We start from the raw sequence: 223,381 nt of genomic DNA on the forward strand, positions 1-223,381 counted from the left end.
CCGACCGCCACGAACGTCGGCCCGCTGTCGACCCGCTCGACGAAGAGCATCGTGGCCACGATCGCGCCGGGACCGGCCAGCAGCGGGGTCCCGAGCGGCACCAGCGCGACGTTGGTGCCGACCTGCGCCGTGGGCTCCTTCTCGTTGCCCGTCAGCAGCTCGAGGGCCACCAGGAGCAGCAGCAGGCCACCGGCGCACTGCAGGGCCGGCAGCGAGATGTGCAGGTACTGCAGGATCTGCTGGCCGAAGAAGGCGAACACGGTGATCACCAGGAACGACACGCCCACCGCCTGCCACGCGGCGCGGCGGGCCGACGCGGGCGAGCGCCCGCCGGTGAGCGACAGGAAGATCGGCACCGTGCCGACCGGGTCCATGATCACGAACAGGGTCACGAAGACCTCGACGAATAGGACGGTGTCCAGGACCGCGCTCACGGGCGCACCACGCCGGGCGCCGCGCGACCCGACCGCTGCGCGGCGGCGGCCGCCAGCTCGAGCAGCCGGGCGTACTCCTCCGGCGCCGTGGTGTTGCAGCCCAGGTCGTGGTCGCGCTTGCCCATGCCGTGGTAGTCGCTGGAGCCGGTGACCAGCAGGCCGAGGTTGCCCGCGATCGCGCGCAGCCGCTCCCGGTCGTGGGCGTCGTGGTCCTGGTGGTCGACCTCGATGCCGGCCAGCCCCGCCTCCGTCAGCTCCGCGAGCGTCGCCTCGTCCGGCTCGTGCGGCCCGTGGCGCCCCCACGGATGCGCGATCACGCAGACCCCACCGGCCTGGGCGACCACGTCCATCGTCTCGAGCAGGGAGGCTGCGTAGCGGTCGACGTACGCCGGCCGGCCCGGGTTCAGGAACCGGCGGAATGCCTCCGTGCGGTCGGCCACCACGCCCAGGTCCACCAGCGCGTCCGCGACGTGGGGACGGCCCGTGGCGGCCGTGCCCGGCGCCACGCGCCGTACGTCGGACGCCTCGATCGCGATGCCCAGCCCGCGCAGCCGCTCCAGCATCGCCGGGACCCGGGAGTTGCGTCCGGCGAGGATCTTGCTCAGCGCCTCGTCGAGGGCCGGATGGCCGGGGTCGGGCAGGTAGGCGAGCAGGTGCACGCCGACACCCTCGTGCCGGGTGCTGATCTCCATGCCACGGACCAGCTCGATCCCGGTCCGCCGGGCGGCCTCCTCGGCCTCGACCCAGCCGCTCGCGGTGTCGTGGTCGGTGATCGCGACGACGTCGAGGCCGGCCGCGGAGGCGGCCTCCACCAGCGCGGCGGGGGTGTCGGTCCCGTCGCTCGCCACGGAGTGGGTGTGGAGATCGATGCGCACCCCAGAAGCCTAGGGCGTGGGCGCACTCACCACGCCGGGCTGGGACCTCCGAACGGCACCTCGAGCAGGGCGGGGCCCAGGGTCGAGAGGTCGCGCAGCACCCAGTCGGGCTTGAGCATCATCACCGCCGACGCGGGCCGCAGCACCAGCCACAGCCACCGGCCGCCGGCCTCGCCCGCGACCACCGAGCGGTCCCACTCCGCGGCGCCGCCGCTGGTCGACACCGGCCACAGCGGCACCGGCTGGCCGCCGGCGCGGATCTTCACCAGCGGCGGGCCCTCGCCGACCTCGCCGCCGGGGTCCTCGTGGCGGGTCCCCGCGACCCGGGCGCCCAGGCCGGTGCCGGGCTCCTCGCTCACCACCACCACGTCGACCGGCCCGTCGTGCGCGCTGGTCCCGGAGATGCAGGTCATCGTCGCCCGGGCGCTCTGGGGCACCTCCCCCACGACCGCGAAGTCGGTCACGCTCCACCCGGGCCCAAGCGGCCAGCAGGTCAGCGTCGGGAACCCGTCGGAGGCGCGCAGGTGGTCGACGAAGGCGTCGTACGACGGCTCGGCCGGTCGCCACAGGGGCGGCACGTCGCCGTGGTCGGGGCAGGACCAGCGGCCGTCCGCGTGCAGCACCGGTGCGGGGCAGCGGGGACACCCCGCGGACAGGGACATGCGACCACGGTGCTGGCGGTGCCGGGACAGCGTCAAGAGTTCCAGCGCAGGACGACCGGGCTCTTCCGCTCGTGGCCGAGGACCGACACGGTCGCGGTGTCCAGCCGGAACAGTCGCCCGTCGGAGACCGGCAGGCCGAGCCACCGGGCGGCGAGCGCCCGCAGCGAGTGCCCGTGCGCGAACACCAGGGTGCGCCCCTCGCACCCGTCGGCGCGCGCCACGACCCGGTCCAGGCGCACACCCACCTGCTCGGCGCTCTCGCCACCCGGGCACGGGTGGGTCCACACGGTCCAGTCGGGCACCGACTCGCGGATCTCCGCGGTCGTCACGCCCTCATAGTCGCCGTAGGCCCACTCGACGAGGTCCTCGTCGACCTCCGCGTGCGCGAACCCCGCCAGCTCCGCCGTACGGCGGGCTCGTTGCCGCGGGCTGGTGAGCACGAGCGCGAAGTCCTGCTCGCCGAGCGGGCCGGCGAGGCCACGGGCGAGCTCCTCACCGTGCGGGAGCAGCGGCAGGTCGGTGACCGAGGTGTGGCGGCCGTTCTCGCTCCACTCCGTGGGTCCGTGCCGGACCAGCCACAGCTCGGTCGACATCGGCTCAGGTCTCCGCGAGCACGACGACGCGGTCGCCGTCCTGGACGGCGAAGGTGCGGGACTTGGCGGGGTTGACCACGACACCGAAGCCTGCCACGTCGTCCCCGGCGAGCGCCTCCGAGCGGTAGCCGATCGCAGTCTCGCCGCGCGCCGCGGCGCCCGCCACGACGGTGGCGTAGGTGACCTCGCGGCCGGGCTGGACGTACCACTCGGCCGGGCGGAGGTAGATCTCGCTGCCCTCGTCGCCCAGCAGCTGGCCGAACACCGCCTCGAGGCGGCGGTCCTCGGAGAGCTGGGTGACCAGCAGGCTGACGATCTCGCCGCTGACCACCACGTCGTCGATGTGCGCGACCTGGGCCAGCACCCGGTTGCGGTCGTCGAGCATCTCGGTGACGACCGGCGTGGACTCCCCCAGCCTGCCCAGGATGTCGCGGACGTGCAGCAGTGTCACCAGGGTCCGCGCGTCGGCCGCCTGGACCGCGAGGTGGTCGGAGTAGCAGAGCACGATCACCTGGTCGAGCCCGGCTGCGATGTGTGCCTCCAGCGTGGCCCGGTCCGTCGACGAGGCGGCCACCACCGTGACCGCGAGGCTCTCCAGCGCCGGCACCTGCGGCGTCCCGAACGACGTCAGCACGGTCAGCGTCGAGCCGGCGGGGGCGTAGTGGTCGAGCTCGCGCAGGATGATCGGCGCGCGCTCGTTCCAGCCGATCAGGACGCCGTGCGTGGGCAGCTCCGGCGCGCCGAGCGCCGTACCGAGGGCGGACAGGTCGGGCGTGGCCAGGGACCTGCCCTCGGTCTCGAGGCCGTCGTCGTCCTCGGCGACGACGATCAGCGTGCGGTTGCCGATCACCCTGCCGGCGGGCGGGTTGAGGGTGGGCACGCCGTCCTCGATCAGGCCGATGACCGAGGCCTTCTCGAAGGCGAGCAGCGCGTCGCCGTACGTCGCCGCGCCCAGGTCGTGGCGCTCCAGGAAGTAGATCTCGTCGCCGTCGTAGTCGAAGAGCTCGGTGTAGACCGCGGCGGCACCCGACTGTCGCGAGGTCTGCACGACGAGCTTCGCGACGGTCTCGCGGATGTCGAGCAGGACCGTGCGGTCCGCGCCGACCAGGCGGGCCGCCTCGAGGTTGGTCGGGTTGCGGATCTCGGCGACGATGTTGGGCCCGCCCTCACCGCCGTGGGTCAGCGCGAGCAGGGTCTTGATGACCTCGCTGTCGGGGTCCTCGGAGCCCTCGGGCGCCAGCAGGATCACCGAGCGCGCCGCGGTGTGGCGGCTCAGCGCGAGGTCGTCGATGTCCATCGGCGAGCCGGAGCGGCACACCACCCGGGTGCCGCGCAGGTCGGGCACCTTGGCCGCGACGTCGTCCTCCATCTCCACCTTGTCGCGGTCGGCGAGGATCACGATCACCGGCTTGCGGCGGCTCTCGTTGGCCAGCGTGAGCTCGCTGATGATCGTGAAGATCGAGTCCGACCAACCCAGGATGACGGTGTGGTCCTGCTCCAGCACGATCGAGCGGCCGCGGCGCAGGTCGGCGAGCTTGGTGTCGATGCCGGCGGCGATGACGCCGATCAGCGCGCTCACGATGAACAGCCCCGCGATCGTCAGCGCCAGCATGGTCAGCACGAACCGCCACGAGCTGGCGTCGTCGCCGCCGATGGTCCCGGGGTCGAGCGCGTGCAGCAGGCTGTAGAACATCTCGTGCAGGAAGCCGTCGGGGGCGTCGGAGTCGGGTCGCAGCCCGAGCAGCGTGACGAACACCGAGAACACGAGGATCAGCAGGAGTGTCGCCACGCTCAGCCAGGCGATCAGCGCCGGCGTGCCGCGCGACATGCTGTTGTCGAACCAGTAGCGCATCCGGTCGCCGAGCCGCGAGGCCGGCGCCTTGGCCGTGCGAGCGCCGGGCCCGGAGCGGGCCATCGCCTTCGCCGTCCGCATCCGAAGCTGCTGTCCCGTGCGTGCCATCGCGCCCCACCCCATGAGTCCCGTGCCGGAGACCCGGCGCGCCATCGTCGCGTACGGCGCTCGGGCGCGGCAGCGGTTTGACGACACCCGCGGCGCCGTGCTTGTCACATGGATACTCGGTATGCCTGGTGATCGGCTGCCTCGGCGCCGGGGTCGGACTGCTGCTGGGCTCGGCCGTGGGGGCCAGCCTGCTGCAGCTGGTCGGGACGGCGGGGACGCCGGTTCCGTGGGCCGGGCTGGCGGTCGTGGTGGTGGGCGTGCCGCTGCTGTCGGCGGCCGTCGGCTGGCTGGTCACGCCCACCCGGCTCGCCCTGACCCGGCGTACCGGATGAGCTCGGGTGCGGCCTGTCGGGGCCGTACGCGTGCCACCATCCTCGCGTGGACCTTCGCGCTTCCCGGCTCGCCGTCGCCGCCGCCTTCCTGAGCCAGGGGCTGGTCTTCATCAGCCTGACCACCCGGCTGCCCGACTACCAGGACGTCTGGGACCTCTCCGAGCTGCAGATCTCCCTGCTCCTGCTGATGATCGTGCTTCTCGCCGGGGTCGGCTCGGTCGTCGCGGAGCGGCTCGCACAGGGCCGCGACTCCGCGACGCTGCTGCGGGTCGGCCTGGGGGTGACGGCGGTGGCGGTGCCGGTGCTGATGCTGGCGCCCGTCGTGGGCGCGTTCGTCGCCGGGCTGGCGGCGTACGGCGTGGCGCTGGGGATCGTCGACGCGACCACCAACATGCAGGCGGTGGCCGTGGAGCACGAGTACGGGCGGCCGATCCTGCCGTCGTTCCACGGCGCCTGGACCCTCGGCGGCATCCTCGGCGCGTCGCTGACGCTGGCCACCTCGCGGCTGCCGGTGGAGGTGGGGGCGGTCGCGGCACTGGTGCCGCTGCTGGTGCTCTTCGGGCCGCTGCTGCCCCGCGTCGGCGACCCGCTCGCCGCGGCGGCGGGCGTCGCCGGCGCCGTGCCGTGGCGACCGATCCTGCTGGTCGGGCTCGGGATGGTGCTCTTCTACATGGTCGACACCGCCGCGCAGACCTGGGGCTCGCTCTACCTCGACAACGTCATCGACACCCCCGAGGACCTGGTCGCGCTGGCGACCCTGCCCTACCTGGTCGCGAGCCTGGCGCTGCGCCTGGGCGGCGACCGGCTCGTGGCGGCGTACGGCGCCGTCGCGGTGATCCGGGTCGGCGCGGTGGTGTCATGCGCGTCGCTGGCGGCCGTGGTGTTCGCGCCGTCGTGGCCGGTGGCCGTCCTGGGGTTCACCGTGCTCGGCGCCGGCGTCGCGGTGATCGCGCCGCTGTCCTACTCCGCCGCCGCCCGCATCGCCGGTGAGGGTCTCGACCCCCTCACCCGCCAGGCCCGGGTGGACGCCGTGATCGGTCGCTTCAACCAGTTCAACTACCTCGGCGCGCTCATGGGCGCGGTCCTCGTCGGCGCCGTCGGCCAGGACAACCTGCGACTCGGCTTCGCCGTCCCCATGATCCTCGTCCTCGCCCTGATCCCCCTCGCCCGCGCGTTCGCGCCGGCTGCGGGGGCCGGGGGCGCGCGAGTTTCACCGGGTGCCCGGTGAAACTGGCGCCTCCCGTACGAAACTTCATACGGGAAGCGTGAGTTTCACCGGGTGCCCGGTGAATCTCCTCCCGCGTCACTCAGCCGCGACGCCCGGCCAGTTCTTGTCGGGCTGGGGGACGGGGCGACCGGGCTGCTCGCCGCCGCGCTCGGTGAGGTAGCTGTCCTTGGGGACCATGACCTTGCGGCGGAAGATGCAGACGACCTTGCCGTCCTGGTTGTAGCCGATGGTCTCGACGTGGACGACGCCGCGGTCGTCCTTGGACTTCGACTCCCACTTGTCGAGGACGGTGGTCTCGCCGTAGAGGGTGTCGCCGTGGAAGGTGGGGGCGACGTGGCGCAGCGACTCGATCTCGAGGTTCGCGATCGCCTTGCCGGAGATGTCGGGCACCGACATACCGAGCAGGATCGAGTAGACGTAGTTGCCGACCACGACGTTCTTGCCGAACTGCGTGGTCGACTCCGCGTAGTTCGTGTCGAGGTGCAGGGGGTGGTGGTTCATGGTGAGGAGGCAGAACATGTGGTCGTCGAACTCGGTGACCGTCTTGCCGGGCCAGTGCTTGTAGGTCGCACCGACCTCGAACTCCTCATAGCTTCGACCGAACTGCACCTGGACTCCTCGGGCTCGACGTCATCGAGCCAGGATTCTGTCAGGCCGGCCCCTCAGCCGGGTACGGCGGTCAGGACCCGCCGCCGCCGGCCTTGCGGCGGTGCATCTTGGGCCCGCCGCCGACCACCTCGGAGCCGTGCGCCTTCTCCGGGGTCGGCCCGTCCTGGTGGACGCCCTTCTCCTTGTCGTTCTTGCGATCGAGCGCCGCGCGCATCTTGGCCTTGATGTCGTCGTTGCTGGAGTCGGTCATGGCTCCACCATCCCACGTCGGCCGGGCACGCGTCGACCGGGATTCAGCCGGCGCGGCGCCCCAGCACGTCGGCGCGCAGCGCCTCGACCTGCGCCAGCATCGCCGCGTCGACCGGCACCGTGCCGGGGTCGATGCCCGGGACGCGGACCGGCTCCAGGTCGCCGAACCCGCCCACCACGCGCGCCCCGGTGGCGCGCAGGCGGTCCTCGATCTCGAGCGCCCGCTGGCGCAGCCACGGCGTCGGGTCGAAGCCGATCGGCGGCCCGCCGCGGCCGGCCAGGCGCTGCTTGGCCACCTCGAACTTCACCAGCCGGTGGTACTCGCCGGTGCGCAGGTGATCGCCGCGCAGGCGCAGGTTGAGCTCGCGCAGCAGCACCGCCGACACCGCGTCGAGCGAGGTGTTGGCCGGCGGCACGTCGACCCCGTCCGCGGCCGGGACACCGCTCGCCTCGCAGAAGCGCGCCCACAGCAGTCCCGGGTCCGCGCCCGGCGGCGGCACGGTCACGAGCGCGACCCGGTCCGCGCCGACGGCGTCGGTCCAGTTGCCCGCGATCCGGCCCATGCCCTGCTGCAGCCAGAACATCCGGCCCGCCTGCTGCGCGCCGGGGAACTGACCGACGTACTCGGCCCAGGCGAGGGTGCCGCCGTTCTGCAGGCCCTCCTGCCACATGGCCGGGATCGCGCGGCCGAGGTCGCGCAGGGTGAGGACGACCTCGACCGGGGCGGGGGCGAGCGAGGCCAGCACCCGCTCGATCGACGCCGGCTTGGCGGGGCCGAGGAACTCCATGCTCACCAGCGCGGTGCCCTCGTGTGCGGCCACCTCGTCGAGCAGCGCCTGCCAGCGGCCCTCCGACTTGCCGGCCTGCTGGGTGCGGCCGAGCACGTCGCTGACCGCCAGCATCTGGTCGCGCCAGCGGCGGCCGGGCAGCAGCACCCCGCGCTCGGCGAGCAGGCCGCGGTTGGCCTCGAGGCGGCGCTGGACGTACGACGTCCCGGACTTCATCAGTCCCACGTGCAACACGACCCGGCTCGCCATGGCGGCAGGCTAGCGGCTCACTCGAGGCGCGTCGGCACCCCGTGCCCGACCGAGGTGCCGAGGACCCGGCGCTCCCCCGTCGGCCAGGTCTCGAGCCAGACCAGGAACTCGTGCTCGGAGTCCGGGGTCCGGCGCGACGGCTCCAGGTAGACGTGGGCGAACGGCGCCGCCGCGGTGGCCTGGGCCCCCAGCGCGTCGATGCCGGAGCGGACGGCGTCCTGCTCGTCGCGCTCGAGGTACTGCCACATGACGCTGTGCCACAGCACCGTCGTGGTGCCCTCAGCCAGGACGAGCCGGGACACCAGGTCGTGGGCCGACTCGCGCCGCACCTCGTACGGCGTGCGGTCGGCGAGCGCGAAGGCGCCGCGCAGCCGCTCGAGCCGGTGCGCCTGGTCCGGCCAGACGTAGGCGGTCAGCACCAGGCGGCCCTCGGTCGTCCGCACGTCGACGGGCATCACGTCGCTGCCCAGGCGCTCCACGATGGGCGGCGGCTCCCGCCGTGGCAGCAGTCCGGTCCACGCCGGGTCCAGCACCACCGGGGAGTCCGCCGGCCCCAGAGCACCGGCGGGCGTGACGTAGCGGAACCGGTCGGCCAGCAGGTTGAGCCCGCCCGAGGAGCCGATCTCGACCAGCCGCACCGGGTGCGCCCAGGGCAGCGCGAGCAGCCCGGCCATCAGCGCGGTCGCGCGCCCGACCTCGTTGGTCTGCGGCGGCCGGTCCAGCCACTCGCGCACGGCTTCCGGCTCGGCGGCGAGCAGGTCGCGCAGCGCTCCCCAGCCGGCCTCGGGCTCCCAGGTGCCGCCCACGCTCGGGTAGTACGCCGCCAGCGCGCCCGCCCGGCGCTCCAGCACCAGCCGGTGCACGCTGCCCAGCAGCCGCAGCGCCAGCGCCGACGGACCGGGGTCGTCCTCGTGCCCGGCCAGCACGGTCGCGGTCGGCCCACCCGCCACCAGGTCGTCGGCGAGCCGCTCGCACAGCCCGGCGTACATGGGCGAGCCGAGGGCGGCGCACGCCGGCCCCTGCCGGCGTACGGCCTCGACGACGTCCACCCGCCTAGGCCTTCAGCTTGTAGTCCTTGAGCAGCGACCGCCCGATGATCATCTTCTGGATGTCGGAGGTGCCCTCGCCGATGAGCATGAACGCGGCCTCGCGGTAGAGGCGCTCGATCTCGTACTCCTTGGAGTAGCCGTAGCCGCCGTGGATGCGGAAGGAGTCCTGGACGACCTCGTTGCAGTACTCCGCGGCGAGCATCTTGGCCATGCCGGCCTCGACGTCGTTGCGCTCGCCCTTGTCCTTGAGGCGTGCGGCCTTGACCATCATCGCGTGGGAGGCCTCGACCTTGGTCGCCATCTCCGCGAGCCGGAACAGGATCGCCTGGTGATCGGCGATCTGCTTGCCGAAGGTCTCACGGGTCTGGGCGTAGGCGATCGCGAGCTCGAAGGCCCGGTTGGCGATGCCGCAGGCGCGGGCGGCGACGTTGACGCGGCCGACCTCGACGCCGTCCATCATCTGGTAGAAGCCCTGACCGGGCTCGCCGCCCAGGATCTGCTCGGCCGCGATCTGGTGGCCCTCGAAGATCGCCTCGGTGGTGTCGACGCCCTTGTAGCCCATCTTGTCGATCTTGCCGGGGATGGTCAGGCCGGGCGCGGTCTCGCCGAAGCCGACCTCCTTCTCCACCAGGAACGTCGTCATGTTCTTGTAGACGCTGTCGGCGCCCTCGTCGGTCTTGACCAGGACGGCGATCAGGTTGGACGTGCCGCCGTTGGTGAGCCACATCTTCTGGCCGTCGATGGTGTAGCCACCCTCGCCCTTGGTGGCCTTGGTCTTGATCGCCGAGACGTCCGAGCCGAGGCCGGGCTCGGACATCGAGAACGAGCCGCGCACCTCGCCGGTCGCCATCCTCGGCAGGTACTTCTTCTTCTGCTCCTCGGTGCCGTGCTTCATCAGCATGTAGGCCACGATGAAGTGGGTGTTGATCACACCGGAGACGCTCATCCAGCCGCGCGCGATCTCCTCGACGCACAGCGCGTAGGTCAGCAGCGACTCGCCCAGGCCGTCGTACTCCTCGGGGATCATCAGCCCGAAGATCCCCAGCTCCTTGAGTCCGTCGACGATCTCCTGCGGGTACTCGTCGGCGTGCTCGAGCTCGGTGGCGACGGGGAGGATCTTCTCCTCCACGAACTGGCGCACCGCCTTGAGGATCTCGGTCTGGTCGTCGGTGAGTCCGTCGGTCTCGCAGAGGCGACCCATGTGTTGGCTCCTGTACGGCGGTGGGTGGGACAGGCACACGCTACCGAGGAGCGGACGCTTCGGGGCGCCGCGGCGGTGTGACGTACCTCCCCCGGGCCAGGGGTCAGTAGGTGCGGCCCACCAGCGCCAGGAACTCCCGGAAGCCCCAGTCGTAGGCACGGGTGCTGGTCCGGATCGAGGCGGTCGTGGGGTTGCGCGACGCCGCGTACGCCGCCGGCTGGTCGCTGTCGATGCGCAGGGCCCGCGTGGCGCCGGCGGTGCTGACCAGCAGCCGGGTCATCGGGAGGTCGCGGCGCGACTCGATGCGCCGGCAGGTCGCCCAGCAGCCCACCGCCCACTGGCGCGTCCGCACCCTCGCCTTGAGCCGGGCGAACAGCGCCTTCTCCATGGCGTTGGGCCGGTAGCGGCGGGTGAGGAACTGGACCTTCACGCCCCGCTCGACGGCCTTGAGCAGCGAGCCGTAGATCCGCTGGTCGCCCAGGCCCCTGGTGTCCATGTGGATCCCGGCGCCCTTCGGCGCGGCGTCGATGGCGTTCACCAGCAGGTCGAGCACCACCCGTCGACCGGCGCGTCCACCCGACGGCCGGTTGACGACCGGGCCGGGACGGAAGGCGATCGGCTGCCCGACCGGGCTGGTCAGGAGCTCCGCGTCCACCGTGAGCGCATCGTGGTCGGAGTGGAGCTCGGTCGTGGTCTGACCGGTGACCCGGAACTGCTCGGCCTTATGCAGGAAGACGTAGTCGATCGTCGCCCCGCGGTGGTCACCCGTCGGCGCGTAGGTCCCCGTGACGTCGTACGTCGGGGTGAGCCCCTGCTCGGTCAGCACGTCGCGGGGGTACTCCTTCTTGTTCGTGTAGTGGAAGTTGAAGTCGCCTCCGACCAGCACCGGCCCCGAGGCGGCCAGCGCGGCCACCAGCGCCCCGAGGCGCCGCACCGAGGGCTTGATGATCTTCTCGGTGCGCTTGCTGCGGGGCGTGAGGTGCGTGGACACGGCCGAGACGACGCGTCCGGTGGCGTACTCGCGCGCGGTCACCCAGTTGGCGTAGCGCACCCCCCACTCGACCGCCTGGCCCGGACCGCGCCCGCGCAGGTTGCTGATCATGTGGGTGCCGGTGGCCAGCGCCTCCCAGCGATCGGCGCGCCAGGCGATGGGCGTCGCGCCCGTGTAGGTGCCGGGGGTGCGGAACATCGCGTACGGCGCGGGGGCGAGCGCGGCGTCGGCCCGGCGCGGGACCTCGTTGTAGGTGATGAAGTCGGGGGCCTGCGCGAAGACCGTGGCGAGGTCGGCCGCGAACTTGGCGTCGGGCTGGCCGGAGAGCAGGTTGGCCTGCACGATGCGGACCGACGTGGGCGGGACCTCGTCGACGGCGACGACCCCGCCGCTGGCACCCGAGGGCCCGGTGGACAGGCCCGCCAACGAGAGGCCGAGCACCCCGGCGAGGGCGGCGGCGGCGGGCCCGCGGAGACGGCGGGCGAGGCGCGGGCGGGTGCTGACGTTCACGCGATGGGGTCCAATCTGAGGCTCATGCAGGAGGCGTGCCTGGCAATCACACCAGTCACACCAGTCCCACGGAACCCCTGGCGGAGAACTACAGACCTGTAATTCACCGGGCGAGGACTTCGCCCCGCCTGGGGGCCCCCGAAGCGGCGGTGCTAGGAGCTGGCCGCGGCCTCGACGAGGCCGAGCCGGCGACCGAGAGGCACCGCCAGCTGGCGCGCGTAGTCGGGGGTCATGTGCTCCTTGTCGCGCATGGTGACGGTGCTGCCCACCACCGACGGGCACTGTTTGTCGAAGCAGAACCATGGCCCGGCGTTGACGAACGGGGCGCCGGCTCGCCGGGCCGCGTCACGAAAGCCCATCTGGATCGCGCGGGCCTGGGGGCCGGCCTCGAACAGACAGTCGCCGAGGTCGACCTCGCCCGAGGTCAGGCACACGCCGGGCTCGCGCGGGAGCTGGGGTGTGTTGCCCAGGACCACCAGCCGCGGGGCCAGCGGCTCGAGGAGCCGGAGCTGCTCCTCGAATCCCGCCCCCACGACCTCCCGGAACTCCTCGGCGTCCTCCTGCTTGAACACCAGCCGCGAGCCGTCCTCCGACATCACCGGGGACACCGCCGACGTGGCGACCACGATCAGGTCGGGCTGCAGGTCCTCAAGCGTCTCGAGGGTCCAGGCCTTGAAGTCCTGGCACTCCTCCCACGGCCGCTCGGTCTCCCGCTCGGCCTGCACGGCCTGCGTCGCCGAGCACCCGCTGTAGACGAACTGGAAGGCGCGGAAGCCCTCGGCGCTCCCCAGCTCGTCGAACGCCGGCGACCACGCCCGCGCGTGCGAGTCGCCGATCAGGGCGACGGTGAGGTCGGCGTCGGAGTCGCCCAGCGGGCACAGCTGCGTCGTGCCCGTCCGGTAGTCGCAGTCCCCCAGCGGCGCGGTGGCCTTGCGGATCCCCAACAGCGACGGCGTCAGGTCGCTGGGGACCTCCCGCCCCTCGCGGGCGGCGAGGACGGACGCCTGGACCAGCGCGAGCTGGGGGTCGTCGCTGAGCCGGCGGTCGGCGAAGTCCGCCGTCGTGATCGCCGGGTCGTCGCCGCCCAGGCCCAGCTCGTGGACGACCCACTGGCGGCCGGAGAGCACGACCGCCACGACCAGGATCACCCCCGCGGGGTACAGCGCGATCCCGAAGGAGGGGCGCGACCAGCGCCGGCCGCGCCGGAACGGCTCCTCGACCCAGTGGTACGTCGCGGCGCTCAGCGCCACGACGAGCGCCAGCGCCAGCAGCAGGCGCAGCCCGCCGAGGTGCGCGACGCCCTGCCGGTCCTCGGCGATGCGCAGCACCGGCCAGTGCCACAGGTAGAGCGAGTACGACCAGTTGCCGATCACCAGCAGCGGCGGCAGGGAGAGCACCCGGGACACCAGCGTCTGGCCCTCGCGCCCGGAGGCGTCCCCCGAGGCGATCAGCAGCACGGTGCCGAGCACCGGCAGGGCTGCGGCGTACCCCGGGAACGCGGTCCCCGCGTCGAGGACCACCACGGAGGCGAGGATCGCGAGCAGCCCGGCCGCCCCCATGCCCTGCCGCACGGGTCGCGGCAGCCGGACGTCGCCGCGCGACAGCCACAGGGCGGTCGCGGCGCCGGCACCGAGCTCCCACGCGCGGGTCAGCGTGGAGAAGTACGCCGTCACCGGGGACTCGTAGGTGGCGTAGAGGGACCAGGCGAACGACGCCAGGCTCAGGGCCAGCAGCAACCCCAGCAGCACGCCGTGGCGAGGGGCGCCGGAGCGGCGGCGAGCCACCGCCAGCCAGCCGATGAGGATCAGCGGCCAGACCAGGTAGAACTGCTCCTCGACGGCCAGGGACCAGAAGTGCTGGAGGGGCGAGGTGGGCTCGCCCTGCGCGAAGTAGTCGGTGCCGACCTGCGCGAAGCGGATGTTGGCGGCGAAGAACGACGACCAGACGGCGTCCTTGCCGATCTCGAGCGCCCGCACCAGCGGCAGGAGGAGCGTGGCGGCGACGACGGTCGCCACGAGCACCACGACGGCGGCGGGCAGGATCCGGCGGGCCCGGCGGGCGTAGAACCCGCCGAGCGAGATCCGCCCGGACCGGTCGGCCTCCCGCACCAGCAGCGAGGTGATGAGGAAGCCGGAGATGACGAAGAAGACGTCCACCCCGACGAAGCCGCCCTCGAAGCCGGCGAAGCCGGCGTGGGCCACGATCACCAGGCCGACGGCCAGTGCGCGCATGCCCTGGATCTCAGGCCGGAATCCCAACCCGGGTGAGGGGGCACTTGCCACCGTGGGCACTCCTTCGCGGCTCGTCTGGGAGCGGGCCGCCGCACCGTCGGCGGGCCCTCGGCGCGGGTCATCAGCGCCGGTGCCTGACGCTATCCTGTCGCAATGCCTCGACCAAAGACCCGCGCGAGGAGCCACCGCGCGGAGCGTGGCAGCGTCCTCGCCACGCTGCTCCTGGTCGGCCTCCTCACCCTGGTCGTGGGTGCCGTCACCGTGCTCGGCGGCAGCGGCTTCCTCGCCCGGGACGCCGGCACGGCCGCACGTATGGACGCTCCCGTCCCGGCCGACCCGGGCGACCCGGGCACCACCGCGGCCTCCCCCTCCGTCGCGCCGACGCGGACCCCGGCGGTCTCCCGCAAGCCCCCGGGCAAGCGCACGGTGGTGCCGGGCCTCACGCTGCGCCGCTACACCACCGAGGAGCTCGCAGAGATCGAGGCGGAGCGACTGCGCGCGATCGCCGCCCGCAAGTCCGTCACGATCCGGGTCGGCACCTTCAACGTGCTCGGCAGCAACCACACCGCGCCCGGTGGCGACCGCCGCAACTACCCGCCGGCCTCACGTCGTACGCCGCAGGCCGCGTCGTACATCCGCAACTACGGGGTGCAGGTGCTGGGCACCCAGGAGCTCAAGCCGGACCAGCTCAACGGGCTCAAGAGCATGACCGGCATGGCGGCCTACCCCGACTACGCCTTCGGCACCCGCGACACCGACAACAACATCCTCTACGACCCCGACGTGTTCGAGTTCGTCTCCGGCGACTCCTTCTCGATCACCTTCATGCACGCGGTGCGCCCCCAGCCGATCGTCAAGCTGCGGCACCGGCTGACCGGTCGCGAGATGTACTTCGTCAACATGCACGCCTCGGCCGGCGAGGGCCGCTACGCCGTCTCCCGCCGGGCCGGGCACCTGGCCGCGGTGAGCGTGGTCAACCGGCTCGCGGCCGAGGGGCTGCCGGTGTTCCTCACCGGCGACATGAACGACCGCGCGGAGTTCTTCTGCCGGGTGGCTCCCCCCACCGGGCTCGTCGCCGCCATCGGCGGCAGCGCCTCCGGGGGCTGCAGCCCGGCCGGGCGCCTCGCGGTCGACTGGGTCCTCGGCACCGGCGTCCAGTGGAGCGACTACGACGAGGACCGCAGCACCCTGGGTCGCGTCAGCGACCACCACTTCGTGAGCGCCACCGCCACCATCCCCGGCGAGACGGACTGACCTCGTCGGCCACCCTCGTGCGCAGGTCCCGCACGTCCCCGAGCATCTGCGCGACGAGCGAGACCGCCACGTCGGCGACCTCGGCATCGGTCACCGACGACGGCTCCCGACGGGGCTCGAGCTCGTCGGGGACGAGCAGGTTGGCCAGGTCTCCGCGGACGTCGTAGCCCTCCGCGCGCACGAAGTCGACCCACTCCCGACCGCGGCGACGCTGCTCCTCGATGCGCTCCTGCGGCGGCCAGAACCGCTCGCCGCGGCGCGGGACGAGACGCTCGTCGGCGAGGAACGTGCGGATGTAGACGCCGCGGTCGAAGGCCCGCTGGAAGTCACCCAGGTGGGCGTTGACGCGGCGCAGCACCTCGGCCTCGACGACTCCCATCGACTCGTTGGGGAACGAGCCGGAGAGGTCGAAGGCCTCGGTGTCCAGCCCCAGCAGAGCACCGAAGCGGTGCCAGATCTCCTCGCGCGGCGCCCGGGTGTCGAGCGGCAGGACATGCACCTGCGAGGCCGGGAGCGACGGGGCCCACCGCTGCAGGACCAGGCGCAGGTCCAGGGTGCGCCAGTTCCAGATCGCGTTGGGGCTGGGCGACACCTCGAGGGCGTACTCCTCGATCGGCGTCGTGTGCCGGTTCTTGAGGCTCTCCTGCCAGCTGGCGGTGAACAGGCCCAAGGGCTCGCGGGCGGTGACGACCAGGTGGACCTCCGCGGGCGCCAGGTCGGCGATCATCCGCTGCGCCTGCTCGGCGGAGGCCGCGGCGAAGAACTCGTGGCTGACCAGCCCGGTGCCCGGCCAGCCGGCGAGCTCCTGGGTCAGCCGGGACCACGCGGTGCGGTGCCGGGCCGGGGCACCGGCCAGGTTGGGGTCCTCGCGGACCACGCGCGAGGCCCATAGGTGGTCGCGCCGCTCCTCCCCGGGCAGCAGCACGCCCTGCTCGCGCAGCAGCGGGCGCGAGGCCCACAGGATCGTCTGGAGGTAGGTGGTGGCGGTCTTGGGCAGCCCGAGGTGGACGAAGACCCGCTCGGCCAACGCGTCAGATGCTCTCGGTGAACTTCGCGAGGGCGACGTCGATGCGGTCCTGGTCGCGGCTGGCCATCGGCACCAACAGCTCCTGGACCACGTCGGCCAGCTCGGCCAGGCGAAGCTGGTGGCGGCGCATCTCGAGCAGGTCCTGCTCGAGGTGCTCGACGCGCGCCACGAGGTCGCGCTGGTCGCGGACCTGGCGCACGATCTGTTTCAGTCCCATTGAGCCACCAATCGTCCGATGCTGAAGCGGCTCCTGTTGCCACCCTCGCCGGGGGCGAGCTCGCGTGTACGAATGATAGTTGCCCCCTGACCCTCGAGCCGACCCGCCAGGGCGTCCAGCGACACGGGCCGCAGCTTGAGCGGCGCGGTGCCGCCACCGGTCCACACGTCGACGAACAGCCGCCCGCCGTCGCGCAGGGCCATGGAGGAGAAGCGCGCCAGCGAGTCGCGCCCGAAGCCGTTGGTGGCGTCGGCGACGTGGCGCGCGAGGATCGCCCGGCGCCCGCTCCGCCGGGACGCCAGCGCGCCCTCACCCAGCACCGAGCGCCACTCGGTGAGGTTGAGGTGCCGTACGTCGAGCCGCAGGCCCTCGGCCGCCGCTACCCGCTGCGCGGTCTGCGGCGCCTTCGGGACGTAGTCGTAGGCGGTGACCTGGGCTCCCTGGCGCGCTAGCCACAGGCTGTCGGCGCCCCAGCCGGCCCCGACGTCGAGCACCGTGCCGCCCTGGCCCACGAAGCCGAGGGCCCGGCGCGCCAGCTGCGAGGGCCGGCGCCGCGGCACCCGCATCCGCGCCCGGCTGTAGCTGCGCTCCCACGCCTGGCGCTCCACCGAGGTCCCGCGGAACCACCCGGTCAGCTCCTGGATGGTGTGCTGGTCGGTGCCGAAGCGGAACGCCGGGTCCGGCACGGCCCACGACGGCCCGTACATCGCCTCCAGCAGGCGCTCGGGCGCCGCCGGGGCGGGGAACGGGCGGCCCTCGAGCGTGCACTCCCGCGTCGGGTAGATCCAGTCCATCTCGTACGGCGCGTCCACCTCGCCCATGAGCCGCAGCCGGCCCCCGTCGATGAACCCGGCGAAGACGTCCAACGCCCGGACCACCCCGTCGCCCTCGACCACGTCGATGCGGAAGGCCGCGCCGCTGTAGCGGTGCGTGGCCAGCCCCAGGCCGGTCACCGCCCGCTGCAGGCGGAAGGACTCCCGGATGACGTCGACCGGCGTCGACGCGTGGCTGACGTAGGCGAGGTCGGCGTCGGAGTCGTGCCCGAGCAGCCGCTGCTCGCGGATCGCGCCCAGCAGGGTGCCGTAGGCGAGGAAGGCCTCGATGCCCGCCGTGCGGATCGCCTCGAGCACGCGGTCGATGCTGTCCAGCAGCGGCGCCACGTCCTCGGGCGAACGGGTGTCGAAGGTGGCGCTCATGCGCCCCGACTTGTCCAGCCCCATCGGGGCCCCGGACTTGCCGACGACCGCGATCCTCGCCGACGACGTGCCGAACGCGCGCTCCTCATCGAACAGGGTCTCTCCCGTCAGGTGGTCGCGCACGCTCACCCGTGTGTGGCCGTCCAGGAAGCGGCTCAGCGCCGGCGGCCAGGCGGCGTGACGGCGACCCGTCGGCGAGCCCTCCGTGTCACGCACCAGCCAGAACGACCAGACCCGTCGCCCGTCGAAGAGGACGTCCAGCACGCGGTCGCCGAAGCCCCACAGCCGGACGCCGCCCTCGTCGACCTCGGAGACCCGGGCCTTGGACCTCGGGACCTTCGGGCCCTCCATCAGTCCATGTCGACGTTGGCGTAGGGGTCGATCTTCTTGCCACGGTAGGAGGCCCGGAGCGGGACGCTCCTGGGGAAGTTCTCGTACCAGTAGTTGATGTGGTCCTGGTACCTCAGGGTGAGGCCGCGGTTGCGCATGATGGTGATGTTCTCGTCGGAGATCGTCGCCAGCCCCGAGATGTTCGAGGAGCCGTTGATCACCACGTGGGCCGTGCGGTTGTTGCCGATGCGGCCGTTGATCGAGATCGACTTGAGGTGGAAGTAGTTGTCGAACTCGCCGTCGCCGTTGAAGTCCTGGACCAGGTGCCGGATCGGCACGTTGTGGGAGCGCAGGTAGCGGTAGATGGCCTGCCCCATGACGGTGTAGCCGATCTTGATGTCGCAGCCCTGCTTGTGCATCCGCTTGAACTGCACCGCGGCGCGCATGCCGCGGTCGTTGCGGATCACGTCGGGGGCCACGCGCACGATGGTGCGACCCGACCGGGTGCCGGCGTTGCGAGCCCCGGTGCACTTCACCTGATTGAGGATGCTCTGATACGGGTCGCCCTTGTAGTTGGCCCCCCCGAGCGGGCTGAAGTAGAACTTGTAGTTCCTGCCCGACGACTGGACGAAGGTCTGCCGACGGGGCTGGTCCTGCCACATCTGGGCGAAGACCGTGCGGCCGAACTTCCACACCTTGCGGTGGTTGACGAAGGTGTAGACGTCGTTCCACTGGTTCGACGCGGCCGCGGCCGTCAGGTTGGCCGAGCCCTGGATGGTCACGTGGCGGGCGGTGCCGGTCCTGGAGAACAGGTAGAACTTGCTGTGCGCCTGTCCCCCCTTGCCGCGGCAGGAGCCGCGGCAGGTCTTCGCGTAGCTCTTCTTGCCCTTGGGCCGGTTGGCGTTGCCCTTGACCAGGGCGCGCTGCAGCCGGATGAACCCCGGGTTGGGGACCTCTGCGGAGACGTTGGACTTATCCATCAGCACGCGCACGATGACCCCGCGGCGCTGCGCGTTGATCAGGGCGTTCACCCCGGAGCGGGACATGATGTTCCAGGACATGACGTCGATCGTGCTGCCCTTGTGGGCCCGCTGGATCGCCGTGGTGATGTGGTCGAGCAGCCGGTAGCGCGTCTTGGCGCTGCCCAGCGGGCTGTTGAACAGCACTCCGGAGCGCGGCGTCCAGCGAGCCCGCTTCTTGCCCTTGTTCTTCTGGCCCGTGTTCTTCTGGCCCGTGCTCTTCTGGCCGGCGTTCTTGCCCTCAGCCGCGCCGGAGAGCGTGAGGTCGTCGGACTGCACCCGGGAGACCTGGGCGCTCGTCGAGGAGGTGGCCGTCGCGGACGGCAGCGCTCCCAGCGTCGTGATGGCGAGGGCGAGGGCGAGGCCGGACCCGAGGCGGGCGACATGTCGAGCGGTCATGAGGTGAGCAACTCCAAGAGGGCGGCGGGCACGGCTACGTCTGGAGCGAGACCGAGCAGGCGGAAACGACCAGAGTACAAGGGTAAAGAGAGCCGGAGGGCGTCAGACTCGCCGCTCAGCCGCGGCAGACGGAGACCGAGTGCCGGTAGTCGGGATCCTGGGCAAGATCCTCGGCGAACTTGATCTTCCCGCCCAGCACGCCGTAGTACTGCTCGGCGTAACGGACGATGGTCTGGCCCGAGGAGCAGGAGAGGGCCTCGGGCTCCACGAGGGCCCCGTCGGCGACGCAGCCGGCGTAGGCCGCCGGGAGCACCCCGCCCTCGACCCACACGTCGGCGCACGCGGGGCCGGCGGGAGCCGCGCTCTCCGACGGCGAGGGTGACGCGGTGTCGGGCTCCGACGAGGCCGGCGTCGGGTCGGTGGCGGTGGTGTCGGAGTCGCCGCCGCAGCCCGTGGCGAGCAACAGCGGCAGCGCCACGGCAGCCAGGAGTCGGCGGGTTCTCATGGCAAGGAGTGTACGGACGCCACGGCGCGGAGTGCCGATGCCATGGCGAGGTGGCACTAGCGTTGGGCCGTGAGCACCGCCCCTCCCCGCGTCTACGCGGCCCGCCTCGTCGGGCTGCCGATCTTCGACCCCCAGGGCGACCAGGTCGGCAAGGTCCGCGACCTGGTGGTGGCCATCCGCTCGCAGGAGAGCCAGCCCCGCGTCCTGGGCATGGTCGCCGAGGTGTTCGGCCGGCGCCGGATCTTCGTCCCGATGACCCGGGTCACCAACATCGACAGCGGCCAGGTCTACACCACCGGACTGCTGAACATGCGCCGCTTCGAGCAACGCTCCACCGAGACCCTGGTGATCGGTCAGCTGCTCGACCGCAGCGTCGTCATCACGGGCAGCGCGGGCACCGGGGCCGGAGTGCGGGGCACGGTCTACGACGTCGCGATGGAGCAGGCGCGCAACCGCGACTGGGTGCTCAGCCGGGTCGCCGTCCAGGAGCCGGCCAAGGGGTTGCGCCGGCGCGGGCAGACCCACGTCGTCGAGTGGCGCGACGTGCAGGGGCTGGTGGGCCGCGAGGAGGCGCAGGGCGCCACGCACCTAATCGCCGCCCTCAACGAGATGCGCCCCGCCGACGCGGCCAGCATGATCCACGACCTGCCGGTCGAGCGCCGTGCCGCCGTCGTCGCCGCTCTCGACGACGAGCGCCTGGCCGACGTCCTCGAGGAGCTGCCCGAGGAGGACCAGGTCCAGATCCTCGAGGAGCTGGACTCCGAGCGCGCCGCCGACGTCCTGGAGGAGATGTCGCCCGACGACGCCGCCGACCTGATCGCCGACCTGCCGCCCGAGACCGCGGAGATCCTGCTCGACCTGATGGAGCCCGAGGAGGCCGACGACGTACGCCGGCTGATGTCGTACGTCGAGAACACGGCGGGCGCCATGATGACCCCCGAGCCGGTCATCCTGCCGCCCGACGCGACGATCGCCGACGCCCTGGCGCACGTGCGCAACCCCGACCTCACCCCGGCGCTGGCCGCGCTCGTCTACGTGTGCCGCCAGCCCCTCGAGACGCCCACGGGCAAGTTCCTCGGCGTCGCCCACATCCAGCGGCTGCTGCGCGAGCCCCCCTCCACGCTGGTGGCCGGCGCACTCGACGACTCCATGGAGAACCTGCGCCCCGAGGCCACCATCGACCAGGTCGCGGCCCATCTCGCGACGTACAACCTGGTGGCGGCGCCCGTCGTCGACGAGAACGGTCACCTGCTCGGCGCCGTCACCGTCGACGACCTGCTCGACCACATGCTGCCCAGCAACTGGCGCGACCGGATGCCCCGCGACGGCGGCCCGCTGGGAGCCCGCCGTGGCTGAGCCCCGCGCCCCCCGCCTCGACACCCCGCGCAGCACCCGCCGGCAGCTGGTGCGCCGGCCGGCGTTCAACAACGACACCTTCGGGGTCTTCGCCGAGCAGTTCGCCCGCTTCATGGGCACGGCGACGTTCCTGCTCTACATGACCGGGTTCGTGGTCGTGTGGGTCGGCTGGAACGCCATCGCTCCCGAGGACGCCCGCTGGGACGCCTACCCGTTCATCTTCCTGACCCTGATGCTCAGCCTCCAGGCGTCGTACGCCGCACCGTTGATCCTGCTCGCGCAGAACCGCCAGGAGACCCGCGACAAGGTCATCGCCGAGCAGGACCGGCAGGCCAACGCGCGGGGCCACGCCGACATGGAGTTCCTCGCCCGCGAGGTCGCGTCGCTGCGCATGGCCGTCGGCGAGGTGGCGACCCGGGACTTCCTGCGCTCCGAGCTGCGCTCGCTGCTGGCCGAGCTGGAGGAGCGTGGGCTGTCTCACGAGAGCGCCGACGAAGGACGCGAACCACCGCCCAACTAGAGTGGGACCATCATGACGTCACCCACCCTCGAGCAGGTCACCGCCGCGCTGGCGACCGTCCACGACCCCGAGATCAAGCGCCCCATCACCGAGATCGGCATGGTCGACACGGTCGTCGTCGACGACGACGGCCTGGTCCACGTGAAGGTGTTGCTGACCGTCGCCGGCTGCCCCCTCAAGGACACGATCACCCGCGACGTCACCGCCGCGGTGACCGCCGTCCCCGGCGCCACCGGTGTCGACCTCGAGCTGGGCGTGATGAGCGCCGAGCAGCGCGCCGGCCTCAAGGAGGTCCTCAGCGGCGGCAGGGCGGAGCGCGAGATCCCGTTCGCGCAGCCCGGCTCGCTGACGAAGGTCTACGCGATCGCCAGCGGCAAGGGCGGCGTCGGCAAGTCCTCGGTCACCGTCAACCTGGCGCTGTCGCTGGCCAAGCAGGGGCTCAAGGTGGGCGTGGTCGACGCCGACATCTACGGGCACTCGGTCCCGGCCATGCTGGGCGTGGCCGACCACCGGCCGACCCAGGTCGACGACCTGATCATGCCCGTGCCGACCCCGAGCGGGGTCTCGGTGATCTCGATCGGCATGCTCAAGCCCCGCCGCGACCAGGTGGTCGCCTGGCGTGGTCCGATGCTCGACCGGGCGCTCGTGCAGATGCTGGCCGACGTCTTCTGGGGCGACCTGGACGTGCTGCTGCTGGACCTGCCGCCCGGCACCGGCGACGTGGCGATCTCGCTCGGGCAGCACCTGCCCGGCGCCGAGGTGGTCGTGGTCACCACCCCGCAGGAGGCGGCCGCCGAGGTCGCCGAGCGCGCCGGCACGATGGCCTCGATGATGCACCAGCGCGTCGTCGGCGTCGTCGAGAACATGAGCTACCTGCCCTGTCCGCACTGCCAGGCCGAGGGCAAGGATCACCGCCTCGAGATCTTCGGCTCCGGCGGCGGTGACCGGGTGGCGGCCACGCTGTCCGCGCGCTTCGGCTACGACGTGCCGGTGCTCGGCCGGATCCCGCTCGACGTGTCGCTGCGTGAGGGCGGCGACGCAGGCAAGCCCATCGTGGACTCCGACCCCACGGCGCCGGGCGCCGTGGAGCTGACCGCCATCGCCGAGCGGCTCTCGGGTCGCGGGCGCGGACTGGCCGGCATGCAGCTGGGACTGACCCCCACCAGCAAGTTCTGACCCGTGTTCGACGTCGGGCTTGCCGAGCTGGCGGTCATCGCGCTCGTCGCGATCTTCGTCTTCGGCCCCGACCGGCTGCCCGACCTCGCCAAGCAGGCCGGGCAGATGCTGCGCAAGGCGCGCGACTTCGCCAACTCCGCACGAGACGAGCTGCGCGATGAGCTCGGCCCCCAGTACGCCGACCTCGAGCTGCGCGACCTCGACCCACGCACGATCGTGCGCAAGCACATCATCGAGGCCATGGAGGACGCCGACTCCGAGCAGTCCGCGGCCCAGACCCGCGGGAAGCGGCCCCTCGACGAGGGTGAGCTGCCGCCGTACGACTCCGACGCGACGTAGCCGGCCCCCTAGGGGCTCTGCACGGCCGCCAGGGTCGCGAACGAGACCAGCACCATGCGGCCGGACGGCTCGACGACCTCGGTGAAGTCGTGTCCGACGCGGGCCACCGCGCCCTCGTGCCGGCGGCCGTCCACGGCGTGCAGGACGCACCGCTCCCCCGACTCAGCCAGACGCCGCAGCGGTGAGGCGAGGCTCAGCCGGGACAACGGCGACCAGGCGACCTCCGGGACCGCGCGCTCCGAGACCCCCGACACCGCCGTCACCGCCGGCAGGGGAACCAGCCAGTCCTGCGTGGCCCCGCGGACCAGGCACCACCCGGCGGCCACCCGCCGCAGTGCGCCGGCCACCGTCCCGACGCCGCGCACCTCGAGCGCGACCTCCCGGTCGACCGACGCCATGAGCCGCGCGGCGAGCGTGACCTGCTGGTACTCCGCGCGGCTGCGGTCGGCGAGCTCCGGGGCCCGCTCGGCGTCGTAGAGCGCTGCGGCCCGCTGCTCGAGGTCGTCGAGCACCTCGAAGAGGTCGTCCTCCCAGGCCACGGCCCGAGCGTACCTGTGGAGACCCGGTTGACGGTGTCGACAAGCAGGCGTTGACTGGACCAAACGCAAGCAAACGCAAGGATTCGGCCATGAATGGTCTCGGGACCGCTCGTCGCCTCCGCGCTACGGCGCTCTGGGCGGCGACCACGCTGGGCGTGACCCTGCTGTTGCGCTGGTGCGAGCCGGACCTGGCGGATGCGCCGGCGGCGCGGGACTTCGCCGACCTGCTGGTGAGCGGCTGCGCCGCGGCGCTCGCCCTCTGCGGCTGCTGGTGGTGGCTGGTCACGACCGCCGTCGTGCTGCAGGTCTGGCGCGGGAGCGTGCGGGAGCGCACGCCTGGGGTGCCCGTCGCAGTCCGCCGGGTCCTGCTCGCCGCCTGTGGGGTGGCGCTGGCCGGCGCCGGCACCCTCCCCGCGGTCGCGACGCCCGGCGCCGTCCTCCACGGCGCCGACCGGCCGACCAGGTCGGCGCTCACGGGGCTGCCGCTGCCGGACCGGCCTCTCGGCGGGCTGCGCCCGACCCCCGTCCCGCCTGCGGCGCCGGCGGCCACCGTCGTGGCCCCGGGCGACTCCCTGTGGTCGATCGCGGCGCACCGCCTCGGTCCCGCCGCCACCGACGCCGACACGGCGGCGTACTGCCGCCGGCTGCACGCGCTCAACCGCTCCACCATCGGCCCCGACCCGGACCTGATCCGGCCCGGCCAGCGCCTCGTCCTGCCCGACCACCCCACCTCGTGAGGAGATCGCCATGCCCGCTCGCACCCACCGCGTCGTCCCGATCCGGCTCCCGGTGCCCTTCGCCGCCACGCAGGGCACCCTGGCCCTGGACCTGCTGCCCCGCCGAGAGCCTCCGGTGGCGCCGGTGGTCCCGATCACCGCCGGTCGTCGCCGCACGGCCGAGGAGTGGGCCCGCCGGTTCGCCCAGGCCACCGTGGAGATCGTGGGCGGGGACCGCCCCGCGGCCCAGCTGGTGCGGTGGACCTCCCGCGAGGTCTACGCCGACCTGGACCGGCGCGCGGTCCTCGTCGCCCGCGCCGGCGGCCACACGCCCGGCCAGGGCCGGGTCCAACCGGTCCGCCCCCGCGTGCTCAGCGTGCACACCTGCTTCCTGCACGACGCGGCCTTCGAGGCCGGCATCCACGTCCGCTACGGCGAGCGCTCCCGCGCGCTCGCCGCCCGCTTCGAGGCCCGCGGCCAGCGCTGGCTCTGCACCGCCCTCGACTGGAGCTGAGCGGCCGAGAACACGCTGACCCGTCAGAAACTTTCTGACGGGTCAGCGGTGTTTCGGTGCAGTTGGTGACGGGTCGGCGGTGGGTCAGCCGGAGGCGCGGGCGGTGAGGCCGGTGGGCCCGCCCGGCGCGCCGTGGCACTGCTTGAACTTCTTGCCCGAGCCGCACGGGCACTTCGCGTTGCGGCCGACACCGGCGTACTCGTCGTCGGCGGTGGTCACCGTCGCGCCCTTCACCTCGGTCCCGCCGTCCTCGCTCGGAGCGGAGTAGGACAGGTTGGCCGGGGCCGACGGGCGGTCGAGGCCCTTGGCCCGGATCGCGGGGGCGTGCTGCTGGACGGTGCCCTCCGGCTGCAGGAGCGGCTCGAAGACCTCGTCCTCCTCGTGGACGTGGTCGTGGTCGTGACCCTCGTGGTCGTCCTCCTCGACCTGGACCTCCAGGTTGAAGAGGAAGCCGACTGCCTCCTCCTTGATCCCGTCCATCATCGCGGCGAACATGTCGAAGCCCTCGCGCTGGTACTCCACGAGCGGGTCGCGCTGGGAGTAGGCCCGCAGGTAGATGCCCTCGCGCAGGTAGTCCATCTCGTAGAGGTGCTCGCGCCACTTGCGGTCGAGGACCGAGAGGAGCACGCGCCGCTCGAGCTCGCGCATGACCTCCTCGCCCATCTCCTCCTCGCGGGCGTCGTAGGCGGCGTGCGCGTCGGCCTTGAGCAGCTCGATCAGCTCGCCACGGTCGAGGTTGGCGCGGCCACCGGCCTCCTCCTCGAGCTGGGCGAAGTCGAGGCCGACGGGCCAGATCTGGCTGAGGTCGGTGTGCAGCTGCTCGAGGTCCCACTCCTCGCCGAACTCGGCGAGCGAGCCGGTGACGTAGCCGGTCACGACGTCGTCGATGAAGGTGCGGATCTGCTCCTCCAGGTCGGCGCCCTCGAGGACCTCACGGCGCTCGCCGTAGATGACCTGGCGCTGACGGTCCATCACGTCGTCGTACTTGAGGACGTTCTTGCGCGACTCGAAGTTCTGCGACTCCACCTGGCCCTGGGCGTTGGCGATGGCGCCGGTGACGCGCTTGTTCTCGATCGGGACGTCGTCGGGGATCTTCAGCATCTGCAGGACGCGGTCGACCCACTCGGACTTGAACAGCCGCATCAGCTCGTCCTCGAGGGACAGGTAGAAGCGGGACTCCCCCGGGTCGCCCTGCCGGCCGGAGCGACCACGCAGCTGGTTGTCGATGCGGCGCGACTCGTGGCGCTCGGTGCCGACCACGTAGAGCCCACCGAGGTCGCGGACGGCGTCGTGCTCGAGGGCGACCTGCTCCTTGATCCGCTCCAGGGTCGCGGGCCAGGCGGCCTCGTACTCGGCCGCGGTGTCGCCGGCAGGCTCGAGGCCCTGGTCGCGCAGCGCCTGGTCGGCGAGGAACTCCACCGAGCCACCGAGCATGATGTCGGTGCCTCGACCGGCCATGTTGGTGGCGACGGTGACGGCGCCCTTGTGGCCGGCCATGGCGACGATCTTGGCCTCGTCGGCGTGGACCTTGGCGTTGAGGACCGTGTGCGGGATGCCGCGCTTCGTCAGCAGGTTGGAGAGGTACTCCGACTTCTCGACCGACACGGTGCCCACCAGGATCGGCTGGCCCTTCTCGTGGCGCTCCGCGATGTCGTCGGCGACCGCGTCGTACTTGGCCTCCTCGGTGCGGTAGACGAGGTCGGGCTGGTCGATGCGTCGCATCGGCTTGTTCGTCGGGATCTGGACGACGCCGAGCTTGTAGATCTTGTCGAACTCCGAGGCCTCGGTCATGGCCGTGCCGGTCATGCCGGAGAGCTTGTCGTAGAGGCGGAAGTAGTTCTGCAGGGTGACGGTCGCGAGCGTCTGGTACTCCTCGCGGACGGTCACGCCCTCCTTGGCCTCGATGGCCTGGTGCAGACCGTCGTTGTAGCGGCGCCCCGACAGCATGCGGCCGGTGTGCTCGTCGACGATGAGCACCTCGCCCTGCATGACGACGTACTCCTTGTCGTTGCGGAAGAGCTCCTTGGCCTTGATGGAGTTGTTGAGGAAGGAGATCAGCGGGGTGTTGGCCGACTCGTAGAGGTTCTCGATGCCGAGGTGGTCCTCGACCTTGGTGATGCCCGGCTCGAGCACGGAGATGGTGCGCTTCTTCTCGTCGACCTCGTAGTCGACGTCGCGCACGAGGGTCTTGGCGATCTTGGCGAACTCGCCGTACCACTTCACCTCGTCCTGGGTCGGGCCGCTGATGATCAGCGGGGTCCGCGCCTCGTCGATCAGGATGGAGTCGACCTCGTCGACGATGGCGAAGCTGTGGCCGCGCTGCACGCACTCCTCGATGGAGCCGGCCATGTTGTCGCGCAGGTAGTCGAAGCCGAGCTCGTTGTTGGTGCCGTAGGTGATGTCGCAGTTGTAGGCCTCGCGGCGCTCCGCGGGGCGCATCTCCGGCAGGATCACCCCCGTGGTGAGCCCGAGGAAGTGATGGATCCGGCCCATCCACTCGGCGTGGTACTTGGCGAGGTAGTCGTTGACGGTGACGACGTGGACGCCCTTGCCCGAGATCGCGTTGAGGTACGCCGGCAGCGTCGCGACGAGGGTCTTGCCCTCACCGGTCTTCATCTCGGCGATGTTGCCGAGGTGGAGCGCCGCGCCACCCATGATCTGAACGTCGTAGTGCCGCTGGCCGATGACCCGGTTGGCCGCCTCGCGCACGGTGGCGAAGGCCTCGGGCATCAGGTCGTCGAGGGACTCGCCCTTCTCGTAGCGCGCCTTGAGCTCGTCGGTCATCGCCCGGAGCTCCTCGTCGCTCATGGCGACGAAGTCGTCCTCGATGGCGTTGACGGCCTTCGCGATGTTCTCGAGCTGCCGGAGGATCTTGCCTTCGCCGATGCGGAGAAGCTTGTCGATGATGACGGGCACGACGGGATGACTCCTTGGGTTGACAGCTTCGGGCCGTGGGAGCGGCGTTCACACTCTACCCAGCGGTCAGTAGACCGCTACACCGCAACGCGCGCGGCCAGGTCGCCCCGGGGCTCGACCGCCACGGAGTCCAGCCCCAGCCACCCGGCCAGCGCCGTCAGCTCCGCGCCGAGCTCCTCGCCGGTGTGAGCCGGCGCGCCCGGCTCGGCGTAGGCACCCTTGACCACCAGCGTGCGGGTACGGCGGTCGGCCTTGAGGTCGACGCGCGCCACGATGTGCTCGCCGAGCAGGAAGGGCAGGACGTAGTAGCCGTGCACGCGCTTGTGGGCCGGCGTGTAGATCTCGATGCGGTAGTGGAACCCGAAGAGCCGCTCGGCGCGCTCCCGCTCCCAGACCACCGGGTCGAACGGGCTGAGCAGCGCCCGGGCCGGCACCCGGCGGGGCAGCCGGGCGTCGCGGTGCAGGTAGCCCGGGCGCTTCCAGCCCTCGATCGCCACCGGCAGCAGCTCCCCGGACTCGACCAGGGCAGCGACCGCGGGCCGGACCTCGTCGATGTGCATCCGGTAGTAGTCCTGCAGGCATCGCGTCGTCGCGATGCCGTGGGAGCGGGCGGCGCGGCGGACCAGCTCGAGGTGGGACTCCTCCGGGCTCGGCGTCGGCCGCGCCAGGACCTCGGCCGGGATCACCCTCTCGGGCAGGTCGTAGAGCACCTCGAACTGGGCGTTGCGGCCCGCGATGGCCAGCTCGCCGACGGTGTAGAGGTAGTCCAGGACCCGCCGGGTGGTCGACCAGTTCCAGCCCCAGTGCTCCTTGCTGCGGGGCAGCCCCTCGTCGAGGTCGCGCGCGGTGGCCGCCCCTCGCGCCCGGATCTCGGCCAGCAGTGACGCCTCCAGCGCAGGGTCCTCGTCGAGGACCGCCCACTTGCCGCGCCGGGCGCGGTACTTCTCCATCCGGAAGCGCATGTGTGGCCACAGCTCAACCGGCATGAGCGCCTGGACGTGCGCCCAGTACTCGACCACGCGGCGCGGCCGTTGCTCCGCGGCCCGGCGCAGCAGCCCGGTGTCGTAGGGGCCCATGCGCGAGTACAGCGGCATGTAGTGGGCGCGCTGGAGCACGTTGACCGAGTCGACCTGGAGCACCCCCGTGCGGTCCAGGGTGCGCTGGAAGGTGCGCATCGTGGGCGGGGTGTGCGGCGGGTCGAGGAAGCCCTGGGCGGCCAGCGCGATGCGGCGCGCCTGGGAGGTCGAGATCGACTGCGTCGTCACGGCATCGCACTCTGCCACGAGACGCCGACGGTGGTCAGCCGTCGGCGTTCGTCTCACCGGGTCTCGACGCGCTCGCGCGACCTCGCAGGCTCGGTCGCGTCGCTTGCTCGACCTTCGCTGCTCTCGTAGGCCGAGCGAGCTCGGACTACGGCAGCTCCAGCAGCTTCTCGCGGACGGCGTACATCACCGCTTCCATCCGGGAGTGGAGCTGGAGCTTCTCGAGGATGTTGCGGACGTGGTTCTTGACGGTGTTCTCGCTGATGAAGAGGTTGCGTGCGATGTCGCGGTTGTTGAGGCCCTTCGCGACGTGGCCGAGCACCTGGAGCTCCCGCTCGGTGAGCCGCAGGCCGGGGACCGGGTCGCGCTCGGGGCGCGACATCTGCTTGAACTCGTCGATCAGCTTGACGGCCATGGAGGGGCTGATGAGCGACTGGCCGTCGGCGACCACGCGGATGGCCTGGGCGACCTCGTCGATGGAGGAGTCCTTGAGCAGGTAGCCGGAGGCGCCGCTCTTGACCGCCTCGTAGAGATCGGCCTCCTCGTCGGACACCGTCAGCATGATGATCTTGGCCGACGGGACGGCCTCCTTGATGGCCACGCAGGCCTCGATGCCGGAGCGCTTGGGCATCCGGATGTCCAGCAGCACGACGTCCGGGGCGGCGCTCTCGGCCAGCGCCGTGCCCTCCACGCCGTCTCCGGCCTCGCCCACGACCTCGACGCCGGGCTCGACCCCGAGCAGCATCGTCACCCCACGACGGAAGAGCTCCTGGTCGTCGACCACGAGCACCCGGATCGGTTCGTCCCTGTCGGCCACCCGGGCATCATGACACGCTCGGGTGGCCTCGTGGCCTGTCCTGGTAGTCCGGACAGGCCACCCGGCGTGGCCCGGTCAGGGTGTCTCGGCCTCGTCGGGCTGGGTGAGGTCCAGCGAGATCACGCCGTAGTCGTAGCCCCGGCGGCGATAGACGACCGCGGGTCGCTCGCTCTCCTTGTCCACGTACAGGTAGAAGTCGTGACCGACGAGCTCCATCTCGTAGAGAGCCTGGTCGAGCGTCATGGGGGACGCCGAGTGGGTCTTCTCGCGCACGACCAGCGGCCCGTCACCGGTCACCTCGATCGGCCCGACCTGCCGCTGGGTCACGCCGTCGTCGGCCGGCTGCTCGTCCTCGACGACCTCCAGGCCGGCGAGCGCCTGGCCCACGGAGACCGGCGCGTGCCGGCCGCGGTGCACGCGGCGCCGGTCGGCGGCACGGCGCATCTGCGCGGCCATCTTGTCCAGCGCCAGGTCCAGCGCGCCCATCTTGTCGTCTGCGGCGGCCTCGGCCCGGATCACGGGGCCCTTGGACAGGGCGGTGAGCTCGACATGGACCGCGCGGTCGTGCTGGCGGGGGTTGAGCTCGCAGTCGACCTCCACGTGCACCCGGATGATGCGGTGGTCGTGCTTCTCCAGCTTGCTCAGCTTCTCCTCGGCGTGAGCACGGAATCCCTCCGACAGCTCACAGTTGCGACCGGTGAAGACAGCTTCCATGTTGAACCTCCCGTTGTGACAGTTGGTGTGCGCACATGAGCATGGAGCCCGCCCGGCCGACCTGGTCTTCGACCCCACAGTCGCCTGCTGAGGCTCTCGCAGCTTGGATGCCACTACTGACCTTCTCCCGCCGGCCACGCGCATCTGACGCGTGGGGCGAGGCAGGACTTACGTCTAAGCCGCACCGTGATCGGCGCGCCCGGGCGAGCCCGGACGACGCCTTACGTGGACCGTTTCGCCTGCGACTGGCATCGGCTAGCCGTCCCGGCACTGCCAGAACAGCGCAACCACGGACCCGGACGGACTCCATAGAGAAACGTTAGTCCGTGCCTGGCTGGCCATAGAGGCGGGGGTCACCTTTCACCGCGCCGGGCCCTGCCCCTCCGCGCCCCGCCGACGGGTGGCCGCGACGGTCGCCACCGCGTGGACCTCCAGCCCCACCGACTCCAGGGCCCGCTGGGCCTCGCGAGCCGTGGAGCCGGTGGTGAGGACGTCGTCGCACACGACGAATCGCGCCTGCGGGGTGCGCTGCGCCAGGTGCCGGAGCGGCGCGGTTCGACAGGCCATCGACCCGGCGAGGTTGGTGGCCCGCGCAGCCGCCCCGAGCCCCGACTGGTCGAGCACGCCGGGGCGCGAGCGCAGCAGGCGGTACTCCGCCGCGTCCACGCCCTGCGCCCGCAGGACCACGCCCGCCAGCCGGGCCAGGGTCGCCGTGGGGTCGTGCCCACGGCTGCGCACGGAGGAGGGCCGTGAGGGGACCGGCACCAGCACGAACGGGCCCGCCGCGTCGGCGGTCGCGGCGCTCACCGCGACCGCGAGCACCCGCGCGAGCGGGCGGGCCAGCGCCCACACCCGGCGCTCCTTCAGTGCCAGGACCATCGCCCGGGGCAGCCCCTCGTAGGCGGTCGCCGCCCACGGCGTCGCCAGCCCGGCCGGCACCGGGGTCGGCCATGCGGGACTCGCCGCGACCTCGAGCAGCGCCGCGCAGTCCGGGCACAGTGGTCGGCCGGGTGCCGCGCAGCCCACGCACCGGCCGCCGAGCAGCAGGTCGAGGACGGCGTCGCGGTAGGGCATGGCCCGCATCGCACCAGCCGCGCCGATCCGGGACAAGGCAGGCGGAGGCGCCTGTGGATCAGCCCACGTAGCCCAGCGAGGCCGGCCGGCCCTCCAGCTCGACGACCCGGCTGGTGAGCAGGTCGACGACGCCCTCGTCGGTGACGGCGTACTGCCGCGCTCCCGGGACCGGCGAGCCGGCCAGCCCGAGGACCGCCTCGTTGACCGTGGTGGACAGGGCCTCGACACCGGCCGGCGCCCCGTCGACGACCACGGTGCGCACCTCGAACAGCTCTCCCGGCACGACCTCGCTGAGCAGCGCGACGGACGTGGGCGAGGTCCAGGCGATGTCGGTGACCCGCACCGGGTCGGCGTCCTCGAAGGTCATCGTGCGGACTCCGACCGCCTCACGCACGCGGCCTTGGAAGTCCACCTGGACGCGGCCGAGCAGCAGCCGGTCGACCCCGTCACGACGGACCACGGCGACGAACCGGGTGGCATCGCGCGAGACCACGAACGACCGCACGTCCTGGCCGGTCACGCCCGGCACCTGCAGCCCGCGGAGACGCTCGCCCTCGCGGAGGATGACGCGAGCCCCCGAGGGGGCGCGATCGACCATCCACAGCCGGTCCGCGAAGTCCCACGACGGCCGCAGCAGGCGGGTGGCGCCCGAGACGACCTGGATGGCGCGCTGGGGCGCCTCCTCCCCCGCCACGGCCCGCACCGGCGCCAGGAGCACCGAGCGGCCGTTGTCGGTGACCCCCGCCGCGAGCGTGGCGGGCAGGTTGACCGCGACCGAGCGCAGCCCATAGCCGGTGTCGCCGAACGGGCCCTCGGCCGGGGCCAGGGTGTCGAGCTCCCCCGACACGAGCAGGCCGTCGACCAGCCCGTAGAGCAGCCGGCTGGCCTGGTAGCCCGTCGGGTCGTACTCGGGGGCGGCGTCGACCCGGTACTCAGCGACCCCGTCCGGCAGCCGGATCCTCTCGTCGCCGATCTGCAGCCGGATGGCGCTGATGGACGGCTCCTGGCGCAGCGTCCAGACGAGCTGGGCGAGCATCTTCTCGATGACCTCGGGATTCTGCTGGCCCGAGTCGCCGACCAGGGTGATGTCCGCGACGCCCTCCTCGGAGATGGGGACCGACAGCCCCACCGTCAGGTTCGGTGGCAGGAAGCTGCGCGCCACGCCGGACAGCCGCTCCCCCGGGCCCGCCAGCAGGCCGTCGATGAGCGTCGTCGCCAGCTGCTCCCCGCGCGGGACGAAGACCGGCTCCGGCACCAGGATCTGGGCCGTGCGGTCGAAGAAGTAGAGGGAGGCCTGGCGGAACCGCTGCGAGAACCACTGGGCCGGCACGATCAGGGCGTCGGGGGCGTTCGCGATGCGGTACTCGCCGTCCTCGACGACCATGCGGAACGTCAGCCGCCGCTGGTCGGCCGGGAGCGGCCCCTGCCACCCGCCCCGCCCGTCGAGCGACTCGGGGTCGCCGAGCGTCACCGAGACGTTGCGGCTGCCGGCGTCGGCACTGGGGTCGGTGATGTCGCCGTAGGTGATCGTCGCGTCGTCGGGGTTCCACGCCGCCTGGGCCTCGCGGGCCAGGAACTGGCGCGCGACGTTGGCCTGGACGGGGTAGGCCGTCATCGCGTCGAGGAAGCCGTTGACGATGTCGAGGGCCGCGTCGCCCTCCTGGGGCGGGATGGCGTCGATGGCGGCGGCCTGCTGCTCGGCCACCTTGGCGGACGGCTCGGTCTCGACCACCGGCCCCTTCTCGGGGAGCTCGACGCAGCCCGTCAGCGCGGCCAGCAGCAGGACGGCCGAGAGCGCGGCGAGCGTCCGGCGCCGGCCGGTCATCGGGCTACCTCCCGGACCGGGTCGTCGGCGTCGGCCGGGACCAGCCGGAGTGGGCTGTGCCGCAGCGGCGCACCCGCTCGGCGGGGCAGGGTCAGGCGGAACTGCGCGCCCTGCCCGGGGCGGCCCCACGCCTGCAGCCACCCCCCGTGCAGGTGCGTGTCCTCGAGGGCGATGGCCAGGCCCAGGCCGGTGCCGCCGCTGGTGCGCGCCCGCGCCGGGTCGGCGCGCCAGAACCGGTTGAACACCATCGCCGACTCCCCCGGCGCCAGCCCGACGCCGTAGTCGCGCACCGCGACCGCCGCGGCCTGGTCGTCGCATCCCAGCAGGACCTTGATCTCGCGCCGAGCCTCGGCATGGTCGATCGCGTTGGTGATGAGGTTGCGCATGATCCGCTCGACCCGGCGCACGTCGGCCTCGGCCAGGCACGGCCGCTCCGGCGCCTCGACCACCACCCGCACGCCTCGCTGCTCGGCGAGCGCACGGGTGGAGTCGACCACCCGGTGGACGACGTCGAGCAGGTTGACGTCCTCCGCCTCCAGCACGGCGGCGCCGGCGTCGAAGCGGCTGATCTCGAGCAGGTCGGCCAGCAGCACCTCGAACCGGTCGAGCTCGATCTGCAGCAGCTCGGCCGCCCGGCGGGTGGCCGGGTCGAAGGACTCCTTGGCGTCGTGCAGCACGTCGCCGGCCATCCGGACGGTGGTGAGCGGGGTGCGCAGCTCGTGCGAGACGTCGGAGACGAACCGGCGCTGCACGCGGCTGAGCTCCTCGAGCTGGCGGATCTGGCGCTGCAGGTTGCTGGCCATCTGGTTGAACGACGTCGCGAGTCGGGCGAGGTCGTCCTCGCCCGAGACCCGCAGGCGCTCCTGCAGCCGGCCGGCCGCCAGGCGCTCGGCGACCTCGCGCGCCAGCCGGATGGGGTTGACGACCTGCCGGGCCACCAGCCAGGTGATGCCGGCGACGAGGACCAGGAGGGCGACGGCGGCGGTCAGCAGGGCGCGCGTCACCAGTCCCAGGGTCTCCTGCTCGGCGTCGAGGGGGAACAGGAGGTAGAAGGTGTAGGTCCTCCCGTCGGAGGGGAGCAGCACCTGGCTGCCGACGACGATCCCCGGCTCCTCGCGCACCTCTCCCTCAGCCGACCGGGTCGCGACCCGGGTGTAGGTCCACGCCGTCGGCGCGATCTCCTCGAAGTGCTCCTGCAGCGAGTCGGGGACGCTGACCAGGTTCAGGCCGGGGGTGTACTCCGGCCCGCCGTCGGAGAGCCGGGCGTCCTCGCCGGTGGGGACGCCGAGCACGACGCGGAAGCCGCGGGTCTCTCCGCGCGCGATGATCAGGTCGGCCAGCTCGCGCTGCTGCCGACTGGCGTTGACCTCGGTGCCGGAGGCGGCCTCCAGGCGGTCACGCGCCTCCTCGATGCTCGCGTCGGACTCCGCCAGAACCGACTCGACCCGATGCTCCAGCAGGCCCTCCTTGGTCGAGTCGAGCAGGAACCACCCGACCCCGCTGATCACGATGGCCGAGAGCACCAGGGTGCTGGCGACGACGCGCGCCTGGATCGAGCGGCGCCAGAACGTGAGGGCCCGCCGTACGCCGGGAGGGACGCCCGGCCACCGTCGGCGGGCCATCATCGCTACCCGTTCCCGGCCTTGTAGCCCACGCCGCGGACGGTCACCACGATCTCGGGGTGCTCGGGGTCGTGCTCGACCTTGGAGCGCAGTCGCTGCACGTGCACGTTGACCAGCCGGGTGTCGGCGGCGTGGCGGTAGCCCCACACCTGCTCGAGCAGGACCTCGCGCGTGAAGACCTGCCACGGCTTGCGGGCCAGGCACAGGAGCAGGTCGAACTCCAGGGGGGTCAGGCTGATCGGCTCGCCGACGCGGTGCACGGAGTGCCCGGCGACGTCGATGGTGAGGTCGCCGATGGTCAGGTTCTCCGCCGACGTGGCGTCGAACCGGCGCACCCGGGCCCGGATCCGGGCTACGAGCTCCTTGGGCTTGAACGGCTTGACGACGTAGTCATCGGCGCCGGACTCCAGGCCCACCACCACGTCGACGGTGTCGCCCTTGGCGGTGAGCATCACGATGGGCACGCCCGACTCGCCGCGGATCTCCTTGCACACGTCGATCCCGTCGCGTCCGGGCAGCATCAGGTCGAGCAGCACCACGTCGGGCCGGTAGTCGCGGAACTCGTCCATGGCGAGGTCTCCGCGGGTGCAGATCCGGCTGTCGAAGCCCTCCTGGCGCAGGACGATCGTCAGCATCTCGGCCAGCGAGGCATCGTCGTCGACCACCAGCACGCGCCCCTTGGGCGCGATGGCACTCGCGGTCCCCACCTGTGTCATGGCCTCAATAGTGCCATCAGCCACGCACGAGCCCGGAAGACGCCACCGCCCCCTGATCCGGACGGATCAGGGGGCGGGGCACCGGGCTCGCGGACGCAGAGCTCAGTAGCGGTACTGGTCGGACTTGAACGGGCCCCGGACGTCGACGCCGAGGTAGGCGGCCTGGTCGTCGCTCAACGTGGTCAGCTTGACGCCGAGGGCGTCGAGGTGGAGGCGGGCGACCTCCTCGTCGAGGTGCTTGGGCAGCACGTAGACGCCGACCGGGTACTCCTGCGGCTTGGTGAAGATCTCGATCTGCGCCAGGACCTGGTTGGTGAACGAGTTCGACATGACGAACGACGGGTGGCCGGTCGCGTTGCCGAGGTTCATCAGGCGGCCCTCGGAGAGCACGATGATCGCGTTGCCCGCGGGGAAGGTCCACACGTCGACCTGCGGCTTGACGTTCTTGCGGACCGCGACGCCCTCCGCCTCGAGGCCGGCCATGTCGATCTCGTTGTCGAAGTGACCGATGTTGCCGAGGATCGCGTTGTGGCGCATGCGCGACATCTGCTCGACGGTCACGACGTCCTTGTTGCCCGTCGCGGTGATGATGATGTCGGCGACGTCCAGCACGTTGTCGAGGGTGTCGACCTGGTAGCCGTCCATGGCCGCCTGCAGCGCGCAGATCGGGTCGATCTCGGTGACGATGACGCGGGCGCCCTGGCCGCGCAGGGACTCGGCGCAGCCCTTGCCGACGTCGCCGTAGCCGCACACGACGGCGACCTTGCCGCCGATCAGGACGTCGGTGGCGCGGTTGATGCCGTCGATGAGCGAGTGGCGGCAGCCGTACTTGTTGTCGAACTTGGACTTGGTGACCGAGTCGTTGACGTTGATGGCGGGGAAGAGCAGCGAGCCCTCCTTCATCATGTCGTAGAGACGCAGCACACCGGTGGTGGTCTCCTCGGTGACGCCCTTGATCTCGCCGGCGATCTGGGTCCAGCGGTCCTTGCTCTCGGCCAGCGAGGCGTTGAGGACGTCGAAGACGACCTTCTGCTCGACGCTCTTGGCGGTGGCGGGATCCGGCGCGACGCCGGTCTTCTCCGCCTCGACGCCCAGGTGGACGAGCATCGTGGCGTCGCCACCGTCGTCGAGGATCATGTTGGCGAACTTGCCGTCGGGCCACCGCAGGATCTGCTGGGTGCACCACCAGTACTCCTCCAGCGACTCACCCTTCCAGGCGAAGACCGGGACGCCGGCGGGGCTGTCGACGGTGCCCTCGGGGCCCACGGCGATGGCCGCGGCCGCGTGGTCCTGGGTGGAGAAGATGTTGCAGGAGGCCCAGCGGACCTCGGCGCCGAGCGCGGTGAGGGTCTCGATCAGGACCGCGGTCTGGATCGTCATGTGCAGCGAGCCGGCGATGCGAGCGCCCGCGAGCGGCTTGGAGTCGCCGTAGCGCTCCCGCATGGCCATCAGCCCGGGCATCTCGTGCTCGGCGAGTTGGATCTCCATGCGGCCGAAGTCGGCCAACGAGAGGTCGGCAACCTTGTAGTCCATTCATGCTCCTGGGTGCAGGCGGTGGGCGTGGCGTCAAGGCTAGAACGGGTTCCCACCGATCGCAGAATCCTCGCGACCCCCGTGTCGAGACGGTGGCGGCGCGGGTGTAAAGGGGCCCAGGAGTCAGTGGGCGGTGGGCTCGGCGGTCTTGCCGTGACCGAACGGCAGCACGTGCATGATCGCCACCACCACGGCGCCGACCACCACCCCGGCGACGGCCGAGAGGGCCGTGTTGACCAGCCAGCCGAGCGCGGCGCCGAGGGCCCCCGCCGCGTGGTGGACGTCCTCCTCGAGGTGGTGGACCAGCTCGTACGGCGCATGCCAGCCGAGGTCGTCGGCTCCGACCAGCAGGATGTGCCCGCCGACCCAGAGCATCGCGACCGTGCCGACCACCGAGATCGTGGCGAGCAGCCCCGGCATGGCGCGCACCAGGCCGTGGCCGACCTTCTGCGCCACGGCCGAGGTGCGCTGGCTGAGCGCGAGGCCGATGTCGTCCATCTTCACGATGAGCGCGACCACGCCGTAGACGACGGCGGTGATCAGGAAGGCGACGGCCACCAGGATCACCGCACGGGAGACGAACGGCTCGTCGGCGACCTCGTTGAGGGAGATCACCATGATCTCGGCCGAGAGGATCAGGTCCGTGCGGATCGCTCCCGAGACCATGGTCTTCTCGGCCGCGTCGTCCAGCGCGCCCGCCTGCTTCTCCTCCGGATGGTGACCGGACAGCTTCTCCCAGATCTTCTCGGCGCCCTCGTAGCACAGGAAGGTGCCGCCCAGCATCAGGATCGGGGTGAGCAGCCACGGCAGGAACTGGCTCAGCAGCAGCGCCAGCGGCAGGATGATGAGGAGCTTGTTGCGCAGCGAGCCGACCGCGATCTGCTTGATCATCGGCAGCTCGCGCTTGGCCGCGACGCCCTGGACGTACTGGGGGGTGACCGCGGTGTCGTCGACGACGACGCCGGCCGCCTTCATGCTGGCCCGTCCCGCGGCAGCCGAGACGTCGTCGACCGAGGCGGCCGCGAGTCGAGCCAGCGCCGCGACGTCGTCGAGCAGGGCGAAGAGGCCGCCGCTCATCGCGCGGCTCCGGTCGTCATAACGTCATGCTACTGAGCCCGCGGGCGCATCAGGTGCGCGGTGTCCGCGGCGGCAGCGGGCTGCCGTCGGGACGCTCCTGCGCGAGCTGCTCGACCAGCCGGTCCAGGACCGGCGCGTCGTGGTCCTCCTGGGCCACGACCGTGACGCCCAGGTCGACCGCGTGGCGGGCGTGCCGCTCGGCGTAGCCGAACGGGTCGACCAGCACCGTCAACCGGGTCGCGACCGGCGGCCAGGCCAGCAGCATGGCCAGCGCCACCGAGCCGAGCGTGACGACCAGCAGCGCCGGCACGAGCCGGTCCTGTGCCCACTCGGGGAAGCCGGCGTACAACGTGCCCTTCACGAAGAACCCGTGGAACAGGTAGACGACCAGGCTGGCCGCGCCCATCCGGGCGAACCATCCGGGCGCCCGCGGCAGCAGCGCCAGGAAGGAGAGGGCGGCGAGCGTGCCGACCACGAGCAGGCCGCCGCGGATCAGGAGGGAGTCCAGGTCGGACTCGCCGAGGGTGTCGTAGCGCGCGCGGTAGAAGAGCCACTCCGTGGACACGACGCTGTTGGTGACCCAGGTGAGGGCCAGGACGCCCGCGAACACGGCGACCGCCGCCACCTGGACCGGCGTACGGCGCAGCGCGGCCAGGCGCTGTGGTGTGGCCTTGAGACCGAGGACGAAGAACGGCAGCAGCCCGCAGATCCGGGCCAGGTCGAACATGTCGCCGGCCCAGAGCCCGGCGCCGAGGCTGATCGCCACGGCCACCAGCACCCCGCCCGGCAGCGGCCGGAAGATCGGGGTGACGAGGCGCCAGAAGAAGAGCGCGGAGAGGTACCACAGCGGCCAGTGCGGGTCGAGGAACAGGTCCTCCATCTCCTCGCCGCCGACGTAGTGGCGAAACAGCGCGATCGCGCACTCGAAGATCACGTAGGGCACGGCCACCGTGCGGACCAGCTGCCACAGCCGGGTGCGGGTCCACGCGAAGGAGCGCGAGAGGTAGCCGGTGACGAGCACGAAGGCGGGGATGTGCCACAGGTACACGAAGTCGTAGAGGTGGTTCACGACCGGCTCGTCGGGCAGCAGCGTCCAGGCGTGGCCGACCACCACCAGGGTCACCAACGCCATCTTCGCGTTGTCGAACCAGGCGTCGCGGGTCGCCACCGTCGGGCCCTAGACCTCGACGAGCCCGAGCCGCAGGTACTCGGCGGCGTACCTGCCGCTCAGCAGCAGCGACGCGTAGCGGGCCACCTCGCAGCCGGCCTCGCTCGTGACGTGCTCGACGCGGACGCCGCGCTCGTCGGCGGCGGCCAGCAGGCGCGCGCGGTGCTGGCGGACGACCGGGTCCTCGGCACCGTCGTCGAGCACGACCAGGAGCGGGCGCAGCTCACCGCCGTCGTCGGAGAACGGGTCGTCGAAGACGTCACGCGGTCGCGCCGCCTCGATGACCGGCAGCAGGTGCTCGGCGTCGCCGGCCAACGCAGAGCGGCCGCTGGCGCGGCGGATCGACTCGGCGACCCGGCGCGCGGCGCGCGCGGCCAGGACCGAGCCTCCCCAGACCAGGGGGTTGGCGTCGGCCAGCGCGATGGCCAGCATCTTGGCCGGGTTGACGGCGAGGTCGCGGTGCGGCGAGCAGGCGGTGGCGACCGCGTCGAGCGCCTCGGCCACCTCCTCCGGCGGCGCGCTCGGCCCGAGCTCGATCTCGTGCAGGTAGGTCAGCATCACCACCGCGGTCGCCAGCTGGTCCTGGGTCGTCGTCGGGAGGATCGCCGTCCAGCGTCCCGCGGCGTGCTCGGCCACGATCGAGGAGGGCGGGCAGGCCACCACCACCTGGCAGCCGCGACGCACCGCCTCGGCGACCGCCGAGGCCGAGCCCGCGTCGCCGCCGTCCGGGGCCAGCACCACCACCAGGTCGAGGCTGCCGACCCACCCGGGCAGCGCCTGGCCCGGCCAAGCCACGAACGGCACCGGGCACCACGGCTCCAGCACCGCCCGCAGCAGCCGGGAGTCGGGGCCGGCGGCGATGACCGCACGCGGTCGCGCCTGGTCCTGGGTCAGGGCCACGACCTGGGCGAGGGCCTCCGCGGCGTCACCGGCCTCGCGGCGTACGCGCGCGCCGGACTCGGCGAGCGTGCGCAGGCGCAGGTCGGCGCCTCGCAGCGCGCGCTCGTCGTCGAGCCGGGACTCGTCGAACCAGGACATCTCAGCCGGGCTTGCGGGCTTCGTCGACCAGCATGACCGGGATGCCATCGCGGATCGGGTACGCCAGGCCGCAGCCCTCGCACACCAGCTCCGCGGCCTCGCGATCGTCGTCCACCAGCTCCAGGTCGGCGTGGCACGCCGGACAGACGATGATCTCCAACAGTGTGGGGTCCAGCTCGATGCTCATCGTTCACTCCTGATCTGGGCGAGAACCTCGTCGCGGATCCGCGCCATGGTCGCCTCGTCCTTGCCTTCGGCGTTCAGCCGCAGCAGCGGCTCGGTATTGGACGGGCGCACGTTGAACGTCCACTCGTCATGGGCGACGGACAGCCCGTCCAGCCAGTCGGTCTCGACGCCCTGGCAACCACCGTAGGCGGCCTCGAGCGCCTCCATCACGGCGGCCTGGTCGGCGACCTGGCTGTTGATCTCCCCGCTCACCGGGTAGCGCTCGTAGTCGGCCATCAGCTCCGAGAGGCTCCGGCCGGTCTCGGCGAGGGCGGCCAGCGCATGCAGGGCCGCGAGCATCCCGGAGTCGGCGCGCCAGAAGTCCCGGAAGTAGAAGTGGCCGCTGTGCTCGCCGCCGAAGATCGCGTCGGTCTCGGCCATCGTGGCCTTGATGAAGGAGTGACCCACCCGGGTGCGCACCGGGTTGCCGCCGAGCTCGCGGACGATCTCGGGCACCGCGCGGCTGGTGATCAGGTTGTGGATGACCGTGGCGCCGGGCTCCTTGGCCAGCTCGCGCGACGCGATCAGGGCGGTCAGCGTGGACGGCGAGACGGCGCGCCCCGTCTCGTCGACGAGGAAGCAACGGTCGGCGTCGCCGTCGAAGGCCAGCCCGACGTCGGCGCCGGTCTCGAGGACCTTGGCCTTGAGGTCGGCGAGGTTGGCCTCGTCGATCGGGTTGGCCTCGTGGTGGGGGAAGGTGCCGTCGAGCTCGAAGTACAGCGGCACCAGGTCGACCAGGTCGCCCAGGAGCCCGAACACGGCCGGGGCGGTGTGGCCGGCCATCCCGTTGCCGGCGTCGGCGACGACCCGCAGCCGCCGTCCGGCCACCGGTGCCAGGGAGACCAGGTGGGCGGCGTAGGCCTCGAGCACGTCGGCCTCGTAGACCTTGCCGGTGCGCGCCGAGACGCCGCCGGGCTCTCCCGAGGCGACGAGGTCTCGGATCTCGGCGAGCCCCGTCTCCAGGCCGATCGGGGTGGCGAGGCTGCGGCACATCTTGATGCCGTTGTACTCCGCGGGGTTGTGGCTGGCCGTGAACATCGCGCCGGGCATCCTCAGGTGACCCGAGGCGAAGTAGAGCTGGTCGGTGGAGGCCAGGCCGATCATCACGACGTCGGCCCCGGCCTCGCTGGCCCCTTCGGCGAAGGCCGCGGCCATGCCCGGAGAGCTGGGACGCATGTCGTGGCCGACGACGACCTCGCGCGCGCCCACCACCGCGACGTAGGCCCGGCCGGTCGCGTGCGCGAGCGCCTCGTCGATCTGGTCGGGCACGGTGCCGCGCACGTCGTAGGCCTTGAAGATGGCGTGCACGTTCGTCGGGTCGAGCGTCTTGGAGGTCGTGGCTGCCATGACGCAGACCCTAGTGCCCGCGGGCTGGACGCCTCAGTCCGTGGTCAGAACGCGCAGGTGCCCGCGGCGCGTGGTCTCGTGGCCGGTCTCGTCCTCCGGGGCGACGCGCGCCACGGGGACCGGCCGGGCGGCCTCGCGGACGGCGTCGGCGAGGGCCAGCAGGTCGTCACCGGACGGGCCGGTGTCGACGGGCTGACCGGCGAGCCGGATGACCTCCCAGCCGCGCGGCGCCGAGAGCCGCTCGCTGTGCACGGCGCACAGGTCGTAGGCGTGCGGCTCGGCGAAGGTCGCCAGCGGCCCCAGGACAGCGGTCGAGTCGGCGTAGACGTAGGTGAGGGTGTTGACGGCGGGGCGTCCGCAGGGGCTGCGCGAACAACGACGCTTGAGGGTCACGGGCCAGACGCTACCCGGCGCTGGTGGCGCACCCGTTTAGGCTCGCTGCTGTGGAGCACAGACGCCGGACCAGGGATCGCCACGACCGCGGGATGCGAGGGCCGGCGGTGCAGGCACGTCCCGGCGCCCGGCTGCCTCGCGGCAGCAAGCGCGAGCAGTTCGACGCGCTCGTCCTGCGCATCGTCACCGACATCGACGAGCGCTGGTCGCGCCGGCTGGGCCTGGTGGAGTACGCCGTCGAGGATGCCCCGCTGATCCCCGACGACTGGACCGACACCGTGCCCCTCTCCTCGCTCGTGCGCGGCAGCGGCACCACCCCGACCCGGCTCGTCCTCTTCCGTCGTCCGATTGAGCACCGCTGCGAGGGCCGCGCCGAGCTCGAGGCCATGGTCCTCACCCTGGTGGTCGAGCAGGTCGCCGAGCTCCTCGACCTCCCGGCTCACGAGGTCGACCCCCGCTACGGCCCCGCCGACGACGACTGAGACCGCGCACCTTGCGGCTACGGCAGCCCGGGACGTACGTCGCCGACCAGGCTGCTGGTGACGAGCTCGCGCAGGCGGAGGACGGCGACCCGGGTGCCCTCGGTGACGACGAGGGCACCGGTGACCTCGGTCCGCTCGGGGCTGACGGTGAGCAGGGCGGTGGCGGGGGGCAGGTCGAGGCCGAAGCCGCGACCGGGCTGGACCTCGATCGTCTCCTCGGCGAGCACCGTCCCGTTCGCGGCGCGGGCGGTGACGGCCACGGCGCCGGCCCGCGTGGCACCGGCCAGCTCGAGGCGCTTGTCGCCCGCCGGCGCCACGACCGTGGCGGGCGAGGTGAGCGGGGTCCCGGCGACGGCGTGAGACAGGTCGCGTCGGACGTAGGAGCGCAGCGTGGCGGTGATCGGGTCGGGCGCCTCGACGAGCAGCCCGCTGACGCCCTTCGCGGCCTTGCCGGTCAACACCTGCGCGAGGGAGACCCGGGTGACGCTGCGCGGTGGCAGCACCACCTCCTCGAGGCCGGCGGGGCTGAAGACCGCGCTCGGCGAGACCAGCCGGACCGTCGCCCGGGTCTCGTCCTCGCCCGGGTTGAGGAGCACCAGGTTGTGCAGGCCCTTGCCGGGCGTGACCCCGAGCAGCAGGTTGCTGGTGGCGGGGGCGGCCTGGGCGGGCAGCCAGTCGTCGGCAGCGCCGCCGGTGCCGAGCTCCTGCTGCCGGTCGCGCACGCTCGCGGCGACGCGACCGCGGGCGGTGGTGACGTGGACGGCCAGCTCGTCGCGCCGCGGCACGAGCGCGCCCAGGTCGAGCCGGACGACGCCGCGCGGCGGGACCGCCACGCCCCGCAGCTCCGGCGCGTCGACGACGCCCGCGACGCCGTAGAGCGTCGCATCGACGATCGCCGGACCACCGTCGGGGTTGACCAGCTCGAGCACGGAGGTGTGGCGGGCGCCGGCGCCCAGGCCGGTGAACCACAGGTCCGGGGCCGGCGCCCGGCACTCGGCCGCCGCGAGCGGCTGGTCGAAGCGGGCGGCGACCAGGCCGGCCGCCAGGGCGCCCTCGGGCCTGGCGATGAAGGGGCCGGGCCCGGTGGTGAGGGTGGTGACCCGGCCCGGTCGGACCTCGGCCTGTCCCCCGGTGTCGCCGACGGTGTACGGCGTGGTGCCGCCGGCGTCGGTGCCGCTCGCCACGCGGACCTCGCGAGAGCCGCCCGGGCAGACCACCACGGTCCGCGAGAGCGAGGTCTGCGCGGGTGGGCGCGTCGACGGCTCCGCCGCGTCCGGGCGCACGGCGAGCAGGGTGGCGGCGGTCAGCAGCGGCAGCACGACCGCGAGCACGGTCGTGACGTCCAGGCGCCGCCCGCGGGAGCGGCCGGACTGGTTGCCGGAGTGGTTGCCGGACTGGTTGCCGGGGGCGCTCATCGTCGGCCCCTCCTCGTGCTGGGGGCGCAGAGCACTGCGACCACGACGATCGCGACCGCCTGCAGGACCAGCAGGCCGATGCGCAGCCACGAGCGAGGGCCGTCGACGGCGTCCTGGTCGAGCGGGCGAGCGACCTGCCAGGCGCGGGTGGTGCGCTCCTCGGCGCTGGCCTGGACGAGCCCCGGGGTCGCGTCGAGGGCCGCGGCCACCGACCCGTCGGCGGGCGCGGGGAGCACGACGTACTCGATCCCCTCGTCGGCGAGCGCGCTGACGACGCCCGGCGTGGGCCGCGAGAGCAGCGTGGTCACGAGCTCGGTGAACCCGGCGTCGGCGGTGTCGAGGTCCAGGATCTCGTCCTCGCCGAGGGTGACCCCGTCGCCGCGGCGGATCGTGTAGGTCAGCCCGTCCTCGACCGACCCGCGGACCACAAGGATCCCGTGGGCGTCGCCGGTGCGCGAGCTCTGGACCATGTAGGCGGGGATGTCGGTGTCCTCGGCGTCGGCGAGGCGGTCGTGGCCACCGGCCCCGAACCACACCAGGCCGCCGATCGGCACCACGGCGGCGAGGACGGCCACCGCCGCGACCAGCGACCGTCCCGCAGGCCGGCGCGGGGCCGAGCCGAGGAGCAGTCCCTGCCCGCCGAGGGTGGCGGCGACGACGAAGGCGCCCTGCAGCACCACGACCAGGAAGCTCACCCCGGGCTGGGTGGTGGTGGCGTCGAGGGTGATCGTGAGGTTGCCGAGCACGGCGGCGAGGGCGCCCGCCACGAGGGCCACGACCCAGCACACCAGCACCGGTATCCGGGTCGCACGCGGCACCAGCGCGAGCACGGCCGCGGCGAGCAGGATCGCGCCCAGCCACCAGGGCGCCCCGAGCTCGCCGAGGCGGCCGGTGAGCAGGTCCAGCGACTCCACGCGCGGGGTCGGCAGCCGCCCGATGTCGAGCACCAGACCGGCCGCCGCCCCGTGCAGCAGCAGCGGCACCCACCACGGGGCGAGCAGCACGGGGACCGCGGCGATGGCGGTGGCCGGCGGGCCCCAGGTGGAGCGGTCGCGCATGGCGGACGGCACGATCGCGAAGGCCGCGGCGACCACGACCAGGCCGACGGCCAGGCCGAAGAGCCAGGCCACCGGCGCGAAGGCGGTCGTCAGCGCCAGCAGCAGCGCGGTGCGCCAGCCGGCGCGCCAGCGGCGGTCCGCCGACGGGTCGGCGAAGCCCAGCGCGGCGTGCGCGAGCCAGGGCAGCAGCACGGCCGCGACCACCGGGCCCAGGCGCCCGTCGCCCCACGCCCCGCTCGTGACCGGCACCAGCGCGTACGTCGTGGCGCCCCAGAGCAGGACCCAGCGCGGCGCGCCCCGGTACGACACCAGGCGCCCGACGACCCGCAGGAAGCGCCAGGCGCCCCAGACGCCGGCGGGGACGGCGAGGACCAGCAGAGCCGAGACACTCAGGCCGGTGCCGAGCACCGAGGCCACCAGCGCCAGCGGCAGCACGTACGCCGGCGCCGGCACCGCGGTGCCCTGCCCGAGTGGGTGCCAGGACTCCAGGTACAGGCCCCACCAGGCGCCGGCCGAGTCCGGGACCGGCGACAGCCCACCGCCCACGACGGTGCCGAACGCCTCGCGGGCGCTGAGCACCGCGGCGAGGACGAACAGCGACAGCAGGACCGCGATGGGGTTGGTCAGGAAGCGGGCGACGGCTCCGGAGTCCTCGAAGGCCTCCTCGTCGTCGTCGGTGACGGGGCGCCGGGCCGCGAGCGAGGACGGGTCGCGCTCGATGGCGGCGGCCCGGCGGCGCTCGGCGACGTCGGCAGCCTGGTGGGTGGCGGCGGCCGCGAGGTCGCTCACGAAGTCGAGCCCGTGCCGGTATGGCAGCCAGGGCGGCGCCAGGAGCGCCCGCACCTCGGCGGGGTCGGCCACCTGGCGCCCCTGCCGCTCGCGGCGGGCCGCGAGGATGCGCCGCGGGCTGGAGTAGAGCGAGACCAGGGCCGCGAGCTCGTCGAGCGCCTCCCCCACCGAGCGCACCAGCAGGAAGCCGATCATCCGCACCAGGGTGCCGAGGCCGAGTCGCAGCACCTGGAACGGCAGCGCCCGGCCCCGGCTGTTGACCAGGAGGGTGTAGAGCGCGGCCCGGCGCTCCTGGTAGTGGGTGTGCCGGCCGGTGAGCGGGGTGCGCCGGACGCCCCGGTGAGCGGCCTCCGCGTGGAACACGACCGCGCCCGGGACCACGAGCGTGGTGTGGCCGGCGGCCGCGGCGCGCCAGCCGAAGTCCAGGTCGTTGCCGAAGATCGGCAGCTGGTCGTCGAAGCCGCCCAGCTCCTCGAGCACCCGACGCCGCACGAGCATGCCGGCGGTGTTGACGGCGAGCACGCGCCGCACGGCGGAGTGCTGGCCCTGGTCGAACTCCCCCCGCTCCAGCCCGGTCTCGCGTCGCCCCGTGCCGGAGATCGTGATCCCGACCTCGAGCAGCCGGCGCAGGGACGGCCACTCGCGCAGGGTCGGCCCGAGCACGTCCGCCTCGGGGTGCTCCTGCGCGGCGGCGAGCAGGGTGGCCAGCGCGGCGGGATCGGGGTTGGCGTCGTCGTGCAGGATCCAGACCCACTCGACCGGCCCGTCGGGCGCCGCGGCCTCGCCGCTCAGGCGCTCCAGGGCGAGGTCGACCGCGGCCGGGAAGTGGGTGGCGCCGGCGGTCCGCAGCACGGCGTCGGGGCCGAAGGCCTCCTCGAGGAGGTCGGCGCTGCCGTCCTTGCTGCCGGTGTCGACCGCGAGGACCCGATCGACGGGGCGGGTCTGGGCGCGCAGACCCTGGATGACCGTGGGGAGCCAGCGCCCGCCGTCATGGCTGACGAGGAGCGCGGCTACCGAGGTCCCAGACACGATCGGCCACCCTAGCCCCGCGGCGAAGAGCCCCGAAAATGGAGGAACCCCGGCCACCCGGGCCGGGGTATTCCTTCAGAGTCAGACCGCGCGCTTCTTCAGCTTGCGACGCTCCCGCTCGGAGAGACCGCCCCAGATGCCGAAGCGCTCGTCGTTGAACAGCGCGGCCTCGAGACAGTCGTCTCGCACCTCGCACGTGAGACAGACCTTCTTCGCCTCCCTCGTGGATCCACCCTTCTCAGGGAAGAACGCCTCCGGATCGGTCTGTGCACAGAGCGCACGGTCCTGCCACCCCGCATCCTCGGCGTCCGGTTCGAGAAGAAACAGTTCTCTCACGGTTCTCACCCTTTCGACCCAGCAACACCCCAGAACAACACTGTGGGAATTACATGCCTGTCGTACCCCCTAAGTCAAGCCCTGATCTGCTAATGGAGCCCACCGCCTCGCCCCTGCCCCACCCGCGTGCGGCAAGGTAACGGCCATGCTGAAGCACATCACGGTCCTCTCCGGCGGCATGGGCGGGGCACGGTTCCTGCAGGGTCTGCTGCACGGGATCGCCACCGGCGTCCTGCCCGGGGTCGCTCCCGACGCCCAGGTGAGCGTCGTCGCCAACACCGCCGACGACCTCTGGGTGCACGGCCTCAAGGTCTGCCCGGACCTCGACACCGTGATGTACACCCTGGGCGACGGCATCGACCTCGAGCGCGGCTGGGGGCGGCGGGAGGAGACCTGGAGCGTCAAGACCGAGCTCGCCGCGTACGGCGTGGAGCCGACCTGGTTCGGCCTGGGCGACCGCGACGTCGCCACCCACCTGGTGCGCACGCAGATGCTCGACGCCGGCTACCCGCTCTCGGCCGTCACCGAGGCGCTCTGCCGCCGCTGGCTCGTCCCGGTGCACCCCCGCCTCCGGCTGCTCCCGATGACCGACGACCGGGTCGAGACCCACGTCGCGATCGCCGACCCCGACGCGCCGAGCGGGCGCCGCGTCGTCCACTTCCAGGAGTACTGGGTCCGGCTGCGGGCCTCGGTGCCGGCCGAGTCGGTGCTCTTCGTGGGGCTCGACGAGGCCACCCCCGGCCCCGGCGTGCTCGACGCGATCACCGACGCCGACCTCGTGGTGCTGCCCCCCTCCAACCCGGTGGTGTCGGTCGGCACGATCCTGGGGGTGCCCGGGGTGCGCGAGGCCGTGCGCGCCACCGGCGCCCCGGTGGTCGGCCTCTCCCCCATCGTCGGCGGCACCCACGTGCGCGGCATGGCCGAGCAGATGCTGACCTCGATCGGCGTGCAGGTCAGCGCCGCGGGAGTCGGGCTGCACTATGGCGCCCGCTCCCAGGGCGGGGTGCTCGACGGCTGGCTGGTCGACGAGCGCGACGCCGCTCAGGTCGAGCGGCTCACGGACGCCGGCCTGGCCTGCCGTGCCGTGCCGCTGATGATGACCGACCACGACGCCACCGCCGCGATGGCGGCCGCGGCGATCGACCTGGTCCGATGAGCCCGGGGCCTGATGAGCGGGGTCCGATGAGCGGGGTCACGGTGTCGGCCACCGCGCCGGACGGGCTGCCCGAGGTCCGGGAGGGCGACGACCTCGCGGCGCTGGTCGCGGGCGCGCTGCCCGACCTGGCCGACGGTGACGTCGTCGTGGTCACGAGCAAGGTGGTGAGCAAGGCCGAGGGCCGGGTCGTGTCCGGCACCCGCGAGGAGGCGCTGCCCGGCGAGACCGCGCGCGTCGTAGCCCGGCGCGGCCCGACCACGATCGTGCGCACCCACCACGGCCTGGTCCTGGCCGCGGGCGGGATCGACGCCTCCAACGTCGAGCGCGGCTCGGTCGTGCTGCTCCCCCTCGACCCCGACGCGTCGGCGCGGGCGCTGCGCGCCGAGCTGCGCCGGCTCACCGGACGCAATGTCGCGGTCGTGGTGACCGACACCGCCGGACGGGCGTGGCGCGAGGGCCAGACCGACCTCGCCGTGGGCGCCGCAGGACTGGTCGTCGCCGAGGACTTCGCGGGCCGGATCGACGCGCACGGCAACGAGCTGGCCGTGACCGCGCCCGCCGTCGCCGACGAGCTGGCCGGCCTGGCCGAGCTCGCCCAGGGCAAGCTCGGCGCCCGCCCGGTCGCCGTGGTGCGCGGCCGCGCCGACCTGGTGCTGCCCCCGGACGACGACGGGCCCGGGGCCGTGGCGCTCGTGCGCGCGGAGGGCGCGGACCTGTTCGGCTTCGGCGCCCGCGAGGCGGTCGTCCGGGCCGTGACCGGCGACCCCGCGGACCGTGTGGTGTTCGGCACGCCCGCCCCGGCCGAGGAGCTGGCGGCCGCACTGCACCGCCTGCCGGCGCGCACGACGGCGTACGACGGCGGCCTGGAGATCACCGACGAGGCCTCCCACGAGCTCGTCGCGGTGCTCGCGTTCGCACACGGCTGGGTGGTCGAGGAGAGCAGCCGGCACCGCCGACTGCGTCTGCGCCCGGCGACTCCGTAGACTCTCCGCGACCCTGACCCGAACAGAGGTACCTCCCGCCGTGGCCAAGCCAGCCAAGTCCGACCGCCAGAAGGTCATCGACGACATCCGCAAGAAGCAGAAGAGCGCCGAGAAGCGCCGCGGCTTCATGATCGTGGGCGTCTGCGTCGTGGTGGCCCTGCTCATCGTCGGCGCCGCGGCGTACCGGCCGATCAAGAACAGCTGGGACCTGCGCAAGTTCAAGGACCTGGACCTGGCCAAGATCGGAGCGCCGGCCACGGCGTGCGACGACATCACCACCAAGCCGGCAGAGGGCAGCAACGACCACGTCCCCACCGACACGCCGGTGACCTACGACGACGCACCGCCGGCGTTCGGAGCGCACTGGAACGAGTACGGCGTCGCGCCGGCCCCGTTCTCGGAGAAGTTCTACGTCGCCGACGACCGTCCCCCGCTGGAGTCGCTGGTCCACAACCTCGAGCACGGCTACACGATCGTCTGGTACGACGAGACGATCGCGGACGACAACGAGGCGCTGACCGAGCTGAAGGCCGTCTCGCGCAAGTTCCCGGGCACCGACAACTACCGCTACAAGTTCATCGCCGCGCCGTGGACCTCGGCGGACGAGGACGGCGCGAAGTTCCCCAAGGACAAGCACATCGCCTACACGCACTGGTCCGTCGGGGGCGAGGGCGAGAGCGACGCCTCCAAGCAGGTCGGCGTGTGGCAGTACTGCACCGAGTTCAGCGGTGAGGCCCTCGAGGACTTCATGGTCGAGTACCCCTACCTCGACTCCCCCGAGCCCAACGTCGAGTAGCTGGCCGGTCAGGTGAGGTCGGGCCGTGACTCCTGGAGCGCGGCCACGACCTGCTTGACGTCCTGCGCCCGCGCGCGGGTGGTCACCAGCAGCGCGTCCGGGGTGTCGACGACGACCACGTCGTCGAGCCCGACCACCGCCACCGTCCGACCGGTGGCCGGCACGACCAGTCCGGTCGAGTCGACGGCGAGCACCAGCGCGTCGTCGCCCAGGACGGTGGTGCCGGCGACGTCGTCTCGCAGCAGCGTCGCGAGCGAGTCGAAGTCGCCGATGTCGTCCCAGCCGAACGACGCCGGCACGGTCGCCACCCGGCCCGCCGCCGCCGCCGGCTCGGCGACCGCGTGGTCGAGCGCGATCCTGGGCAGGCTCGCCCAGACCTGGTCCAGGGTGTCGGGGTCGGCGGCTAGCGCCCGCAGCGCCGCCGCGAAGGTGGGGTCGCCGGCGGCCAGCAGGTCGAGCAGCACGGTGGGCCGCACGACGAACATCCCCGCGTTCCAGCGGAAGTCGCCCGACGCGAGGTAGCCGCGGGCCACGTCCACGGACGGCTTCTCCACGAACTCGCGCACCGCGAAGGCGCCCGCGTGGGCGGGGAGCGGCTCGCCGAGGTGGATGTAGCCGAAGGCCGACGACGGGTTGGTCGGCTCGATCCCGAGCGTCACGAGCCAGCCGTCGCGCGCGACCTCGATCGCCGTACGCACGCAGTCGCGGAAGGCCTCCTCGTCGGCGATCACGTGGTCGGCCGCGAAGGAGCCCATGACGGCGTCGGGGTCGGCGCGCTCCAGCAGCGCGGCGGCCAGGCCGATCGCGGCCATCGAGTCGCGGGCCGACGGCTCGGCGAGCACCGAGCCCGCCGTCACCTCCGGCAGCTGCGCGACCACGGCCGCGCGGTGGGCGCGGCCCGTCACCACGACGAACCGGTCCTCGGCCAGCGGTGCCAGCCGGTCGTAGGTCCCCTGGAGGAGCGAGCGCCCGCTGCCCGTGAGGTCGCGCAGGAACTTGGGCGACGACGCGCGAGACAGCGGCCACAGACGGGTCCCCGCGCCACCGGCCGGGATCACCGCCCAGAATCCCTCGATGGCAGACATGGGCGCGAGCCTAGTGGCGCCACTGGTGTCCCGGTGCGGAGGCCGCTCGGGGAGACTGAGGTGGTGACGACCTTCCCCGCAGTCCTGGCCCGGCGGCTCCGCGCGGACGGAGGCCGGCCGCTGGTCACCTTCTACGACGACGCGAGCGGCGAACGGGTCGAGCTGTCCGTGACGACGTACGCCAACTGGGTGGCGAAGGCCGCCTCGCTGCTGGTCGAGGAGCTGGAGCTCGAGCGGGGCGACCGGCTGCGCGTGGACCTGCCGGCGCACTGGCTGGGCCCGGTCTTCCTCGGGGCGGCCTGGACGGCCGGGCTGGTGGTGACCGACGCCGACACCCCCGACGCGGTGGTGTGCGGCCCCGACACGCTGGACGCCTGGGCACCACGGGCCGAGGAGCTGCCGGTGCTGGCGTGCTCGCTGCTGCCCCTCGGCGTGCGGTTCGCCGAGCCGGTGCCGACGCACGTGCACGACGTGGGGGCCGAGATCTGGTCGCAGCCGGACTCGTTCGTGCCCTGGGACCCGCCGCAGGCCGACGACCCGGCCACCTGCTTCGGCGGAGTGGACGTCACCCAGGAGGAGCTGTGGAGAACGGCCGCCACCGGGACTCTCGTCACCGATGGCGGCCGCCTCCTCTCGGTGGCGAACCCGGCTTCCCCACCAGGTGTCGCCACGTTCAGCGAGCCGCTCGCGAAGGGCGGCTCACTGGTCCTGGTGGCCCATGCCGAGCGGGAACGGCTCGAGGCGACGTATGCCGCCGAGCACGCCACCGCCCGCTTCCCTGCATGAGCCCAGGACGTCTCTGGGACTGCTAGCCCGCCAGGTCGTAGCCCCCCATCCCCTCGGCGAGGAACCGGCGTGCTCCGACGCCCGCGGCGGTGAGGGGCAGCAGGTAGAGGTAGCCGGTGGCCCGCTCGCGCACGATCAGGTCGGAGTGCCCGGTGAGGCCGATGTCGCTGATCCCCACCACCCAGTCGTACGGCGTGAGGTCCACCGACAGCGTCTTGGCCCCGGTCAGCCCGCCCGGCCCGTTGCCCGGGCTCACCCGCAGCCGGGTGCCGGTGCGGAACAGCGAGTCCGGGGCGCCGTCGGCGTCCCATCGGCCCACCGGGATCTGCCGGCTCGCCGTGACCCGGCCGGCCGCGACGTAGGCGGCGGCCAGCCCCTGGGTGCCCAGTCCCGGGTAGATCATCATCGACCCGCCCGTGGGCTGGCCCATGAGGTCCGGCCAGCCGTCGCCGGTCATGTCGCCGACCGCCGCCAGGAGCTGCACCTTCTTGAAGCCCTTGGCCAGGAGCCGCAGCGGGCCGAACCGGCCCCTGCCGTCGCCGAGGCGCAGGTACAGGTTGCCGTTGCTCTTGTTGCGCGTGACCATGTCGCCGTGGCCGTCGCGGTTCCAGTCGCCGGCGTTGAGCACCGTGTCGGCGTTGGCGAGGTTGATGCCGGTGGCGAGGGGGGCTCCGGTCTCCCACGTGTTGCGGTTGGCGAAGAGCACCACCGTCCCCCCGCGGCGCGCAATGAGGTCGGGGGCGCCGCCGGCCACCAGCGGGGCGCCGCTCAGCGCGCCGACGGTCTTGGTGCGCACGATCGGGCCGAGCGCATGCCCGTAGGTGCCGTTGCCGCGACCCGGCAGCACGTAGCCGAGCTTGGTGTCCCCGCGGCGTACGTACAGGTCGGCCCGCCCATCGGCGTTGTAGTCGCCGAGCCCGGTGATCGTGTCGAACGGCGTCCAGCCCCGCGCCACCACCACCCGCTTCTTGAACTTGGCTCCCGCAAGCCCGGCGTGCAGGTACATCGTGCCGGTGCCGCGTTCGCGGCCCAGCAGGTCGACGTGCCCGTCGCCGTTGACGTCGCCGGCTCCGACGATCCTGTCGTAGGTCCCCCAGGCGGTGCCCACGAGACCGCGCTTGGTGAAGGAGCCACCACCGGCGCCGAGGAACGCGTTGAGCCGGCCGGCCGCGGTGCGCGCGACGAGGTCGTTGCGGCCGTCTCGGTCGAGGTCGCCGACCGCTGTGATCGCGTCGTGGCCGGCGAAGGCGCGGGTCTGCTTGACCAGCGCGCCGAAGGCGCCGGTGTTGTTGCCCGGCAGGACGCCGCCCGTCCCGTCCTTCGAACGCACGAACAAGTCGCCCTTGCGGTCCCCGGTCAGGTCGGGCGAGGCCACCACGGTGTCGAGACCCTCAGCGCCGGTGAGGACGGTCTTGGCCGGGGCGATGGTCGTGAGCCCACCGGTGGGCACCACGTAGCCCATCTTGTCGGTGGCGTTGCGCACGATCAGGTCGGGGTGCGGCGTGGAGGCGAGGTTCGACTCGAGCTCGCGACCGGTCCAGCCGCGCTGGGCGGCGGTGGCCAGCTCCCGGATCTTGGGGATCTTGGCGTAGAGGTACTTGCCCGGGCACGCGGTGGACCCGGCGTCGCGGTGGCCGTTGATGGCGCGGAAGCTCTTCTTCCCCACGCGCTGCGACGGCGAGGACGCCGTCACCCCGTGCAGGGACAGCTTCCAGGCGAACAGCGCGCCGTAGGCCTGCACCATCGCCGCCGGCGGCTGCTTGATGTCGAAGTTGCCGATCGCCGACATGGCGAACGCGTAGTCGTTGTAGCCCAGGGTGTGCGCCCCGACCACCGGGCGGTCCACGCCGCCGGCGCGCCCCTCCCAGATCCGGCCGAAGCGGTCGACGAGGTAGTTGTAGCCGATGTCGGACCAGCCTCGGGACCTGGTGTGGTACGCGTAGATGCTGCGCAGGAGCCCGGGGACCTCGGCCTGCGAGTAGTCGTTGGCGTTGACCGTGTGGTGCACGAAGCCGGCGTGCACCTCGAAGTAGTGCAACGACCCCTTGTCGCGCATCCGCTCGTCGGCACCCCACTGGGCCCGCGAGTAGATGACGGGCTTCGGCGTGAACGTCGCGGCCTGCAGGTCGATCGCCCCCTCGGCGTCGCCGGTGTCCTCGGCCGGCGCCTGCGGCACCGCCACCGCGCCGGCCGCGCCGGTCGGCGCGGCCTCACGGGTGTCGATCTCCGGGGCCTCGACCGTGGTGGCCTCGGGCTCGCCGGGCGCGATCACGGCCAGACGCAGGTCGGGAGGCGCCGCACCGTCAGTGGTGGTGACCTTGACCTGGACCTCGTCGACATCGCCGACGAGCAGAGCGTCGGTGCCCGGCCGGGCGTTCCTGGCCTCCGCGCTGCGGGGGTCCGGGCCGTGGTCGGCGTCGTACTGGACGGGCATCCACTCGGTCCACGCGTCCGCGGTCTCGGTGCGCACGTGGACCTGGATCGCCTCCTCCGTGAGCTGCTTGCCGTGCTCCCACGTGACGCCGACGGCGCCGTAGCCGGTCACCTTCTGCGGGAGGCTGGTGAGCTCGCTGCCACGGCCCTTGCCCGGGACGACCCGGGCCTGGAGGCTGCCGGTCGCGACCCGGCCGCGCACGCCCGACGGTGCGGTGAGCGGCACCTCGGTGACGACCGGGTCCACGACGCCCGCGGGCAGCACGGACTTCATCGTGGTGGTCTTGGCGTACGCCGCGAGCGCGGTGGGCGCCGAGGTGACCGGCTCCCGCTGCACCACGTCGAGGGAGACGACGTTGGCGGCGGGCACGAGGACGGCACAGACCAGGCCGAGCGTCAGCAGCTGCTGGCACACGGTGACGAAACGGGCTTGGTGAGAAGGCATTTTCAACGGCTCCAGTGCGAGGGGAAGATTCACACGAGCCGCAACTGTCACATGCGTAACAGGGCTCCGCCTAGAGGATCTGAGTAACTACAATCGTGTAATTTCCAGTCGACACGCCGACGAGCTGAAGATTTGTCAAGCCGAGCCACTTAGTTTGAGTCAGTGGCCACTCCCCCCACCGTCGCGATCGGGCAGGTGCTGAACGGGCTACGTCTCCCGAGCGGCGCGCAGGTCGCCGTGGCGGACCGCATCGGCAGCGATGAGCGGGAGGACATCGTCACCGCGTTCGGCGCGGTCGTGCTCGACATCTGGCGCTCCCCCGGCGAGCTGGCCGTGGATCTCGCCGCCCGGGGGCCCTTCGACGCCGTCGTGGACCTGACCCCGGCCGGGAACGCCGTCGAGCGCCTGCGCGTCGCGCTCGCCCACCTACGCCCCGGCGGCCACGCCGTGCTGCGGGTGCCGGTGACCGGCCCTGCCCGCGCCGACCTCCTGGCGCTGGTCGAGCAGGTGCGCTCGCTGGCCGCGAGCGGCCGGGTGGCCCCGCCGACCTTCGGGCGGGAGCGGGGACGTGCCGACGAGGAGCGCGACCTGCACGCCCTGGCCGCGGGGACGGCCCTGCGGGTGAAGGGACGCTTCCTTGTGGCGACCCAGTCCGCGGACGTGCGCGCCCCTGTGCCGGAGCGCCGGCTGGATGAGCTGCTCACGAAGGCGCCGGAGCGCGGGCGGACCCTGCACACGGTGCCCGCGGTGACCTGGGAGGCCCGCGGACGCTTCGCCAGCAGCCTGCCCGGTGACGACCGCCGTCACTCGTACGCGGCGCCGCAGCTCGCGCTGCGCGAGCTGCACGCCGTCCTGTGCCTGCCCCACCAGATCGCGGTGCAGGGCCACGTCGTCCTCCCGGCCAGCTTCCGCAACGTGGTACGGCCGCGGCCGCGCTCGCGCTGGCTGGTCGAGTGGTCGCGCCACAGCGTCCTCGCGCCCGAGGCGGCCAGCGACCCGACGCCGCTGGCCGGACCGCACTACTACGCCGACAACGTGAACCGCGGCCACTTCGGGCACGCGGTCACCGAGCAGCTGTCCATGCTGTGGGGGTGGGATCACGCCCTGGCGGAGCACCCGGACCTACGGCTGCTGGTCACCAGCCCTTCGGGCGCCCCGCTGGCCGAGTGGGAGCTCGAGCTCCTCGAGGCAGCCGGCGTCGACCGCGCACGGGTCACGGTGGCCACGGGCCCCACCCTCGGCGAGACCCTCATGACCGGGACCCCCGGCTACGCGATCGGCTCCTACGTCCACCCCGAGCTGCGCAGGCTCTACGACCGCGTCGTCACCAGCCTGGCTGACCGCGCCCCCGCCGGACCCCGCCCCCGCCGGCTATTCCTGACCCGCGCTCACGACACCCGCGCCTGTCACAACGCCGAGGAGGTCGAGGAACTCTTCCGCGCCCACGGCTTCGAGGTCACCCGCCCCGAGCAGCACAGCCTGCCCAAGCAGCTCGCGCTGGTCCGAGCCGCCGACGTGGTGGCCGGGTTCGCGGGCAGCGGGCTGTTCCCCGTCGGCCTCCTGCGAGAGCCCGCCACCGTCATCGTCGTCGGCTCCGACACCTACCCGATGCTCAACGAGCGCCAGCTGTGTGCCTTCGCCGGCCACGACCTGCGCCTCGTCCGCTGCCGCGCCGACATCCACACCGAGCACTACAGCCTCGAGTCGTTCCACTCGCCCTTCACCTTCGACCCCCAGCGCGAGGGCCGCTTCCTCGCCCACGTCCTCGACGGCCTGACCGCCTAGTCCGCGGAGGTCGAGGGTCAGATGTCGTTGCCGATGGCCTCGTCGACCTCGTCGCTCTCGTTGTCCTTGCCGTCGTCGTACTTGAGGTAGCGGATGCCGGCGTTGACGCCGCCGTCGAAGCCGACGCGGCCCTTCTCGAGGACGATGACCCGGTCGCACATCTGACGGACGGAGCCCGCCGAGTGGCTGACGTAGAAGAGGGTGCGTCCGCTGTCGCGGACCTCCTGCATCTTCTCCATGCACTTGCGCCGGAACGGACGGTCGCCGACGGCCAGGGCCTCGTCGGCCAGGAAGATGTCGGAGTCGACGTGGATGGCCACCGAGAACCCCAGGCGGGCGAACATGCCCGAGGAGTAGTTGCCGACCGGGCTGTCCAGGAACCGGCCGATGTCGGCGAACTCGACGATCTCGTCGAACTTCCGCTTCGTCTCCTGCTCCGTCATCCCGAGTACGGCGGCGTTGAGGTAGATGTTGTCGCGCCCGTTGAGCTGGGGGTGGAAGCCGGCGCCGGTGGCGATCAACCCGGCGATCCGGCCGCGGGTGAGGACCTTGCCCGAGTCGGGCCGCATGACGCCCTGGACCAGTTTGAGCAGCGTGCTCTTGCCCGAGCCGTTGAGGCCCATCAGGCCGATCGACTCACCCTGCTCGACGGTGAAGCTGACGTCCTCGAGGGCGCGGAAGGTGTCGCTGATGTCGCGCCCCTTCATCAGCGCGACGCTCATCTGCTTCAGGGTGCGGTGGTAGCGGAGCGTGAACTCCTTCGTGACGTCGTCGATCACGATCGAGGTGGAGGCGGGGTAGGAGGTCATCAGAGGCGCTCCGGGATCCGGTTCTCGAAGCGGCGGAAGACGAGCTGGCCGATCACCAGCATCACGAATCCGACGCCGAGGGCCAGGAAGGAGTAGGAGTAGAGGTTGTCCGGGATGTGGATGGCCTGGGTCGCCTCGGGGTCGCTCGTGGTCCCGACCCAGAACGCCTGCTGGACCAGCAGCACCGCGTCGGCGACCGGGTTGAACAGGTAGTAGCCCGCGGCGGCGCCAAAGCGGTCCTCCACCAGGCTGAAGGGGTAGATCATGGGGACGCCGAAGCGCACGAAGTTGCTGAGGATGGTCACGAAGCTGCCGACGTCGCGCATGAACACGTTGGCCACGCTGAAGACCAGCGCGAGCCCGGTGCCGAGCAGGCAGATGATGCCCAGCGCCAGCACGAACCCAAGCAGGGCGACCGGGTCCGGCGTCCAGCCGCAGGAGACGCAGATGATCAGGAGCACGATCAGCTGCGGCCCGATGTGGTACAGCGAGACCATCATCGAGGCCACCGGGAACATCTCCCGTGGCACCGCCATCTTGCGCACCAGCGCCTTGTTGCGCACGATCGAGCGGGTGCCGGCGTTGAACGTCTCCACGAAGAACTGGACGACGATCAGCCCGCAGAACACGTGCACGGCGAACATCTCGGTCCCGCGGTCCATGATCTTGCCCATGACGAACCAGAAGATGAACAGCTGCGAGAGCGGGTTGATGTAGGACCACAGGAACCCGAGCGCCGAGGCCTGGTAGCGAGCGTTGACCTCACGCCGTACGAGCAGGCGCAGCAGGTAGCGCCGCCGGAAGACCTCCAGGAGGCCCGCCGACGGGGACGGGCTCACCAGGGGCGCGTCGACGATGCGCCGGGGGGCCTCGACCTCAGTCATCTGCCCGCTCGGTCCACGGCTTGAACGTCTCGTCCCACGCCTCCGGGGCGGTGATCGAGTCGAGCTCCTCGCGGTACAGCTGGGCCAGGCGCGGCCACTCGCGCCGGAAGCGCTCGTGGAGCTCGACGGTCCGCTTGGTGAGGCTGCGGAACAGGGCGGGGTCGCGCTGGTAGAACGCCGCCGACGTGCCGTCGTTCATCGACACGATGGCGGAGTCGTAGCCGGCGAGGCGGTACCAGCGGGCGTCCATCGCGCGCACCTCGGCCTCGGGGTGCTCGCGGGACAGCTCGCGCGGCGGCTTGAGCTGGCGCAGCGGTGCCAGGCCGGCGGTGACCAGCTGGGCGAGGCGCCCCGGGATCTCGACCGGGTCGCGGCCCTTGCGCGGCGGCTTCTTGCGCCGCACGTCCGGGAACGCGTCGGGGTCCGGCTGGAGCTGGGCGTCGGCGAACTCCTTGCGCGTGGCGTTGACCTCGCCCAGGCGCACCGGCAGCATCCGGTGCAGCACGTGCGGCCCGGCGAGGACGTCCTCCATGGCCTGCAGGCGCAGCTCGGCGGTGGAGTACTGCATCGACACCAGGTGCGCGATCTGGTGGTTGAGGCTCTCGCGGATCATCCGCCCGCCCTTGGGGTATGGCGAGTGGAGCAGCGCCGCGATCAGCCGGTTGCGGTGGTGGAAGTAAGCCTGCCAGTCCAGGGCGTCGTTCTTGTCGGTCCACGGGACGTGCCACACGGCGGCGCCGGGCAGGGTCACCGTCGGGTAGCCGGCCTCCTTGGCGCGCAGGCCGTACTCGGAGTCGTCCCACTTGATGAAGAGCGGCAGCGACAGCCCGATCTCCTCGAGCACCTGACGCGGGATGAGGCACATGAACCAGCCGTTGAAGTCCACGTCGATGCGCTTGTGCATCCAGCGGCTGGAGCGCAGGTTGCGGGCGGCGAGGTCCCAGTCGGAGTAGGTGTCGAGCGGCGACTGCCACCAGAAGCGCCACGGCTGGACGATCTCGCCGAAGGAGTGCAGCCGCGAGCGGCTGTACAGGCTGAACATGTGGCCGCCGACCAGCGTGGGCCGCCGGGCCAGGTCGGCGAAGGTGATGGCCCGGATGATGCCCTCGGGCTCGCAGACGACGTCGTCGTCCATCATCATCGCGTAGCTCGCGGTGCCCTTGCGGACCGACTCGAGCTGGCCGCGCGCGTAGCCCCCGGAGCCACCGAGGTTGCCCTGCTCGATGACCCGCAGCGTCTCGCCGAGGGCCGCCTCGGCCTTCGCGAACTCCGGGGAGTCGACGACCTTGTCGGTGCCCTGCTCCATGACGAAGACGGTGTCGAGGTAGGGGCGCAGCTGCTCGTCCTCGCCGACCTGCTGGAGCAGCTTGGCGCAGAAGTCCGGGCGGTTCATCGTCGTGATAGCCAGGTCGAGGGTGCCGTGCTCGGCGCGGTCCTCGGGCACCTCGGCCGTCCACTCGGCCGAGGTGACCACCACGTCCTCGTCGCCGGCGACGACGTTGTACCAGTACCAGCCCCCGTCGACGAACGGCTTGAGGGTCAGCTCGAAGACGAATGTCGCGGCGCCCTCCTGCCCCACGGTCGCCGACTCGACCCGCTGCGAGCGCCCGTTGGCCATCGACTTGTAGACGATGACGCTGGCGCCCCGCCCGGACACCTCGACGGTGAGCGTGACGGCCTTGACGACGGTCCAGCGGCGCCAGTAGCTGGCCGGGAAGGCGTTGAAGTAGGTGCCGAAGGACAGCCGCTCGCCCGACTTCACCCGGAACGAGGTGCGCGACTCGATCTGGTCGGGATGGATCGCCCGGCCGGTCGAGGTCGACTGCCGGATCGCGGCGTTGTTGAGGTCCTTGGCCGCCCGGTTGCCGCCGATCTCGTAGCGGTCGGCGTCGAGGCGGGCCTCCTCCGGGTCGACGTACAGCGGGAGGACGTCGAAGTCCCGGTCGAGCGGAAAGATCTGTCGTTGCAGCAGTCGCGTGGTCATTCGTCCACTCCCCCGCTCGTCAACGGCGCACCGTCGGCGAAGTGCGGCTTCAGCTTGTTCTCGAACATCGACAGCGCCGAGCCGATGGCCATGTGCATGTCGAGGTACTTGTAGGTGCCCAGCCGGCCACCGAAGAGCACCATGGGCTCGCGCTTGGCGCGCTCGCGGTACTTCAGCAGCTTGGCCCGGTCGTCGGCGGTGTTGATCGGGTAGTACGGCTCGTCGTCGTCCTCCGCGAACCGGCTGTACTCGTGGACCACGATGGTCTTGCCCGGCAGGTAGGTCCGCTCAGGGTGCAGGTGCTTGAACTCCAGGATCCGGGTCCACGGCACCTCCTGGTCGTTGTAGTTGACCACGCCGGTGCCCTGGAAGTCGTCCACGTCGAGCGTCTCGGCCTCGAGGTCCACGGTGCGCCACGACAGGCGCCCCTCGGCGTTGCCGAAGTACTCGTCGACCGGCCCGGTGTAGACGATCGGCACCTTGCCCTTGTAGTCGTCGGCCACCGCGAAGAAGTCCGTCTCGAGGCGGACCTCGATGTTGGGGTGGTCGGCCATCCGGGTGAGCCACGCGGTGTAGCCGTCGGTCGGCAGGCCCTCGAAGTCGTCGTTGAAGTAGCGGTTGTCGAAGGTATAGCGCACCGGCAGCCGCGTGATGATGTCGGCCGACAGCTCGGTGGGGTCGGTCTGCCACTGCTTGGCGGTGTAGCCCTTGACGAACGCCTCGTACAGCGGCCGCCCGATGAGGGAGATCGCCTTCTCCTCGAGGTTGGTCGCGTCGGCGGTGGCGATCTCGCTGGCCTGCTCGGCGATCAGCGCGCGTGCCTCGTCGGGGGTGTGCGACTTGCCGAAGAACTGGTTGATCAGCGCGAGGTTCATCGGGAAGGAGTAGACCTGCCCCTGGTACTTCGCGAAGACGCGGTGCTGGTATCCGGTGAAGCTGGTGAAGCGGTTGACGTACTCCCACACCTTCTTGTTCGACGTGTGGAACAGGTGGGTGCCGTAGACGTGGACCTCGATCCCGGTCTCCGGGTCGATCTCGGAGTAGGCGTTGCCCCCGAGGTGGTGGCGGCGCTCCAGCACGAGCACCTTGAGGCCCAGCTCGGTCGCGCAGCGCTCGGCGATGGTCAGCCCGAAGAAGCCGGAACCGACCACGACGAGATCGGGCATGGCGTCGGGGCTGGGGTCAGGGGAGGGCACGATCGGTCAGTCTACGGATCGGTGGTGGCCAGGACCCACTTCCCACGCACCCCGCATGATGCGTGTCACATTTGGATGAGGCGCCGAGGCGGGGGTCGTTCTAGGCTGTCCCGGTGCAGGTGCGAATGGCGTCCCGGTCCCTAGGCGAGGACTTCCGTTATGCCTGGCTCGCCGGGCTCCTCATGGCGGGGGCCACGCTCCTCATCGCCTGGCTCGAGGACCTGCCCATCCGCGACCCGGACGGCCTGATCCCGGGCTACATCCGCTTCCCGGCGATCGTGCTGGGCGCCATCTCCCTCGACATCGTGCCGCGGGCCCTGTGGCGGGCCCGCCGCGCTCCCCTGTCGCTGTGGAAGGTGCTCCGGGAGATCACCCGGGAGCGGTGGCCGGCGTCGCACTGGCGCTTCGCCTTGGGTGGGGTCATGGCCTGGTACCTCTGCTACGCCACCTTCCGCAACCTGAAGAGCTTCGTGCCGTTCGTCCACGCGGAGGGGGGCGCGCCCTTCACGGCGACCGACAACGTCTACGACACCACCATGGCCCGCCTCGACAAGCTCCTGTGGCTCGGCAACGACCCCGCCCAGGCGCTGCACGACATCCTCGGCACCGGCTTCGCCGCGCACCTGTTCTCCGCGGTCTACATCATCTGGATCGTCCTGGTCCCGGTGTCGATCGCGATCGCGCTGGTCTGGACCCGGCACACGGCCGCCGGCTCCTGGTACGTCACCGCCGTCGCGTTCGACTGGGCATTCGGCGCGGTCATCTACCTGCTGTTCCCGTCGGTCGGACCGATCTACTCCGACCCCAAGACGTTCGCCGGCCTCCCCGAGACCTGGGTCACCCAGCTCCAGGCGAGCATGTGGGACGACCGCCTGGCCGTCGTCGGCGACGTGGTCGGGTCCGGCACGCTGCAGACGATCGCGGCGTTCGCGTCGCTGCACGTGGGGATCATGGTGACGATCTGCCTCATCGTGGAGTACGTCGGTCTCGCGCGGTGGCTGCGGGTGGCGGCATGGGTGTTCCTGGTGCTCACCGTGTTCTCCACGGTCTACCTGGGCTGGCACTTCTTCATCGACGCGATCGCGGGCGCCGCACTCGGCGCGTCCACCGTCTGGCTGGCGGCCATGGCCACGGGCAACCGGGTCGGGCTGCGGCCGCGCCTGAGGCGCGAGGAGCCCGGCGACGACTCCCTGGTCGAGGCCGCGCCGGCCCCGCGGGTCAGCCAGGACCAGGACCAGGACCCGGCGCCGCGCTGAGCGACAGCCGGCGCATGCCGCGCGCGTCGCGGAGGGCCCGCACGACGTTGCGCGCCTCGGCCCGGCCGCCGTGCAGCGGGCTGAGCACCAGCACCGCGAGTGCGATCAGCCACGGCTTGAGGCGGACGGCGAGGTTCTCGCCGTACCGCAGGTGCACGACGAAGAGGTTGCGGTACATGAAGTACCCCTTCCACCCGGCCAGGTCGTGCTGCTGGTCGAAGTCGAGTTGACGCACCAGGACCGCGTCGCGCACCGCCCAGATGCGGTAGCCGGCGCGGCGCGCGCGCAGCGCGAAGTCGACGTCGTCGTAGAAGATGAAGAACGTCGGGTCGGGCAGCCCGATCTCCTCGACGACGCGGCGCCGCACGAGGAAGCCCTCGAAGGCGACGTTCTCGATCTCGACCAGAGGCGGCATCGCCGCGCGGGTGCCGTAGTCGGTCTCGACCATGCCGGTCTTGGGCTTGATCGCGAGCGGGTTGCGCAGGTCGAAGCGGGTCGCGGCCTTCTCGACCAGGCGGCCCGCGGTGTCCTCGCGGACCGCGGCGAGGCAGTCCTCGTCCTGGGCCATCAGCACGCTGAGGCAGTCGGGCGCCGGCACGACGTCGTCGTCCATCAGCCAGACCCGGTCGAAGCCGTGCTCGACCGCGGTGCGCATGCCCAGGTGGAAGCCGCCGGCGCCGCCAAGGTTCTCGGACGGGGTCAGCACCTGCAGGGGCAGGCCGGTGCGGGCCGCGAGCACCTGGGGGGTGTGGTCGGTGCTGGCGTTGTCGACCACGATGACCGCGTCCGGGCAGCGCTCGAGCGCGGCCAGGCCGTCGAGCATGCCGATCAGGAGGTCGGCGCGGTTGTAGGTCACCACAACGACCGCGACCGTCTCGGGGCGAGGGTGCGTCACGCGAGGTACCTCCGGTGACCGGTGAAGTCGCCGCGCAGGCCCGCGACGGCGGCACGGGCGCTGGTCAGGATGCGGGACGGCTGCGGACGGGTGAACAGGTAGAACCACACGGTCTTGGTCCAGAACATCAGCACGTGCGGCCAGCCCCGGTAGGCGCGCAGGTTGACGGTGTTGTTGCGGGCCATGCAGTAGTGCTTGAGCTCGCTCGGGGTGTGGTTGTACGTCGTGCGGCCGAACATCATCGGCGTCCCGAGGTCTCCCACGCTGGGGTGCAGCACCCGCGCGCCCACCACCGTGGCGATCCGCCCGCCGGCGCGCTCGGCGCGCAGGCGGTACTCGTGGTCGTCGCCCCAGATGAAGAACTCCGCCCGGGGCAGTCCGATCCGCTCGACCAGCGCCCGGGTGACGAGCACGCCGTTGAAGGGGATCACCACGTCCCGGATGAGCCCGTCCACCGCCGCCGAGCGGACGTCGTCCAGCTCGTGCACGGTCCTGGTGCCGCCGGGCAGCCGGATCGGGAAGACCAGCCGCTCCGGGCGCTGCTCGTCGACGACCACCGGTCCCCAGAAGTCCAGGTCGGTGCGCTCGAGCAGCAGGCGCAGGCAGTCGTGGTCGGGCAGGCCGTCGTCGTCCATGAGCCACGCGAGGTCCGCACCACGCTCCATCGCCCACGCGAGCCCGTCGTGGAAGCCACCGGCGCCGCCGCCGTTCTCCGCGAGCGTGCGCCGTACGACGTCGGGCTGGGCGTCCAGCCACTCCCCCGTGCCGTCGGTCGACGCGTTGTCGACCACGAGCACCTCCGCCAGCTCGGGCACCTCCCGCAGGCGGGCGACGAGCCGCTGGAGCAGGCCGAGACGGTTGAACGTCACCACCACCGCCACGACGCGGGGGCTGCTCACGTCCGGCTGCTGGGTCACGGCGACCACCCTAGGGGGCGCGTCAGCGCACGCCGACGAGCGTCCCCACGGCGACGCTGAGGAGGAACGCCCAGCCGCCGGTCAGCCGGTACGCCCCGGGCCGGGGGTGCGGCACTCCCGCGGCGCGGCCGGCCAGCAGCAGGTACGCCGGCACCGCGACGGGCGCCGCGCCGAGCACCAGCCAGAACCACGCCCACCGGGTCGCGCGCCACGGCCGTCCGCTGGTGAGGACGCCCAGGAGCGTGGCCAGATAGAGGACGACGAGCGCACCCGACCACGGGTGCGGCACGCGCCACTCCATCAGCGTCGGCCGGTGCCCGCGCCACGGCACGGCCTCGAACCGGACGTCGGGGTCGAGCATCGTCAGGTGGGCGCGCACGTCGCCCTCGATGACATTCTCGCCGTAGCCCTCGTCGACCTCGAAGCCGCCATCGTCGGCGAGGGGATCGCCGTCTCGGCGAGGCCCCTGGACCACCCAGGTGACGTGACGGACCAGCCCGTCGCGCCAGGAGACCAGGACCTCACGGTCGCCCCGCTCCGGTGCCTCGGCGAGCCCCACGACGCCGACCTCGCCGGAGGCTACGGCCTGCTCCAGCTGGGCGAGCGACGACTCACGCTCCCCCGCCACCAGCACGGTCACCATGACCACCAGCCACCCGACCGCCAGCGCCGACCGAACCAGCGCCAGGAGGACCCGCCACCGGCCGCGCGGCTCTGCCGGCGGGCTCGCGGGCGTCTCCGCCACGGTGGTCATGCGGTCAGGCTAGGCCGCCGGAGCCACCTCGCGCCGGTGCCGGGCAACCCGGACATGCCGGTGGCCCCGCGGTGGCGGGGTGTGGGGCGGTCAGGGTCTCTGGCGTGGGACGGGCTCGGTGCCGGTGTGGTCGCGGCGGTAGGTGTGGCCGTGGGGTGAGTGCCAGACATAGGTGCCGCGGTCCAGGACGTCGTAGGTCCAGCGGCCGTGCGTTTTCAGGCGATGGTGCCCGCGACACAGGGGTGCGGAGTTGCAGGAGCAGGTCGGTCCGCCCTGGTGGTAGGGGGTGACGTGGTCGTGGTCGCAGCGTTCGGCTGGTCGGGTGCACCAGGGGAACACGCAGTGGTGATCGACCAGGTCGTCCTGCTCGACGAGGCGGGTCGGGTGCTCGTAGCCGGCGACGTGAATGTGCTCGGCGAGGTCCCGCACGGGCTTGACGTTGATGACCGTGGTGCCGGGTGCCCCACACCACTCGCGGATGGTCTCGACGAGCACCGGCTTGCGGCCGCATCTGCCGACGGTGGCGTTCGGGTCGCCGAACACCCCAGCCTCGTGGATGTGCAGGTCGATCACCCGGGTGATCTTGATGCTCTCGGTGGTTGAGGAAGGACGAAGTCCTGTCTCGAAACCACCGCCGCGGTCCTGGTCACCGAAGGGCAGCGTGTCCTGCCCGCGCGCCAGATCGCCGGCGGCCTGGGCGCGTCGTACGTCCAGCGACTCGGTCGACCCGGCGGCCTTGCGGTCCGCCGCGAGGCGGCTGATCGCGGCATCGAAGTCGAGCGCGTCCTGCGCATCCAAGGTCCCGGACACCTCGATCGTGCCCTCGAGGGTCAGGTCGTCGGTGTGTACGTCGAGCTTGCGTCCGTCGGCGGCTTGGCGGCGGAGCTTCTCGGCCTGCTCGGGGTCGAACCGGGCGATCGCGGTGGTGATCTGTCGTTCGACCTCGGCGTAGGAGACCTTGTGCGCGCAGTAGCCCACCCGGGCGTCGACGAACGCGGCACCGGCCAGGGGTAGGCACATGGTGTGCTCGGCGATCCAGCGGGCTTTCCAGAACCCGAGCTGACCGGCTTCGACGCGTGCCCAGATCCGTGGGAGGCGGTACTTGATCTCGAGGGCGGCGCCGACGTACCGCTTGGCGGAGTCGGTCGACATGCCCAGGGCGGCGCCGAGCTCCATGACCGCGAACTCGCTGACCCCGGGTGCCCCGGGCCCGGCGAGCGGGATGCCGTGGTCACCGAACGCGGCGTCGTCTTCGTCGTGGGTCTCGTGGAGGGCGCACCAGTCGTGGACGAGGTGGAGGCGTCGCAGCTCGGCGTCGGTGGCTGCTCGGGTCTCGGCGCGGACACCGTCGAGCAGTTGTCTGCTCTGGTCGGGTCCGGGGGTGCTCATGGGTCCACTCAAGCACCCGCCACCGACAGTCAAGAGGTCGAGAATGCCCTTTGTCCACAGGGCTCTGAGCACTTCTCAACCTCTCGGTGGTCGAGGTGCGAAGGCGTGCAACGCGCCCCTTCGGTGGTCGAGGTGCGAAGGCGTGCAGCGCCCCTTCGGTGGTCGAGGTGCGAAGGCGTGCAACGCCTGAGCCTCGAGACCTCCGCCGGCGACCTGACCGCCGTACCCCGACGCTGCTTGTCGACTCACCGGGTCTCGAGGCTCGTCGCTGACGCTCCTCACACCTCGACCACCGGAGGGGCCTCGGTGGTCGAGGTGCGAAGGCGCCCTGGCGCCTGAGCCTCGAGACCCCGGTGACCTGACCGCCGTACCCCGGGGCTGCTTGTCGGCTCGCTGGGTCTCGAGGCTTGTCGCTGGCGCTCCTCGCGCCTCGACCACCGGAAGGCTTCGGTGGTCCAGGTGTGAAGGCGCTCTGGCGCCTGAGCCTCGAGACCTCCGTGACCTGACCGCCGTACCCCGGGGCTGCTTGTCGGCTCGCTGGGTCTCGAGGCTCGTCGCTGGCGCTCCTCACACCTCGACCACCGAGAAGCCGCTGGCGCTCCTCACACCTCGACCACCGAACGCAGGCCGCGACCTCTAGGCGGAGGTCAGCAGGCGCCGTCGAGGTCGTCGGCGGAGTTGGCGGCGTAGCCCTCGCTGAGGGAGCCGACGGAGCCGCCGGTGACGACGTTCGGATCCGGCTTCTTCGACTTCTGGGGGGCGTTGACGGTCTTGCCCTCGGCCTTGTCGATGGCCTGGCGCACCTTGCGCTTGACCAGCTTGATGTCGGGGTGGGCGGTGGTGATCATCGGGGGCACCAGGGAGAGCGTGGACATCTTCTGCTCGCGCGCCTTGAGGGCGAGGGAGACGAAGGTGTCGAACTCCGAGGTCGGGACGTTGGTCGAGATCATCTCCGACGAGGCCTGGGCGAGGTCGCCGAAGTTGGCGACGACCGACTGGGGGCTGACCTGCTCGAGCATCGCGTTCATGACGCACTTCTGCCGCGCCATGCGCGAGTAGTCGTCGGAGCCCTCGCGGGCCCGGGCGTACCAGAGGGTGTCGTGGCCGTTCAGCTTGCGCACGCCCGGCTCGATGTAGCCGGTGACATCGTCACCGAGGCCACCGACCGGGATCGGCGAGCGCACGTTGAGGGTGACCCCTCCGACGGCGTCGACCAGGCCCTTGAAGCCGGCGAGGTTGACCATGGCCCAGTAGTTGATCTTCAGGCCGGTGATGCCCTCGATGGCCGAGACGGTGGCGTCCACGCCGGGATTCTCGGAGTCCGGGAACAGCTCGGGGTTGTCCTGGGCCCAGGTGCTGACGCCGTTGAGGTAGCAGCCGTCGCAGTCGAAGCCGTCGGGGAACTGCTCGCGCATCACCGAGCCCTTGGCGAACGGGAAGTTCGCCAGGTTGCGCGGCAGCCCGATCAGCACGGTGCGGCCGGTGTCCTCGTCGATGGAGGCGACGGTCATGGAGTCGGGGCGCAGGCCCCAGCGGCCCGCGCCGGAGTCGCCGCCCATCAGCAGCACGTTGTAGCGGCCGTCGTTGGCGCTGGTGTCGCCGCCGTGGCCGGAGAGGGAGATGAGCAGGTCGCGCTGCACCTGCACGAGGTGGGCGCCGAACAGCAGTACGCCGGCGACGGCGAAGCACATCAGCCCGTTGACGCCGACCATCGCGCGCCGGTGGCTCATCCCGAGCGTCAGCGGCTGACCCAGCCGCCATGCGTCCACGAGCAAGGCGGCCCAGCCGATGGCCGCCGCCGTGAGCACCAGGCGCATCACGAGCAGCAGCCCGGTGCTGGTACCCATCCAGATCAGCAGCCCGCGATCGACGACCACGGCGAGCAGCGTGACCGCGAGCAGCCCGAGCATGCCCAGCCAGATCCGCAGGGCCGCGAGGCCGACCTTGCGGTTGCCGGCGACGAGCTGCGCGGAGCCGGGGACCACGAGTGTCATCACCATCAACGACATGGCTCGACGGAAGCGGACGCGCGAAGCACGCTCGACCGTGGAGGACATGGGACGCCTCTTTCCAGCACCGGGGGAAGGAACAGTGCTGCCGCCCAGTATCACCAGTCCCATGCGTCACAGGCGGCTGCGACGCGCCGAGAGCGCCTCAGGAGCGGCCCTGATCGATCTCCTGCTTGCGGGCCAGCCGGTGCGCCCGGCGGATCTGCGCCTCCCGCAGGCGGCGTACCTCGTCGGGCGACTCCGGCGCCAGCGGCGGCACCGGCCGCGGCCGGCCCTCCTCGTCGATCGCGACGAACACGAAGTAGGCCGACGCGACGTGCAGGCTCTCGGCCGACGGCTCGTCCCAGGGCTGCGCCTCCACGCGCACCCCGACCTCCATCGAGGACCGGCCGGCCCAGTTGACCTGGCTGAAGGTCCGGACGATGTCGCCGACGTGCACCGGCGCGAGGAACGCCATCTCGTCGAGCGCGGCCGTCACGGCCGGGCCGGCGCTGTGCCGCTGCGCCACCGCACCCGCCGTGGAGTCGGCGAGCTTGACGATCTCGCCGCCGTGGATGTTGCCGAGCAGGTTGGCCTCCCGCTCGGAGGTGATGACGGCCAGGGACACGCGGGCGAACGACGGTGACCGGGGCTCGAGTGCGGGCGTCACGATCGCCACGCTACTCGGGGGCTGCACCAGGACCTCGACCTGCTGGCCCAGGGCATCGCGGCGTCGCTCGAAGAGCTGTTGTTGGCGCCCGCACGGTAGCGTCGCGCCCATGGCAGATCGTCCGGGGAACGGCGGTCCCGAGGACGGGACCAAGTACGGCTGGCTCTACGGCGCCAAGGGCGGGCAGGAGCCCCCACCCGACGCGACGCGCGCCATCCCCCGACAGCAGCGCCCCTCACCGCGCCCCTCACCGGAGCGCCCCCGCGAGGACGCCACCCGGGTCATGCCCACGCAGCAGCCCCCTCCCGGACGCACGCCCCGCTCCCCGGCGCCGGCCCCGGCGCCCGCCCCGCCGCCCACGCGCGGCGGCGGCAGCCGGTTGCGCCGACCCCGCTTCTGGCTCCGGCTGGTCCCCCTGGTGCTGGCGCTGTGGCTGATCTACACGCTGGCGGTGCCGTTCTTCGCGTGGCGGAGCACCGACAAGGTGGCGTTCGCGCCCGACGGCGACCGCCCGGGCGACCAGCCCGGCACGACGTACCTCATGGTCGGCAGCGACTCCCGCAAGGGCCTGACCAAGGAGGAGCGCAAGAAGTTCAGCACCGGCAACCCGAGCAGCGAGCTCACCGACACGATCATGCTCCTGCACACCGGCGACGGGCCGGACGTGCTGCTGTCGATCCCGCGCGACTCGATCGTCGACATGCCGGGGCACGGGGAGAGCAAGATCAACTCCGCCTACTCCCGCGGCGGGGCCAAGCTGCTCGTGGAGACGATCGAGAACGCGACCGGCATCCGCATCGACGAGTACGTCGAGATCGGCCTGGGCGGCGTCGCGGGCGTCGTGGACTCCGTGGGCGGCATCGAGGTCTGCCCCAAGAAGGCCATCAAGGACAAGCTCGCCGGGCTGGACATCGCGAAGGGCTGCCAGGAGATCGACGGCACCGAGGCACTGGCCTACTCGCGCTCGCGCAAGCAGTCCGCGCTCGGCGACCTGGACCGGGTCCAGCGCCAGCGCGAGGTCGTGGCGGCCGTCGGCAAGAAGGTCCTCTCGCCGTGGACCGTGGTCAACCCGGTCCGCTGGTGGCGGCTCAACAACGCGGTGCCCGGGTTCTTCGGCTTCGGCGAGGACACCAGCACCGTCGACGCCGGCCGCTGGGCGCTGGCCATGACCAAGGTCGGCGGCAAGGACGGACGGACCTGCACCATGCCGGTGACCGACGGCTCCGCCAACACCTGGGACCGCGACCGGGCCGAGCCGATCTTCCAGGCCTTCATCGAGGACCGCACCGACGACATCACCGACGCCCAGTGCACCGCGAGCGGGCTGCCGGGGCGCCGGTGACCGGCTACGAGACCCTCGCCCTGGAGGTCGACGACGACGGGGTGGCGACGCTGACGCTGGACCGCCCCGACGCGCTCAACGCGTTCGACCTGACCATGGCCCGCGAGCTGGAGCGCTTCTTCCTCACCGACGCCCGCGACGACGCCGTGCGCGCCGTCGTCGTCACCGGCGCGGGCCGGGCCTTCTGCGCCGGCATGGACCTGTCGGCGCAGGGCAACGTGTTCGGCCTCGACGAGACCCTCGCCCCGACGCCCGAGGACCTGCGCGCCCACCTGAGCGAGGCGCCGTACCACGACGGGGTCCGCGACACCGGCGGCCGCGTCACCCTCGCGATCCACGCCCTGCCCAAGCCCGTCATCGCCGCCATCAACGGCGCCGCGGTGGGCATCGGCGCCACCATGACCCTGGCGATGGACCTGCGTCTCGCCTCGACCCGGGCCCGCATCGGCTTCGTCTTCGGCCGGCTCGGGATCGTCCCGGAGGCCGCGTCCTCCTGGTTCCTGCCGCGCATCGTCGGCATCCAGCAGGCCCTGGAGTGGGTGTACGCCGCGGATATCCTCACCGCGGAGCAGGCGCTGACCGGTCGGCTCCTGCGCTCGGTGCACGAGCCCGACGACCTGCTGCCCGCGGCGCAGGAGCTCGCCCGCTCCTTCGTCGTCGACCGGTCCCCCGTGGCCCTCGGCCTGGCCAAGCAGCTGCTGTACCGCAACGGAGCCGCCGCCGACCCGCTCGAGGCGCACCTGTCGGACTCGCTCGCGATGTTCTACACCTCGGTCGGCGACGGCGTGGAGGGCGTCGCAGCCTTCCGGGAGAAGCGCGCGCCGCGCTTCTCGGGCAAGGCGAGCGACCTGCCGCGGGTCTTCTGATCCGAGAGGCCGAAACCGCCGACAGTGGGGGTCGTCGGCGGTCTCGGCCAGACAGGACTACCAGGCCTGCCCGGCGTCAGGCCCGGGACGGGGAAGTCTTTACCCCGAGGGCCCGGTGGGCTAGAGCACCTGCCCCTCGAGGGCCTCGGTGAGCAGCGCGACCAGGGCCTCCAGCTGGACGTCGGACGACGCGGCGATCTCCTCGTCGGAGCCGTCGAGGGCGCGAGCGGCCAGCCCGGCCTTGCTGTCGATGAGCTCGGCGATCTTGGTGTCGATGGTCTGCGCCGCGATGATCCGCCACGCAGTGACCGGCTCCTCCTGGCCGATGCGGTGGACCCGGTCGATGGCCTGGGTCTGCTCCGCGTCGGTCCACGAGAGCTCGGCCAGCACCACGTTGGAGGCGACCTGGAGGTTCAGGCCCACGCCGGCGGCCATCAGCGAGCAGACCGCGATGTGCACGTCGGGGTCGTTGACGAACGCGTCGATGTTGCGCTGCCGCTTGGCCGCCGACTGGTCCCCCCGGATGGAGGCGTAGCCGATGCCGCGCTTGGCGAAGGTCTCCTCCGCGAGGTCCATGACGTCGACGTGCTTGGCGAAGAACACGACCTTGCCGACGTTGCGGGCGAGCTGCGCGGCGTAGTCGGCCGCCAGGCCGGCCTTGGCCTGGCCGATGCGGCGCACCATGCCGAAGACGTTCTCGCCGGTCTTGGCGGACTCGGAGTCCGAGAGCTCCCAGCCGGCCACGCGGCGTACGAGCTCGTGGTCGATGCCCTCGACCTGGACGCCGGACGAGCGGGTCTCCAGCGCGCTGCGGTAGCGGGCGACCAGCCGCTCGGCGAGCTCGCGCTCGGCGTCACGGATCGAGCGCCCGATGACGTCGTCCAGCTCGACCGGGATGTCGGCCACCCGGCGGGCCGGGATGTCCTTGGCGACGTCGATCTTGCGCCGCCGCACGATGCCCAGCTCGATGACGCTGTTGCGGGCGTTGGGGTAGAACCCGGGGTCCACCGGGGTCAGGCCGGTCTCCTCGAGCGCCGCCATGAGCTCCGGGCCCGGCGCCTTCTCCCCGATCCAGCCCAGGAACTGCCAGATCGCGCGGAAGTCGTCGATGTCGTTGATGAGGGGGGTGCCGGTGAGGGCCATGAGCAGCGGGCGGGCGAAGCGCGCGCGGATCCGGTCGGAGATCTGCAGGACGTGCTGGGAGCGCTGGGACTTCTTGTTCTTGATGAAGTGCGCCTCGTCGACCACCATGCCGCGGAACCCGAGGTCCCCCAGCCAGCCGACGTGCCGGTCGAGCACCTCGTAGTTGACGACCACGATGTCGGCGAACGCGTCGATCTCGTCGCCGTCGCCGTGGATCACGGTCACCGGCCGGTTGGGCGTCCAGAGGTGGGCCTCGCGGGCCCAGTTGGTCTTGACCACGTTGGGGACGACCACCAGCAGCGGGTAGGCGTCGGCGGCGTGGGCGGCGAGCAGTGCCTGCGCGGTCTTGCCGAGCCCGGGCTCGTCGGCGAGCAGGAAGGTGCGGTGCCCGGCCTCCGCGGCGGCCACCACCTGCGCCTGGTGCGGCATCAGCTCGAGGCCCGGCGGCAGCCGAAGGGCGGTGGTGGGCTCCGGCAGCGTCATGCAGGACGAGGCGCCGCCGTACTCAAAGGACCGGAAGAGGGGCTCGAGGAGCTCCCACGTCGCCAGCCGACCGCCGTGGACGGGCTTGGGCCTGGGAGCGGAGAAGTCGGGGGTGAGGAACGGGTTGGAGAGCTGGCGGGAGATGACCGACTGTGGCACCACCCGGCGGGCGGGGTTGAGTGACGCCGGGAGCTCGGGGGCGACCCGCTCCTCCTCCTCGGGCACCTCGAGGCCGGCCTCCTCGAGGAACTGACGCCGCAGCGTCTGCGCGGCGTCGGAGACCTCGGCGTCCTCGGCCAGCAGGGAGAGCAGCGAGGTGTCGCGAGCGGCGGTCTTGGCCAGGATCGTGGCGACCCCGTCGAGCCGCTTGAGCTTCTCGGCACGCTGCGCCTCGGTGGCCTCGGTGTCGCTCTTCACCCGGGAGCGCTCCTCGCGCACGAGCAGCGCGATGACCTGGAACTTCGTGCGCGCAGGCCGGCTCACGGCGCCGCGCTGCACCTCGTTCTCGACCTCGCGCACGGCGCGCGCGAGGACCGGGATGATGCCCTCGTTGTCGAGGTTGCGGCCGCGCCGCTGGTTGCGCGGGGCGGTGCGCGTGGCGCCGGTACGGCGCTGGCCTCGTCGGGCCACAGACTCCTCCTTCGGGTGCCGCCTTGCCGCCGGAGCAGGCGTACGACACCACCAACGCTGTCCCGCGGTTGGGGCCGACGGAACGTCGAGCGGAGTGGCGTGCTGCGCACCCCGCGACGGTGCACGGCCCGACGGCATCGTGCGCGATCGCCGTGGTGGACCGGACGCACTCGGCCGTGCTGCGAGGCCGGTGCTGGCAACCAGCGTACCTCGCGATGCCGTGGGGCGTGAGTCGGCGCGCCCTGATCCGGCTCAGCGTCGCTGCGTCACCCAGGGCGCCGGCCGGGCGGGGTCCGCGAGGGCGGCGCGCCAGGCGAGGACGAGCTCGGTGCGCATGAGGCGCGCGGCACAGCGGCCCGGGTTGGCCCGGACGAGCCGGGTCAGCGCCTCGGCCAGGGCGGAGACGGCGTAGACGCTCATGCTCCACGCCGGGTGATGGTGGTCACAGGGGCAGTGTGGGCATCTGCCACTCCCATGGGAAGACCCTTTTCCATCGAGTGGAACATTCCACCCAGAAGATTTCAGGCCAGGACGGCCTGGGCGCTCTCCTGAAGCCGCTCCATGAGGGCGCGGATGACCGGGACCCGCTCCGCTCCGGGCCGGTGGACGAGGCCGACATGGCGCCGTCCGAACCAGTCGACGCGGCGCACGACGACCTCTGCGTGGCGGAACGCCGACAGCGCGAGCTCCGGAAGCGCGGTCACTCCGAGACCGTGCGCGACCAGGCTCTGCACCACCACGTAGTCGTCGCTCTCGTGGAGCAGCCGCGGCTCGAAGCCGGCGGCGCGACAGCACGCGACCAGGTGCTGGCGGCAGCGCTCGCAGCCCGCCACCCAGTCGCGCTCCGCGAGCACCGTGGCCCCCAGCGCCTCCGGCACGGTGTCGCCCGGGGGCAGCACCAGGTACATCGCCTCCACGCCCAGCGGCACCCAGGCCAGCGAGCCGTCGTCGTGCGGCGGCCCGTCGTAGCCGAAGACCAGGGCGACGTCACTCTCGCCGGCGAGCACCGAGGCCCACGCCTCCGGCGGCTCGGTCTCCACGAGGGTCACCTCGACGCCCGGGTGGTCGGCGTGGAGCGACCGTACGGCGGGTGGCACCAGCGTCGCGGTGCCCGACGGGAACGAGGCGAGGCGGACCGCGCCGGCGCGCAGCTCGGAGAGCGCGCCCAGCTCCTGGCCCGCCAGGTGCAGCGCGGTGTGGACGGCGTCGGCGCGCCGGAGCAGGGCCTCGCCCGCCTCGGTGAGCCGCGTGCCGCGCGTGGTCCGCAGCAACAGGGGCACGCCGGCCTCCCGCTCGAGCAACCGCAGCTGCTGGCTCACGGCCGACTGGGTCATGCCGAGGCCGCGGGCGGCGGCGCTGAGCGAGCCCGAACGCGCCACCTCGCGGAAGACGAGCACACGACGGGGGTCCATGAGCCCATTAGAACCGCTACGAACCACCATCAGCAATGACGGACTACCTAAGATCCGGCGGCCGGAGCACCATGGAGTCATGGAGACCCTGGGCTTGATCGGCGGCATGAGCTGGCACTCGACCGCGACCTACTACCGGATCATCAACGAGGTCGTGTCCGCAGCGCGCGGCGGCCACGCCTCCGCGCGGATCTCGCTGCAGTCCCTGGACTTCTCCGAGATCCGCGAGTGCCAGGTCGCAGGCGACTGGGACCGGGCGGCCGCGCTGCTGACCGAGGCCGCGCAGCGGTGCGTCCAGGGCGGCGCGACGACGGTGGCCATCTGCACCAACCTCATGCACAAGGTCGCCCCGCAGGTGGAGGCCGCCATCGATGTCCCGCTCGCCCACATCGGCGACGCCATCGGGGCGGAGGCCGGTCGCCACGGCTGGTCGACCCTCGGCATCCTCGGCACCCGCTGGGTGATGGAGGAGGACTTCTACGCGGGCCGCCTGGCCCGCCACGGCATCGGCGTCGTCGTCCCGGACGCCCCCACCCGCGACCAGGTCGACACCATCGTCTTCGACGAGCTCACGCAGGGCATCATCCGCGACACCTCGAGGGCGACGTACGTCGACACCATCCGGCGACTCGCCGACCAGGGCGCCGAGGCCGTGGTGCTGGCCTGCACCGAGGTCGGGCTCCTGATCAGCCCCGAGGACAGCCCACTGCCGCTCATCGACAGTGCGGAGGTCCACGCCCGCCACCTCGCCGGCATCGCGCTGGGCGCCGGCCTGCCGACCGCCTAGCTTGTTACCGACAGGGTGTCGGTAACATGGAGGCATGTTCCTTGCCCTCCGAGAGCTGATCTTCGCCCGAGGCCGGTTCGCCCTGATGGGAGCGGTCGTCGCCCTGATCGCCATCTTGATGGTCCTGCTCAGCGGACTGTCCGTCGGGCTCGCCAACGACGGCGTGTCCGGGCTGCAGCGCATGCCGGCGACGTCCTTCGCGTTCCAGGAAGACGTGTCCGAGGACTCCGCCTTCTCGCGCAGCGTGGTCGGGCCCGAGGCGGTCGCCGCCTGGGAGAGGCAGGACGGCGTCGCCGAGGCGGCCCCCTTCGGCAACACGCTCGTCAACGCCCGCACCGACCGGGACGTCGAGATCGACCTCGCACTGTTCGGGGTGGAGACGGGCAGCTTCGTGGACCCGGAGGTGGCGTCCGGCTCGCGCCTCGCCGGCGAGGGCGAGGTCGTCATCAGCGCGACCGCGGCCGAGGAGGGGATCGACCTCGGTGACACCGTCGTGCTTGAGCCCTCCGGGGTCGAGCTCCAGGTCGTCGGCATCCTGGGCGAGCAGCACACCTTCGGTCACGTCGACATCGGGTACCTGCCGCTGCGCTCGTGGCAGGAGATCCGCGCCGGCGTCCGCCCGGGCGACGTCGTCAGCGATCGCGTCTACGACGAGTTCACGGCCGCGGCCGTGCGCGCCGAGGACGGCGCCGAGCCGGACCTGGCCGCCGGCGACGAGGCGGCGGGCACGACGTCGCTGACCCGCGAGGAGTCCTACGGGGCCTCCCCCGGGTACACCGCCGAGACCTCCACCCTGCAGCTGATCCAGGGCTTCCTGTACGCGATCTCGGCGCTGGTCGTCGGCGCCTTCTTCACCGTGCTCACCATCCAGCGACGCCAGGAGATCGCCGTGCTGCGTGCCATGGGCGCGAGCACCGGCTACCTGTTGCGCGACAGCCTCCTGCAGTCGCTCGTGCTCCTCGTCCTCTCGGCCGGCTTGGGCATCGGCGTGGGCCTGGCCGCCGGCGCCGCGATCTCGTCCACGGCGATGCCGTTCGCGCTCGAGGTGGGCCCGATCGTCGGCGCCACCGCGCTGCTGCTGGCGCTGGGGCTGCTGGGCGCCGCCGCCGCCGTCGTCCGGATCACCCGGGTCGACCCGCTCACCGCCCTGGGAGGCAACCGATGACCGCCGTACTCACCTTGTCCGAGGTGACCCTGCTGCACGGGGACGGCGAGGAGACCGTCCGGGCGCTGGACAGGGTCACGCTGGAGGTGTCGGCCGGCGAGCTCGTCGCGATCGTCGGCCCCTCGGGGTCCGGCAAGTCGAGCCTGCTCGCAGTGGCCGGCGCCCTGACCGCGCCGACCTCCGGGTCGGTGCGGCTCGGCGGGCTCGACCTGGCCGGGGCCTCGCCCCGTGAGCTGACGCGCGTGCGCCGGGAGCGGATCGGCTTCGTCTTCCAGAGCGGCAACCTGGTGCCCGCCCTGACGAGCATCGATCAGGTCCGGCTGCCGCTCACGTTCGGTCGCACGAGCGACTCCCGCGACCCCCTCGAGCTCCTCGCGGAGGTGGGCATGGAGCAGAAGGCCCGACGGCGGCCGCACCAGCTCTCGGGCGGCGAGCGGCAGCGGGTCGGCATCGCCCGTGCGCTGGTCACCCGTCCCCAGCTCCTCCTCGTCGACGAGCCGACCGCCGCACTCGACCGCGCCCGCAGCCAGGACGTCGTGTCGCTCCTGGCCCGCGAGGCCCATGAGCACGGAGTGGCGACGGTGATGGTCACCCACGACCATGAGGTCCTGGGGCACTGCGACCGGGTGCTCGAGATGGTCGACGGGCGACTCTCCCCCGTGACCGGCCCGTGACCAGCCAGCCCGCCTGACGCGCCAGACTGGGGCCACGCAGCGCCAGGGAGGACACATGCCGCGCATCACGGGGGCCACGGTCGCCGAGCACCACGCCCAGCAGCGCCGCGCCCTCCTCGATGCGGCTCGGCAGATCCTCGCCGAGAAGGGTGAGGTGCCGGCCATGGGCGAGGTGGGCCGCAGAGCGGGCCTCGCCCGGAGCAGCGTCTACCAGTACTTCTCCTCGTCGGAGGACCTGCTCGCGGCGGTCGTCGGCGACGCGTTCCCCGACTGGGCCCGCCAGGTCCTGGACAAGGTGGCCTCGGCTCCCACTCCCGGCACCCGCGTGTGGGCGTACGTCGAGGCCAACATCGACCTCTTCGCCAGCTCCGAGCTGGCGGTCGCGCAGGTCCTCAGGCGGATCGTGGACCCCCAGGTGCTGCAGCGGCCGATGAAGGACTTCCACGTCCAACTGCAGCGGCCGCTGAGACAGGCCCTCGCCGACCTCGGTGACCCCGAGCCCGAGGCCATGGCCGAGCACGTCGACTCCCTCGTCATGCAGGCCTCCACCGAGATCGGCGCGGCCCCGGAGGACTCTCGGCCGGAGGCGCGCCTGCGCGCACTCGCCCGGCTCCGACGCCTGCTCAGCGGCTATCTGCGCCTGGAGTGACGCGCCGGCGTGGGTCGTGCGCGGCCGCGCCGGTGCCGGTCCCCCCACGATGAAGTGCCCAGGTCTCGAGGCGGTACCTGCGGCGGGTGGACCGGCACCTCAGGCCGAGGCGGGCGGCCACCCGGCAGGGCAGGATCTCGGTGGTCGGCACGGCGCCGACGCGCAGAAGGGGGCAGCTCCGATGTTCGCCGAGGTACCGGCCCTACCCGTCGTGGTCCCGCTGGCCGTGGTCGTCCTGGCGGCGCTGCTGTGGCGCCTGCACCGACGAGGCATGCTCACGGTGCCGCGCGCCGCGGTGGCGCTCGCCGTGTGCGTCTACGTCGCCGGGGTCGTCGCCAACACGATCTTCCCGATCTTCCTGGACAAGCCCCGCGGCGACGCCCGGTGGAGCGCCCACGTCGTCCTCACGCCGCAGGTTGAGTACGAGATGGTCGACGCGGTGACCAACATCTGCGTGTTCGTGCCGATCGGGCTGCTGCTCCCGCTGCTCCTGCCGCGGTCCTCCTGGCCGCGCCTGCTGCTGGCGGCGGCGGCCCTGAGCGCCGGCATCGAGGTGACGCAGTACGCCACCGCCCACCTGCTCGGCGGCGGACACATCGCCGACGTCGACGACCTGATCTTCAACGTGCTCGGCGCCGCCCTGGGGCTGCTCGCGCTCGCCGCGCTGACGCGGGTCCCGCTCGCCGCCCGCCTGGTCGACCGGTTCCGCTGGTCACCGGAGCCCCTCAGAGCTGGCTCTGCACACCCGCAAGGAGCTGACGCGCCATCACGATCCGCTGAACCTGGTTGGTCCCCTCGTAGATCTGGGTGATCTTGGCGTCGCGCATCATCCGCTCGACCGGGTAGTCGCGGGTGTAGCCGTAGCCGCCGAGGACCTGCACCGCATTGGTGGTGACCTCCATGGCGACGTCGGAGGCGAAGCACTTGGCCGCGGCGCCGAAGAAGGTGAGGTCGGGGTCGTTGCGCTCGGAGCGGCCGGCGGCGGCGTAGGTCATCTGGCGCGCGGCCTCCACCTTCATGCCCATGTCGGCGAGCAGGAACTGCAGGCCCTGGAAGTCCGAGATCGGCTTGCCGAACTGCTGGCGCTCCTTGGCGTAGCCGAGCGCGAAGTCCAGCGCGCCCTGGGCGACGCCGACGGCCTGGGCGGCGATGGTGACGCGGGTGTGGTCGAGGGTGCGCATGGCGGTCTCGAAGCCGGTGCCCTCGGCGCCGATGATCCGGTCGCCCGGGATCCGGACGTTGTCGAGGTAGACCTCGCGCGTCGGCGAGCCCTTGATGCCGAGCTTCTTCTCCGGGGCGCCGAAGGAGACGCCGGCGTCGGCCTTCTCCACGACGAACGCCGAGATCCCGCGCGAGCGCTTCTCGGGGTCGGTCACGGCGAGGACCGTGTAGTACTCGCTGACGCCGGCGTTGGTGATCCAGCGCTTCACCCCGTTGAGCACCCAGTCGTCCCCGTCGCGCACCGCGCGGGTCTTCATCGAGACCGCGTCGGAGCCGGCGTCGGGCTCGGAGAGGCAGTAGGAGAAGCCACCCTCGCCGCGGGCGAGCCGACCGAGGTACTTCTGCTTGAGCTCCTCGGACCCGGCGAGCTGGACCGGGAGCGAGCCGAGCTTGTTGACCGCCGGGATCAGCGAGGACGACACGCACACGCGGGCGACCTCCTCGATCACGAGCACGGTCGCGAGCGCGTCGGCTCCGGCTCCGCCGTAGGCCTCGGGGACGTGTGGGGCGTGGAAGTCCGAGGCCAGCAGGGCTGCGGCGGCCTCCGCGGGATAGCGGGCCTCCTCGTCCACGGCGGCGGCGTACGGCGCCACCTTGGCCTCGGCGACCGCGCGGACCGCCTCACGGATGGCGCGGTGCTCCTCGGACAGGGCGAACAGGTCGGTGCTCATGTCGTGGTTCCTTGCTCGATGCTCAGTAGTCGTAGAAGCCGCGGCCGGACTTGCGGCCCAGCAGCCCGGCGTCGACCATCCGGGCCAGCAGCGGCGGCGGGGCGTAGAGCGGCTCCTTGAACTCCTCGTAGAGCGACTCGGCGACCGCCTTGGTGGTGTCGAGGCCGATCAGGTCGGCCAGCGCCAGCGGACCCTGCGGGTGCGCGGCGCCGAGCACGAGGCCGCGGTCGATGTCCTCCGCGGTGGCGAAGCCGGACTCGAGCATCCGGATCGCGGAGAGGATGAACGGCACCAGCAGCGAGTTGACGACGAAGCCGGCCCGGTCCTGACAGTCGATCGCCTGCTTGCCGAGCGAGCCCTCCACGAACGCGCGGGCGCGCTCAGTGGTCTCCGGCGAGGTCAGCAGGCTCGGCACCAGCTCGACGAGCGCGAGGACCGGCACCGGGTTGAAGAAGTGGATGCCCATGACCTGCTGGGGGCGGCTGGTGACCACGCCCAGCTTCATGATCGGGATCGAGGAGGTGTTGGAGGCGAGGATCGCGTCGGGCGAGGTGACGATGCGGTCGAGCTCGCGGAACAGCGCGACCTTGGCCGCCTCGTCCTCGACGATGGCCTCGACCACGAGGTCGCGGTCGGCCAGCTCCTCCAGGCTCGTGGCGACGCGGACCCGGGCCAGCACGTCCTCGGCCGAGTCGATCTTGCCGCGCTCCTGGGCCCGCCGCAGGGACTTCTCGAGCCGCGCCAGCCCTGCCTCGGCGGCGTCCTTGTTGGCCTCGGCGACGACGACGTCCAGGTCCGCACGCGCGCACACCTCGACGATGCCACTGCCCATCAGGCCGAAGCCCACGACTCCTACACGACTCACGCTCATGCTGCTCCTTGGGTACTGGGTTCCACCAGTATGGTACTCAGTACCAGCCGCCTCTCCAGGAGTGTCCATGTCACGCACCGCACGCCTGCGCGAGGCGGCGTTCGAGCTGTTCGAGCAGCAGGGGTACGACGCCACGACCGTCGAGGCGATCGCGGAGCGGGCCGGCGTCGGGCGGACCACGTTCTTCCGCGCCTTCGGGTCCAAGGAGGACGTGATCTTCCCGGACCACACCGACGTGCTGGCTCGCGTCCGCGAGCGGCTGGCGTCGTCCCCGGTCGAGGAGACCCCCGCGGCCGTCACCGAGGCGGCCCGCCTGGTGCTGCGTCGCTACCTCGACGAGGGGGACGTTGCGCGGGCCCGCTACCGGCTGACGCGCACCATCCCCCCGCTGCGGTCCCGGGAGATCGCCCACCTGCAGCAGTACCAGCGCGAGTTCCGCGAGTTCATCCGCCGCTGGACCGGCGAGGATGCCGGCGCCGACCTGCGCGCCGAGCTCATGGCGTCCTCGGTGGTGGTGGCGCACAACCACGTCCTGCGGCGCTGGCTGCGCGGGCTCTCCGAGCTTCCCGAGGCCGAGTTCGACGCCGCGATGGCCCAGGTACGGCGCACCCATGCGCCGCTCTCCCCCGCCGACCCCGCCGCCGGCACCACCGTGCTGGTGCTGCGCACACCGGACGACCCCGACCAGGTCCTGCCGGCGCTGCGCCGAGCGCTCGCGGGGAATGAGCCCGCACCGGACTAGGTTCTGAGTGCATGACCTCCTGGCAGGACCCCGAGTCCGTACGACTGATGCTGGACGACCTCGAGACCTGGGCGGTGGTGGGCCTGTCGGACTCGCCCAGCCGCACGGCGTACTCCATCGCCGAGCTGCTGCAGCGCCGGGGCAAGCGGATCGTGCCGATCCACCCGGCCGCCGCCGAGCCCGGCGGCCTGACGGTGCTCGGGGAGAAGGGCTACGCGTCCCTGGCCGACGTGCCGTTCCCGATCGACGTGGTCGACGTCTTCCGGCGCTCGGAGTCGGCCGGCGAGTTCGCGGACCAGGCGGTCGCCGTCGGCGCCAAGGGCGTGTGGTTCCAGCTCGGGGTCGTCGACGAGGCGGCCTTCGAGCGCACCACCGCCGCCGGTGTCCCCATGGTGATGGACACCTGTCCTGCCATCGAGTGGAGCCGACACTGACCCGTCGGTGATCTCCCGGGGGTGAGAGGGCTCCTCCTGGAGGACCGGTGATCGGGACCTGAGGCGGAGGCGGTGGGGTCCGCCGATCCCTAGCGTCGTCGGCATGACGATCCTTCTCAGTGACCCGCGGGTCCGAGCGGTGCCGGTGCGCGATCTCGGCGAGCCCCTGGTGGCGCTCGACGCGGCCCTCTCCCCCACCCGCCAGCTCGTCCGGCGCGGCCTGGCCGACCGGCTTGCCGCCGCCCACGTCGCGCTGCCGTCGGGCATCGGCCTGCTCGTGGTGGAGGGGCACCGCCCGGTCGCCGCCCAGCGCGCCATCGTCGCGTCGTACGGCGCCCAGGTGCGGGCGGCCAACCCGACGGTCTCCGTGGCCGAGGCCGAGCGGCTCACCAGCCGGTTCGTGGCGCCGGTCGGCGTGGCCCCGCACGTGGCGGGGGCGGCGGTCGACCTGACCCTGGTGGACGCCTGCGGCGAGGAGCTCGACCTCGGCACCCCGATCGACGCGACCCCCGAGCAGAGCGACGGCCGCTGCTACTTCGCCGCCGACGGCATCGGCGCCGACGCGCGTGCCCACCGGCTGCTGCTCGCGCGGGTCCTCGGGGGCGCGGGCCTGGTCAACTACCCCACCGAGTGGTGGCACTGGAGCTTCGGCGACCGCTACTGGGCCCTGTCCACGGGCGCTCCCGCCGCCCTGTACGGCCCCGTCGACGTCCCGGTCGCGGCATGACGGCGCTGGCCCATTCCGCGAACCTGCCCGTGACCGCCCGCCGGCACGGGCCCGCACTGCGCGTGGACCTGGGCGCGGTCGCCGCCAACACCCGGCTCTTCGCCGAGCGCACCGACGGCGCGCTGATGGCCGTCGTGAAGGCCGACGGCTTCGGGCACGGCGCCCTCGACGTGGCGCGCACGGCCCTGGCCAACGGGGCGTCCTGGCTGGGGGTCACGAGCATCGAGGAGGCACTGCCACTGCGCGACGCGGGCCTGCGGGTCCCGGTGCTGAGCTGGCTGAACCCGGTCGACGCCGACTTCGGCCGCGCCATCGCCGCCGGGATCGACCTGGCCGTGCCCAGCCGCGACCACCTCGACGCCATCGCCCGCGCCGGGCTCGGCGCGCGGGTCCACCTGCAGCTCGACACCGGCATGGCCCGCGACGGCGCGTCTCCCTCGGCGTGGGGGGCGCTGTGCCGCGCCGCCCGGCACGCCGAGCGCCTGGGCCGCGTCACCGTGGTCGGGGTGATGGGCCACCTCGGCTGCGCGGACGTGCCGGCGCACCCCGCCAACGCGGCCGGCCGGGTCCGCTTCACCTGGGGCGTCGAGATGGCCCGCGCGGCCGGCCTGCGCCCGCCGCTGCGGCACCTGGCCGCGACCGCGGCCACGCTCACCGACCCGCTGAGCCACCACACGCTGAGCCGCGTCGGCGCCGGGCTGGTCGGCATCGACCCGTCGGGCTCGACCCAGCTCGCGCCGGCGATGACGCTGACCGCGCCGGTAGTGGCGGTACGCCGGGTGCGCGCCGGCACCCCGGTCGGCTACGGCCACGACTGGACCGCGCCGCGCGCGACCAACCTGGCCCTGCTGCCACTCGGCTACGCCGACGGGCTGCCCCGAGCCACCGGGGGCCGCGCCGAGGTGCAGCTGCGCGGCCGGCGCTGTGCGGTCGTCGGCCGGGTCTCGATGGACCAGGTCGTCATCGACGTCGGCAGCGACGTCGTGGCGGTCGGCGAGAGCGCGACGGTGTTCGGCCCCGGCCACGGGGGCGAGCCCACGGTCGCGGAGTGGGCCGCGTGGGCGGACACCATCGAGCACGAGATCGTCACCGGCATCGGCGCCCGGGTGGCCCGATGAGCGCGCGCACCCGGGTCGCCGTCATCGGGGGCGGGCAGAGCTGCGAGCACGAGGTCTCGCTCGCCTCGGCGGCCTCCGTCGCCGGTGCGCTGGACCCGGCCGCCTACGACGTCGTCCGGCTGACCATCGACCCCCACGGCACCTGGCTGGACGGCGGACAGCGCCCGATCGGGCTGGCCGGCGCCGCGCACGTGCTCCGCGGCTGCGACGTGGTGCTGCCGGTCGTGCACGGCCCGCGTGGCGAGGACGGCACGCTCGCGGCGCTGTGCGAGCTGGCCGGGCTGCCCTACGTCGGCTCGCGGGTCGGCGCGGGCGCGCTCGCCATGGACAAGTGGGCGACCAAGCTGGTCGCCGAGGCGGTCGGGATCAGGACCGCACCGGCGGCCCTGCTCACGGCCGCGACGGCACCGACGTACCTGTGGACGCACCCGGTCGTCGTCAAGCCGGTCGCGGCCGGGTCCAGCCACGGCGTGAGCCTCGTCGAGCGGCCCGGGCAGCTGGCCGCGGCCCTCGACGCCGCGCTCGCGCTCGACGACCGGGTGCTGGTCGAGGACCTGCTCGTCGGGCGCGAGGTCGACATCGCCGTGATCGCGCGACCCGACGGCTCGCGGCTGCTCTCCCCGCCGCTCGAAGTCGTGGTCGACGGCCTCTTCGACCACGACGCCAAGTACGGCGGCGGCGCCGACTTCCGCGTGCCGGCATCGCTCACCGAGACCGAGGGCAAGGCGGTCAAGGACGCCGCGCTGGCGGTGTTCGACGCGCTCGGCTGCCGCGGCGTCGCCCGCGTCGACTTCTTCGTCACCGACGCCGGCGTCGTGCTCAACGAGGTCAACACCATGCCCGGCTTCACCGCCCACTCCCAGGTCCCGCGCATGTACGCCGCCGCGGGGCTTCCCTACCCGGCGCTGCTCGACCTGCTGGTGCGCGACGCGCTCGCGACCCCGTGCGGATAGCCGGCCTGGACCTGCTGCGGGGCATCGCCGTCGGGCTGGTGATGCTGCGTCACGCCCTTCCCGCGCCGTTCGCCGGCGCCGGTGTGGTGGGGGTGGTGATGTTCTTCGCGCTGTCCGGCTACCTGATCACCGGGCTCCTTGCCGGCGAGCTGGAGCGCGAGGGCCGCGTCGACCTCGGTCGCTTCTACCGGCGCCGCGCCCGGCGACTGCTGCCGGCGCTGCTCTTCCTGGTGCTCGGCGTGGTCGTGGTGACGCTGGCGCTGGACCCGCTGGGCGATCGGGACGAGCTCCCGAAGACGGTGCTGGTCGCCCTGACCTGGACCGGGAACCTCCCGTTCGGCCACGCCAGCGACGCGACGTTCCACCTGTGGACGCTGGCGACCGAGGAGCAGTTCTACCTGGTGTGGCCGGCGCTGCTGGCGTTCGCGTTCGCACGGCAGCGCGTGGGCGCCGCCCTGGTCCTGGCGGCGACGGCGTGCCTGCTGGCCTGCGTGGCGACGCTGGTGTGGCTGCGCGACGCTCCCGACCTCGCCTACGCACTGCCGACGTCGTGGGCGGTGTGCTTCGTGGTGGGCGCGGGGACCCGCCTGCACGCCCACCGGCTCACGCTCCCGGTGTGGGCAGCGCCCCTAGCGCTGGTCGGGCTGGGAGTATTGAGCGTGCTTCCCTTGCGCGGTCACGCCCTGACCTACCTCGTGGCCGGCCCGACCATCGCCGGCCTGACCGCCGTACTGCTCGTGTCCTGGCGCACGTGGGCCGAGGTCTCGGCCCCGGCCCTGCGCGCCCTCGTCTGGCTGGGCACCGTCTCCTACGCCGCCTACCTGTGGAACTACCCGCTCACCCTCTGGCTGCGCCCCCACACCGAGCTGGCCGGCCCCCTCGCGGCCGCGCTGACGCTCCTCGTCGCGGCCGTGAGCTGGTACCTCGTCGAGCGACGGTGGCAGACCGCGGCGCGGGCCCCGGTCGCCGCATGAGGACCGACGCCCCGCGCTGGCTCCCCGACACCGCGGCCGGGCTGGCGGTGCTGGCGCTGGGCCTGCTGGAGGCGGCCAACCGGGACAACGTGACGACGCCGCGGACCGGCCTGGCGCTGGTGGCCCTGATGATGGCGTGCGCGGTGGCCATGAGCCGGCATGCGCCGGGGGCGGCGCTGGGGCTGACGTGGGGCATCGGGGTGCTGCAGGTCGTCAACGGCGTCGACCTGATGCTGGTCGAGCTGGCCATCGCCGTCGTCGCCTTCGGCTGTGCGCGCTGGGGCTCGACGGCGACCGTGTGGCTCAGCGTCCTGTCGATCCCGGCCGCGGCCCTGATCGCCGTCGTGTACGTCGGGCTCAACGGTCTCGGCGGGCTCGTGGAGGGCGCCGGCTTCCAGCAGCTGGTGGAGGACCGCTACCGCTACGGCGACACCTGGCAGATCGGGGCGGCAGTGATCGGCATGTCCCTGCTCGGGGTCCCGTGGCTGGCCGGCCTGGCGCTGCGCTTCGTGGCGCGCGCGCGGTCCTCCCGCGTCTCCCAGGAGCACGCCGAGGAGGAGGCGGCCGAGGCGGTGCGCGAGTCCGAGCAGGCTCGCGAGATCGCCCGGCTGCGCGAGGAGCAGGCGCGCCTGGCGCGCGACGTGCACGACGTCGTCGGCCACTCCCTCGCCGTGATCCTCGCCCAGGCCGAGTCGGCGCAGTACCTCTCCGACCTCGACAGCGAGAAGCTCAAGGCGACGATGGAGAACATCGCGACCTCCGCGCGCTCCTCCCTGCAGGACGTCCGCCACGTGCTGACGCCCGCCGACCGCGCCGGGCCCACGAGCAGCGCGGGGCTCGACGAGCTCATCGCCGGCGTCCGCGCCAGCGGCCACGAGGTCGTCTCCAGCGAGGTCGGCGTCGTGCAGCCGCTGCCACCCGAGCTGGAGGTCGTGGCGTTCCGGGTGCTCCAGGAGATGCTCACCAACGCCATGCGCCACGGCCGCCGCGACGAGCCGGTGTTCGTGGAGCGCCACTGGCCCGACGGCGGTGGGGACGCCGGGCTGCGCATCGAGGTCCGCAACGTCGTCGACCCCGCCGCACAGGAGACGCCGCCGGGTCAGGGGCTCGACGGGATGCGCCGCCGGCTCGAGTCGGTCGGCGGCCGCCTGGACGTACGCCAGCGGGCGACCCCCGAGGGCGAGACGTTCACCGTCACTGCCTGGGTGCCGGTGCGGTCGGGGGCCGCATGATCCGGGTGCTGCTGGTCGACGACCAGGACCTGTTCCGCGAGGGCGTCGCGGTCATCGTCGGCGCCCAGGAGGGCATGGAGGTGGTCGGCCAAGCCGGCGACGGCCTCCACGCCGTGCGGATGGTCGACGAGCTCGCGCCGGACGTCGTGCTCATGGACATCCGGATGCCCGAGATGGACGGCGTCGAGGCCACCCGCCAGATCTTCCTCCCCGAGCGAGTCGCCCGACGCGAGCACCCGGTGCGGGTCATCGTGCTGACGACGTTCAACCTCGACGACCGCGCGGCCACGGCGATCCGGCACGGCGCCAGCGGGTTCCTGCTCAAGGACACGACCCCGGTGCTGCTGCGCGACGCGATCCGCACGGTGCACGCCGGCAACGCGGTGCTCGCCCCCCAGGACCTCTCGACCCTGCTCGAGGGCCAGTTCCGGACGCAGCGGCCGGTGCCACCGGCCTACCTGGCGCTGACGGAGAAGGAGCGCGAGGTCTTCGCGGCCGTGGCGCGCGGGTTGTCCAACACCGAGATCGCGGCGCTGGTGTTCGCCGGTGAGTCCACGGTCAAGACCCACGTCGGCGCCATCCTGCGCAAGCTCGGCCTGCGCGACCGGGTGCAGATCGTGGTCTTCGCCCACGAGCACGCCCTGGCCGGGTGAGGGGCTAGAAGCCGACCTTGCGCGGACCGCCGCGGACGGCCTCGCCCTTGGCCTGGGCGGTCTTCCTGAGCTGGTCCTGGAAGTCCCGCATCCGCTGCTGCAGCGCGGGGTCGGCGGCGGCCAGGATACGCAAGGCGAGCAGCCCGGCGTTGCGGGCGTTGCCGATCGCCACCGCGGCCACGGGCACCCCGGCCGGCATCTGCACGATCGAGAGCAGCGAGTCCATGCCGTCGAGGTACTTCAGCGGCACCGGCACCCCGATCACCGGCAGCGGTGTCACGGCCGCGAGCATCCCGGGCAGGTGGGCGGCCCCGCCGGCGCCGGCGATGATGACCGAGAGCCCGCGCCCGGCCGCCTCCTTGCCGTAGGCCAGCATCTCCTCGGGCATCCGGTGCGCGGAGACCACGTCGGCCTCGTAGGCGACGTCGAACTCCGCCAGCGCCTCGGCGGCCTCCTGCATCACCGGCCAGTCCGAGTCCGAGCCCATGACGATCCCGACGCGTGCGCTCATCTCATTCGCTTTCGTTGCCGAGGTCGCCGCGGAACCACGCCGCGGCGTGCCGCGCGCGCTCCAGACAGTCCTCGAGATCGTCGCCGTAGGCGTTGACGTGGCCCACCTTGCGGCCGGGGCGGAGCTCCTTGCCGTACAGATGCACCCGCAGGTACGGGTCCCTGGCCAGCGCATGCGGGAAGCCGTCGTACAGGCGGCCGACCTGGTCGTCGGGGCCGCCGAGGATGTTGACCATCACCGTCCATCGCGCGCGCGGCTCGGGCGAGCCGAGCGGCAGGTCCATGACGGCGCGCAGGTGGTTCTCGAACTGGGAGGTCACCGCCCCGTCCTGGGTCCAGTGGCCGGTGTTGTGGGGGCGCATCGCGAGCTCGTTGACCAGGATCCGCCCGTCCTCGGTCTCGAACAGCTCGACGGCGAGGACGCCCACGACGTCCAGGGCCCCCGCGAGGCGCAGCGCGATCTCCTGGGCCTGCCCGGACAGCCGGGGAGCGAGGTCCGGCGCGGGTGCGACGACCTCGTGGCAGATGCCGTCCTTCTGGGTCGAGGCCACCACGGCGTACGCCGCGGCCTGGCCGCTGGGCGAGCGGGCGACGAGCGCGGAGAGCTCGCGCCGGAACGCGACCCGCTCCTCGGCCAGCAGCGCGACCCCGGCCTCGGCGGCGGCCCGGAACGGCTCGGCGCAGTCCTCGGGCGAGTCGACGAACCAGACCCCCTTGCCGTCGTACCCCCCGCGCGTGGTCTTCAGGACGCACGGGAGGCCGAACGCCTCCACCTCGGCGACGGAGGCGACCAGGGCGTGGCGCGGGCAGGGGATGTCGAGCTCGGCGAGCCGGGACCGCATGACGCCCTTGTCCTGGGCGTGGACCAGCGCCTCGGGCCCGGGTCGCACGGCGATGCCGGCCTCCTCCAGGGCATGCAGGTGCGCGGTGGGCACGTGCTCGTGGTCGAAGGTGACCGCCGCACAGCCGTCGGTGACCTTCATCAGCGTGTCGAGGTCGGTGTAGTCGCCCACGACGTGGTCGGGGATCACCTGGGCGGCGGAGACGCCGTCGGCCTCGGCCAGCAGCCGCAGGGGCAGCCCCAGGGCGATCGCGGGCTGCGCCATCATCCGGGCGAGCTGCCCGCCACCGATGACCGCGAGGGTCGGAGCAAGGGCCACGGGGCAAACCCTAGTCGGGACTACCCCGACGTCGGCTCTCCGGTCTCGAAGCGCAGGCCCCGACCCCGGATCGTGGTGATCAGGTGCGGGTCCTGCGGGTTGTCGCCCAGCTTGCGGCGGACCCAGCCCAGGTGCACGTCGATGGTCTTCGAGGAGGTCCAGAAGCTGGTGTTCCAGACCTCACGCATGAGCTCGTCGCGGGACACGACCTCGCCGGCCCGGGCGATCAGGGCGTGGACGAGGTCGAACTCCTTGCGCGACAGGGCGACCTCCTCGGTCCCCCGCCACGCTCGCCTGCTCTCGGGGTCCAGCCGGACACCCTGAACGTCGAACACGTCCCCACGGTAGGGACAACGGACCCGTCAGCGTGGTGCGATCCGGCCAAATTGTCCGACCGGACTAGACGGGGCCGTACCGGGGCCGCAGGTCAGTGCCGACTCACGGCGAGCGGCTCGACGAGGCCGAAGCCGCGGACCGGCCGAGCCGGGAGCCGGCGGGTGTCGAACTGGTCGCTCGGCAGCGCATCGGCGGTCGCGGCGTCGACGATGATCCGGTTGCGGCGGGCGACGGCCGTGAGGCGCGCCGCCAGGTTGACCGGGGGCCCGAACACGTCGCCGAGCCGCATCACGACCGAGCCGCTCGCGAGGCCGACGCGCACATCCGGCATCCGTGGATCGCGGCCGATGACGTTGATGATCCCCTCGGCGGTGTCGTAGGCGGCGAGGGCGTCGGTGTTCACGAACAGCACCGAGTCGCCCAGGCTCTTGATGACCCGGCCCCGCTGGGTGGCGATCACGTCGGCGCAGCGCGACTCGAAGACCTCGACCAGGTCGCCGACCTTCTCGCGCGAGATCTGGTTGGACAGCGACGTGAAGCCGACGATGTCGGCGAAGCCCACGGTCAGCTGGGTCGTGTGCAGGTCCTCCTCGCCCGCCCCGAGCGCCTCCATGCGGACGACGGCGGCGGCCACGTGCCGGCGCCAGGCGTAGAGCAGCAGGGCCTCGAGGGGCTCGGCCAGGTCGTCGACCATCCGCAGCGCCGAGCCCACCCGGGTGCCGGTGGCCTGCTCACCGGCCTCGAGCTCCTCGACCCGGTGCACGAGGGCACCGACCTCCCAGTCCGCGAGGCGGGCCATGGTCTGCCCGACCGCGCGGGTCAGGTTGACCGCGACGTCGAAGTCGAAGAGCCCGGCGTCGACGGCGCCGATCAGGGTGGAGACCGCCTCGACGTCGGCGTGCGTGAAGGCCCGCTCGCCGCCGTGCTCGGGGAAGCCCAGTGCGCGCCACAGCCGCCTGGCGTGGTCGATGGAGACGCCCGCCTCGGCGGCCACCTCCGCGGCGTTGTAGTGCGGCTTCTCGCGCAGAATCGCCTGCTCGAGGGAGTCCTCTTCCTCTTCACCCATGCCGGTAGCCCGCCGAGCGGTCAGTGACCCTCTTCGAGGTTCGCGGCGCCGCCGTGGAGCTCGTGGAGGAGCTCGTTGAGGCGTCGCTGCGTGTCCTCGACGCGAGGGATGTCGGGCAGCAGGACCTGGCCATGGGTGCTGGCGTCGCTGATGACGAGCGTGCCGCAGCCGAGCATCCGGTCGATGAGGTCCAGCTCGTAGGCGACGTCGCTGATGCGCGAGAGCGGGATGTCGTGGCCCTTGCGGGTGAGGATCCCGTGGCGGGTGATCAGCCGCCGGTTGGTGATCGTGTAGGACGCCATCCGCCAGTCCAGCGCCGGCCACACCACGAACCACAGGATCGCCGCAGCCACCAGTGCCCAGACGACCAGCTGCGAGGTGCCGTGGTCGACGAGCACTTGGAACGCCACTCCGACCGCGAGCAGGATCACCAGCGCCAGCAGCGGCACCAGCAGCGCCTTGGGGTGGGTGCGGGTGCTGACGACGACGCGCTCGCCGGGGTTCAGCAGCTTCGGGGAGATGGCCACGGACGGATCATGTCACTGATCGGCGGGCCTCACGTGGACGACGTCGCCGGCCGCCACGTACTGGGCACCGTCGGCGGTCTCCACCACCAGCCGGCCGCCGGGGTCCACCGCGGTGGCGCGACCGCGGAGCACCGAGCCGTCCGGGAGGTCCACCCGGACGTCCTGGCCGACGGTGACGCAGGCCGCGGCGTACGACTCCGCCAGTCGCAGGCCGGTGTGGTCGCCGCCGGCCTGCCAGGCGTCGTAGGCCTCGCGCAGCGTGCTCAGCACCGACAGCAGGACGTCGTTGCGGTCCGGCTCGACGCCGGACTCGATGGCCAGGGAGGTGGCCGTCGGCACCGGGAGCTCGTCTCGGGTCATGCCGACGTTGAGGCCGACGCCGACCACGGCCGCCGGTCCCTGCGGGGTCTCGACCCGCTCGATCAGGATGCCGGCCACCTTCTTGTCCCCGATCTGCACGTCGTTGGGCCACTTCACCCCGGCGTCGTAGCCCTGGGCCTTGAGCGCCTTGTCGACGGCGTACCCGGTGAGCAGCGGCAGCCAGGGCCACGAGCGGGTCGGCACCGTGGGGCGCAGCACCACGGAGAACGTCAGCGCCGTGCCACGCGGGGTCTCCCAGCTCCGGTCGAGTCGCCCGCGGCCGTCGGTCTGGTGATCCGCGACGACGACGTGGCCGTCGGCGGCCCCCGCCCGAGCGCGCTCGACGGCGAGCGCGTTGGTGGACGGCACGGCGTCCACGACCTCCACCGCGATGTCGGGGATGACGTCCGGGGTGAGTCCGGAGAGACGGGTGCTGTCGAGGGATGGGCGCGAGGCCGAGTCCGCTGTCACGGGCACTACCCTGTCGCAGCAGACCCACCCGAGGCCAGTGACCGGGCCGCAGCGACTGGCTGAATCGACTGGCCGAAGCGGCTGGTCGACCCCGCTGGACCGAGACCAGGAGAAGCGCGTGAGCACACAGCCAGGAGAAGGCACCGACGTCCCCTCCGCGGAGACCGGCATCGACCTGCACACGACGGCCGGCAAGCTGGCCGACCTGGAGCGCCGGCTCGACGAGGCGGTGCACGCCGGCTCGGCCAAGGCGGTGGAGAAGCAGCACGCCAAGGGACGCTGGACGGCCCGCGAGCGCATCGAGCACCTCTTCGACGAGGGCTCCTTCGTCGAGCTCGACGAGCTGGCCCGGCACCGCTCGGTCGCCTTCGGACTGGAGAAGACCCGCCCCTACGGCGACGGCGTCATCACCGGCTACGGCACCATCGACGGTCGCCAGGTCTGCGTCTTCTCGCAGGACTTCACCGTGTTCGGCGGCTCGCTGGGCGAGGTCTACGGCGAGAAGATCGTCAAGGTCATGGACCTGGCTCTCAGGACCGGTTGTCCCATCATCGGCATCAACGAGGGGGCCGGCGCGCGCATCCAGGAGGGTGTCGTCTCGCTCGGCCTGTACGGCGAGATCTTCCGCCGCAACGTCCACGCCTCGGGCGTCATCCCCCAGATCAGCCTGATCATGGGCAACTGCGCCGGAGGCCACGTCTACTCCCCCGCGGTCACCGACTTCACGATCATGGTCGACCAGACCTCGGCGATGTTCATCACCGGACCCGACGTCATCAAGACGGTCACCGGCGAGGACGTCACGATGGAGGACCTCGGCGGCGCGCGCACCCACAACACCAAGTCCGGCAACGCCCACTACATGGGCGCCGACGAGGAGGACGCGCTGGAGTACACCAAGGCGCTGCTCTCCTTCCTCCCGCAGAACAACCTCGACGACCCGCCGATCTACGACGAGGACGCGGACCTGTCGTTCACCGACCTGGACCGGACCCTCGACGTCCTGATCCCGGACTCGCCGAACCAGCCCTACGACATGCACGACGTGCTCACCGCGGTCCTCGACGACGAGGAGTTCCTCGAGGTCATGCCGCTGTTCGCGCCCAACCTGATCATCGGCTACGGCCGGGTCGAGGGCCGCTCCGTCGGCGTCGTCGCCAACCAGCCGATGCAGTTCGCCGGCACCCTCGACATCGACGCCTCCGAGAAGGCCGCCCGCTTCGTGCGGACCTGCGACGCCTTCAACATCCCGGTCCTCACCTTCGTCGACGTGCCCGGCTTCCTGCCCGGCACCGACCAGGAGTGGAACGGCATCATCCGCCGCGGCGCCAAGCTCATCTACGCCTACGCCGAGGCCACGGTGCCGCTCGTCACCGTGATCACCCGCAAGGCCTACGGCGGCGCCTACGACGTCATGGGCTCCAAGCACCTCGGCGCCGACATCAACGTCGCCTGGCCCACCGCGCAGATCGCGGTCATGGGCGCCCAGGGCGCGGCCAACATCGTGCACCGCAAGGAGCTGGCGAGCATCAAGGACGGCGGGGGCTCCGCGGACGAGGTGGAGGCCCGTCGCGCCGAGCTGATCGACGAGTACGAGACCACGCTCGCCAACCCCTACATCGCGGCCGAGCGCGGCTACATCGACGCGGTGATCAGCCCCCACGAGACCCGGGTCGAGATCGTCCGGGCCCTGCGCCTGCTCCGCTCCAAGCGGGCCACGCTGCCGGCCAAGAAGCACGGGAACATCCCCCTCTGATGGCCGGCGAGAGCGACCAGACGCCGCCACAGCGCCCGCTGCTGCGCGTGGTCAACGGCGACGCGACCCCCGAGGAGATCGCGGCGCTGGTCGCCGTGCTGTCCGCCGCCGGCGCCACCGCGCCGGCCGCACGGCGTACGCCGGAGTGGTCGGCGCACCACCGCAAGGCCCGCCAGACCCACTCCCCCGGCCCCGCCGGCTGGCGAAGCAGCGGACTGCCGCGCTGAGGTCTCCGCCGCTCCCGTGTGGAACCCTGCACCGGTGAGCAGACTGCGACTGGGCCCGCTGTTGCGCTACGTCGACGAGACCAGCGCGTCGATCTGGGTGGAGACCGACGGCAGGGCCACCGTCAGCGTCCGCGCCGGCGAGCACCGGGGCGAGGCGCGGACCTTCGCGGTCCACGGCCACCACTACGCGCTGGTGTGCGTGGAGGGGCTGGCACCCGGCGCCAAGACGCCGTACGCCGTGCACGTCGACGGCGAGCAGGTGTGGCCGGAGCGCGGCTCGCAGTACCCGCCGTCGCTGATCCCCACCTTCGACCCCGCGAGCCGGATGCGCGTCGCGTTCGGCTCCTGCCGGACCTCGGTGGGCCACGGCCAGGCCGGCAACGAGACGCACGGCGTCGACGCGCTGCGCGCCTACGCACTGCGGATGGCCGGCGTCACCGACGTGGCCCACCCTGAGGACCCCGACCCGGGTGAGGAGGTCCGGTGGCCGGATCTGGTGCTCTTCCTCGGCGACCAGGTCTACGCCGACGAGACCACCGAGGAGATGCGGGAGTTCATCGCCTCGCGCCGCGACCTCGAGCAGCCGCCGTGGGACGAGCTGAAGGACTACGAGGAGTACGCCCACCTCTACCGGCTCGCCTGGACCGACCCGGCCAACCGCTGGCTGCTCTCGACCCTGCCGACGGCCATGATCTTCGACGACCACGACGTGCGCGATGACTGGAACACCTCGCACGCGTGGAAGCAGGAGATGGAGGCCACCGACTGGTGGCGCGACCGGATCGTCGCCGGCCTGGCGTCGTACTGGGTCTACCAGCACCTGGGGAACCTGAGCCCCCGCGAGCGCGCCGAGGACGAGATCTGGTCGCGCATCGTCGCCCACGAGGGCGAGGACGAGTACGACGCCGGCCCGCTGCTCGACGAGTTCGCGGAGCGCGCGGACCAGCAGCCGTCCTCCTACCGGTGGAGCTACGCGCGCCGGCTCGGCGACCAGGCCCGCCTGGTCGTGGTGGACTCGCGCGCCGCCCGGGTGCTGCACCCCGAGCACCGCACGATGCTGGACGACAGCGAGCTGGCCTGGCTCGACGAGCAGCTGCGCGGCGACGTCGACCACCTGCTGATCGGCACGTCGCTGCCGTTCCTCCTGGCGCCCGGCCTGCACTACGTGGAGGCGTTCAGCGAGGCGCTCGCGGGCGGCGCCTGGGGCCGGCGGCTCGCCAAGATCGGCGAGCGGATCCGCACGGGCGCCGACCTGGAGCACTGGGCGGCCTTCCAGGAGGGCTTCCAGATCGTCACCGCGATGGTGCTCGAGGTGGCGCGCGGCGAGCGCGGACGCGCCCCCGAGACGGTCACGTTCCTGTCCGGCGACGTCCACCACAGCTACGTCTCCGAGGCGCGCCCCACGCGTCGCGCCGCCCGCGGGCACAAACCGGTGCGCAGCCGCATCGTGCAGGCGGTCTGCTCCCCGATCCGCAACCCGCTCTCACGCCGGTGGCGCTTCGCCACGGCGTTCCTGTCCTACGGCGTCGCCGGCCCTCTCGGCCGCGTGGTGGCGCGCTCGGCGAAGGTGCCGGACGCCCCCTTGACGTGGCGGCTGCTCAAGGGGCCCTGGTTCGACAACAACCTGGCGAGCCTGGAGGTGACACCGCGCGGGCTGCGCCTGTGGTGGGCCAAGGGCCAGGTCGACGGCGACGACCACGAGCACCCGCGGCTGGTGACCGTCGCCGACCTCACCATCGGCTGACCGTAGGGTCGTGCCGTGCCCACCCTCGTCCTCGCCTCGGCCTCCCCCGCCCGCCTCGCCACGCTGCGCAGCGCCGGCATCGACCCGGTGGTGATCGTGTCCGGGGTCGACGAGTCGCAGCTCGACGGGCTGCCGCCCGCCGAGCTCGCACTCCAGCTCGCCGAGCTCAAGTGCGCCGCCGTGGCCGAGCGTGACGACCTGCCCACCGACGCGCTGGTGCTCGGCTGCGACTCGGTGCTCGAGCTGGACGGCCGCGCCCACGGCAAGCCGGCCGACGCCGACGACGCCGTACGCCGCTGGCGCGCCATGCGCGGCCGCTCCGGGGTCCTCCACACCGGCCACTGCCTGCGCGACACCGGGTCGGGCCGCGTCGCTGCCGCCGCCGCCTCGACCACGGTGCACTTCGCGGACGTGAGCGACGAGGAGGTGGCCGCCTACGTGGCGACCGGCGAGCCGCTGCATGTGGCCGGCGCCTTCACCGTCGACGGGCTGGGCGGGGCGTTCGTGACCGGGATCGAGGGCGACCACCACAACGTCGTGGGCCTGAGCCTGCCGCTGGTGCGCGAGCTCCTGGCCGAGCTGGGTGCGTCGTGGACGGCTCTCTGGTCGCGCGACGCGTAGGCTGGCGCCACCGGGCAGGTGCATGGGGCACGCCGGAGTCTTGAGCCGATCTTGCACATCGGTGGAGGTTCCTGCGGGCCGGTCTTGAGCGTTCAGGCCCACACTGATGGCGGGTACGCACAAGAACCGGAGGGCTCCAGATTTGAACGCCGACAGACGCGAGGGCACGCAGCAGGTCAGCGCCGCCGGCATGCCTGCGAGCCAGGAGTACGTGCGGACCCCCGACCCGCACCTGATCGCCTACGAGAGCGAGTTCCTCGACGCCGTCGACGAGCTGCCGACGTACCGGCCGACCGTGGGCTGCGTCATCCCGGCCTACAACGAGGCCGAGACCATCTCCGGGGTCCTCGACTCGCTCCTGCACCAGACCCGCCTGCCCGACACCATCCACGTCATCATCAACAACTCCAGTGACGATTCGGTCGAGATCGCCAGCCACTACGCCGGCCCGCACACCCGGATGACCGCGAGCGGTGAGCAGAGCACGGTCATCTACGTGCACGACATCGGCAAGAACCCCGACAAGAAGGTCGGGGCGCTTAACTACGGCTACTCGCTCGTCGAGCACATGGACTTCCTGCTCGGCGTCGACGGCGACACCACACCGGAGCCCGACGCCATCGAGCACCTGGTCGCCGAGATCGCGAGCGACGACCGCATCGGCGGCATCTCGGCGATCTACTCGATCGACGACAGCGCGCTGGACGGCCCGATGGCGAAGTTCCTCATCGCCGGTCAGCGGGCCCAGTTCTCCGCCTTCAACATGCAGAACCTCCTCAAGGGCCGCAACATGGCGGTGCTCGGCGGGCAGTTCTCGATCTTCCAGACCCAGGCGCTGCGTGACGTCATGCGCGACAGCCACCAGCGCACCCCGTGGGTCAAGGACTCCGAGGTCGAGGACTCGCTGCTGTCACTCCAGATCAAGAGCGCCGGCTACCTCACCAAGATCAGCGCCCGCGGGCGGGCCCACGTCGGCGGCATGACCACCCTCCGTTCCCTGGACGCCCAGCAGGTCAAGTGGAACTTCGGCGCGATCGACCTGATGTGGCCCGGGCAGCGCGGAGACACCAAGGGCCAGCCGCTCCATCCCAACCTCCGGCTGCGCTGGTTCGAGCACATGTCCATGGTCGGCAACATGGCCACCCGGTTCGGGTTCCTCCTGCTGCTCGGCGGCGCGCTCTCGATCAACGCCTTCGTCTTCAGCCCCTGGTGGCTGCTCCCACCGCTTGCGGCGGTCTTGCTCAACGTGCGGGTGGCGAGCTCGATGGCCTTCGCCAACCGGCGCGACTACCTCTTCGCACTCCTGATGGCGCCGGCCGAGATCTACATGTGGATCCGGATGGGCCACTTCGTGCGGGCCTGGCTGAAGTTCTTCAGCAGGCAGCAGACCGACAACTGGGCCGCGCAGGCCAAGGCCGAGCGTGGCAAGGGGATCGCGTGGATGTACCCGTTCGTCGGCTTCGCGCTGATCTTCGTGGTCGCCGCCGTGGGCTGGGTCCAGCTGCCGATCCAGCAGCAGTCGGATCTGCTGGCCGCGGCCTGGCCGGTCCTCGGGATGATCACCGTGCTGCAGACGGTGTGGATGCTCATCAAGGGAAGCAAGAGCTATCGGGGGTACAAGGCATGACTCGGCTGTTCCATCCGCGCCGCGCCCGGGCCACCGCCGTCGCCGCGCTGGTCCTCGCCGCCGTGCTGTCCGGCTGCTCGATGCTGGACGACGACAAGGCAGACACCGAGCCCAGCGCCACTCCCACACCGTCCGCGGCCGACTACGCCTACGACTCGCAGTTCACCCGCGACGGCACGTTCCAGTCGCACATCGACATCGACGGCGTCGACTTCGTCTACACCCTGTACCCCACCAAGGCCACGCCGCGGACCAACGAGTGGTACCCGCGGGGCAACAAGTTCTTCACCTTCACCTTCCAGGCCTACGACCTGGACCGTGGTCTGCGCGACCGGTTCGCCACGAAGCGGAAGGTCTACCTCGAGCGGATCCGGGTCGACTCCACCACCATCACCGAGCAGGGTGACGGCGGGCAGCGACCCTACCGGCTGGACGCGGTGGCCAAGCGGGTCACGTTCGACCCGGAGCCGGTCACCACCGACAAGGGCATGATCATCACCTCGCCGAAGGGCGCCTTCGAGCTGCGCAACCAGCGGATCGGCGAGATGTCCCCCGAGACCCGCGGAGTGAAGCTGACCTTCGTCGCGACCGTCTGGATCCAGGACGCGCCGGGCAGCACCCGCTTCTCCAAGCGCGAGATCCGCCAGGTGGTCCCGATCGGGATCTTCGAGTCCGACAAGCCCACGGTGGCGGCCCGGATCCCGATCAACTCGAACTGAAGGGCAGGCTCAGACCTCGGCCAGGCGGTAGCCGACGCCGCGCACGGTCTCGATGAACCTCGGCACCGTGCTCTCGTCGCCGAGCTTGCGGCGCAGGTTGGTCACGTTCGTCTCGACGGAGCGTTTGTCTGCCTCGTTGACGAAGTACGACGTGACGTACTGCTGCCCGCGCATCGCGAGCACCAGGTCGGCCTTGCTGCGCACCCGGCGCCCGGTGCTCATCAGGGAGGCGAGCAGGTCGAACTCCGCGCGGGTCAGGTCCACCGCACCGCCGTTGAGCGTCACCATGCGGGTCTCGTTGTTGAGCGTCAGGGTCTTGAACCGCACGAGAGGCCCGTCGCTGGTCGCCTCGCCGCCCGAGGCCACCGCCGGAGTGCTCGGCGCCTGGTGGGCCGGTGCGGACACCGGCGCCGGGGGCTGGACCGGGGCCGGCGGGGCGGCGGACGGTGCGGGGGCGACGACGGGGGTCTCTGCGGGCGCCGTTGAGGCCTGCCGCAGGCGCGGCGCGTTGGCGGTGAGCTCGCGGGCGGCCTTGGCCGCCCACGACTCCGCCTGCGGCGCGACCGGGGCGGGCGGGGGCGCCGGCGCCGGCTCGTGTCCCATCGGCCATTCGTGGCGGGTCCGTGGACGCCGCAGCATCGAGTCCGCACGGGCCCGGAGCTCGCGCGGACGGAACGGCTTGACCAGGTAGTCGTCGGCGCCGGCCTCGAAGCCCTGGACCACGTCGATCTCGTCGCCGAGCGAGGTGATGAAGATCAGGTAGGTGTTGCTGAACTCGCGCAGCCGCTTGGCGGCGGCGAATCCGTCCATGCCCGGCATGTTGACGTCCAGCGTCGTGATCAGCGGATTGTGGGCGCGGACCGCCTCGACGCCGGAGTGGCCGTCGCCGACGACGACGGTGGAGAACCCGGACTGGGTGAGCACGATGTCGATGAGGTCGCGCACGTCAGGGTCGTCCTCGATGATGACCGCAGTCCAGTCGTCTCCCGCCATGCGGGGAAGCCTATACGTGCTGGTCACCAGCCCGACGCGGATGCCAGCTCCAGCGCACGCTCGGGCCAGAACTCCCCCGCGGCAGGCCCGTTGCGGCACTCGCCGTCGCTCTCGCCGGGAGGCTTCACCCACAGGTAGGCGTCCAGGGCGGTGCCGTCCTCCACCGCCTCGGGGTCGCGCCCGTAGGCGCGCCCGGGCGGGTTGCACCACCCCTGCGCGGAGCCTCGGCCGTTGCGACCGACGTCGATGACGAAGGACGCCCCGCCGAGCAGTGCGCTGAGCTGCTCTCCGTAGGCGCGCTCGTCCTCGTCGGTCTGGTAGTTGGAGACGTTCGTGGCGAAGCCGCGAGCCCGGTCGACCCCGGCCCGCCGCAGCAGGTCCGCGAGCGTGTCCGGGGCGATCCAGCGCGAGTGCCCCCCGTCCAAATACGTCGAGGCGCCGCCGGCGACCAGCCGGTCGACGGCGTCGCCGATCAGCCCGAGGCGCTCCTCGAGGTTCTCGCACTCCACGGCCGAGGCCAGGGCGTCGGGCTCCACGACGACGACGGAGCCGGTCACCGCGTCGGCGATCTCCTGCACCCACGGCCCGTACTGGTCGGCCGGCAGGCCGCCGGACGAGAAGCCGCCCGTGCAGTCGCGGTCGGGGATGCCGTAGACGACGAAGGTCGGCACCTGGCCCCGCTCGGCGGCGACGGCGACGTGACGGGCGACCTCGGGGCCGACCCGGCCGGCCGGCAGCTCCTCCGGAGTGAGCCAGATGCCGGACGGGGTCTCGCCGAGCCGGGTGAACACTCGGGCCGCGTCGGCGTCGCCGCGCGCCTCGGCCTGCGCCGCGGCCCTCCTGGCCCGAGAGTCGGGGTCGGCGTACAGACCGCGGTCCGCGAACGGGTCGCCGGCCGCCGGCGGCAGCGTGCTCGGCGGGGCCGACTGCGGGTCGGCGCCGTGGTCGCTAGCGCACCCGCCGAGCAGCAGGGCGGCGGCCGCGACGAGGGCGATCCCGCGACGGATCGAGAGCATGCTCACCGGGTCACCACGGCCAGACGGCGACGACGACGATGCCGGCGGCCACGGCCACGCTCGCCACGGCGAGGCCCAGCTGCACCCAGTAGAACGCCCTGTGGACCGCGGCCGGGCTCGGGGTGCCGACGGCATGCTCGAGCGCCGGCAGGTCGTGGCCGACCCCCACCGCCACACGCCGCTCCGCGCGCACCTGCAGCCAGAGCCCCAGCGCCAGCGCCAGCAGCGGCGCCGCCGTCGGCCAGTAGCGGGCGGAGCCGAGGTGGATGAACGGCTGGGTGAGCAGAGCGCCGAGGCTCAACTTGAGCACGATGCTGAGGATCTGGGAGTCGAACGAGCGCCGGGTCGCCAGCAGCAGCACCCACACCAGCACGATCAGCGAGAGGTACCACATCAGGGCCGTCACGAGCGTGACGAACCAGTACGTGAAGGTGTCCCCGTCGGTGTCCGGGTCCATCAGCTGGTCGTTGTAGCCGGACGGCTCCAGGGCGTAGGCGTAGAAGTTGCCCAGGACGTCGCGGCTGTAGCTCTGCGGGGTGACCCCCTGGCGGGCGTAGCTCGACATCTCCGACTGGATGGCCACCTGGTCGCCGTCGGTCGCGCGGGCCACCTCGCGGGCGTAGCGCAGCGGCGAGAACCAGATCGTGCTGCCGGGGTCGCAGGGGCCGAAGCAGATCCGGTCGTACTCACCGAAGGTGTTGGCCAGGACCGTCGGCACCGAGGTCGTCGTGAGCACCCGCCCGCCCAGGCTCTGCGACGCGGCGACCGACCAGGGCAGCAGCAGCCCCACGAAGAGGACGCCGGCCACGGCCATCGCGGTGATGCCACGCAGCCGCTCCCGGCGGCGCAGCAGCACCACCAGCGACGCCAGCAGCACCACGAACAGCCCCCCGACCAGCAGCGCGGTGCTGGAGCGCAGGTAGACGATCACGATCCCGACTACGCCGAGCCACGCGCCCTCGCGCAGCGTGAAGGCGACTCCGAGACGCACCTGGCGGAAGATCGTCACCACGTGCGCGACGAGCATTACGACCAGCAGGCCCGCGAGCAGGTCGCCCCAGGCGCCGTACATGAAGAGCAGGTACATCGGCACCAGCCCGGGGAAGACCAGGAGGATGGCGGCGTAGCGGTCGCCGAAGGTACGGCGCACGGTGCGCACCGTCAGCAGCAGCACCACCGTCGACACGACGCCGAGGTAGCAGCGGATCACGAAGATCGAGGCGTCCGGGTCCACGAGGAACAGCGGCGTCAGCAGCACCGACATGCCGGGCATGAACCAGCCGCTGCCGACGACGTTGCGCTCCAGCTCGGCGGTGTCGACCGGCCCGAGGGACACCAGGTCGCGCACCAGGTTGGACAGCGCGCGCCCGCCGTCGGCGTAGTAGGCCTCGTCCCCGACGAACGGCGTGTGCCCCACCTTGGGCAGCAGCGCGAGCTTGAGCAGCACGTGCGCCGCGACCAGGATCGCCAGGAGCGTCCCGCCCCGGGGCAGGCGTCGGTAGGAGCGCTCGAGCTCGTCGATCATCGCGCGAGCTCGTAGGAGTCGGGGAACCGCTTGGTGGCGTAGGGGTCGTCGCAGATCGGGTCGTCGGAGGCGAGCGGCACCGACGGCAGGTCGAAGGTGACGGTGCCGCGCACCGTGGCGTCCTCGGGCACATCCGGCAGGGGCTCGACCTCGACGCTCACCGGGCCGGTGTCCGGCCGGGTGAAGACCAGGGCGTCGCCGGCGCCGGTCTCGGGGGTGAAGCCGGCCTCCACGAAGGAGGCGGTCAGCTGCTCGCGGACCTCGTCGTCGTCGATCAGGTCGTACTGGACGACGAGCTCGCGTCGCGGCTCCCCGTCGACCTCGACGTCGCCGTCGGTGCGCACCTGGTGGGCGAAGTCGAGCGTGAGCCCCTCGGGCAGCGGGTAGCAGCCGAGCTCGAGCGCCGGCGGGTCGAGCACCGGTCGGTAGCTGCCCTCGGGGTGGGCGCGCCCGAACTGGGGGCTCAGCAGCACCAGCACGACGGCGAGCAGCACCACGAGCCCGATGGACGCGCGGCGCACGGTGGCGGACGAGTCCGAGATCCCAGGCACGGGCGCGATGCTAAACCAGGCGCCCGTCGAACCCTCAGTCCGGCTTGACGGCCAGCACGTCGCAGGGGGCGTCCAGCAGCACCCGCTGGGCCACGCTGCCCATCAGCATCTTCCCGACCGGCGAGCGCCGGCGCACACCGATGACGACCAGCTCGGCCCCCACCTCGGTGGCCGCGTCGATGATCGCGTCGGCCACGTCCGTCCCGAGCCCGTGCCGCACGCTCGCGGGGACCGCCGCACCGACCAGCCGTCGCTCCAGGTCCGCGACCGCGGCCTCACCGAGGTACTTCTGGTCGACCAGGGCGTCGCCGCGGCTGGCGTTGACGACCACCAGGTCGCCGCCACGGCGGCGGACCTCGGTGATGCCGGCCTCGAGCGCCGCCTCGCCGTACTTGTTGGGGATGTAGCCCACGACGACGGTCATCGCGACACCTCTTCCTTCTCAGCCGGGTCTGCGGGCTCTGGGGGCACCACGGGCTCGCCGCGCATCCGGTCGATCACGATGGGCGCGAGGACGGCCAGCACGATGACGACGTAGACCCCGATGGCCAGCCCCTCGCTGAACAGCCCGCTGAGGTCGCCGTTGGAGATGTCCAGCGCCTCGCGCATCTTCACCTCCATGAGGGGGCCGATGATCACACCGAGGATGAGCGGCAGGATCGGGATGCCGAAGCGGCGCACCGCGAAGCCGATCGCCCCGAAGACGAGCAGCAGGGCGATGTCGAAGGGGTTCTGGTCGACGGCGTAGGCGCCGAGCGAGGCGAAGAAGAGGATCCCGGCGTAGAGCTGGGGGCGCGGGATCTGGAGCAGCTTGGCCCACAGCGGCGCCAGCGGCAGGTTGATCACCAGCAGCAGGGCGTTGCCGATGAGCAGGCTGGCCAGGAGCGTCCAGATCAGGTCCGGCTGGTCGGTCATCAGCGTCGGCCCGGGCACGATGCCGTAGGTCGTCATCGCGGCCAGCAGGATCGACGCCGTCGCCGTGACCGGCAGGCCCAGCGCCAGCAGCGGGACGAACATGCCCGCCGCGCTGGCGTTGTTGGCCGCCTCGGGGCCGGCCACCCCCTCGATCGCGCCGTGACCGAACTCGTCGCTGTCCTTCGCGAGCCTCTTCTCCGCGATGTAGGACAAGAAGGTGGGCGTCTCGGCGCCGCCCGCCGGGAGCGCGCCGAAGGGGAAGCCGATCGCGGTGCCGCGCAGCCACGGCTTCCACGAGCGGCCCCAGTCGTCTCGGCCCATGAACGGGCGCCCCACCGGGACCACCTCGACCGGGTTGCGGCGCAGGTGCGCGGCGATCCACAGCGACTCGCCGATGGCGAAGAGGCCGACCGCCACCACGACGATGTCGGCGCCGTCGACCAACTGGGTGATGCCCAGGGTGAGCCGGGCCTGGCCGGTGGAGAGGTCGAGGCCGACCAGCCCGATCGTCAGCCCGATGAAGAGCCCGATGAAGCCGCGCAGGCGCGAGCTTCCGAGCACGGCCGAGACGAGCACCAGCGAGAGCAGCATGATCGCGAAGAACGACGGGGCGCCGACCTTGACCGCCTGCTCGGCGATGGTCGGGGCGAAGAACGCGACCAGGAGGGTCCCGATCGTGCCGGCCACGAACGAGCCGATGGCCGCGGTCGCCAGGGCCTGCGCGGCGCGGCCCTTCTTCGCCATCTTGTTGCCCTCGATGGCTGTCATCACCGACGCCGACTCGCCCGGGGTGTTGAGCAGGATCGAGGTGGTCGAGCCGCCGTACATGCCGCCGTAGTAGATGCCGGCGAACATGATCAACGACTGGGTCACGTCCAGGCCGTAGGTGATCGGCAGCAGCAGCGCGAGCGCCATCGCCGGGCCGATGCCGGGCAGCACGCCGACGAAGGTGCCGATGAGCACGCCGATGGCGGCGTACATCAGGTTCTGTGGGGTGAACGCGCTGCCGAGGCCGTCGAACAGGAGGTTCAGGGTGTCCATCACGCGGGGTCCCTGCGGAGTTGTTCGGCGGAGGAGCGGAGCGGGGGAGTCGAAGAACTCCGTGGGGTGCTCACAGGACCCCGTCCAGGATGCCGGGAGGCAGCGGGACGCCGAGCCCGGTGTAGAAGAAGTACCAGCTGCCCACCGACAGCACCGCGCCCACCAGGACGTCGCGCAACAGCGTGCGGCTGCCGAGCGCCCAGGCGCAGCCGGCGAACAGCAGGGCGCCGGTGATGGCCCAGCCGAGCACGTTGACCAGCAGCAGGTTGAGGACCAGGATCGCGACGAGCTTGCCGACGGTCGTCCAGTCCGCCGGGGAGGCGAGGTCGACATCCTCGCCGGCCTCCTTCTCGGGGACGTCGCCGCGGGCCGTCGCGATGGCGAGGAGCACCGCGAGCACCAGCATCCCGGCGCCGATGACATAGGGAAACACGCGCGGTCCGACCGGGTCGGCGAAGCCCACGTTGAGACCCCGGGCGTCGATGAGCGTGTAGGCGCCGACCACGGCCAGCACGACGGCCAGTCCGTACTGGGCCTTGTCGACCTTGCGGGGAGCCGTCGCCTGGGCCGCCGCGTCGGAACGCTCGATCACAGCAGCCCCAGGTCCTCGAGGGTCCCGGAGACCCGCCCGTCCTGCTCCTCGAGGAACGCCATGAAGTCCTCCCCCGTCTTGAAGTCGTCGGTCCAGCCGTACTGCTCCAGGGTGGCCGCCCAGGCGTCGGTGTCGTGCATCTCCTGCAGGTAGCCGATCAGCTCGTCGCGGCGCTCGTCGCCGATGTCGGGCGGGGCCAGGACCCCGCGCCAGTTGAGGAAGACCAGGTCGATGCCGCTCTCGGTGAGCGTCGGTACGTCCTTGAGCGCGGGTTGCCGCTGCCGCTCCTCCCCCGAGACGGCCAGCACCCGCAGCTCGCCCTCCTCGATCTGCTGCTCGAACTCGGCGAGCCCCGAGAAGCCGGCGTCGATCTTCGCGCCGAGCAGCGCGCTCTTGAGCGGTCCGCCGCCGTCGTACGACACGTAGTTGACGTCGCGGGGGTCGATGCCGACGGTGTCGGCCAGCTGCATCGGGAACAGGTGGTCGGGGCCGCCCTGTGACGAGCCCCCGCCGACGGCGAGGCTGTCCGGGTCGGCGGTCCACGCCTGCACGAAGTCGTCGATCGTCTTGAACGGCGAGTCGCCCGGCACGAGGACGCCCTCGGGCTCGCTGATGAGCTGGGCGAGCGGGGTGGCGTCGGTGAGGCGCCGATCGTTGCCGAAGGAGTAGAGCGAGCCGACGACGCCCAGCCCGACGATCATCATCGTGTGCTCGTCGCCGGTGTCGCCGAGCATCTCGGTGAACGCGTTGGTGCCGCCGGCGCCCTCGATGTTGTCGACGGTGAAGTCACCCCCGGTGACGTCGCCGTCCTCCATCACCTTGACCGCCTCCCGGCCGGTCTGGTCGTAGCCGCCGCCGGCGGCGTTGGGGATGACCATGAGCAGGTCGCGGCTGTCGTCGCCGCGGGTCACCCCGCAGGCGGGCGTCGCCGCGACGAGGGCGGCCACGGACATCGCGACGAGAAGCCGTCGCCACCGAGAGTCAGGCACTCTCGGGAACCTACCCCCGTAACGTGGCGCGCGTCACTCCACGGGCAGTCCGAGTCCCCGCGCGATGAGCATCCGCTGGACCTCCGAGGTGCCCTCGCCGATTTCGAGCACCTTCGCGTCGCGGTAGAAGCGGGCGACCGGGTACTCCTCCATGAAGCCGTAGCCGCCGAAGACCTGGGTCGCGATCCGCGTCGCGGTGACCGCCGACTCGGTGGCGTAGAGCTTGGCGACCGAGGCGGCCTGCTTGAAGTCCTTCATCGGGGCCCCGGAGTCCTTGAGCCAGGCGGCGCGGTAGGTGAGCAGCCGGCTGGCGTGCAGCATCGTCTCCAGGTCGGCGATCTGAAAGGCCACGCCCTGCTTGCGCCCGATCGGCCCGCCGAAGGTCTGGCGCTCGCCGGCGTACGCGACGGCCATGTCCAGGCAGGCCTGGATGCAGCCCACCGACAGCGCGGAGATCGCCACCCGGCCGTCGTCGAGGGTGGCGAGGAACTGCGCATAGCCCCGGCCCTCGGCCCCCAGCAGGTGGTCGGCGGGGACCCGCGCGTCCTCGAACGACAGCGCGTGGGTGTCCGAGGCGTGCCAGCCGAGCTTGTCGTAGGGCTTCTCCACGGTGAAGCCGGGCGTGCCCGCGGGCAGCATGATCACCGAGATCTCCGGCTTGCCGTCGGCGCGGGTGCCGGTGCGGGCGGTCACGTTGACCAGGCTGGTGATCTGCGAGCCGGAGTTGGTGATGAACTGCTTGGCGCCGTTGACCACCCACTCGCCGTCGTGGAGCTCGGCCTTGGTGCGGGTCGCACCCGCGTCGGAGCCGGCGCCGGGCTCGGTGAGGCCGAAGCCCGCGAGCCGCTCCCCGCTCACCAGCTCGGGGAGCCACCGCTCCTTCTGCTCCGCGGTGCCGTAGGTGAGCACCGGGTTGATCCCGAGTCCGACCCCCGCCTGCAGGGTGATCCCGAGCGACTGGTCGACCCGGCCGATCTCCTCGATCGCCACGCACAGGCTGGTGAAGTCGCCGTCCTCGCCGGCGCCGCCGTACTCCTCGGGGGCGGTCAGCCCGAACAGCCCGAGCCCGCCCATCTTCTGCACGACGTCCACCGGGAAGTGGTGCTCGCGATCCCACCGCGCAGCGTGCGGCGCGATCTCGGCCTCCGCGAACTCGCGGACGCTGCGGCGGAACTCCTCGTGCTCACGGCTCAGGTCGAAGCTCATGACGTCACTCTAGCCGCGAGGTTAGCGATTGTTAACCGCCCGACGGGCGAGGTTCTGGGCGTTTCCCTGACGTTCTGGGCCGTTATTCCTGCCCAGAACGTCAGGGTTACCAGCAGATGCTGATAACGCTGCTCAGTCGCAGTTGTCGCACACCCCAGTAGCCGGCAGGGCCATGAAGCACCGATCACAGACGGCGACGGGGCGGTCGGTGGCGGCGATGCGCGGCTTGGCCGGCGGCGCGGGCGGCTTGGCGGCCGCGCGCGGGGCACGAGGGGCACCCGCTGCGGCCGGGGCGCGCGGGCGGCGCCGGCCCACGGGCTCGGGGACGGGGGCCGGCTCGGCGTCGGCGGGCGCGGATCCGGCCCAGCGATAGCACTCCAGGCGAGCGGCCGAGGCGTGCGCCTCGCGCTTGAGGGGGTCGGCGATGGGCAGCCGGTCGTCCACGCGCAGCACGTCGTCGTAGGCCTCCCCGACCCAGCCCGAGCGCGGGTCGACGACCAGCGCCGGCAGCGGTGGCACGCCCTCGTGCCGGCACAGGTGCGCCACGGGGATCAGCACCTTCGCCAGCCACTGCGTCGCCGGCCGGCTGGTGCGGATGCCGCTGGCCTCCTGCACCCGCTCGCCCAGGTCGGTGGTGGTGATGACCGCGCGGTACTCCCCCGCGGTCTCCACCAGCACGCCGTACGCCTCACGCACCCAGGCCTCGAGCGCGATCGCCTCGGAGGTCGGAGTGCCGGACGGTTCCCGCCAGAATCCCTGTCGCTGCGCCACCGACCCACCTTAGGCATGTCGGGAGGTCACCGGAGAGGGTCCACCGAGATGCACGTCACGCCCAGGCGGGCCCTGCGGGCGATACTCTGCCCGGCGGAGACCCACAACCTCAGGAGCAATCACGTGCCCGACTCGGCCAACCTCAAGCCGCTGCAGAAGGTCCTGATCGCCAACCGCGGCGAGATCGCCGTGCGGGTGATCCGCGCGTGCAAGGACGCCGCCATCGGCAGCGTGGCCGTGTACGCCGAGCCCGACCGTGACGCGCTGTTCGTGCGCCTGGCCGACGAGGCCCACTCCCTCGGCGGCGCGACGCCCGCCGAGTCCTACCTCGACATCGAGAAGATCATCGCGGTCGCGCACAAGTCCGGCGCCGACTCGATCCACCCCGGCTACGGGTTCCTCGCCGAGAACGCCGACTTCGCCCAGGCCGTCATCGACGCCGGCCTCACCTGGATCGGCCCCCCGCCGGCGGCGATCGAGGCGCTGGGCGACAAGGCCAAGGCCAAGCACATCGCGGCCAAGGCCAAGGCGCCGCTCGCCCCGGGCACCAAGGACCCGGTCAAGGACGCCGACGAGGTGGTCGCGTTCGCCAAGGACAACGGGCTTCCGGTCGCCATCAAGGCCGTGTTCGGCGGCGGCGGGCGGGGCCTGAAGGTGGCGCGCACGCTCGAGGAGATCCCCGACGCCTACGAGTCCGCGGTCCGCGAGGCCGTGACGGCGTTCGGCCGCGGCGAGTGCCTCGTCGAGAAGTTCCTGGACAAGCCGCGCCACGTCGAGACCCAGTGCCTGGCCGACCAGCACGGCAACGTCGTGGTGGTCTCGACCCGCGACTGCTCGCTGCAGCGCCGCAACCAGAAGCTCGTCGAGGAGGCGCCCGCGCCGTTCCTGAGCGAGGAGCAGCTGAGCGAGCTCTACGAGTCCTCGAAGCGGATCCTGCGCGAGGCCGGCTACTACGGCGCCGGCACCTGCGAGTTCCTGGTCGCGCAGGACGGCACGATCTCCTTCCTCGAGGTCAACACCCGCCTCCAGGTCGAGCACTGCGTCTCCGAGGAGGTCACGGGGATCGACCTGGTCCGCGAGATGTTCCGGATCGCCGCCGGCGAGGAGCTCGGCTACGACGACCCGGAGATCCGCGGCCACTCGATCGAGTTCCGCATCAACGCCGAGGACGGGGGCCGCAACTTCATGCCGGCGCCCGGCACCCTGTCGGCCTGGAGCCCCCCGGGCGGCCCGGGCGTCCGGGTCGACGGCGGCTACGAGAACGGCGAGACCATCCCCGGCTCGTTCGACTCCCTCATCGCCAAGCTGATCGTCACCGGGCGCGACCGCACCCAGGCGCTGGAGCGCTCGCGGCGCGCGCTGGACGAGTTCGTCGTCGACGGGATGCCCACGGTCATCCCGTTCCACCGCGCCGTCGTCTCCGACCCGGCGTACGTCGGCGCCTCCACGCCGTCCGGCGAGGGCGAGTTCACCGTCTACACCCAGTGGATCGAGACCGAGTTCGACAACCAGATCGAGCCCTACGGCGGCGAGTCCGCGGAGGCCGACGAGCCGGTCGAGACCCAGAAGGTCGTCGTCGAGGTCGACGGCCGCCGCCTCGAGGTCGTGCTCCCGGCCGGCCTCGGCGGCATCGCCGCCGGTGGGGGCGCGGCGAAGAAGCCCAAGCGCGCGGCCGGCAAGAAGGCCGGAGCGGCGGCGAGCGGCGACGCCGTCACCAGCCCGATGCAGGGCACCATCGTCAAGGTCGTCGTGGCCGAGGGCGACGCCGTCGCCGAGGGTGACACCGTGGTCGTCATCGAGGCCATGAAGATGGAGCAGCCGCTCAAGGCCCACAAGGCCGGCACCGTCACGACCCTGCAGGCCGAAGTGGGCGCCACCGTGACCAACGGTGCCGTCATCTGTGAGATCAAGGACTGACCTCACCGGCCGCACCACCGGGGCCGGCGACCTGGGACAGCCCGTGCTCGCCGGCATCGTCACGGCGGTCGTCGGCTTCACCTCCTCCTTCGCGGTCCTGCTCACCGGGCTGACCGCCGTGGGAGCCTCACCGGCCGAGGCGTCGTCGGGGCTGTTCGTCTGCTGCCTGACCATGGGCGTCGGCAGCGTGCTGTTCTCGCTGGTCACGCGCACCCCGGTGACGCTGGCCTGGTCGACGCCCGGTGCGGCGCTGCTGGCGGGCGCGGCGGCACCCGACGGCGGCTACGCCTCCGCGGTCGGCGCGTTCGCGGTCGCCGGCCTGCTCTACGTCCTCACCGGCCTCTTCTCCCCGCTCGCCCGCCTGGTCCGGGCGATCCCGCTCGCCCTGGCCAACGCGATGCTCGCGGGCGTGCTGCTGGTGCTGTGCGTGCAGCCGTTCCGCGCGCTGGTCGACGAGCCGGCCGCCGTGGCACCCGTGCTGATGACCTGGCTGGTGCTGCTGCGGGTCGCCCGGCGGTGGGCCGTGCCCGGCGCCTTCGCCGCCGCGGTCGTGGTCATCGCGGCCACCGGCTCGCTGTCGGCGGTCGACTCCTCCGCCGTGGCGCCCCAGCTGACCTGGACCGCGCCGGGCTTCGACCCGGCCACCGTGCTGGCCATCGGCATCCCGCTCTACCTGGTCACGATGACCAGCCAGAACATCCCGGGCGCCGCGGTCCTCGCCTCCTTCGGGTACGACGCACCGTTGCGGCCGGCGCTCTTCTACGCCGGTGGGGCGACCGTGGCCACCGCCGGCCTCGGCGGCTACTCGATCAACCTGGCCGCGATCTCGGCCGCCCTCGCCGCCGGCCCGGAGGCCCATCCGGACCCCGGCAGGCGGTGGGTCGCCGGGGTGAGCACCGGGGTGACGCACCTCGCCCTCGGCCCACTCGCGGCGGCCGTCGCCGCGGTGGCCGTCGCCGCTCCGCCGGGCCTGGTCGCGGCGGTCGCCGGGGTGGCGCTGCTCGCCACCTTCGGCTCCGCGGCGGCCTCCGCCATGGGTGACGCCGACCACCGCGAGGCCGCGACCGTCACCTTCGTGGTCGCCGCCTCCGGCGTGGCGGCGTTCGGTGTCGGTGCGGCGTTCTGGTCGCTGCTGGCCGGAGGCCTCTACCTGCTGGTCATGGGGCACCGCACCCAGGCTCGGGCCTGCCACTAGCCTCGGCAGCGTGGACCGACCCAGCCTGCGTGAGCCCCGCGAGCGCGTCAGCCCGCGGGCGCGGCTCATGTGGCAGCTGTCGAACCTCGTCGAGGGCCTGCTCACGGTGGCGGTCCTCGCCGTGGCGGCCGCGGTGTGGGACGCCGTTGACCTCGCCTGGTGGATGGTGGGGCTCGGCCTGCTCGCGGTGACGGCGTACGCCGCGGTCGTGCCGCAGTGGCGCTACCTCGTGCACCGCTGGGAGGTCACCGAGACCGCGGTCTATACCCAGACCGGCTGGTGGGCGCGCGAACGGCGGATCGCGCCGATGTCGCGGATCCAGACCGTCGACTACGTCGAGTCGCCCATCGCGCGGCTCTTCGGCCTGGCGAGCGTCACGGTGACCACGGCGTCGGCGGCCGGGGCCCTGCAGATCGCCGGGCTCGAGCGGGACCGGGCGCAGGCCCTCGTCGACGACCTCACGCTCAAGGCGGACGCGGTCGAGGGCGACGCGACGTGACCGACGACGGCTGGCAGCGCCTGGACCCGCGGATGATGCTGATCCACCCGGTCCGCGAGGTCGTCCGCTTCCTGCCTCCGCTGATCGCGCTGTTCGTGGCCGGCGTGGCCTCGGGAGGCGGCCGGCCGTGGCAGCTGGTCGGGATCCTGGTGCCCGTGGCCCTCGGCCTGTACCGCTACTTCACCACCAGCTACCGCATCGCCGGTGGCCGGGTGGAGCTCAAGCGCGGCCTGGTCGGGCGGCACGTGACCTCCACCCAGCTCGACCGGGTGCGCACCGTCGACCTCACCGCGACGGCGATCCATCGGGTCCTGGGGCTGACCACGCTGCGCATCGGCACCGGGACCGGAGCGAGCGGCGAGGACAGCGATCTGGAGCTCGACGGCCTGCCGACCGCCCGCGCCGAGGAGCTGCGCAAGGAGCTGCTGCGCCGCTCCACCGTCCTGGAGGAGCCCGTCCCGGGCGAGGCCGCCGCGCCCCCGCCGCCGGTCGTCGAGCTCGATCCTGCCTGGGTCCGCTACGCCCCGCTGACCACCAGCGGCCTGGTCGCCACTGCGGGCATCCTCGGCGTCGCGGGACAGATCCTGGGCAACGCCGACCTCTCCGTCGAGCTCGACCGGGCCCCCTGGCCGGGCCTGCCCGGCTGGACCGCCGTCCTGCTCGGGCTGGTGGTGCTCCTGGCCCTGGTGGGGACGCTCTCGGTGGCGGGCTACCTGGTGACCAACTGGGGCTTCGCGCTCACCCGCTCCAGCGGCGCCTGGCACCTGCGCCGCGGTCTACTCACCACCCGCGAGACCAGCCTCGACGAGGAGCGCGTGGCGGGCGTCAGCATGGGTGAGCCGCTCGGGTTGCGGCTGGCCGGCGGGGCGCGGCTCACCGCGATCGTCACCGGCCTCGACTCCGACCATCCCGGCAGCTCGGTCCTCGTCCCGCCCGCGCCCGTGCCGGTCGTGACGCGCGTGGCCGGCACCGTGCTCGGCACGAGCGCGCCGCCTACCGCCGCGCTGACCGGCCACGGCCCGGCGGCGACGCGACGCCGCTACACCCGCGCCCTCGGTACGGCGCTCGCGCTCGGCGCCGCGGTCGCGGCCGGCCTGGTGGCGCTCGGCGCCCCGTGGTGGGCCTTCGTGCCGCTGCTTGTGCTCCCCCTGGCGGCGGTGCTCCTGGCCGCCGACCGGGCCCGCGCCCTCGGGCACGCCCTGGTCGAGGGCCACGTCGTCGCCCGGTCGGGCTCCCTCGCTCGCCGCCGCGACCACCTTCAGGCCGCACACGTCATCGGCTGGAACCTGCGCGCCACCTGGTTCCAGCGCCGGGTCGGCCTGACCTCGCTGATCGCGACCACCGCCGGGGGCCGCCAGTCGGTCACGCTGCCCGACGTACCCGAGCCGCTGGCCGTGGGTCTCGCCGACGAGACGCTGCCGCACGTGGTCCGGCAGTTCCTGGTCTGACCCGCCGGGCGGGTCCGTGATTGAGGTTCGCATTTCCTGGGTAGGCGACCTGGCATGACCGCCACGAACCTCGAGGTCGACCCCGCCGACCTCCAGCAGATCGCCGGCGTACTCGACGGCGCCGGCAGCGCCCTCTTCGGCCATGCGGCCGATCTCGATGCCTCCCCCGACGCCGGCGCCTCGTCCGGCGAGGTGGGCAAGGCCCTGGTCAGCCTCTCCAGCAGCGTCGCGGCCCTCGCCCAGCACATCGGCAGCCTGGCCGAGTCGACCGGCGCCGTCGGCTCCGACTTCGCCGGCACCGATGGCGCCGTGGCCGGCGCCATGAGCCAGCAGCAGGCGGTGATCGGGCCATGAGCGTCTGCGAGACCGAGGTCTTCGGCGACCCCGGCACCTGCACCACCGCCGCCAGCCAGGCCGCGACCGCGCGCGCCGCCATCACCGAGGCCGAGAGCCAGCTCGGCACCGCCCGCTCCAAGGCCGGGACCTGGCAGGGCCAGGCGGGAGCCGCGTTCGAGGCGCGGGTGGAGTCGGCCTCGCGCGACCTCGGCGATCTCGGCACCCGGATCGAGTCCATCCAGACCGCCCTGACCGACTTCGCCGGCGAGCTGACCGTGGTGAAGGAGCGCATGGGCCAGGCCCGCCAGGTCGCCGCCGCGGGCGGCGTGACCGTCAACGGCACCACGATCGTGCAGCCCACCGAGCCCGGCGGCGAGCTGAGCCAGGGACAGGCCGACGCGTTCAACGCCAAGGTGGAGGCCTGGAACGAGGCCGTCGACATCGCCGACGGCGCCCGCACCAAGGAGAGCGAGGCCCACCAGCACCTCAGCGAGGGCGTCGCGGCCTCCACCGGCGACGGCTTCGTGGAGGATCTCTTCGAGCGGCTCGGCTTCCTGCCCCCCGACTTCGCCGACGCCGACGACATCGGCGGCTGGCTGTTCGGCCTCGGCGGCCTCGGGTTCGGCGCCGGGGTGAGCTACATGGTCAGCGGCCGGTACGGCGTCTTCCAGCCGCGCGTCAACGGCCGCTTCGGCAGCGCCAACGGCATGAACTTCTGGCAGCGCGCGGCGGCTGCCGGCCGCTCGGACAGCTGGCACGCCCGCCCCTACCAGGCCGCCAGCCGCAACGCCTGGGGCACCGCGGGCAAGTGGGCCGGCCGGGCCGGCACCGTGGTCACCGCGGTCACCGCGGGCTGGAACCAGTGGCAGGCCGACGCCGACGACCCCTCCCTCAACGACACCGAGCGGGTCGCCCGCTCGGCCACCATGGGCGGCACCACCGCCGCCGGCGCCTGGGCCGGCGCCCAGGGCGGTGCCTGGGCCGGCGGCGCCATCGGCACGGCGATCTGCCCCGGCGTGGGCACGGTGGTCGGCGGCGTGGTCGGTGGCGTGGTCGGCGGCGCGATCGGCGGCTTCGTCGGTAGCGAGGTCGGCCAGGCGATCATGGACCCGGTGGCCGACGCCGCGGACGCGGCGGTCGAGTGGGCCGGCGACGCCGCGGACACCGTCGGCGACGTGGCCTCCGACGTCGGCGACGCCGTGACGTTCTGGGACTGACATGGACCTGATCCACGCGCTGATGCTCGTCGGGGGGCTGGCCCTCGCGGCCCACACGACCTGGCAGCACCTCGGCCGGAGTCCGGCCGCCCGGCGCTGGACGCGGACGGTCCAGGGCGACCTGACCCGCCGCAGCGTGCTCGTCGTACGGCCCCTGCTCTCGGTGGTGCTGGTGCTCGGTGCGCTGACCGCGTTCACCGAAGGGTCGACCGGCGCCAACGTCGCGGTCGCCGGGCCGATCGCGATCGCGCTCGTCGTGCTCCTGGCCTACCTGGTGCTGCCGCTGCCGGTGCCACGGGTCGTGCAACCGCGGTGGTACCGGCATGCCTGAGACCACCGAGCCCCCCCTGACGGTGCCGGTGGGGTGGGAGATCCTCCCCGACCCGCCCGAGGCCACCGTGCTCGTGGCGCGCGGCCCCGCCCTCCCACCCGAGGGGTTCCGGCCCAACCTGGTCGTGACGGCGCAGGACACCGGCGGGATGGGCTTCCGAGACTGGCAGGCCGGGACCGACGAGCTGCTGCCGCGGATCCTGGACGGCTACCTGATCGTCGACCTCGAGCGGCTCGAGATCGCCGGGCGGCCGGGCGGGCGCCGGCTCGCCCACCACACCGGGCCCGGCGGCGAGGCGCTCACCATGGAGCAGTGGTTCACCCTGGTCGACGGCGTCGGGCACACGCTGACCGCGACCGTCGAGACCTGGCGCTACGACGAGCTGGCCGACGCGCTGGCGGCGGCCGCGTCGAGCTGGCGACCGGAGGGGGAAGCCCATGCTGGTTGAGACCGACGCCGCCTCCGGCGCCGTCCGGCTCGACGACGAGGGGCTGGCGGCGCTGTTGGCCGGCGAGCAACCTGGCCCGGAGCCGCTCCTGGCCGTGATCGCCGAGCCCACCGTCACGCTGGGTCTCGCGGTCGCCGGCGTGGAGACCCGGCTCGAGCATCGCGCCTGGGTGACCCGGGAGAGCGCCGCCCTGCTGCTCGGCGTGCGGCCTGGCCTCTTCCAGCTGATGGCCCACGACCCCGCCTTCCTGACCGCGGCGCTGGTGCGGCTGACCCGGATGCGCCCCCGCCGGGTCGAGGACCGCGAGCCGGTCGACCTGCCGGCCGAGCGGCTCCCGGACCTGGTCGCCGCCGACGAGACGGTACGACGCGCCGCGCTCGCCGCGGCGGGCGCCGACTTCGCCTGGCACCTGTCGCTGCGGTGGCAGGGCGGTCAGCGCGACCTGGTCGCCGTCGACGGCCCGCGCGGCCTGCACCTGGGCGACCCCGCCGCACCTCGCCTGGTGCCGGTCAGCAACACCACGGCGTACCGCATTCTCTCGACGGCCCTGCCCACCGACGTCTGAGGCTTCAGCGGGTCTGGTGCTCCCAGTCGAGCGCGCCCGGGTCGACTCCCAGCACCTGCAGCGCCCCGATGCCGCGCGCGGCCAGCTCGGCGGCGTTCTCGCGCGGCACCGTGCACCAGTAGTGCGCCACCGCAGGCTGGGTGCCGGAGGGGTCCGGGTCGCCCGGCGCCAGCCAGCCCAGCGCGCGCACCCGCTGGTGGTCGGCCTCGCCGAGCTCCCACTCCCCACCGAACAGCGTGGCCCCCACGCACTCGCCGTACAGCTCCTCGCCGTCGCGCAGGAACTGCACGAACCGGTGCGGCGGCGGCGCCGCTCGCCGGCGCAGCAGCCCCTGCGGCTCCCCCGCCGGTGGCGCCGGCTCGCCCAGCACGACGTACTCGTCCCCGGTCATCGTCGTCAGCAGCTCGGCCAGCCGGGCCTGCGCCTCTGCCCACCTGCTCTGTGCGTCCATACCTGCGAACCTAGCGCTCGGCGACGCCCCCTAGGCTCCTGCTGTGTCTGGGGTCTTCGCCGGGTTCGCCACGATCACGGTGATCATCGCGTTCGGGGTGCTGCTCGGGCACCTGCGCGTGGTCGACGAGCGCGGCCACCGGACGCTCAGCACGGTCGCGTTCTTCCTGGCCAGCCCCGCGCTGCTCTTCAGCGTGCTGCAGGACAGCGACCTGTCGCGGGTCTTCTCCGGCAACCTGGTGGCGATCTCCGCCGCCGTGGCGGCCACCGCGCTCGTCACCCTCGCCGCCGCTCGCTGGCGACGCGACGACGTCGGCCGCACCGTCATCGCGATGATGTGCTCGTCGTACTGCAACGCGGGCAACCTGGGGCTGCCGATCGCCGCCTACGTGCTCGGTGACACCGCCCTGATCGCGCCCGTGCTGCTGTTGCAGCTGCTCGTGCTCCAGCCGCTGGCCCTCACGGCGCTCGACGTGGCGGCGGCGCCCGGTCGCGTGTCGCTCAGACAGGTCCTGACCCGCCCCCTGCGCAACCCGATCACCGTGGCGAGCATGGCCGGCATCGCGGTCGCGGTCGCCGGAGTGGAGGTGCCGGCCGCGGTCAACGACCCGATCGCGCTGCTCGGCGGAATGGCCGTCCCCGCCATGCTCCTGGCGTACGGCGTGAGCCTGCGGCTGGGCCCGCTGCCGGGACGCGGCGTGGCGCCCGGCGAGCTGGGGCTCAGCGTCGGGCTCAAGCTGCTGGCCCAGCCAACCGTGGCGTACCTGGTCGGGCTGATGCTCGGCCTGGACCAGGACGCGCTGCTCGCGGTGACCGTCATCTCGGCCCTGCCGACCGCACAGAACGTCTTCGTCATCGCGAGCCGCTACGGCCGCGCCGAGCTCCTGGCCCGGGACGCGATCTTCGTCAGTACGCTGGGGTGCGTCCCGGTGGTGGTGGCGATCGTCGCGCTCGTCGCCTGAGCCCTCCGGCGCCTTCGTCCGTCAGCCCGGTGGCCACACCGTGGCCGGGACCAGGACGTTGCCGTCCATGAGCGCCCGGGCCGTGCGCACCAGCGAGGCCTCCAGGACGCGCGGCTCGTCGCCGCCGAGGTCGACCTCGACCCGGGCCGAGATCACCCCGCCGGGGTGGCCGATGTGGAACCGTCCGTCGCGGGGGCGGGCGACCTCGTTGACCACGGTCCCCGGCAGCGCGCCCGCCACGGCGGTGCACAGCGTCCCAGTGACCGCATAGGTCTTGTGCGGACGCTGCATGGCCATCTGGCGGGCGGTGACGGTCTGCTCCTCGGCGGGCACCCACGTGCCGTCCGCCAAGGCGTACCCCACGGGCTCCGACACGGCGACCACGCGCGGGATCGAGGGTGAGACGTCGCGCGCGACCTCCCCGTCGGCCACCAGGCCCAGGGCCCGCGCCGCGAAGGCGCGCACCTCCTCCAGCCGCTCGAGCAGCGCGGGGTCGGCGTCGACCTCGGCGGGCAGCTCGGTGCCGGTCATACCGACGTCGGCCGCGGGCACGAAGACGAACGGCGTCGCGGCGTCGACGATGGACAGCCGGACCCGCCGACCACTCGGGAGCACCTCCACCTGCTGCGCCTGTCCGGTGGGCAGGAGGCGCCCGGTGACCGCGCCACCGCAGTCGCCGAAGTCCAGCAGGATCGGTGCCCCGGTGCCGGGGACGCCGGCGATCCGGACGTCGCCCTCCTCCACGACCTGGCCGCCCTCGACCGCGACCTCGGCGGTCAGGACCTTGCCGGTGTTGGTGTTGAGGATCCGCACGCGTGTGGTGGGCGACTGCGCCGCGACGAGCCCGCGTCGGACCGCGAACGGTCCGACGCCGGAGGCCATGTTGCCGCAGTTGCCCACCCAGAAGACGCGGGCCACGTCCACGCCGACCTGCCCGAAGGTGTACTCGACATCCGCGTCATCGCGGGCCGACGGGGCGACCACGGCCACCTTGCTGGTGAGCGTGTCGCCTCCCCCGAGACCGTCGATCTGACGCGGGTCCGGACTGCCGTAGATCGACAGCACCACCCGGTCACGCAGGTCGGGGTCCTCCGGCAGGTCCGCCGCCAGCAGGAAGGCACCGCGACTGGTGCCTGCTCGCTGGAAGAGGCACGGAATGGCCCGCGCGGTCACGCCCGGACCAGGGTCGAGGCCAGGTCGGCGACGTTGTCCAGCTGCTCGAAGGCCATGACCTGCTCGCTGACCTCGCGCGCCCGGGCCTCCCCGAGGGCGAGCTGGGCGAGCCCGACGAACTTGGTCTCCAGCTCCTCCTCGGTCAGCGGCAGCTCGGGCTCGCCCTTGGGGCCCTCCACCGCGTGCCGCAGGACGCTACCGTCGCGCAGGGTCACCTCGACCACGGCCTGACGGCCCATCAGGCCGTACGCCGGCTCGGCGACCAGCTCGACCTCCGCGGCCACCTCGTGGGCGCGCTGGTCGGCGAAGCCGAGCTCGTAGTCCGCGAGGCCGTTGGCGCCACGCAGCAGGGCCAGCGCGACGCTGAACGGCGTGCTGCCCATCGCGGCGTTGAGGTTGGGGACGACGGTCCGCCCGGACTGGCGGATGGCCAGCTCACACATGAACACCTTGACGTGGGCGACGTCGTCCAGCTCGAAGGAGGCCTGGCCGCGGATCGCCTGGGCGGCGTCGATCGGGCCGTGGGAGTAGCGGCACGCGGCGTGCGGCTTGAAGCCCACCTCCATGACCTTGAAGTCACTGCCGAGGCCGACGAAGATCTCGTCGAGGTTCACGCCGTCGCCGTAGGCGTTGAAGAAGCCCTCGGGCGACTCCAGGCCCCGCTTCGGACCGGTGAAGCCGCGGTTGACCAGCATCGTGGCCAGGGTGCCGTTGAAGGCGGCTTTGCCGGGGCTGAGCGGCTTGGCCATGCACGGGGAGTCGAGATAGGCCTGGATGCCCGCCGCCTGCATGGCGCCGAGGCCGAGGGCGTCGGCGGTGCGCTCCGCGTCGAATCCGTACTGACGGGCACTCGCGGCTGCCGACGCGATGGTCCCGACCACGCCGGTGGTGTGGTACCCGCGCTTGCGGTGCCCGGGGTTGATCGCCAGCGCGGTCCGGATGATCACGTCGTAACCGGCGACGAGCGCGGCGAGGGTGTCCCGGCCGCTGCGGCCGAGGTGCTCCCCCGTGGTCATGACGGTGGGGACGAGCAGCGACCCCGACTTGGTCAGCGCGTTGCCGTGCGCGTCGTCGAGCTCCACGCCGTGTCCGAGCATCGCGTTGATCATCGCGGCCTGGGGCACGGGGACCCGGGTGCCGTAGCCGGTGATCGTGGCCTGTGGAGTGCCGCCGAGCTCCTCGATCAGGCCGTGCGCCACGCGGGCGGGCTCGGCCATGGTGGAGGCGGCGAGCTGGTTGCCCAGGCCGTCGCGCAGGAGCAGCTTGGCCTTGTGGACCACCTCCGCGGGCAGGTCCTCGAACCGGAGGCCGCTGACGAACTGGGCGAGCGCCTGCGTGGCACCGAGGCCGCGCAGGCCGTCCTCCGAGGCGGTCTCGCGGGTGGTCTCGTGCGGCACGGTCTGGGTCATGTCTCTCCTCGATGGGGCGCGACTGGCGCACCGAACTCTAGTTACTGACTAGACATTTTGATATGTGATGTTTCAGATGTCAAGCATCAGACGATTCATTTGACAGCCCTTCTCCGGCGGCGAAGCATGAGCGTCATGGTGGACTTCCCGGACTCGGCTCCCACTCGCGTGCGGTCGGCCACCGAGGTGGCCGGCGAGATGCTCCGCGAGCTCATCGGCTCCGGCGCCCTCGGCCCCGGCGACCGGCTCAACGTCGACGAGCTCGGCCACCAGTTGGGGGTGAGCCGCACCCCCGTGCGCGACGCGCTGCACCAGCTGCGCACCGAGGGCCTGGTCGACATCCAGCCCCGCAAGGGCGTCTTCGTCCGCAGGATCACCGCTCAGGAGGTGGCCGAGATCTACGCCATCAAGGAGGCCGTGGAGCCGCTCGCCGCCGACTGGGCCGCCCGGCGGGCGACAGCGGACCAGAAGGCGCGGCTCGAGGGGCTGCTCGCCGCCTTGCGGGCCGCGGGCGACGCGAACGACGTACCGGCGGCGGCAGCGAGCGTCGAGCAGATCCACGTGGCGCTGTTCGAGTGTGCCGGAAGCTCGGTGCTCAGCGACGTCTACCAGGTGTTCAGCGGGCGAGCTCGCACTCTGCGCCAGCTCAACATGGCCCAGGAGGGGCGCCTGACCACCTCGGTGCGCCAGCACGAGGAGATCGTCGGGCTGGTGCTCGCCGGCGAGGCCGAGGCGGCGCGGTCGGCGATGGCCGGGCACATGGCCGACGCCGCGCAGTCGGCCATGCGGGTGGCGGCCGAGGGCGACGCCGGCTGACGCACTCACGCGACGGCGCCGGCGCCGATGGAGGCGCGCACCAGATCCGAGGTGCTGCCACCGGGGACGTCCTCGACAAGCAGCTCGCCGCCCGCGAGGCGGACGCGATGGTGCATCGCGGCGGGGACCGGTGCGGGATGGTCGGCGCGGAAGTGCGAGCCGCGGCTCTCCGTGCGGCGATGCGCCGCGGTGAGCAGGACCCGGCCCACGAGGCACATCTGGACGAGCTCGGTACGGCGCAGGTCGTCGCGCCAGGAGCTGGCGTGCCCCTCCACCCGTCGCTCGACCTCCTCCAGTCGGCGCAGCCCCTCCCGGAGCCCGGCGTCGTCGCGCACGACCCCGCCGTGGATCTGAACGACCTCGCGCAGCTCCGCGCGCAGATCGTCCCACCGGGGGTCCGCCGCGGCGTCTGTGAGCCCGACGGCGGCGGGGAGGCCGGCCTCGTCGTGCGGCAGCCGGGTGCGCGCTCGGTCCGCTGCGGCGAGCCCGGCCCGGCGACCGGTCACGCCGGCCTCCGTGAGCGCGTTGCTGTTGAGCCGGTTGGCGCCGTGCAGCCCGACCGCCACCTCACCCGCGGCGTACAGCCCCGGCACCTCGGTGAGCCCGTCGGCGGTCACCGGCACCCCACCCATGCAGAAGTGGGCCTCCGGGGCCACCTCGACACTCGCGGCGAAGGGATCCCACCCGCCGTCGTCCATGGCCCGCAGGAAGCGGCCCGAGATGTCGGCGATGTGGTCGCGCGTCGTCCCCGAGAGGTCGAGGAAGGCGCCGCCGTGCGGGGTCCCCCGCCCCTCCTGAACCTCCTGGTGGATGGCCCGTGCCAGCACGTCGCGCGTGGTGTTCTCGGCGTTGACGGGGTCGTAGCGCGGCATGAACCGCTCGCCCAGGCCGTTGCGCAGCACCACTCCCGGCTGGGCCATCAGGGCGCCACCGGGGCTCATCCCGGCCGCAAACTGCGGGGCGACCAGTGCGGTGGGGGTGAACTGAACGAACTCCAGGTCGACCAGCGAGCAACCGGCCTCAAGCGCCAGGGCATAGCCGCTGCCGAAGACGTCAGGGCTGTTGCTCGTATGGGCGAAGACCTGGCCGAGCCCCCCCGCCGCGAGCACGACCGCCCCGGCCCGGGCGATGCTCCGCGTGCCGGCGCGCTGGTCCACCACCCGGGCACCTCGTACGCCGGTCGTGTCGCGCAGGAGCGCGGTGACGAAGGCGTGCTCGGCGACCCGGACGCCCGAGCGCCGCACGGCCGCGACGAGCGGGGTCATTAGCGCCGACGTGCCGCCGCCGCGACACCGCACCGAGCGGGGGAAGGAGTGGCCCGGGATCGGCGCGAAGGCGATCTCGCCGTCCTCCCCCACGGCGACCTCGACGCCGAGGCCGCGCAGGCGCCCGAGCAGGTCCGGCGCGTCCGTGGTGACGGCGTCCACCACCTCCGGCGAGGCCAGCCCGTGAGCGCTGCGCAGCGTGTCAGCCCGATGCGCCGCGACGCTGTCGCCGGTCCGCGCGTCGGCGACGGCGAAGCCGCCGCTCGCGATGGCCGAGTCGCCGCCCGTCCCGAGGACGCCCGCACAGGCGAGCACCGCGTCGGCCCCGGCCTCCCGGGCGGCGAGCGCGGCGGTCAGCCCGGCCAGACCGCCGCCGACCACGAGCACGTCGCAGGTCAGGTCGTGGTCCACGCCGCTCACTCCTCGGGAGCGGTGTAGCTGAAGATGTCCTGCCACAGCTCCGCGTCCGGCGCGGTGTTCTTCAGCGCGTCGGCCTGCTCGTAGCGGACCAGGTTCGCCTCCTCGCGCGAGGGCAGCTCGATGTCCCCGATCGAGGGCGCCTCGACGCCCTCGCAGGCCGGGTAGTCGCCCTGCTGCGCGGTCGCCTCCTGGCCGCGCTGCGAGAGCGTCCAGTTCAGGAACACCCGCGCCGCCGCTTCGTGGTCGGCTCCGGCGGCCACGCCCATGAAGAACTCGTAGGACGGCATCCCCTCCTCGGGGAAGACCAGGGTGATCGGCGCCCCTTCGGCGATCGCGCCGGCGGCATTGCCGACGGTCATCGGCGCCACCTCGATCTCGCCGCGCGCCGCCGCGTCGATGGCGGTGGAGGCGGAGTCGAAGATCCGCGGCTCCAGCGCGGCGAAGCTGCGCAGGTGCTCCTCGCCGAACTGCGAGATCTGGAAGCGGGTCAGGGAGGCAGTGCTGCCGCCGGCCCCGACCTGGACGATGCCGGCCTTGCCCTTCCACGCCGGGTCGACCAGGTCCTCCCACGCGGCCGGAGCGTCGCCCTCGTCGACGAGCTGGTTGTTGTAGCCGATCGCGTAGACCCGCTCCCAGACCCGGACGTAGGCACCGTCCTGCTGCACGGCGTCGGCCGGGGCGCAGCTGGTGTCGAGCAGCTCATGGGTGTCGAAGGCCCCGGAGTCCGCGACCGCCTTGACCATCTGCGCATCGGAGATCCTGATCGCGTCGGCGCCGAGCTTGTCGACGGCCTGCTCGCTGAGGATCCGCTCGGTCAGCTTGTTCGGCACCAGGCGCAGCATCTCCCCCTCGATGCCGGTGTCCTTCTCGAACTGGTCCAGCAGGGCTCGCTCGGACTCCTCGCCGCCACCGGTGTAGAGCATGAAGCTGCCCTCATCCTTGGCCGCGGCGTAGAGCTCCTTGTCCGCGATGACCTCGCCGTCGACGACCAGCTCGCCGGCCTCGTTGGTCTCGACGTCGGCCGCCTCCGAGTCACCGCCGCAGGCCGTGAGCAGGCTCGCGGCGACTCCGGCCGCCAGGGCCAGGGACCACTTGTTTCGACGCATGGACGTTCTCCTCTGATGCAGGGTGGGTGAGAGGTGGGTGATGGGTCAGAAGTTCCTGGCGCCGAGTCGCCGGGCGAGCGTGGAGAGCACGAACAGGACGCCGCAGTAGACGAGGCACAGCGCGGCGGCACGCTGGAAGGCGCCGTTCTCGAAGTCGTCGAAGATCACGATCGAGACCAGGCGGGTGTCGGTGGTGAAGAGGAAGAGCGGCACGGTCAGCTCTCGCATCGACAGCATGAGCAGGAGCAGGAACGTCGACGTCAGGCCGTCGCGCATCAGCGGCACCGTGACGCGGCGGATCGCTCCGAGCCGGGTCGCGCCGTGCATGACGGCGCTGTCCTCGAGCTCGCGGTCCACCTGGAGGATCGAGGAGCCGACCCCGCGCAGACCCTGCGGCATCTGGGCGGCCACGAAGGCGATCACCAGCACGGCGAGCGTGCCGTAGACCGGGATCGGCACCAGCAGCCAGGTCCACAGCAGGCCCAAGCCGAGCACGATGTGGGGCACCGCGAGCGGGATCATGCCGACGTACTCGAGCAACTGCCGGCCGGTGGCGGTGGTCCGGTAGGAGACGTAGGAGACGGCGAAGGCGAGCACCAGCCCGATCGCTGCGGCCGAGACGCCGACGACCACGCTGTTGATCGTGGCCTGCCGCACCACCTCGGAGTCGGCGACCTCGCGGAACGCCTCCGCGGTCAGCGCACCGGCGTCGCCGAGCTGCGCGAACGACGACATGTAGGGCGAGGAGCGCACCGCCACCAGCAGCAGCGCGAGCAGCGGCAGCACCACGGAGACCAGCAGGTAGACGAGTCCGAAGCCGAGCGCCGGGTAGCGCCACAGCCCGAGCGACACGCGGCGGGGACGGATCCCCTTGCCGGAGACTGTCGTGTAGGTGCTGCGGGAGAGGTAGATCCTCTGCGCCGCGGTCAGCGCGAGGACGCCGAGCACCACCAGCAGCGCCAGCGCCGAGGCCTCGTTGCCGCGCGAGGGCTGACTGTTCATGAGCCGGTAGATCATCGCCGGGAGGCTGTCCACGCGCCCGGCGTTGCCGATCAGCGCCGCCACCGGGAAGTTCTCCAGCGCGAGGACGAACACGAGGACCGCCGAGCCGAGCGTGGCCGGCAGCGTCAGCGGCAGCGTGACGGTCCGGAGCATCCGGCGGAAGGAGGCGCCGTGCATGCTCGCCGCGTCCTCGAGGTCGGGATTCATCAGGCTCAGCGAGCCGTGGATGAGCAGGAACGGGTACGGCGCGTAGTAGATGCCGAGCACGAAGATCAGCCCGGGCATGTTGTAGATGCTCACGTCCATCGAGACCCCGAGGTCGCGCAGGCCCACGTTGATCAGCCCCGCGGCCGGGCTGGCCAGGACCGCCCAGGCGAGCGCGCCGACGTACGACGGCAGGAAGAGCGGCACCAGGCCGGCGAGGTACATGCCGCGCCGGAAGGGCACGTCGGTGCGGGCGACGAGGAAGGCCAGGACGAACCCGATGACGACGGCGATCACCGCAGCGCCGAGGCCGATCACCAGCGAGTTCCAGGCTGCGTGACGGGCGGTGCCGCCGACGGCGGTCTCGAAGTTGTCGAGGCTCAGGCCGTCGAGGCTGATGTTGCCGGGGCGCGGCACGCGGTCGGTGAACGCCGAGAGCACCACGAACCCGACCGGCAGGACGATCAGCACCGAGAGCAACGCGAGCAGCGACCCCGACAGCCCGAGCCGGGCCCTGCGGACCGCCTCCCAAGGGTGGACCGTCACTCCTGGTCCTCGGCCGGGAGCACCAGGACCGACTCGCGCGGCACGGAGACCGCCACGGTCGAGCCGCGGGTGAGCGTGCGGAGCTGGGCCTTGGGGGCGGTGACGTCGAGGGTCGCTCCCCCATCGAGCGTGACCCGGAACCGGGCACTGTCGCCCTGGAACACCGCGACCTCCACACGGGCGAGGAGCGTGTCGGCGGCGGAGTCGGCGTCCGTGGCCGTGCGCAGCTGGATGTCCTCGGGGCGCACGCAGAGCTTGAGGGCACCGGCCGGGGGGACCCGCTCGGCCGCCAGCGCGACCGTCGTACCCGGCAGCGTGACCGCGCCGTCGTCGACGCGGTGGCAGTCCAAGATGTTGCTGACGCCGATGAAGTCGGCGATTTCGGCGGTGGCCGGACGGTCGTAGATCTCCTCGGGCGAGCCGAGCTGGACCACCCGTCCGTGGCGCATGATGGCGATCCGGTCCGCGAGCGCGATCGCCTCGGACTGGTCGTGGGTGACGTAGATGCAGGTCAGGCCGAGCTGCTGCTGCAGCGCTCGGAGCTCGAGGCGCAGGCGGTCGCGCAGCCGGGCGTCGAGGTTGGAGAGCGGCTCGTCGAGCAGCAGCAGCGAGGGACGCATCGCGAGGCTGCGCGCGAGCGCCACACGCTGCATCTGGCCACCGGAGAGCTGGCTGGCGTTCTGGTCGACCAGATCGGCCAGTCCCACGAGCTCGAGGACCTCCGCGACGGCCGCCCGGATCTCCGGACGCGACTTGCGCTGCATCGTGAGCGGGAAGGCGACGTTCTGCCCGACCGTGCGGTGCGGCCACACGGCGTAGGACTGGAAGACCATCCCGATGTTGCGCTTGTGCGGGGGCACCGGGCGCCGGCCCGTCTCGTAGACCGTCGTGCCGCCGATCGTGATCCGTCCCGCAGTGGGCTCCTCGAGCCCCGCGACGCACCGCATGGTGCTGGTCTTGCCGCAGCCCGACGGCCCGAGGAGCACGAGGGACTCGCCCGCCCCCACCTTGAGCGTCAGGTCACGTACCGCGGCGTTGTCGCCGTAGTGCAGCGTCAGGTCCTCGACGATCACGTCCACGCAGGTGCACCCCTCTACAGTCTTCGTCGAGCGACCATCTTAAGTCGCCTTGAATACTATAGAATCTGGTATATCTCATGTCAAGGCGTTCGTCGCGCTCCCGTCGCCGGGCCCGGCCCCTCGGTGGCGAGCATGAAGAGCCGCAGGTCCCCGGCCAACCGCTGCATGAGCGCGGGATCGACATCGGCGAACAGCTCCTCCTCGACCTGGCCGACCGCGGCGAGCAGCAGCTCGAAGCGCGCGCGGCCCGCGTCGGTGATCTCGACGTTGACCTGACGCCGGTCGCGGGCGTCGAAGCTGCGGCGAACCGCGCCGGCCTCCTCGAGCTTGGCGATGCGGTGCGTGATCGCGCCCGGAGTCACCTGGGCGAGGTCCTGGAGGGCTCCCACGCTGAGCGGTTCGGGCGAGCGTACGAGGCTCGAGAGCAGGGAGAGCTCCCAGAACTCCATGCCCTGCGGGGCGAGACGACGGCGTGCCTCGGTGTCGAGGTAGTGGGCGAGGCGGCGCAGCCGGATGTGCACCTCCTTGGTGGCGACATCGACGTCCGGGCCGCGGACATGGTCGAGGATCGAGTCGACGCGATCTCGGTGAGCAGCCACGTGGGTCCTCCATTGGAAGTTCTTTCAACGGTGTGACTACTCTAGCCTTCAACCAAATCCGAAGGGCCAGATCACCGATGTCGTTCACCACCGCCTCCCCCCAGCGTGGCGCCACCCCCGCCGGACACCCGGACCACGCCAGGGCCACGATCGCCCTGGCGATCCTGGGCATCTTCGTGACCTACGTGCCGATCACGGCCGTCAGCGTCGCGCTCACCACCATCGGCACCGACACCGGCGCCTCGACGTCCGGGCTGCAGTGGGTCTCCGACGCGTACGTGATCCCGATGGCGGCGGCAGTGCTGTCGGCCGGCGTGTTCGGCGACATCCACGGGCGGCGCCGGGTCTACCTGGTCGGCATGGCGCTGACCATCCTGGGTGGGGTCACCGCCGGGCTCGGCTCCGCGATCCTCGACGACCGCGCGCTCACCGTGCTGTGGGTCGGCCAAGCCATCGCCGGGCTCGGTGCGGGCCTGCTGATCCCGACCACGCTGGCCCTCATCGCCCAGGCGGTGCCGGACTTCCGCTCCCGCGGCAAGTTCATCGGCTTCTGGTCCATGGGCCTGATGGCCGGCCTCGCCCTCGGCCCGATCTTCTCCGGCAGCGTGCTGGAGATCGGGGAATGGCACTGGATCTACGCCCCCTCGACCGCGCTCGCCGTCATCGCCGCCGTGGTCGCCCTGCGGCTGCTCCCCGAGTCGCCGGTCGTGGAGGGCCGCCGCCTCGACTGGTCGGGCCAGCTCACCGCCACCGTCGCGATCGCCTTCTCCATCTTCGGGATCATCGAGGGCGGAGAGCAGGGCTGGACCTCCTGGCAGGCGCTTCTCGGACTGATCGTGGGTGCCGTCGCGCTCGCGGCGTTCCTGGTCATCGAGCGCCGCAGCGAGGCGCCCCTCATGGATCTGGAGATCTTCCGCTCGACCTCCTTCTCGGCCGCGGGCTTCGCCGGCGTCATCGCGATGTTCTCCATCGTCGGCGGCATGTTCCTGCTCAGCCTGTTCCTCGGCTTCGTGCAGCACCTCGACGCCCTCGAGATCGCCCTGCGGCTCCTCTTCGCCACCGGCCTCGGCGTCGCGGTCGGGCCGCTGGCGGCCAAGCTCATGCAGCGGTTCAAGTCGATGCACGTCCTGACCCTCGGCCTGGTCATCGGCGCGACCGGCCTGTACTCGCTCACCTCCATCACCGCCGACACCGGCGTGTGGGACCTCGGCTGGCGGCTCGCGATCTTCGGCCTGGGCAACACCACGATGATGACCGCGGTCACCACCGCGGCGATCAACTCCGTCCCGATCCGGAAGGCCGGCATGGCCGCCGCCACCAACACCGTGCTGCGCCAGTACGGCGGCGCGCTGGGCCCGGCCATCCTCGGCGTGGTCTTCAGCCACCAGCTCGCCGGGGGCGCCACCCCCGAGGACTCCTTCGCGGCCGCGCTCATCACCAACGTCGCCCTGCTCCTGGTGGCGGCCGTGGTGTGCGTCCTCGCGGCCCGCAGGGAGACCCACCCGGGCGGCACGCGGTAGCCGGTAGCCCCGTCCGGCCCGCGTCTCCGGCGGCGCCCGGGAGGAGGTGGGGCTCCTTTGCGCGGTCTTTGCGGGTCCGGGGTGTGGTGCTGCCACGCCCTCCCGCACGAGGAGGGGACTCACACGGAGGTAAGCCATGACCACCACCCGCCGCATCCGCGGGGCGCTCGCCGCCCTGACCCTGGCCGGCACCGCCGTCCTCGGCACCACCGGCACCACCGGAGTCGCCCACGCGGCGGCGCCGACCCTCGAGGACTCGCACGCGAACCGGACCAGCCTCTACGCGGTCTCGTTCTCCACGACCGTCAACGACACCCCGGGGGACGCCTACTGCACGCAGCTGACCGCTCGGATCTACGACGCCAACCAGAACCAGATCGGCTCCGAGGTGAGCTACGGCTCGGTGTGCAGCGGCAGGAGCTTCCGCTTCTCGAGCCAGTCGATCTCGACGGCGCAGAACCGCCCCATCACCTTCGTGATGCTCACCGCCCGCCAAGGGGCGGGGGGCGAGCCGGTCTACGTATGGGCCCGGAACTTCTGACGGCGCCACCCGTGTCCGCCGTACCCCTGCGTGCCCGACTCTCATTGACCGCACCGAGCGGGTGACCCAGAGTTCTGTTAGCAGGGCTGCCACCTGGCGCCCGGGACGGTCGGTCGTGTTGGACTCCGAAGGCGTCGAGAGCCCCTCCTCCGAGCCGAGCGCGCTTCTGGTGGACGCCGACTCGCACGGCGCGATCGTCCTCGCCGGAGAGGAGCTCCTCGGCTACCGGCGCTCCGGCGGCCGTACGGACGTGGCGTGGCGGAAGCCTCTGGGCGACCTGGAGAGCTACGCGCAGCTCGTCTGTGGTGCGACGGCCCCCAGCCTCATCGCCAGTGGCGGCCTGCCAGGCGGTCCTGCGCCGAGCCCGTACGCGATCGGCGAGACCGGTGCGCCCGGCGCGTGGCTGTACGAGACCGGCGGGCTGAACTCGATCTTCGCCGCCGACGCCGAGGGCGCGGTCCGGCTGGTCTCGCACGCTGGGTCGGCGGACACGTGGTGGGAGCTGTCGTCGCGCCACTCCCCGGCTCATCGGATCCCCGACGCCGGCTCGGGCGGTGTGCTGTTTCCCAGGTCGACCGATCGCAGGGTCCTGACCGTGCGCACGAGGACCCGCGATGACGACGCGACCACCTTCGTCTTCCGGCGCCGGACCACTGGATGGCAGCTCGCCCTACGAGCGCCGGGCCGGGTCGCTGCCGGCGTCAGCGCAGACGGCGAGACGCTGGTCAGTGGCGCGACCCTGGTCCACCAGGGCCACACCTTCTCGATCCGGACCCGGATCGAGTACTCCGCATGCTCGCTCACCCGGACCGGTGTCGTCCTGACCCGGAACCTCAGCACACCAACCGGCCCCGCCACCGACCTCGCCGTACTCGATCACACCGGCCATGAGGTGGCGGCGCTCGCCCTGGCCGACGAGGCGACGGTCACGACCAGTTGGCTGTCCGACGCCTTCGCCGTGTCCCTGACCGCCGGCCGCGAGGTCCGGCTGTTCGACGGCGCCGGGCATGAGCTCGCGCGTCTGCCAGACCACGGGGCGTCGCAGTTCGACGAGCGAGGACACCTCTGCGCCCTCGACCGGCAGGGAGTGCCCACGTGGCACGACCCGGCGCAGCTGTCTGTGTAACCCGCACTCACTCCGGCTCGACGACCGCCGACCCGGCAGCCCCGACGACAGGCCGGTCGGGCGAGCCGGGGACGCTGAGGGGCAGGTCGACCGGGGCGTGCAGCTCGACGGTGATGCGGGTGTCGTCGACGTCGACGTCGTAGGTCAGGCCGGGGTACGTGCGGTGGGCGCCGACGTCGCGCAGGTAGGACCGCACGGCAGCGCGGGCCTGGGCCTCGGTGAGCTCGAGCCGGCGGTCGGGGACACCGCCCTCGTAGACGTCGCGGCCGGTGGCGCCCTGGTCGGCGCCGTGCAGCGCGGCGCCGTCGGCGAGGGTGTCGAGGCCCTGGCGCTGCAGGTACGCCGCCGACGCGTCGACCACGACGGCCACCGCCAGCGCGAGCACCGCGGCGAAGCCGATGATGAGCACCATCGAGGACCCGCGCTCGTCGCGGGCCCGGCGGCTCACTCGACCTCCTGGTACTGACCGACCGGCACCGTGTGCGTGGCGTCCAGCGCGAAGCTTGGCGCGTCCCCACCGAGCACGTCGGGCATCAGTGGCAGGTCGACGCGCGAGGAGACGTGCACCGTGATCACCGCTCCCCCGCTGTGGCAGCTCGTCCCGGCGGACTCGCAGGTGACGGTGACCGTGAGCGGCGCGCCGCTCAGGCCCTGGTCGGCGAGTGCCTGACGGGCGGCGGCCTCGGCGCGCCGCCTGCCCTCGGCGTCGTCGGGCGCCAGCGCGTAGGCGCGCCCGGCGGCGCGGGCCGCAGCGCTGGTCCCGAAGGCGCCCTTCTGCACCTCGAAGACCGACAGCACGATCCACAGCATCGGCACCAGCAGCAGGACGCCGAGCCAGGCCAGCTCGACGACGGCGCTGCCCTCCTCTCCCCGCGTACGGCGCGAGCTCACGGCGCCTCCTCGACCGCGTGGCCGCTGACGTCCAGCGCCACCGACGGGCCGCCGATGCCCAGCGCCGGGACCCGCGCGTGGATGGTCACCTCGATGGTGGCTGCGCCGTCGACCATGACCCGGCGCACCGTGACGTCCTCGGCGTAGCGCCCAGCGATCGCCGCCTCGACCTGCTCGCGCGTCAGCGCCGCCCCCTCGCCCGGGCCGCGGTCGGCGGTCGCCGCGAGACGGGCGCCCTCGGACGCGGCGGCGGCGAGGGAGTTGCGCACCAGCAGCACCAGCGCCACCTGCAGGATGCCGAGGAACAGCGGCACCAGCACCAGCAGCACCAGCACGAAGTCCACGACGGCCGCGCCGCGCTGGGAGCGCTCGCGGAGCCGGGCCAGCACTACTTCACCGAGTTGAGGGCATCGCGCAACATCTGGGTGAGCGCACCCTGCGCGACGCCCCAGATCGCCATCACGATGCCGGCCGACATCACCGTCACCAGCACCCAGCCGGGCACGTCGCCGCGTTCATCGCGTGACCGCGGCGCCACCAGGGCGACGTACAGCCCGATCAACATCACTGTGAGCTTCTCCATGACGAGCCTTTCCGAGATTCAGGGAGTGGTCAGGTTGAGGCCCACGACGCCGGGCCAGAAGGCGAAGAGGACGGTGACCGGCAGCACCACGAAGACGACCGGCACCATCATGAAGATCTCGCGGCGAGCCGCGACCTCGATCAGCTCGCGGCGCCCCGCTTCTCGTACGTCGGCGGCCTGCGCGTGCAGCACCTCTGCGAGCGGCGTGCCGCGCTCGACGGCGACCGCGATGCCCTGCGCGAACCGCGAGACCAGCGACAGCCCGCTGGAGGCAGCCATCTGGTCGAACGCCGTCGACACCGGCTCGCCGGTGCGCACGGCGGCCAGCACCTTGGCCAGGTCGCGGGACAGCTCGCCGCCGCTGCGCCGTACGACCCGGTCGAGCGCCGCGACCGGGCTCTCCCCCGCCGCCACCGCGAGCGCGAGCAGCTCCGCGACCGTGGGGAACTCCGCCAGGATCCGGCGCTCGCGGCTCTTGGCCTGGCCGCTCAGGTGGTGGTCGCGCGCCAGGACGCCGACCACGAACCCGACCAGGCACAGGACGCCGAGCGCCACCGCGCCGCCGGGATCGGTGAGCGTGCGCAGCAGTCCGTACGCCGCCACGATTGCTAGGCCGGCGAGCCCCCAGAGCACCTGCTCGATCCGGAACTCGTGCACCGTCTTGTCGATCGCCGCCCGCTCCAGGCGCCGCCGCACGGACGCCGCGCCGCCGAGGACCCGCTCGACGGAGTCGGCCAGCGAGCGCAGCACCGGGCCGAATACCCCCGCCGCCGCGGTGGTCGGCGAGCCGGACGCCACCCGCAGCGCCGGAGTGCGCCCGACCTGAGGGAGGTCCCGGACGTACGGCAGCACCCGCGTGGCCAGCTGTGGCCGCCCGATCACCCGCAGCCGCGAGCCGGCGAGCACCAGCCCGGCCCCGGCCAACGCGCCCAGGAGCGCACCCCACAGCAACAGCGTCACGACAGGATCCGCCTCTCCGTGGGCAGCCGGCCGATGCGCATCATCAGCCGGTAGGCGACCACGCACAGCACCGCGCCCACCCCGAGCACGAACGCACCCGTGGGCGAGGCATAGCGCCGGATCACCTCGGACTGGAACGACATGAACAGCAGCACCAGCCACGGCGCCGCGACCGCGAGCCGGGCGCCGTTGACCGTCCAGGCCTGCCGCGACTCGAGCTCCGAGCGAGTCCGCGCGTCGTCGCGCAGGTAGCCCGACAGGTTGCGCAGCAGCCGGCCGAGCTCACCGCCCCCCACCTCGCGGGCGACGCGCAGCCCTTCGACCACGCGGTCGCCGACCGGGTCGGCCAGCCGCACCTTGAGCCGGTCCAGGCTCTCCCCGAAGCGGCCGGTCACCTGGTAGTCCAAGGCGAACGCGTTGAAGGCGTCGCGCAGCGGCTCCGGCCCGCGCACCGCCAGCCCCGCCAACGCGTCCGGCAGCGACATCCCGGCGCGTACGGCGGAGGCCAGGTTGTCCACCGCCTCCGGCCAGACCTCGGCGAACTCCCGCTGTCGGCGCCGGGCGCGGCCCGCGACCACGGCGACGGGCAGGTAGCCGCCCATCAGGCCGAACGCGACCGACACCGGCGGCGTACGTGACACCACCTGCATCACGAACGCCGCCAGTACGCCGAAGACCAGGCACAGCAGGGCGAACGCCGTCGGTGACACCTCGCCGAGGCCGGCGCGCGCGAGCAGCTCGACCCCCCGACCGTCGCCACGCGAGGACCGGCGCGGCTGGCGCGGGAGGAAGAACGCCGACCAGACCAGCATCAGCCCGATGCCGACGCCGAGCCCGACCAGCGCGCCCATCAGCGGTCCTGGGCCAGGATCCGGTGGACGTCGAGACCGGCCCGCTCGAAGAGCTCCAGTCGCGGCGGCATCCCGTTGCCCCGAAGCAGCTCCCCGCCGCGGCGCTCGAAGACCGTCTCGGTCTCGATGATGTCGTTCTCGACCCGGCCGGGCACGCCGACCACCTCGTTGACCCGGCGTATCCCCTGCTCGTCGATCCCGAGGTGGACGACGAGGTCGACCGAGGCCGCGACGGTCGGCACGACGAAGCGCGCCGAGATGTTCTCGCCCGCCAGCAGCGGCAGCGTGCACATCTTGACCAGCGCCTCCCTCGCGCTGTTGGCGTGCAGCGTGCACATGCCCGGCAAGCCCGCGTTGAGAGCCAGCAGCAGGTCCAGGCACTCCTCGGCGCGGACCTCGCCGACGATGATCCGGCTCGGGCGCATCCGCAGGGCCTCCTTCACCAGATCGCGCAGCCGGATCTCACCGGTGCCCTCGAGCCCCGACTGGCGCGTCTGCATGGGCACCCAGTCGGGGTGCGGGAAGCGCAGCACAAACCTGGCGACACCACCGACAAGAGCAAGAGGCCCCGGCCGGAGCTGCAACTCCGATCGAGGCCTAAGCCCAACGTCCCCGAGGAGGACGAAGAACCATGACCACATCATCTCAGACCCCCACCCCATCACTGCGAGGCCGCTGATGCCGAGCAACCGGTGGGTACGCATGAACGGGCAAGAGGAGCTGCGCGCGAATCTGCGCGCGGCGATCAAGGAGGCAGGTCTCACGCAGTCGGGCGCTGCGGCCGCGGCGGGCGTGACGTACACGCACCTGACGGGCGGGCTGAAGGGAGACAACTGGCTCAAGCGGGAAGCGGTCGAGGCCCTCGCGAAGGTGTTGGGGACGGGATCGGCCGACCTGATGGGCGGCTCGATCTTCAAGGAGCAACGAGACCGCTACGCCGCTTTCGACCGCGCCCCTGACAGTGTCCTGGCCTGGCGCCAGGAGCAGGAGGCTGCCCAAACCCAGCGACTCGCGGATCTCGCGGAGGGACGAACGCGCGCCCTGTGCTGCGAGTGCGGGGCTCTGCGCACCTGCACAACTCGGGGCCTCTACCCGACCCCGGAGAACTCCTCGCCGGGTCCCCACGGGCGCTTCATCCGCACCCTGCACTGCTCGAGCTGCGACGCGCAGACCGTCCACGCGATCCTGCGGGCAGACGAGGACCGCGACTGCGCAGAGAAGTGGGACGCCGCACCAACCGCAAGCGACCTAGGCCGCAAGGAGCTGGACGAGCTGATCCAGAGGGTGACCAGCTTCGGCGTGGACATCCATCTGCGGCCCCGCGGGAAGAAGCAGCGCGCTCAGGAGTACGCCTGCCTCTACGAGTACGACGAATCCAAGTCACAGTGGCGCATCGAGGTCGATCCCAACATCCCGGTGCGGGCGCAGATCGAACTTCTGGACTACGCCTGGCGCAGCATCGCCATGAACGACTTCGGCGACGTCCAGTGGAACCCGAAGCAGGACGGCACCGTCCTGAAGCCGAGCGACTCCGGCTGGGCCCAAGCCACTGACGATCTCATGAGCGATCTCTCCCGCTTCCTCACACTCGAGCGGCGCCGACTGGTGCAACACGTCCAGGACCAAGTGGCCGCAGCCAACTCTGACAGAGACGCGCAGGAATGAGCACGACGGCCGAGGTCCCCATCGCCATCACCTGCCCGCCGTGGTGCGGCGGCGACCACCTGATCGATCGTGACGACGGGACGCATGTCGCTGACCGCGGTGTATGGCACAACTCAGCGATCGTGGACACCTGGACCGGCGTACACGCTGACGGACCGGACCCGATCGTTGTCCGTGTCCAGGGCTACCGCCATGACAATCCCGACCACCCCGAGGGCCCCGACCTCAGTCAGTGGCACGACGAAGTCGTAGTCGACGGCGACGTGTATCCCGGCTTCATGAGCAGCGTGCAACTTCCTGCAGTGGATGCGCGCCGCCTCGGCAGGGCCCTGATCGCTGCCGCCGACATCTTGGAGGCTCAGTCATGAGCGCGCCGACCTACGACCACGACGACCCCAGCAACGGCTACGAAGAGCCCGAAGAGACCCAGCTGCGGCTCAAGCTCGGCGTCCGTCCCACCTGGTACCGCGACGGCAAGCACGACCACCCGCACGCCCGCCCGTGCCCGACATGGTGCTGTCATGCCGACCGCCCCGGCGGGCACGACATCGAGAGCGATCACCCCATGACTCCCGAGCACTCGCTGGGCATTGCAGTCGATACGGTCGCGAGCCACTACGTCGGGGACCGCGAGAAGGTAGGCGACGGGTGGGTGGTCAACACCGCTCGGCTCTCCGCCGACCTCCAGCAGCTCGGCGATGGTGAGCCGCAGGTACAGGTCGCGCTGCATCACTACGTCGAGGGACGTCATCGCTGCGAGGAGCGCCTTCGGCTGAGCATCGAGGACGCCCGCGACCTCATGACCGCACTGAGGTACGTCATCGAGCTGGCGGACGACCAGCGATGACCCCCCTCTATCCCCCGCCCGGACGAGACCCACCGAGCCGCCCGCCGCGATGGCGGGCACACACGCAACGTCGCGCCGCAGGACCCGACGCGACGTGCTGCCCGTCCGTATCCCCCACCTAGAGAGCGCTGCCCACATGTCCACACGTGAAGATCCCGTAACAGACCCGCCCACCGTCGAGATCCTCGACGTCTCCCCCGCCCTAGCCGAGACCTGGCTGAGCCGCAACCCGAACAACCGCAACCTACGCAAGGCCGTGGTCGACGGGTACGCCCGCGACATGGAAGCCGGACGCTGGCGCCTCAACGGCGAGACCGTGAAGTTCTCCACCACCGGCCAGCTCTACGACGGTCAGCACCGCCTCAACGCCATCGTGCAGTCCGGCATGACCGTGCCCATGGTCGTGATCCGCGGTCTGGCGGACGACGTGATGCCGACCGTGGATGCGGGCGCCAAACGGTCCTACTCCGACGCGCTCAAGCTCTCGGGTGAGGAGAACACCTCCACCCTGGCCGCGGTCGCCCGACGTGCGGTGATGTGGGAGCGCGGGATGCGCACCAACACCGGAGCCATCCGGCCGACACCGCTCGAGATGGACGACTTCCTCGCGCGCCACCCAGAGATCCGCGCCTCAGCCGACCTCGCAGCACGCCTAGCGTCCCGAGAGAGGCTGCCGGCCAGCGTCATCGGGCTGTGCCACTACCTGTTCGCACAGATCGACCCGGACGCGGCGACGTGGTTCTTCCTGCGGGTCGCGGATGGCGACGGGCTAGCGGCCACGGACCCGATCGCTGTCCTACGCAGCCGGGTGACCAGGCTGCGCGTCAGCGGGGGCCGGATCAACGAGACCGAGGGCCTCGCGCTCACGATCCGGGCGTGGAACGCGCACAGAGACGGGTCAACCAGGACGAAACTGCAGATGCCTAAGGGTGGCCTGACGAACGAGAACTTTCCGACCCCGAAGTAGCAACGAAGATACGATCCCAACTCCACCCTGCGGATGAGAGACTCGGCGGCGTGCTCACCCACCTACTGAGCTTTGCGCCGCCTACGGTGACTGCCACGCCGCCCTGGGTGACCCCAGTGGTCGGCCTGGCCGGAGTGCTGTTCGGCGCTCTAATCGCTGGGGGCTTCCGCCTGCGTGGAGACAAAGTTGCGAGGCGCGCAGAAGCTCAGCGAACAGCACTCAACGACCTGCAAGAGGGTGTGCTCGATCTACGCACCGCCCTGCGCAACTACGGCAATGATCTTCCCCGGCCCAGCAATAAGCTCACGAAGGCCGTGGACTTAGCCAACGGCAGGGTTGACCTGCTCGTTCATCGCATCGAGCATCCTGAGCTACGTCACTCGGTGGCGACCTGGAGGACGATCGCACAGCAGTACTGGCTGGATGATCAGTCGGTCAGCATCAACGCTGAGGACGTCGCATGGAGGACCGTCCACTACAAAGCGGGAGTTGCGCTCAGCCAGCTCGACCGGCTTCTACTTGAGTGAGGGCGTCTTGAGCCGGTCGCCAAGTCCGTGAGCCCGCGCTGACTCCTCTAGGTCCACGACGAAATCCGGCCCCGAGCCGGTCACCTCAAGACGAGCGGCACCGCCCTCCCGGAGGAGGGCTCGAACGAACTCGTCGGCAGAGGACGGGCTGGCGGAACGCAGGTCTCGGGCGTTCAGCACGATCACGAGCCCTCGTGTCGGACCAAGCTCGGACACGAGCTGACGCACGCTGGAGCGGCCACCGATCAAGCGGGGCAACTTCAACTCAAGCTTCGTTTCCAAGAGGCTCACCGCCTACCATTTCCTTCGTCGTTGCGTCAAGCATAGTGGCAACACGCTGTGTGACACAGTAGGCCAACGCATGAAATTCCGTCGACATTCCGACGTCAGCACGGCATGGCGCCCTGCAGGATCGTTCCTGGCATCGGGATGCGGCTGGACGCTGGATACAACCCGAACTGGTTGACGCGCACAGCATCCCGGCCGCTGGCCATATGGATCGTGCCCCCCTCGCGGGTGACGACCTCCTTGGTTCTGTACACACCACGGCCACGGCCCGCCTCGTCGATCCGGGAAAGTCCACCCGCCTCGAATAGGTCCCTCATCACGTCGCCGGCCCTCTCATACCCGCGCCCGGCAAGAGGCTCGACGAGCCCCACCCCGGCGTCTCCAATGGCGAACGACACGCGAGTGCCGCCGTGGGTGGTAATCGCAGCAATGTAGCCGTGTTCACGCCCCGAATGGTCTGGGACGTTAGCCCCGATCTCACAGATCCCCTTGTGAATTGCCTCCGCAGACCTTGTCCCTCGCAGTCGCTCCTCCACAAGCGTTGCCAGCGCCGGTGGGGCATCCTTGCCGTCGAACCGCTGCAGTTCCAGCAGGTATCCCTCACGACTCCACTCGTTGATTGACGGCAGGTCATGGATGCCGTCAAAGTCTTCGATCAGCGTCCCCAAGTGCATCCGGCTCAGATAGCGGCCTCGCCTAGTATCGGCCGGCCCGATTAACTGCGGGGTTCGGCCGATCTGCCACTGGCTCTCGACGAAGGTGGCAATCGCCACTAGACCGGCGGGTTCGGTCCAGTCAAGAGCCCGAAGGTTCACGAAAGCCACGTCGGACTCGGGATCGCCGGGCTGTAGGCATGCCTGGATAGAGCCGGCACCCAATTGATGCGGCGCGACGAAGTCCAACGGAACAGGCACAGGTCACCACCCAACCAGACGACACTATGCGGGCAGTCGGTCCGGTCGGGGCGCGACCCGCCAAGAGCCTTTCCGAACTTGCTGACTCTTTGAGGGCTCCGCCGGCCCTATTCTCAGGTCGCGAGCGGATGTCGACGAACTGTGAGAGCCTCAAACCCGATTGAAGGGAAATGCTCATGGACAACTTTGGCCCAGATGTCTACGTTCCGACTTTGTGGACGCGGCGCGGCGAACGCACAGCGCTTGCCAGCCTTCCCGCAGCCGTGCGCTCTGCGATCAGGCCCCTGTTCGTCGTTGCCCCGATTGAGTTCGACTTTGACACTGAAGCCCCAAAGAAGACCTTGTCTGAGCACATGGCGAGCCTCCCGAAAGACCTGGTTGCTTGCTGGGGGATCGGGGACGTATTTGCGGACTTGAGCTACTTCGACGACGCACCTATGCCTAGTGGTCAGCATCCTCTGGACTGGTTATCCGAGGAGTGCGCCGCACTTGGAATGACCGTAAGCCCCGTAGTGAGCCATTCCAGCACGCCGGCCTATCGGGCGGCGGCCGGAGCCGCGGCGGCTCGCTCAGATGCTGGCGTTTGCCTTCGACTCACAATTCCTGAGTGGCCTTCCGCAACCGGGACGAGCGCGATTGATGACCTGTTGGACGACCTAGGGTGTGCACCCGAAGACGCGCATCTGATCCTCGACCTTGAGGAAGATGTCGGCGCGACAGCACGGATTGCTGCCGCCAGTGAGATACGCACGCTCCCGTACCTGGATGATTGGCGGTCGCTTGTCGTGACTGGCACCGCGATTCCCGAGACCATGCCGCAAGGCTCTGGGCTACACGTACTGCCTCGCAGCGAATGGGCTACTTATCTGTCCCTGCGCTCTCTCGTGAATCCCTTGCCACGTCTACCAACGTTCGGTGACTACGCAGTCGCAAGCACTAGCCCTGGCGCAGACGTCAACCCGCGATTCATGAACATCAGTGCCACTTTGCGCTACACGGCCACTCAAGATTGGCTCGTGGGCAAGGGGGGCCTGTGGAAGGGAAACGGCGGCAAGAGCCTCGGAGCTGCCGCCGTGCCGCCCGCCGCCGCCTTGATTGCGGGACACGCCGATTTCCTCGGGTCGGACCATTGCGATTTCGACGAATGGCTCGTCTCGGTCGCGGCCGGCACGGGTGGATCGAACCCCGAAGCCTGGCGGCGATACGGCACGCAGCATCATCTGCAGTTCGTCACCGAGCAGATCGCCAGCTTGCCCTAGCCCTCAGCTTCATTCGAACTGCGGTTCGTAGTTCGTGTAGGGGCACCTCGTCGGCAAGCCGTGACCAGATGGCCGTCCGAGGCTTACCGCGCACGCCTACATCCAGTCCTCGGACGGCCAACTCGTCGAGCGCCTCATCTCGCCACAGAAGCTGTACAAGGGAGTGCGCATCGATGCCCGGGTTCGGTTGGGGTTCGAGCCTGTCGACAAGGTCCACCTGTTCGCCGTCCCACCGAGCTTCGATCAACCCCCACCACGCCGGGAGTAACGGTTGGGCGTGTCCCACGTGGTTCTGCGCCACTACTAGCGTGGCGTGATCCAGCACACGAGAGTAGACCTCTACTTGCGCAGGCAGGCGTTTGAGAGTGTCTTGCGCTGACTTCAGCTCGTACCCCGAAAGTGCCCCATTGACCACGGCCACATCCACCCGCACTTGGCCGCAGAGCCCGAGCTCGTCCACCAGCAACGTACTTGCGCGATCGGCCGCATGTTCCGCCTCAAGCCGGCCGCGGAGGGCTTCTCGAACGTGGGCGTCGCGCATGTTCGGCAGTCTAGGCACAGGAGACATGGCGCTCCCCGCGAGTCTCCGCGGGTGAGTCGTTAGACGCCGTGGGACAATCGCGATTCTCACGCGGCCCCAGACCACGGACGCACAAGGATGGCACGGCCACCAGCGGCGCCGTTGACTCCCTCACGCCTTCACCATCGCCTGCTCGGTCGGGCTGACCATGCAGCAGTCCCGGAAGGGTCTCCCGGACTCGCAGCGGCAGGGCGTGTCCAAGTGCTCGGCGAGGTGGCAATCGAGGAAGGTCTTGCCGCTGCCGCACTGACAGGGCCCGAGTTGGGACGCTGGATGTTCGGAACCCGCGACCATCCTCGCCAGCTCGTCGCCCTCGTCGTCGAAGCTCCAGACCTTCTGGGTAGATGTCCACCCGACACCGAGGCGGGTATGGAGCAGGTCGCCGGCAACGTAGACCCGGCCGAACGGCCCCTTGAGGGACCTTTCTTCTCGTGCCAGCTCGGCCAGCACGACCCACTCGCCGACACTGTTCGGGACGGGAGCGAGCGGTTGGGCCAACCAGGCCTGTCGAGCCTCCTTGATCATGTCCGCGTCAACCTGAGGAAAGTTCGGTGCCTGCTGAGTCAGGAAGTCGGCGGTCTCCTCGTCTGCCCGGTAGGACACCGGCATTGGTTGCAGATGCACGCCCGTGATGGGGGTCGGCGTGAAGTCGCGCCCTGAGGAGTGGAGGTAGGCGACGAACTCGCCTGCGCGTTCGGAGAAGCCCACCACGATCAGGTGGCAGATCATCGCGATCTCGGCCCGGCCGGCGGCGCTCCGCTGCTCCCCGAGCGTCTTCCAGACACCCCGCATCTCATCGGCCATCTCGTCGGCCCAGACGTCGAAGGTCATCCCCTCCTCGCTGGAACGCGCCACGGCGAGCATCTTGGCGACCACCGTGAACTCACCGTCACCGCTGGCCGTGACTGCCGCCGAGAGGTGCGGGACCGTGATGACCTTCGATGTTCGAGCGAACCGTCGTGCGTTCGGAAGGTAGCTGGCGGTGTCGCAAACGATCTCGGCCTGGTCGCCTTTGCACGCAACTCCAAGGAACGTCATGCCACACCGCACAGATGCTCGATGAGGGACGGCATCTCAGTGGACACGACGTGGTTGTTGCTCGAGGACCCCGCGGCGAGCATGAGCGGGTCTTGACCGAGGCCCGCGTAGCCGCCCCTCTCGAACCACTCAACCCGGCCGTTGAACATCGACGCCGTGGTCTCGAGGATGCTCTTGGCGCGCGGACGACGGTGGTCGTTGCGCAGCGGGATGTACGCCTCGCCGCCAGTCTCCGGCTCCGCCCAGACGCGGGTGTGCGCCGGGGCGATCTGCGGCTGGTGGGCGTTGAAGATGTCGCCCATTGCGCTGCCGGTGCGCAGGGGCGCGGGGCCACCGCCGCGGTTGCCCTCGGTGCGGATGGTGCGGATGTAGGTCGTGGCGGTGTCGCCGTTGAGGTCCAGGAGCATCCGCCTGGTGTCAGCGATGACGGCCTTGGCTGCGGCGTTCTCGACTCGGATCTTGGGGCGCGGGTTCGCGCGGTCGACGTCCTCGAGGTTAGACATCATCTTGTCGAGGTCGCGCAGCGCCGAGGCCACCTCTGCGTCGACCTTGGGCGTGGCGCGCTTCTTGCCGAGAGCGTCAGCCTTGCCCTTGGTGCGGTCGAGTTTGCCGTCAGCGCCCTTGGTGTCGGCGTCGACCTTGACCACGGGGTCCATGAGGCCCAGGCGCACAAACTCGTCGATAACGCGGCCCACAGCCTCTTGAGCCCTGGGGCCGGTCTCGGCGAACTTCAACAGGCTGTCGCGGGCACCGGCCATGAAGTCCCGACGCTTCTCGACGTCCTTGATCTGGGAGGAGACCTTGAGGATGCTGGCCGCGACCTCGTCCAGCGCCTTCGCATTGCCGGGCTGGAAGCCGTTCTTGAGCACCTGGCCGAACTCGCGCAACTCTGCGTTGTACTCACGGAACGCCGCTCGCTTGTCGAGCCAGCCAGCCATCCGTGCGAGCGCCCCGGTGAACGCCTCCGCGTCGCCTGCTGCGACTCGGAACTGCTGCGCCGTCATGCCCAGGCTTTGAGCAAGATTGTCGGCTAGGCCGCCACCCTGGCGCATGGAGTCAGACAGGCTGTCGAGCGCAAAGGAGCCCTCGGCGCCCGCGTTCGTCAGAACGGCGTTGACGCCCTTAATGGTGCTCTTGATGTCGCCGCCGATCTGCTGGAACACGTTCTCGCCGGCCTTGTCGCGGCCACTGAACAAGGTGTCGACTGCGGCGTTGGTGTCCTTGACCTGCGCCTCGAGCTGCGCGTAGGCGTCCTTCTGCTCAGCTTGCGTGCCGTTTCGCGCGGCATCGTTCGCCCGCTCGATGGCTACCGAGAGTTCGTCGTTCGCGGAAACGAGGTCCATGGTCACGCCGACCGCGGCGCCCGCCGCTGCACCCCAGAGGCCAGTGCCGGACATGATCCCGGCCATCGTCATCATCGACGTGTTCGAGAGCCCGACTTTGTCGTCCAGGTCCGTCGAGGCCAGGGCGACCATGCCAAGCCCGGCTGCCACCTGGGGCGCATTCGCTCGCAGGGTGGCAAGGCCGGCGTTGAACCGGCCTCCCGCGCCGACAGCCGACTTCTGCGCCGCAGCCAGTCGGGTCGTCGCGCCAGTTGCCAGTGCGGCGGCGCGGCTGTAGACGCTCAGGCCGGCGGCGGCGGTGAAGAACAGGGTGCCCAGTGGGCTGGCGGCGAGGTTGCCGATCAGGTCCAGCATCTGCGTCAGGATCGGCAGGATGACGTCCCCGACTGGGGCGGCGGCGGCAAGGATCTCCGCGAACGTGACTGCGATCTGCCCCAAGAGATCTACGGCGCCGGGACCCGACTGCTGGACGTAGTCGAGGAGTTTCTGGAAACCGTCGTTGCTGGAGAGTCCCGCGGACCATTCCGCGAAGGCCTCGGACACCCCGAGCAGGCCATTCGAGAAGTCGGAGGTCAGTGGGCCGAGACCGACGAGCAGGTTGGCGAAGCCGTTGGCGAAGTTGCCCATGGTCTGGCCGAACTCGGTGAGCAGCGGCCCGGCTTCGTCGTCGAGATAGGTGAAGAACGCTTCCCAGTCGCTACCCGCGAGATCCGCGCCGGCATCCGAGGCCAGTCCCCCGGCCGCCGCGGCGATCTCGGAGATGATGCCGCGCACCTGCGGGAGCATCGTCATCAGGCTCTCGATGCCCTCCTGGGCGCCCGGCAGGAGCCCCTCACGGGCGGCCGTCTGGAGCGTGGAGAGTTCGGCCCCCAGGGAGTCGATGTAGGTCAGGAACTCCGCACCGGCAGGACCAAGCTTCTCCAGCTCCACCCGCATCGCTTGCAGGTTGTCCGAGGTCGGCTCGAGCTGGTAGGCGTTCACAGCCTTCAGGGCGTCAGACATCCCACTGAAAGCCAGCACCGTGACGCCCACACCACCCGCTACGGCACCGAGGTGAGCCGTCAGCCCAGCCATCACACCGATCAACGGAGCGCCGAGCGGAACCAGCGCCGGACCAAGGATGGAGGCCGCTTGAGCCAGGTAGGCGAGCCGGCCAGAGAGGCGGTCGATCTGCCTGCCGCTGCGCTCGGAGGAGTCGCCGACACCGCGGATCGTCTTGTCGGTCCGCGCCATCTCGCGGTCGCTCTGAACCGCAGACCTGGAAAGGCTGTTGAGGTTCTTGTCGAGCAAGGCCGCCGCAGCAGCGGCGCGCGCCATCTTCGATGTGAAGTGGTCCTCAAGCTCGAGTAGGACGCGTTCGCGGCGAGTCGCCACTCAGATCACCTCCGCCGACTCGGTGGCCTCCTGGTTGGCGGCCTTGAGCAACACTGCGAGAGCGCTGACCATCAGCGCGCCAGGGATCTGCTCATCCGAGCCCTTGATCGCGAAGTGCTGGGCCACGGTCGCGAACATCGCGGCGGCGTGGCCCTTCTCGCCGGCAGACATCCCGAGCGCCTCCCGCACGATCGCGAGGAGCTGCACCTGGATCGGCTCAGGCAAGTTGTAGAGCTGCTGTGCGGGGGTCATGGACGCCGCCCCTTCATGGGTGTCGGTAGTAGTGCCGTCGGTTCGGCTTGCAGTGCTGGGATGTCAGCGGTCGTGCAGCCCGCGCGAGCAAGCCGTTCATCCACCACGGCGGACCTGCCTTCGCTGATGAGAAAGGCAACGCTCCAGGGGGCACCGTGGGGCACCGCAGCTCGCAGGTCCGCCGGGTCAAGGTCGGCCTCCGCGCCCCAAGAGTCGCGGGCCGTGGAAAACCGCCGCATGGCAGACGAAAGCGGGCTTTCAGCGGCGCGATCCGCCCAGATCTCGACACAGCGTCCGACCAGCAACGCTCGAGGAATATTGCCAGCGGTCCGCTCCTCCACGGAGCGGCGCGCCCTGGCCTGTCGCCGGGCGCTCATTCGGCGATCCGCCATCCTAGAGAGGTCATCGCGCGGGGGGTCAGCCCAAGCGACTCTGCGGCGTAGCGGGCCTCTTGGGCCTGCCACGCCGATGCCGAGTCGGTGAAGATCGCCGTCTCGTAGATGACCAGGGCGGCCACCGTTCCGCGTGCGGTCTCATCCCACTGGGACGCCTGGGGGCTCCCCCACAGCTCAGCCCAACGCTCAAGTTCCTGGTCACTCCACTCGCGACCCCGCGGCGGGGCCGGAGTGGGGAGCGCGCAGCCTGAGGCAGGGAGGTCGATGAGCGCCTGACGAGACCCGACGTTGCCGCGGTGGGCGCGGCTGTAGGGCTTCGCGGGGTTCTTCTTGGGCGGCATCTGTCAGGGCCCCGTTGGGGCTGATTGGTCGACCGAACAAGGAATGCCCTCCCCCGCGGTCCTCCTCGGCGCCCCCGGGAGGGAGGGCGAACGGGATAGGGTCGGCGCCCTCACGACGCACCACCGCGCAGGAGCTGGGCCAGGAGTGCCAGGTCTTCGTCGGAGTAGCCCGGCGGACGAGCACGTGCCTGAGTGACCTCGGTAGGCATGTTGGCCTGCCAGGACTTGCGCCCCTGGATGGTGTTGAAGTCCTCGAGGGGCTGCTCCCCCGCCTCAGCGCGTCGGCGCTGCTCGTTGGCGTGGGCAACGCGGTCGTTCTCGGGGTTGTAGTAGGACTGGTACTCCGCCTCGTCATCGGCGGCGCGCTGCTCGGGCGTGCGGGTGTCGAGGTCGGTGTTGTTGAGCCAGTCCTCCACGCGTGCCTGAGCGTCGCGCCAACCTTGGTGATCCACTACCGCCTCCGAGATCCCGGCGAACTCCTCGAACCACCGGTGCACGACACGGATGTCAGGCTCTGCCGCAGCGGCATGGCGTACCCCAGCCGGCAGCCTCAGTAGCAACTCAGGGTCAATGCCCGAGGCGGTGAAGGCGGGCGTGTCAGAGGTTCCCCCGGCGAACATCTTGGGCGGCTCCTTGACGGCGGATACCTGCTCGAATCGCACCGGGTCGATCAGCTTCGCGCGGTCAGCGAACGGGTTGGGCGCATAGGGGTCGATAGGCACTCAGATCACTCCAAACTTCGTGACTACGCCGCGCTCAAGGAGCGCGGCGGCTTCCTGTGGGTCCACCCAGTCCGGCAGGGTTTCGCCCTGCGTGAAGATCCAGGCACGTCCGCTCGGGTCCTTGAGTGCGCAGTCCTTGTCCACCTCGTAGTGGACGGCGCCTCGCTGCAGGATCATGCGCCGACCTCCACGATCAGCCCCTCCGAGAGCAACCGCTGCGCGTTCTCGGAGGTGATCCACCACGGCAGGACCTCGCCGCGGCGAAAGACCGTCACGTTGGCGCCTCCGATGTCACGCGGCGCGGTGAGCTGGATCGTGGGGCTCGCGCACCGGTAGGTCTTCGTCTCGGTCATGCGTGGCCCCCAGCGAGTGCTGCGGCACGCATGCGGGGTGACTGGAAGGACTGCGGGTAGACGGCCTCGCCAGGCTGGGAGCGCCGCAGCTCGTCCGGGTTCAGTCCGTTGACCCACGCGTTGACGCGATCCCGATAGGCCGCAAGTCCGGGGTGATCGAGCACCGCGTACTTCACCCGCTCGTGCTCGGCCACGGCGCGCTCGATCCAGTCCAGCAGCTTCGCCGTGTCGCGTTCAGATGCCGCCGCGTGCCGCATCGTGAACGGCAACTCCTTCAGCATCTCGGGGCTGAGACCGCTAGCTGTGAACGGAGGCAGATCGCCGCCTGCAAACAAAGTCGGGGCGGCCTGGCGCTCCGTGGCGGCCCCAAACACACCGGGATAGCTTGCCGAGAGGTCGGTGACATACGGGTTGGGGCCGTATGTGTCGACTCCTAGGAGGGCGCCGTTCCATCCTGCGGAGTAGGCGCCGGCGAGCTCGAGGCTCATGAACATCTGACCCATGTCAGTTCTCCTTGCTGGATTGCGTCGCCGCAGCGAGCACGAGGTTCTTGTCGTATGTCCACCGACCAGCGAGCTTCCGGCCACCCAGTTCGTCAGCTCGAGTGCGAACCCAGCGGGTAGAGATCTTCATGAGCTGAGACGCCTCCTCGGTGTCGATCCGTTCGGACACTTCTGACTGTGCCGAAGTGGGACCACCGCGGAACTCCGTTACCGGAACTGCGGAAGCCTCCACCGCCCGGCGCATCACATCGAGCAGGGAGGACAGCCGACGACTAGGGGAGATGCCGTCCCGAACTTCGGCGGCTTGGACACCCCGCAGAGTCACCCGATAGACATCGCGCAGTGCTTGGCCTCGAAGCACCAACGCGTCACCAAACACCTGGACCTCCGGAGCATCAACCAGGACGCCGGCAGACGCGAGCGCCTTGGCATTGCGCCCACTCACGACGCGGGCCCTTCGTGGTCTGGGCAGTACCAGTCCCCGCCGTCGAAGGTGCGGACGTGCCTGGCATCGATCATCAGACCCGCCGAGCACCCCGGCTGACTGCAGTCGGCCCACGCGATTCCCAAGTCCCTCACCGGGTCCCCCGCTCGTCGGGGCGCAGGCACTCGTCAGTGATGGTCTCGAGCACGTGGAGGACGTCAGTGAGGCGATCGGCCAACGTTTCGCGGTCGATGAGCAGTTCACCCTGGGTCGAGAGCAGGTCGTAGCGCACGCGGTCTGCGAGGCTGTCGAGCCGGTGCGGATAGCACTCGAGGATGCTCCCGTCCGTGCCACGTCGGCAGGTACGGCACGTCTCGCGCGTGCGTGGCTGAGCGCGTCGGCTGGCTAGATCGATGACGGTCGCGCTCATGCGGTCCTCCTGCGGGAGGTCGGGTGGTTGGCGCAGTCCTCGGGGCACGGGCTCGCTTCGTCATGCCACTGGCAGCCGCGAGACGAGGCGGCGACCGGGTGCTCTGCGATCTCCTCGTAGCTGCCAAGAACCTGACGATCTGCGGCCGGCGAGACGCGTGAGGACGGTGCCGGGTCACTGAGGTCAGGCGTCCTATAGGTAAGGGGGGACGCCATGTCCCCCCTTGTGGGGGGTACCTCTGACCCGTAAGGGGGGACAAACGCGCGATACGTAATCAGGCACGCTGTGTCCCCCCTTACGTTCATCGCCTGGAACGCGGCGGGGCGTCCGAAGGTGCCCGGATTGACCTTGCTGAGATAGCCCTTGGCCACCAGCCGCTGGGTCAACTTCTTCGCGTTCGTGGGCGAGGTGTGGAGGGCTCGAGCGAGGTAGTCGTAGTGCAGGGCGAAGTGCCCACGCTCGTCCATCCCCCGGCTGCCCGGGCGCCGCTCTCCGTCGACGTACTCGGTGGCCAGGTGCACGACGGTCAGCAGGAACAGCCTCTCGACAGCGCCGAGATCGTCGTTGGCGAAGGCATTGCGGACGATGACAGGACGCCGGTCAGCTCGGCTCATGCGACATCACCCCGAGACCACTCGGCCCACTCGCGCTCGATCTCGTCAGCGAGTCGCGGATCTGGTCGGAAGCCGGCACCCGTCCAGGACTCACGATGTGCTGCGGCGCGTGCGAGGTACTCGGTATCTTCGGTCGCCTTGAACGCCTCACGCTCGAAGCGGATCTCGGCTTCCAGGCGCTCGATGAGGTTGTCCCCGTCGATCGCCCAGCTTTCGGCCGCGCGGACCACCGATGCCCACTTCTCCGGCCCCTCAGGCAGTGCCAGCCACTCGGGGGTGCCGTAGGCCGGTCCGGGCTTGGGGATGCGTGAGAAGTAGCCGTAGGCCCACGCTCGCCGGGCCTCCGCCGGGCTCACCACAGTCCCCGGCCGGGGTCAGGCTGATCGTCGTTCAACCCGACTGGTGGGTTGAACGCGACGTCCACCCGCGGCGCACTGGAAGACCGGGAAGCCGGTGCCCCAGTGATCTCGACGGCATACCCACGCCGCTCGGCCAACGCCACCAGATCGTCGAGCCGCCGGGGCGAGGTGACCCATCGGCGGGTCCGCGTGTTCCAGACAGGTGGTCGGCCGGCGCTCTGCGTGTGCAGCTCGCGTACCGAGTACCCGCCGAACTCCACACAGTTCTGGTTGATGTGAACAATCTCGAGGCGCTTCATGCGGCCACCTCCCGGCAGACCGGGCTCATCTCAAGCGCGACGGACCTCCGCGCCGTGAGTCGATGAGAGCAGCGCGTGCAGCGGACGATGTCCGAGTCGGGGACTACACTGAGATCGTTCTTGATCGCCGTCGAGACGCTTGCCGCTTCCACCTCTGCCGGGGTGGGGCGGCTTTCTCGTTCCCTACGCGGCTGCATCTGGCCCCCCGAGCCGCATCGGGAGAGGCCGAAGCAGTGACGCGATGCGATCGCATTGTGCCGCGGTCAACGGCGGGGCTTCGGCCACCGTCTTCCGCACGTAGTCAGCAAGACGCTCGGCAGCGAGGGATCGTCGAGCATCTACCAGTTCTGGATCGCGCTCATCGCGGGATCGGGAGAGGGCGGCAACGCGGCCTCGGTGGTGGAGTGTCTGAGACACTGTCTTCCTCCATGCATGGCTGTTAAGCCTCTGCTTGGAGGGGATTTATCGCGGCCCGCGAAACGCGCGGCGCCCGATGCAACAAACCTTAGCAGCATCCGAGCTAGGCAGCCCGGTCAACTCGGGCCGCGAAGGTCCGGAGATCCACTTCTCGATGGCCGATCCGCCAGAACGTGGATGCAACCTTCTGCACGGTTTCCGACCGGAAGACTCGACGGTAATCGCAGTGGCCGCACAACATCGGTATGCGCTCTCGCGTTTGCGACCTGTCCATCGCAATGCGATCGTTCACGCGCCGTGCCGCCTCAAAGTCCCCGGCAGCGACGGCCGCTGCTGCGGCCTGCAAGTCGCGACGCTCCGCTTCACGGTCACGAACCTGATCTCCCACTAAGAAGTGACTGTTCTTCTCTTTCGCCTGAGGAGTAAGGGGGATGAGGAAGCCGTCGCCCGTGAGGTAGTTCAGATCCCAACCCCAGTACTCGGTGCCCCTCTGGTCTTGCACCTCGTCGCTTACAGCAAAGGACCCGACCAGCCACGGCCAAGGCTCGTGCGCGCAGTAGATCCCGACGCGCGGCCAATCTGGATCTGTGGATCGTCGGGGCAGATGTTCGTGATCCCAAGGTGATCCGAGCAGCTTTGGCACAACGAACTGGAAGCCGGTCATGCCTCAGCCCTCCACTCGATGCGGACACTGTCCGGGTCAAACGGCTGATGCCCCCGCTCGGGCGGGTGCAGCGTGATGGTCATGAGGGCCGAGATGACGGCCCGTTTCTGCTGGAGATCGCAGGCCGCCCAGGTCTGCGCAACATCGTCGGCGGTCACGAGCGGCGTCAGCACGTCAGCCTCTACCGCGTTGCGCATCCTCGCTTCCACCTTGTCGAGTTCGACGCGTAGGCGGTCGCTGGACTTCCTCACGGCACCTAGCGTCAGCAGACCCTCCTCGAGACCGATTGCAAGGTCGTTGATCCGCTCCTTGATCGCCTCGGCCGTTGCGCGGTCGCTCTCCAGGTCCGGCGTGCTCGGCTCGCTGAGAAGCTCGACGGCGTCCGGTCGCGACAGGCGTGCGACCACCACAGCCTCAACCAGCTCGTCTACCGGGTCGGCCTTCCGCGAGATGCACTTGCTGGCTCGGCAGATGTAGAGCCGCTTACCGTGACGGCTGTGCCCGGTAGCGACGTCGGAGCCGCACTTCCAACAGTGAGCGATAGCCGGGAGCAGGTGCTTCCTGGCGGTCGATTGGGTAGTCCGGCGTTCCGGTAGTGAGAGCAGGGCGACGGCAGCCTCATGGGTCTCCTCGTCGACCAGTGCCTTCCACGTCGCCGGTCCCACGACTTGACCCTTGTAGGCGCGAAGCCCTGCGTAGCGCGGGTTCTTGAGCATCGATCTGACGTTGTCGTGGCGCCAAGGGTTGCCCGCCGTCGTGGTCACGCCCAACTCGTTCCACTTACGAGCTATCCCCTTGAGCGATGCGCCAGCCAGAAGATCCGAGTACGCGTCGCGGACCAGCGCGGCCTCGTCGTCGATGATGGTCTCGCCGTCTGAGCCGTACCCGAACGCGCGTCGCCCACCGGCCGGCCGGCCTTGCTCGGCCGCCTGTTGCTGGGCGCGCTTCTGACGTGCCCCCTTGCGCTCTACTTCTCCGCGAGCGACAGATGCCAGGATGCGGCCGACGAGCCGGCCGGCGTCGTTGGAGAGGTCGATGTCCCCGGTGACGGTGACGATGCGGAGACCAGTGCGCTGCGTGACCTCGATTAGGTGCTCGAGGTCCGTCAGCTTCCGGGTCAGGCGGTCAACATGCCAGGCCACCAGCACCTGCGCATCTCCGCGCTCGATCGCTTCCAGCATGGCCGTGTAGACCGGCCGCGGCTTGCGGGAGGAAGCAGAGGTGTCGTTCTCCTCCCAGACCCGGACAATGTCCCAGCCGCGCTCCTCGCAGAGTCGTAGACAGTCCTCGCGTTGGCGAGTGACGGCGGCACCAGCGCCAGTCTTGTCCAGACTCTGGCGAACGTAGACGAACGTGGTCAACGGGCTTCTGCCTTCACTGGCTCGGCGAACACTCGAGCCAGTGAATCGAGGACCGTAGCCCTCATCTCCGGAGAAGCGTCTATGGGTGTGACGCCCTGGCTCTCATTTACCGACTCCATCGTCTCGGGCCACATGACCACCGTGGTCAGGTAGTCGAACACCGCCCTCCGGAAGAGCGCCACCGCCTCCGGAGGGCCCTTGTGTTCGGCCTCGAAGGACATCCGCGCCTGCGTCAGCGCCATGACTACCTCGGGCACGGTGATGCCATAGCTCAGAGCGTTGACGATCAAGGCGAAGACAGCAACGCGCACATTCTCGAGTTGCTCCTCCAGCTCCGCAGTCTGCGCTTCCGCCTCTTCGCGGCCCAGAGTTGGCGTGTCCAAGTTGGACACTTCCTCGCCTCTTACGGCGCCGACCGTCGAAGGTGAGCAGCCGATCCGGCGCGCAATGGCGCGGTCTGAGTCGTCGGGACGCCGAACGATCTCGGTTCTGATCAGTTCGCGACGCTGTTCCCGCGTCAGGTGCCGGCGCGCACAGTTCAGCCTCAGTGCCAGATCCACTGCCGCGGCGTCGTCCTCGACGTCGACCTCGGTACGTGGGCACTCGATGCCCAGCTCGGCCGCGATCGCAGCCCGGTTGTTGCCGTCGATGATGCGCCCGTGCTGATCGACCGTGATCGGTACGAGCACGCCGTGCGCGGCGATGTCCTCGCGTAGCGCGTCGAGCTGGTCGGCGGTGAGCGGCGGCATGGGCTGGACGATCGTCGGCTCAGACTCACCTTGTGGGATATGGACAACTGGTCGCATGTCTGTATTCTACTCATGTTTCGCAGCTCGAAGACCTCCTCGGCCGACACCACCCGGTCACCACCGGGGATCGCCGCCGCCAGGCAGTTCAGCATCGTGGTCTTGCCCGCCTGCGTCCCGCCGGCGACCAGGATGTTGAGCCCCGCGCGCACCGAGGCCTCGAGGAACGCCGCGGCGCGCGGTGTCATGGAGCCGAGCTCCACCAGGTCCGAGAGCCGCGCCGCACGCAGCACGAACTTGCGGATGTTGACCGCCGAGAACCCACGGCTGATGCCCTCCAGCACGACGTGCAGCCGGTGCCCCTCGGGCAGCATCGCGTCCACGAACGGCTGGCTGATATCGATGCGGCGACCACTGGACTTGAGCATCCGCTCGACGAGCTCGTCGACCTGCGCGCGGGTCAGCATCAGGTTGGTCAGCTCGTGACGCCCGTGCCGCGCGACGAAGACCCGCGACGGGTCGTTCACCCAGACCTCCTCGACCGCCGGGTCGTCCAGGAACGGCTGCAGCGGCCCGAACCCCGACACCCGCGCGACCAGCTCGCCGACCACCGCGCCCACGTCGGCCACCGGCGCGACCTGCCCGGTCAGGCTCCGCTCGTCGTGCTCGCGCACCACGCTCTCCGCGATCCGGCGTACGACGACCGCGTCGCGCTGCGGGTCCACGCCCTCGCGACGCACCAGCGCCCGCACGTGCTCATCAAGCTGGTCGACCAGCGCACCGTGCGCGTCGGACTGCGTCATCGCCATGACAGTCCCGCTTCCCGAGTCGGGTTCCTGACCAGAACGTAAGCCCCTCCCGCCCCCCTACACCACGGTCAGTCCTCAATCTGTGGATGAACCGGACTCCTGAGACAGATGTGACCTGCGATCCCAGTCGAGCGCGTGTTCACGAGGGTCGCCGCGGGCCCCGCCTGCGGGTGTGCCCCTTCACCGGCTTCCCGCTCTGCTTGGTGTGTGGCCGGACTTGGGTCGGGCCGGAGTCGGCCGCTCGGTGGGTCCGTTCGCGCACGAGGCTCCAGGCCTCCTCGCTCACTCCCCCGTAGCGCGAGGGATCGGTGTCGTCGAGTGCCTCGGCGAGCTCCCGGGCCGCGCCGGTCACGAGGGCGCGGGCTCGCCGCTCCGTCAGGCCCCACCGGACTCCTTCGGCGACCAGGTCGGAGACGTCGATGTCAGCCATGAAGTGCTTGCCGTTCACGTCCAGTGCCGAGCGCTGATTCTCTCGTGCGTGATGCAGGTGCATGGCGATGTCGTAGGCGGGGCTCAGTGCCACTCGGCCGTCCGGGTGCCGGATGAACGAGATGTTCTTGGCGTGCATGTCGGTGTTCCCGACCAGGTGCGAGAAGGTCACGAGGCGCAGCAGGGGGTCTGGGTCACCTCCGTCCATCGCGAGGACATCGTGGGCGTGCTTCAGCGAAGGCATTGCCGAGCCCCACTGGAACTTCCGGTTCGGATCGAGGGTGTTCAACCCGATTGCCTGCGCCAGGTCTTCCTGGTGGACGCGCAGGTGCGGGCTGTCGAAGTCGCGGTCGTAGCGCGGGACCGCGATGGCTCTCGTGTCACCGAAGTCGAGGACCTCAGCCTGCACGGTCGTGAGCCCCATCTTGCGGGCCAGGTCGAGACTGAGCACCTCGGTGTCGATGGTGTCGCCGATGATGGCCTCGGGCGCCCCAGCCCTTTTGATGATCCAGGTCGACGCAGCGCCGCCCTTGCACGAGTGCCAGATACCCTCGCCGTCTCGGTGCAGCGTGATCTTGGGGACCATGCCAGGCAGCGTGGATGACTCGCCCGTGACTCCGGTCGGGTCTGCGCGCGCGAAGCGGTCAGCGTTGCGGATGCGGTGGGCAACCTCGTCGATCGTGAGCGGCTCGTAGCGCCCGGCTCGGGTCGGGTCCCCTGCTCCGGAAGGGACGATCTGCGCGGCCCCAGGGGTGTCACGCCCGTAGGCGCGCACGAGGGCGAGGGAGTCATCCGGCGGCACTGCCGCTGCGAGCGCGTGGTTGACGCGGGCGTTGCCTTCGGGCAGGAGGCCGTCGATGTAGTTCTTCGTCGCCGCCGGGATGATGCGCTCGCCGATGGGCAGCTTCGCGGACAGGACCCGCGATCCCCGACCAAACGCCTCCTCGGCGTCAGTGGTCCAGGTCAGTTCGAGGCGCTCGTTGAATGACGCGGTGATCGTGGCGATGTGGACGCCGTAGAGCCAGATGTCGAGCGGCTCGCGGCTCACTGGTCGTCCTTGACGATCTCTACATGGGCACCAAGATCGCGCAGCACCTCGAAGAGTCGACTGCCGTAGATCGTGGGTCGCCCCGACTCCAGTTCGGAGATATAGCGGCGGCTCACCCCCAACTTCACGGCGAGTTCCTCTTGGGTGACGTCGCGCTCGTAGCGCAGGCGCGCCAGGGCCTCACCGAGGGCCTTCTGGGAGCGGATCGCGGTCATGATGACCTCCTGATGGGCGGTTATACGCGCTTTAACGTCATGGGCTGATAGTAGCCTGTCGCCCTGATGAGCGATTATCCGCCCGTCAGGTGCGCGGCCCCGGCTGGCCCACGAAGGCTCTCGACGTCCGGCCTCGCTCGGAGGCATCATGCAGTGAGAGCTTGACTGTGGAGAAGTACTGGCAAGGCATCGATTTGTCCTCACTGGCTTGCGACGGGACGGTCGCTCGGACGATCAATCACTTGCTGACCTATCCGGTCACGTCGCAGGGAGCCGGGTAGATCCGATGGTGTCGGTCACGTATGAGCTCGTGCCTGGCCTGACCCGGGAAGAAGTTCATGCGGGACCTTATGTTGACGCTACGGTCGAGCTGCACCCCGGAGTCGTGGTCGCCGAAGCTGCCGGCACTGTCCCGGGGAGCGTGCCAGGGGAGCCGGTCCAGGTGAAAAGGCACGACGCGGATGGCACACCGCTGAATGCTGGTGCTCAACAGAAATTCGTCACAACCGTCGAGTTGCGGGCCAAGCCGTGATCGTCCTCCCAGAGGGGGAGGTTCGCTGGAGCCCCAGCGACGGAAGCTGATTCTCAGCAGATTGTTGCGACGTCATGGTGTCGGCCCTTGGCAAGCTCGTGACGCCCGTGCCGAGCGACGAAGACCCGCGACGGGTCGTTCACCCAGACCTCCTCCACCGCCGGGTCGTCCAGGAACGGCCTCACCCACCGAACACGCGAACGATGCCGCGGACCACCAGGAAGAGTCCTACTGCGACCAGCAGCAGCACCGTCACCCACCGACCGCGGGCTTCGATGAAGTCGGCCAGCGACTGCAGAGCGCGGTGCGTGGGGTCGGGCGCCACCAGGGTCATCGCGATAGGCAGCCACGCCGGCAACGCGGTCACGACGGCCACGATGCAGGTCAGGACCAGGCGTGCGGGGACGGTGAGATCACTGGCGGCGATCTCCTTCGCCGCGGGGACCATGACCGCCAACGTCGTGAAGTTCGTCGCCATCGAGAACACCCCGAAGCCGAGCGCTTGGACCGGGCTGAGCCCGTAGGCGCGCGACTTCGAGGGCTTCGGGGTGCGCGGCCTGCGGTACCGCAGCACGGCAGCGACGAGGAGGAGAAGGGACCCGAGGGCGATGTCGAGGGAGGCGCTGAGGCTGGGCTCCTCGGGGAGGGCGATGGAACGTCCGAAGAGCACCAGGACGGACAGGATCGCCAGCGACGTTCCGCCGACGCCGATGGCGTAGCACCCCGCCACGCGGCGTCCGTCGCGCCCGGCGAGCAGCACGGTCTGCTCCGTGAGCATGACCGGGCTGACAGCGCCCGCGAATGCCAGCGGGACCACGAGCGCCAGGACACTGAGCATCAAGCCGAAGCGTAACGGCGGCACGGCGTCGGAGCTCGGTTCACCGGTCGTTGGCCGAGCCCGGAGCATGCGACTGCGCCGTCGGGCCGACCGTCAGCGAGACCACGACGCGCGTGACCCGAGCCAGGTCTCCCACGAGCATGGCCGGTGCTGCCCGGGGTACCAGCCGCCATGGCGGGGTTCATCCTGGGTCTCTGGATCGTGACGGCGGTGGGTGGCAGCTACCTGTGGAGCTTCACCACGGGTGTCGGGCGGCCCGAGAGCACCGCGCGCAGCAGCAGCCTGCCGCCGTCGGTGCTGTTCCTGCACCCGTTGGTCGGGCTGACCGGCTTCAGCACCTGGGTGGGCTACCTCTACGTGGGCGGCGACGTGCTGCCCTGGGTCGCGTTCGGGCTGCTGGTGACCGGCGCCCTGCTCGGCGACGTGCTGGTGATGCGCACGCTGCGGCCCCGAGCGCCGGCGCTCCTCGGCGCCGTCCCGGCGGACCAGGACCCCGAGCACAGCCTGGACGAGAACGCCGTGGCGAACGCCCGGCGGGCCGAGGACCTGATCCCCCGCCCGGTGATCGTCATGCACGGCGTGCTGGCCGCGCTGCTGATGCTGCTGGTGTTCCTCGTCGCGGTGGGAGTCGGTACGTCGGGCTGACCTCAGGCCCTCGCTAGCTCCTCTCCGAGTCCTCGAGGCTCACCTTGACCGCGGTGACGACCTCGTCGACCAGCCGCTCGTGCCAGTCGGAGTGCCGGGCCAGGTCGACCCGCATCACCAGCGCCGAGCAGATGGGACAGGTCAACGCGGCTTCCTCGTCGGTCGGGGTGCTCATGGCCGCTGGTACCCACCTCCGCGGGCGGTATGAGGCGGCCCGCGGACACGACGAAGCCCCTCCACCTGGGGGGAACGGGAGGGGCTCCGAGTCGGCGGCCCGAACCCGTCGGGCGCGTGCCGCCTACTCTTCCACCCCAAGCGGCCTGGGACGAGCGTCAAACTTATGCACTCCTGGGCCGGGACTGCACACGGGGTCGGCACACGGCCGCGACACTCCCGCCCCCTCGCGCTCCCCTAGACTCCCCGCGTGACGGTGCTCCGCGAGCTTCGCGACTCGGCGGTCGACGCGGCGCTGGTCGTGGTCGATGCCCTGCGCCTGCTGGGCCGCCACTGGCCGGCACTCGTCAGCGTCTTCCTGCTCGGCCTGGCCGCCCGCAACGCCGCCATGTGGGCGGCGGTGCTGCTCGGGCGCGACCACCCGGTGCTCGCCTCGCTCCTGGTCCCGCTGGCCCCTCTCTCCATGGTGATCGCCCTGGTCGTGATGCTGCGAGTGGCCGGGTCGTCGGCCCGCTGGACCCTGGGCGGCCCCGAGGACCTGACGGAGACGGGATGGGTCGCACGGCGCGAGCGGCTGGCCCTGCTCGCCTCGGCGCTGGTGCCCTTCCTGACGGTCTACGCACTGCAGGGCCACCTGGACGCGGACCGCAACCAGTTCATCAACGAGAGCTACGCCGACGAGTTCGCCTCCGGAGCCGCCTTCGCGGGAGGCGCGATCGACGACCGGACCCTGGTGACCGTGACCAGCTGGCAGGTCGGCCTGGTCGTGACCGGGCTGATGCTGCGTGGCGTGATCGACCGTCTCGACCTCGCCCGCCGGCACCCGGCCTGGGCGCTCGTCGCCGCCCTGGTCGAGGTGACCTGGCTGACCTGGCTGGCGGCGCTGCTGACCGAGCGCTGGCGCGACGCGGGCGGGTGGGTGGGCGATCGGGTGGTGTTCGACGAGACCGGGGAGGCGTGGCGGCGCGTCACCGGGGCGCTCGGGCCGCTGACCGAACCCGTGCGTGCCGTCGGGGACGTGCTGGTCGGCATCGTCACCGAGATCAGCGCCATCGTGGTCACGCCGGTGGCCTGGCTCAGCGTGGGTGCGGTCGTGCTGGCCGGCGGCCTGCGCGACAGCCGCCGGGCGCGGCTCGAGGAGCACCGAGTCGTCCTCCGCGCCCGAGAGCGCCTCGCCCCCCGCTTGGAGCGGCACCGGGGCTGGCGTCCGAAGCGGGTCGGCGACCTGCTCGGTCGTCGCTTCGAGGAGCTCGTCGCCGGGCTGCGCACGCTCGCCCACGCCGGCGTGGTCCCGGTGCTGACGTTCTGCCTCGTGCTCGGGCTCGCCGCGCTGGCCGAGTGGGGCACGGCGCTGCTGCTCCGTACGCTCGTCGGGCCGCGGGACCCCGACACGATGCTGGCCTTCTCGCCGTACCTGGAGGTCGCGACGCGCACCGTCTACACCGTGCTCATCGTCGTCCTCGTCGCCGCTGCCGTGTCTCGGCTCCTGACCCGCCGACTGCATGACGAGGCCGAGGAGGCGGTGCGACCCCAGGCAGTCAGTCCCCCGACAGCCTGAGCTCGACCACGTCCGGCGCCTCCCACCACACGCGGACCAGCTCGGGCTGCGCCTGGTCGTCGGTGACCACGAGCACGGAGACCTCGTACGCCGGGGGGCGGGGGTCCGCGCCCTCGACCCGGCTGCCGTCGTAGCGGGGACCGGGGCGATCCGGTGGCTCGCAGGCGGGCGGCGGCACGGACGTCAGGCCCAGTCTCATGGCCGCCGCGGTGGCCTCGCGGCCCCGGGTGTCGAGGAGCGACACCTGGCAGCCACCCAGCGGCACGTCCGGATCCACCTCGAAGCGCAGGCGCACCTCCCACACCGCGCTCCCGGCGACGGGGTCCAGCGGCTCGGGGCCGGAGAAGCCCTCGACCTGGGTCGCCGGCACCACCTCCAGCAGGGTGAGGGTCAGCTCGCGCCGGTGCTCGGCACCGCCCTCGTCCTCCCATCGGTCGGTGACGGCCAGCGCCTGGCCCTGGGTGCCGGCGGTCACGTCATGGAGCTCGTCGGGCCACCAGAAGACCTGGAGCCGGGACGCCGTGGCCAGCAGCACCAGCGCGAGCGCGACCGGCAGGACGAGCAGCCACCTCCACCTCACGACGGTTCCTCGTCGTCACCCAGCGTAGGCAGCGGGACGGCGTAGGGCGGGGCGCTCGCGAACGACTCGGCGTCGGTAGCCGTCAGCCCCAGGTCGATCTCGGCGAGCGCGTCGAAGCGGGTGTCCCGCGACAGCCGTGCCAGGCGCAGCCGGAGCGTCGGCAGCGCATCTGGCGGCACCTCCATGAAGACGGTGCAGTGGGCGGTCAGGCCGGGCGCGCTCTCGACGCACGAGTTGGTGTTGCGTCCGACCGTCCCCCACACCCGCCCCTCGGCGTCGCGGAGCTCGGCGAACGTGATCGACGCGTTCTCCTCGGTCGGCACGACCGAGTAGTGCACGACGACCCACAGGCCGGGGCTGACCATCGCGGCGCCGTACCTCTCGACCGTCGTGGTCCCGAACACCTCGTCGACGGTCACGGTGGCCGTCCGTAGGTCGATCGCCTCGCCTACCGCGCCGGTGCGCACGTGCGGCTCGGCACCTGGGTCGTCCTCGCGGTCGGGCAGCCACCCTTGAAGGAGGGAGCCCGCGGTGAGCAGGCCCAGGCAGACCACGCCGGTGCCGGCAGCGTGCCGCCAGGTCGTCATCAGAACGACTCCGGCTCGGGACGGGCTGCCGGCAGCGGAGCCACGTCCAGCGGGACCAGGGCGATGGGCTCGGCGTCGTACCAGCCGAGGTCGCCGTCGAGCGCGCTGGGTCGGAGGCTTTGCTCGAGCACGGTCACGGTCAGCCGCTCCGGGACGGCCTCCTGGTCGACCACGAACGTGAGCTGGATGTCGTAGCGAAGACCCGGACCGAGTCCCCGCAGGCCGACGCCGTCCGCGCTGACGCGGACGGTCGGCTCCGGCACCTCGGCCGGCGAGCCGAACTCGTCGTAGGCGCTGCGCAGGTCCGCGGTGAACGCCTGGGTGACGACGCTCGCCGAGACCGACTCCGGCACCGTCAGCTCGATCCATCCCTCCACCACGACGAGCGCCCGTCCCTCCTCGGCGGCGTCGCCGTGCAGCTCGAAGCGCGCCGACGCCTGGTCCAGCCGGACCCGGAACGGCGCTGCCTCGACCTCGGTCCCCGCCTCGACCCGCACTGCGCCTTCGGACCGCGAGCTGGCCCAGCCCCCCAGCAGCGTGACCAGGAGCAGAGCGAGCGCCAGCACGGCCGCTGTCGTCCACAGACGGGGGTGGTCACGCACCGTCGCCGCGGGAGAGAGGACCCCCCGCGTCGGCACGAGGGGAGTCTAGGGCGGGTCCGACGGGCGTAGTCGGCGACTCCAGGAAATGGAAAGAACCACCCGCGGTCTCGGGTCCGCGGGTGGTTCTGAGGAGAACATTACCCAGCCGCCGGCAACCGGCGCCCCACGCGAGATCCACAGTTCGGGAACAAGCGGGTAACGGGCATCGGGCCGTTCAGACCGAGTGGGAGGCCGTCAGTTGCGGGGCGGTGTCGCGTAGGCGTCCCTGTTGCCACATCAGGTGCACGATGAGCGCCGCCATGACCACGCCGAGGGTGCCCAGGGCCAGGTCGCCCAGGGTGTCGTCGTAGGCACCGGCGCGCTCGGAGGACTTGCTGACGAACGCGAAGTACTCCGCGATCTCCCAGGCCAGCGCGGCGGTGACCCCGAAGGCCAGCGCGCGCTCGATGGTGCGTCCCAGCGTCGCGCTGCGGTGCAGGGTCAGCAGGATGAACGCGGCCGCGAGCAGACCGGTGTTGACGAAGTGCATCCAGTCGTCGAACCACCAGATCAGGTCGTAGAGGTCCAGCCGGTTGCCCAGCGTGTCGCTGAAGCAGGTGATGGTCACCAGCAGGTCGGCGACCCAGGGGAACGACGCCCGGTCGCGCCAGAAGAAGTACCAGACGGCCGGCACGCTGAAGGCCAGCACCGAGTAGCCGACGGTGCGCGCGTTGGCGGCCTTGCCCTCGAGGTTGCCCCACTCGGGGTTGATCGTGGCCATGACCAGGAGCAGCAGCATCGTGCCCTTGGCGAAGATGTCGAGGCCGCGGGCCAGGCTGGGGGTGGGGTAGCGCACCTCGTGCGGCGCGTCAGTCACGCGTGAGCCTGCGGTGGGTGACGCGGTGCGGGCGGGCCGCCTCGACGCCGAGCCGCTCCACCTTGTTCTCCTCGTAGGCGGCGAAGTTGCCCTCGAACCAGAACCACCTGGCGGGGTCCTCGTCGGTGCCCTCCCAGGCCAGGATGTGGGTCGCGACGCGGTCCAGGAACCACCGGTCGTGGGAGGTGACCACGGCGCAGCCGGGGAAGTCGAGCAGCGCGTCCTCCAGCGAGGAGAGCGTCTCGACGTCCAGGTCGTTGGTGGGCTCGTCGAGCAGCAGCAGGTTGCCGCCCATCTTCAGGGTCAGCGCGAGGTTGAGGCGGTTGCGCTCACCACCGGAGAGCACGCCGGCCTTCTTCTGCTGGTCGGGGCCCTTGAAGCCGAACGACGCGACGTAGGCGCGTGAGTTCATCTCGAAGTTGGCGACCTTGATGAAGTCCAGGCCGTCGGAGACGACCTCCCAGACGTTCTTGTTGGGGTCGATGCCGCCGCGGCTCTGGTCGACGTAGGAGAGCTTGACGGTCTGACCGACGTTGAGCTCGCCGCCGTCGGGCTGCTCCTGGCCGGTGATCATCCGGAACAGCGTGGTCTTGCCGACGCCGTTGGGACCGATGACGCCGACGATGCCGGCACGCGGCAGCGAGAAGGAGAGGTCGTCGATCAGGGTCCGGCCCTCGAAGCCCTTCTCGAGCTTCTTGGCCTCCAGCACGACGTCGCCGAGGCGGGGGCCGGCCGGGATATTGATCTCGGAGGTGTCGATCTTGCGCATCCGGTCGGCCTCGGCCGCCATCTCCTCGTAGCGCGCGAGACGGGACTTGCTCTTGGTCTGGCGGGCCTTGGCGTTGGAGCGCACCCACTCGAGCTCGCGCTCGAGCATCTTGGCGCGCTTGGCGTCCTTCTGGCCCTCGATCTTGAGGCGGTCCTTCTTGGTCTCGAGGTAGGTCGAGTAGTTGCCCTCGTAGGGGTGGGTGGAGCCCCGGTCGAGCTCGAGGATCCACTCGGCGACGTTGTCGAGGAAGTACCGGTCGTGGGTGATCGCCAAGACGGCGCCCGGGTAGTCCTTGAGGTGGCCCTCGAGCCACTGCACGGACTCGGCGTCGAGGTGGTTGGTGGGCTCGTCGAGCAGCAGCAGGTCGGGCTGCTGCAGCAGCAGCTTGCACAGGGCGACCCGGCGGCGCTCACCACCGGAGAGGTTGTCGACGATCGTGTCCGGCGGGGGGCAGCGCAGCGCGTCCATCGCCTGGTCCAGTCGGCTGTCGAGGTCCCAGACATTGGCCGCGTCGAGCTCGGTCTGCAGGTCGCCGGCCTCGGTCGCGACCTTGTCCTGGTCGGCGTCGGGGTCGCCCATCATCATGTAGAGCTCGTCGAGGCGGGCCATCTTGGCCTTGATCTCGCTGACCGCCTCCTCGACGTTCTCAAGGACGGTCTTGCCCTCGGTCAGCGGCGGCTCCTGCTGGAGCATCCCGACCGTGGCGTTGGGGTCGAGGATCGCGTCGCCGTTGTTGGCGTGCTCCAGCCCGGCCATGATCTTGAGCAGGGTCGACTTGCCGGTGCCGTTGGGGCCGACGACGCCGATCTTCGCCCCGTGCAGGAACGACAGCGTCACGTTGTCGAGGACGACCTTGTCGCCATGGGCCTTGCGCACATTGCGCAGGGTGAACACATACTCCGCCATGCCACCGAGCCTACGGCTCACCGACCCCAGACACCCAAATGGGTCAGGCGGCGGCGCCCTCCCCCGCGTCCGGCCTGGCCGCCCGTGAGAACTGGCTCACCCCCTTGCCGAGGTCGTGGCCGCACGACGTCGGCCTCGACCTCGAACGAGGTGACCTCGTGGCCGTACCACTGGGTGCTGCCGTCCACCCACTCCTGCGTGCTGCGCCGGAAGCGGCACGGAGTGCACGCCACCCGGAAGCTGGCGACCGCGGAGTCGCCCGCCTGTCGCAGCTGGGGGTCGGAGCCCCCGCCCGTGGAGACCAGGCGGCTACTTGAGGGCCGTGGCGAGCTGCGTACGCACCTCGGAGTACGCCGCCAGCTCGGCCGCGACCGGCCGGACGACCAGCTCGTCGGCCACCTCGTGGACGGCCGCCCGCAGCCGGCGGTCGGCCGAGTGGGCCTTGCGCCGGGCGGTGGCGGCGACCAGCCAGCGGCAGACCAGTGCCAGCAGCAGCCCGAGCGCAACCCCGCCGACCAGCAGCAGGGTCGGCAGCGCCAGCGGGCCGACGTCGGGAGTGGCCGGCTCGGAGAGCTGCAGGTAGCCCATGACGGCGAGCGCGGCCAGCCAGATGCCCCCGACCAGCGCGGTGGCGATCAGGGCCCACTGCACGGCACGGACCACGCCGGCCCACCACGGCATGGTCGCGACCCCCAGGTCGGTGCCGCCCACGGCGCGGTCCAGCCGGTCGTTGAGGTCGGGCAGGCGCGACGTCGAGGCGCGGCGCACGGCCTCCACCCACGGGCGTCCCAGGCCGGCGGAGGCGTCGTCGGCCAGGGCCCGCACCTCGGTGTCGACGCGCGCCCGCTGCACCGGCGTGGTGGCCGGCAGCGACGTGCGGGAGCGGCCGGTGAGCTGGGCGGCGGAGTCGCCGAGGTCCAGGTGCAGCCGCTTGAGCGGGTCCGGCTTGAGCCGCGAGAACCACGCGACGACCGGCCAGCCGGTCGCCCGTCCCGCGCGCAGGCGGGTGGAGCGCTCGACGGCGTCGACCACGGTCGGCACGCCGGCGGCGTCGGCCAGGCTGTCCTCGAGGTCGGCCACGCGCTTGTCGGAGAGCGAGCGCGGCTTGCCGGAGCCGGAGGCCTCCTGCAGCCGCGCGGCGACGTCGCGCAGGTCGGCCTCGAGCCGCTGGCGGGTGGCCTGCTTGTCGGCGACGCGACCGGCGATCTCCGCACGCAGCTCGGCCATGCCGATGCCGTGACGGGCGCTGACCGCGATGATCGGGACCTGCTGGAGGCCGTCCTGGTCGAGCAGCCGTCGCACGTCGGCCACCATCGAGGGGCGCCGGTCCTCGGGGACGGTGTCGATGTGGTTGAGCACGACGACCATCACCGAGGCGTGGCTCTGCAGGGGCTTGAGGTAGCGGTCGTGGATCGCGGCGTCGGCGTACTTCTGCGGGTCGAGCACCCACACCAGCATGTCGACGAGCTGCACCAGCCGGTCGACCTCGAGGTGGTGGCTGAGCTCGGTCGAGTCGTGGTCGGGCAGGTCGAGCAGCACGACCCCGTCCAGCTGACTGTCCTCGCGCCGGGTGTCGAGCATCGAGTCGCGGGTGGTCTGGTGGCGCGGGGGGATGCCGAGCCACTCGAGCAGCTCGTCGGCACCGTCGCTCCCCCACACGCAGGCACTGGCCCACGACGTGGTGGGGCGGCGTACGCCGACGGCCGAGAGCTCCAGGCCGGTCAGGGCGTTGAAGGTCGAGGACTTGCCCGAGCCCGTGGCGCCGGCGATCCCGACGACGGTGTGCTGGGCGGACAGCCGCAGCCGGCCGGCGGCACGGCCGGCCGTCGCCTCGGCCTCGTCGACGAGGGCGTCGTCCAGGCGCCCGCGAGCGGTGGTGGCGGCGGCTTCGAGCGCGGTGATGCGGGCGCCGATGTCGGTGCCCCGCGTGACCAGCTTCTTGGCTCCTTCGAGCAGGGTGGTCACTCTGCTCCTCTCTTCGACTCGGCGTATCGGACGTCGTCGACACGGCGCGTGGCGTCGCGCAGCCGGTCCGGCGCCCCGGGCTTGAGGTCCAGGGACGCGACGAGCGCAAGGTAGCGCTCGCGCTCGGCGCGGAACAGCTCGGTGATGCGCTGCTCCAGCGAGCGACGGGCTCGCTCGGCGAGGCTGCGGACCGCCTGGTCGCCGAAGACCGCCTCGAGGAGCTTCTGTCCGAGCACCGCGGAGCCGCCGGCGATCCCGGCCTCCGCGCCGGTGACCCCGGCGGTGTGGGCGAACACCACGATCATCAGCGCGACCGAGAGCCCGTTGACCCCGAACGCGAGGAACCGGGCGGTGCTGCGCTTCTCGGCCCCCTCGCTGCGGACCATGTCCAGCACGTCCGACTGCCAGTCACGCACGGCCCGCTCGGCCTTGCGTCGCAGGTCGCGCGAGGCGCGACCGAGGTCCTGGTCGGCGCGGGCGAGCAGCCCCTGTCCGGCGGCCACCTGCTGCCACGACGCCTCGGCCCGCTCGGCGGCGGCCTCCGCGTGCTCGAGGATCAGGGTCTCCAGCCCGGACTCGACCGCGACGGTGACCCGCTCTGCCTGCTGGGGCTTGCCCTTGATCGCGTTGACGACTCGGTCGCGGAACCAGCCGACCTTGTCCTCGAGCGACTTCAGCAGCTCGCCGGTCCCGACGAACTCCTGCCAGCGGGCCAGCACCTCGCCGCGCAGCAGGGTGCCGTCGGCGGAGGCGACGGAGATGGCGGCGATGGCGTCGTCGTAGGCACGGTCGGCGTCGGCGCGCAGGCGCTCCGCGACGGCCGCCTGCTCCGCGGCGGCGTCCGCCACCCCGTAGGTACGCCGGGCGATCGTGCGGATGGCCCCGTCCAGGGTCTGCTTGACGACCGCGCCCCGGGCGCCGGTGTCGGCCGCGAGGGACGCCAGCCAGGCCCGGATCTCGGCCACGTGGTGAGCGGGCAGCAGCCCGTCGTCGTCGACCTTGCCCTCGGTGACCGTGAACAACGGCGAGTCCTTGAGCCCGCGGCTGGCGAGCATCCGCGCGAGGTGGGTGGACACGGTCTCGATCGCGTCGTCGGGGGTGCGGTCCAGGACGATGGCGACCGCGGTGGACCGCTCGGCGGCCTGCTTGAGGAAGTCCCACGGCACCTGGTCGGCGTAGCGGGCGGCCGAGGTGACGAACAGCCACAGGTCGGCGGCGGCGAGCAGCTGGGCGGCGAGCTGGCGGTTGCGCTCCTCGACGGAGTCGACGTCCGGGGCGTCGAGCAGTGCCAGTCCGGCCGGTACGGCGGTCGTCGCCACCAGCTGCAGGGCCTCGGGGTCGTTGGTGGCGTGCTGCACCCGCACCAGGTCGGGCAGCAGCCGGTCCTGGCCGAACCAGGCGACGTCGTCGGGGTGGTGGACGAGCACCGGGGAGCGCGTCGTGGGGCGGAGCACGCCGGGCGTGGTCACCCGGCTGCCGACCAGCGAGTTGACCAGGGTCGACTTGCCGGCACCGGTGGAGCCGCCGACGACCGCCAGCAGCGGGGCGTCGATGGTCATCAGCCGCGGGATCGCGTAGTCCTCCAGCTGGTCGATCATCTCCCGGCGCGCGGTGCGCTGCTCCTCGATGCCGGGCAGGTCCAGCGGGAGATCGGCGTCCTGGAGTGCCCCCCGCAGCCGGACCAGCGCCGTGAGCATCACGCTGTCGGTGTCGCTCATCGTGTGGGTACCACCTGTCCGGGGAACGCGATGCGCGGTCGCACGGCGTTGATCCGGGCAAGGTAGTCCTGCCCGCGGAGCCGGTAGTCGGCGGGAGGCGTCCCGCGCAGCAGCCGGTGATGCAGGAAGCCGAGCTCGATGGCGGCCTGCTGGTAGTCCTTCATCGCCTCGAGCGCTCCGGGGCCGCCGTACTGCCGGGCGAACTGGCGCGCCGCGCGGCGGGCGCGCAGGTCGACCAGCCAGCCGATGTCGGTGCCGGGGATCAGGCCGCGGCGCGAAGCGTCGTGCAGGGCGGCGGTGAGCATCGTGCGCTCGGAGCGCCGCATCCAGACGCCGAGCCAGACCAGGCCGATCACGGCCGGGATCATGAGCACGAGGTAGACCCCGGCGAAGCTCGCGAGCCCGAAGATCGTGGAGCCGTTCCACAGCCCGTGGGCGAGGACCGCCAGGCAGTAGCCGCCGATGGGCGCGAGCCACCGCACCGCCGGGTTGCGGGTGGTCACCGCAAGGCCGATGCCGATGCCAATGAACGTCGTGAAGAGCGGATGCGCGAACGGGCTCAGCAGGCACCGCACCACGAAGAGCGCGGTCACGCCGGCGAGACCACCGGGCGCCTGGCCGTCGGTGCCGTTGTAGGCAGCGGCGAGGTAGAGGATGTTCTCGGTGAACGCGAAGCCGATGCCGACCATGCCGGCGTAGACGATCCCGTCGAGGATCCCGTCCAGCTCGGCACGGCGCCACCACAGGAGGAGCAGCAGGAAGATCCCCTTGCTGGCCTCCTCTGTCACGGGCGCGACCACGGCGAGGGACTGGTTGTCGGTGAAGCCCACCACCATGCCGCCGACGCCGCCGATCAGGATCGCGGCGACGGTGGCGACGAACGCGCCCCACAGCAGGGCGTAGGCCAGCAGCCGTTTGGGCTCCGGCTCGTAGCGGTCGAGCCAGAGGTACGACGCGACCAGCGGGCCCACCGGCACGGCGGCCAGGAGCGTCGCGAGGAGCATGATCCCAGGAGCCCCGGACAGGGCCAGAATGACCAGCATCCCCAGCGCCCCGAGCGTCACCAGCACGGTCACCACGACCGTGAAGGCGACGCTGTCGCGACGAGGTCCGGGCATGGCGAAAGCCTATCGTCAGGGCTCGGGATCCCTGACCTCGCGGCGTACAGTGACCAGGTGAGCGAGCTGACCCCTCCCGAGTCCGTTGACCCCAAGACCGAGTCGCACGACCCGGCCGTGCCGCCGGCGTACTCCGCCTTCATGCGCCAGGGCTGGGGTGAGCGCGAGCTGGACCTGCCGCGGCATCCGGTCGCCGACCTCGCGGCGGCGCGACGGGCCCGGCTGGCCGAGGCGTTCCCCGGCGAGCGGCTGGTGCTGCCCGCCGGCACCTTCAAGGTGCGCTCCAACGACACCGACTACCGCTTCCGGTCCGACACCGCCCACACCTACTTCTCCGGCAACCAGACCAGCGACGCCGTGCTGGTCGTAGAGGACGGCGACGCAGTCCTCTACGCGCGTCCGCGCTCCTCGCGCGAGACCGACGAGTTCTTCCGCGACCGGGCCTACGGCGAGCTGTGGGCCGGACGCCGCCCCTCCGCCCACGAGATCTCCTCCTCGCTCGGCATCGAGGTGCGCCACGTCGACTCGCTCGCCGACACCCTCGCGACCGGCGGCAAGACCCGCGTGCACCGCGGCGTCTCCGCCCTCGTCGATGCGCTGGTGCCCGGCGACACCGGCCTGGACGCCGACCTGGCTCGGGTGGTGTCCGAGATGCGCCTGATCAAGGACGACTGGGAGATCGGCGAGCTGCAGGAGGCCTGCGACATCACCGCCCTCGGCTTCGAGGACTCCGTGCGCGAGTGGGACAACGTGCTCAAGTACGGCGAGCGGTGGCTCGAGGGCACGTTCTTCCGCCGCGCCCGCGCGATGGGCAACGACATCGGCTACGACTCGATCGTCGGGGGCGGCAAGCACGCCACGACGCTGCACTGGATCGACAACTCCGGCCCCATCACGCCCGGCGAGCTGGTGCTGCTCGACATGGGCGTCGAGGGCCACAACCTCTACACCGCCGACGTGACCCGCACCCTGCCCGTCGACGGCACCTACACCCCGCTGCAGCGTGAGCTCTACGAGCTCGTGCTCGCCGCACAGGACGCCGGCATCGACGCCGTACGGCCCGGGACCGCGTTCGCCGACGTGCATCTCGCGGCCATGACCGTGCTCGCCCACGGCCTCGAGGGGATGGGGCTGCTGCCGGTCAGCGCCGAGGAGGCCCTCGACCCGGACTCGAAGGTCTACGCACGCTGGACGCTGCACGGCACCAGCCACATGCTCGGCATGGACGTCCACGACTGCGGACAGGCCGCCCCCGAGGCCTACGCCAAGGGCACGCTGGCCTCCGGGATGGTGCTGACGGTCGAGCCGGGGCTGTACTTCCAGGAGGACGACCTGCTCGTCCCCGAGGAGCTGCGCGGCATCGGCATCCGCATCGAGGACGACGTCCTGGTCACCGACGACGGCGCACAGAACCTCTCCGAGTCGCTGCCGCGCACCGCCGCGGACGTCGAGGAGTGGATGGGCTCCCTGCGCGGCTGAGGTGAGCGGCATCACCACCGCGGTGGGACCATGGGCACCATGTCGACAGCTTCCCGCCACACCGGTCTCGGCGCCGCGGCGCTGACGCTCGCTCTCTGCCTGACCGGTTGCGGTGGGGACGACGGCGGCGACTCCGACGGCTCCGACGGCGGCCGGTCGGCCAGTGAGTCGGCCAGTGAGTCCGCCAGCGAGTCGGCCAGCGGCACCTCCACACCGGGCGGCCCGGCCGTCCTCACCCAGGCGGAGGCGGACCAAGCGGCGCTGACCGCCGCAGACGTGGGCGAGGGCTTCGTCGCAGAGAAGGACGACGACACCGACGACGTGGACGACGACCTGGGGTGCCTGAACGCCGTTCAGGTCCTCTCCGACTTCGATGCCGAGACCGAGGCCGAGATCACCATCGAGCCCGAGAACGACGCCGAGGGCAACTACCGCAGCGTCCTCAGCGTGGTCAGCTCCTACGCCGACACGGCCACCTTCAGGGACGCGTTCGCGACCTTCCGTCGCGACATCGACGCCTGCGACGCCGTCGACGTCACCGACGACGACGGCGTCACGATCGCCCTCGAGGTGAGTCACCCCGACACAGCGCCGATCGGCGAGGTCGACGAGCAGGTCTCCTTCGTCGCCAACGGGGCGGTCTCGAGCGCCGGGGAGTCCTTGCCCTACCGCCTCGCCTTCACCGCCTCGCGCGTCGAGAACAACCTCTCGGTCGTCGGTCTGATCGACGTCGGCCAGGCGGGCGCGGACATCCTTGCCCGCCTGACCGAGACGGCGGTCGAGCGGCTCAACGCCGTCGTCGGCTGACCTGCCTGCGTCGCGGTCAGCGGCGCTGACGTGGCGCAGCCCACGGAACAGATCCCTGTCACCGCGCGTTTGCTCCCCCGGGTCAGGTCCCTGACTCACCGACCATGCATGGAGCCGCTTTCGTGACCAGCACCGCCGACCTGCCCGCCTCGACGGACGCTCTGCCCCCTACCGGGGACCGGCTGAGCGGCTCAGACCTGCTGGTCATCGGCCTGCTGCTCGCGTCCACGTTCGTGGTGATCCTCAACGAGACGATCATGAGCGTGGCGCTGCCGGAGCTGACCTCGGACCTCCAGGTCACCACGGCGGCTGCGCAGTGGCTGACGACCGGGTTCCTGCTTACGATGGCCGTGCTCATCCCGGTGACCGGGTTCCTGCTGCAGCGCTTCCACCTGCGCCCGCTGTTCCTGACGGCGATGACGCTGTTCAGTGCGGGCACTCTGGTCGCCGCCACGGCACCCGGCTTCGAGGTCCTGCTCGCCGGGCGCGTGGTGCAGGCCTCGGGGACCGCCATCATGATCCCGCTGCTCTTCACGACCGTGCTCAACCTGGTCCCGGCGGCCAGGCGGGGTCGGATGATGGGCAACATCTCGATCGTGATCGCGGTGGCACCGGCCATCGGGCCGACCCTGTCCGGCCTGATCCTGGACGTGCTCGACTGGCGGTGGATGTTCTGGCTGGTGCTGCCCATCTCGCTGCTGTCCCTCTCCGTCGGGGCGGTCAAGCTGCGCAACGTCACCGAGCCGCGCTCCGTCCCGATCGACCTGGTCTCGGTCGCGCTGTCGGCCCTCGCCTTCGGCGGCCTGATCTACGGCCTCAGCAGCATCGGCGAGGCGGCGTCCGGAGAGGTGCCCGTCGACCCGTGGATCACCATCACCGTCGGCGCGCTCGCGCTGGCGGCGTTCGTATCGCGCCAGCTCGTGCTCCAGCGCTCGGACCGCGCCCTGCTGGACCTCCGCACCTTCCGCAGCAGCCACTTCTCCATCGCCGTGCTGCTGGTGGCCGCGAGCATGATGAGCCTCTTCGGCACCCTGATCCTGATCCCCATCTACCTGCAGGGCGTGCTCGGCCTGGACACCCTTGACACGGGTCTGCTGCTGCTCCCCGGCGGCCTCCTGATGGGCCTGATGGGACCGATCGTCGGACGCATCTACGACGGCATCGGCCCGCGGGCGCTGGTCATCACCGGCTCCGTCATCGTCAGCGCCGCCCTCTGGATGCTGGCCCAGGTGGACACGGCCACGCCCTCGTCGTACGTCCTGACGTCCCACGTGATCCTGAGTCTCGGCCTCGCCCTGCTCTTCACGCCGCTGTTCAGCTCCGGGCTCGGCGCCCTGGCCCCCGCCCTGTACTCCCACGGCAGCGCCATCGTCAGCACCGTGCAGCAGCTCGCGGGCGCCGCGGGCACCGCCCTGTTCATCACGATCCTCGCGCGCGCAGCGGCCGACACCGACTCCGTGGCCGCCACGTCGGACGGCGTCCGCGCCGCCTTCGTCGTCGGCGCGGTCATCTCGACGGTGGCCGTCGCCATCGCCCTCTTCGTACGCCGACCGGCCGAGCAGGCCTCCGCCGGCCCCGTCGAGGGCTGACGGCGGCCGCTCAGGCGGCGTCGGGCATCGTCACCCGATAGCCGTCCGGGTCGGCGAAGGTGAAGCTCCGACCGAACGGACTGTCGTACGGCTCGGTCACGATGGGAACGCCGGCCGCCGCCGGCTCCGCTGGGACACCACCCAGCCCGCTGGGGCATACTGGCGCCGGGTCGATAGGTGCCGTCGAACTACACCGGGTTTACCCATGTCTTTCCCGACCGCACTTCCGATCCCCCGCCCCCGTAGCTCAGCTGGATAGAGCAGCGGCCTTCTAATCCGCCGGTCGCAGGTTCGAGTCCTGCCGGGGGCGCCCGTTCGTCTAGCCGGCAAGCGCGAGCCGGAGCTCCGGTGCCGGTCGGTAGATCTCCACGGTGATGACACGTGGCCTGGTCGGTGAGGCCCGGACCGGCAGGGGTGGCGCGTGAGAGTCATGGGTATGACCGGCCGGAGTCGTGATCTCGACGTGATGGCGCTGCGGCCACTCGCTCGTGGTGCGGTGTCGCCAGCCGGGCGACTCCTTCGCGTAGTTGCAGGCCTCGCACAGTCCTTGGCCGCCGTCGAACGTGGTCCGGCCGCCGCGCGCGCGAGCGGTGACGTGGTCGGCGTGGCGCACGGGGGCGTCGCACCACGGGGTGCGGCAGGTCTCACCGTCGCGCGCGAACAGCAGCCGGCGTAGAGCACGCGGGAACACGATCCCGCGGGAGTCCATCGCCACCAGGTGATGCTCGACAGGGTGCGCGAACAGGCGCCGCACCAGGACCCGGCCGTCGGCCTCGGCCAGGATCCGGCGGGCCGTCCCCGCGGGGATCGGGCCGTAGCCGACCAGGTGGGTCGGCGTGGTGTCGTCCTCGCCCAGCAGCATCTCGGCGTTCATCACGAGCTGGACCTCGACCGGCCGGGCGCCGGCGACCGCAGGAGCACAGAGACGAGCGACAAGCTCGTCGGCCATCACCTGGTCGCGGCTGCGCTCGTCGCCCATCGCACGACGCAGGTCGGCGTGCTCGCGCAGCGACTCGATGGCGGCCTGGGCATCCTCGGCGCCGACCTCCGCGGACAACCGGGCCATCGCGTCGGGCAGCCCGCGGGTCGTGACCCGGCGACGGACCCGGGCCCGTTCGGCGCGCTGCTCCGCGGCGCGCTCGTCGAGCTCCAGGACCATCCGCCGCGTGGCGACGGTGATCTCACGGACGCCCATCCCAGCCAGCTGCGGGCCCAGCGTCGCGTCCAGGACCGCTCGGTCGGCGCGGCACAGGTCGGCGCTCTCGCGGGCCACGATCTGGGCGCGGTACTCGTCGATGTCGCCTCGCGCCAGGGCGGCGAGGGTCTCGGGGAGGTCGTGGACCAGCGCCAACGCCAGGACCGTGTGCTCGCGTCCCCGAGCCGGTGACTCGAGCCGGGCGAGGGCCACCTCGTGTCCCACCCCGCGTCCCCGCCGAGCCGCAGGCCAACCCATCTCGGCCTCACGGCGCACCCGACGCGCGTGCAGCTCCGCCGTCAGCCTCGCCTGAGCGGCCGCGGCAGCGCGGGCCTGACGCTCCCACGCCTCGAGCTCCTTCACGAGGTCGGCGTCGTCGAGGCCCACGACGTCGATGTCCATGGCATCAATGTCGGGGTCGACGCCGGGGTCGACCCAAGACGCGGCGGACCGCGTCTCCTGGGTCGACGATACGAACATGTGTTCGATTATACTCCAACGCTCGAAGGTGTCAAGGCTGGCGATCTCAATCGGTTGTTGCACTTCTGCCTGAGTGAGTGGAGGTTGCAGCGCATGCCTGGAGCACGGTTGACAGTGGAGCAGCGTCGGACGATTGAGCGGTGTTATCGCATTGGGCTGTCGCAGGGTCAGATCGCGTCGATCATCGGGAAGTCGGCCTCGACGGTGAGCAGAGAGCTGGCGCGGAGTTTCTCCTCGCCAGGTTCTCGCTCACCAAGGGCCCGCACGGCTCCTGATGCGGGTCGTGGCTACCTCCGCTCGTACAACGCTGAGCGGGCTCAGGCCGTTGCGGCCCTGCGTGCTCGTAGGCCCAAGGCGCGACGGCTGGATCATCCGCCGTTGCGGGAGAAGGTCTGGGAGCTGCTACGCGCTGACTGGTCGCCGGAGCAGATCGCAGCCATGCTGCCGGTGTTGTTCCCCCACGACCAGGACATGCGTGTGAGTCACGAGACGATCTACCAGTCCTTGTTCATCCAGACCAAGGGCGAGCTGAAACGTGAGCTGACCGCGCACCTGCGCAGTCGCCGCACGCGGCGCAAGACTCAGACCGGCGGCGCCAAGCGCGTCACGTTGGGCATCACCGACGACCTCATGATTCGGGCCCGGCCCGCTGAGGTAGAGGATCGGGCTGTGCCCGGTCACTGGGAGGGTGACCTGCTGCTGGGTGGCACCGGCAAGGGGACGGTCATGACCCTGGTCGAGCGCTCGAGTCGATTCGTGCTCCTCGCACCGATGCCGGGACGTCACACGGCGGATCTGGCGCGCATGAGTCTGGCCGAGATGATCGCGACCCTGCCCCTGAGCCTGCGCCGCTCGATCACCTGGGACCGGGGTAGCGAGATGGCCCAGCATGCGAGGTTCAAGGTCGAGACCGGTTTGCCGATCTACTTCTGTGATCCCCAGTCGCCGTGGCAACGCGGTACGAACGAGAACACCAATGGCCTGCTCCGCCAGTACTGGCCCAAGGGAGCAGACCTGAGTCACCTCACGATGGCTGAGTGTGACGACGTCGCCTTGCGACTCAACACCCGCCCGCGCAAGACCCTCGACTGGCAGACTCCCGGACAAGCCCTCGATCGAGGACTCATTGCAACAGCCCTTTGAGATCGCCGCTCAGTTCATGAACATCCCGCCGTCCACGTTGAGCGTCTGCCCGGTGATGAAGTCGGCCTCCGGCGAGGCGAGGAAGAGCACGGGCCCGACCAGGTCGGCAGCGTGCTGGTCGCGCTTGAGCGCACGACCGCTGCGCTGCGACTCGATCAGCTCGGGGGCGAAGCTCTCGACGACCGGGCCGGTCAACGTGAGCCCCGGGGTGATCAGGTTGACGGTGATGGCGTCCTCCCCCACCTCCCGGGCCAGGCTCCGGGTGAACCACACGAGACCGGCCTTGGCCGAGACGTAGTGCACCTGGCCGGGCACTCCGGGGAACATCGACGCCGAGCGAAGCTCACGATCCGGCCCCAGCCCCGCCTCCGGCTCCGGTGACGAGGACCGTCCGGCCGGTGCTGTGATCGTCGTTCATGGTGGTCATCGGATCCGCGAGAGGGCGGGGTAGTCGGTGTAGCCGCGCTCGTCGCCGCCATAGGCCTTGCTCAGGTCGGGCTGGGCCAAGGGCGCGCCGCTGGCCAGGCGCTCGGGCAGGTCGGGGTTGGCGATGAAGAGCTGACCGAACGACACCAGGTCGGCCGCGCCCTCGTCGATCAGGGCGAGCTGCTCGGGGCCCGTGTGCGAGCCGGGGGTGGCGGGGTTCAGCATCAGCACCCCGTCCCAGGCCGCGCGCAGCACCGGCGTGAGCTCGGGCGCCTCCGTCTCCAGCAGGTGCAGGTAGGCCAGGCCGAGGCCGTTGAGGGCGTCGACGACGAGCGGGTACGTCGCCTCGTAGTCGTCCTCGACGAGGTCGCCCAGCGGGTTGGCCGGCGAGATGCGCAGCGCGGTGCGTCCGGCGCCGATCGCATCGGCGACGGCTCGGGTCGCCTCGACCATCAGCCTCACCCGGCGCTCGGGTGGGCCGCCCCACTCGTCGTCGCGCCGGTTGGCGTTCGTGGAGAGGAACTGGTGCAGCAGGTAGCCGTTGGCTCCATGCAGCTCGACCCCGTCGAAGCCCGCCTCGACGGCGTTCTCGGCGGCGCGGGCGAAGTCGGCGATGGTCTCGCGCACCTGCTCGCCGGTCAGCGGCTCGGGCACGACGTGGTCCTGAGGCCCCTCCGCGGTGAAGATCTGTCCCGCAGCCTTCACCGGGGAGGCACCGACGGGCGTCACCGGCTCGGCGTAGTTGCTGGGGTGCCCGATCCGGCCGGTGTGCATGAGCTGGGCGAAAATCACGCCACCACGCTCGTGCACGGCGTCGGTGACCCGGCGCCAGCCGGCGACCTGCGCGTGTGAGTGCAGACCCGGGGTGTTCGGGTAGCCCTGGCCGATGGCGCTGGGCTGGATCCCCTCGGTGACGATCAGGCCGGCGCCGGCGCGTTGGGCGTAGTACTCGGCCATGAGCGGGGTCGGACTGAACCCCTCGCCGTAGGCGCGGCTGCGGGTCATCGGCGACATCGCGATCCGGTTCTTCGCCTCGACGGCGCCGACCGTGAGTGGGGTGAATGCCGTGGACATGTGTCCTCCTGTGGGTAGTTGTTACTTAGCCGAACAACTATCTCGCGCCCACTGTTCCCGCGGCTATGCTCAGGAGGTGCCACACGGGTCAGACAGGACAGATATTCCGACCGAGCCGACGGTGGCCAGCGTCGGGGAGGTCAGCCACGCGATCTTCCGGGTCGCCCGCGTCCACAAGAGCTTGGCCGGGCAACTGCTGCGGGAGACGGGTCTCTACCCCGGCCAGGAGCTGGTGATGATGCGACTGTGGGACGAAGGCCCGCAGCGCCAGGTGGACCTGGTGCGCACGCTGGACTCCGACGCCCCCACGATGGCGCGCACGCTGCGCCGGCTGGAGCGAGCGGGATTCGTACGGCGCTCCCCCAGCCCCACGGACGGCCGCGCCGTCATCATTGAGGCCACGCGCGCGAGCCTGCCGCTGCGGGCGGCGGTGACGCGCATCTGGGCCGAGCTGGAGGCGCTGACCGTCGGCACCATGGGCCGTGGCCAGCGAGACCGGGCGCTGGCGGTGCTCGCGCAGCTGGAGGCAAACCTGACGGCCGCCGAGGAGCGTCAGGCCAGCGACACCAGCACGTCGCAGTAGACCGGGAGCATGAGGGCCGCGGCCACGCCGACCGCCCGGCCGTCGAGGTCGTCGCCGTCGGAGAGGGGGCGCACGCTCACCATCGCGCCGGGGCTGGTCAGTTCGACGCCCGGGTCACGTCATTCGCGGCGGGGTCGATGACCCGCAGCCGGTCGGGCGAGAGCCCGTGGGTCATCCCCCACGCGACGGCCTGCGAGCGCCGGCTCACGTCGATCTTGCGGTACGCCGTGCGGATGTAGGTCTTGACCGAGTTGATGCTCAGGTAGGAGCGGTCGGCGATCTCCTGGTTGGAGAGACCCTGCGCGATGAGCGCGAGCACCTCGCCCTCGCGCACGCTCAGCCCGTGCTCCTTGCCGGGCCACCGACCGGGCGGGTGGACGGCCACCGGCGCCGGCCCGGGCCGCACCAGCTCGCCGCCGGCCACGGCCTCCACCGCCCGCACGAGCTCCTCGGCCGAGAACGACTTGGACACGTAGCCGTGGGCGCCCTGGGCCAGGGAGCGGTCGACCAGCTCGGGCTGGGTGTTCCAGCTGTAGACGAGGACCTTGGCGTCGCCTCCGCGCACCAGGTCCTGGAGGTCGACGCCGTCGCCCTGCACCTGCCCGAACGTGTCGTAGAGGATCACGTCCACGTCACTGACCACCGGCAGACCGGTGTCCATCTCCACCACGAGGACCCGGTCCACGTAGGGACGCAGCATCGCGGCCACCCCGGCGACGACCACCTCGTAGTCGTTGACGATCGCGATCCTGATCTGCGCCGCCCGGATCTGGGCCGCCGACTGCTCCATGCGCCGCATGGTATTTCACCCACGGGGAGGAAGCGTCATTTGGCGCGCAACTCCTAGGTTGGCCCAGTGCGGGCCCCCACGACCTCCGCGGAGTGGCGCTCCCACGAGCACTACGCCCAGGTCCCCGAGCTGGAGCTGTCCAGCTTCCGGCGGCTGGTCGTCGTCTCGGCCCACCCGGACGACGAGAGCCTGGGCGCCGGTGGCCTGATCGCGACGGCCTACGCGCGCGGCATCCCCGTGTACGTCGTGCTCCTCACCGCCGGCGAGGCCTCGCAGTCCTCGCCGTCCCCGGTTCACACCCGGCACGCGCTGGCCACCATGCGGCTGGCGGAGATGGAGAACGCGCTGGCCCGGCTCGCCCCCGACAGCCCGCTGGTCTTCCTCGGGGCGCCCGACGGCGGGGTCGCCGCCTCGGAGGTGCAGGTCACCGCGTCGCTGACCGAGCTGCTCGGCGACGCCTCCGCGACCCTGGTGGCCGCCCCCTGGCGGCGTGATGGCCACCCGGACCACGACGCCGCCGGCCGGGCTGCCGCCGCGGCGGCGGCGGCCTCCGGCGCGACGCTGGTGGAGTACCCCGTGCAGTTCTGGAGCCAGGGACTCCCCGCGGCCGCTCCCTGGGACGAGATGGTGCGCCTCACGCTGACCCCCGAGGCACGCGACGCCAAGGCCGCCGCCATCCAGTGCCACGCCAGCCAGGTCGGCAGGCTGCCCCACCGCGCCGAGCGCGGCCCCACGCTGACCGGGCGGGTGCTGGCGCACTTCGCCGGCGGACACGAGCACTTCGTGGCGACACGCCCCGAGGTCCCCGGTCCGCTCACCGCGCCGCGATAGAACGGAGCAGGCCCCGCACTGTATGAGAGTGCGGGGCCTCATTACTGCTACCGGGGGCTGCTCACCCGGGGGGCGGCGACGTACTCCTCGATCTCGGCGAGCACCCGCTCGCGCACGTCGTCGGGCGCGAACGACACCTCGACCGCTGTGCGCGCGAGGTCGGCGACGCCCCGGTCGTCGAGGCCCAGCAGGTCGGCGACGATCTCGTACTCGCGGTTGAGCGTGGTGTTGAACATCGGCGGGTCGTCGGAGCCGATGGTCACGACGACGCCGGCGTCCACGAAGGCCTTCAGGGGGTGCTCCCCCAGGCTCGCCACGGCGCGGGTGGCGAGGTTGGACGACGGGCAGACCTCGAGCGGGATCCGGTGCTCGGCCAGATGCGCCAGCAGCGCCGGGTCGGCCGCCGCGGAGGTCCCGTGCCCGATCCGCTCGGCGCCGAGCAGCCTCAGGGCGTCCCAGACGGTCTCCGGGCCGGTCGTCTCGCCGGCGTGGGGCACCGAGTGCAGGCCGGCGGCGCGGGCGGCGGTGAAGTGCGGCTCGAACTGCGGCCGCGGCACCCCGATCTCGGGACCGCCGAGGCCGAATGCGACGAGCCCGTCCGGGCGGTGGTCCAGCGCGTAGCGCAGCGTGGCGTCGGCGGCCGGCAGCCCGGACTCGCCGGGGATGTCGTAGATCCAGCGCAGCACCAGCCCGAAGTCGCGCTCGGCCGCCAGCCGGGCGTCCTCGATGGCCTCGGTGTAGGCCTCGATCGGGATCCCGGCCGCCACCGACGTGTACGGCGTGCAGGTGAGCTCGGCGTAGCGCAGCGACTGACCCTCCGCCATCTCCCGGGCGACCTCGTAGGTGAGGTAGCGCAGGTCCTCCTGCGTCCGGATCAGCCCGACCACGGCGAGGTAAACCTCGATGAAGTGCGCGAAGTCGCGGAACTCGAAGAAGGCGCGCAGCGCGTCCGGGTCGGAGGGCACCGTGCCCGGGTGCCGCTCGGCGAGCCCGCTGACGATGCGCGGCGAGGCGGAGCCGACGTGGTGGACGTGCAGCTCCGCCTTGGGCAGCCGCGCGATGAAGTCGTGGGTCATCCCGCGATGCTGCCAGCCGAGCCACCCGACCGACCACCCGGCGCCACCGAGGTCACTCGAGCTCGGCGACCAGGTTCTCGGTCATCTCCTCGATCGTGCGACCGTCCTGGAAGACCTCGCCGTCGAGCAGGATGATCGGGGTGCTGTTGACGCCCGCGTCCCCGGCGGCCTTCGTGGCACCGTCCACCCACTCCTGCTTCTCGAGGCCCTCGATGCCCGCCTTGACGGCGTCCTCGTCGGCGCCGGCCTCGACGGCCTTCTCGAGCAGCCAGTCGCTGCCCGGCAGTCCGCTGGACTCGGAGGGCTGGTCCTCGAAGACCAGGTCGTGGAACTTCTTGGCCACCTCGGGGCCGGACTCCTCGAGCAGCACCGCGAACGCGTTGGCGGCCCCGATGGAGTACTCGTTGTCGAGCAGGTTGAACGGCCGGTACTCGACCTGCACCTTCCCGGCCTCGGCCAGCCGGTTCAGGTCCTCGCCGGACTCCCGCTCGAGCTGGCCGCAGTAGCTGCACAGGAAGTCCTCGTAGATCACGACCTCGTGCGGCGCGTCGGCGTCGCCGATCGTGAGACCCCACTCGCTGGCGCCGGCGGGCGCGGCGTCGATGTCGTCGGAGGAGTCCCGCGAGGCGTTGATGAAGAAGAGCACGCCCACGATGAGCGCCATCGCGACGACCACCGCGCCGACGACCATGATGTTGCGCCGGCGCTCGGCCGCCTGCTGCTGGCGCAGCAACGCCGCCGCGCGCTCCTGGCGGGCCTGCGACTTGACGGTCTTCGTGGACTTGGACACGGGGTATCAGCCTCCTACAGCGGACATCGTCGTACGGCGAAACAGCACGGAGTCCAGCGCGAGGCGCGAGCGCCTCAGCCAGACCAGGTAGCAGGACGCGAGGAGCAGGGCGGAGTCACGCGCGATCTCCCACGGGTAGTTGGAGCGCGCATCGGGGTCGTAGCCGCCGCCACCGAAGCAACCGCAGTCGATCTCCATGCCGCGCGCCCACGCCGAGGCGATGCCGACGATGAACGCCACGAACAGCAGGGCCGAGACGACCGCGGCGCCGCGGGTCAGCACCCCGAGCACCAGCGCGATCCCGACCACGACCTCCAGCGGCGGCAGCAGGTAGCCGACGGCCTCCGCCAGCGAGGACGGCAGCAGCTCGTAGGCCCGCACCGCCTGCACGCTCGCGTAGGGGTCGGGCAGCTTGACGGCGCCGGCGTAGATCCAGACCCCGCCGGTGACCAGTCGCGCACCCAATCCGAGCCATTCCTTCACCCCTCGAGGCTAGGCCGTCACCCTGAGTCGAGACTGAGAGGCGAAGGTCCCGACTGCGCGGGACCTCCTGCGGTCTAGGGTTGGTGGTGTGAACGACCGACTGGTGTGGATCGACTGCGAGATGACCGGGCTCGACCTGAGGGCGGACGCGCTGATCGAGGTCGCGGCCCTGGTCACCGACTTCGACCTCAACGTGCTCGGCGAGGGCATCGACCTCATCGTCAAGCCGCCCTCCGAGGCGCTGGACCAGATGATCGACTTCGTGCGCGACATGCACGAGAAGTCCGGCCTGCTCGAGGAGCTGGACGGCGGCATCTCGCTGGCCGAGGCCGAGGAGCAGGTGCTCGCCTACATCCGCGATCACTGCCCCGACGGCAGCCGTCCGCCGCTGGCCGGCAACACCGTCTCCACCGACCGGCTGTTCCTCTCGCGCGACATGCCGGACCTCGACGCGTTCCTGCACTACCGGATCGTCGACGTCTCCTCGATCAAGGAGCTGGCGCGGCGGTGGTTCCCCAAGGCGTACTTCGGCGCGCCAGCCAAGCGCGGCAACCACCGGGCGCTGGCCGACATCCAGGAGAGCATCGAGGAGCTGCGCTACTACCGCGAGGCCGTCTTCGTCCCCTCCCCCGGTCCCGACGCCGCCACGCTGCGCCCGATCGCGGAGCGCCACGGGGGCTCGCTCACCGGAATCGCCGAGCCCGATTCCAGCCCCGGGGCCTGATCCGTCTACACTCCTCTCTGATCCCGGGAGTGCTCCTCGCACGACCAGGATCGACCTGGTGGGTATAGCTCAGCTGGTAGAGCGCCGCCTTGTGGTGGCGGATGTCGCGGGTTCAAGTCCCGTTACTCACCCCAGGTGCCCCATGGCACACCGCGAGCCCCTGACCTGCACGACACGGTCAGGGGCTCGCTGCATCCGGGCCCCAGGGCTCGGCCGGCGCGTAGCCCGACGACCACGTGGGTAACGGGATGGGGCATCCGCATCGACGAAGGAGACCTCATGACCGAGAACGGTGACACCGGGATCGACGCCGCAGAGCCGTCGGGCGAGAACGAGAACTACCACGGCTACAGCGTCGACGACGAGGACCAGCCGCAGGGCGAAGGGGACAGCCTGGTCGACGACCGCGGACTCGTCGAGCCGCTCGACGAGGGCTACAGCCCGCCCGAGAAGTGGTCGGCCGCCCAGGGCTACGGCAACACCCCGCTCGAGGAGAGCCTCGGCGAGACCCTCGACCAGCGGGTCGCGCAGGAGGTGCCCGAGCCGGACCCCTACGAGCAGGCCGAGCTCGAAGGCTCCGACCTCGACCGCGACGCCACGGACGACACCGTCGGGGAGGCCCGTGCCGGGCGGCTGGTGGCCCCCGACGAGGGCGCGCACGAGGACCGCGAGCCCGCCGCGGTCGCCGACGACGTCGGGATCGACGGCGCCGGCGCCAGCGCGGAGGAGGCCGCGATCCACGTCATCGAGGAGCCCTGAGCGCTCAGCGGGGCAGCGGCTTGAACTGGTGCCCGTAGGTCGTCCGGTCGGCGCGCATGACGATCAGGTCGCCGTGCGTGCCGTAGCCGAGCAGCTCCTCGTTCAGCTGGGTGCCGTTGAAGGTCACCATCAGCCAGCGGGTGCGGTTGTTGCGCAGGGGCACCGGGATCACCATCGGCCACGGGATGTTGGTCGGGTGAGGCGCGTCCAGGCGTCCCACCTGCCTCATCGTGAGGTCGTAGACCGGGTATTGCCCGCGGATCGCGGCCGGTGAGGCGTCGCCGTTGCTGGCGAGCACGTACCACCGCTCGCCGAACTTCTGCAGCACCGTCCCCTCGGTCTCGACCTTGTCGTCGTCCGCGCCGACCAGCCGCAGGTCGGTGAAGTCCTCCCCCGGACCGCTGCGGGCCAGGGCGGGATAGAAGTTGAAGAACGCGCGCGCGTTGACGAAGGCGACGTACCAGCGCCGCCCGATCCGGGTCAGATGCGGGTCCCACTGGCCGACCGCGGCCGAGGGCAGCTGGGCCACCGGCAGCGGCAGCTTGCGCGTGCGCAGGACGTGCACGCCGCGCAGGGGGCTGCGGCGCTCCGGCAGGGTCACGTAGTTGACCTGCACGCTCTCGCCGGTGAAGTCGCCCCACGTGCTGTTGGCGATGATCCACCGGTCCGACCGGTCGTCGAACACGATGTGGCCGGCGTGGTCGCCCAGCACCGTGCGCTCACCGTCGCGCTGGAAGAACAGGTTGGCGACCTGCGTGAGCTCGAAGGTCCGCACGTCCATCGTCCAGACACCCCAGTGGGCCGTCTCGAAGAAGCCCAGCCCGGCCTGCGTGAACGTCAGGTAGGCCTTGCCGTCCTTGAGGTACGGCGTCCCGTCGGCGCGGGTCACGAGGTGCGGGTCGCGCAGCCCGAGCTGGCCGAAGTAGCCGGCGGTGACTCCGTCGAGGACGACCGTGCCCGACGGCGCGCGGACGCCGAAGCCGTTGCGCCACTGCGCGAGCGCCGCCGGCCGGCGCAGGTCCACGATGCCCGTCAGGTTGCCCTTCGCCAGCGGACGGAAGCCAGAGCCGTCGTCGACCAGCGCGACCACGGTCGTGCTGGTCAGGCCGAAGCCGAGCTGGAAGGGCCGTTGCAGGCTCGCCTCGGCCGTGGCCAGGGTCTGGACCTCCCCGCCGACGGACACGTCGAGGCCCACGCTGCCGGCGGCCTGGTCGTACCACGCGACCACGTAGTTGTCGGCGTCCTTGACCAGGCCGCTCATCACCGTGCCCTGCGAGGTCCCCCCGCGCGCCACGTCCACCACGACGGCGGCGTACGGCGCGACCTGGCGGGTCGTGGAGCGGAACAGCGTGAAGAACGAGGTGCCCGTGACCTTGAGGTGCCCGCCTTGGAGCCGCACCCGGCCGGGTCGGCCGGTGGGCGAGAGCCGCTCGTAGCGCTGGCTCCGGTCCTCGAAGCGGTCGCGCAGCTGCTCGAAGCCGCGGGCGACCAGGTCGACCGGGCGCTGCCGGCGCACGACGGAGAAGTCGAGGCTCCAGGGCGTCGGCCCGCGCCCCGGTGCGGTGGCGGCATCCGCCGACGACGCGGCTGCGGCGACCGCGAGGCTGGAGATGCCGGCGGTCTTGAGGATCGCGCGGCGGTCGAGCGCCGGGCTCGCGAGGGGACTGGTCGTGCCGTGGTCCATCGGTGCCTCCGAACAGGTGATGGGTGAGACCTACGTCACATGGTTCCCCATTTGTCCTCGGAGCACGCCCGTCAGGCGCTGCCGGTCAACAGCGTCACCGTATGACTCGTCAGGTGGTGCTCGCGGTGCTCGGGGCTGAGGCCCACCAGGGTCGCGAGGCGCCCGGCCAGGAGCCACGGCTCGTCCAGCGCGAGCGCCGGGACGATGATCTGCCCCTCGGGGAACCGGGGCTCCAGCGGCAGCAGGAGGCGGCGGCGGCGCACGCTCAGGCTGGGGGCCGGCGAGCGGGTGAGGATCCGCACGGCGGGGCGGGAGGGGAGGGTGACGTCTACGTCGACGTCCTCCACGTCCGCCCAGTCGACGGCCGACTCGCTGCCCCAGGAGCGCACCCGGATCCGATGGGCGTCGAAGGTCAGTTGACCGCCCGTGGCCGCCGCCCGCACCAGGTCGGGGATCGCGGCGGCGAAGAGCAGTCCGCATCCGACGGCGACGACCCTGACCAGCGCTTCCTCCTCCCGCGCGGCGCTGACAGCGAAGAGCGCGGCCATGACCAGCGTGAAGCCGGCTGCCGCCAGCGGGAACGCTCGCCGCATCCTGACGGTGACGACGCCGCCGTGGCACGCGATGCGACGGCGGGCGTTGCGGCCGGCCCCGCTCAGGGCGAGGAACAGGAACCCGGCCGCGCCGGCCACCGCCGCGAGCCACCACACAAGCCACCACCCGGACTCGGCCGCGGCGAGGAGCAGCAGCGCCGCGCCGACGAGGAGCAGCACTGACAGGGCCGCGAACACCGGGTTGGCCTCGGCGCGGCCGAGGAACCCGCTGGCGCGTGCGGTCACGGCTCCTCCGTCAGTCGGGCCCAGTCGGTGACGACGGGCGCAAGCCGGCCGTCGGCCCAGAGCGCCAGCTGGTCGTGGTGGTGCGCGTCGCGGGGGTCGCCGGAGGCACCGAGCGGCACCACCCAGGCGCTCGCCTCCCGGTCGGCCAGGTCCCAGACGTAGCGCGCGACGGACCCGCGGAAGGCCTCGTCGGTGATGCCCGGCAGCGAGCCCGTGCAGCGCACGCAGTCGCTGTCGCCGCTCACCGGCAGCGCCGGCAGCGGCGGCGGCACCAGCCCGTGGGCCTCGAACGCGTGCACAGGCGTCGCCACGTGTGTCTCGCCCCAGGTGGCGTCGACGCCGGCGGTCTCGGCGAGCGCCTCGCGGGCGTGCCGCGCCAGGTCGATCCCGTACGGCGTGCCGTGCGCCACCAGGCTCGGCAGCGCCAGCGCGATCCGGGCGGTGACGTCCAGCCAGGACCGGAGGACCGGGTCGTGGCGCGACTCGTGCAGCGGCGTGAACACGGGCTCGGCGGCGATCCGCCGCACGAGCGCGGAGCGCCAGGCGGCGAACGCACCCGCCTCGCGTGAGTCGGCGCGCATGTCGCCGTCCCAGCCGTCGAAGGCGCCGGGCACCAGGGTGCGCAGGATCGCGACGGTCGCGAGCCGCGAGTCGTCGTGGATGGCCGCGAAGTCCTCGGGGCCGAGCCCGTCGCGCCCCGTCAGCAGCGCGCGGATGCGCTCGGCGCGGTAGGGCGGCACGAACACCGTCCCGACGGCGTCGCTCTCCGGGCCGCGGCGCTCGTTGGCGGTCACCACCTGGCCGTCGACGGGGACGTCGACGCGGTTGGTCTCGGCGAGCCAGCCGTCCCACTCCGTGTCCGGCCCCGGCGCCACCACGCCGCGGCGGTTGCCGTCGTCTCGCAGCGGCACGCGCCCGGCGATGCGGTAGCGCACGACACCGGCCCGATCCGCGATCACCACGTTGTTGACCGGCTCGACCCAGTGGTCGAGGGCCCGGTCCACGTCGTCGACGGTGCGGGCGCGCAGCAGGGGCAGGATCGCGTCGAAGCCCAGGTCGCCGAGCACCCCGGACGCCGTGCGCAGGCTGAGCCCGTCCTCGAAGACCGGGCCCCGCGGCGTCACGACGACCTCGACCTCGACCGGCTCGCCGTCGCGCACGGACACGGTCTCGGTCCACCGCTCCACGACGTCGTACGGCGTCGGCTCGGCGTAGACGTCCTGGTAGTCGGCACAGGCGTTGGTGATCGCCCAGGCGACGTCCCCGGCATGGCCGAAGTGGGGCACCCCCGGCACTCCGGGGAACGCCAGCCCGACGACGTCGAAGGGGTCGTCGGGGTCCTCACAGGCCAGGCGCACCTGCTGGTAGATCCCCGGCGCCTCGATGACGCGATGCGGATCGCCGCCGATCAGCGGCAGGCCGGACCGGGTGCGGGCGCCCCCCACGGCCCAGGCGTTGCTGCCGCTGCTCTGCGGCCCCTCGTGCGAGAGCAGCGCCGCGTCCGGGCCCAGTGCGTCGCGGGCGGCCTGGGCCCACAGCTTGCCGCCGAGGTTGGCGAAGAGCAGGTGCTGGGCGAGGAAGACCGCCAGCGGGGTCCACTCCTCCCAAGGCTCCGGCGCCAGGCCCAGCACCTCCAGCTCGTGCACGTCGGTGCGCAGCCCGGCGTTGACGCCGTCGACGTACGCCGCGAGGAACGCCCGGGTCTCCTGGTTCAGCGCCGCGTGGGCACGCCGGGCCGTGTGCGCGAGGAGGGTGCGGCGCGCGAGCCGGTCCCACCCGACCGCGCTGCTCCCGAAGACCTCGGCGGTCGTGCCGCTCGCGCGCCGGCGCAGCCACTCGAGCTGCCAGGTCCGGTCCCGCGCGGTGATCTCCCCCTGGCCGCGGGCCAGGTCCTGGACCGTCTGCGCCCGGACATGCGGTACGCCGTACGCGTCACGGTAGAAGCGAGCCATGGTGCGGTGACCCTAACCCCCAGCCGCCTAGACGACGATCGGCAACCGAACCCGGAAGACCGTGCCCTCGCCGGCCTGGGACGTGAACGAGACGGCACCGCCGTGCTTCTCGACGATGGCCCGGGTGATCGACAGCCCGAGGCCGCTGCCCGGGATGGCCTGCTTCTGGGCCAGGGTGGAGCGGAAGAAGCGGTCGAACAGCTGCGCCTGCTCCTGCTCCGGCACGCCGATCCCGGTGTCGGTGACGACCAGGTCGGCGTGGTCCCCTGCCGTGCTCAGGTCGACGTCGACGGACCCGCCGCCGGGCGTGAACTTCACCGCGTTGCTGACCAGGTTCAGGGCCACCCGCTCGATCATGTCGCGGTCCCCCAGCAGCGGCACCGGCTCGTCGGGGAGCCGCAGCGACACCTGCAGCCCGCGCTCCTCCCACGACGGCGAGACGACGACGTAGGCCGCCTGGACGGCCTCTCGGAGGTCGAAGACGCGGTCAACGTAGTCGAAGCCGTCGTTGTCGACGCGCGAGAGCGTCAGCAGGTCGTCGATGAGGCCGAGCAGCCGATGGGTGTTGGAGGAGACCCGGCGCACCGCGTTGCGCTGGTCGTCGCTCAGCGGCCCGAACGCGTCCTCGCCCAGCATCTCGAGGTAGCCCAGGATGCTGGTCATGGGAGTCCGCAGCTCGTGGCTGACGCTCGAGACGAATGCGTCCTTGGCGGTGTCGACCTCGCGCAGCCGCTCCACCGCCTGCCGCTCGACCTCGAGCGCCTCCTCGAGGGCGCGCTGCGCCTCCAGCTGGTCGGTGGCGTCCTCGGAGGTGCTGACGTAGCCCGTCGTCCGACCCTTGTCGTCGGTCAGGCGCGAGAGCGTCATCGCGTGGGTGCGCTCCACGCCGTCCTTGCGCCGGAAGCGGATCAGGGTGCCGGCCGCCCCCGACTTGGTCAGCTCCCGCACGACATCGACGACGTCGTCGCGCACGCCGAACTCGCGGGCCTTGTCCCGGATGGCGGCCCGGGTGTGGAACATCGTGGAGTGCTGGCCCAGCACCTCGGAGCGCTCGTAGCCCAGCAGTCGCTGGGCGCCCGGGTTGTAGAGAGTGATCCGCCCGGCCTCGTCGGAGCCGACGATCGCGACTCCGGTGGCGCCGTCGACGATCCGCTGCACGATGTCTCGCTCGGCCTTGGCCTCCCGGGCCGAGGCGATCTGGTCGCCGACCCGGATCATCAGGGGCACCACGATCGTCGCGCACACGATGGCGAACGCCGCGAGCATCAGTCCGCGGGCGTCCACCGACATCCCGTAGCGCTCGGGGACGTCGGCGAACGGGCCGGTGCCTGCGGTGGTCATGACGATGGCGAACGCCAGCACCGCGACCATCTGCGCGAGCGCCTCGCGAGGACTCAGCCGCAGGGCGCCCCAGGCCAGCACCGGCACCGCCAGGAACACCAGCGAGGGGTAGTCGTCGGGCAGGAAGACCGCCGGCGTCACGGTGACGATGGTCAGCCACTGGAAGATGCGCTCCCCAGGCGACGCGATCGACTCCTGGTTGGGCAGCCGGCAGAAGAAGGGGATGAGCGCCAGGTTCGAGGCGACGTGGGCCGTGGCGATCGACGCCGCGACCAGGCCCGGGTCGCCCCAGTCGGTGACCACCGCGGTGAGGAACCCGGCGACCGCCACCACCGCCCCACCCGCCGCCACGGAGTAGAAGTAGCGCCGCAGGTCGGCGTCCGAGCGCAGGTGCGGTCGCGGGTCGCGCCCGTCGCTGAAGAGCCGAGACACGATCCAGGCCTCCAGCGCGCTGCCCAGCGCGAAGCCCAGGGAGACGCCGAAGGGCCGGCCGTTGTCGCTCACCAGCGAGGGCAGCCAGACCGTGCCGAGGGCGACGGTGAAGATGGCGACCAGCAGCAGGCCGGTGAGACGCCGGCGCGCCAGCAGCAGGGCACCCGTCGCCAGGCCGGCCGGCCAGATGCCGGTCACCCGGCCACCCTCGGGGGCCCCCCACACCGCGACCAGCCCGGCGACCGCCATGAGCAGCACCACGGCCGCGACGCGCACAGTCCAGGACTTCGGCACCTGGTCCCACCCCTCCCAGGCGAACTCACCCGAGAGCATCTTCCAGCACCGTAGTGCCTCCCCGCCGGGAAATCGCCAATGCCCACCAGCGCTGCTGAGTCGCCGGCCACCGTGTCGTAGGTTTTCCCGATGGACTCCCGGGAGCACAGGTACGACGTCGTCGTCGTCGGAGGCGGACACAACGGCCTGGTCTCAGCCGCCTACCTGGCACGTGCGGGACTGTCGGTGCTGGTGCTCGAGCGGCTGGACCAGACCGGCGGCGCCGCCGTCTCCGCCGAGGCGTTCTCTGGCCACCGGACCCGGCTGTCGCGCTACTCCTACCTGGTCTCCCTGCTGCCCGAGCAGGTCATCGACGACCTCGGGCTCGACCTGAGGCTGGTGTCGCGCGAGACCGCGTCGTACACGCCGGTGCTGCGCGACGGCACTCCCGGAGGCCTGCTCGTCGAGCACGACGAGGGCGAGGCCACGCGGCGCTCGTTCCTCGAGCTCACCGGCTCCGAGGACGAGTACGCCGCCTGGCGGGAGTTCTACGCCGACGTGGCCGAGCTCGCGCACGTGGTCGCCCCCACCCTGCTGCAGCCCCTGCCCACCGAGGGCGATGTGCGGGACCGGGTCGACCCCGGCATCTGGCGCGACCTGGTGACCACGCCGATCGGCGCGACCATCGAGTCCCGCTTCGCCGACGACACGGTGCGGGGCGTGGTCGGCACGGACGCGCTGATCGGCACCTTCGCCTCGCTGCACGACCCCTCGCTGGTCCAGAACCGCTGCTTCCTCTACCACCTGATCGGCAACGGGACCGGTGAGTGGCGGGTCCCGGTCGGCGGCATGGGCGCGGTCACAGGCGAGCTGCACCGGGTCGCCGTCGAGGCCGGCGCCGAGATCCTCACCGGCGCGGGCGTCAGTGCCATCAGCCCGTACGACGGCGGCGCCGACGTTACCTGGCACGACGGCGCGACGAGCCACACGGTCAGCGCCCGGTTCGTGCTCGCCAACGTGGCGCCTTGGGTGCTGCGGATCCTGCTGGGTGAGCCCGCCGACGAGGCCAACAAGCCCGAGGGCGCCCAGCTCAAGGTCAACTTCCTGCTCGACCGCCTCCCCCGGCTTCGCTCCGGCATGGACCCCGCGGTCGCCTTCGCCGGCACGCTGCATCTCGGCGAGGACCTCACCCGGCTGGAGTCGGCGTACGCCGAGGCGGCGCGCGGGCAGATGCCCGGCTCGCTGCCCGGCGAGGTCTACTGCCACTCCCTCACCGACCCCTCCATCCTCGGTGACGAGGCCCCGGGCACCCACACGCTCACCTACTTCGGGCTGCACACCCCGGCCTCGCTGTTCGACGCCGACCCCGAGGCGGTCAAGGCGCTGGCCGTCCGCCGGGCGATCGCCTCCCTCGACGAGCACCTCGAGGAGCCGATCGAGCAGTGCGTCGCCCGCGACGCCGACGGCGCTCTGTGCATCGAGGCGAAGATCCCCCAGGACGTCGAGCGCGACCTGGCCATGCCCGGAGGCCACATCTTCCACGGCGACCTCGACTGGCCCTGGGCCTCCAGCCGCGCCCGCATGGAGACCCCCGCCCAGCAGTGGGGTGTCCAGACCGACCACGACTCGGTCCTGCTCTGCGGCTCCGGCGCCCGCCGCGGCGGCGCGGTGTCGGGGCTCGGCGGGCACAACGCCGCCCAGGCCGTGCTCGCCATGCTCTGAGCCGACAACCCCTCTCGATTTTTCCCGCGGTCCCGCCGCTGGTAATGTCAGCGTCGCTTCACCGCGCGGCATTAGCTCAATTGGCAGAGCAGCTGACTCTTAATCAGCGGGTTCGGGGTTCGAGTCCCTGATGCCGTACCACCATCACCGCAGGTCGCAGGCCCTACCCCCTCGCCGGGGGTGGGGCCCTTTGTCCTCTCCGGGCCGCCCGATGCTCACGGATTGCTCACGCGGCCGTTGTGGGATCAGCGCGTCGGCTGCGTCGGCCGCTTGCCGACCGACGTTTTCCAACAGATGCGAGTACGTGTCTGCGGTGATCGCGAGCGAGCTGTGATCAATCACCTCGACACGACCGCGATGTCGACGCCGGCTGGAAGCAGAAGCGACGCTCGCCCGTGGCGCAGATCGTGCACGCGGATACGCCGGAGCCCCGCGTCTTCCACGATCTCTGCGAACCGCTTCGTCACACCGTCCGGCGCGAGCGGGTTCTCGTCCTCTCTAGCGAGCACGAGGTCGTGGTCGAGGTATGCCGTCCCCAGGTCGCCCGCTCCGCGTCCTGAGCGAACCGGTGCGCGATAACACAGACCCCGATGCTTCGAGCGAATGGCCGGCGTCCGTGGCGGACCACCGGCCGTCAGCGCATCGGTCCGCCGCGGGAGTGGAACCCGCGGCACGAGACCCCGGCGAACATCCTTCCTCGCCGGGGGTCTCACCCGTTCGGCGTGCGCCCGATCTCTCGACGCAACGTGTGGAGCTCCTTCGCGCCGTCGGCGCGTTGCTGCTCATCGAGGTAGTCAGCGCGGTTCGAGTACACGACACTCTGCCGCGGGTGGACCAGGTTGCCGAACTGGAGGTCGAAGGCCAGCAGGCACGTCCAGCCCTCTCGATGGGACGTCCGCGCTTCCACCATCACCCGGTACGCGCGCGGCTCAGGCACCACACCCGGAAGGGTGCCGACGAACTCCGGGATGAACTCGTGCACGCTCCGGCCGGAGATGCTGAACGGCCGCGGCGCGTCTTCGACGTCGTCGCCGCGCAACTCGAGTGTCTTGCGCGTACAGTCCCAATCGAGCGTCTCTCCGTGCTCGGTGAATCTCATCCTCAGCGCGAGAACAACCACGGCGGCCGCCCCAGTGTTGTGAAGCGCGAGCGGCAGTCGGATCCCCGATACGTCGCTACTCACGGAGGCCGCGTACGCCCCTGGCTCGTACGTGACAAGCGGGCCTGATCGAGCGTGGAGCCACCAGAAGGACCCGACGGTGAAGCAGAGCGCCATAGCAGAGACCGCGAGAGCTACGTAGACCATGCGCCCATCGTGGCGGTTTGCGCGCACTCGTGGAGCGCTCAGTCCGCACAAGCTGCCCGAAGGGGATGCCAGTGCGCAGGACCAGATGCTCACAGCTTGCTCACGGATGCTCCAAGAGGTGCCAGCCGCGAGCAACCTCAGTTGACACGACCCCGCGCGCCGAACCGCTCTGACCTGCGGAAACATCACGCATCGGCATCGCCCGACACCTGGTCGACCGGACTCTTAATCACCGGGTTCGGGGTTGGAGTCCCTGATGCCGTACCGCCACACCCCTATCCACTGACCGGCAGGGGGCGCTTCGCCGGGCAACTTCCCGCCGGCTCTGCGCCCCCACCCACACGCGGCGACTTCCTGCTCGAGCTGTTGACGAACCGCACGCACTGTCTGGGCAGGAGCGGCCACGCCCCTCGTAGTTCTCCTTACGCAGCAGGACATCCTGGCAATGCCGCGCAACCCCAGCGTGATCTCGACGATGAGGGCGGCCCCCAGTCCGTACATGAGGCCCTTGGTACTCGTGCAGCGCAGGCTCCAACCGCAGGATGCCCAAGCACCTACCAGTTCGGTGGCACGCTCCCCGTCGTATGCACCTTCGTACGCCTAGTGCTCTGCAACTGGCCTGCCACCAGGTCCGGCGAGCGGGCCGGCAAGTCAATCGCGCCCGCGCCGGCGAAGCTCGCATTCCTGGGCTGGTCCGCGTGGTCTAGACCCCGCGACGAGCTCCTAATGACCCTGGGTGCGCTCGATGGAGACGGTGCCACCACCGGCGCCCTTGTGGCTTCCCTGTCTCTAGAGACCGACTTGCGTCGCGCCGTACTCGGCCTGTTCCTGGGTGTAGCCCTCGAACTTGAGCTGCTGGATCAGGCCGTCTCGTGAGAATGAGCTCATGTCGAGATAGGTCTGGGCGGAGGCGGCGGCCTGCTTCTTCCAGTTGGCCTTCTGGGCGTCGACACCGTACTCGGCGTCCTTCTGTGAGAAGCCCTCGAACTTGAGTTGCTTGATCAACCCGTCACGCGAGAAGGCGCTCGTATCGAGATAAGTTTCCGCGCTCTCGCGCGCGTTCTCTTGGGCGGTGGTCTCCTTGGGGCCGTCACTCTTCTTGCCCTTGGCTGCGCCTTGCTTCTTGTCCTTGTTGTTCGCCTCGCTCCGGTCTGCTGCTGTGGTGCCTTCGTCTTCGGGTATCTCGCAGGCGGTGGCAGTAAGCGAAGACAGAGCCCCGCGGGGTGGTGGGCTTTGAGGTGATCCTCAGTGCCTACACGTCGCTGCTCTCGATGGCGGCGACGGAGTCAGTATCGCTGGTGTCGTAGAGCTTGGCCATAGACCCCTCGGACAGGTAGCGGCGGTCGCCGGCGATCCACTCGTCGTGCATGTCGATCAGCACCGCCCCGACAAGGCGGATGACCGCGGCGGCGTTGGGGAAGATGCCCACGACCCGGGAGCGGCGCTTGATCTCCTTGTTGACCCGCTCGAGGGGGTTGGTGGACCAGATCTTGCGCCAGTGCTCGCGCGGGAACGCAGTGAACGCGAGCACCTCGGCCTTCGCGTCGTCCATCAGGGGCCCGAGCTTGGGAAACCGGGCGGCGAGCTCGTCGCGGGTCTTGTCCCACGCCGCGTGGACGTCCTCGGCGGTGGGTTGGGCAAAGATCATCCGGAACGCAGTCGCCACCAGCTCGGCCTGGCCCTTGGGCACGTGCGCGAGCAGGTTGCGGGCGAAGTGGACCCGACACCTCTGGTGCGCGACACCCTGGAAGGCCCGCTTCAACGCCTTGACCAGGCCGGAGTGCTGGTCGCTGATCACCAGCCGCACCCCGGCCAGGCCGCGTTGCTTGAGGCTGAGCAGGAAGCTGCGCCAGAAGATCTCGTCCTCGCTGTCACCGACGTCCAGGCCGAGGATCTCTCGCTCGCCGGTCGCGGTGACGCCAGTGGCGACGATGACGGCCATCGACACGACCTGGCCGCCCTTGCCCGGGGCGTTGCGGACGTGGAGGTAGGTCGCATCCAGGTAGATGTAGGGGAACTCGACGTGATCCAGAGTCCGGGTGCGGAACGCGCCGACGGTCTCGTCCAGGCCGGCGCAGATCCGCGAGACCTCGGACTTGCTGATCCCGGCCCCGCCCATCGCTTCGACCAGGTCGTCGACGCTGCGGGTGCTGATGCCGTGGACGTAGGCCTCCATCACCACCGCGTACAACGCTTGGTCGATGCGGCGGCGGGGCTCGAGGATGATCGGGAAGAACGACCCCTTGCGCAGCTTCGGGATCCGCAGCTCGACGTCGCCGGCCTTGGTGGTCAGCATCCGCGGCCGGTGGCCGTTGCGCTCAGTGACGCGGCCATCGGTGCGCTCATACGGTGCGGCACCGATCCGTTCGGCGGCTTCGAGCTCAATCAACTCCTGAAGCGCGACCCGGACCGAGTCGCGGACCAGATCGGCGCCATCACCGGCACGGAACGCCTCGAGGAGTTCGGACAGGGCAGACTGTGGCAAGGCCATCGGTGGCTCTCCTTCAATGTGTCTCTTGGTCGATACACACCGAAGATCCCGCCGATGGCCGTCTACGTCTTCACGCCTCGCCGCCAGCCCTCAAACCCCACCACTCCCCGGGACTCTCCTTAAGCGAAAGAGCGAAGGCGAGCACGAGCACGCCTAATGCCTTCTTCATTGCTGGTCCGATCTGGTGTCCGTTGTTTTCCGGATGCAATCACGGAGCACTGGCTCGCGTCTCACGATTGCGTCAGGTGGCGGTCACCGCGACGCATCGACGATGGCGTTCTCTGGGGCCGGGATGATTGCCGATGACCAGGTCGTTTGCGTGTCCGACGTGGGCGAAATGCAGGAAGGGCCGGCGGGATCCGCCGGCCCTTCCTCGTTCAGCTGGTGTGCGTGGTGGTGCGGAGCCTCAGCCCTTCAGCTCGGCGCGGTCGAAGTCGTTGTAGGCCTCGACGTAGTCGTTCGTGTAGGCATCGGCCGCGTCGACCTTGCTCTCGGTGAGGCCGCCGTCGACGGCGACCTGGGTCCAGAGCTCGACGGCCTCTTCCTCGTAGGAGCCCCACTTGTCGTAGGTGTTCGGGTCACCCTGGTACTTGTTCGGGAACCCGGCCTCGAGGATCTTCGCGAGCTTCTCCGCGTCGTTCTCGCCGGTCTTGGTCGCGGGGTACTGCTCCCACGTCGCCTCGACGGTCTCGACCGGGTTGTTGATCATGTGCAGCGTGGAGCGGGCCCAGGCGCGCCCGAAGCCCTCGATGATCTCCTGGTTGTCCTCGGCCCACTTGCGGTCGACGACGAAGCCGGTGGAGAAGAGGTTCTCGGTGCTCTCGGGCTTGATGTACTCCAGCTCGACGCCCAGGCTCTCCATCTCCGCGTAGGCGGCGGTCCACAGCATCAGCACGTCGATCCGCCCGCGCTGCAGGGCGTCCAGCGCGGGGGCGCCGACGCCGACCGACTCGTAGGTGACGTCCGACTCGGGGTCGATGCCGGCGAAGTCCAGCGCCAGGTCGGAGGTCGTCTTCGCGCCCGACTGCAGGCTGGAGACGCCGATCGTCTTGCCCTCCAGGTCCTCGACCGAGTCGATGTCGCTGTCCGGCAGCACGGCGTAGTACTGGATCGAGGTGCGGGTCGAGTTGTAGACCATGACGACGTCCTGGCCCTTGTCGCGCGCCGCCAGGGCGGCGTCGGGGTTGGTGGAGCCGATGTCGATGTTGCCGGCGGACAGCGCCTGAAGGACGCCGCTGCTGTCCTTGACGAACTGGGCCTCGATCTTGATGCCCTCGTCCTCGAAGTAGCCCTCGACCTCGGCCAGCGCGAGGTTGCCGTAGCCCATCTCCATCGCGGGCAGCGGCACGCCGAGCGTCACCTTGGTCAGGCCCGAGTCGTCCTCGTCGTCGGAGCCGCAGGCGGCCAGCGAGACGGAGGCAGCCAGTGCCAGCACGGTCAGCAGCGTCCGCGAACGTCGCAGACCTCCGCGCCTCGTGGTTGTCTTGTCGAGCATGGTGGTGTTCACCCTTCCCAGAAGATGACCCGCCGGCGGATCAGCCGGACGGTTTGGTTGATTGCCACGCCCATGACCGAGAGCACCAGGAAGACGGCGAACATGCCGGCGGTGTCATAGGAGTGCTGCAGGTTCTGCAGGAGGACGCCCACTCCTGCTTGGGCGCTGATGAACTCCGCGACGATCGCGCCGAGGGTCGCGTAGACGGAGACGAGCTCGATGCCCGCGAAGATCGACGGCAGGGCCGTGGGGAACAGCAGCCGGCTCCAGATCTGCATCCGGGAGGCGTTCATCGACTTGAACAGCTCGACTCGCGACGGGTCGACGCCGTTGACGCCGCTCATGGTGTTGATCAGGAGCGGGAAGAAGCACAGCAGGCCGGCCAGGAGGATCTTGGAGGTGGCGCCGAACCCGAACCAGATCAGCAGCAGCGGCGCCAGTGCCACCTTGGGGACGCCCTGCAGCGCGATCAGGTAGGGGTAGAAGAGCCGCCGAGCGGTGTCGGAGGTGCCGAGGAGGAAGCCGAGGATGATCGCGACCGTGCCGCCGATCAAGAGCCCGGCCATCGCCTCGCCGAGCGTCACCTTGAAGTTCTCGTACATCACCTCGAGCCGCTCGGCCGACGTGAAGGACTCCAGGACCGAGCTCAGCTTGGGGAAGATGAACGGCTGGATGCCCAGCGCCCCGGGTAGGAACTGCCAGGCCGCCAGGACTGCGGCGAACAGCAGCAGCGGCGCGACGTGCCGCGAGAACTCAAGCCGACGCATGCGTGGGCGCTCCTTCGGTGAAGTACGCCCGGATCCGGGCGCTGGTGCTGGCGAACTCGGGCATCTCCATCACCGAGGCGTCGCGACGGTCGGGCAGCGGCACGTCGATGACGTCCAGGACCCGTCCGGGGCGCGACGACATCACGACGATCTTCTGGGAGAGGAAGACCGCCTCGGAGATGCTGTGGGTGATGAGGATCGTGGTGGGGGCGTCGGCGGCCCAGATGTTGTGCAGATCCAGGTTCATCTGGTCGCGGGTCATCGCGTCGAGGGCCCCGAAGGGCTCGTCGAGCAGGAGCAGCGAGGGCTTGGTGCCGAGGGCCCGGCACAGCGACACCCGCTGCTGCATGCCGCCGGAGAGCTGGTTGGGCAGCGACTTCTCGAAGCCCGCCAGCCCGGCGCGGTCCAGGAGTCGCAGCGCGTTGTCCTTGTCGGCCTGCGTGACCTTGCGCTTGATCTTGATCGGCAGCAGCACGTTCTTGAGCACCGTGAGCCACGGCAGCAGGGTCGGGGCCTGGAACATGATCCCGGTGTCCGCGCGCGGGCCCGTGAGCGGCTCGTCGCCGATCCGGATCTCGCCGCGGGTGGCCGGCACCAGGCCGGCGATGCTCTTCAGCAGGGTGGTCTTGCCGCACCCGCTCGGGCCGACGATCGACAAGAACGTGCCCGCCGGGATGTCGAGGTCGAGGTCCTCGATGGCCACGGTGGGCTCGGAGCCGGACCTCGTGTAGGTGATGTTGAGACTGGTGACGCTGACCTGAGAGGCCATTTCTCCTCCGACTTCCGGATGCAGGGGTAGGCGGAGCGGCCGGCGGGGGTGACCTGCCGGCTGCTCGACCGGGGCGGGCCCATGCGGGCGCGCCGGTGTGCCGGGCGCTGAGGTGTAGAACGCCGCCGGCGTGTGCAACGTGTCACGCGCCCGAATTACTGTCAACAGTTTCCAGTTCACAACAGTCCTGCCTCGCACTGAGTGCCACATCGGCACCGCGACGTTGACGGAAGGGGACTGCCTGCCCTACCGTCCGCCGCCAGTCCCCCACCCGGGTGAGCCGTCACGGAAGGCGAGGCATGACCGAGCCCACCGCGCCCCCGTCGACGAGCCGGCTTCGCCTCACGACGGCGCGCGACCTGGCCCAGAGCGCCCTACGTGACCTGGTGCTCCAGGGGAGTCTGGCGCCCGGAGACCGGGTCAACGAGGTCCTCCTCGCCGAGGAGCTGGGCATCAGCCGAGGGCCGCTGCGTGAGGCCATCCAGGGCCTGGCGAGCGAGGGCCTGCTGCAGATCGTGCGGCACAAGGGGGCGTTCGTGACGGCCGTCGACGCCGACGAGCTCCGCGACCTGTACGAGCTGCGCAGCGCGCTCGAGGGCTTCGCCGTGCGCGTCGCCTGCGCGGGCCGCAGCCCACGCACTCCCGACCAGATCGCCGCGCTGGCGACCCTGGCCAGCTCAGCGCCGGACGACGACCTGCCGTACTCCTCCGACCTCGACTTCCACCACGGTCTCGTGGAGCTGGCCGGCAACCAGTCCCTGCTGCGCACCTGGACCGACGTCCACACGCGGATCTCGTTGGCGCGAGCCCGCTCGGCCCGCCAGCCCGAGCGCGCCCAGGAGGCCGCCGGCGAGCACGCGCAGATCCTGGAGGCGATCGACGGGCGCCAGGGCGCCCGCGCCACCAGGCTGCTCGCCAAGCACCTCTGGCGCTCCTACGAGAGCGCCGCATCACTCCTGGGCGACTCGCCCGACCCCGAACACCGCGATCCTGCGTAAACTCACGCCCGTGTCCTCACCCATCCGCCTGGCGATCGTCAACGACTACGAGATCGTGGTCCACGGCGTCGCGGCGGCGCTGGCGCCTCACGGCGACCGCGTCGAGGTCGTGGAGCTGGACTCCCGGCTACCGGTCGTCAGCGACGTGGACGTGCTGCTCTACGACACGTTCGGCCAGGCCCAGGGTGACGCCGTCGACCTGGACCAGCTGGTGGCCGGCGGCAGCGCCAAGGTCGTCATCTTCACCTGGAACGTCCAGCCGGAGCTCGTCGATCGCGCGCTCGCCCGCGGTGCGGCCGGCTACCTGTCGAAGGCGCTCACCGCCGAGGAGCTCGTCAAGAGCATCGAGGCGGTCCACGCCGGCACCACGGTGACCGCCGGCCTCGACACCAACGGCGACGCGGTCGACACCATCGGCCGGTGGCCCGGCGTCGACCACGGCCTCAGCGTGCGTGAGGCAGAGGTCATCGCGCTCATCACGCAGGGACTCTCGAACCAGGAGATCGCCGACCGGTGCTATCTCAGCATCAACTCGGTGAAGACCTATGTGCGCACGGCCTACCGCAAGATGGAGGTCACGCGCCGGTCGCAGGCGGTGCTGTGGGGGATCGCGCACGGCTTCGCGCCCGACCGCAGCCGGACCCTCGACCCCAACTCGGACTGACCGCGCGAGCGACCTGGCCTACAGGTACACCTGGCCTACAGGTACAGCCCGGTCGTCTCGTCCGCGAGGCGGTCGGCCGCCACGGCGTGGACGTCGCGCTCGCGCATGACGACGTAGACCTCGCCGTGGACCTCGACCTCGGCCTTGTCCTCGGGGTCGAACAGGACCCGGTCGCCGGCCTCGACCGCGCGGGCCTGCGGACCGACGGCGACGACCCGGGACCACGCCAGGCGGCGTGCCCCCATGGCGGCGGTGGCGGGGATGACGATGCCGCCGGAGGAGCGGCGCTCTCCCGAGTCATCGTCCAGCTCACACAGGATGCGGTCGTGCAGCATCTTGATGGCGCGCTTCTCAGGCATAACGGGGCTCCGCAGCTTCAGCCGGCGACCTTGCGGATGACGACGAAGAGCGCGACCACCCCGACGACACCGCCGACGACCTTGAGGATGTTGTCGGTGCGGGGCTGGCCGGTCGCCGGGTCCACGAAGTGGGCCTTGAGCGTCGCGACCTCGCGACCGGCGATGGTCTTGGGGCTGGCGCGGTAGAGGAGCTCGTCGATCGTGCCCGCCAGCCGCTCACGGGTGGCTTCGATCTCGGCCTCGAGGTCTGACGGGTCGGTGCTCACCCGGGAAGGCTATCAATGGTCCGCGGGTCGAACCCGAACGGGAGCTCCAGGCGGTGGGCGCGCATCAGCGCGTCATCGGTGAGGACGTCGTACGTCGCGTCGTCGGCGACCACGTGACCGTCACTGAGAATGACCGCGCGGGGGCACAGCTCGAGGGCGTAGGGCAGGTCGTGGGTGACCATCAGGACGGTCACGTCGAGCGAGCGCAGGATGTCGGCGAGCTCGCGGCGCGAGGCCGGGTCGAGGTTGGACGACGGCTCGTCGAGCACCAGGATCTCCGGCTCCATGGCCAGCACGGTGGCGACCGCGACCCGGCGACGCTGGCCGAACGAGAGGTGGTGCGGCGGGCGGTCGGCGAAGTCGGCCATGCCCACCATGTCCAGGGCGGCCATGACCCGGGCCTCGAGGGCCGCGCCCTTGAGGCCGAGGTTGGCGGGGCCGAACGCGACATCCTGGCGCACCGTGCCCATGAACAGCTGGTCGTCGGGGTCCTGGAAGACGATACCGACGCGGCGGCGGATCTCGGCGAGGTTGCCCTTCTCCACGGGGAGCCCGCTGACGGCCACGGTCCCGGCGCCTGCGGTGAGGATCCCGTTGAGGTGCAGGACCAGCGTGGTCTTGCCGGCGCCGTTGGGCCCGAGCAGCGCCACCCGCTCGCCGCGGTGGACGTGCAGGTCCACGCCGAACAGCGCCTGGTGCCCGTCGGGATAGGCGTAGGCCAGGCCGCGGACGTCGAGCACCGGGGTGGTCACGGGAGCCGCCCGGTGTAGCCGCGCGACAGCATCGCGAGGTGGACCCGCTCGCCGCGCTCGTAGGAGCGGATGAACAGCGCGCCCAGCGTGCGGGCGAGCGTCGGCCAGCTCCGGGGGGAGCGCGGGTTCATCCCGCGTGAGCGCATGGACACCATCATCCGCCCCAGGTCGGCGGTGACGACGTCGAGGTAGCGGATCATGAAGCCCATGATCTGCACGACCAGGTCGGGCACGCGGAGACGACGCAGTCCCACGAGCACGTCGGTCGGCTCGGTCGTGGCCGCGAGCGTCAGGGACGCCATGACGCCGAGGGTGCCCTTGGCGAGCAGGCCCCAGGCGGCGACCAGCCCCGGCTCGGAGACGCTCAGGCCGAGCACCTCGACGCGGGGGCCGGTCGCGATGAACGGCACCAGCACCGCGAAGACCACGAACGGCACCTCGATGACCATGCGTCTGACGACGTAGAGGAGCGGGACGCGCGAGAGCAGGATGACCGCGAGGACGACGAGGAGATAGCCGGCGAAGACCGGGTACCAGCCGCGCGGCGTCGCGACCACCGTGAGCATGAACGCGACCAGCGTCAGGACCTTCAGGTGGGCCGGGGCGCGGTGAACGACGCTGTGGCCGTGGAAGAACAGCCGGTGGCCGTGACCGGCGCCCACGTCAGCCCGCCGAGTCGGACGGGGTGCGGCGGCGTACGGCGTAGCCCACTCCCCCGGCGATGACGAGCACGAGCAGGACCCCCACGACCCCCGCGAGGCCGCCGCTCAGCCGCTCGTCCTCCACCCCGGACGTCTGGTAGTCGGCGAACGGGCTGTCGCCGGTCTTCGGCTCCTCGGCGGAGTCGATGAACCCGGTCTTCTCGGCGACGTACTCGAGCCCGTCGGGGTGGGCGCTGGCGTAGTAGCTGCCGACGCCTGCGAGCAGCAGTGCGGCGAGCAGCCCGACGACGAAGAATCGGGTCCTCACGCGACTGCCTTCCGGATCTCGAGGTCCGCGACCGGCACCAGATGGCGCGCCCCGTGGACCAGGTCGGGTCGAGCGGCGACCACGGAGGCGACCACCAGCCCGGTGACCAGCGCCTCGCCGACGCCGATGACGGTGTGCCAGCCCAGCATCGCGGTGAGGACCGCACCGGTGTCGACGGGCGCCGTGCCGCCGATCACGAAGAGCAGGGTGAAGACGGCCGCGGCCGCGGGGACGGACACCAGCGCCCCGATGGCCGCGGCGGGTGCGACCGACGCCGTACGCCGGGGCAGCACCGCGGCGACCAGGCGGAAGACCGCGTAGCCCACGAAGCAGCCGACCAGGCCCATGAGCGTGATGTTGGTGCCGAGCGCGGTGACCCCGCCGTCGGCCATGAACAGTGCCTGGACCAGGAGCACCACGCTGAGACAGAGGGCGCCGGTCCAGGGACCGACGAGCACCGCGGCCAGCGCGCCGCCGAGCAGGTGACCGCTCGTGCCGGCGCCCACCGGGAAGTTGATCATCTGCCCGGCGAAGATGAAGGCGGCGACGAGACCGGCCATCGGGGCGGTCCGGTCGTCGAGCTCCCCGCGGGCCTTGCGCAGCGCCACCGCGACCCCGCCCGCGGCGATCACGCCGGTGACCACGGAGGTCGGGGCGTCCAGGAAGCCGTCGGGTACGTGCATGAGGGGTTCCCCCGGTCGCTAGGTTGGCTGCACCGACCATCGTACGTTATTGCACATCACTCGCAACAAGGAGCCGTTTCGTGTCCGAGACCGCCCGCCTCTCCCCCGGCGACGCCGCCCCCGACTTCACCCTGACCGACGACACCGGCGCCGAGGTCTCGCTGTCCGGCCTGCGCGGCCGCAAGGTCATCGTGTACTTCTACCCGGCCGCGATGACGCCGGGCTGCACCAAGCAGGCCTGCGACTTCACGGACTCGCTCGAGTCCCTGAAGGCTGCCGGCTACGAGGTGCTCGGCATCTCGCCGGACAAGCCCGAGAAGCTCGCCAAGTTCCGCGAGAAGGACGCCCTCACGATCCCGCTGCTCTCGGACACCGACAAGGCGGTCATGACGGCCTACGGCGCCTTCGGCGAGAAGAAGCTCTACGGCAAGGTGGTCCAGGGGGTCATCCGCTCGACCTTCGTGGTGGACGAGGACGGCAAGGTCGAGAAGGCGCAGTACAACGTCAAGGCCACCGGCCACGTCGTCAAGCTGCGGCGCGACCTCGGCCTCGACTGACGGATTCGCGCCGCCGGTTCCTAGACTGTGCGCGCACCCGCCGGAGTGGTGGAACTGGCAGACACGCAGGTTTTAGGTACCTGTGCCTTCGGGCGTGGGGGTTCAAGTCCCCCCTCCGGCACGGGTGTCCAGCCACGAACGAACAGAGAAGGTGCCCATGGAGCTCCACGAGACCCTCCGCGAGCTCGCCGCCACGTCGGGGCCGGGTGTCTTCGACGACGCGGACCTGCTGCGCGGTGCGCTCGACGACTACCTCGACGAGGGCGCCGCGTCGACCGGTGAGATCAACCTGCTCGTCGACGCCGTGCGCCTGGGCTCCTTCCGGATGATGCTCTCCACGATCGACAGCGGCGCCCAGCCGGCGCGGGCCGTCGAGACGGCCGGCGACGTGCTGGCCCGCGACCGCGGCACGACCGACGTCGCGGCGACGCGCTGGGCGTGCGCGGTGCTCGGGTACGCCGTGGGCCGGGTCGGCGACGCCGACGTCCGCCGGTTCGAGCGGCCGACCAGCCAGTCGCGGCCGAGCGCCCCGCCGCCGGCGCCGCCGACCTGGGGGCCGCCCGTCCAGTCGCCCGTCCAGTCATCGGGCCAGTCGCCCGTCCAGTCACCGTGGCAGCCGCCGCCGACCGCCCCGCCGCACCAGCCGCCGTACGCGCCCGCCGGCTACCCGGGCTCCTACCATGCGGCCCCGCCTGCGAAGCCGAAGCGGACCGGTCTGCTCGTCGCGATCGGCGCCGTCGCGCTCGTCGTCGTGGCCGGCGTCCTGACCGCCGTACTGCTGGTCTCGGGTGACGACGACGGCGGCAAGGACACGGCCGACGACCAGACCAGCAGCACCGGCGAGCCCACCACCGACCAGACGGTCGAGCCCACCGACGAGCCCACCGAGGTGCCCACGGAGGTGCCGGCGGGAGCGATCGAGGGCAACGGCTACTACTTCACGCCGCCCGAGCGCTGGACCGACGTCACCGACGAGGTCGTCGCCCGCGACGACGCGGGTCAGACCGACGTGGCGGTCGGGTGGGGCAACTCCTTCGAGGTCGCGCGCGCCAACGTCATCGTCGAGACCGGCTTCGCCGGCGGCGAGACCGACCCCGAGGTGCTCCGCCCGACCTGGGAGCGGAACATGGCCGGCGCCACCGGCGCCACCCCCGAGGACAACGGCACGACCGAGATCGACGGCGAGACCGCGGTCGGGGTGCTGATCGCCCGGATCAACGAGAACGACGTCCCGATCGAGCAGTTCGGCTACCTCACCATCCACGACGGCGACCTCTACTCGGTGATCCTGTCCACGCAGGCGGGCGACAAGGACGCCCAGGCGGCCTTCGAGGAGCTGCTCGCGACCTGGACCTGGACAACCTAGGCGCGCTCCTCGCGCAGCCGGGGCTCGGTGGCCAGCTCCGGGTGGATCCCGGTCTTGTCGGCGTAGAAGGCGCGCACCCGGTCCATGTCGGCGACCACGTCGCCGCTGAGCTCGAAGGTCGGGCCCCAGCCCACCGTGCGGCTCGGTGCGTCGACGAACGCGAGGGTCACCGGGATGCCGGTCTGTCGGGAGATCCGGTAGAAACCGGACTTCCAGTAGTCGGCGCGACCACGGGTGCCCTCGGCGGCGAGTCCGAGCAGGAACGTCTCGTCACTCGCGGCGTCGGCCAGCAGTGCGCGGATGGTGGCGCCGGGGTTGTCCCGGTCGAGCGCCACGGCGCCCGTGGCGCGCATGAGGACGCCGAGCGGGCCCTTGAAGAACGACTGCTTGACCAGCAGCCGGATCTGGACGCTGCTGTCCCAGGCGAGCAGCATCGTGAGGACCCAGTCCCAGTTGGAGGTGTGCGGGGCGCCGACCAGGATCCCCCGGCTCGGCACCTGCCCGACGGTCTTCCAGCGGGCCGCCCTCAGGGCCACGCGCGCGAACGTCCTGCGGAGGAGAAAGCGTCGACCCATCTCGAGAACGTACCGCTCGATGCGGTGTGACGAGTCCCACGCCCCGCTAGTGTCCGCGCATGGACTCCGCACTGACCGAGATCGGCTTGCCCATCGCCCTCGCCATCGTCATGTTCGGACTCGGGCTGGACCTCACGCTCGCCGACTTCCGCCGGGTCGGCAAGCACCCGAAGGCGGTCCTCGTCGCGCTGGGCTGCCAGCTCGTGCTGCTGCCGGCCGTCTGCTTCGGGCTCGTGGTGCTCTTCGACCTCTCGCCTTTCCTCGGGATCGGCATGCTCCTGCTGGCCGCGTCGCCCGGCGGCACGACCGCGAACCTGTTCAGCCACCTCTTCCGCGGCGACGTGGCGCTCAACATCACGCTGACCGCGATCAACTCGATCGTCGCCATCGCGACGCTGCCGCTGATCACCAACCTCGCGATCGACTACTTCGACAAGAACGAGACGGTCTCCATGCCGCTCGAGGAGGTGGTCAAGGTCTTCGCACTGATCCTGGTGCCGACCAGCCTCGGGATGCTGACCCGTGCCCGCCGGCCGTCGTTCGCGGCGGCGATGGACCGCCCGGTGCGCCTCGCCTCCGCGGTCATCCTCGCCGTCCTCGTGCTCGGCATCCTGCTCGCCGAGAAGGACAACGTGGGCGGCTACTTCGCCGACGTCGGTCTCATCGCGGCGGTGTTCTGCGCGATCAGCCTCGTCGTCGGGTACGTCGTCCCGCGCGCCTTCGGCGTCACCGAGGGCCAGGCGATCGCGTCGTCGTTCGAGATCGGCGTCCACAACGGGACGCTCGCGATCTTCGTCGCGGAGAACATCCTGGAGGTCAACGCGATCGCGATCCCGGGCGCCATCTACTCGCTCATCATGATCTTCCTGGCGGCCGCGTGGGGCGTGCTGATCAGCCGCCGGGTGGGTCAGCGGGAGGCGAGCAGGGTCGCGAGCTGAGGGGCGATCTCGCGCAGCGCCCGCCCCCGGTGGGAGATCGCGTCCTTGTCGGCGCGGTCGAGCTCCGCGGTCGTGCGGCCGGGGTGGTCGTCGGCGACGAAGAGCACGTCGTAGCCGAAGCCCCCGCTCCCCCGCGTCTCGCGGATGATCCGCCCGTCCATCCGCCCCTCGACGACCAGCTCGGGGCCGTCGGGATGGCAGAACGCGACGGCGCAGACGAAGTGTGCGCCGCGCCGCTCGTCGGGCACGTCGGCGAGCTGGGCCAGCAGCAGCTCGTTGTTGCGGGCGTCGGACTTGGGGGGCCCGGACCAGCGGGCGGACAGGACGCCCGGCATGCCGTTGAGCGCGTCGACGCACAGGCCGGAGTCGTCGGCGATCGTGGGCAGGCCGGTCACCGCGGCGCCGGCCCGCGCCTTGAGCAGTGCGTTGCCCGTGAAGGTCGGCGCGTCCTCGACCGGCTCGTCGTAGGCCGGCACGTCGTCGAGCCCGACGACCTCCACCTCGCCGAGGTGCTCGGCCAGGATCCGCTGCATCTCCTCGAGCTTCTTGGCGTTGCGCGAGGCCAGGAAGACCCGGGTCATGCGGTGCCGGCGAGGGCGTCGAGCTGCATGCGGGTGAGGTCGGCGCAGCCCTTCTCGGCCAGCGCGAGCAGGCCGTCGAGCTCGGCCCGGTCGAACGGCGCGCCCTCGGCGGTGCCCTGCACCTCGACGAACCTGCCGTCGCCGGTCATCACGACGTTCATGTCGGTCTCGGCGCGGACGTCCTCGACGTAGGGCAGGTCCAGGCGCGGTGCGCCGTCGATGATGCCGACGCTGATGGCGGCCACCGAGCCGGTGAGCGCCTGGGGCACACCGAGGTGCGCGCACGCGTCGACGAGCGCGATGTAGGCGCCGGTGATCGCGGCGGTGCGGGTGCCGCCGTCGGCCTGGAGCACGTCGCAGTCGATCTGGATGGTGTTCTCCCCGAGCGCCTGGTAGTCGATCACCGCGCGCAGCGAGCGACCGATCAACCGGCTGATCTCGTGGGTGCGACCGCCGATGCGGCCCTTGACCGACTCGCGGTCGGAGCGGGTGTTGGTCGCGGCCGGCAGCATCGCGTACTCCGCCGTGACCCAGCCCAGGCCCGACCCCTTGCGCCAGCGCGGTACGCCGCTCGTTGCCGACGCCGCGCACAGCACCTTGGTCCTGCCGAACTCGATGAGCACCGAGCCGGCCGCGTGGTCGAGCCAGTTGCGGGTGATCGTGACCGGGCGGAGCTCGCCGTCGGCGCGGCCGTCGACGCGGGGCGGGTGGTCGAGGTGCTGGGGAGACGTCATGCGCCCGACCCTAACGGGGGCCGGGCGCACGACGAGGACGCGGCTACTTGGGCTCGGAGGCGAGCACCCGGCGCGTGCCGATGACCAGCGGCGTGACCACCCAGATCAACACGGTGACCAGCAGCCTCAGGCCGTCCATCGCCGTGGCGGTGTCGTCGGGGTCGAGGAACGGCGTCATCGCGTACTGCATGTCGATCCAGGGGATCAGGTCCTGGGCCCAGTCGAAGATCGCGTACAGCGTGCTGTAGACGAGCAGGGGCAGCAGCAGCGCGACGACGTAGAAGACGGCGATCGACGCGGGGGTGTTGAGCAGGACGGTGCCGAACGCGTAGGCCATGAGGAAGTAGAGGAGCTGACTGAGGATCGTCAGCGCGAGCATCTCCAGGTCCAGGTTCCACTTGGGACTGTTGCCGTCCATGGCGGCGGCGACGACGTTGCCCACCGCCCCCAGGACCAGCGCGACGACGATCGTCGCCACGGCGAGGAGGACCACCGCGCCGACCTTGGCGAGCAGGACGCGGACCCGGTGCGGCTCGAGCGCGAACGTCACGAGACCGGTGCGCTGGCTCCACTCGCTGGTCACCGCGAGGATCGGGAACACCGGGAGCAGCAGCGACAGCGGGATCGTCAGGATCTGGGAGAAGCCGTCGGCGCCGATCGTGAGGTCGTCCTCGGTGAGGCCGACCACGAGCAGGACGAGGGCGACCGTGAGGACGAGCAGGATGCCGGTGGCGATCATCAGCCAGAACCCGCTGCGCGTGTCCACCATCTTGCGCCACTCCACGCGCACCAGGCGGCTGAAGGGGACGGGGGCGGTCTGGCTGATGTCGAGCGTGGGCCCCGGGGCGGCCGGCCGGCCCGATTCGATGGTGCTCATGCGGTGGCTCCTAGCTGGGTCGCGGCGTCGGGGTGGCCCTCGCGCTGCGTGTCGGACGTGAGCTCGAGGAAGAGGTCCTCCAGGCCGGCGCCACCGGAGCGCAGGTCGGTGAGGACGATGCCGTGCTCCATGGCCGTCCGGCCGACCTCGACCGCCTCGGCTCCGACCCGCAGGCCATCTCCGGCCGAGGTCACGGACAGCTGCTTGGCGCTCAGGGCGGCCGCCAGCGTCTCGTTGTCGAGCGACGTCACCAGCGTCGAGGCAGCGGCGCCGTTGGCGAGCAGCGTCTTCTTGTCGCCCTGGGCCACGATCCGGCCGCGGCCGATGAGGATCATCTCGTCGGCGATCTGCTCGACCTCGTGCAGCAGGTGGCTCGAGAGCAGGACCGTGCCGCCGCGCTCGGCGTAGCCGCGCAGCAGGCCGCGCATCCAGCGGATGCCGGCCGGGTCCAGGCCGTTGGCCGGCTCGTCGAGGATCAGCACCGACGGGTCGCCGAGCAGGGCGTGCGCGATGCCGAGGCGCTGGCGCATGCCCAGGGAGTAGTTGCGCAGCCGCCGCTTCGACTCCTCGTCGCTGAGCGAGACCAGCGCGAGCATCTCGTCGACGCGCGAGGAGGGCAGACCCATGGTGGTGGCGCCCAGCGTGAGGATCTCGCGCCCGGTGCGCCCGGCGTGCTGCGCGGAGGCGTCCAGGAGGACCCCCACGTGCAGCCCGGGGTTGGGGATGTCCTCGTACCGGTGCCCGCCGATGGTGACCCGGCCCTCGGTCCCGGGGGTCAGCCCGACCATCACCCGCATGGTGGTGGTCTTGCCGGCGCCGTTGGGCCCGAGGAAGCCGGTCACGCGACCGGGCTGGGCGACGAAGCTGACGTCGTCGACGGCGGTGAAGGCGCCGTACCTCTTGGTGAGATGTTCCACGGAGATCATGACCCCCACCTTGCCGCATGTCGGTCCGGTGCGACATCGGCCGCGCGGCGCGCCGGCGATGACCTAAGTAGGGGGTGCGGCGCGACCCCGGCCTCCTGCCGTCGCCGGCGGTGCCGCCTACGCTGCCGGTGTGGAGGGGCCCGCACCGGAGACCTATCAGCCGCCGCTGACCTGGTGGGGGCACACCTGGCGACTGCTCGTGACGCTCTCACTCAGCGCCGCCGTCTGGGTGGCCTATGCCGAGACGCAGGCCACCGAGGTGCCGATCCTCTTCTACGTCGACGTGACGGTCGGCCTGGCCGCCTACGTGCTGATGTTCTTCCGGCGTCGCTGGCCACTCCCGATCGCGCTGGTCACCAACGTCATGGGCGCCGTGTCCGGCATCGCCCAGGGACCGGCCACCCTCGCCTCCGTGTCGCTGGCGACCCGGCGCGTGCTGTGGCACGTCGCCCTCGTTGCGGTGCTGGGTCTGGTGACGTCCGTGGTCTACACCGAGACCCAGCCGAGCATCAACAACGACCCGCTGTGGGTCTCCTTGGTCGCCGCCGTGCTCGCCATCGCGGCCAGCATGGGCTGGGGCATGTTCATCGGCTCGCGCCGCGAGCTGCTGTGGACGCTGCGCCAGCGCGCGGAGCGGGCCGAGGCCGAGCAGGACCTGCGGGTCGCGCAGTCCCGGGCCACCGAGCGCGCGCGGATCGCCCGGGAGATGCACGACGTGCTCGCCCACCGGATCTCGCAGATCTCCATGCACGCCGGCGCCCTGAGCTTCCGCGAGGACCTGGACGCCGAGGCGATGCGCGAGAGTGCGGCGGTGATCCGCGACCAGGCCCACGAGGCACTCACCGACCTGCGCGGCGTGCTCGGGGTGCTGCGCGACGACACCGGGGCGGCGCTGAGCGCGCCGCAGCCGACGTACGCCGACGTGCCCGGCCTCGTGGCCGACTGCCGCGCGGAGGGCCTGGCGGTGACCCTCGTGGATCGGGTCACGGGTGCGGAGCGGGTGCCCGACGCCGTCGGGCGGACGCTCTACCGGATCGTGCAGGAGGGCATCACCAACGCCCGCAAGCACGCACCCGGCTCGCGGCTGACGATCGCCGTGTCCGGAGGTCCGGACGAGGGCGTCGACATCACGCTGCGCAACCCGATCGGCTTCGGGCCGACCGCCACCCCGGGCGCGGGGCTCGGGCTGGTGGGCCTGGCCGAGCGGGCCGTCCTGCGCGGCGGGCGGCTGGAGCACCGGACCGACCGCGGCGTCTTCGAGCTCCGCGCCTGGCTACCGTGGGCCGCATGACCTCCTCGGTGCGCGTCCTCGTCGTGGACGACGACCCCCTCGTCCGCTCCGCCTTGGGCCTGATGCTGGGCGGACAGGCGGACGTCGAGGTCGTCGGCGAGGCCGCCGACGGGCGTGCCGGCGTCGCGCTCGCGCGCGAGCTGCGCCCCGACGTCGTCCTGATGGACATCCGGATGCCGCGCCTCAACGGGCTCGACGCCACCCAGGCGCTGCGCGCCGACGCGTCGCCACCGCGGGTCATCGTGCTGACGACCTTCGACGCCGATGAGCACGTGCTGGGCGCGGTCGCCGCCGGGGCCGACGGGTTCCTGCTCAAGGACACCCCGCCCGTCCAGATCCTCGATGCCATCCGCACGGTGGCGGCCGGCGAGCCGATCCTGTCGCCCTCGGCCACCCGCACCCTGATCGACCGGGTCCGCACCCAGTCCGGCGACGGCCGCGCCGCGGAGGCCCAGCAGCGGCTCGCCCTGCTCACCGACCGCGAGCGCGACGTCGCCCTCGCCGTCGGCCGCGGCCTCAGCAACGCCGAGATCGCCACCTGCCTGCACCTGTCGGTCCCCACGGTCAAGGCGCACGTGTCCCGGCTGTTCGAGAAGCTCGGCACCACCAACCGCGTGCAGATCGCCATCTGCGTCCACGACGCCGGCCTCTCCTAGCGGACGCTCAGAGCTCGTAGACGGCGCCCGGGCGGGCCAGCTCGACCGGACCGGCGTACGACGTGCGGGCCTCGGCGAGGGCGGTCTGCCGGTCGAACCACGGCGGGATGTGCGTGAGGACCAGGCGCTCGGCGCCGGCGCGGGTGGCGGCCGAGCCGCAGTCGGTGCCGGTGAGGTGCAGGTCGGGCGGGTTGTCGTCCCCCGAGCGGAACGAGGCCTCGGCGAGCAGCAGCTGCACGTCCGAGGCGACCCGGTCCAGACCCTCGCACGGCCCGGTGTCTCCGCTGTAGCCGACCGTCGCGCCCCCGGCGGTGATCCTGAGGCCGTAGGCGGTCACCGGGTGCTCCACCGGGACGGCGACGACCGAGAACGGCCCCACCTCGAACGGCTGCTCGGTGAAGGCGCGAAAGTCGAACTCCTCGGTCATCCCCGGGTCGGTCGGCAGGTCGTAGGCGCGGGCCATGCGCTCGGCGGTGCCGTCGGGACCGAAGACCGGGATGCGCGGTTGCGGACCGGTGGGGTGGTACTTGCGCATCACGTAGTAGCCGCACAGGTCGAGGCAGTGGTCGGCGTGCAGGTGACTCACGAGCACCGCGTCGATGCCGAGCGGGTCGACGTAGCGGTGCAGGTGGCCCAGGGCACCGTTGCCGAGCTCGAGCAGGACCCGCCAGGTCCGGCCACCGGCCTCCTGCTCGAGCAGGTAGCAGGAGGCGGCCGAGTCCGGTCCGGGATAGGACCCGGAGCAGCCGATGACGGTCAGCTTCACGCGAGGCCTCCGGCGAACTGGCTCGCGGCGACCATCTCCGGGCCGAGGAAGCGACGGCCGATCGTCTCGAACTCGTCCGGGGAGCCGGTCGTCACGAACGAGTACGACGGCGTGCCGCTCTCGCGCATCAGGCCGGTGCCGACCAGCATCTTGTAGACGTCCTTGGCGCACTCCTCGGCGCTGCTCACGAGCGTGACGTCGTCGCCCATGACGTAGGAGATGACGCCCGTGAGCAGCGGGTAGTGGGTGCAGCCCAGGATCAAGGTGTCGACGCCGGCGGCCGAGAGCGGGTCGAGGTACTCGTGGGCGACGGCCAGCAGCTCGTCGCCCCCGGTCACGCCGGCCTCGACGAAGTCGACGAAGCGGGGACAGGCCTGCGTCGTGAGCTGGACGTGCGGCGCCGCGGCGAAGGCGTCGTCGTAGGCCATCGACTCGGCGGTGGCCGAGGTGCAGATGACGCCGATCCGCCCGGTGCGCGTGGCGGCGACCGCACGACGGGTGGCCGGGTAGATCACCTCGACGACCGGCACGCTGTAGCGCTCGCGGGCATCGCGCAGCATGGCCGCGCTGGCGGAGTTGCAGGCGATGACCAGTGCCTTGACGCCCTCGTCGACCAGGTGGTCCAGGCACTCCAGCGCGTACTCGCGCACCTCGCCGATGGGCTTGGGCCCGTAGGGCTGACGCGCGGTGTCGCCGACGTAGCGGATCGACTCGTGCGGCAGCTGGTCGATCACCGAGCGCGCGACCGTGAGCCCGCCGAAGCCGGAGTCGAAGATCCCGATGGGCCCCTCGCGCGGGTCGACGTCGGTGAGTGGCGGCACGACACAGAGCGTAGGTGCTGCGATGCCTCACCGCACGAACTGGCGACGGAGGTCACGTCACGGCGGTTAGGCTCGGACCATGCCCGCTCGGGCGAGACTCGTCGCCTCGTTCCTCGTCGTGCCGCTGCTGGTCCTCGTGCCCGCGGCCACGACCACGCACCCGAGCGCGTCGCCCGCCCGTACAGCGGCCGAGGAGCGGGCGGCGGTGACGCCGGGCGTGCGGGTGCTGGCCGTCTCCATCGACGGGCTGAACCCCACCGCCCTGACCCGGCTGGGCCGCACCGCGCTGCCGCACTTCTGGCGCCTGCTCGACGAGGGCGCCGCGACCCTCAACGCGCGCTCGCAGTACGAGCTGACCAAGACCCTGCCCAACCACACCAGCATGGTCACCGGGCGCCGGATCGCCCGGCGCGCGGGCGGGCACGGCGTGACCTGGAACCACGAGCGTGGAGCCGCCACCACGGCGCAGAAGGCGGCCGGCGAGCCGGTCCACTCGGTCTTCAGCGTCGTGCGGCGCGCGGGCGGGTCGAGCGCGCTGTTCTCGACGAAGGGCAAGTTCCGGCTCTTCAAGCGCTCCTGGCCCGCGGGCGTGGACCGGGTCTTCGTGCGCGAGCAGGACGACCTGGCGGTGACGAAGGCGGCCGCCGCGGACCTGGTCGCCCGGCGCCGGGCCTTCACCTTCGTGCACCTCGGGCTCGCCGACCAGGCCGGCCATGCCCACGGCTTCATGTCGCCGGCCTACCTGCGTGCCGTCGACCGCGCCGACGCGCTGCTCGGCCGGCTGCTCCGGGCGATCGGGCGCAAGGGCGTCGTCGTGCTGACCGCCGACCACGGCGGCCTCGGGCCGAGCCACTTCCAGGTCGCCCAGCTGGGTGACTACCGGATCCCGTTCGTGGCCTGGGGCCCCGGCGTCCGGCACGGCGACCTGTACGCCATGAACCCGACCTACGTGAACCCGCGGCACACGCGCCCGCGCCCGGTCGGCCCGCAGCCGGTCCGCAACGGCGACCTGGCCAACCTGGTCACCGACCTGCTCGGTCTCGGCCCCGTGCCCGGCAGCCAGTTCAACGTCCGGCAGCGCCTGCGGGTGCTGGCGGACTAGCGCAGCTCCCCGGCCGTCGGCCAGGGGTTGAACCGGCAGCCGTCGAGGCCCTTCGACTGCTGCATCATGACGGGGGCCGGGCGGCCTCGGCCCGGGCAGCCGGCGTGCCCCTTGCCCAGCCAGTGGCCGGTCTCGTGGTTGACCACCATGTGCCGGTAGCCGCGCAGCGGGCCGTGCGCGCGGTTCCACGCGGGTGACGCGCGCGTCCAGCGCAGCTGGTTGATGACGACGTAGCGGCCGACCCGGCAGCTCCACTGGCTGCTGCAGACCGGCGAGAACGCCGGCACCCGCGACGCCTCGGCCAGCACCAGCGTGAACGAGCCGCCCTTCGCCACGGGCAGGAACCGCACGCCCTTGCCACGCCAGCCGCGCGGGTCGTCGTAGGTCTCCTGAACCAGCCGGCGGAAGTCCCGGAGGCTCGTCGTGATCGTGCCGCGCGTCTCGACGTGGTAGGTCACGGTGCGGCGGACGTCGACGCGGTGGCCCACCGGCCGCGTGCGGGGAGAGCGCGCGACGGCCGGGTGGTAGCCGACCGCACGCACCGTGACCTCGACGCGGACGTGGCGACCGACGTCCTCGGGTGCGTAGGTGTAGCGACGAGCCGTGGCGCCGGGGATGGGCCTTCCGCCGCGCAGCCACTGGTACGTCGTGCGGCCGGGCTCGCTGGACCAGCGTCCACGCGCTGCCTGGACCGTGCGCGTGAACCGCTGGGGGCCGACGACCGACGGGAGCCGGCGGTTGACCAGACTCCCCCGGGCCACCGGAGCCGTCGGCTGCGAGGTCGCCTCCTCCGAGTGCCCGTCGGCATCGGTGGCGACCACCCGCACCGTGAGGCGGTGGCGCAGGTCCTCGGGCTGGATCCGATAGCTCCGGGCCGTCGCGCCGGGGATGGCGCGGTCGTCGCGCAGCCACCGGTAGGTGGCGCTCACGTCCTCGGGCACCCAGGTGCCCGGCGTCGACGTCACCACCGTGCCCACCACGGCCTCCCCCACCACCTCGGGCGGGGCGGCGTTGACCACCGGGTCGGCGTGCGCCGCGACCGGAACGAGCAGGCCGAGGGTGGTCAGGGCCGAGAGCAGAGCGGCACGGAGGAGCATCTGATCACGCTAACCCGGCTGGCCCGGGGCCGCCGCCGCTCACGCCCAGAGCTGGCCCTCGAGACGGTCCTCGGCCTCGTCGACGGTGCCCTCGTAGGCACCGGTGGAGAGGTACTTCCAGCCGCCGTCGCAGACGACGAACGCGATGTCCGCGCTCTCGCCGGCCTTGACCGCCTTGGCCGCCTGACCGAGCGCCGCGTGCAGGATCGCCCCGGTGGAGATCCCCGCGAAGATGCCCTCGAGCTCCAGCAGCTCACGCACGCGACGCACGGCGTCGCGCGGGCCGACCGAGAAGCGGGAGTCGATGAGCGAGGCGTCGTACAGCTCGGGGACGAAGCCCTCGTCGAGGTTGCGCAGCCCGTAGACGAGCTCGCCGTAGCGGGGCTCCGCGGCGACGATGCGGACCTCGGGCTTGGCCTCGCGGAAGTACCGGCTGACGCCCATGAGCGTCCCGGTGGTGCCCAGCCCAGCGACGAAGTGCGTGATCGACGGCAGGTCGGCGAGCAGCTCCGGGCCCGTCCCCTCCTGGTGCGCGAGGGCGTTGGCGTCGTTGCCGTACTGGTAGAGCATCACCCAGTCGGGGTGCTCGGCGGCGACCTGCTTGGCCACGCGCACGGCCTCGTTGGACCCGCCGGCGGCCGGCGAGGAGATGATCTCGGCGCCCCACATCCGCAGCAGCTGGCGGCGCTCCTCCGAGGTGTTCTCGGGCATGACGCACACGATGCGGTAGCCCTTGAGCTTGGCGGCCATGGCCAGCGAGATGCCGGTGTTGCCCGAGGTCGGCTCGAGGATGGTGCAGCCGGGGCGCAGCAGGCCGTCCTTCTCCGCCTCCTCGATCATCTTCAGGGCGGGGCGGTCCTTGATCGAGCCGGTGGGGTTGCGGTCCTCGAGCTTGGCCCACAGACGCACGTCGGGGCTCGGCGACAGCCGCGGGAGGCCGACGAGCGGCGTGTTGCCGACCGAGGCCAGCAGGTTGTCGTAGCGCATGGTTCTCAGGATGCCCTTCGGTGTGGCGGAGCGGCTAGCGCAGGAAGCGCTCGGGGTCGAAGTCCTCGAGGTCGATGATCCGCACGCGCGGCAGCGGCACGTTGAAGGCGTGGACGTCGTCCTCGAGGTCGTGGATCTCGATGTCGAGGTCGGAGTACTGGATGCTGACGTACTCGTCGAGCCCGACCACCCCGACGCGGCGCTCGCCGCCGAGCAGCTGCGACATCTGCGGCGCGAAGTCGGCGTCGTGGCTGACGAGCAGCACGTCGTCGTCGTGACCGACCAGGGCCTCGAGGGTGCGCTGGATGCCGACGTCCACGACCTTCTGGTCGCTGCGCCCGGCCAGCGGGATCGGCCGGTAGTCCATGGCCAGCAGCGCCTGGATGAAGCTGCCGGGCAGCTGTCCGTTGGAGGCGTTGAGGAAGAACAGCCCGACGACGGGCTGGCCCCACTCGGCCTCGGCGTACGCCGTGACGCGCTCCCAGCGCGGGCGTTCCTCGGGCAGTGGCCGCCGGCCCAGGAGGGAGTTGCCGAGCGTGGCGTCGATGTTCTCCCCGTCGACGAGGACGAACGTACGACGGCCCGGCACGGAGGTCAGCCCCCGGCGACCGCGGGGAGCACGACGACCTGGTCGCCGTCGCTGAGCGTGGCCTCCAGGCCGCCGATGAAGCGGACGTCCTCGTCGTTGATGTAGACGTTGACGAAACGGCGCAGGTCGCCGTCATCGAGCAGCCGGTCCTTGATCCCGGGGTGGCTCGCCTCGAGGTCGTCGATCAGCGCGCTCAGGCTCGCGCCCTCACCGGTGACGGCCTTCTCGCCGTCGGTGTAGGTGCGCAGGATGGTGGGGATCCGGACCTCGATGGCCATGGGTGAGACTCCTCGGGAGGTGCTGTTCGACGATCAGATGGTGGTGAGCTGGGGGACGACGACGACCTCTTCCTCGGTCACGTCGCCGTCGATGATCCTGTAGGACCTGAACTCCACGGCGCCGTCGTTATTCCCGTGCTCGCGCGTGCTGACCAGCACATAGTGGGCGTTCGGCTCCTGCGCCAGGCCGATGTCGGTGCGGCTCGGGTAGGCCTCGGTGGCGGTGTGCGAGTGGTAGATCACCACGGGCTCCTCGTCCCGCGCGTCCATGTCGCGGTAGAGCCGCAGCAGGTCCGTGGAGTCGAACTCATAGAACGTCGGGCTGCCGGCGGCGTTGACCATCTCCACGAGCCGCTCGGGACGGTCGCTGCCCTCGGGGCCCGCGACGATGCCGCAGGCCTCGTCGGGGTGGTCCCGCTTGGCGTGCGCGACGATCGCGTCGTACGTCGCCTGGAGGATGGTCAGCACCGCTCCAGGGTAGAGGGCTCAGGAGACGAACCGGGCCCCGGTCTCATCCGACAGCCCGGCCTCGATGCGGCTGATCAGCCACGGGCTCATCTCCGGGAGCCCATCGAGCGGCCACCACCGGACGTCGGTGTTCTCGTCGTCGCCGACGCGGGCCTCGCCGGCGAGCCAGGTGCAGGCGAAGGTCAGGTCGAGATAGATGCCCTTGTCCCCGTTGGCGTGCGTGATCGGCGGACTGACGCTCACGGACGCGAGACGGTCGACGCTGACCTCCACGCCGGTCTCCTCCAGGGCCTCGCGACGCGCCGCGACCCCGGGCTCCTCACCCGGGTCCACGATGCCCGTCACCGGGGCCCACTGGCCGTTGTCGGCACGCAGCGTGAGCAGCAGGTGGTCGTCGCGGACGATGACCGCGGTGACGCCGGGCAGCCAGAGCTGGTGGTCGCCGACCATCGCGCGCAGCTCGAGGACGAAGGGTGGGATCGGCATGCCCCCGATCCTCGCCCATCAGCGGCTGAGCGCGTCGACCAAGGTCTCCTGGAGGTAGCCCACCCACTCGTAGATGTCGTGTGCCTGAGAGCGCGGGTCCTCCTCGGGCAGCTCGTACCAGTACGCCTCGTCGCCGTCCTCGATCCCCAGCCGGCTGGCGAGCGCGAGCCGGACGTCGGTGAAGGAGCGCATCCAGGTCTCGGCGGTCGGCTCGTCGAGCTCGACGTCGATCATCAGCCCGTCCTCGGTGAGCTGCTCGGGCAGCCCGGCCTCCTCTAGGGTGTCGATCACGGTGCAGGCGGCGGCGGCCTTGCCGTCGCGCAGGGCGCCCTCGGTGAACCGCCGGAACTCCGCGGCCGCCTCCTCGTCGGCGGGGTAGGCCGTCGGGAACAGCCGCGCCAGGACCGGGTCCTCGGGCTCCGTGGTGGGGCCGGAGAAGTCCATCATCGCCTCGAACGGGTCCTGGTCCGCGCGGGGTACGGCGGACTCGTTGCGCAGGAGCTCGACCAGCTGGGAGGCCAGGGAGCGCAGCAGGTCGGCCTCGAAGCCGGTGAAGTTCGCGATGACCAGCCTGCTGCGCCGGTGCCGCGTGAAGCCGCTCACCCCTACTCGGACTTCTGGAGAGTGGCCCACAGGCCGTACTCGTGCATGGCCTGGACGTCGCGCTCCATCTCCTCGCGGCTGCCCGTGCTGACGACCGAGCGGCCGTCCTCGTGGACCTCCATCATCAGCTTCTCGGCCTTTGACTTGTCGTAGCCGAAGTACTTCTGGAACACGTAGGTGACGTAGGACATCAGGTTGACCGGATCGTTCCAGACGACGGTCACCCAGGGCGTGGCCAGGACCGTGACCTCGTCGGCAACGAGGTCCTTCTCGGTGTCTGGCTCGACCTCGACGGGACTGGGAGCGGACACGGATCCATGGTGGCACACTCCCGCCATGGCCTCAGACAAGGACCTGCAGGTCCGCCTCGACGACGGCGCCCTCTGGCTCACGATGGACCGGCCCGACGTCCTGAACGCGATGAGTCCCACGATGGCCGGCGACCTGGCGCGGCTGCTCGAGGAGGCGGTCGGACGCGACGACGTGCGGGTCGTGGTCCTGGCCGGCGCGGGCGGCGCGTTCAGCGCCGGCGCCGACATCTCCGGCGTGGACGCCCACGAGCGGTTCGACGTACGCGCCATGGACGCGGCCAACCGGATCATCCGCGCTGTCGTCGCCGTCGACAAGCCGGTCGTCGCGGCCGTGGGCGGCATCGCCGCGGGCGTCGGCTGCTCGGTCGCGCTGGCCTCGGACATCGTGGTCGCCGGGGAGTCCGCGACCTTCCTGCTGGCCTTCGCCCGGATCGGCTTCATGCCCGACGGCGGCGCCTCGGCGAGCGTCGCCGCCTCCATCGGCCGGGCCCGGGCGATGCGGATGGGGCTGCTCGCCGAGCCGCTCTCCGCGCGGGAGGCCTACGACACCGGGCTGGTCACCCACCTGGCGACGGACGAGGACCTCCCGGCGGTGGTCGAGAGGATCGTGCGGCGACTCGCGGCCGGCCCGCCCCTCGCGCTGGCCGCCACCAAGCGCGCCATCAACGCCGCCACGCTCACCGAGCTCGAGCCGGCCCTCGAGCGCGAGCGCACCGGCCAGAGCCTGCTCATGCGCACCGCCGACGCCGCCGAGGGCATGCGCGCCTTCGGCGAGGGTCGGCGGCCGGTCTTCCGCGGCGAGTAGCGGCGGGGGGCTGGATACCGCCACCCACCCCCCAACAACTGCTTGACAGTCGCGGCAGTCGTCGACCAGACTCCCCAATAACCATTGGGAGGTCATATGTCCGACGACGAGGTACGGGCGCTGCGAGCCGCGGCACACCCGGTCCGGCTGCGGATCCTCTCGCTGCTCACCAGCTCCGAGCTCAGCGCGGCGGAGGTGGCGCGGGAGCTGGGCCTCACGCACGCCAACGCGTCCTACCACCTGCGCGTGCTGCTCGACGCCGAGGAGATCGTCGAGGCCGGCGAGGAGCGGATCCGTGGCGGCGTCGCCAAGCGCTACCGGCACCCCTGGCGCCAAGAGGAGCACGCGGGGCACGCCCGGGGGGTGGACGCCCGGACGATGGCGCACGAGATGGTCCGCCGGATGGAGCTGCGCGACGGCGCGACGCAGGCCAACTTCACCGACGCCGAGCTCTGGGTGGAGACCGAGGTCTGGGAGCGGGCGATGCGCCTGCTCGTGGAGGCCTCCGAGCTCGTGCACGCCGAGGCCAGGCCCCCGCGCGCCGAGGGCACCCGCCCGGTCGGCCTGACCATCGCGGCGTTCGGGATGACGCCGTGAGCCGCCCGCCGGCGCTCGCGCCCCTGCGCGAGCAGAACTTCCGCTGGTACTTCCTCTCCCGACTGGTCAACATGGTCGGCGGGACGATGGCGAGCGTCGCCCTCGCCTTCGCCGTGCTCGAGGTGAGCGACTCCCCCAGCGCGCTCGGCACCGTGCTGGCGGCGATGAGCATCCCCATGGTGGTGTTCCTGCTCGTCGGCGGCGTCGTGGCCGACCGGTTCGGGCGCACGCTCGTGATCCAGACGTCCAACGTCGTCTCCGGCCTGTGCCAGCTGGGCATGGCCGCGCTGGTGCTCAGCGGCCATGCGCAGGTGTGGCAGCTCGTCTGCCTCGCCGCAGTGATCGGTACGTCGTCGGCCATGGGCTTCCCCGCGCTCGCCAGCGTGCTGCCGCAGCTCGTGCCCCGCGAGCAGCTGCAGCAGGCCAACGTGCTGATCTCGATGATGCGCGGGACCCTGACGGTGCTCGGCCCGTCGGTCGCCGGCATCCTCGTGGTCACCGTCGGGCCAGGCTGGGCCCTGGCCGTCGACGGGGTCTCCTACCTCGGCGCCGCCGCGCTGCTGCTGCGCGTGCACATCCCCGCGCCCGCTCGACGTGAGGACCAGCCCTCGATCATGGTCGAGCTCCGGGAGGGGTGGACCGTCTTTCGCGGAACCACCTGGCTCTGGGTCGTGGTCCTCGCCTTCTCCGCGCTCAACGCCATCCACGCCGGCACGATCTTCACCCTCGGCCCGGTCCTGGCCAAGCAGAGCGACATCGGCGAGCGCGGCTGGGGTCTGATCCTGTCGGCCGAGGCCGTCGGGCTGCTCGCCATGACCCTGGTGATGAGCCGCGTCCGGCTGGAGCGCCCACTGCTCTTCGGCATGCTCGGGATCGGCGCGCTGTCACTGCCGATGCTCATGCTGGGGCTGTACCCGCAGGTCGCGGCCGTCATGGCGGTGATGGTCCTGGCCGGCGCCGGCACCGAGATCTTCAACCTGGGCTGGAACCTCGCGATGCAGGAGCACATCCCCGACGACGTGCTCTCGCGCGCCTACTCCTACGACGCTCTCGGCTCGTTCGTCGCGATCCCCGTGGGCCAGCTGCTCTTCGGCCCGTTGGGCGCCGCGTTCGGCGTGCAGCAGGTCATCCTCGTGGGCGGCATCGGCTACGCCGCGATCGTCGCCCTGGCGCTCACCTCGCGCTCGGTGCGCCGCCTGCAGCGGGTCAGCACCACTTCTCCCGCAGCGCCCTGATCACCGTGACGTTGCGGTTGGTGGCCACGCCGAGCAGCCTCTCGACCGCGACGTTGTTCGTGCTCGCCCCGAGGTAGCTCTGCCCCACGAGCAGGTGCACCGCCCGGCCCTCGACGTGCACCCGCTCCTGCTCGGTGCTGCGCTCCTCCAGCACCCGAGCCGTCGCGGCCGACGGCTCGTCCTTGAGCAGCGAGACGTAGTGACGGCCGGCGTGGTCCGCGGCGAGGCGGTCGGCGTCGTCGGCCACGCGACGCAGCTCGGCCGGGGTGAACAGGATCGTCGGCACCTCGAAGCCCTGCGACTCCCGATAGGCCTGCTCCAGGGCCGCCTCGATCCGCGCGCGCGACCTCATCGCCGTACCGAAGCGGACGTTGCCGGTGTTGATGTAGGTCTCGACGTCGCCGAAGCCCGCTGCCTCGGTGGCCGCGACGATCGCGGCCTTCGGGAACTTCCGGTTCGCACCGAGGTTGATCGCCCTCAGGAACGCCACGTAGGTCGCCATGGGGACATCATGCCTTCGCGCAGGTGCATGAGATTTCGAGACGCGCAGGGCTCACAAGTTGCCTCGGGCGTCCTGCTCGCGCTCGATGGCCTCGAAGAGGGCCTTGAAGTTGCCCTTGCCGAAGCCGAGGGAGCCGTGGCGCTCGATGAACTCGTAGAAGACCGTGGGACGGTCGCCCATGGGCTTGGTGAAGATCTGCAGGAGGTAGCCGTCCTCGTCGCGGTCGACCAGGATCTTGCGCTTCTTCAGCTCCTCGATCGGCACCCGCACCTGACCGATCCGCGCGCGCAGCTCCGGGTCGTCGTAGTAGGAGTCGGGGGTGTCGAGGAACTCGATGCCGTGGTCGCGCAGGATGTCGACCGAGCGCAGGATGTCGTTGGTGGCCAGCGCGATGTGCTGGCAGCCGGCGCCGTCGTAGAACTCGAGGTACTCGTCGATCTGCGACTTCTTCTTGGCGACCGCGGGCTCGTTGAGCGGGAACTTCACGCGGTGGTTGCCGCTCGCGACGACCTTGCTCATCAGCGCGGAGTAGTCGGTGGCGATGTCGTCGCCGATGAACTCCGCCATGTTCGTGAAGCCCATGACCTTGTGGTAGAACTCCACCCACTCGTCCATGTGGCCGAGCTCGACGTTGCCGACGCAGTGGTCGACGGCCTGGAACAGCCGCTTCGGGTGGCCTTCGCGGCGCGCGACGGTGGTGGTGCGCGCGACGTAGCCGGGCAGGTAGGGGCCGGAGTAGCGGGCGCGGTCGACCAGCGTGTGCCGGGTCTCGCCGTACGTCGCGATCGCGGCGAGCCGGACCGTGCCGTGCTCGTCGGTGACGTCGTGCGGCTCCTCGAGGATCCGCGCCCCGACCGCGCGGGCGTGCTCGATGCAGCGGTCCACGTCGGGCACCTCGAGCGCCAGGTCGACGACGCCGTCGCCGTGGCGACGGTGGTGCTCCAGCAGCGGGCTGTCGGGCGTGACGCCTCCGGTGAAGACGAAGCGCGCGCTGCCCGAGCGCAGCACGTAGGACTTGGAGTCCCGGGTGCCCGTCTCGGGGCCGCGGTAGGCCTCCAGCTCCATGCCGAGCGCGAGCTGGTAGAAGGTCGCGGTCTGGGTCGCGTTGCCGACCACGAAGCCGACCGCGTCCATGGCGGTGACCGGGAAGACGTCGCGGCTGGCGTC

At 71.5% G+C, this 223,381-nt stretch carries 235 protein-coding genes and 4 tRNA genes (2 of these 239 cut by a window edge); 83 read left to right on the forward strand and 156 right to left on the reverse strand.

Features of this window, described 5'->3' with window-relative positions:
* The 5 genes in view from LQ940_RS15735 to LQ940_RS15755 are tightly spaced (at most 32 nt apart) and all read right to left on the reverse strand, a layout consistent with a single transcriptional unit that may run on beyond the window.
* Positions 1–434, reverse strand: partial view of a MarC family protein gene (locus LQ940_RS15735; protein WP_231243109.1) — the 5' portion only. Its footprint begins 184 nt before the window's first position; the window shows 434 of its 618 coding nt (coding positions 1–434); its start codon is at positions 432–434; its stop codon lies beyond the left edge, outside the window.
* Positions 431–1,309 (reverse strand): PHP domain-containing protein, encoded by an 879-nt coding sequence (locus tag LQ940_RS15740; protein ID WP_231243108.1) that lies wholly within the window; start codon positions 1,307–1,309, stop codon positions 431–433. The genes LQ940_RS15735 and LQ940_RS15740 overlap by 4 nt, the downstream gene beginning before the upstream one ends.
* A 26-nt stretch (positions 1,310–1,335) precedes the next feature.
* Positions 1,336–1,971 carry a DUF6758 family protein gene (locus LQ940_RS15745; RefSeq protein WP_231243107.1) on the reverse strand — a complete coding sequence of 212 codons (636 nt, stop codon included), beginning with the start codon at positions 1,969–1,971 and terminating at the stop codon, positions 1,336–1,338.
* Between the two features lie 32 nt (positions 1,972–2,003).
* A complete protein-coding gene (locus LQ940_RS15750) occupies positions 2,004–2,564 on the reverse strand; it encodes a histidine phosphatase family protein (protein WP_231243106.1) in 561 nt (186 codons plus the stop codon).
* A 4-nt stretch (positions 2,565–2,568) separates the two neighbouring features.
* The gene (locus LQ940_RS15755; protein WP_231365034.1) at positions 2,569–4,497 is read right to left on the reverse strand and encodes a CASTOR/POLLUX-related putative ion channel; all 1,929 of its coding nucleotides are present in this window, start codon (positions 4,495–4,497) and stop codon (positions 2,569–2,571) included.
* A 155-nt stretch (positions 4,498–4,652) separates the two neighbouring features.
* Between LQ940_RS15755 and LQ940_RS15760 the strand changes: the two genes are divergently transcribed.
* Positions 4,653–4,856 carry a hypothetical protein gene (locus tag LQ940_RS15760; RefSeq protein WP_231243105.1) on the forward strand — a complete coding sequence of 68 codons (204 nt, stop codon included), beginning with the start codon at positions 4,653–4,655 and terminating at the stop codon, positions 4,854–4,856.
* Between the two features lie 46 nt (positions 4,857–4,902).
* Positions 4,903–6,084: an MFS transporter gene (locus LQ940_RS15765; protein WP_231243104.1), complete on the forward strand. Its 1,182-nt coding sequence runs from the start codon at positions 4,903–4,905 to the stop codon at positions 6,082–6,084.
* Positions 6,085–6,159: 75 nt separating this feature from the next.
* On the opposite strand, the gene LQ940_RS15770 is transcribed toward LQ940_RS15765, so the two are convergent.
* The 7 genes from LQ940_RS15770 to LQ940_RS15800 form a co-directional block, all read right to left on the reverse strand.
* Positions 6,160–6,693, reverse strand: coding sequence for a MaoC family dehydratase (locus LQ940_RS15770; RefSeq protein WP_231243103.1), 534 nt, complete (start codon positions 6,691–6,693; stop codon positions 6,160–6,162).
* Positions 6,694–6,763: 70 nt separating this feature from the next.
* The gene (locus LQ940_RS15775) at positions 6,764–6,943 is read right to left on the reverse strand and encodes a DUF5302 domain-containing protein (protein WP_231243102.1); all 180 of its coding nucleotides are present in this window, start codon (positions 6,941–6,943) and stop codon (positions 6,764–6,766) included.
* 43 nt (positions 6,944–6,986) lie between these two features.
* On the reverse strand, positions 6,987–7,979 hold the full coding sequence (locus LQ940_RS15780; RefSeq protein WP_231243101.1) for a hypothetical protein: 993 nt from the start codon (positions 7,977–7,979) through the stop codon (positions 6,987–6,989).
* Between the two features lie 17 nt (positions 7,980–7,996).
* A complete protein-coding gene (locus LQ940_RS15785; RefSeq protein ID WP_231243100.1) occupies positions 7,997–9,028 on the reverse strand; it encodes a DUF2332 domain-containing protein in 1,032 nt (343 codons plus the stop codon).
* 4 nt (positions 9,029–9,032) lie between these two features.
* Positions 9,033–10,229, reverse strand: coding sequence for an acyl-CoA dehydrogenase family protein (locus LQ940_RS15790; RefSeq protein WP_231243099.1), 1,197 nt, complete (start codon positions 10,227–10,229; stop codon positions 9,033–9,035).
* 103 nt (positions 10,230–10,332) lie between these two features.
* Entirely contained in the window at positions 10,333–11,730 is a 1,398-nt protein-coding gene (locus LQ940_RS15795; RefSeq protein ID WP_231243098.1) for a hypothetical protein, read from the reverse strand.
* Between the two features lie 152 nt (positions 11,731–11,882).
* Positions 11,883–13,961 carry an acyltransferase family protein gene (locus tag LQ940_RS15800; RefSeq protein WP_231243097.1) on the reverse strand — a complete coding sequence of 693 codons (2,079 nt, stop codon included), beginning with the start codon at positions 13,959–13,961 and terminating at the stop codon, positions 11,883–11,885.
* A gap of 153 nt (positions 13,962–14,114) precedes the next feature.
* Between LQ940_RS15800 and LQ940_RS15805 the strand changes: the two genes are divergently transcribed.
* Positions 14,115–15,215 (forward strand): endonuclease/exonuclease/phosphatase family protein, encoded by a 1,101-nt coding sequence (locus LQ940_RS15805; protein ID WP_231243096.1) that lies wholly within the window; start codon positions 14,115–14,117, stop codon positions 15,213–15,215.
* Here LQ940_RS15805 and LQ940_RS15810 read toward each other — a convergent pair.
* From LQ940_RS15810 to LQ940_RS15830, 5 genes are all read right to left on the reverse strand, one after another.
* Positions 15,160–16,242: a hypothetical protein gene (locus LQ940_RS15810; protein WP_231243095.1), complete on the reverse strand. Its 1,083-nt coding sequence runs from the start codon at positions 16,240–16,242 to the stop codon at positions 15,160–15,162. The genes LQ940_RS15805 and LQ940_RS15810 overlap by 56 nt on opposite strands.
* A gap of 4 nt (positions 16,243–16,246) precedes the next feature.
* Complete coding sequence (locus LQ940_RS15815) at positions 16,247–16,459, reverse strand: DUF6752 domain-containing protein (RefSeq protein WP_231243094.1); 213 nt, start codon at positions 16,457–16,459, stop codon at positions 16,247–16,249.
* A complete protein-coding gene (locus LQ940_RS15820; protein ID WP_231243093.1) occupies positions 16,450–18,006 on the reverse strand; it encodes a class I SAM-dependent methyltransferase in 1,557 nt (518 codons plus the stop codon). Before LQ940_RS15820 ends, LQ940_RS15815 begins: the two co-directional genes overlap by 10 nt.
* Complete coding sequence (locus LQ940_RS15825) at positions 18,006–19,403, reverse strand: phospholipase D-like domain-containing protein (RefSeq protein ID WP_231243092.1); 1,398 nt, start codon at positions 19,401–19,403, stop codon at positions 18,006–18,008. The genes LQ940_RS15820 and LQ940_RS15825 overlap by 1 nt, the downstream gene beginning before the upstream one ends.
* A 115-nt stretch (positions 19,404–19,518) precedes the next feature.
* The gene (locus LQ940_RS15830; RefSeq protein ID WP_231243091.1) at positions 19,519–19,908 is read right to left on the reverse strand and encodes a hypothetical protein; all 390 of its coding nucleotides are present in this window, start codon (positions 19,906–19,908) and stop codon (positions 19,519–19,521) included.
* Between the two features lie 69 nt (positions 19,909–19,977).
* Here LQ940_RS15830 and LQ940_RS15835 point away from each other — a divergent pair, with 69 nt between their 5' ends.
* The 4 genes from LQ940_RS15835 to LQ940_RS15850 are packed head-to-tail and all read left to right on the forward strand — an operon-like array spanning position 19,978 to position 23,299.
* Complete coding sequence (locus LQ940_RS15835; RefSeq protein WP_231243090.1) at positions 19,978–21,264, forward strand: magnesium transporter MgtE N-terminal domain-containing protein; 1,287 nt, start codon at positions 19,978–19,980, stop codon at positions 21,262–21,264.
* Positions 21,257–21,784, forward strand: coding sequence for a DUF1003 domain-containing protein (locus LQ940_RS15840; protein WP_231243089.1), 528 nt, complete (start codon positions 21,257–21,259; stop codon positions 21,782–21,784). Before LQ940_RS15835 ends, LQ940_RS15840 begins: the two co-directional genes overlap by 8 nt.
* A 12-nt stretch (positions 21,785–21,796) precedes the next feature.
* Positions 21,797–22,960: an Mrp/NBP35 family ATP-binding protein gene (locus LQ940_RS15845; RefSeq protein WP_231243088.1), complete on the forward strand. Its 1,164-nt coding sequence runs from the start codon at positions 21,797–21,799 to the stop codon at positions 22,958–22,960.
* A 3-nt stretch (positions 22,961–22,963) separates the two neighbouring features.
* Positions 22,964–23,299, forward strand: a complete 336-nt coding sequence (locus tag LQ940_RS15850) for a sec-independent translocase (protein WP_231243087.1) — start codon at positions 22,964–22,966, stop codon at positions 23,297–23,299.
* An 8-nt stretch (positions 23,300–23,307) separates the two neighbouring features.
* On the opposite strand, the gene LQ940_RS15855 is transcribed toward LQ940_RS15850, so the two are convergent.
* The gene (locus LQ940_RS15855) at positions 23,308–23,838 is read right to left on the reverse strand and encodes a hypothetical protein (RefSeq protein WP_231243086.1); all 531 of its coding nucleotides are present in this window, start codon (positions 23,836–23,838) and stop codon (positions 23,308–23,310) included.
* Between the two features lie 89 nt (positions 23,839–23,927).
* On the opposite strand from LQ940_RS15855, the gene LQ940_RS15860 reads away from it, so the two are divergent.
* The gene (locus tag LQ940_RS15860) at positions 23,928–24,575 is read left to right on the forward strand and encodes a LysM peptidoglycan-binding domain-containing protein (RefSeq protein WP_231243085.1); all 648 of its coding nucleotides are present in this window, start codon (positions 23,928–23,930) and stop codon (positions 24,573–24,575) included.
* 10 nt (positions 24,576–24,585) lie between these two features.
* A complete protein-coding gene (locus tag LQ940_RS15865; RefSeq protein WP_231243084.1) occupies positions 24,586–25,068 on the forward strand; it encodes an Rv3235 family protein in 483 nt (160 codons plus the stop codon).
* Positions 25,069–25,152: 84 nt separating this feature from the next.
* Here LQ940_RS15865 and secA read toward each other — a convergent pair whose 3' ends face one another.
* The 15 genes from secA to LQ940_RS15940 form a co-directional block, all read right to left on the reverse strand.
* Entirely contained in the window at positions 25,153–27,984 is a 2,832-nt protein-coding gene (gene secA, locus LQ940_RS15870) for a preprotein translocase subunit SecA (RefSeq protein ID WP_231243082.1), read from the reverse strand.
* Positions 27,985–28,061: 77 nt separating this feature from the next.
* Positions 28,062–29,249, reverse strand: a complete 1,188-nt coding sequence (locus tag LQ940_RS15875) for a winged helix-turn-helix domain-containing protein (protein WP_231243080.1) — start codon at positions 29,247–29,249, stop codon at positions 28,062–28,064.
* 145 nt (positions 29,250–29,394) lie between these two features.
* The gene (locus LQ940_RS15880) at positions 29,395–30,063 is read right to left on the reverse strand and encodes a response regulator (RefSeq protein WP_231243078.1); all 669 of its coding nucleotides are present in this window, start codon (positions 30,061–30,063) and stop codon (positions 29,395–29,397) included.
* A 75-nt stretch (positions 30,064–30,138) separates the two neighbouring features.
* A complete protein-coding gene (gene hpf / locus LQ940_RS15885; protein ID WP_231243076.1) occupies positions 30,139–30,777 on the reverse strand; it encodes a ribosome hibernation-promoting factor, HPF/YfiA family in 639 nt (212 codons plus the stop codon).
* 360 nt (positions 30,778–31,137) lie between these two features.
* Positions 31,138–31,851 (reverse strand): ComF family protein, encoded by a 714-nt coding sequence (locus tag LQ940_RS15890; RefSeq protein ID WP_231243074.1) that lies wholly within the window; start codon positions 31,849–31,851, stop codon positions 31,138–31,140.
* Between the two features lie 58 nt (positions 31,852–31,909).
* Entirely contained in the window at positions 31,910–33,676 is a 1,767-nt protein-coding gene (locus tag LQ940_RS15895) for an LpqB family beta-propeller domain-containing protein (protein WP_231243072.1), read from the reverse strand.
* Positions 33,673–35,301 carry an MtrAB system histidine kinase MtrB gene (gene mtrB, locus LQ940_RS15900; protein ID WP_231243071.1) on the reverse strand — a complete coding sequence of 543 codons (1,629 nt, stop codon included), beginning with the start codon at positions 35,299–35,301 and terminating at the stop codon, positions 33,673–33,675. The genes LQ940_RS15895 and mtrB overlap by 4 nt, the downstream gene beginning before the upstream one ends.
* 2 nt (positions 35,302–35,303) lie before the next feature.
* Positions 35,304–36,014: an MtrAB system response regulator MtrA gene (mtrA, locus tag LQ940_RS15905; RefSeq protein WP_231243069.1), complete on the reverse strand. Its 711-nt coding sequence runs from the start codon at positions 36,012–36,014 to the stop codon at positions 35,304–35,306.
* A 102-nt stretch (positions 36,015–36,116) separates the two neighbouring features.
* On the reverse strand, positions 36,117–37,547 hold the full coding sequence (gene ahcY, locus LQ940_RS15910; RefSeq protein WP_231243067.1) for an adenosylhomocysteinase: 1,431 nt from the start codon (positions 37,545–37,547) through the stop codon (positions 36,117–36,119).
* A gap of 123 nt (positions 37,548–37,670) precedes the next feature.
* Positions 37,671–38,624, reverse strand: a complete 954-nt coding sequence (locus LQ940_RS15915; RefSeq protein ID WP_231243065.1) for a DUF808 domain-containing protein — start codon at positions 38,622–38,624, stop codon at positions 37,671–37,673.
* A 49-nt stretch (positions 38,625–38,673) separates the two neighbouring features.
* Positions 38,674–39,792, reverse strand: a complete 1,119-nt coding sequence (locus tag LQ940_RS15920; protein ID WP_231243063.1) for an acyltransferase family protein — start codon at positions 39,790–39,792, stop codon at positions 38,674–38,676.
* 9 nt (positions 39,793–39,801) lie between these two features.
* A complete protein-coding gene (locus LQ940_RS15925) occupies positions 39,802–40,830 on the reverse strand; it encodes an SIS domain-containing protein (protein WP_231243061.1) in 1,029 nt (342 codons plus the stop codon).
* Position 40,831: 1 nt separating this feature from the next.
* Complete coding sequence (locus LQ940_RS15930) at positions 40,832–41,017, reverse strand: Trm112 family protein (RefSeq protein WP_269214657.1); 186 nt, start codon at positions 41,015–41,017, stop codon at positions 40,832–40,834.
* The gene (locus LQ940_RS15935; protein ID WP_231243059.1) at positions 41,014–42,402 is read right to left on the reverse strand and encodes a phosphomannomutase/phosphoglucomutase; all 1,389 of its coding nucleotides are present in this window, start codon (positions 42,400–42,402) and stop codon (positions 41,014–41,016) included. Before LQ940_RS15935 ends, LQ940_RS15930 begins: the two co-directional genes overlap by 4 nt.
* 33 nt (positions 42,403–42,435) lie before the next feature.
* Complete coding sequence (locus LQ940_RS15940) at positions 42,436–42,795, reverse strand: DUF3499 domain-containing protein (protein ID WP_231243057.1); 360 nt, start codon at positions 42,793–42,795, stop codon at positions 42,436–42,438.
* A gap of 107 nt (positions 42,796–42,902) precedes the next feature.
* Between LQ940_RS15940 and LQ940_RS15945 the strand changes: the two genes are divergently transcribed.
* Positions 42,903–43,277 carry a metallopeptidase family protein gene (locus tag LQ940_RS15945; protein ID WP_231243055.1) on the forward strand — a complete coding sequence of 125 codons (375 nt, stop codon included), beginning with the start codon at positions 42,903–42,905 and terminating at the stop codon, positions 43,275–43,277.
* Positions 43,278–43,294: 17 nt separating this feature from the next.
* On the opposite strand, the gene LQ940_RS15950 is transcribed toward LQ940_RS15945, so the two are convergent.
* The 3 genes from LQ940_RS15950 to LQ940_RS15960 form a co-directional block, all read right to left on the reverse strand.
* Entirely contained in the window at positions 43,295–44,692 is a 1,398-nt protein-coding gene (locus tag LQ940_RS15950) for a DUF5719 family protein (protein ID WP_231243053.1), read from the reverse strand.
* The gene (locus LQ940_RS15955; RefSeq protein WP_231243052.1) at positions 44,689–47,568 is read right to left on the reverse strand and encodes a glycosyltransferase family 2 protein; all 2,880 of its coding nucleotides are present in this window, start codon (positions 47,566–47,568) and stop codon (positions 44,689–44,691) included. The genes LQ940_RS15950 and LQ940_RS15955 overlap by 4 nt, the downstream gene beginning before the upstream one ends.
* Before the next feature lie 81 nt (positions 47,569–47,649).
* Complete coding sequence (locus LQ940_RS15960) at positions 47,650–47,904, reverse strand: WhiB family transcriptional regulator (protein WP_091026910.1); 255 nt, start codon at positions 47,902–47,904, stop codon at positions 47,650–47,652.
* A 145-nt stretch (positions 47,905–48,049) separates the two neighbouring features.
* On the opposite strand from LQ940_RS15960, the gene cofD reads away from it, so the two are divergent.
* Genes cofD through LQ940_RS15975 form a run of 3 tightly spaced genes read left to right on the forward strand, consistent with a single transcriptional unit; the run spans position 48,050 to position 50,839 of the window.
* Positions 48,050–49,060, forward strand: coding sequence for a 2-phospho-L-lactate transferase (gene cofD / locus LQ940_RS15965; RefSeq protein WP_231243050.1), 1,011 nt, complete (start codon positions 48,050–48,052; stop codon positions 49,058–49,060).
* A gap of 26 nt (positions 49,061–49,086) precedes the next feature.
* Positions 49,087–50,043 (forward strand): coenzyme F420-0:L-glutamate ligase, encoded by a 957-nt coding sequence (locus LQ940_RS15970; protein WP_231243048.1) that lies wholly within the window; start codon positions 49,087–49,089, stop codon positions 50,041–50,043.
* A gap of 40 nt (positions 50,044–50,083) precedes the next feature.
* On the forward strand, positions 50,084–50,839 hold the full coding sequence (locus tag LQ940_RS15975; RefSeq protein ID WP_231243046.1) for a DUF3105 domain-containing protein: 756 nt from the start codon (positions 50,084–50,086) through the stop codon (positions 50,837–50,839).
* Between the two features lie 8 nt (positions 50,840–50,847).
* On the opposite strand, the gene LQ940_RS15980 is transcribed toward LQ940_RS15975, so the two are convergent.
* A complete protein-coding gene (locus LQ940_RS15980) occupies positions 50,848–51,924 on the reverse strand; it encodes a mannose-1-phosphate guanylyltransferase (RefSeq protein WP_231243044.1) in 1,077 nt (358 codons plus the stop codon).
* Positions 51,925–51,987: 63 nt separating this feature from the next.
* Here LQ940_RS15980 and LQ940_RS15985 point away from each other — a divergent pair, with 63 nt between their 5' ends.
* Positions 51,988–52,710 (forward strand): TIGR03089 family protein, encoded by a 723-nt coding sequence (locus LQ940_RS15985; protein ID WP_231243042.1) that lies wholly within the window; start codon positions 51,988–51,990, stop codon positions 52,708–52,710.
* Positions 52,711–52,732: 22 nt separating this feature from the next.
* Here LQ940_RS15985 and LQ940_RS15990 read toward each other — a convergent pair whose 3' ends face one another.
* Complete coding sequence (locus tag LQ940_RS15990; protein ID WP_231243040.1) at positions 52,733–55,588, reverse strand: FG-GAP-like repeat-containing protein; 2,856 nt, start codon at positions 55,586–55,588, stop codon at positions 52,733–52,735.
* 162 nt (positions 55,589–55,750) lie between these two features.
* On the opposite strand from LQ940_RS15990, the gene LQ940_RS15995 reads away from it, so the two are divergent.
* Complete coding sequence (locus tag LQ940_RS15995; protein WP_231243038.1) at positions 55,751–57,373, forward strand: glycosyltransferase 61 family protein; 1,623 nt, start codon at positions 55,751–55,753, stop codon at positions 57,371–57,373.
* Between the two features lie 17 nt (positions 57,374–57,390).
* On the opposite strand, the gene LQ940_RS16000 is transcribed toward LQ940_RS15995, so the two are convergent.
* From LQ940_RS16000 to glf, 4 genes are read right to left on the reverse strand one after another with little or no spacing between them, the layout of a single operon-like run.
* Positions 57,391–58,182: an ABC transporter ATP-binding protein gene (locus LQ940_RS16000; protein ID WP_231243036.1), complete on the reverse strand. Its 792-nt coding sequence runs from the start codon at positions 58,180–58,182 to the stop codon at positions 57,391–57,393.
* Positions 58,182–59,066 carry an ABC transporter permease gene (locus LQ940_RS16005; RefSeq protein WP_231243034.1) on the reverse strand — a complete coding sequence of 295 codons (885 nt, stop codon included), beginning with the start codon at positions 59,064–59,066 and terminating at the stop codon, positions 58,182–58,184. The genes LQ940_RS16000 and LQ940_RS16005 overlap by 1 nt, the downstream gene beginning before the upstream one ends.
* Complete coding sequence (locus LQ940_RS16010) at positions 59,059–61,050, reverse strand: glycosyltransferase (protein ID WP_231243033.1); 1,992 nt, start codon at positions 61,048–61,050, stop codon at positions 59,059–59,061. Before LQ940_RS16010 ends, LQ940_RS16005 begins: the two co-directional genes overlap by 8 nt.
* Entirely contained in the window at positions 61,047–62,216 is a 1,170-nt protein-coding gene (gene glf / locus LQ940_RS16015) for a UDP-galactopyranose mutase (protein WP_231243182.1), read from the reverse strand. Before glf ends, LQ940_RS16010 begins: the two co-directional genes overlap by 4 nt.
* A 143-nt stretch (positions 62,217–62,359) precedes the next feature.
* Between glf and LQ940_RS16020 the strand changes: the two genes are divergently transcribed.
* Positions 62,360–63,502, forward strand: a complete 1,143-nt coding sequence (locus LQ940_RS16020; RefSeq protein WP_231243030.1) for a phosphatase PAP2 family protein — start codon at positions 62,360–62,362, stop codon at positions 63,500–63,502.
* Here the strand turns inward: LQ940_RS16020 and LQ940_RS16025 are convergent.
* From LQ940_RS16025 to LQ940_RS16050, 6 genes are all read right to left on the reverse strand, one after another.
* Positions 63,465–64,397 (reverse strand): glycosyltransferase family 2 protein, encoded by a 933-nt coding sequence (locus tag LQ940_RS16025; protein ID WP_231243028.1) that lies wholly within the window; start codon positions 64,395–64,397, stop codon positions 63,465–63,467. The two genes, LQ940_RS16020 and LQ940_RS16025, sit on opposite strands and share 38 nt — an antisense overlap.
* Positions 64,394–65,314, reverse strand: coding sequence for a glycosyltransferase family 2 protein (locus LQ940_RS16030; RefSeq protein WP_231243026.1), 921 nt, complete (start codon positions 65,312–65,314; stop codon positions 64,394–64,396). The genes LQ940_RS16025 and LQ940_RS16030 overlap by 4 nt, the downstream gene beginning before the upstream one ends.
* Before the next feature lie 22 nt (positions 65,315–65,336).
* A complete protein-coding gene (locus LQ940_RS16035; RefSeq protein ID WP_231243023.1) occupies positions 65,337–66,068 on the reverse strand; it encodes a hypothetical protein in 732 nt (243 codons plus the stop codon).
* Positions 66,069–66,158: 90 nt separating this feature from the next.
* Positions 66,159–67,457, reverse strand: a complete 1,299-nt coding sequence (locus LQ940_RS16040; protein WP_231243021.1) for a DUF222 domain-containing protein — start codon at positions 67,455–67,457, stop codon at positions 66,159–66,161.
* Positions 67,458–68,104: 647 nt separating this feature from the next.
* The gene (locus tag LQ940_RS16045; protein WP_231243018.1) at positions 68,105–69,514 is read right to left on the reverse strand and encodes an LCP family protein; all 1,410 of its coding nucleotides are present in this window, start codon (positions 69,512–69,514) and stop codon (positions 68,105–68,107) included.
* A gap of 97 nt (positions 69,515–69,611) precedes the next feature.
* Complete coding sequence (locus LQ940_RS16050; protein WP_231243015.1) at positions 69,612–70,226, reverse strand: acyl-CoA thioesterase; 615 nt, start codon at positions 70,224–70,226, stop codon at positions 69,612–69,614.
* On the opposite strand from LQ940_RS16050, the gene LQ940_RS16055 reads away from it, so the two are divergent.
* Together LQ940_RS16055 and LQ940_RS16060 are read left to right on the forward strand one after the other, a co-directional pair.
* Positions 70,225–71,457, forward strand: coding sequence for an LCP family protein (locus tag LQ940_RS16055; RefSeq protein WP_231243013.1), 1,233 nt, complete (start codon positions 70,225–70,227; stop codon positions 71,455–71,457). The genes LQ940_RS16050 and LQ940_RS16055 overlap by 2 nt on opposite strands.
* Entirely contained in the window at positions 71,454–72,323 is an 870-nt protein-coding gene (locus LQ940_RS16060) for a crotonase/enoyl-CoA hydratase family protein (protein WP_231243011.1), read from the forward strand. Before LQ940_RS16055 ends, LQ940_RS16060 begins: the two co-directional genes overlap by 4 nt.
* Positions 72,324–72,443: 120 nt before the next feature.
* Here LQ940_RS16060 and LQ940_RS16065 read toward each other — a convergent pair whose 3' ends face one another.
* From LQ940_RS16065 to LQ940_RS16075, 3 genes are all read right to left on the reverse strand, one after another.
* Positions 72,444–74,579: a DEAD/DEAH box helicase gene (locus LQ940_RS16065; protein ID WP_231243009.1), complete on the reverse strand. Its 2,136-nt coding sequence runs from the start codon at positions 74,577–74,579 to the stop codon at positions 72,444–72,446.
* A gap of 252 nt (positions 74,580–74,831) precedes the next feature.
* Positions 74,832–74,999 (reverse strand): hypothetical protein, encoded by a 168-nt coding sequence (locus LQ940_RS16070; protein WP_231243007.1) that lies wholly within the window; start codon positions 74,997–74,999, stop codon positions 74,832–74,834.
* 101 nt (positions 75,000–75,100) lie between these two features.
* Positions 75,101–75,991 carry a LysR family transcriptional regulator gene (locus LQ940_RS16075; RefSeq protein WP_231243005.1) on the reverse strand — a complete coding sequence of 297 codons (891 nt, stop codon included), beginning with the start codon at positions 75,989–75,991 and terminating at the stop codon, positions 75,101–75,103.
* A gap of 79 nt (positions 75,992–76,070) precedes the next feature.
* Here LQ940_RS16075 and LQ940_RS16080 point away from each other — a divergent pair, with 79 nt between their 5' ends.
* The 5 genes from LQ940_RS16080 to LQ940_RS16100 all read left to right on the forward strand — a co-directional run bounded on the left by LQ940_RS16080 (position 76,071) and on the right by LQ940_RS16100 (position 80,077).
* Entirely contained in the window at positions 76,071–76,778 is a 708-nt protein-coding gene (locus LQ940_RS16080; RefSeq protein WP_231243003.1) for an aspartate/glutamate racemase family protein, read from the forward strand.
* Between the two features lie 34 nt (positions 76,779–76,812).
* Positions 76,813–77,943: an ABC transporter permease gene (locus LQ940_RS16085; protein ID WP_231243002.1), complete on the forward strand. Its 1,131-nt coding sequence runs from the start codon at positions 76,813–76,815 to the stop codon at positions 77,941–77,943.
* Complete coding sequence (locus LQ940_RS16090) at positions 77,940–78,617, forward strand: ABC transporter ATP-binding protein (RefSeq protein ID WP_231243000.1); 678 nt, start codon at positions 77,940–77,942, stop codon at positions 78,615–78,617. Before LQ940_RS16085 ends, LQ940_RS16090 begins: the two co-directional genes overlap by 4 nt.
* A gap of 55 nt (positions 78,618–78,672) precedes the next feature.
* The gene (locus LQ940_RS16095; protein WP_231242999.1) at positions 78,673–79,266 is read left to right on the forward strand and encodes a TetR/AcrR family transcriptional regulator; all 594 of its coding nucleotides are present in this window, start codon (positions 78,673–78,675) and stop codon (positions 79,264–79,266) included.
* Positions 79,267–79,447: 181 nt separating this feature from the next.
* A complete protein-coding gene (locus LQ940_RS16100; protein WP_231242998.1) occupies positions 79,448–80,077 on the forward strand; it encodes a VanZ family protein in 630 nt (209 codons plus the stop codon).
* On the opposite strand, the gene LQ940_RS16105 is transcribed toward LQ940_RS16100, so the two are convergent.
* Entirely contained in the window at positions 79,992–81,158 is a 1,167-nt protein-coding gene (locus LQ940_RS16105; protein ID WP_231242997.1) for an acyl-CoA dehydrogenase family protein, read from the reverse strand. The genes LQ940_RS16100 and LQ940_RS16105 overlap by 86 nt on opposite strands.
* Positions 81,159–81,180: 22 nt before the next feature.
* Complete coding sequence (locus LQ940_RS16110) at positions 81,181–82,023, reverse strand: 3-hydroxybutyryl-CoA dehydrogenase (RefSeq protein WP_269217250.1); 843 nt, start codon at positions 82,021–82,023, stop codon at positions 81,181–81,183.
* A gap of 73 nt (positions 82,024–82,096) precedes the next feature.
* Here LQ940_RS16110 and LQ940_RS16115 point away from each other — a divergent pair, with 73 nt between their 5' ends.
* The 8 genes from LQ940_RS16115 to LQ940_RS16150 all read left to right on the forward strand — a co-directional run bounded on the left by LQ940_RS16115 (position 82,097) and on the right by LQ940_RS16150 (position 88,862).
* Entirely contained in the window at positions 82,097–82,771 is a 675-nt protein-coding gene (locus LQ940_RS16115; protein ID WP_231242995.1) for a TetR/AcrR family transcriptional regulator, read from the forward strand.
* An 11-nt stretch (positions 82,772–82,782) separates the two neighbouring features.
* On the forward strand, positions 82,783–83,205 hold the full coding sequence (locus LQ940_RS16120; RefSeq protein WP_231242994.1) for a CoA-binding protein: 423 nt from the start codon (positions 82,783–82,785) through the stop codon (positions 83,203–83,205).
* A 103-nt stretch (positions 83,206–83,308) separates the two neighbouring features.
* A complete protein-coding gene (locus LQ940_RS16125) occupies positions 83,309–83,932 on the forward strand; it encodes a M15 family metallopeptidase (protein WP_231242993.1) in 624 nt (207 codons plus the stop codon).
* A complete protein-coding gene (alr, locus tag LQ940_RS16130) occupies positions 83,929–85,050 on the forward strand; it encodes an alanine racemase (RefSeq protein ID WP_231242991.1) in 1,122 nt (373 codons plus the stop codon). Before LQ940_RS16125 ends, alr begins: the two co-directional genes overlap by 4 nt.
* Positions 85,047–86,003, forward strand: coding sequence for a D-alanine--D-alanine ligase family protein (locus LQ940_RS16135; protein WP_231242989.1), 957 nt, complete (start codon positions 85,047–85,049; stop codon positions 86,001–86,003). Before alr ends, LQ940_RS16135 begins: the two co-directional genes overlap by 4 nt.
* Positions 85,994–86,977, forward strand: coding sequence for an acyltransferase family protein (locus LQ940_RS16140; RefSeq protein ID WP_231242987.1), 984 nt, complete (start codon positions 85,994–85,996; stop codon positions 86,975–86,977). Before LQ940_RS16135 ends, LQ940_RS16140 begins: the two co-directional genes overlap by 10 nt.
* Complete coding sequence (locus LQ940_RS16145; RefSeq protein WP_231242985.1) at positions 86,974–88,209, forward strand: sensor histidine kinase; 1,236 nt, start codon at positions 86,974–86,976, stop codon at positions 88,207–88,209. The genes LQ940_RS16140 and LQ940_RS16145 overlap by 4 nt, the downstream gene beginning before the upstream one ends.
* Positions 88,206–88,862 (forward strand): response regulator, encoded by a 657-nt coding sequence (locus tag LQ940_RS16150; protein WP_231242983.1) that lies wholly within the window; start codon positions 88,206–88,208, stop codon positions 88,860–88,862. The genes LQ940_RS16145 and LQ940_RS16150 overlap by 4 nt, the downstream gene beginning before the upstream one ends.
* A 4-nt stretch (positions 88,863–88,866) precedes the next feature.
* Here the strand turns inward: LQ940_RS16150 and purE are convergent, their stop codons facing one another.
* From purE to LQ940_RS16180, 6 genes are all read right to left on the reverse strand, one after another.
* Positions 88,867–89,373 (reverse strand): 5-(carboxyamino)imidazole ribonucleotide mutase, encoded by a 507-nt coding sequence (purE, locus tag LQ940_RS16155; RefSeq protein ID WP_231242981.1) that lies wholly within the window; start codon positions 89,371–89,373, stop codon positions 88,867–88,869.
* A 1-nt stretch (position 89,374) separates the two neighbouring features.
* Positions 89,375–90,532 carry a 5-(carboxyamino)imidazole ribonucleotide synthase gene (locus LQ940_RS16160; RefSeq protein WP_231242979.1) on the reverse strand — a complete coding sequence of 386 codons (1,158 nt, stop codon included), beginning with the start codon at positions 90,530–90,532 and terminating at the stop codon, positions 89,375–89,377.
* A 20-nt stretch (positions 90,533–90,552) separates the two neighbouring features.
* Positions 90,553–90,867 (reverse strand): winged helix-turn-helix domain-containing protein, encoded by a 315-nt coding sequence (locus LQ940_RS16165; RefSeq protein ID WP_231242977.1) that lies wholly within the window; start codon positions 90,865–90,867, stop codon positions 90,553–90,555.
* 92 nt (positions 90,868–90,959) lie between these two features.
* Positions 90,960–91,934 carry an adenylate/guanylate cyclase domain-containing protein gene (locus LQ940_RS16170; protein ID WP_231242975.1) on the reverse strand — a complete coding sequence of 325 codons (975 nt, stop codon included), beginning with the start codon at positions 91,932–91,934 and terminating at the stop codon, positions 90,960–90,962.
* Positions 91,935–91,954: 20 nt separating this feature from the next.
* On the reverse strand, positions 91,955–92,461 hold the full coding sequence (locus tag LQ940_RS16175) for a PH domain-containing protein (protein WP_231242973.1): 507 nt from the start codon (positions 92,459–92,461) through the stop codon (positions 91,955–91,957).
* A 12-nt stretch (positions 92,462–92,473) separates the two neighbouring features.
* Positions 92,474–93,292, reverse strand: coding sequence for a biotin--[acetyl-CoA-carboxylase] ligase (locus LQ940_RS16180; RefSeq protein ID WP_231242971.1), 819 nt, complete (start codon positions 93,290–93,292; stop codon positions 92,474–92,476).
* A gap of 169 nt (positions 93,293–93,461) precedes the next feature.
* Between LQ940_RS16180 and LQ940_RS16185 the strand changes: the two genes are divergently transcribed.
* From LQ940_RS16185 to LQ940_RS16210, 6 genes are all read left to right on the forward strand, one after another.
* Positions 93,462–95,048: an acyl-CoA carboxylase subunit beta gene (locus LQ940_RS16185; RefSeq protein ID WP_231243181.1), complete on the forward strand. Its 1,587-nt coding sequence runs from the start codon at positions 93,462–93,464 to the stop codon at positions 95,046–95,048.
* Positions 95,048–95,275 carry an acyl-CoA carboxylase epsilon subunit gene (locus LQ940_RS16190; protein ID WP_231242968.1) on the forward strand — a complete coding sequence of 76 codons (228 nt, stop codon included), beginning with the start codon at positions 95,048–95,050 and terminating at the stop codon, positions 95,273–95,275. The genes LQ940_RS16185 and LQ940_RS16190 overlap by 1 nt, the downstream gene beginning before the upstream one ends.
* A 34-nt stretch (positions 95,276–95,309) precedes the next feature.
* The gene (locus tag LQ940_RS16195) at positions 95,310–97,019 is read left to right on the forward strand and encodes an alkaline phosphatase D family protein (RefSeq protein ID WP_231242966.1); all 1,710 of its coding nucleotides are present in this window, start codon (positions 95,310–95,312) and stop codon (positions 97,017–97,019) included.
* A gap of 15 nt (positions 97,020–97,034) precedes the next feature.
* A complete protein-coding gene (locus LQ940_RS16200; protein WP_231242964.1) occupies positions 97,035–97,640 on the forward strand; it encodes a Maf family protein in 606 nt (201 codons plus the stop codon).
* 142 nt (positions 97,641–97,782) lie between these two features.
* On the forward strand, positions 97,783–99,267 hold the full coding sequence (locus LQ940_RS16205; RefSeq protein ID WP_231242962.1) for a glycosyltransferase family 2 protein: 1,485 nt from the start codon (positions 97,783–97,785) through the stop codon (positions 99,265–99,267).
* Positions 99,264–99,986, forward strand: a complete 723-nt coding sequence (locus LQ940_RS16210) for a hypothetical protein (protein WP_231242961.1) — start codon at positions 99,264–99,266, stop codon at positions 99,984–99,986. Before LQ940_RS16205 ends, LQ940_RS16210 begins: the two co-directional genes overlap by 4 nt.
* Positions 99,987–99,995: 9 nt before the next feature.
* Here LQ940_RS16210 and LQ940_RS21785 read toward each other — a convergent pair whose 3' ends face one another.
* The 10 genes from LQ940_RS21785 to LQ940_RS16265 all read right to left on the reverse strand — a co-directional run bounded on the left by LQ940_RS21785 (position 99,996) and on the right by LQ940_RS16265 (position 109,585).
* A complete protein-coding gene (locus tag LQ940_RS21785) occupies positions 99,996–100,979 on the reverse strand; it encodes a response regulator transcription factor (RefSeq protein WP_269214655.1) in 984 nt (327 codons plus the stop codon).
* 23 nt (positions 100,980–101,002) lie between these two features.
* The gene (locus LQ940_RS16225) at positions 101,003–101,995 is read right to left on the reverse strand and encodes a glycoside hydrolase family 6 protein (RefSeq protein WP_231243179.1); all 993 of its coding nucleotides are present in this window, start codon (positions 101,993–101,995) and stop codon (positions 101,003–101,005) included.
* 10 nt (positions 101,996–102,005) lie between these two features.
* Complete coding sequence (locus LQ940_RS16230) at positions 102,006–103,520, reverse strand: hypothetical protein (RefSeq protein WP_231242960.1); 1,515 nt, start codon at positions 103,518–103,520, stop codon at positions 102,006–102,008.
* Complete coding sequence (locus LQ940_RS16235) at positions 103,517–104,071, reverse strand: hypothetical protein (RefSeq protein WP_231242959.1); 555 nt, start codon at positions 104,069–104,071, stop codon at positions 103,517–103,519. The genes LQ940_RS16230 and LQ940_RS16235 overlap by 4 nt, the downstream gene beginning before the upstream one ends.
* 34 nt (positions 104,072–104,105) lie before the next feature.
* On the reverse strand, positions 104,106–104,495 hold the full coding sequence (locus LQ940_RS16240) for a universal stress protein (RefSeq protein WP_231242958.1): 390 nt from the start codon (positions 104,493–104,495) through the stop codon (positions 104,106–104,108).
* The gene (locus LQ940_RS16245; RefSeq protein WP_231243178.1) at positions 104,492–106,027 is read right to left on the reverse strand and encodes a tripartite tricarboxylate transporter permease; all 1,536 of its coding nucleotides are present in this window, start codon (positions 106,025–106,027) and stop codon (positions 104,492–104,494) included. The genes LQ940_RS16240 and LQ940_RS16245 overlap by 4 nt, the downstream gene beginning before the upstream one ends.
* A gap of 70 nt (positions 106,028–106,097) precedes the next feature.
* Entirely contained in the window at positions 106,098–106,619 is a 522-nt protein-coding gene (locus LQ940_RS16250; protein WP_231242957.1) for a tripartite tricarboxylate transporter TctB family protein, read from the reverse strand.
* Entirely contained in the window at positions 106,616–107,608 is a 993-nt protein-coding gene (locus tag LQ940_RS16255) for a Bug family tripartite tricarboxylate transporter substrate binding protein (RefSeq protein WP_231242956.1), read from the reverse strand. Before LQ940_RS16255 ends, LQ940_RS16250 begins: the two co-directional genes overlap by 4 nt.
* Before the next feature lie 33 nt (positions 107,609–107,641).
* Complete coding sequence (locus LQ940_RS16260) at positions 107,642–108,814, reverse strand: acyl-CoA dehydrogenase family protein (RefSeq protein ID WP_231242955.1); 1,173 nt, start codon at positions 108,812–108,814, stop codon at positions 107,642–107,644.
* A gap of 132 nt (positions 108,815–108,946) precedes the next feature.
* A complete protein-coding gene (locus LQ940_RS16265) occupies positions 108,947–109,585 on the reverse strand; it encodes a hypothetical protein (RefSeq protein ID WP_231242953.1) in 639 nt (212 codons plus the stop codon).
* A gap of 123 nt (positions 109,586–109,708) precedes the next feature.
* Here LQ940_RS16265 and LQ940_RS16270 point away from each other — a divergent pair, with 123 nt between their 5' ends.
* From LQ940_RS16270 to LQ940_RS16310, 9 genes are read left to right on the forward strand one after another with little or no spacing between them, the layout of a single operon-like run.
* On the forward strand, positions 109,709–111,502 hold the full coding sequence (locus LQ940_RS16270) for an acetyl/propionyl/methylcrotonyl-CoA carboxylase subunit alpha (protein ID WP_231242951.1): 1,794 nt from the start codon (positions 109,709–109,711) through the stop codon (positions 111,500–111,502).
* Positions 111,486–112,697 carry a benzoate/H(+) symporter BenE family transporter gene (locus tag LQ940_RS16275; protein WP_231242948.1) on the forward strand — a complete coding sequence of 404 codons (1,212 nt, stop codon included), beginning with the start codon at positions 111,486–111,488 and terminating at the stop codon, positions 112,695–112,697. The genes LQ940_RS16270 and LQ940_RS16275 overlap by 17 nt, the downstream gene beginning before the upstream one ends.
* Before the next feature lie 10 nt (positions 112,698–112,707).
* Positions 112,708–113,196, forward strand: a complete 489-nt coding sequence (locus LQ940_RS16280) for a PH domain-containing protein (RefSeq protein ID WP_231242947.1) — start codon at positions 112,708–112,710, stop codon at positions 113,194–113,196.
* Positions 113,193–114,644 (forward strand): PH domain-containing protein, encoded by a 1,452-nt coding sequence (locus LQ940_RS16285; protein WP_231242946.1) that lies wholly within the window; start codon positions 113,193–113,195, stop codon positions 114,642–114,644. The genes LQ940_RS16280 and LQ940_RS16285 overlap by 4 nt, the downstream gene beginning before the upstream one ends.
* Before the next feature lie 54 nt (positions 114,645–114,698).
* Complete coding sequence (locus LQ940_RS16290; RefSeq protein ID WP_231242945.1) at positions 114,699–114,998, forward strand: hypothetical protein; 300 nt, start codon at positions 114,699–114,701, stop codon at positions 114,996–114,998.
* Positions 114,995–116,197: a hypothetical protein gene (locus LQ940_RS16295; protein ID WP_231242944.1), complete on the forward strand. Its 1,203-nt coding sequence runs from the start codon at positions 114,995–114,997 to the stop codon at positions 116,195–116,197. Before LQ940_RS16290 ends, LQ940_RS16295 begins: the two co-directional genes overlap by 4 nt.
* 1 nt (position 116,198) lies before the next feature.
* Positions 116,199–116,528, forward strand: coding sequence for a hypothetical protein (locus LQ940_RS16300; protein ID WP_231242943.1), 330 nt, complete (start codon positions 116,199–116,201; stop codon positions 116,526–116,528).
* Positions 116,521–116,976 carry a hypothetical protein gene (locus tag LQ940_RS16305; RefSeq protein WP_231242942.1) on the forward strand — a complete coding sequence of 152 codons (456 nt, stop codon included), beginning with the start codon at positions 116,521–116,523 and terminating at the stop codon, positions 116,974–116,976. The genes LQ940_RS16300 and LQ940_RS16305 overlap by 8 nt, the downstream gene beginning before the upstream one ends.
* Positions 116,966–117,541 (forward strand): hypothetical protein, encoded by a 576-nt coding sequence (locus LQ940_RS16310; RefSeq protein ID WP_231242940.1) that lies wholly within the window; start codon positions 116,966–116,968, stop codon positions 117,539–117,541. The genes LQ940_RS16305 and LQ940_RS16310 overlap by 11 nt, the downstream gene beginning before the upstream one ends.
* A 4-nt stretch (positions 117,542–117,545) precedes the next feature.
* Here LQ940_RS16310 and LQ940_RS16315 read toward each other — a convergent pair whose 3' ends face one another.
* The gene (locus LQ940_RS16315) at positions 117,546–117,992 is read right to left on the reverse strand and encodes a TY-Chap domain-containing protein (RefSeq protein ID WP_231242938.1); all 447 of its coding nucleotides are present in this window, start codon (positions 117,990–117,992) and stop codon (positions 117,546–117,548) included.
* Positions 117,993–118,035: 43 nt separating this feature from the next.
* Between LQ940_RS16315 and LQ940_RS16320 the strand changes: the two genes are divergently transcribed.
* A complete protein-coding gene (locus tag LQ940_RS16320; RefSeq protein WP_231242936.1) occupies positions 118,036–118,953 on the forward strand; it encodes an AEC family transporter in 918 nt (305 codons plus the stop codon).
* 21 nt (positions 118,954–118,974) lie between these two features.
* Here LQ940_RS16320 and LQ940_RS16325 read toward each other — a convergent pair whose 3' ends face one another.
* Together LQ940_RS16325 and LQ940_RS16330 are read right to left on the reverse strand one after the other, a co-directional pair.
* Positions 118,975–120,126 (reverse strand): 2-methylaconitate cis-trans isomerase PrpF family protein, encoded by a 1,152-nt coding sequence (locus LQ940_RS16325; protein WP_231242933.1) that lies wholly within the window; start codon positions 120,124–120,126, stop codon positions 118,975–118,977.
* Positions 120,123–121,535, reverse strand: a complete 1,413-nt coding sequence (locus LQ940_RS16330; RefSeq protein WP_231242931.1) for an MmgE/PrpD family protein — start codon at positions 121,533–121,535, stop codon at positions 120,123–120,125. The genes LQ940_RS16325 and LQ940_RS16330 overlap by 4 nt, the downstream gene beginning before the upstream one ends.
* A 135-nt stretch (positions 121,536–121,670) precedes the next feature.
* On the opposite strand from LQ940_RS16330, the gene LQ940_RS16335 reads away from it, so the two are divergent.
* Positions 121,671–122,351, forward strand: a complete 681-nt coding sequence (locus tag LQ940_RS16335; RefSeq protein ID WP_231242929.1) for a GntR family transcriptional regulator — start codon at positions 121,671–121,673, stop codon at positions 122,349–122,351.
* 5 nt (positions 122,352–122,356) lie between these two features.
* Here the strand turns inward: LQ940_RS16335 and LQ940_RS16340 are convergent, their stop codons facing one another.
* From LQ940_RS16340 to LQ940_RS16360, 5 genes are all read right to left on the reverse strand, one after another.
* Positions 122,357–124,027 (reverse strand): FAD-dependent oxidoreductase, encoded by a 1,671-nt coding sequence (locus LQ940_RS16340; RefSeq protein WP_231242927.1) that lies wholly within the window; start codon positions 124,025–124,027, stop codon positions 122,357–122,359.
* A 5-nt stretch (positions 124,028–124,032) separates the two neighbouring features.
* Positions 124,033–125,142 carry an ABC transporter substrate-binding protein gene (locus LQ940_RS16345; RefSeq protein ID WP_231242925.1) on the reverse strand — a complete coding sequence of 370 codons (1,110 nt, stop codon included), beginning with the start codon at positions 125,140–125,142 and terminating at the stop codon, positions 124,033–124,035.
* Positions 125,143–125,187: 45 nt separating this feature from the next.
* The gene (locus LQ940_RS16350; RefSeq protein WP_231242923.1) at positions 125,188–126,894 is read right to left on the reverse strand and encodes an ABC transporter permease; all 1,707 of its coding nucleotides are present in this window, start codon (positions 126,892–126,894) and stop codon (positions 125,188–125,190) included.
* Positions 126,891–127,973 carry an ABC transporter ATP-binding protein gene (locus LQ940_RS16355; RefSeq protein ID WP_231242921.1) on the reverse strand — a complete coding sequence of 361 codons (1,083 nt, stop codon included), beginning with the start codon at positions 127,971–127,973 and terminating at the stop codon, positions 126,891–126,893. Before LQ940_RS16355 ends, LQ940_RS16350 begins: the two co-directional genes overlap by 4 nt.
* Before the next feature lie 80 nt (positions 127,974–128,053).
* Positions 128,054–128,572, reverse strand: a complete 519-nt coding sequence (locus tag LQ940_RS16360; RefSeq protein WP_231242920.1) for a MarR family winged helix-turn-helix transcriptional regulator — start codon at positions 128,570–128,572, stop codon at positions 128,054–128,056.
* A 77-nt stretch (positions 128,573–128,649) separates the two neighbouring features.
* On the opposite strand from LQ940_RS16360, the gene LQ940_RS16365 reads away from it, so the two are divergent.
* The 3 genes from LQ940_RS16365 (at position 128,650) to LQ940_RS16375 (ending at position 131,759) form a co-directional block, all read left to right on the forward strand.
* Entirely contained in the window at positions 128,650–130,092 is a 1,443-nt protein-coding gene (locus tag LQ940_RS16365) for an MFS transporter (protein WP_231242919.1), read from the forward strand.
* A gap of 136 nt (positions 130,093–130,228) precedes the next feature.
* Positions 130,229–130,633, forward strand: coding sequence for a hypothetical protein (locus LQ940_RS16370; protein WP_231242918.1), 405 nt, complete (start codon positions 130,229–130,231; stop codon positions 130,631–130,633).
* Between the two features lie 115 nt (positions 130,634–130,748).
* Positions 130,749–131,759 carry a hypothetical protein gene (locus LQ940_RS16375; RefSeq protein WP_231242917.1) on the forward strand — a complete coding sequence of 337 codons (1,011 nt, stop codon included), beginning with the start codon at positions 130,749–130,751 and terminating at the stop codon, positions 131,757–131,759.
* Between the two features lie 7 nt (positions 131,760–131,766).
* Here LQ940_RS16375 and LQ940_RS16380 read toward each other — a convergent pair whose 3' ends face one another.
* From LQ940_RS16380 to LQ940_RS16410, 7 genes are read right to left on the reverse strand one after another with little or no spacing between them, the layout of a single operon-like run.
* Positions 131,767–132,207, reverse strand: coding sequence for a pilus assembly protein TadG-related protein (locus LQ940_RS16380; protein WP_231242916.1), 441 nt, complete (start codon positions 132,205–132,207; stop codon positions 131,767–131,769).
* Complete coding sequence (locus LQ940_RS16385) at positions 132,204–132,650, reverse strand: hypothetical protein (protein WP_231242915.1); 447 nt, start codon at positions 132,648–132,650, stop codon at positions 132,204–132,206. The genes LQ940_RS16380 and LQ940_RS16385 overlap by 4 nt, the downstream gene beginning before the upstream one ends.
* A complete protein-coding gene (locus tag LQ940_RS16390) occupies positions 132,647–133,039 on the reverse strand; it encodes a TadE/TadG family type IV pilus assembly protein (protein ID WP_231242914.1) in 393 nt (130 codons plus the stop codon). Before LQ940_RS16390 ends, LQ940_RS16385 begins: the two co-directional genes overlap by 4 nt.
* The gene (locus LQ940_RS16395; RefSeq protein ID WP_231242912.1) at positions 133,039–133,233 is read right to left on the reverse strand and encodes a hypothetical protein; all 195 of its coding nucleotides are present in this window, start codon (positions 133,231–133,233) and stop codon (positions 133,039–133,041) included. The genes LQ940_RS16390 and LQ940_RS16395 overlap by 1 nt, the downstream gene beginning before the upstream one ends.
* Positions 133,234–133,251: 18 nt before the next feature.
* Positions 133,252–134,193: a type II secretion system F family protein gene (locus LQ940_RS16400; RefSeq protein ID WP_231242910.1), complete on the reverse strand. Its 942-nt coding sequence runs from the start codon at positions 134,191–134,193 to the stop codon at positions 133,252–133,254.
* Entirely contained in the window at positions 134,190–135,044 is an 855-nt protein-coding gene (locus LQ940_RS16405; RefSeq protein WP_231242908.1) for a type II secretion system F family protein, read from the reverse strand. The genes LQ940_RS16400 and LQ940_RS16405 overlap by 4 nt, the downstream gene beginning before the upstream one ends.
* Entirely contained in the window at positions 135,044–135,544 is a 501-nt protein-coding gene (locus LQ940_RS16410) for an ATPase, T2SS/T4P/T4SS family (RefSeq protein WP_231243177.1), read from the reverse strand. The genes LQ940_RS16405 and LQ940_RS16410 overlap by 1 nt, the downstream gene beginning before the upstream one ends.
* Positions 135,545–135,746: 202 nt before the next feature.
* On the opposite strand from LQ940_RS16410, the gene LQ940_RS16415 reads away from it, so the two are divergent.
* The 5 genes from LQ940_RS16415 to LQ940_RS16435 all read left to right on the forward strand — a co-directional run bounded on the left by LQ940_RS16415 (position 135,747) and on the right by LQ940_RS16435 (position 139,050).
* Positions 135,747–136,709 (forward strand): helix-turn-helix domain-containing protein, encoded by a 963-nt coding sequence (locus tag LQ940_RS16415; RefSeq protein WP_231242906.1) that lies wholly within the window; start codon positions 135,747–135,749, stop codon positions 136,707–136,709.
* A complete protein-coding gene (locus LQ940_RS16420) occupies positions 136,706–137,077 on the forward strand; it encodes a hypothetical protein (protein ID WP_231242904.1) in 372 nt (123 codons plus the stop codon). The genes LQ940_RS16415 and LQ940_RS16420 overlap by 4 nt, the downstream gene beginning before the upstream one ends.
* The gene (locus tag LQ940_RS16425) at positions 137,074–137,556 is read left to right on the forward strand and encodes a hypothetical protein (RefSeq protein WP_231242902.1); all 483 of its coding nucleotides are present in this window, start codon (positions 137,074–137,076) and stop codon (positions 137,554–137,556) included. The genes LQ940_RS16420 and LQ940_RS16425 overlap by 4 nt, the downstream gene beginning before the upstream one ends.
* A 94-nt stretch (positions 137,557–137,650) precedes the next feature.
* Entirely contained in the window at positions 137,651–138,523 is an 873-nt protein-coding gene (locus LQ940_RS16430) for a hypothetical protein (protein ID WP_231365035.1), read from the forward strand.
* Between the two features lie 50 nt (positions 138,524–138,573).
* Positions 138,574–139,050 carry a hypothetical protein gene (locus LQ940_RS16435; RefSeq protein ID WP_231242898.1) on the forward strand — a complete coding sequence of 159 codons (477 nt, stop codon included), beginning with the start codon at positions 138,574–138,576 and terminating at the stop codon, positions 139,048–139,050.
* A gap of 386 nt (positions 139,051–139,436) precedes the next feature.
* Here LQ940_RS16435 and LQ940_RS16440 read toward each other — a convergent pair whose 3' ends face one another.
* Positions 139,437–140,240 carry a hypothetical protein gene (locus tag LQ940_RS16440; protein WP_231242896.1) on the reverse strand — a complete coding sequence of 268 codons (804 nt, stop codon included), beginning with the start codon at positions 140,238–140,240 and terminating at the stop codon, positions 139,437–139,439.
* 188 nt (positions 140,241–140,428) lie between these two features.
* Between LQ940_RS16440 and LQ940_RS16445 the strand changes: the two genes are divergently transcribed.
* Positions 140,429–141,511 carry a beta family protein gene (locus tag LQ940_RS16445; protein WP_231242894.1) on the forward strand — a complete coding sequence of 361 codons (1,083 nt, stop codon included), beginning with the start codon at positions 140,429–140,431 and terminating at the stop codon, positions 141,509–141,511.
* On the opposite strand, the gene LQ940_RS16450 is transcribed toward LQ940_RS16445, so the two are convergent.
* From LQ940_RS16450 to LQ940_RS16550, 21 genes are all read right to left on the reverse strand, one after another.
* Positions 141,483–142,079: a sce7726 family protein gene (locus LQ940_RS16450; RefSeq protein ID WP_442939772.1), complete on the reverse strand. Its 597-nt coding sequence runs from the start codon at positions 142,077–142,079 to the stop codon at positions 141,483–141,485. The two genes, LQ940_RS16445 and LQ940_RS16450, sit on opposite strands and share 29 nt — an antisense overlap.
* Before the next feature lie 123 nt (positions 142,080–142,202).
* Positions 142,203–143,129: a hypothetical protein gene (locus tag LQ940_RS16455; RefSeq protein WP_231242892.1), complete on the reverse strand. Its 927-nt coding sequence runs from the start codon at positions 143,127–143,129 to the stop codon at positions 142,203–142,205.
* Positions 143,126–145,846 (reverse strand): hypothetical protein, encoded by a 2,721-nt coding sequence (locus LQ940_RS16460; protein ID WP_231242891.1) that lies wholly within the window; start codon positions 145,844–145,846, stop codon positions 143,126–143,128. The genes LQ940_RS16455 and LQ940_RS16460 overlap by 4 nt, the downstream gene beginning before the upstream one ends.
* Positions 145,847–146,098, reverse strand: a complete 252-nt coding sequence (locus tag LQ940_RS16465) for a hypothetical protein (RefSeq protein WP_231242890.1) — start codon at positions 146,096–146,098, stop codon at positions 145,847–145,849.
* A 373-nt stretch (positions 146,099–146,471) separates the two neighbouring features.
* Positions 146,472–146,615 carry a hypothetical protein gene (locus LQ940_RS16470; protein WP_231242889.1) on the reverse strand — a complete coding sequence of 48 codons (144 nt, stop codon included), beginning with the start codon at positions 146,613–146,615 and terminating at the stop codon, positions 146,472–146,474.
* Positions 146,616–146,944: 329 nt separating this feature from the next.
* The gene (locus LQ940_RS16475; protein WP_231242888.1) at positions 146,945–147,556 is read right to left on the reverse strand and encodes a hypothetical protein; all 612 of its coding nucleotides are present in this window, start codon (positions 147,554–147,556) and stop codon (positions 146,945–146,947) included.
* Positions 147,557–147,733: a hypothetical protein gene (locus LQ940_RS16480; RefSeq protein ID WP_231242886.1), complete on the reverse strand. Its 177-nt coding sequence runs from the start codon at positions 147,731–147,733 to the stop codon at positions 147,557–147,559.
* Positions 147,730–147,909, reverse strand: a complete 180-nt coding sequence (locus LQ940_RS16485) for a hypothetical protein (protein ID WP_231242884.1) — start codon at positions 147,907–147,909, stop codon at positions 147,730–147,732. Before LQ940_RS16485 ends, LQ940_RS16480 begins: the two co-directional genes overlap by 4 nt.
* Positions 147,906–148,412 carry a hypothetical protein gene (locus LQ940_RS16490; protein WP_231242882.1) on the reverse strand — a complete coding sequence of 169 codons (507 nt, stop codon included), beginning with the start codon at positions 148,410–148,412 and terminating at the stop codon, positions 147,906–147,908. The genes LQ940_RS16485 and LQ940_RS16490 overlap by 4 nt, the downstream gene beginning before the upstream one ends.
* A 1-nt stretch (position 148,413) precedes the next feature.
* The gene (locus tag LQ940_RS16495) at positions 148,414–148,857 is read right to left on the reverse strand and encodes a hypothetical protein (protein WP_231242880.1); all 444 of its coding nucleotides are present in this window, start codon (positions 148,855–148,857) and stop codon (positions 148,414–148,416) included.
* A gap of 130 nt (positions 148,858–148,987) precedes the next feature.
* Positions 148,988–149,266, reverse strand: a complete 279-nt coding sequence (locus LQ940_RS16500) for a hypothetical protein (protein ID WP_231242877.1) — start codon at positions 149,264–149,266, stop codon at positions 148,988–148,990.
* Positions 149,263–149,880 (reverse strand): hypothetical protein, encoded by a 618-nt coding sequence (locus tag LQ940_RS16505; protein ID WP_231242875.1) that lies wholly within the window; start codon positions 149,878–149,880, stop codon positions 149,263–149,265. The genes LQ940_RS16500 and LQ940_RS16505 overlap by 4 nt, the downstream gene beginning before the upstream one ends.
* Positions 149,877–150,236, reverse strand: a complete 360-nt coding sequence (locus LQ940_RS16510; protein ID WP_231242873.1) for a hypothetical protein — start codon at positions 150,234–150,236, stop codon at positions 149,877–149,879. Before LQ940_RS16510 ends, LQ940_RS16505 begins: the two co-directional genes overlap by 4 nt.
* A complete protein-coding gene (locus LQ940_RS16515; protein WP_231242871.1) occupies positions 150,233–150,538 on the reverse strand; it encodes a hypothetical protein in 306 nt (101 codons plus the stop codon). The genes LQ940_RS16510 and LQ940_RS16515 overlap by 4 nt, the downstream gene beginning before the upstream one ends.
* Positions 150,539–151,058: 520 nt before the next feature.
* Positions 151,059–151,619 carry a hypothetical protein gene (locus tag LQ940_RS16520; RefSeq protein WP_231242869.1) on the reverse strand — a complete coding sequence of 187 codons (561 nt, stop codon included), beginning with the start codon at positions 151,617–151,619 and terminating at the stop codon, positions 151,059–151,061.
* Positions 151,616–152,980: a recombinase family protein gene (locus tag LQ940_RS16525; RefSeq protein ID WP_231242866.1), complete on the reverse strand. Its 1,365-nt coding sequence runs from the start codon at positions 152,978–152,980 to the stop codon at positions 151,616–151,618. The genes LQ940_RS16520 and LQ940_RS16525 overlap by 4 nt, the downstream gene beginning before the upstream one ends.
* Positions 152,977–153,540 carry a helix-turn-helix domain-containing protein gene (locus LQ940_RS16530; RefSeq protein WP_231242865.1) on the reverse strand — a complete coding sequence of 188 codons (564 nt, stop codon included), beginning with the start codon at positions 153,538–153,540 and terminating at the stop codon, positions 152,977–152,979. Before LQ940_RS16530 ends, LQ940_RS16525 begins: the two co-directional genes overlap by 4 nt.
* The gene (locus LQ940_RS16535) at positions 153,525–154,529 is read right to left on the reverse strand and encodes an ATPase, T2SS/T4P/T4SS family (RefSeq protein WP_231242863.1); all 1,005 of its coding nucleotides are present in this window, start codon (positions 154,527–154,529) and stop codon (positions 153,525–153,527) included. Before LQ940_RS16535 ends, LQ940_RS16530 begins: the two co-directional genes overlap by 16 nt.
* 145 nt (positions 154,530–154,674) lie before the next feature.
* The gene (locus LQ940_RS16540; protein ID WP_231242861.1) at positions 154,675–156,012 is read right to left on the reverse strand and encodes a type II toxin-antitoxin system HipA family toxin; all 1,338 of its coding nucleotides are present in this window, start codon (positions 156,010–156,012) and stop codon (positions 154,675–154,677) included.
* The gene (locus LQ940_RS16545) at positions 156,009–156,227 is read right to left on the reverse strand and encodes a helix-turn-helix transcriptional regulator (protein WP_231242858.1); all 219 of its coding nucleotides are present in this window, start codon (positions 156,225–156,227) and stop codon (positions 156,009–156,011) included. The genes LQ940_RS16540 and LQ940_RS16545 overlap by 4 nt, the downstream gene beginning before the upstream one ends.
* Before the next feature lie 713 nt (positions 156,228–156,940).
* Complete coding sequence (locus LQ940_RS16550) at positions 156,941–157,597, reverse strand: GAP family protein (RefSeq protein WP_231242855.1); 657 nt, start codon at positions 157,595–157,597, stop codon at positions 156,941–156,943.
* Between the two features lie 171 nt (positions 157,598–157,768).
* On the opposite strand from LQ940_RS16550, the gene LQ940_RS16555 reads away from it, so the two are divergent.
* Positions 157,769–158,242, forward strand: coding sequence for a hypothetical protein (locus LQ940_RS16555; RefSeq protein WP_231242852.1), 474 nt, complete (start codon positions 157,769–157,771; stop codon positions 158,240–158,242).
* 13 nt (positions 158,243–158,255) lie between these two features.
* On the opposite strand, the gene LQ940_RS16560 is transcribed toward LQ940_RS16555, so the two are convergent.
* Positions 158,256–158,417 (reverse strand): hypothetical protein, encoded by a 162-nt coding sequence (locus LQ940_RS16560; RefSeq protein WP_231242850.1) that lies wholly within the window; start codon positions 158,415–158,417, stop codon positions 158,256–158,258.
* A 249-nt stretch (positions 158,418–158,666) separates the two neighbouring features.
* On the opposite strand from LQ940_RS16560, the gene LQ940_RS16565 reads away from it, so the two are divergent.
* Positions 158,667–159,974 carry a hypothetical protein gene (locus LQ940_RS16565; RefSeq protein ID WP_231242848.1) on the forward strand — a complete coding sequence of 436 codons (1,308 nt, stop codon included), beginning with the start codon at positions 158,667–158,669 and terminating at the stop codon, positions 159,972–159,974.
* Here LQ940_RS16565 and LQ940_RS16570 read toward each other — a convergent pair.
* The 8 genes from LQ940_RS16570 to LQ940_RS16605 form a co-directional block, all read right to left on the reverse strand.
* Positions 159,955–160,554: a hypothetical protein gene (locus LQ940_RS16570; protein ID WP_231242846.1), complete on the reverse strand. Its 600-nt coding sequence runs from the start codon at positions 160,552–160,554 to the stop codon at positions 159,955–159,957. The two genes, LQ940_RS16565 and LQ940_RS16570, sit on opposite strands and share 20 nt — an antisense overlap.
* Positions 160,551–161,141 (reverse strand): hypothetical protein, encoded by a 591-nt coding sequence (locus LQ940_RS16575; RefSeq protein WP_231242844.1) that lies wholly within the window; start codon positions 161,139–161,141, stop codon positions 160,551–160,553. Before LQ940_RS16575 ends, LQ940_RS16570 begins: the two co-directional genes overlap by 4 nt.
* Complete coding sequence (locus LQ940_RS16580; protein WP_231242842.1) at positions 161,141–161,779, reverse strand: hypothetical protein; 639 nt, start codon at positions 161,777–161,779, stop codon at positions 161,141–161,143. The genes LQ940_RS16575 and LQ940_RS16580 overlap by 1 nt, the downstream gene beginning before the upstream one ends.
* A gap of 178 nt (positions 161,780–161,957) precedes the next feature.
* Positions 161,958–162,599 carry a hypothetical protein gene (locus LQ940_RS16585; RefSeq protein ID WP_231242840.1) on the reverse strand — a complete coding sequence of 214 codons (642 nt, stop codon included), beginning with the start codon at positions 162,597–162,599 and terminating at the stop codon, positions 161,958–161,960.
* Positions 162,592–164,274 (reverse strand): energy-dependent translational throttle protein EttA, encoded by a 1,683-nt coding sequence (gene ettA / locus LQ940_RS16590; protein WP_231242838.1) that lies wholly within the window; start codon positions 164,272–164,274, stop codon positions 162,592–162,594. Before ettA ends, LQ940_RS16585 begins: the two co-directional genes overlap by 8 nt.
* 309 nt (positions 164,275–164,583) lie before the next feature.
* Positions 164,584–166,239 carry a GTPase gene (locus LQ940_RS16595; protein WP_231242835.1) on the reverse strand — a complete coding sequence of 552 codons (1,656 nt, stop codon included), beginning with the start codon at positions 166,237–166,239 and terminating at the stop codon, positions 164,584–164,586.
* Positions 166,236–167,957, reverse strand: a complete 1,722-nt coding sequence (locus tag LQ940_RS16600) for a GTPase domain-containing protein (RefSeq protein ID WP_231242833.1) — start codon at positions 167,955–167,957, stop codon at positions 166,236–166,238. Before LQ940_RS16600 ends, LQ940_RS16595 begins: the two co-directional genes overlap by 4 nt.
* Entirely contained in the window at positions 167,954–169,075 is a 1,122-nt protein-coding gene (locus LQ940_RS16605; protein WP_231242830.1) for a PrsW family intramembrane metalloprotease, read from the reverse strand. Before LQ940_RS16605 ends, LQ940_RS16600 begins: the two co-directional genes overlap by 4 nt.
* 57 nt (positions 169,076–169,132) lie before the next feature.
* Between LQ940_RS16605 and LQ940_RS16610 the strand changes: the two genes are divergently transcribed.
* From LQ940_RS16610 to LQ940_RS16625, 4 genes are all read left to right on the forward strand, one after another.
* Complete coding sequence (locus tag LQ940_RS16610) at positions 169,133–170,554, forward strand: aminopeptidase P family protein (RefSeq protein WP_231242828.1); 1,422 nt, start codon at positions 169,133–169,135, stop codon at positions 170,552–170,554.
* 39 nt (positions 170,555–170,593) lie between these two features.
* Entirely contained in the window at positions 170,594–171,361 is a 768-nt protein-coding gene (locus LQ940_RS16615; protein ID WP_231242826.1) for a hypothetical protein, read from the forward strand.
* A gap of 122 nt (positions 171,362–171,483) precedes the next feature.
* The gene (locus LQ940_RS16620; protein ID WP_231242824.1) at positions 171,484–172,950 is read left to right on the forward strand and encodes a DHA2 family efflux MFS transporter permease subunit; all 1,467 of its coding nucleotides are present in this window, start codon (positions 171,484–171,486) and stop codon (positions 172,948–172,950) included.
* A gap of 236 nt (positions 172,951–173,186) precedes the next feature.
* A tRNA-Arg gene (locus tag LQ940_RS16625) sits at positions 173,187–173,260 on the forward strand.
* Positions 173,261–173,269: 9 nt separating this feature from the next.
* Here LQ940_RS16625 and LQ940_RS16630 read toward each other — a convergent pair.
* On the reverse strand, positions 173,270–174,625 hold the full coding sequence (locus tag LQ940_RS16630) for an HNH endonuclease (RefSeq protein WP_231242822.1): 1,356 nt from the start codon (positions 174,623–174,625) through the stop codon (positions 173,270–173,272).
* A gap of 93 nt (positions 174,626–174,718) precedes the next feature.
* Here LQ940_RS16630 and LQ940_RS16635 point away from each other — a divergent pair, with 93 nt between their 5' ends.
* Positions 174,719–175,768: an IS30 family transposase gene (locus LQ940_RS16635; RefSeq protein ID WP_231365037.1), complete on the forward strand. Its 1,050-nt coding sequence runs from the start codon at positions 174,719–174,721 to the stop codon at positions 175,766–175,768.
* A gap of 9 nt (positions 175,769–175,777) precedes the next feature.
* Here LQ940_RS16635 and LQ940_RS16640 read toward each other — a convergent pair whose 3' ends face one another.
* Both LQ940_RS16640 and LQ940_RS16645 read right to left on the reverse strand, forming a co-directional pair.
* Positions 175,778–176,095, reverse strand: coding sequence for an SDR family oxidoreductase (locus LQ940_RS16640; RefSeq protein ID WP_231245175.1), 318 nt, complete (start codon positions 176,093–176,095; stop codon positions 175,778–175,780).
* Positions 176,096–176,191: 96 nt separating this feature from the next.
* Positions 176,192–177,268, reverse strand: a complete 1,077-nt coding sequence (locus LQ940_RS16645; protein ID WP_231245174.1) for an alkene reductase — start codon at positions 177,266–177,268, stop codon at positions 176,192–176,194.
* 121 nt (positions 177,269–177,389) lie between these two features.
* On the opposite strand from LQ940_RS16645, the gene LQ940_RS16650 reads away from it, so the two are divergent.
* Complete coding sequence (locus LQ940_RS16650; RefSeq protein ID WP_231245173.1) at positions 177,390–177,851, forward strand: MarR family winged helix-turn-helix transcriptional regulator; 462 nt, start codon at positions 177,390–177,392, stop codon at positions 177,849–177,851.
* A gap of 97 nt (positions 177,852–177,948) precedes the next feature.
* On the opposite strand, the gene LQ940_RS16655 is transcribed toward LQ940_RS16650, so the two are convergent.
* Positions 177,949–178,641 carry a response regulator transcription factor gene (locus tag LQ940_RS16655; RefSeq protein ID WP_231245172.1) on the reverse strand — a complete coding sequence of 231 codons (693 nt, stop codon included), beginning with the start codon at positions 178,639–178,641 and terminating at the stop codon, positions 177,949–177,951.
* Between the two features lie 66 nt (positions 178,642–178,707).
* On the opposite strand from LQ940_RS16655, the gene LQ940_RS16660 reads away from it, so the two are divergent.
* The gene (locus tag LQ940_RS16660; protein WP_231245171.1) at positions 178,708–179,472 is read left to right on the forward strand and encodes a PIG-L deacetylase family protein; all 765 of its coding nucleotides are present in this window, start codon (positions 178,708–178,710) and stop codon (positions 179,470–179,472) included.
* Positions 179,473–179,519: 47 nt separating this feature from the next.
* Here LQ940_RS16660 and LQ940_RS16665 read toward each other — a convergent pair whose 3' ends face one another.
* The 3 genes from LQ940_RS16665 to LQ940_RS16675 are packed head-to-tail and all read right to left on the reverse strand — an operon-like array spanning position 179,520 to position 181,821.
* The gene (locus tag LQ940_RS16665) at positions 179,520–180,548 is read right to left on the reverse strand and encodes an adenosine deaminase (protein ID WP_231245170.1); all 1,029 of its coding nucleotides are present in this window, start codon (positions 180,546–180,548) and stop codon (positions 179,520–179,522) included.
* 52 nt (positions 180,549–180,600) lie between these two features.
* Complete coding sequence (locus LQ940_RS16670; RefSeq protein ID WP_231245169.1) at positions 180,601–181,338, reverse strand: DsbA family protein; 738 nt, start codon at positions 181,336–181,338, stop codon at positions 180,601–180,603.
* Between the two features lie 6 nt (positions 181,339–181,344).
* Entirely contained in the window at positions 181,345–181,821 is a 477-nt protein-coding gene (locus LQ940_RS16675; RefSeq protein WP_231245168.1) for a MauE/DoxX family redox-associated membrane protein, read from the reverse strand.
* Between the two features lie 88 nt (positions 181,822–181,909).
* Between LQ940_RS16675 and orn the strand changes: the two genes are divergently transcribed.
* From orn to LQ940_RS16690, 3 genes are all read left to right on the forward strand, one after another.
* Positions 181,910–182,545, forward strand: coding sequence for an oligoribonuclease (orn, locus tag LQ940_RS16680; RefSeq protein ID WP_269217215.1), 636 nt, complete (start codon positions 181,910–181,912; stop codon positions 182,543–182,545).
* 58 nt (positions 182,546–182,603) lie between these two features.
* Positions 182,604–182,679 (forward strand) — tRNA-His (locus LQ940_RS16685).
* A gap of 145 nt (positions 182,680–182,824) precedes the next feature.
* Complete coding sequence (locus LQ940_RS16690; protein ID WP_231245167.1) at positions 182,825–183,304, forward strand: DUF5709 domain-containing protein; 480 nt, start codon at positions 182,825–182,827, stop codon at positions 183,302–183,304.
* Positions 183,305–183,308: 4 nt separating this feature from the next.
* Here LQ940_RS16690 and LQ940_RS16695 read toward each other — a convergent pair whose 3' ends face one another.
* The 4 genes from LQ940_RS16695 to LQ940_RS16710 form a co-directional block, all read right to left on the reverse strand.
* Positions 183,309–184,988 carry a hypothetical protein gene (locus tag LQ940_RS16695; protein WP_231245166.1) on the reverse strand — a complete coding sequence of 560 codons (1,680 nt, stop codon included), beginning with the start codon at positions 184,986–184,988 and terminating at the stop codon, positions 183,309–183,311.
* Between the two features lie 71 nt (positions 184,989–185,059).
* A complete protein-coding gene (locus LQ940_RS16700) occupies positions 185,060–185,827 on the reverse strand; it encodes a hypothetical protein (RefSeq protein ID WP_231245165.1) in 768 nt (255 codons plus the stop codon).
* Positions 185,824–187,779, reverse strand: a complete 1,956-nt coding sequence (locus LQ940_RS16705; protein ID WP_231245164.1) for a penicillin acylase family protein — start codon at positions 187,777–187,779, stop codon at positions 185,824–185,826. Before LQ940_RS16705 ends, LQ940_RS16700 begins: the two co-directional genes overlap by 4 nt.
* A 27-nt stretch (positions 187,780–187,806) precedes the next feature.
* Complete coding sequence (locus LQ940_RS16710; RefSeq protein ID WP_231245163.1) at positions 187,807–189,885, reverse strand: ATP-binding protein; 2,079 nt, start codon at positions 189,883–189,885, stop codon at positions 187,807–187,809.
* A gap of 90 nt (positions 189,886–189,975) precedes the next feature.
* Here LQ940_RS16710 and LQ940_RS16715 point away from each other — a divergent pair, with 90 nt between their 5' ends.
* Together LQ940_RS16715 and LQ940_RS16720 are read left to right on the forward strand one after the other, a co-directional pair.
* On the forward strand, positions 189,976–191,547 hold the full coding sequence (locus tag LQ940_RS16715; RefSeq protein WP_231245162.1) for a phytoene desaturase family protein: 1,572 nt from the start codon (positions 189,976–189,978) through the stop codon (positions 191,545–191,547).
* A 65-nt stretch (positions 191,548–191,612) separates the two neighbouring features.
* Positions 191,613–191,688 (forward strand) — tRNA-Lys (locus tag LQ940_RS16720).
* Between the two features lie 197 nt (positions 191,689–191,885).
* On the opposite strand, the gene LQ940_RS21890 is transcribed toward LQ940_RS16720, so the two are convergent.
* The 7 genes from LQ940_RS21890 to LQ940_RS16750 form a co-directional block, all read right to left on the reverse strand.
* Positions 191,886–192,260, reverse strand: a complete 375-nt coding sequence (locus LQ940_RS21890; RefSeq protein ID WP_442939773.1) for a tyrosine-type recombinase/integrase — start codon at positions 192,258–192,260, stop codon at positions 191,886–191,888.
* Complete coding sequence (locus LQ940_RS16725) at positions 192,257–192,853, reverse strand: hypothetical protein (protein WP_231245161.1); 597 nt, start codon at positions 192,851–192,853, stop codon at positions 192,257–192,259. Before LQ940_RS16725 ends, LQ940_RS21890 begins: the two co-directional genes overlap by 4 nt.
* 789 nt (positions 192,854–193,642) lie before the next feature.
* Positions 193,643–194,065: an Ltp family lipoprotein gene (locus tag LQ940_RS21790; protein ID WP_269215172.1), complete on the reverse strand. Its 423-nt coding sequence runs from the start codon at positions 194,063–194,065 to the stop codon at positions 193,643–193,645.
* 40 nt (positions 194,066–194,105) lie between these two features.
* Positions 194,106–195,344: an IS256 family transposase gene (locus tag LQ940_RS16735; protein ID WP_231245225.1), complete on the reverse strand. Its 1,239-nt coding sequence runs from the start codon at positions 195,342–195,344 to the stop codon at positions 194,106–194,108.
* A gap of 406 nt (positions 195,345–195,750) precedes the next feature.
* On the reverse strand, positions 195,751–196,839 hold the full coding sequence (locus LQ940_RS16740) for an ABC transporter substrate-binding protein (RefSeq protein ID WP_231365039.1): 1,089 nt from the start codon (positions 196,837–196,839) through the stop codon (positions 195,751–195,753).
* Positions 196,840–196,847: 8 nt separating this feature from the next.
* Complete coding sequence (locus tag LQ940_RS16745) at positions 196,848–197,606, reverse strand: ABC transporter permease (protein ID WP_231244786.1); 759 nt, start codon at positions 197,604–197,606, stop codon at positions 196,848–196,850.
* Complete coding sequence (locus LQ940_RS16750) at positions 197,593–198,375, reverse strand: ABC transporter ATP-binding protein (protein WP_231244785.1); 783 nt, start codon at positions 198,373–198,375, stop codon at positions 197,593–197,595. Before LQ940_RS16750 ends, LQ940_RS16745 begins: the two co-directional genes overlap by 14 nt.
* A 299-nt stretch (positions 198,376–198,674) precedes the next feature.
* Here LQ940_RS16750 and LQ940_RS16755 point away from each other — a divergent pair, with 299 nt between their 5' ends.
* Positions 198,675–199,373, forward strand: a complete 699-nt coding sequence (locus tag LQ940_RS16755) for a GntR family transcriptional regulator (protein ID WP_231244784.1) — start codon at positions 198,675–198,677, stop codon at positions 199,371–199,373.
* A gap of 10 nt (positions 199,374–199,383) precedes the next feature.
* Positions 199,384–200,037 (forward strand): response regulator transcription factor, encoded by a 654-nt coding sequence (locus tag LQ940_RS16760; RefSeq protein ID WP_231244783.1) that lies wholly within the window; start codon positions 199,384–199,386, stop codon positions 200,035–200,037.
* A gap of 35 nt (positions 200,038–200,072) precedes the next feature.
* On the opposite strand, the gene LQ940_RS16765 is transcribed toward LQ940_RS16760, so the two are convergent.
* The 6 genes from LQ940_RS16765 to LQ940_RS16790 are packed head-to-tail and all read right to left on the reverse strand — an operon-like array spanning position 200,073 to position 203,066.
* Positions 200,073–200,396: a GroES family chaperonin gene (locus tag LQ940_RS16765; protein ID WP_231244782.1), complete on the reverse strand. Its 324-nt coding sequence runs from the start codon at positions 200,394–200,396 to the stop codon at positions 200,073–200,075.
* Positions 200,397–200,413: 17 nt separating this feature from the next.
* Positions 200,414–200,662, reverse strand: a complete 249-nt coding sequence (locus LQ940_RS16770) for a DUF3618 domain-containing protein (protein WP_231244781.1) — start codon at positions 200,660–200,662, stop codon at positions 200,414–200,416.
* Positions 200,659–201,414: an energy-coupling factor ABC transporter ATP-binding protein gene (locus LQ940_RS16775; protein ID WP_231244780.1), complete on the reverse strand. Its 756-nt coding sequence runs from the start codon at positions 201,412–201,414 to the stop codon at positions 200,659–200,661. The genes LQ940_RS16770 and LQ940_RS16775 overlap by 4 nt, the downstream gene beginning before the upstream one ends.
* Positions 201,411–202,076, reverse strand: a complete 666-nt coding sequence (cbiQ, locus tag LQ940_RS16780) for a cobalt ECF transporter T component CbiQ (protein WP_231244779.1) — start codon at positions 202,074–202,076, stop codon at positions 201,411–201,413. The genes LQ940_RS16775 and cbiQ overlap by 4 nt, the downstream gene beginning before the upstream one ends.
* A 1-nt stretch (position 202,077) precedes the next feature.
* Positions 202,078–202,383: a PDGLE domain-containing protein gene (locus tag LQ940_RS16785; RefSeq protein WP_231244778.1), complete on the reverse strand. Its 306-nt coding sequence runs from the start codon at positions 202,381–202,383 to the stop codon at positions 202,078–202,080.
* Positions 202,380–203,066 (reverse strand): energy-coupling factor ABC transporter permease, encoded by a 687-nt coding sequence (locus LQ940_RS16790; RefSeq protein WP_231244777.1) that lies wholly within the window; start codon positions 203,064–203,066, stop codon positions 202,380–202,382. The genes LQ940_RS16785 and LQ940_RS16790 overlap by 4 nt, the downstream gene beginning before the upstream one ends.
* Before the next feature lie 80 nt (positions 203,067–203,146).
* Between LQ940_RS16790 and bcp the strand changes: the two genes are divergently transcribed.
* From bcp to LQ940_RS16805, 3 genes are all read left to right on the forward strand, one after another.
* On the forward strand, positions 203,147–203,623 hold the full coding sequence (gene bcp, locus LQ940_RS16795; protein ID WP_231244776.1) for a thioredoxin-dependent thiol peroxidase: 477 nt from the start codon (positions 203,147–203,149) through the stop codon (positions 203,621–203,623).
* A 39-nt stretch (positions 203,624–203,662) separates the two neighbouring features.
* A tRNA-Leu gene (locus tag LQ940_RS16800) sits at positions 203,663–203,744 on the forward strand.
* A gap of 36 nt (positions 203,745–203,780) precedes the next feature.
* A complete protein-coding gene (locus LQ940_RS16805) occupies positions 203,781–204,989 on the forward strand; it encodes a hypothetical protein (protein WP_231244775.1) in 1,209 nt (402 codons plus the stop codon).
* Here LQ940_RS16805 and LQ940_RS16810 read toward each other — a convergent pair.
* Positions 204,986–205,564, reverse strand: coding sequence for a 1-acyl-sn-glycerol-3-phosphate acyltransferase (locus LQ940_RS16810; RefSeq protein WP_231244774.1), 579 nt, complete (start codon positions 205,562–205,564; stop codon positions 204,986–204,988). The genes LQ940_RS16805 and LQ940_RS16810 overlap by 4 nt on opposite strands.
* 59 nt (positions 205,565–205,623) lie before the next feature.
* Here LQ940_RS16810 and LQ940_RS16815 point away from each other — a divergent pair, with 59 nt between their 5' ends.
* On the forward strand, positions 205,624–206,502 hold the full coding sequence (locus tag LQ940_RS16815; protein ID WP_231244773.1) for a bile acid:sodium symporter family protein: 879 nt from the start codon (positions 205,624–205,626) through the stop codon (positions 206,500–206,502).
* Here the strand turns inward: LQ940_RS16815 and rdgB are convergent.
* Genes rdgB through LQ940_RS16835 form a run of 4 tightly spaced genes read right to left on the reverse strand, consistent with a single transcriptional unit; the run spans position 206,472 to position 209,620 of the window.
* The gene (gene rdgB / locus LQ940_RS16820; RefSeq protein ID WP_231244772.1) at positions 206,472–207,083 is read right to left on the reverse strand and encodes an RdgB/HAM1 family non-canonical purine NTP pyrophosphatase; all 612 of its coding nucleotides are present in this window, start codon (positions 207,081–207,083) and stop codon (positions 206,472–206,474) included. The genes LQ940_RS16815 and rdgB overlap by 31 nt on opposite strands.
* A complete protein-coding gene (gene rph, locus LQ940_RS16825; RefSeq protein ID WP_231244771.1) occupies positions 207,080–207,817 on the reverse strand; it encodes a ribonuclease PH in 738 nt (245 codons plus the stop codon). The genes rdgB and rph overlap by 4 nt, the downstream gene beginning before the upstream one ends.
* A 43-nt stretch (positions 207,818–207,860) precedes the next feature.
* A complete protein-coding gene (locus LQ940_RS16830) occupies positions 207,861–208,694 on the reverse strand; it encodes an ABC transporter permease (protein WP_231244770.1) in 834 nt (277 codons plus the stop codon).
* Positions 208,691–209,620 carry an ABC transporter ATP-binding protein gene (locus tag LQ940_RS16835; protein WP_231244769.1) on the reverse strand — a complete coding sequence of 310 codons (930 nt, stop codon included), beginning with the start codon at positions 209,618–209,620 and terminating at the stop codon, positions 208,691–208,693. The genes LQ940_RS16830 and LQ940_RS16835 overlap by 4 nt, the downstream gene beginning before the upstream one ends.
* A gap of 130 nt (positions 209,621–209,750) precedes the next feature.
* Between LQ940_RS16835 and LQ940_RS16840 the strand changes: the two genes are divergently transcribed.
* Together LQ940_RS16840 and LQ940_RS16845 are read left to right on the forward strand one after the other, a co-directional pair.
* On the forward strand, positions 209,751–210,911 hold the full coding sequence (locus LQ940_RS16840; protein ID WP_231244768.1) for a sensor histidine kinase: 1,161 nt from the start codon (positions 209,751–209,753) through the stop codon (positions 210,909–210,911).
* Positions 210,908–211,567, forward strand: coding sequence for a response regulator (locus LQ940_RS16845; protein WP_231244767.1), 660 nt, complete (start codon positions 210,908–210,910; stop codon positions 211,565–211,567). Before LQ940_RS16840 ends, LQ940_RS16845 begins: the two co-directional genes overlap by 4 nt.
* Positions 211,568–211,574: 7 nt before the next feature.
* Here LQ940_RS16845 and LQ940_RS16850 read toward each other — a convergent pair whose 3' ends face one another.
* Positions 211,575–212,333: an MBL fold metallo-hydrolase gene (locus LQ940_RS16850; RefSeq protein WP_231244766.1), complete on the reverse strand. Its 759-nt coding sequence runs from the start codon at positions 212,331–212,333 to the stop codon at positions 211,575–211,577.
* The gene (gene murI, locus LQ940_RS16855; RefSeq protein ID WP_231244765.1) at positions 212,330–213,154 is read right to left on the reverse strand and encodes a glutamate racemase; all 825 of its coding nucleotides are present in this window, start codon (positions 213,152–213,154) and stop codon (positions 212,330–212,332) included. The genes LQ940_RS16850 and murI overlap by 4 nt, the downstream gene beginning before the upstream one ends.
* Before the next feature lie 79 nt (positions 213,155–213,233).
* On the opposite strand from murI, the gene LQ940_RS16860 reads away from it, so the two are divergent.
* Positions 213,234–214,256 (forward strand): alkaline phosphatase family protein, encoded by a 1,023-nt coding sequence (locus LQ940_RS16860; protein WP_231244764.1) that lies wholly within the window; start codon positions 213,234–213,236, stop codon positions 214,254–214,256.
* Here LQ940_RS16860 and LQ940_RS16865 read toward each other — a convergent pair.
* From LQ940_RS16865 to clpS, 8 genes are read right to left on the reverse strand one after another with little or no spacing between them, the layout of a single operon-like run.
* Positions 214,253–215,353: a DUF3152 domain-containing protein gene (locus LQ940_RS16865; RefSeq protein WP_231244763.1), complete on the reverse strand. Its 1,101-nt coding sequence runs from the start codon at positions 215,351–215,353 to the stop codon at positions 214,253–214,255. The genes LQ940_RS16860 and LQ940_RS16865 overlap by 4 nt on opposite strands.
* 39 nt (positions 215,354–215,392) lie before the next feature.
* The gene (locus LQ940_RS16870; RefSeq protein ID WP_231244762.1) at positions 215,393–216,340 is read right to left on the reverse strand and encodes a PLP-dependent cysteine synthase family protein; all 948 of its coding nucleotides are present in this window, start codon (positions 216,338–216,340) and stop codon (positions 215,393–215,395) included.
* A 34-nt stretch (positions 216,341–216,374) separates the two neighbouring features.
* Positions 216,375–216,929: an NYN domain-containing protein gene (locus LQ940_RS16875; RefSeq protein ID WP_231244761.1), complete on the reverse strand. Its 555-nt coding sequence runs from the start codon at positions 216,927–216,929 to the stop codon at positions 216,375–216,377.
* A 5-nt stretch (positions 216,930–216,934) separates the two neighbouring features.
* The gene (locus tag LQ940_RS16880) at positions 216,935–217,207 is read right to left on the reverse strand and encodes a MoaD/ThiS family protein (protein WP_231244760.1); all 273 of its coding nucleotides are present in this window, start codon (positions 217,205–217,207) and stop codon (positions 216,935–216,937) included.
* 33 nt (positions 217,208–217,240) lie between these two features.
* Positions 217,241–217,675, reverse strand: coding sequence for a Mov34/MPN/PAD-1 family protein (locus LQ940_RS16885; protein ID WP_231244759.1), 435 nt, complete (start codon positions 217,673–217,675; stop codon positions 217,241–217,243).
* A gap of 18 nt (positions 217,676–217,693) precedes the next feature.
* The gene (locus tag LQ940_RS16890) at positions 217,694–218,161 is read right to left on the reverse strand and encodes an NUDIX hydrolase (RefSeq protein ID WP_231244758.1); all 468 of its coding nucleotides are present in this window, start codon (positions 218,159–218,161) and stop codon (positions 217,694–217,696) included.
* Positions 218,162–218,179: 18 nt separating this feature from the next.
* Complete coding sequence (locus LQ940_RS16895; protein ID WP_231244757.1) at positions 218,180–218,764, reverse strand: DUF2017 domain-containing protein; 585 nt, start codon at positions 218,762–218,764, stop codon at positions 218,180–218,182.
* A 2-nt stretch (positions 218,765–218,766) separates the two neighbouring features.
* Positions 218,767–219,075, reverse strand: coding sequence for an ATP-dependent Clp protease adapter ClpS (clpS, locus tag LQ940_RS16900; RefSeq protein ID WP_331275724.1), 309 nt, complete (start codon positions 219,073–219,075; stop codon positions 218,767–218,769).
* Positions 219,076–219,100: 25 nt separating this feature from the next.
* Here clpS and LQ940_RS16905 point away from each other — a divergent pair, with 25 nt between their 5' ends.
* The 3 genes from LQ940_RS16905 to LQ940_RS16915 all read left to right on the forward strand — a co-directional run bounded on the left by LQ940_RS16905 (position 219,101) and on the right by LQ940_RS16915 (position 221,712).
* Positions 219,101–219,880, forward strand: a complete 780-nt coding sequence (locus LQ940_RS16905) for an enoyl-CoA hydratase-related protein (RefSeq protein ID WP_231244756.1) — start codon at positions 219,101–219,103, stop codon at positions 219,878–219,880.
* 96 nt (positions 219,881–219,976) lie between these two features.
* Entirely contained in the window at positions 219,977–220,477 is a 501-nt protein-coding gene (locus LQ940_RS16910; RefSeq protein WP_231244755.1) for a winged helix-turn-helix domain-containing protein, read from the forward strand.
* Positions 220,474–221,712, forward strand: a complete 1,239-nt coding sequence (locus LQ940_RS16915) for an MFS transporter (RefSeq protein ID WP_231244754.1) — start codon at positions 220,474–220,476, stop codon at positions 221,710–221,712. Before LQ940_RS16910 ends, LQ940_RS16915 begins: the two co-directional genes overlap by 4 nt.
* Here the strand turns inward: LQ940_RS16915 and LQ940_RS16920 are convergent.
* Positions 221,684–222,214, reverse strand: a complete 531-nt coding sequence (locus LQ940_RS16920) for a DUF1697 domain-containing protein (protein WP_231244753.1) — start codon at positions 222,212–222,214, stop codon at positions 221,684–221,686. The two genes, LQ940_RS16915 and LQ940_RS16920, sit on opposite strands and share 29 nt — an antisense overlap.
* A 51-nt stretch (positions 222,215–222,265) precedes the next feature.
* Positions 222,266–223,381, reverse strand: the 3' portion of a protein-coding gene (gene hppD / locus LQ940_RS16925) for a 4-hydroxyphenylpyruvate dioxygenase (RefSeq protein ID WP_231244752.1). Its footprint extends 78 nt past the window's final position; only the last 1,116 of its 1,194 coding nucleotides appear in the window; the start codon falls outside the window, past its right edge; the stop codon is at positions 222,266–222,268.

The sequence above is a fragment of the Nocardioides sp. cx-173 genome, from assembly GCF_021117365.1.
GTDB lineage: Bacteria > Actinomycetota > Actinomycetes > Propionibacteriales > Nocardioidaceae > Nocardioides.

Bases quoted from the DNA above. Each gene is read 5' to 3' on its own strand.
- LQ940_RS15745 (WP_231243107.1), bottom strand. From the start codon at position 1,971: ATGTCCCTGTCCGCGGGGTGTCCCCGCTGCCCCGCACCGGTGCTGCAC.
- LQ940_RS15750 (WP_231243106.1), bottom strand. From the start codon at position 2,564: ATGTCGACCGAGCTGTGGCTGGTCCGGCACGGACCCACGGAGTGGAGC.
- LQ940_RS15755 (WP_231365034.1), bottom strand. From the start codon at position 4,497: ATGCGGACGGCGAAGGCGATGGCCCGCTCCGGGCCCGGCGCTCGCACG.
- LQ940_RS15775 (WP_231243102.1), bottom strand. From the start codon at position 6,943: ATGACCGACTCCAGCAACGACGACATCAAGGCCAAGATGCGCGCGGCG.
- LQ940_RS15780 (WP_231243101.1), bottom strand. From the start codon at position 7,979: ATGGCGAGCCGGGTCGTGTTGCACGTGGGACTGATGAAGTCCGGGACG.
- LQ940_RS15790 (WP_231243099.1), bottom strand. From the start codon at position 10,229: ATGGGTCGCCTCTGCGAGACCGACGGACTCACCGACGACCAGACCGAG.
- LQ940_RS15800 (WP_231243097.1), bottom strand. From the start codon at position 13,961: ATGCGCGCACTGGCCGTCGGCCTGGTGATCGTGGCCCACGCCGGCTTC.
- LQ940_RS15805 (WP_231243096.1), top strand. From the start codon at position 14,115: ATGCCTCGACCAAAGACCCGCGCGAGGAGCCACCGCGCGGAGCGTGGC.
- LQ940_RS15815 (WP_231243094.1), bottom strand. From the start codon at position 16,459: ATGGGACTGAAACAGATCGTGCGCCAGGTCCGCGACCAGCGCGACCTC.
- LQ940_RS15820 (WP_231243093.1), bottom strand. From the start codon at position 18,006: ATGGAGGGCCCGAAGGTCCCGAGGTCCAAGGCCCGGGTCTCCGAGGTC.
- LQ940_RS15825 (WP_231243092.1), bottom strand. From the start codon at position 19,403: ATGACCGCTCGACATGTCGCCCGCCTCGGGTCCGGCCTCGCCCTCGCC.
- LQ940_RS15830 (WP_231243091.1), bottom strand. From the start codon at position 19,908: ATGAGAACCCGCCGACTCCTGGCTGCCGTGGCGCTGCCGCTGTTGCTC.
- LQ940_RS15845 (WP_231243088.1), top strand. From the start codon at position 21,797: ATGACGTCACCCACCCTCGAGCAGGTCACCGCCGCGCTGGCGACCGTC.
- LQ940_RS15860 (WP_231243085.1), top strand. From the start codon at position 23,928: ATGAATGGTCTCGGGACCGCTCGTCGCCTCCGCGCTACGGCGCTCTGG.
- LQ940_RS15865 (WP_231243084.1), top strand. From the start codon at position 24,586: ATGCCCGCTCGCACCCACCGCGTCGTCCCGATCCGGCTCCCGGTGCCC.
- hpf (WP_231243076.1), bottom strand. From the start codon at position 30,777: ATGGAAGCTGTCTTCACCGGTCGCAACTGTGAGCTGTCGGAGGGATTC.
- LQ940_RS15890 (WP_231243074.1), bottom strand. From the start codon at position 31,851: ATGCCCTACCGCGACGCCGTCCTCGACCTGCTGCTCGGCGGCCGGTGC.
- LQ940_RS15895 (WP_231243072.1), bottom strand. From the start codon at position 33,676: ATGACCGGCCGGCGCCGGACGCTCGCCGCGCTCTCGGCCGTCCTGCTG.
- mtrB (WP_231243071.1), bottom strand. From the start codon at position 35,301: ATGATGGCCCGCCGACGGTGGCCGGGCGTCCCTCCCGGCGTACGGCGG.
- mtrA (WP_231243069.1), bottom strand. From the start codon at position 36,014: ATGACACAGGTGGGGACCGCGAGTGCCATCGCGCCCAAGGGGCGCGTG.
- ahcY (WP_231243067.1), bottom strand. From the start codon at position 37,547: ATGGACTACAAGGTTGCCGACCTCTCGTTGGCCGACTTCGGCCGCATG.
- LQ940_RS15915 (WP_231243065.1), bottom strand. From the start codon at position 38,624: ATGAGCGGCGGCCTCTTCGCCCTGCTCGACGACGTCGCGGCGCTGGCT.
- LQ940_RS15925 (WP_231243061.1), bottom strand. From the start codon at position 40,830: ATGTCCTGGTTCGACGAGTCCCGGCTCGACGACGAGCGCGCGCTGCGA.
- LQ940_RS15930 (WP_269214657.1), bottom strand. From the start codon at position 41,017: ATGAGCATCGAGCTGGACCCCACACTGTTGGAGATCATCGTCTGTCCG.
- LQ940_RS15935 (WP_231243059.1), bottom strand. From the start codon at position 42,402: ATGGCAGCCACGACCTCCAAGACGCTCGACCCGACGAACGTGCACGCC.
- LQ940_RS15950 (WP_231243053.1), bottom strand. From the start codon at position 44,692: ATGAGCGCCCCCGGCAACCAGTCCGGCAACCACTCCGGCAACCAGTCC.
- cofD (WP_231243050.1), top strand. From the start codon at position 48,050: ATGCTGAAGCACATCACGGTCCTCTCCGGCGGCATGGGCGGGGCACGG.
- LQ940_RS15970 (WP_231243048.1), top strand. From the start codon at position 49,087: ATGAGCGGGGTCACGGTGTCGGCCACCGCGCCGGACGGGCTGCCCGAG.
- LQ940_RS15980 (WP_231243044.1), bottom strand. From the start codon at position 51,924: ATGTCTGCCATCGAGGGATTCTGGGCGGTGATCCCGGCCGGTGGCGCG.
- LQ940_RS15990 (WP_231243040.1), bottom strand. From the start codon at position 55,588: ATGCCTTCTCACCAAGCCCGTTTCGTCACCGTGTGCCAGCAGCTGCTG.
- LQ940_RS16000 (WP_231243036.1), bottom strand. From the start codon at position 58,182: ATGACCTCCTACCCCGCCTCCACCTCGATCGTGATCGACGACGTCACG.
- LQ940_RS16005 (WP_231243034.1), bottom strand. From the start codon at position 59,066: ATGACTGAGGTCGAGGCCCCCCGGCGCATCGTCGACGCGCCCCTGGTG.
- LQ940_RS16010 (WP_231243033.1), bottom strand. From the start codon at position 61,050: ATGACCACGCGACTGCTGCAACGACAGATCTTTCCGCTCGACCGGGAC.
- glf (WP_231243182.1), bottom strand. From the start codon at position 62,216: ATGCCCGATCTCGTCGTGGTCGGTTCCGGCTTCTTCGGGCTGACCATC.
- LQ940_RS16035 (WP_231243023.1), bottom strand. From the start codon at position 66,068: ATGACCACCGTGGCGGAGACGCCCGCGAGCCCGCCGGCAGAGCCGCGC.
- LQ940_RS16040 (WP_231243021.1), bottom strand. From the start codon at position 67,457: ATGAGCACCCCCGGACCCGACCAGAGCAGACAACTGCTCGACGGTGTC.
- LQ940_RS16045 (WP_231243018.1), bottom strand. From the start codon at position 69,514: ATGTCCTCCACGGTCGAGCGTGCTTCGCGCGTCCGCTTCCGTCGAGCC.
- LQ940_RS16055 (WP_231243013.1), top strand. From the start codon at position 70,225: ATGGCAGATCGTCCGGGGAACGGCGGTCCCGAGGACGGGACCAAGTAC.
- LQ940_RS16050 (WP_231243015.1), bottom strand. From the start codon at position 70,226: ATGGGCGCGACGCTACCGTGCGGGCGCCAACAACAGCTCTTCGAGCGA.
- LQ940_RS16070 (WP_231243007.1), bottom strand. From the start codon at position 74,999: ATGAGCGTCTACGCCGTCTCCGCCCTGGCCGAGGCGCTGACCCGGCTC.
- LQ940_RS16075 (WP_231243005.1), bottom strand. From the start codon at position 75,991: ATGGACCCCCGTCGTGTGCTCGTCTTCCGCGAGGTGGCGCGTTCGGGC.
- LQ940_RS16080 (WP_231243003.1), top strand. From the start codon at position 76,071: ATGGAGACCCTGGGCTTGATCGGCGGCATGAGCTGGCACTCGACCGCG.
- LQ940_RS16085 (WP_231243002.1), top strand. From the start codon at position 76,813: ATGTTCCTTGCCCTCCGAGAGCTGATCTTCGCCCGAGGCCGGTTCGCC.
- LQ940_RS16090 (WP_231243000.1), top strand. From the start codon at position 77,940: ATGACCGCCGTACTCACCTTGTCCGAGGTGACCCTGCTGCACGGGGAC.
- LQ940_RS16095 (WP_231242999.1), top strand. From the start codon at position 78,673: ATGCCGCGCATCACGGGGGCCACGGTCGCCGAGCACCACGCCCAGCAG.
- LQ940_RS16100 (WP_231242998.1), top strand. From the start codon at position 79,448: ATGTTCGCCGAGGTACCGGCCCTACCCGTCGTGGTCCCGCTGGCCGTG.
- LQ940_RS16105 (WP_231242997.1), bottom strand. From the start codon at position 81,158: ATGAGCACCGACCTGTTCGCCCTGTCCGAGGAGCACCGCGCCATCCGT.
- LQ940_RS16115 (WP_231242995.1), top strand. From the start codon at position 82,097: ATGTCACGCACCGCACGCCTGCGCGAGGCGGCGTTCGAGCTGTTCGAG.
- LQ940_RS16120 (WP_231242994.1), top strand. From the start codon at position 82,783: ATGACCTCCTGGCAGGACCCCGAGTCCGTACGACTGATGCTGGACGAC.
- LQ940_RS16125 (WP_231242993.1), top strand. From the start codon at position 83,309: ATGACGATCCTTCTCAGTGACCCGCGGGTCCGAGCGGTGCCGGTGCGC.
- alr (WP_231242991.1), top strand. From the start codon at position 83,929: ATGACGGCGCTGGCCCATTCCGCGAACCTGCCCGTGACCGCCCGCCGG.
- LQ940_RS16135 (WP_231242989.1), top strand. From the start codon at position 85,047: ATGAGCGCGCGCACCCGGGTCGCCGTCATCGGGGGCGGGCAGAGCTGC.
- LQ940_RS16145 (WP_231242985.1), top strand. From the start codon at position 86,974: ATGAGGACCGACGCCCCGCGCTGGCTCCCCGACACCGCGGCCGGGCTG.
- LQ940_RS16150 (WP_231242983.1), top strand. From the start codon at position 88,206: ATGATCCGGGTGCTGCTGGTCGACGACCAGGACCTGTTCCGCGAGGGC.
- purE (WP_231242981.1), bottom strand. From the start codon at position 89,373: ATGAGCGCACGCGTCGGGATCGTCATGGGCTCGGACTCGGACTGGCCG.
- LQ940_RS16170 (WP_231242975.1), bottom strand. From the start codon at position 91,934: ATGGGTGAAGAGGAAGAGGACTCCCTCGAGCAGGCGATTCTGCGCGAG.
- LQ940_RS16190 (WP_231242968.1), top strand. From the start codon at position 95,048: ATGGCCGGCGAGAGCGACCAGACGCCGCCACAGCGCCCGCTGCTGCGC.
- LQ940_RS16210 (WP_231242961.1), top strand. From the start codon at position 99,264: ATGACTCGGCTGTTCCATCCGCGCCGCGCCCGGGCCACCGCCGTCGCC.
- LQ940_RS21785 (WP_269214655.1), bottom strand. From the start codon at position 100,979: ATGGCGGGAGACGACTGGACTGCGGTCATCATCGAGGACGACCCTGAC.
- LQ940_RS16225 (WP_231243179.1), bottom strand. From the start codon at position 101,995: ATGCTCTCGATCCGTCGCGGGATCGCCCTCGTCGCGGCCGCCGCCCTG.
- LQ940_RS16230 (WP_231242960.1), bottom strand. From the start codon at position 103,520: ATGATCGACGAGCTCGAGCGCTCCTACCGACGCCTGCCCCGGGGCGGG.
- LQ940_RS16240 (WP_231242958.1), bottom strand. From the start codon at position 104,495: ATGACCGTCGTCGTGGGCTACATCCCCAACAAGTACGGCGAGGCGGCG.
- LQ940_RS16245 (WP_231243178.1), bottom strand. From the start codon at position 106,027: ATGGACACCCTGAACCTCCTGTTCGACGGCCTCGGCAGCGCGTTCACC.
- LQ940_RS16260 (WP_231242955.1), bottom strand. From the start codon at position 108,814: ATGAGCTTCGACCTGAGCCGTGAGCACGAGGAGTTCCGCCGCAGCGTC.
- LQ940_RS16290 (WP_231242945.1), top strand. From the start codon at position 114,699: ATGACCGCCACGAACCTCGAGGTCGACCCCGCCGACCTCCAGCAGATC.
- LQ940_RS16295 (WP_231242944.1), top strand. From the start codon at position 114,995: ATGAGCGTCTGCGAGACCGAGGTCTTCGGCGACCCCGGCACCTGCACC.
- LQ940_RS16300 (WP_231242943.1), top strand. From the start codon at position 116,199: ATGGACCTGATCCACGCGCTGATGCTCGTCGGGGGGCTGGCCCTCGCG.
- LQ940_RS16305 (WP_231242942.1), top strand. From the start codon at position 116,521: ATGCCTGAGACCACCGAGCCCCCCCTGACGGTGCCGGTGGGGTGGGAG.
- LQ940_RS16310 (WP_231242940.1), top strand. From the start codon at position 116,966: ATGCTGGTTGAGACCGACGCCGCCTCCGGCGCCGTCCGGCTCGACGAC.
- LQ940_RS16315 (WP_231242938.1), bottom strand. From the start codon at position 117,992: ATGGACGCACAGAGCAGGTGGGCAGAGGCGCAGGCCCGGCTGGCCGAG.
- LQ940_RS16330 (WP_231242931.1), bottom strand. From the start codon at position 121,535: ATGACCCAGACCGTGCCGCACGAGACCACCCGCGAGACCGCCTCGGAG.
- LQ940_RS16335 (WP_231242929.1), top strand. From the start codon at position 121,671: ATGGTGGACTTCCCGGACTCGGCTCCCACTCGCGTGCGGTCGGCCACC.
- LQ940_RS16345 (WP_231242925.1), bottom strand. From the start codon at position 125,142: ATGCGTCGAAACAAGTGGTCCCTGGCCCTGGCGGCCGGAGTCGCCGCG.
- LQ940_RS16365 (WP_231242919.1), top strand. From the start codon at position 128,650: ATGTCGTTCACCACCGCCTCCCCCCAGCGTGGCGCCACCCCCGCCGGA.
- LQ940_RS16370 (WP_231242918.1), top strand. From the start codon at position 130,229: ATGACCACCACCCGCCGCATCCGCGGGGCGCTCGCCGCCCTGACCCTG.
- LQ940_RS16395 (WP_231242912.1), bottom strand. From the start codon at position 133,233: ATGGAGAAGCTCACAGTGATGTTGATCGGGCTGTACGTCGCCCTGGTG.
- LQ940_RS16405 (WP_231242908.1), bottom strand. From the start codon at position 135,044: ATGGGCGCGCTGGTCGGGCTCGGCGTCGGCATCGGGCTGATGCTGGTC.
- LQ940_RS16410 (WP_231243177.1), bottom strand. From the start codon at position 135,544: ATGCAGACGCGCCAGTCGGGGCTCGAGGGCACCGGTGAGATCCGGCTG.
- LQ940_RS16415 (WP_231242906.1), top strand. From the start codon at position 135,747: ATGAACGGGCAAGAGGAGCTGCGCGCGAATCTGCGCGCGGCGATCAAG.
- LQ940_RS16420 (WP_231242904.1), top strand. From the start codon at position 136,706: ATGAGCACGACGGCCGAGGTCCCCATCGCCATCACCTGCCCGCCGTGG.
- LQ940_RS16425 (WP_231242902.1), top strand. From the start codon at position 137,074: ATGAGCGCGCCGACCTACGACCACGACGACCCCAGCAACGGCTACGAA.
- LQ940_RS16445 (WP_231242894.1), top strand. From the start codon at position 140,429: ATGGACAACTTTGGCCCAGATGTCTACGTTCCGACTTTGTGGACGCGG.
- LQ940_RS16450 (WP_442939772.1), bottom strand. From the start codon at position 142,079: ATGTCTCCTGTGCCTAGACTGCCGAACATGCGCGACGCCCACGTTCGA.
- LQ940_RS16455 (WP_231242892.1), bottom strand. From the start codon at position 143,129: ATGACGTTCCTTGGAGTTGCGTGCAAAGGCGACCAGGCCGAGATCGTT.
- LQ940_RS16465 (WP_231242890.1), bottom strand. From the start codon at position 146,098: ATGACCCCCGCACAGCAGCTCTACAACTTGCCTGAGCCGATCCAGGTG.
- LQ940_RS16480 (WP_231242886.1), bottom strand. From the start codon at position 147,733: ATGATCCTGCAGCGAGGCGCCGTCCACTACGAGGTGGACAAGGACTGC.
- LQ940_RS16485 (WP_231242884.1), bottom strand. From the start codon at position 147,909: ATGACCGAGACGAAGACCTACCGGTGCGCGAGCCCCACGATCCAGCTC.
- LQ940_RS16490 (WP_231242882.1), bottom strand. From the start codon at position 148,412: ATGGGTCAGATGTTCATGAGCCTCGAGCTCGCCGGCGCCTACTCCGCA.
- LQ940_RS16500 (WP_231242877.1), bottom strand. From the start codon at position 149,266: ATGAGCGCGACCGTCATCGATCTAGCCAGCCGACGCGCTCAGCCACGC.
- LQ940_RS16505 (WP_231242875.1), bottom strand. From the start codon at position 149,880: ATGAGCCGAGCTGACCGGCGTCCTGTCATCGTCCGCAATGCCTTCGCC.
- LQ940_RS16515 (WP_231242871.1), bottom strand. From the start codon at position 150,538: ATGAAGCGCCTCGAGATTGTTCACATCAACCAGAACTGTGTGGAGTTC.
- LQ940_RS16520 (WP_231242869.1), bottom strand. From the start codon at position 151,619: ATGACCGGCTTCCAGTTCGTTGTGCCAAAGCTGCTCGGATCACCTTGG.
- LQ940_RS16535 (WP_231242863.1), bottom strand. From the start codon at position 154,529: ATGACGCAGTCCGACGCGCACGGTGCGCTGGTCGACCAGCTTGATGAG.
- LQ940_RS16545 (WP_231242858.1), bottom strand. From the start codon at position 156,227: ATGACCGCGATCCGCTCCCAGAAGGCCCTCGGTGAGGCCCTGGCGCGC.
- LQ940_RS16550 (WP_231242855.1), bottom strand. From the start codon at position 157,597: ATGCTCAGTGTCCTGGCGCTCGTGGTCCCGCTGGCATTCGCGGGCGCT.
- LQ940_RS16555 (WP_231242852.1), top strand. From the start codon at position 157,769: ATGGCGGGGTTCATCCTGGGTCTCTGGATCGTGACGGCGGTGGGTGGC.
- LQ940_RS16560 (WP_231242850.1), bottom strand. From the start codon at position 158,417: ATGAGCACCCCGACCGACGAGGAAGCCGCGTTGACCTGTCCCATCTGC.
- LQ940_RS16575 (WP_231242844.1), bottom strand. From the start codon at position 161,141: ATGACGACCTGGCGGCACGCTGCCGGCACCGGCGTGGTCTGCCTGGGC.
- ettA (WP_231242838.1), bottom strand. From the start codon at position 164,274: ATGGCGGAGTATGTGTTCACCCTGCGCAATGTGCGCAAGGCCCATGGC.
- LQ940_RS16600 (WP_231242833.1), bottom strand. From the start codon at position 167,957: ATGAGCGACACCGACAGCGTGATGCTCACGGCGCTGGTCCGGCTGCGG.
- LQ940_RS16605 (WP_231242830.1), bottom strand. From the start codon at position 169,075: ATGCCCGGACCTCGTCGCGACAGCGTCGCCTTCACGGTCGTGGTGACC.
- LQ940_RS16615 (WP_231242826.1), top strand. From the start codon at position 170,594: ATGTCGACAGCTTCCCGCCACACCGGTCTCGGCGCCGCGGCGCTGACG.
- LQ940_RS16630 (WP_231242822.1), bottom strand. From the start codon at position 174,625: ATGTTCGTATCGTCGACCCAGGAGACGCGGTCCGCCGCGTCTTGGGTC.
- LQ940_RS16635 (WP_231365037.1), top strand. From the start codon at position 174,719: ATGCCTGGAGCACGGTTGACAGTGGAGCAGCGTCGGACGATTGAGCGG.
- LQ940_RS16640 (WP_231245175.1), bottom strand. From the start codon at position 176,095: ATGTTCCCCGGAGTGCCCGGCCAGGTGCACTACGTCTCGGCCAAGGCC.
- LQ940_RS16645 (WP_231245174.1), bottom strand. From the start codon at position 177,268: ATGTCCACGGCATTCACCCCACTCACGGTCGGCGCCGTCGAGGCGAAG.
- LQ940_RS16655 (WP_231245172.1), bottom strand. From the start codon at position 178,641: ATGGAGCAGTCGGCGGCCCAGATCCGGGCGGCGCAGATCAGGATCGCG.
- LQ940_RS16665 (WP_231245170.1), bottom strand. From the start codon at position 180,548: ATGACCCACGACTTCATCGCGCGGCTGCCCAAGGCGGAGCTGCACGTC.
- LQ940_RS16690 (WP_231245167.1), top strand. From the start codon at position 182,825: ATGACCGAGAACGGTGACACCGGGATCGACGCCGCAGAGCCGTCGGGC.
- LQ940_RS16695 (WP_231245166.1), bottom strand. From the start codon at position 184,988: ATGGACCACGGCACGACCAGTCCCCTCGCGAGCCCGGCGCTCGACCGC.
- LQ940_RS16705 (WP_231245164.1), bottom strand. From the start codon at position 187,779: ATGGCTCGCTTCTACCGTGACGCGTACGGCGTACCGCATGTCCGGGCG.
- LQ940_RS16710 (WP_231245163.1), bottom strand. From the start codon at position 189,885: ATGCTCTCGGGTGAGTTCGCCTGGGAGGGGTGGGACCAGGTGCCGAAG.
- LQ940_RS16715 (WP_231245162.1), top strand. From the start codon at position 189,976: ATGGACTCCCGGGAGCACAGGTACGACGTCGTCGTCGTCGGAGGCGGA.
- LQ940_RS16725 (WP_231245161.1), bottom strand. From the start codon at position 192,853: ATGGTCTACGTAGCTCTCGCGGTCTCTGCTATGGCGCTCTGCTTCACC.
- LQ940_RS16735 (WP_231245225.1), bottom strand. From the start codon at position 195,344: ATGGCCTTGCCACAGTCTGCCCTGTCCGAACTCCTCGAGGCGTTCCGT.
- LQ940_RS16740 (WP_231365039.1), bottom strand. From the start codon at position 196,839: ATGCTCGACAAGACAACCACGAGGCGCGGAGGTCTGCGACGTTCGCGG.
- LQ940_RS16745 (WP_231244786.1), bottom strand. From the start codon at position 197,606: ATGCGTCGGCTTGAGTTCTCGCGGCACGTCGCGCCGCTGCTGCTGTTC.
- LQ940_RS16750 (WP_231244785.1), bottom strand. From the start codon at position 198,375: ATGGCCTCTCAGGTCAGCGTCACCAGTCTCAACATCACCTACACGAGG.
- LQ940_RS16755 (WP_231244784.1), top strand. From the start codon at position 198,675: ATGACCGAGCCCACCGCGCCCCCGTCGACGAGCCGGCTTCGCCTCACG.
- LQ940_RS16765 (WP_231244782.1), bottom strand. From the start codon at position 200,396: ATGCCTGAGAAGCGCGCCATCAAGATGCTGCACGACCGCATCCTGTGT.
- LQ940_RS16790 (WP_231244777.1), bottom strand. From the start codon at position 203,066: ATGCACGTACCCGACGGCTTCCTGGACGCCCCGACCTCCGTGGTCACC.
- LQ940_RS16805 (WP_231244775.1), top strand. From the start codon at position 203,781: ATGGAGCTCCACGAGACCCTCCGCGAGCTCGCCGCCACGTCGGGGCCG.
- LQ940_RS16810 (WP_231244774.1), bottom strand. From the start codon at position 205,564: ATGGGTCGACGCTTTCTCCTCCGCAGGACGTTCGCGCGCGTGGCCCTG.
- LQ940_RS16815 (WP_231244773.1), top strand. From the start codon at position 205,624: ATGGACTCCGCACTGACCGAGATCGGCTTGCCCATCGCCCTCGCCATC.
- rdgB (WP_231244772.1), bottom strand. From the start codon at position 207,083: ATGACCCGGGTCTTCCTGGCCTCGCGCAACGCCAAGAAGCTCGAGGAG.
- rph (WP_231244771.1), bottom strand. From the start codon at position 207,817: ATGACGTCTCCCCAGCACCTCGACCACCCGCCCCGCGTCGACGGCCGC.
- LQ940_RS16830 (WP_231244770.1), bottom strand. From the start codon at position 208,694: ATGAGCACCATCGAATCGGGCCGGCCGGCCGCCCCGGGGCCCACGCTC.
- LQ940_RS16835 (WP_231244769.1), bottom strand. From the start codon at position 209,620: ATGATCTCCGTGGAACATCTCACCAAGAGGTACGGCGCCTTCACCGCC.
- LQ940_RS16845 (WP_231244767.1), top strand. From the start codon at position 210,908: ATGACCTCCTCGGTGCGCGTCCTCGTCGTGGACGACGACCCCCTCGTC.
- LQ940_RS16860 (WP_231244764.1), top strand. From the start codon at position 213,234: ATGCCCGCTCGGGCGAGACTCGTCGCCTCGTTCCTCGTCGTGCCGCTG.
- LQ940_RS16865 (WP_231244763.1), bottom strand. From the start codon at position 215,353: ATGCTCCTCCGTGCCGCTCTGCTCTCGGCCCTGACCACCCTCGGCCTG.
- LQ940_RS16870 (WP_231244762.1), bottom strand. From the start codon at position 216,340: ATGCGCTACGACAACCTGCTGGCCTCGGTCGGCAACACGCCGCTCGTC.
- LQ940_RS16880 (WP_231244760.1), bottom strand. From the start codon at position 217,207: ATGGCCATCGAGGTCCGGATCCCCACCATCCTGCGCACCTACACCGAC.
- LQ940_RS16890 (WP_231244758.1), bottom strand. From the start codon at position 218,161: ATGCCGATCCCACCCTTCGTCCTCGAGCTGCGCGCGATGGTCGGCGAC.
- LQ940_RS16905 (WP_231244756.1), top strand. From the start codon at position 219,101: ATGGCCTCAGACAAGGACCTGCAGGTCCGCCTCGACGACGGCGCCCTC.
- LQ940_RS16910 (WP_231244755.1), top strand. From the start codon at position 219,977: ATGTCCGACGACGAGGTACGGGCGCTGCGAGCCGCGGCACACCCGGTC.
- LQ940_RS16920 (WP_231244753.1), bottom strand. From the start codon at position 222,214: ATGGCGACCTACGTGGCGTTCCTGAGGGCGATCAACCTCGGTGCGAAC.